The organism is Kitasatospora fiedleri (genome assembly GCF_948472415.1).
In the GTDB taxonomy this organism is placed as follows: domain Bacteria; phylum Actinomycetota; class Actinomycetes; order Streptomycetales; family Streptomycetaceae; genus Kitasatospora; species Kitasatospora fiedleri.
On record NZ_OX419519.1, the window covers coordinates 114299 to 342846 of the forward strand.

The following is a 228548-nucleotide window of genomic DNA, read 5'->3' on the forward strand; positions in this document are numbered from 1 at the left end:
ACGCCCTGCTGGAAGGCCCAGAACCGGCCGAGACCGCGCTTGACCCAGTGGTAGTAGCCGCCCTCGACGGGGATGGCGGTGCCGAGCTCGGCGCAGACCAGGGCGTGCGGCACGCTGTAGATCAGCGGGGCGACCAGGATCAGCAGGATGCCCATGCCGGGGCCCGAGGTCGAGAACAGCGGCTCGATGCCGTAGGCGCCGCCGGAGACGCTGAAGAAGATCAGCGCGACCAGCGGGACCAGGCTCACGCGCTTGGGCGTCGCCCACCGGTTCTCCGGCGGGGCCACGGGGATGGCGGTCATTTTCACCTTGACAATCGGGTGTCGGCACGGATGCGTCTGGGGTTGAGGTGCACGAGTCTCGTCGTCCCGTTGTCATAGGGCAATCATTCAATCTGTCAGCCGTCTTGTTGCCCCTCTGACACAGTGCAGGCCCCGCCGACGGATCGGCGGGGCCCACATCGTGGCAGGTCAGACGGTTCTCACCCGGTGCCGGGCGGGTTTCAGGCGCTGCAACCGGTGTCGGCGACCACGTAGTAGCCGGCCGAGGTCTCCTTCAGCGTGTGCGTGACGAACAGGTTCCACAGCCCCATGTTCTGGTTCGACCCGTTCGCGTACGCGTACCCGCCGCTCTGGTGCGCCCGGCCCGCGGCGACCTGGTTGTAGTTGTTGTCCGTCCAGCACCCCAGCGGCCGGGTCGACGGGGACGCGGACGGCGAGGGCGAGGACGACGGCGACGAGGAGGGGGACGCGGACGGCGACGGGGAACCGGACGGGGACGGGGACGCGGAGGCGCCGTCCAGGCCCCAGAACAGGCCGGTGTAGTACGAGGAGCAGATGGTGTTCAGGAAGTACGCCCCGCTCTGCCCGCAGTTCGCGGTGCCGCTGCCGGGGCTGACCGGCAGGCCGTGGCCCATGCCCGAGACGCTGTACAGCTGGACGGCGGGCCTGCCCGCGCTGTCGTTGTAGACGCTGAGCGTGGTGTTGCCGGGCAGTGACTGGCTCGCGGAGGCGCTCTGCCCGATGCCCCACACGTTGGTCCACTGGTCGCGCAGCTCGGTGGCGTTGACCGGGGCGACGGTGGTGTCGGAGCTGCCGTGCCAGATCGCCACCCGCGGCCACGGGCCGGTGTAGCCGGGGTAGGAGGCGCGCACCTTGTCGCCCCACTGGGCGGGCGTCAGGTTCTGCTGGGAGTTCTGGCAGCCGGAGGCGGCGGCCTGGGTGGTGGCGCACTGCGCGGGCAGGCCGGAGGCGATCGAGCCGCCCGCGAACACGTCCGGGTAGTCGGCGAGCAGGTCGGCGGCCATGCCGGCGCCCGCGGACAGGCCGGTCACGTACACCCGGGACGGGTCGCTGCCGTACAGCGCGACGGCCTTGTCGACCATCTGCTTGACCGACAGCGCCTCGCCCTTGCCGCGGGTGTCCTTGCCGCTGTCGAACCAGGAGAAGCAGGACAGCGCGTTGTTGGAGGAGCTGGTCTGCGGGAACACCACCGCGAAGCCCCAGCGGTCGGCGAGCTGCGCCCAGCCGGAGTTGTTGTAGTAGTCGGTGGCGGTCTGGGTGCAGCCGTGCAGCGCCACCACCAGCGGCTTCCCGGTGGGCAGCGCGGTCGGGACGTAGCTGTACATCGCCAGGTTGCCGGGGTTGGTGCCGAAGCCGGTGACCTGCCCGAGCCCGGCCGCGGACGCCTGCGGCGCCCCGGTCAGCAGCCCGCCGGCGATCAGCGCGCCCGCCAGCGCCGCGCCCGCCCGGCGTCCGAGGCCCGCGCGCCGCCCGGGCCGCCCCGGGTCCGCCGCCGTCCGCCGTCCTGCCCGTACCAGTCCTGTCAGTCCTGCCAGTGCCATGTGGGGGCTCCGCTCTCTCCGGGTGCTCGCGTGCCGGGTGGGGGTGGCCGAGCACCGTTCGCGGTGAATCATCGGCGCGGGTCCGGCGGCGGCCCATGGGGCGGTGCACCACCGGCGGGGCCCGGGGCATGGCGGCGGCGACCATTGAACGGCCGCCCGACGATGATCACGCACCGCCCGCGCCTCCCACACCGGGGCGGCCCGCACGGGTAGCGTGCACCTGGTCATGCCCACCATCACCGACGACTCCGACTCCCACCGGTCCCGTCCGATGCTCGGCACGGTCGTCCGGCTGTCGCCGTTCCTGCTGATCGCGCTGTCGGCGGCGGCGGACGCCGAGACCCCGGCCGGGCAGCGCTACGACCGGTTCGTGGTGGCGGCACCCGCCCTCGCCGCGGCGACCTGGGGCCCGCTGGGGACGCTGCTGATCGGCCTGCTCGCGGTGGTCGCCGAGGTGGTGCTGGCGCTGATCCGGGACGACAAGGTCGGCGCGGCGGCCGCCTCGGTGATCGCCGCCACCGTCACGGTCACCCTGGCCGCCTCGTACACCTCCGGGATGCGGGTGCGCCGCGAACGCGACCTGGCGCTGGTGCGCTCGGTGGCGCGGACCGCCCAGCAGGTGGTGCTGCGCCCGCTGCCGGACCGGCTGAACGACGTCGACCTGGCGCTGTACTACAGCGCGGCGGCGGAGCAGGCGCAGATCGGCGGCGACCTGTACGAGGCGGTGCGCACGCCGTTCGGGGTGCGGATCATCCTGGGCGACGTGCAGGGCAAGGGCCTGCCCGCGGTGGAGATGGCGGCGGCGCTGCTCGGCTCGTTCCGGGAGGCCGCGTACGACGCGAAGGACCTGCCCGCGCTGGCCCGCCGGCTGGAGACCGGCCTGCAACGGTACGCCGAACGGGCCTCCTCGCCGGACGCGGCGGAGCGGTTCGCCACCGCCCTGCTGCTGGAGATCCCGGCCGACCGGCCGGAGGCGCACCTGCTGAACTGCGGCCACCCGCCGCCGGTGCTGCTGCGGGCGGACGGCGCGGTGCTGCCGGTCGAGCCGGAGGTGCCGCTGCCGCCGCTGAACCTGTCGGCGCTGCTGGCCAGCGACTACCGGGCCCGCACCCTGCCGTTCGGGCCGGGCGACCGGGTGCTGCTGTACACCGACGGCGTCAGCGAGAGCCGGGACCGGCGCGGCGAGTTCTACCCGCTGACCGAACGGCTGGCCCGCTGGAGCGCCGAACCGGGCACGGTGCTGCTGGAGCACCTCCGCGGCGACCTGCGCCGCTACGCGGGCGGCCCCGCCGACGACGACGTGGCCGCCCTGCTGGCCACCCGGCTGCCCCCGCCCACCGGCACGGCCGTCCCGGACGCCTGACCGCCGCCCGTCGGGCCCGCGACCGCCGCCGACGCCCGAGCGCCCGCCGGCGCCTCGGGCCGTCCCCCCGGTCCGGTCCGCAGTCGGCGGGCGGTACCCTCTGGGCTCTGCCGCTGACGCCGTTGTCGAAGGAGCCGCCGGTGTCCGAGAATCCCGTGAATCCCACGCACCCGCGCATCCCGCGCATCCCGTGAATCCCGCACTGCCGCTGCGGATCGCCGTCTTCGGGGCGGGCAGCATCGGCTGCCGGCTGGGCGGGGCGCTGGCCGCCCGGGCCGACGTGACGCTGATCGGGCGGCCCGCCGCGATGGCCGAGCTGGACCGGGCGGGGCTGACCCTGACCGGGCCGGGCGACCGCCGGCTGCACGCCCGGCCGCGCACCGCCACCGACGCCTCGGCCGCGGCGGGCGCCGACTACGTGCTGGTGACCGTCAAGTCCGCAGACACCGCGGCCGCGGCCCGGCTGCTCGACCCGCACCTGGACGGCCGGACCACCGTGGTCAGCTTCCAGAACGGCCTGCACAACGCGCGGGTGCTGCGCGAGGCGCTGCCCGGCCGGACGGTGCTGGCCGGGATGGTGCCGTACAACGTGGTGCGGACCGGTCCGGCCTCGTTCCACCAGGGCACCGGCGGGCAGCTGGTGCTCGAACGGGCGGACGCCGCGCGGCGGTTCGCGGCGGTGGCGGGGTCGGCCGGGCTGCCGGTGGGGCTGCGCACGGACATGCCGCGGGTGCAGGCCGCGAAGCTGCTGATGAACCTCAACAACGCCGTCAACGCGCTCTCCGGCCGGCCGCTGCGCGAGCAGCTCGGCAGCCGCCCGTACCGGCTGGTGCTGGCCCGCTGCCAGCGCGAGGCGCTGGCGGTGTTCGCGGCGGCGGGGCTGTCCCCGGCCCGGTTGACGCCCGTCCCGCCGCAGTGGATGCCGTCCGTCCTGGGCCTGCCGGACGCGGTGTTCCGCCGGGTCGCGGCGGCGAGTCTGCGGGTGGACGCGCGGGCCCGCTCCTCGATGTGGGAGGACCTCCAGCGCGGCCGCCCCACCGAGGTGGACGAGCTCCAGGGCGAGGTCGTCGCGCTGGCCGGGCGCCACCGGCTGCCGGCCCCCGCCAACCGGCGCCTGCTCGACCTGGTGCACGCGGCCGAGGCCGCCGGTACGCCACCCGCATGGTCCGGTGCCGAACTGCTCGCGGCCCTGGACGCGCTGCCGTAGTCTCGTCTCCCCCCTTCCCACCCGAGGGAGTTGACCCGCCGTCATGACCACCCGGTGGACCACCCACGGCGTCGACCTGCTGCCCGGCTCCGTGCGCAAGCGCTTCCGGACCGACCAGCACGGCGCCCCGCCCGGCGACCCGGACTGCGCACCGGAACGGGAGTGGCGGGCGCTGGCGCTGCTCGACCGGTACGCCCCGGGCTGGCGCCCCGGCCGCTGGCCCGCGCGGACGGCACGCTCACCATGTCGCGGCTGCCGGGCCGCGCGCTGCGCGGCACCGTGCTGACGGACGAGCACCTGGACGCGCTGGCCCGCGCGGTGCGGCGGCTGCACCGGGCGGTGCCCGCCGAGCTGGTCGCCCGGCTGCCGAACCGGCGCTGGGACGTCCGGCAGTCCGCCGAGGCGATCCGGGACCGGGCCGCCGGGGCCGCCGCGGTGGGGGGCGGCGCCCCCGAGGTGCTGCGGGCCCTGGCGGCGGGCCTGCGCTGGCTGGACCGCGCGCAGGCCGGGCTCTGCGCGGACGGCCCGGCGGCGGCGCCCGTGCTGGGGCAGGCCGACGGCAACCTGGCCAACTTCCTCTGGGACGGCACCGGCGTCCGGCTGGTCGACTTCGAGGACTCCGGGCGCTCCGACCACCCGTACGAGCTGGCCGAGGTGGTCGAGCACGTCTCGTCCTGGGTGGACACCGACCTGGACGCGGCGGCCTTCCTGTCCCGCTTCGACCTCTCCCCCGCCGAGGACCGCCGCCTGTTGGAGTGCCGCCGCCTGCTGGCCCTGCTCTGGCTGGTCTTCCTCGCCGGCGACCCCGGCACCGCGCTCCGCAACCCGCCGGACACGCCCGCCCGCCAGGCGCGGCGCCTGCTCGCCCTGCTGGACTGCGCCGAGCCGCCCGGCTGAACGGGACCCTCCCGGTCTCCCCGCCTCCCCGCCTCCCGGTCTCCCCGCCTCACGGCAGCGGGAGGGTCTTCTCCAGTACCACCGAGGTGTAACGGACCGTCATGCCGACCTTGAGGTACAGGTCGAGCGCGCCCGTGCCGGAGTGCGTCCACAGCGTGCAGTGGCTCAGCCCGGCCTCCCGGCAGGCCCGGAAGGCGTGCTGGAGCAGGTGGCGGGCGATGCCGCGGTTGCGGTGGTCGCGGTCGACGGCGAGGCTCTCCACGTACCCGTCCCCGCTGCCGGGCTGGTCCAGCGACAGGGCCGCGCCGATCACCCGGCCGTCGGCCTCCGCGACCGCGAGCGGGGAGCGCTCGGGGTGAACGTCTCGCGGTGGACGGTGTGTTGGGCCCACTCCGCGAAGTCCATCCGGCGCGCCTTCCAGTCCGCGAAGGCGTCCTCGACGACCCGGTGCGCCGCGCGCGCGTCCCGCGGGTCGCCGGGGCGGAACGGGCGGACGGCGATGCCCGCGGGGGCGGGCCCGGGCTCGGGCAGGTCGGCGAGGGGGATCTCCAGGAGCCAGCTGGCGCCCTTGGGCCGGTAGCCGTAGGTGCGCAACATGGTCAGGCCGACCGGGTCGAGGTCGGCGACGACCTGGACGAGCTTGCCCACGCCCTGTTCGACGGCCCGGCTCTCCATCCAGCCCAGCAGCGCGGTGCCGATCCGGCGGCCGCGGTGCGCGGGGTGCACCCGGCACTCGCAGCGCCGGTCGCTCCACGCCCAGGCGGCCGGCCGCCCGTCCGGGGCGTGCACCAGCAGGGTGTCGGCGGCGGGGTCGAAGCCGGGGCGGGCCAGCACCGCCGCGACCTCGCCGCGGTCGGCCTCGGTCGCCCCGGCCCCGTGCAGGGCCCACTCACAGGTGGTCAGTAGGTCGAGGACGTCGAGCAGGTCGCGCTCCGGGTCGAGCGCCCGGGCGGTGTAGCCGGCGGGCAGGACGAGGGGCTGGGCCATCGGCGGAGGGTCCTTCCTGGTGGACGATGGGCGGCGGACGGGGGCGCGGTGCGCGCACGACCAGCCGGCGGCACCCGGTTCCAGCCGCTCGCCGGGCTTCCCCACACCGTTCGCACCTCCCGCCCGGGCAGCCTACTGAACGCGGACCGGTCCACCGGTCCGGGGCGGCAAAGGTTGCCGAAAGTAGTCGCAAAAGGTTTTTGACTGCGCAAAGTAATGGAAATGTCGGCAACCCGCCCAATCGGCTCGAACGATGCGAAAGCGTTACGTTACGCAGAGTGACATGTCCGTTTTGTCCGATGTGGAGATGCTGTAATTAATTCGAGTTCGATCTGAATAGGCCGCCATGTCGTGGCGAAGTTCATTCGGACCATCCCGCGTCGGACCGACCGGCCGTACGCCCCGCCTTCATATTCTTTACAAGATTTCCGGAAGTCGATAGCACATGAATCCCATGCGATCCGCGCGGACCCTCCTCCTCGGAGGGGCGACCGCGATCCTGGTCGGCCTGGTGGCGGCGCCCGCCGCCCAGGCCAATACCGCCTTCGAGAACCAGTGGAGCCCGGAGGCGTGCAAGAGCAACGTCGACAGTGGATTCAAGTTCACCCTCTGGTACAACTCGTCCTACGCGGGGACGTACCGGAACATCGGCTGGTCCGTCTACGACTTCTCCGATGAGAACGAAGGCGGCACGGCGCACGGCGCCCAGCCGCTGAACTACTGCAACACCGGTGCGGCCGGCAGCGGCCAGGGCATCAAGAACAACGCCGCTTCCGCCCAGAACCGGAACACCGGCCTCAGCGCCAAGGTGTACTACAACAGCGGATACCGGGGAGCGGTGGATGTGCTCACCCCGTTCAGCAGCTGGTTCCAGCTGAAGAACACGTACAACGAGAACGCCTCGTTCCTCTGGGCCTGAGGCCCGAACCAAGGTGCCGGAATTCGGCATCACCGAATTCCGGCACCCACCACCCTTCCTTCTCACGACGTCCCGGACGAGCCGCATCTCGCCCGGTATTTTGTCTGCGGTCTTTTCAGGAGAAATACGATGCGTTCCTCTCTCGGGCTCCGGAGGGTCGCTGCCCTTGCCCTCGCTGCTGCTGCGGCGGGCACCGCGGTGTCCGCCTGTTCCGGGCCGTCGGCGGAGCGGGCCGCGCGCCCGGCCGTTCCGTCCGGGACGGCCGGGGCAGCGGCGGCGGCCTTCGACCCTACGGACCCCGCGACCTGGAAGCTTCCCCTGGAGGCCTACCTGCCGACGGAGGACGAGGAGGGCCAGCTGCGGCGTGCACTGGGCTCGTTGGTCGAGGAGTGCGTGCACCACGCCGGGTTCAGCGACTGGCACCCGGCGGCCGCACTGCCGAAGCTGGGCCCCAAGACGCTGACCGACTGGCGTTACGGGATCCACGACGCCGAACTGTCCGCGACGCGGGGCTACCACCCCGATGCGGCGGAGCAGGCCGCCTACGACGCGGTGGTCCAGGAGGCGGCGCTCGACGGGGGCGACAAGGCGGACTCCGCCACGCTCTTCAGCTGCGGACAGCAGGGCGCCGAGAAGCTCGGGCGCACCGACAAGACGGTCGGCGAGTTGGCCCAGCGCCTCGCGAACGAGTCCTTCACCCGTTCCAAGCAGGAACCCGCCGTCGTCCGGGCCTTCGCCCAGTGGTCCGCCTGCATGAAGGAGAGCGGCTACGACTACAAGGAGCCGCTGGACGCCAGCGACGACCCGAAGGTCAACGGTCGTGACGTCACCCCGGCCGAGATCGACACGGCCATGGCCGACCTGGGGTGCCGTGAGCGCACCAGCGTCGCCCGGACGTGGTACGACGCCGAGGTCGCGCTCCAGAAGAAGGCGGAGGAGGACAACGCCCAAGCGCTGCGCGAGGAGCGCAAGCAGTTGGACGACGTTCTGAAGACCTCGGCCAAGACCATCGCCGGCGGCCGGTGATGACCACCTCTCAGGACTCCCGCGGTGCGGCCGGTTCCGACCCGACCGAACCGGGCGGCACGTCCTCCTCGTCCCCGCCGGACCGCGGCAGCGCGACGATGCGCCGGCGCAGGCGCGTGCTGGCCGCGTTGGTCGCCGCGGCCGTGGTCACCGGCGGTGCCGGCGTCGCCGCCGGAACGGTGCTGAAGTCCCCGGCCCAGGTGGCTGCCGAGACGCAGGCACCGCCCGCCGATGTCCTGACCGCTTCCGTCGAGCACAGGGTGGTGGCGGACACCTTGATCACCCGCGGTACCGTCAGCCCCGCCGTCTCGGTCGAGGTCGGAGGGACGGGTGCGGCGGCCGGGGCCGCCCGGGCCGTGGTGACGAAGGTAGAGGTCGAGCAGGGCCAGACCATCCGGTTCGGCAGCGTCCTGTTCGAGGTCTCGGGCCGTCCGGTGTTCGCCCTGCAGGGGAAGATCCCGGCGTACCGCGACCTGCGGGCCGGGATGACGGGGGACGACGTCGCCCAGTTGCAGAAGGCACTCGCCGCAGTCGGCTACCCGGTGGCGCCGGACGGCAGCGGCACGTTCGGCTCCGGTACGGAGCGTGCCGTCGAGTCGTTCTACCGGTCCATCGGCTACCGCCCGATCCGTGCGGCCGACGACAAGGCCCCCGGCGGGAGCACCGCCGCGGGTTCGACCGGCGGCAGGGTCCCGGCCGGGGGGACGGGTGCTGCCGGCGGCGGTGTGCCCGGTGCGGCTGGCGCGGAGCAGGAGTCCGGGCCCGTGGTCCTGCCGGCCTCCGAACTGGTGTACCTCGCGGGGGCGCCCGCCCGGGCGGGCGCGGTCGCCGCGAAGGTCGGTGACGCGCCGACGGACAAGCTGATGAGCGTCTCCATGGGGGCACTGGCGGTGCGCGGCGAGGTCACCGCCCGGCAGCGGGGCATGCTGCGGCCCGGTCAGCAGGTGGAGATCCTCGACGAGGGCACCGGTGCGGCGGTGGCGGGCAAGGTGGCCTCGGTCGCCGACGTTCCCACCGCGGCGAAGGCCGGCGCTGCGGAGGCCCAACCGGGAAGCTCCACGTACACGGTGAAGATCGCCCCCGAGCAGCCGCTCGCACCGGAGTCGGCGGGCCGGGACGTCCGGTTGACCATCACCTCGGCGTCCTCGTCCGGGAAGGTGCTCGCCGTACCCGCTGCCGCGCTGTCCACCGGCAGCGACGGCCGGGTGAGCGTCGGTGTCCGGGCCGGGGCGGGTGCGGTTCGCCGGGTCGAGGTGCGCGTCGGCGCGTCCGGCGGGGGTTTCGTGGAGGTGTCCCCGGTCGGCGGCGGGCAGTTGACGGCGGGCGCCCGGGTCGTGGTCGGTGACGCTCCCGCCGCGTCGAACGGCGGGCGGCCGTGAGCACCGCGCCGGTGATCGAGTTGCGGGCGGCGGGGCTGACGTACCCCGGGCCGCCGGCGGTGCACGCCCTGCGTCCCTGCGGGCTGACGGTCGGCCGGGGCGAGTACGTCACCGTGGTCGGTCCGTCGGGGGCGGGCAAGTCGACGTTCCTGAACATCATCGGGCTGCTCGACGTCCCGACCACCGGCCGCTACCTGCTCGACGGGTTCGACGTCGCCACGGTGAGCGACCGGCACCGGACGGCCCTGCGGGGCACCCGGATCGGTTTCGTGTTCCAGTCCTTCCACCTGCTGGAGCACCGCTCCGCCCGGGAGAACGTGGAACTGGCCATGGTGTACCAGCACGTCGGGCGCCGTGAGCGGCGCCGGCGCGCGGGCGAGGCGCTGCACCGGGTCGGGCTGGCGCACCGCGTCGAGGCGACCCCCAGCCGGTTGTCGGGCGGTGAGCGCCAGCGGGTGGCCATCGCCCGGGCCCTGGCGGCCGAGCCGTCCCTGCTGTTGTGCGACGAGCCGACCGGCAACCTCGACTCGCGGACCGCTGCGGCCGTCCTCGACCTCTTCGACGACCTCCACCGTGACGGAATGACCATCATCATGATCACCCACGATCCGCAGGTGGCCCTGCGCGCCCAGCGGACCGTCCGCATCAGCGACGGCGTCCTGACCGAGACCCGGGCGACCACGGAAGGGGCAGTGATCGCGTGAAGCGCCGTCGACCACCGCGGGCGCGCTCCCGGATGGGCGTGGCGGACCTGCTCGGCGAGGCCGTGGCCGGGCCGTTCAGCGACCCGCCCGGTCGGTCCTGACCACGCTCGGTACCGTGCTGGGCGTCGGTTCCCTCATCGCCGTCCTCGGCCTGACCAGCACGACCGCCTCGCAGATCGACTCCCGGTTCAGCCGGCTGACCGCGACCGAGGTGAAGATCGAGGACATCTCGGCCAAGAACGGCGCTCCGGCCGGCACCGCCTTCCCCGAGGACGCGGACTCCCGCATCGAGGCCCTGAACGGAGTGACGGCGGCCGGCGTGTACTGGCGGATCCGCACGGGCCCCCAGGAGCAGGTCTCCTCGGCACCCGCGGGCGCCGCCTACGCGGTCACCGACCGGCAGGCCCAGGTCGTGGCCGCCTCCCCCGGACTGCTGCGGGCCGTGGGCCCCGAGCTCGCCCAGGGACGGCTGTTCGACGGCTTCCACGAGGAGCGCCACGAGAAGGTCGCCGTGATCGGCGCCTCCGTCGCAGCCCGGCTGGGCATCACCGGGCTGCAGAACGGGCCCGCCGTCTTCGTCGGGGACACCCCGTTCACCGTCGTCGGCATCCTGCGGGACGTCGAACGGCGGCCCGAACTACTGACCTCGGTCGTCGTACCGCGCGGGACCGGCCAGGAGATCTGGGGCCCGCCCGCGGACGACCGGGCCGAGATGCTGGTGACGACCCGGCTCGGCGCGGCCGTGCAGGTCGCCGACGAGGCTCCGCTCGCGCTCCGCCCCGAACATCCCGAGCGCCTGCGGGCCACCCCTCCCCCGGACCCGCGGACGCTGCGTTCGGGCGTCCGGGGCGACCTCGGGCAGCTGTTCCTGCTGCTGGCGGCGGTGTGCCTGGTGATCGGCGCGGTCGGCATCGCCAACACCACCCTGGTCGCCGTGATGGAACGCACCGGCGAGATCGGGCTGCGCCGCGCGCTGGGTGCCCGCGCCCGGCACATCACCGCCCAGTTCCTGGCCGAATCCACCCTGCTCGGCTTGCTGGGCGGCGTGATCGGCGCGTCCGCCGGCACCGTCACCGTCGTCGCCGTCTCGGCGGTCCGGCAGTGGACGCCCGTCCTGCACCCCGCCGCCGTGGCCGGCGCGCCGCTCCTGGGCCTGGCCACCGGCCTCGTCGCGGGTCTCTACCCGGCGTGGCGCGCCTCCCGGATACCGCCCGCCGAGGCACTGCGCCGCTGACGGCCCCGGCCGACCCCGGCCCGCGGCACTCGTCCGCGAGGCCGGCCGGACGCACGGGCCGCACCACGCACCACGCACCACACCACTGGATCTCCGGTCCGCCGGCACCGCGCGGGCGGACCGGGAATCCGGCATCCCCCGAAACAAGATCACTCGTAGTCGAAGGAGAGCCGATGAGGCTCCTACCACGTGCCGGACGTCCGCTCGCCGCCTTGGCGGCCGCCGTCGTGGCGGCCGCCCTGGTCCAGGGCGCCGATGCCCGGGCCGACGCCCGTACCGCCCCGGAGGCTCAGCCCGGCGCGGCGCCGACCCACCCGTCCGCGGTCGAGCCCGCCAAACGCGGCGAACTCCTCGGCAAGGGCTGGGAGAAGTCGACGGACCGGGCCTGGACCACTTCCGGCGACGCCGACGGGTTCCACGTCCTCGCCGCCGACGCCAAGGACGGCTACAGCTGGCACACCGTCACCACCTTGCGCGAGGAGGGCCTGGACGCCGACCAGTGGATCGGCAACGCCTGCGTCACCGGTTCCGGCAAGCGCCTGGTCGCCGTGTACGCGCCGCGCACCTTCGCCAACAAGGCGGACCTGTTCGGCCGCGGCGGGTTCACCGCCGTCGTCGACCTGGAGACCGGCCAGGTCACGAAACTGCCGGTCCACGCGTCGCTGGCGTACTACAGCCCCGGCTGCGGCACCGACGAGCAGGCCGTCCTGACCCAGTCCGGCGACGAGAGCCTCCCCGGCACCGGCTGATCCGCGTCGACGCGGCCACCGGCACCGTCTCCGCGCCCCTCGCGGTCGAGGGACAGGTCTCCTCCGCCGTACCGGCCGGGGACGGCACCGTCGTCGCCGCCGACACCGAGCGGCTCATCCGGATCGACGCGAACGGCAAGCGCACCGAACTCGCCAAGACCGACGCGGTGCCCTTCCACCTCAAGCCGGACGCGGACGGCGGCGTGGTCTTCATGGACCACAAGGGCAACGACGCCAGCGTCAAGCGACTGCCGTCGGCCGACAGCCGCAAGGCCCCGCAGCCCGGCCGGCCCGACACCCTCGCGGCCGGCGGTCTGGACCGACTCGGTCTGGCCGCCGGCTCCCACGGCAAGGTCTTCATCACCGGCGAGCCCGGCAAGGTCGCCGGGCTGCCCCGCCAGGTCAAGCACGTCAAGGCCCCCAACGACGCCACCGTCTCCACCGAGGGCCGGGCGGTGATCGACCGCACCGCCTGGGCCGATCAGCAGAGCGTCCAGCTGACGCCCGCCACCGGCGCCGAGCCCCGACCGGTGGCGATCGAGATGAGCGTTCCGGACACCGGCAAGGCCACCGCCTTCACCGTCGCTCCGGACGCCGCACCCGCCTCCGGCACGGCCTCCGCTCCGGCTTCCACCGCCACTGCGCAGGGCGCCTCCGGCGCCGCGCCGCGCACGCTCTCCGCCCAGGCCGCGTCCGCGGGTTCCCCGTCCGACCCGGTCGAGGGGGAGCGCTTCTGCGCCGTCCCGCGCAACGACCCGCGCAACCAGGCCATGCAGCCCAAACCGCGACAGGTCGAGTGGGCCGTCGACCAGGCCGTCGTCGGGAACCTGAACACCCAGCGCCCCGCGAACTGGAAGAACCTCGGCATGCCGGCCTACTCGCCGCAGGGCCTCTTCCCCTCCCTCGGCCTCAACGGCGGCGGACACGTCCCCGCACAGATCATGCTCGGCATCATCGCGCAGGAGTCCAACATGTGGCAGGCCGCGCGCTACGCCGTCCCCGGCGTCACGGGCAATCCGCTGATCGGCAACTACTACGGCCGCCCGATCTACAACGCCTCCACCGCCGACGACTGGGACATCCACTGGGACAAGGCCGACTGCGGCTACGGCCTCACCCAGCAGACCGACGGCATGCGGCTGCCCGAGCACACCCCCGCCGGGGCCGCCCCGGCCATGGCGTACCAGACCCAGCGGGCCGTCGCCCTCGACTACGCCACCAACATCGCCGCCGGTCTGCGCACCCTGCAGCAGAAGTGGAACGAGACCACCGCGGCCGGGATGAAGCTGAACAACGGCGACTGGTCCAAGCCCGAGAACTGGTTCTACGCCACCTGGGCCTACAACTCCGGCTTCCACGCCGACGCCGGCGACGGCAGCCCCTGGGGCCTCGGCTGGGCCAACAACCCCGCCAACCCCAACTACCCTGCCAATCGCAAGCCGTTCCTGAACGCCAACAACTACGCGGACGCCTCCCACCCGCAGGACTGGCCGTACCCGGAGAAGGTCATCGGCTGGGCCGCGTACCCGATCGAGGGACTCGAATCGCCCGGCACGACCGTCGCCGGCTTCCGCGCGGCCTGGTGGAACGGCGCCGACGGCGCCGCGGCCAACGCCAACCGCTACACCGCTTCACCGCCCGCCACCCTGTTCTGCGACGCCGGCAACGCCTGCCTGCCCGGCCAGTCCTACACCCCCAACGCCCCCGACGTCGTCGGCGAGCCGGCCGGCCCCTGCGCCCACACCACGGGTGGCAAGTACGACCTGAAGTGCTGGTACAACAAGCCCGCCACCTGGAAGAGCGACTGCTCCTACAGCTGCGGCAACGAACTCATCCGCTTCAACACCACCTACCCGGAGGAGGCGGACGGCACGGCCTACCCGCCGAACTGCACGCTCGCCGGCCTGCCCGCCGGCGCGATGGTCGTCGACGACCTTCCCGACACGGTGCCCTCCGTCCGTCCGAACTGCACCCGGCCGCCCAACTACGGAACCTTCTCGCTGGACTTCGCCCGGGACGCCGTCGGCAACTACCCGTCCAAGGTCGACTTCCACCAGCTCGGCGCGGGCTTCGGCGGACACTTCTCCTTCGCGCACACCCGCACCGCCGGGGCCCAAGGCGGCAAACTCGCCGTCACCGGCACCTGGAAGCTCGCCGTCGACGTCAACGGCCCGGCGCAGGTCCTCGTGCACCTGCCCGACCACGGCGCCCAGACCACCGAGGCCAAGTACGAGATCGACACCGCGAAGGGCACCAAGTCCCGCACGATCTCCCAGCCCGGCACCGGAAACCGCTGGGTTCCCCTCGGTGTGTTCCTCTTCGCCAGCAAACCGACCGTCCGGCTGTCGAACGTCACCGACCACGGCACCGGCGACGCCGACATCGCCTACGACGCCATCGCCGTGGCCCCGGTCCACGGCACGTTCGTCGAGCGCACCTTCGACGCGGTCGCCAACTTCTCCAGCCACCAGAACCTGGACACCGACACCCCCTCGGCCATCACGACCCCGATGCGCACCCGCCAAACCCTGTACGACTGGGGCCACGCCCGCACCGCCGGTGGCCGGAACTACGACGGCCGGACGCTGCACGGGCTCAGCAACTACGCCACCTGCCAGCCCGGTGCTGCTTCGGCCGACTGCGTCGGCGCCGCCACCGCCCGGGCCGCCGCGGACTGGGGCAGGGACGTCGAGGCCGCCGGCACCGACACCATCGCCGATTGGCTGGCGTTCGCCAACCGGCCCGCCCCCACGGTGATCGACCCGCACGACTCCTACACCGACGACCACTCCTACAAGATCAAGACGCACATCGAGGCCAGTTGGGTGGCCGGCGACGACGGGAAGATCGTTCCCGGCAGCGAGGCCGTCGTCTACGCCCCGCGCACCGGCAACACCGAGATCGCCCCGTTCATCACCGCGTTCGTGAAGGCCACCGTCGCCGACTACGGCAGTCTCGGGATCACTCTGCCCGACCTGAGCTTCACCGCCACCGACCCGAACGTCCACGGCACCACTGCCAGGATCGCCAATCCCATCGAAACGGGGATCACCCCGGGCCAGGCCTACGTCCCGGGCACCCGCCCCGCCCGGATCGACTCCAACGGCACCTGTCTGAACACGAAGATCGTCAGCGGTGGCAGCATCGGCTACCGCCTCCTCGACGCCCAGCCCAGCACCGATGCCGCCATGAACACCTGGGCGAACAAGCTCGCCGCACTCGCCGACCGGGATCGGTCCCCAGGGAGGTCGCCGACACCGCGGGCGACATCTACAGCACCTTCTTCCGCCAGGCCGTCAAGAACAGCACCGGAGACCTCTCGGGCGGCTCGCTCTACAACATGGCACCGCCGATCTGGCAGAACATCAGCATGGCCTTCTGCACCGACGGCACCGTGAAGTCCACCCAGGCCACCGCCAACCCGGACAACACTCCCGCGCTGGGCCTCGCCTACCAGAGCTACATGCCCGACCTCTTCCTCTACCTGGACGGCCGGATGGTCGACCAGACCGGCCGACCGAGCAGCGGTCCGGTGCAGCACGGGGACTTCGGCAAGTTCTCCGCCATTCCCGGTGTCACGGGCACCACCACCGCGTACGGCACCTGCGGCATCGACATCAAGGGCAACGGCGGCAACCCCTGGTCCATCCAGGCGACGCCCGAGAACTTCCCCGTCGACCGTCCCAAGACCGTGATGTTCTGCGACGACGGAAGCCACGCCGGATAACCTCTCGTGGTGGGGGCCCGGCTCCGGGCCCCCACCACCCGACCCAGAACCCATGCACATGCACACCCCCCAGCTGGTCCGCGCCGCCCTCACGGCGACCTCGCCCGTCTTCACCACGGCCCTCACCGTCACCGCCGTCGCCACCGGCGCGGTGGGTTCGGCGGCCGACCTCCCGTACGGGATCGTGGCCGGTCTGCTCCCCGCAGCGGGCCTATGGGCCGTCCTGCCGCCGCTCCTGGCCGGAGGACGGCCGGTCCTGCGCACGCCCGCGGTCTGGGCGGCCGTCACCGCCGCGCTCGTCGGCTGCCTGACGCTCGCCGCCTTCTTCTACGCGTCCTTTCTCGCGTTCGTCCTGGTCCCGCTGCTCGGCGCTGCACGGCCCTGGCCGCCGGCGGCTGTCTCGCCGGGTACCGCGGACACCGCTGGGGAACCGCACTGGCCACCGTGCCGCCCCTCCTCCTGGCCCTGGCGATCCTTCCGGCCTTCGCCACCAGCTCGCTCTCGACGTCTCGGCCACCGCTGCCGCCTTCCTCCTGACGTCGGCAGCGTTGACCTGGACGGCCGAGCGCAGGCGCGACGGCGGTAGGGAGAAGAGCCTGCCCGGCTCTTGACACCCCGGGGACCGCACGGTATCCGGAGCACCGCTCTCCCGACGGCTCCGTCCGCGGGGGCGGGCATGGGCCTCGTGATCAGCCGGAGGACCGGGACGAGGCGGGCTGCCAGGTCTCCCCACCGCAGTCGGACCATCCGGTGGTCGGGTTGCGCCGGGTTGGCCGGGTTGTTCCGGCACACCCGGGACGCGGCCCCAGCCCCAGCCCCGCGAAGGAGGGATCAGGCGGTGCCGAGGTAGTAGGCGCCGACGCTGCGGCGGTGGTCGTGGTCGTCGGCCGGTGCGCCCGGGGCGAAGTCGGGTGAGTTCTTGATCTCGTCCGTCGTCCGGCTCAGCCAGACCCGACCTGTCGTCGTGGTCGATCCGGGTGACGGTGCCCGCCGGGACGAGCACCACGCGGCCGAAGATCCACGGGCCGGTGTCGACCAACAGGTAGGCGTCGCCCACGTCCTCGCTGTGCTTGTCGACCTTGCCGATGCGGCCGTCCGCCGCCTCCACCCGGTAGCCCGTCAGGTCGGTGCCGGTGGCGTACCCTTCGGCGTTTCTCCCAGTCCCAGATCCCCTCGCCATGACGGCCTCCCTCCCTCGTCGGTGGTTCCGTTCCCTACTTCCACCGACTACCCCCGGCCGCTGCCGCGATGCCCGTCCCGTCCTCGTTCCCCCCGATCGGGCGAGTGCGGCACGCGCCCTCCGCGCCCCGACCGACCTCGGGCTCACCCACCCGCGGCACCGTCGGCGGACCGGGGCTGCCGCCCGGGCGGCGGCCCCGGTCGCACGGGCGTCTTCTAGCCCTGGGCCGGCCCTCCAGGAGGACCGGCAGGGTGCGGTGGCCGTTGGAGATCAGCGATTCGACCGGCTCCAGCACGGTGTCCGAGGCGAGGGCCAGGCGCGGGAAGCGTGCGAACAGGGCGCGCAGGGCGGTGCGGGCCTCCAGACGGGCCAGGGGGGCGCCGAGGCAGAAGTGCGGGCCGTGGCCGAAGGCGAGGTGGTCCTTGGAGCGCCGGGTGACGTCGAACTCCGCGCCGCTGTCGCCGTGCCGGGCGGGGTGGCGGCCGGCGGCGGCGTAGGAGGCCAGGATCGCCTCGCCGCGGTGGACGGTCAGCCCGCCCGGCAGCGCGATGTCCTCCAGGGCGTAGCGCATCGGGAGGTGCGCCAGGGGCGCCTCCCGGCGCAGCGACTCCTCGACCACGTCGTCCCAGCCCGCCTCGCCGCGCGCACCAGCGCGAGCTGGTCGGGTGGGTGAGCAGCAGGGCGACGGAGTTGTCGATCAGGTTGACGGTGGTCTCGTAGCCGGCGGCGATCACCAGCATGAGGGTGTCGAGCAGTTCGTCCTCGGTGAGGGCGCCGCCGTCGCCCTCGGTGTCGCGGCGGCGATCAGTAGGGAGGTCATGTCCTCGCCGGGCCGTTCGCGCTTGGCGGCGACCAGCGTCGCGATCACCGCGTACAGGGCCGCGCTGTTGGCCTGGGACTGCTCCGGGGTGAGGGTGGTGTCGAAGACCCCCTCGGCGTACCGGCAGAAGCCGTCGCGCAGTTCGTCGGGCAGACCGAGCAGGTGGGAGATGACCAGGATCGGCAGCGCGCGGGCCAGGTGCTGCCGCAGGTCGACCGGCCCCCCCGCCGGCGCCTTCGGCGGCGACCGCGTCGAGCAGCCCGGCCGTCATCCGCTCGATCCGGTCGGCCAGGGCGGCGACCTGACGGGGGGTGAGGGCCGCGCTCACCAGGCGGCGCAGCCGGCGGTGGTGCTCGACGTCCGTCGTGGACATGTTGCGGGCCGTCACCCACAGGGCCAGCGGCCAACCCGCCGCCACCTGCGGGTAGTCGGGCCAGTGCCGCGGGCCGTTCTTGGCGAACCCTCGGGTCCTTGAGCAGTTCCTCCAGCAGGTCGCGGGTCGGACACCGCCCACGTCTGCACCCCGAGGATGTCGGCGGGCGTGGCGGGCCCGCGCGCGATCAGCTCGGCGGTCTCGGCGTCCCGGGCCCGCCCGGTGGGGTCCAGGACGAGCACGGAGTGGTCGACCGGGCACTTCAACGGCCGGTTCAGCGGACGGTTCGACAGGCGGTCCGACGGGTGATTCGACGGGTGGTCCGACGGGGTCGGCTGGCTCTCCGAGCGGTTCTCCGACTGGCTTTCCACGAGGGCTCCTTCACGTGGGCCGAAGCGACGAAACGCGAACACGTACTCGACAGTGGTCGGCGACGCACCTCGGCCAACGATCCGGCGCTCCGCCGTACCCCGACTACCTCGTACGTGCCCGACCCGGACCGCCGCCCCGACGCCCGCCGGTACTCACGCCTGCCTCCGAACCCCGGCCACGGCCTTGCGGGGGCAGAGGCACGGGCAGGAACGGGGTTCGGGGGCGGCGCGGGCGCAGGGCGGCGGCGACCAGCCCGTCGAAGCAGGTCGGCAGGGTGGGGGTGCGGTCCTCCGGGGCAGTGGCGCCGTGCCGGGCGAGGAAGCGGCCGACCGCCCGGCGGCCGGCGTTCTCGCGGGGACGAGGATCTCGCGCGGTTCCGGGCCCCGGGCGCTCTCGACCGCGCAGACGGAGCGGGTCGGCGAGCGGGGGCGGGCAGCGGGGACGGGCAGCGCGCCGGCCGCCGGCGGACTGCGGGCGCTGGGCGGACTAGGGGTCGGCCCGGCTACGGTCTGACGTAGCGCCACATGTCGCGCGGGCGGCCGTCCACCACCTGGTGGGCGGGCCGCAGGCCGGTGCATCGAAAGCCGGCGCGTTCGGCGGTGCGGATCGAGGCGGTGTTCCACGGTTTCCACGGACGGACAACTCCAGCCCGGGGACGCCCAGTTCGTCGAGTGCCCAGCCGGTGACGGCGTCCAGCGCCACTCTGGCGGTGCCCCGGCCGCGGGCCGGGCCGGCCACCCAGTAGCCGACCGTCGCCCAGCCGCGCAGCGGCAGTTCGCCGACCCAGAGGCCGACGCTGCCGACCGCTCGGCCCGCCGGGTCGACGATCACGAACGGGTAGCCCGTCCCGATCTCGGTGCGCCGCCACTGGCGTTCCACGAACGCCGTCGCGCCCGCCTCGGTGTACGGCGCCGGGACGGTGGTGATCAGCGGGATGTACGGGTCGGTCGACGCCTCCCGGATCAGGCCGGTGTCGTCCAGGCTCCAGCGGCGCAGCCGGAACCCGTGCGCGGCCGGGAGTTCGGGCATCGTCCGGGGCAGTTCCATGCCCGCCATCCTGCCGCACCGGAGGTCCGCGGTTCCCGTCCGCCCGGGCCCGTTCCCGCACCGGCCGTCCCGCCCGCTCGAGTCGAACCGCCGCCCCGGCAGGGGGTCAGCGGGCGGTGGACGCGGGGGTGCGCAGCGTGCGCAGGGTGCGGTCGAAGGCGGTGAGGAGCAGGAACAGCACGGCGGCGACCAGCATGATCCAGGCCAGCTGGTGCATGCCCGCGGTGCCCGCGTGCGGGCCGTACGCGGCGGCGGTCCCGGCGGAGGCGACCATCGAGCCGAGGTAGGCGAAGGTGCGCAGCAGCCCGGCGGAGGAGCCGGTGCGGGCCGGGTCGGACTGCAGGAAGACGGAGTTCTGCAGGGCGAGTCCGTTGGCGCCCTGCGGGACGCCGAAGACCACGGCCAGCAGCAGCAGCGCCCACAGCGAGCTGTGCACGCCGAGGGCGAGCATCAGCAGGCAGGCGGCGATCTGGCCGACGGCGCCGGTCAGCAGCATGGCCCGGATGCCGCCGCGCCGACCGGCCAGGACCGAGACCCCGATGCCGACCAGGAAGGTCGGCGCCTGCACCAGCCCGGCCTGGATCGGGGAGAGGCCGAAGCCCTCCTCGGTCCACTGCGCGAAGCCGTACAGGAAGGCGTACGAGACGACGTACGCGGCGAGGGCGCGGGCGTAGGTGGTGAGCAGCGGGGTGTTGCCGCCGAGCACCTTGACGTCGATGAACGGGTGTTCGGCGCGGCGTTCGCGGACGGTGAAGGCGACGGCGGCGGCCAGGGTGAGCAGCGGCAGGTACCAGCGGTCGGCGTGCGGGTGCATCAGGAACAGCAGCAGCGAGAGCAGCAGGACCGCGAACAGCGCCATCCCGGGCAGGTCGATCCGGCGCAGCGGGCCCGGGTCGCCGGGTCGGCGCTCCGGCCGCTCCTGCGGTTCCTGCCGGGGCAGCCGGAGCGCGCCGAGGGTGACGGCGAGCAGCGACAGCGGGATGTTCAGCGCGAAGGTGCTGCGCCAGCCGCCGAGGCCGGTGAGCAGTCCGCCGAGCAGCGGGCCGACCACGGCGACGGTCTGGTTGGCGACGGCGAGCAGGGTGAGCACCCCGGCGGGGCTGTCGCGTCCGGTGCGCCGGGCCTCGGCGCGCAGCAGGGCCATCGCGGCGGGGTAGCCGGCGCAGGTGCCGAAGCCGAGGACCACCCGGGCGGCGATCAGCGTCCCGAGGTTGGGGGCGAGGGTGCCGACCACCCCGGCGACGCCGACCAGGCTGGTGCTGGCGAGGAACAGCCGGCGCGGCCCGAACAGGTCGATCAGCCGTCCCACTACGGGCTGCCCGAGCGCGGTGGCCAGGTACAGCGCGACACCAGCCAGGCCGTCTGCGCGGGCGAGGCGCCGAGGGCGGCCCCGATCGGGACGAGCGCGACGGCGATGATGGTGGAGTTGATCGGGTTGAGGACGGAGCCGAGCACCATCGGGGGGACGAGCCGGCGGTCGATCGCGGGGCCTCGGCCGGTACGGCGGGGGTGCTCGCGACGGTCTTGTGGTCGGTCATGGTGCTTCTGCCGCTCGCTGGGGGTGGGGGGTGGGGGTGGAGGGGAAGGCAAGTGGGGGCGCGGGAGGCGCGCCGTGCGGCCGGGTCGGCGCGGTCGGGTTCAGTCGTGCACCAGTCGTTCGAGCGGCCATGGCCGCGATCACGGTCTGCCGCTCCTCCTCGGTGCACTTGCGCTGGAGTTCGGCGGCCAGCCACTCGCTGCGGGCCCGGCGGCCCTCCTCGCCGCGGCGCCGGCCTCGGCGGTGAGGGCGATCAGCAGCCGGCGGCCGTCCTCGGGGTCGCGCCGCCGTTCCACCAGGCCCTCCGCCGCCAGGGCGGCGATGGTGGTGGCCATCGACTGGTGCCGCATCCCCTCGGCGGCGGCGAGGTCGCTGGTGGTGAGGCCGGCGCCCGCACTGTCCAGCAGCCGTCCCACGGTGGACGCCTGGGTGAGAGTGAAGTCCCCGGTGCCGGCGGCGGCCCGGAGCCGGCGGCGGAGCTTCCCGATCACCGACCGCACCTGCTGCGAGGCGCGCACGGCGGACGGCTCGGGCCCGGGCGAGGGCACGGGCACGGGGGTCGGCTTCTGGGCCGGGGCCGGAGTCGGGGTCAGGGTCGGAGTCGGGTGCGGCGTCCGGCTCGGGGGCTTCGCTCATGCTTCCCACCCTAGGTTTCCACCCGCCGAATGTACAGTTTCCCTGTAGATTTCCGGCCGGTCCCCGCCCCGCGCGGGGCCGTTTGGCAGGCCGCCACGGCGGCTGCTAGGTTGCCGGAGGCCGTGCGAGAGACCGAGGAGGTGGTACCCGTGAACGCAGTATCGACATGGGTGCTCCCCTCCGGGGCCCGGTCGGGCGTCAGTAGGTCGTCCGGGAGCGCCGTTCCTGAGCACTCCCGAAAGGCACCACCGCCATGAGCACCCTCCGCTTCACCTCCGAACAGCGTCTCGAGGACGGCGTCCTGGAGCGCGCCTTCGCCCTCGGCGACGTCCCCGGCCTGCTGTGGACCCCCGGGTCCGCGCCGTCCGCCGACGGCACCACCCGCTGATCCTGATCGGCCACCCGCCGCTCGGGCTGCGCCGGATGTACCCGCGCCTGGCGGGCCGGGCCCGGTACTACGCGGCGCGGCACGGTTTCGCCTCCGCCACCGTCGAGCTCCCGGCAGCGGCGAGCGGCCCCGCTGGGAGGCCGTCGAGCAGGCCCGCGCCGAGCTGCGCCGGGTGCTGGCGGCCGGCGAACCCGTCAGCGGCGAGATCGTCGACGCGCTGATCCTCCCGCTGGTCGAGCGGGCCGTCCCGGAGTGGGCGGGCCGCGCTGGACGCCCTGCTCGCCCTGCCCGGCATCGACGGGCCGGTCGGGTACGAGGGGGGTGATCTCCGTCGGCATCCGGCTCGCCCTGGCCGACCGCGGATCGCGGCGGCCGTCCTGTTCGCCGGGAGTTTCGTCCCGCGCCGTGTTCGAGGAGGCCCGCCGGGTCACCGTCCCGCTCCAGGTGCTGCTCCAGTGGGACGACGAGGGCAACGACCGGCAGGCCGCGCTCGACCTGTTCGACGCCCTCGGCTCCCGGGAGAAGACCCTGCACGCCAACCTGGGCGGCCACACCGGCGTCCCCGCGTTCGAACTCGACGCCGGGGCCCGCTTCTTCACCCGCCACCTGAGGTAGCCCGCCCTGCGGCGCCCCGCCCGCCGGGGCGCCGCCCTCCCCGGGGCTCAGGGGAGGGCCACGCCGTATCCGGCGAGGCCGTCGCGGAGTTCCTCGCGGTCGGTGCGGACCAGCCGGCCGCCGGTGAAGTGGCGGTCGTCGGTGAGTTCGGCGACGCAGCCGGGCGGCGGGACGAACGTTTCTGCATCCTCGGCGGTGTCGAACTCCGCTTCGGCCAGCACCAGTCGCAGCAGCGGGCCCTCGAAGACGTCGACCCGAGCGGGGGGACGCTCAGCCGGGTCTTGGTCAGCTCGGGGCCGGGCAGGGCCGCCCGCAGGCGGGCGTACTCCTGCTCGGAGAGGTACAGGTTGGTGACCAGGCCTGGACCGCGCCGGGTTCGCCCGGGGGGACGGGGACCTTCTGGGTGAGCTTGTACGTGCACTCGCCGGTGTCGAGCCGTTCGACCCGGCGCAGCCGCAGCCGGGTGCCCTCGACGTACCGGTCGGTGATCCGGCGGGCGACGGTGACGGCGCCGGGGGCGGGCACCCGGGCGAGCAGGAAGCGGGCGCTCCCGCTCGACCCTGGCGTACTTCCCCGCCGCCGTGCCGCCGCACCCGTCCGGAACGGCCCCGCCACGCCCGTCCGGAACGGTCCCGCCGCACCCGCCGTCGCCACCGTCGACGTGTTCGCCGCGCTGTGCTTCCCATCTCGCGCTTCCCCCTCGGGCTCTCCCGTCGACCGCCCGCACCAGGCCCCCGTCGGCGTCGCGGGCGGTCGTCTCCAGCGTAGTGCGCGTGCCGCTCCGGTACGGCGCGCGCCACCCGGTGTTCCCCGACTCCGGTCGGTTCCGTTCACCGGGCGGACAATTGACGCACCGAACCGGACACCGACCGGTCAGTTGCCCAGGAACGGGAACAGGTTGACGAAGGGGTCCGTGGTCACGGACACCCGCGTCCGAACGGGTCGTCGAAGTCCCAGATCAGGAACAGCAGGAACCCGATCAGCGCGCTGAACGTGCCGGCCAGGACCAACTCGCGCCGCGAGCGGCGGATCTGGAGCGCGAACAGCATCCCGACGGTGACCAGCCCGCCGACGCCGAGGCCGAACCAGACCACCCCGGGCATGGTCGGGCCGACGTTGCGCCCCGCGAGGTGCGGGCCTCGTCGGCGACCGCGATCTTGTCCATCATCGCCTGGTACGCCTGCGCCTCGATGTCGTTCTGCGGCTCCCGCTCGGCGACGTCGGTGCGCAGCTTGCCCAGCAGCTCGGTGCCCTGGGGCTGATCTCCCCGATCTCCCCGTGGGTGCGCATGTAGTGCCACTCGGTGTCCACCACGAACGAGACGTAGGTGTCGACGTCCTTCTGGACCACGGCGCGGTAGTCGGCGGGGAACACCTCGGCCCGGGCGCTGACCTCGTGCAGCGACTGGGCCTCGGTCTGCACGTCGTCCTGCGCGGCGGAACGGGACTCCCAGACGCCGGCGATCGCCAGGCCCAGCACGATCGCGTAGACCACGCCGATCATCATGGTGATGTACTCGATGACGTCCGGCGTCTCCGAGGTGTCCTCGTCCTCGTCGGCCTTGCGGTGTCTCACCAGCACGACCGCGACGACGACCAGGCACGCCCCGGCCATCGCGAGGGCGAGTGCCAGCCATTCGGACATGACGGGTCCTCTCCTGAACAGTTGGACCGTCCGGCCCGGCAGGTCCGGTCCGGAGGGTGAACGGGGGTCGGCGCGGGCCGACGGGGATCGACGGTGCGCTGTCCGCCCGCCGCCCTGACGGTGCGTCAGGAACGGCCGCGGCGTCCGGCGCCGCCGGACTTCCCGCGCGCGGGCGCAGCGCGGCCGCCGCGAGCACGGCGGGGACGGTGACCACCAGCATCCGGGTGGTGGTCGGGGTGCCGCGGTGCTTGGGCGCCTCGGCGGCCAGTGGCGGCGGCGGCAGGTGCACGACCGGCGCGGGCCGGACGGGTGCGGGGCTCGGGGCGGGCGGGGTCGGCGCGGGGCTCGGCGGCGCGGGCGGCGGTGGGCCTCGGGGGTGGGCGGGCCGGGCCGGGCGCGGCTTCACGGGGACCACCGCCCGGGGCGGGGTCGGCGTGGGCGTCGGCACCGGCTTCGGGGTGGGCGTGGGGGTGGGCTTCGGCTTCGGGCGTGGGGGTCGGCGTGGGCTTCGGGCTGGGGCTGGGTGTCGGCGTGGGCGTGGGCGTGGGCGTCGGGGTGGGTTTCGGCGTCGGGGTGGGCGTGGGTTTGGGGTGGCAGTGGTGCCCGTGCCCGTCCTCCCAGTGGTCGCCTCCCCATCCGTGGCCCTGCCCGTTCCCGCCCTGCGGGTGGAGCGGGACGTCGACCCCGGCGCCGGCGTTCACCTCGACGTGCACACCGGCGGCGTCGACCGAGGTGTGCACACTTGACGCAGATGTCGAGCCGGCCGTCCCCGGTGCCGCCGGGGCCGCGGGCGGCGGACGCGGCCTGGGTGGCGCCGGTGAGCACCGCGCAGACCACGGCGACGCCCGCCAGGGCTGCGGCGGTGCGCGCGCCGCGCCGCATCTGCGGGTGCCGCTGCCGGCGCGCCCGGCGGGCCGCCGGCACCCGCCCGGCGTCGGCCCGCGGCCCGAGCGCCGGTACCCGCCCGGGTGCGTAAGGCCGCCGCCTCCGTTCCGCCGTCCGCGGCGGCCGGTCGTTGCGCTGCATGGGCGTGGTCCAACCTTCCGAGTGGCTGTGGGCGATGGGCGTCTGAACTGCGGAGTTCCGGTGCGTCGCGCCCCGTCGCGGAACGGCCGGTCCGCCGGTCCGGCCGGAGCGCAGTCGAGGGCGCGTCGGAGGACCGGGCCGTTCCGGCTGCGGCGGCAGCGTGCGCTGCTTGTGCAGAAACGGATCGGCATGATCAATCCGACGCACCCTCAACGTGGTGCGCCGCCGTTTGGTTACGGCCGCGGCAGCCGTGGTCGGCGCGGCCGCTCAGCGGTGCGCGATCTCCACGTTCTCCAGCACGCGAGCGCGTCCGGGACCAGGATGGCCGCCGAGTAGTACGCGGTGACCAGGTAGTTGATCACGGCCTTCTCGTCGATGCCCATGAAGCGGACCGACAGGCTGGGCTGGTACTCGTCCGGGATGCCGGTCTGGTGCAGGCCGATGACGCCCTGGTTGTCCTCGCCGGTGCGCAGCACCAGGATGGAGCTGGTGTTCTCCGGGGTGATCGGGATCTTGTTGCAGGCAGGATCGGGACGCCGCGCCAGGCCGGGACCTTGTGGCCCTGGAGGTCGACGGTGTCGGGGTACAGGCCGCGGGCGTTGAACTCGCGGCCGAGGGCGGCGATGGCCTTGGGGTGGGCGAGGAAGAACTCGGAGTCGCGGCGGCGGCTGAGCAGTTCGTCGAGGTCGTCGGGGGTGGCCGGGCCGGAGTGGGTCTGGATGCGCTGGCTGAAGGCGCAGTTGGAGAGCAGGCCGAACTCGCGGTTGTTGATCAGCTCGTGCTCCTGGCGCTCGCGCAGCGCCTCCACGGTGAGCTTGAGCTGCTGCTCGATCTGGTTCATCGGCTGGTTGTACAGGTCCGCGACCCGGGAGTGGACGCGGAGCACGGTCTGCGCGATGGAGAGCTCGTACTCGCGCGGCTTGAGCTCGTAGTCGACGAACGCGGTGGGCAGCAGGGTGCTCGCCCTCGTGGCCGGCCGACATCGCGATCTCGGCCTCGCCCAGCTCGTTCTGCCGCTGGAGCGGGAGGCTGGCGAAGTCCCGGATGTGGGCCTGGAGGGTGTCGGACTGGGCGAGCACGGCCTCGAAGTCGGCCCGGCTGAGGGTCAGCAGGGTGCCGGCGGTCTTGGCGGTGGCGGTGTAGTCCCAGGTGGCGTCGGCGTCGAGCAGGGCGTTCTCGCCGAACCGGTCGCCGTCGCCGAGGACGCCGACCACGGCGTCGTCGCCGTACTTGCCGGTGGAGACCTGGTTGATCTTGCCGTGCGCGACCAGGTGGATCTTGTCGGACGCGGCGCCGCGCTCGACCAGCACCTCGCCGGCCCGGAAGTCGCGCTGCTGGCAGCGGTCGGCCAGGGCGGTGAGCACCTCGTCGTCCTCGTAGCCGCGCAGCAGCGCGAGTTCGCCGAGCTCCCGGGGGATGACCCGGACGTCGCCGCCGGTCTGGATGAATTCGACCCGGCCGTCGCCGACCGTGTAGGTCAGTCGGCGGTTGACCCGGTAGGTGCCACCGGAGGTCTGCGTCCACGGGAGCATCCGCAGCAGCCAGCGGGAGGTGATCTCCTGCATCTGGGGCGCGGACTTGGTCGTGGTGGCCAGGTTGCGGGCCGCGGCGGTGGTGAGGCTGGTCTGCTGGCGCTGCGCCTGCTGAGTCTCCGGGCTGCTGTCCACGGACATCGGGCCGGGCTCTCCTTCGTCTCGCACGGAAACTGACGGTCCGTCAGATCCGTGAGTGTGCTGGGGCATGGGCGGGGTACGGGCAAAGAAAGCGGAAAGTGTCGGCGGGGTTCGGAACCGCGCTGTTCACCGCGCTCACCGCCGCCTCCGGAACACTAGATCGTTCCGACCCGCGGATCGCCCGTGCGGCCCATCGTGCACCCGATGAGGTGAATCTTGGCCTGCGGAGGGTTGGCAGAGCTGACACTACGTCAGTCGGCGCGCCCGGGTCCGGACCGGCTCCGGCCTGCGCCGCTGCCCGCCCACGGGGCCGGACGTGCGAACGCCCCCGGCGGCGGGGGCGCCGGGGGCTCGGGAGGGCGCGCGACGGCGGCGGCGTTCACCACCGCCCGCCGGGCACGCGACGGGGCCTGACCGTGCCCGAGGTTGCCGACCTGCTCGAATGCAACGACGTCACCGTCCGGGGTGCGGTCCACCGCTTCACGGCCGGCGGGTTCGACGCGCCGGCGGATGCCCGCGCCCGGGCCGCCCCGCCTCGATCACCCGCGAGGACCGCGAGGTACTGGCCGTACTACTGGACGAGTCCGCCCGGCAGGGCCGGACCTGGACTGCCGCCGCGCTGTGCGGCCGGCCGGCCGCCGAGCGGGGGGTACGAGTCTCGGCGGCCCGGCTGGCCGAACTGCTCCACCGGGACGGGTTCCGGTGGAAACGGACCCGGGACACGCTGCGGCACAAGGCCGACCCCGTCCTCCAGCAGGAGGAACCGGCCGGCATCGGCGTCGAACTCTCCTACCTCCCGCCTCGCAGCCCCGAGCCGAACGACATCGAGCGGGTGTGGCGGTCGGCGAAGTACGAGGACCACCCCGAGCGTGTCCGCACCACCGCTGAAGCGGTCGGCACCGCGGTCGACCGAGCCCTGAACCGTCAACGGACCCGCATCGAAGGACCAGCAGCCGACTTCACCAAAGCCGCATCAGCCGTGCTTGGGCCAGATCGGGCCCTGGTCGGTCCAGGTGACGCCCTTGTTGCGGCACAGGCAGAAGGGGTGGCCGATCGGGTCGGTGTAGACCTGCCAGCCGTAGCCGTTGGGGCCGATGAAGTCCTGCTCAGCGTCGCGCCGAGGTCGAGGACGCGGCGCTGCTCGGACTCGATCTCGTCCACTTCGAAGTCGAGGTGGAACTGCTTGGGGTGCTCGCTGTCGGGCCACTGCGGAGCGCGGTAGTCGTCCACCCGGATGAATGCCAGCTCGATCTCGCCGAACTGGATGCCGGCCCAGTCCTCGGAGCTGCCTTCCTTGATCGGACGGCCCGTCACCTCGGAGTAGAAAGACGCCAGCTTCATCGTGTCCGGGCAGTCGATGATGAAATCGGTGAGTCGCAGCATCCCGTGATCTTGCCACAAGCTCACGCCCGACTTCGAGACAGGCCCTGAGCAGCTCCGCTGAGGTGCGGGAACAGAGAGGGCCTGGGGGCTTTGCCCCAGGCCCCGTTCACCGGGGGCGGCCAGGTTTGTGCCGCAGGTGCGGATCAGCAGCGGACTTCGGCGGAGCCGCTCAGAGCAGCGGCCCCGTCACCGGCAGCACCACCTGGCACGGCACCGGTCGCGGGTGTGCCGGGTCCAGCGCGTTCAGCACGTCCGTCAGCGCGACCGGGTCGTAGCCGATCTCCAGGTGCTCGGTGGCGTCCAGCGCGCACTGGTCCTGGACCAGGATGTTGGTGACGTGCGGGCCGGGCGGCAGGAAGGAGTTGGTGTACGGGGTGACCACCTCGTCGTACCTGGTGGCGATCACCGTGTACTCGACGCCGGGGACGGTCCCGCCGCCGGCGTTCAGCGCGGTGAGGAACGGCGAGCCGATCTCCTGCTCCACGCAGGCCGGGCAGGGGCCGGACAGGAAGTCGTTGGCGGGCTCCAGGATGCGCAGTTGACGGCCGAGTTCAGTGAGGCCGTCCAGGGTGGTGCCGTAGTTGCTGGGGGCTAGGGCGACCAGCTTGCCGACCTTCGCCGCGCCGCCGAGGTTCTTCAGGTAGTAGCGCGGGAGCATTCCGCCCTGCGAGTGGCCGACCACGTCGACCTTCGCGGCGCCGGTGGCGGCCAGCACCCGGTCCACGAAGGCGGCCATCGTCCGGGCCCCGTCGGCGATCGAGCCAGTGCCTTGGACCGGTGAACCGGCCGACGGGCCGCCGTAGTTGAAGGCGTAGACGCAGTACCCCTGGTTGGCCAGCAGCGGGGCCGCGCCGCCCCAGTTGTCGTTCTGGTTCTCCAGCGTGCCGTGCACCAGCACCACCGGGGCCGGGTGGGCCGCGGACGGCCGGCAGGACCAGTCGTTGGCACCGTTCGGGCTCGTGCCGGGGAAGAAGAAGCCCTTGACGAAGCCGATCGAGAAGTGGGTCTCCACCGGCCGGTTGCCGCTCGCCGCCGCGGGCGGGGCTCCGGCGGCCAGCAGTGCCGTCGCCGCGAGTGCCGCGAGCACCGCCGCCCGTACGCTCTTTCTCCGCATTCCGTACACCCTCCGCTTGGTCGTCCGCCTGGTCGCCCGCCCCGTCGTCCGCACCGCGGTTCGCTCCGGCCGGCTCCGGTGCGCGCCGCCGTCCGTTTCGGTGCCGGAATTCGGCGGCCGCCCCCGGGTTTTCCCGGGTCGCCATGAAGCTAGGAGCGGCTTGACGCGCCGTCAACACACGGCGCACGCGTTCCCGGAAAGTGCATCCGAAGGTGCCAGGAATTCCGTCCCCCTCCGGCGGAACTGTCATCCGGGTCAGCGTTTCCGCGTGCGCCGGGTGCCGTACGGGGCCGCAAGCTTGTGCCGAACCTATTGACCGGCCGGTAACCCGCCGCATACTCCCCCTGTCCCGGCGGAACCGGCCGCGCCTCCGCCGGAACACCGCCGGAACACCAACGGACGGATGCCGGACGGACGCCGGGCAGACGCCGGACGGACGGATTATCGCTACCCCGAGGAGCGGAATTGGGCGGACCGTGGGAGGGGCTGCCGCGCGATTTCTCCACCGAACTCAGGGCCGAACAGCAATCCCTCGCGACCGAGATCATCCGGGAGATCAGATCCGCCGTCCCGGAATTCTCCCGGCCGCTCTCCGGGAAATTCGGCACCGGAATCCAGCAGGGCGTGGAGACCGCGCTGGCCGAGTTCACCGACCGGGTCGCCGGGCTGCCCGCGCCCGGTCCGCGCCAGTTGCGGGTGTACCGCTCGCTCGGGCGCGGCGAACTCTCCGAGGGCCGCAGCCTGGACGCCCTGCAGGCCGCGTTCCGGCTCGGGGCCCGGATCGCCTGGCGCCGGTACGCCCGGGTGGCCCGGCGCCGCGGGCTGGCCGCGGAGCAGCTGGTCACCCTCGCCGAGGCGGTGTTCGCGCACATCGACGAGGTCGCCGCGGCCAGCGTCCAGGGCTACGTGGACGCCCGCACCGACCGGGCCGGCGCGCTCGGCCGGGCCCGCCACCGCCTGCACGACCTGCTGCTGGCGGGCGCCGACCCGGCCGAACTCGCCGCCGCCGCCCGACTCGCGGACTGGCCGCTGCCCGCGCAGGTCGCCGCCGTCTCGCTCGACCCGGGCCCGGCGCACCGGCAGCCGTCCGCGCCGCCGGCCCGGCTGCCCGAGTACGTGCTGGCCGGGCTGGACGTCCCGCAGCCGCACCTGCTGCTGCCCGATCCGGCCGCCCGCTCGCCGATCCGCAGCTCGCGGCGGCGCTGCACGGGCGCGGCGCGGTGATCGGCCCGGTGGTGCCGCCCGCCCTCGCCGCGCAGTCGCTGCGCTGGGCCCGGCTGGTGCGGGCCTCCTGCCGGAGCCGCCGCAGCGCCCGGTCGACTGCCGCGAGCGCTACGCGGACCTGCTGCTGCTCACCGATCCCGCGCTGGTCCGCCTGATCGCCGAACGCCGCCTGGCCCCGCTCGCCCCGCTCACCCCCAAGCAGCGCGACCGGCTCGCCGCCACCCTGTTGGCCTGGCTCCAGACCGGCCGGGGCACCGCCCCGAGGTCGCCGCCCGCCTCGGCATCCACCCGCAGACCGCCCGGCAGCGGCTGCACCGGGTCCACCAGCTCTTCGGGCCCGCCCTCGCCTCCCCCGACACCCGCCTCGAACTGGAGATCGCCCTCCGCGCCACCGCCACCGCCCTTTGACGGCCCACCCTTGAGGACCCCGCCCTTGATCCCGGGCTGCCCCTTGATCCCGGGCTGCCCCTCGGCTCCGGGCCGCCCCTCGGCTCCGGCCCGGGACGCGGCGGTCAGTCGGCGGCGGGGCCCTGGAGGGTCCAGCCCGCGGCGGCGACCTCGGGGTGGATGTCGTCGGGGTCGACGGTTTCGCCGCAGTGGTCGCAGACCCGGCGCAGGGCGAAGTCGTGCTCGTGGTGGCGCAGCCGCATGGGCGGCTCGGTGGTGAGCCAGCGGTCGCCCCAGCGCAGCAGTTCGCGGATGACGCCGAGCAGGTCGCGGCCGGCTTCGGTGAGGTAGTAGCCGTCGTGCCGGGGGTCGTCGGGCAGCGAGCGGCGTTCGAGGATGCCGTCGGCGACCAGGCTCTTCAGCCGGGCGGAGAGGCGGTCGGTGGGGGCAGCGGTGTTCTTGGCGATCTGGCGGAAGCGGTGGTTGCCGAGGGAGACCTCGCGGACGGCGAGCAGCGACCAGCGGTCGCCGACGACCTGGAGGGAGGCGGCGATCGAGCAGGGGCGGCCGGGGACGTCGTAGGGGTCGACGTGCGGTGTGGTCATGGGATCAGCCTCCCTCGGATCGGTTTGACAATCAAAGTCTAGGCGGCGGTCCGACCATTGCGGTTTGAATATCAAACCGACTCGTGCTTACCTGAGCCCCATGACTCGGTCGGTTTGGTTTTCAAAGCGCCATGTGGCGTCGACGGTGGTCCTGCTGGCGGTCTTCATGACCAACCTGGACCTGTGGATCGTCAACGTGGCCCTGCCCGCCATGGGCACCTCGTTCAGCACGGCCCAGGGCCAGGCCGTCACCCTGGGCTCCCTCTCCTGGGTCCTCAACGCCTACGCCATCGTCCTCGCGGCGCTCCTGGTCGTCGCCGGGCGGCTCGGGGACCGGCTGGGCCAGCGGCCGGTGTTCCTCGCCGGGGTCGCCCTCTTCACCCTCGCCTCGCTGGCCTGCGCCCTCGCGCCGAGCCTCGGCTGGCTGGTCGCGGCCCGCGTCCTGCAGGCGGTCGGCGCCGCTGCCCAACTGCCCACCTCACTGGCCCTGTTGCTGGCCACCGTCCCGGCCGAGCGGCGCACCCGCGCCACCCGCAACTGGGCCGCCATCGGCGGCCTCGCGGCAGCCGCCGGACCGGTGGCCGGCGGACTGCTGGTCCAGGTCGACTGGCGCTGGATCTTCGTGATCAACGTCCCCCTCGGCATCGCCACCGTGCTGGCCGGCCTGCGCACCCTGCCGACCGCCACCGCCGGGAGGAGGGACGGCTGCCCGACCTGCTGGGCGCGCTGCTGGTCACCCTCGCCGTCGCCGCCCTGTCCGGCGCCCTCGTCCAGGGCCCCGACTGGGGCTGGACGGACCCGAGGACCCTGCTGCTCGCCGCCGCCGCGCCGGCCGCCGGGGCCGCGTTCGCCCGCCGCTCGCTGCGCCACAGCCACCCGCTGTTCGAACTCCACCTGCTCCGGCTGCCCCGCTTCGGGACGGCCGGCGCCGGCACCTTCGTCTTCGGCGTCGCCTTCGCCGTCATGCTGCTCTCCAACGTGCTGTGGTGCCAGGAGGTCTGGCACTGGAGCGCGCTGCGCACCGGGCGTGGCCATGGTGCCCGGCCCGGCCCTGGTGCCCGTCGTCACCCTGCTCACCGCCCGCGCCGCGCAGCGCCTGGGCCACGGCCCGCTGGTCGCCGCCGGCGGCGTGCTCTTCGCCGCCGGCATGCTCTGGCGCGCCCGCCTTCGCCTCGCTGACCCCCGACTACGGCAAGGACCTGCTGCCGAGCATGGTCCTGAGCGGTATCGGGGTGGGGCTGGCCCTGGGCACGCTGGTGGCCGCCGGTGTCGCCTCACTGCCCGCCCACCGGGCGGCCACCGGGTCCGCCCTGGTCAACTCGGTGCGGCAGATGTCCGCGACCGTCGGCGTCGCCCTGCTGGTCGCCGTCGTCGGAGCCGAGACCGGCCCCGCCCAGCGCCAGGACTTCCGCCTCGCCTGGCTCATCGCCGCAGCCCTCGCCCTCGTCACGGCCGGCATCGGCCTGCAACTCGCCCGTGCACCGCCCGCCCGGGCAGGGGCGCGGGCCAGGACGCGGGCCAGAACGCGCTCGCCGCGTCGGACGCGGGCGGCCCGCGGGCAGCGACGGCGTCCGGACCGGCCGACACCCGCTGACCCGCGTCCGACGCCCGGTCGGGCGCCCGACCTGCCGTCAGGTCCGGCGCCCGAGCCGCGCGCGGGCGGCCGAACCGCCGCCCCCGCCGCCGACCGTTCGTCGGCGCAGCACTACCATCGGGCCGACCGGGACGGCGGGAGGGGCCACAGGATGCTGAACGGGCTGGGTGCGCTGGATTCGCTGGATTCGCTGGATGCGCTGGAGTCGCTGGACGAGGTGTGCGGGCGGGTGCTGGCGGAGACCGGCTGCCGTCGGTGAGCGTGGCCGTCGCGGCGGGCGAGGAACTGGTGCTCGCCCGGGCGTACGGGTGGGCGGACGTGGCGGCGGGGCGGGCGGCGACACCCGGGACGGCGTACGGGCTGGCCTCGACGACCAAGGCGTTCACGGCGCTCGCGGTCTGCCTGGCCGCGGACCGGGGCCTGCTCGACCTGGACGCGCCGCTGCCGGGCCGGTTCGAGCGCACGGCCCCGACCGCCCGTCAACTGCTCCGGCACCGCGGCGGCTTCCCCGCCTACTACGACTTCCACTACACCCCGGCTCCCCCGACGCCGCGCCCGCCCCCGGGTACGGGCCGATCGACATCGACCGCTACCGCAGACAACTGCACGAGCCGGGCGGCGCGTTCGAGTACGCCAACCTCGGCTACCACGAACTGGCCCGGCGGCTGACGGCCGTCACCGGGCGGGAGGTGGGCGCTGCTGCGGGAGTGGATCGCCGAGCCGCTCGGGCTGGACGGCTTCGCCTTCGGCGCCGCCCACCCCGGGCCGGGGCCGGCCGCGGTGCGGTACACCCCGGACGGGCGGGTCTACCCGACCTGCCGCACCGGGCATCCGGCGGCGACCTCCGGCTGGGCGACGGCCGGTGACGTCGCGCTGTTCGCCCGTCGCTCGCTCGGGCTGCTGGCGCCCGGGACGGCCGCGGCCGTGCACGACGCGCCCGCGATCCTCGGCGCCGGGAGCCTGGGGTACGGGCTGGGACGGGTCGTCCAGCGGACGGCGGACGGGACGGTGATCAGCAGTCACGGCGGCGGGATGGGCGGCGTCGCGTCGATGATGATCGACCTGCCCGGGCGGGGCTCTCGGTGGCCGTCCTCGCCAACTCGACCGACAAGTCCGCCCGCGACGCCGTGGTCGCGCACCTGATGGGCGCGCTGGCCCCGAGTTCGATCCCGCCACTGCGCCCCGGGCGTCGAACCGGACCTGCCCCTCACCCTGGCCCCGGGCACCTGGTCCGGTCAGGTCAGCGCCCCCGGCGCCACCGTCCCGCTGACGGTCGCCGTGCTGCCGGAGGGGCGGGTCGAGGTCCGGTTGGCCGACCACCCGCCGGTGACCGTCCCGGCCGTGGCCTCCGCCCGCTGGGACCTCCGCCTCGTCACCCCGCTCCAACTCCCGACGCCCGACGCCCTGTTCAACAGCCCAGCCACCGGGCTCGAACTACGGCTGCGGGACGGTGGCCTGACCGGCCGGGCGACCGCCTTCAAGGGCGGCGACCGGGACGGCCTCCTCGGCCCCTACCTCCCCCACCCCTGCGAACTGCGCCGCGTGGCCTGACACTTCACTCCCCGGACTCCCGGACTCCCCGAACTCTTCGCGCTCCCCGTGCTCCCCGCGCTTCCCGAACTCTTCGCGCTCCCCCGCACCTCACTCCCGCGGAAGAACGCGGCCACGGCCTGCGCTCCCCCCGGGGCGGTCATCATCGCCAGGATTCGGGCCGCCCCGTCGGCGGCCCGGGCCGTCCAGGTGAACATCTCCTCCTCGTAGGCGCGCAGCGCGGCGTCGGCCTCCTCGGTGCCACCTGTCTCGCCGGTGAGCGCGGTGGCCAGTTCCAGCGCGTCGCGCATCGCGGCGTTGGCGCCGACGCCGACGGGGGGCATCAGGTGGGCGGCGTCGCCGAGCAGGGTGAGGCCGGGGCGGTGCGGCCAGCGCAGGCCGACCGGGAGGGCGGTCAGCGGGCGGGGGGTGAGCGGGCCGGTGCAGGCGGCGATCAGGGCACGGCACTCGGGCGTCCAGTCCACGAACAGCGGGAGCAGCGCGGCCCGGGCGGCGTCGGGGCGGTCGAACGGGATGCCGCAGGTGGTGAGCCAGTCGGCGGCGCCGTCGGCGGGGCCGTAGAAGGACAGGCCGACCCGGACGGAGCCGTCGCCGCAGCGCTGGGCGGCGAGCGAGCGGCCCTGGCCGATCACCCAGTAGCTGCCGCGGCCGACGACGGCGGCCAGCTCGGGGTGGGTCAGGTCGATGGCGGGGATGGCGCCTCCACCGTGTTGACGCCGAGGTGGTCCGGCCCGGCCGGGGTGAGCAGCGGCCGGACCCGGGAGCGGGCGCCGTCCGCGCCGATCAGCAGGTCGCAGTCGGCCCGGCTGCCGTCGGTGAACTCCAACTGCCAGCCACCGGGGCCCTCTTGGAGCGGGATGGCGGTGCGCAGGGCGCGGCCCCAGGCGACCGTTCCGGGCGGGAGGGAGTCGAGCAGCAGGTCGCGCAGGTCGGCCCGGTCGATCTCGGGGCGGAGCGGCGGGCGCGTCGTCGGGGTGTCGTCGCGGTGCAGCAGGGTGCCGGTGTGGTCGAGCAGCCGCATGTCCTCGCCCTCCGGGCGGGCGTGCCGGCGGAACGCCCGCGTCAGGCCGGCGCGCGCGCAGGGCGAGTTGGCCGGTGTCGGCGTGCAGGTCGAGCGTGCCGCCCTGGGTGCGGGCCGTCGGTCCGGTGTCGCGTTCGTAGACCGTGGTCCGGATGCCGCGCATGGTGAGCAGCCGGGCCAGCGTCAGCCCGCCCGGCCCGCCTCCGACGATCGCCACGTCCACCCCGCCTGCCGCACCCGCCATGTCCAGTTCTCCCCGTTCATGTGTCCGCTCGTCCGTCCGATACACCGTATCGCTCCGATACGGTGTATCGCCAGCGTTCGCCGTATCGTGATCACCGCCGTCCTCCGCTCCCTGCCCTGCCCCGCCCCCGCTCCTTCCGATCGGAGACCGCCCCATGTCCTCCCGTCACGACGACGCCGCCGGAGCCGGACTGGTCTGGGAGCGTCCGGAGCCGCCGGCGCGGCGGACGCCGGGGCCGCTGAGCCGGGCGCTGATCGTCGCGGCGGCGCTCGAACTGGCCGACGCGGACGGGCTGGAGGGGGTGTCGATCCGCCGGGTCGCGGCGGCGCTGGAGGTCGGCCCGATGCGGCTGTACGGATACGTGGAGACCAAGGCCGAGCTGCTGGAGCTGATGGTGGACGCGGTGTACGCGGAGATCGCCCCGGACCCGGCCGACGACCGGCCCGCCCGGACCGCCCGGTCGACCCGTTCCGGGGAGTGGCGGGAGGAGCTGCGGGCGATCGCCGGACGGTACCGGGCGGCCGCGCTGCGGCACGAGTGGTTCATCGACCTGCTGGGCGGACGGCCGCACCTGGGCCGAACGCGCTGGCCGCGCGGGAGGCGGCGCTGGCCGTGGTGTGGAGCGCACCGGGCTTCGCCGGGCGGCCGACCGAGGTGCAGCAGGCGTCGGGGGCGTTCCACGCCTACCTGGCGGGCCGACTGCGGGTGGAGGTGGCGCAGCGCCGGGCGGAGCGGGCGCACGGACAGTCGGACGACGAGTGGCAGCGGGCGATGGGGCCGTACGTGATGCGGGTGCTGGCGGCGGGCGGCACCCGGTGATGGCGGAGGTGATGGCGGCGGCCGACCACCTGGCGCCGGGCGAGGAGTTCGCGGCGGGGCTGGAGCTGGTGCTGGACGGGATCGCCGCCCAAACGTCCTGATCCGGAGCGGCGGGACGCGGTCCGGGGGGACACGCGGACACGCGGACGCACGGACGCGCGAACGCCCCCGGCCACCGCGCCCCCGGAAGGGTCGCACTCCGGCCGCTCCCGCCGCCGCCCCGCCCGGAGACCATCGGAGGCGGACGGCGGCGGTCGGCGACGGGCGACAGCGAGCGGCAGCGGTCAGAGGTCGAACGACACCAGGTGTTCCAGTACGGGCAGCGCCGCCATCAGCGTCCGCCGCTCCCGTCGGTGAGTTCGGCGGTGCGGCGGGCCAGCACCTCGGAGCGCTGGCGGCGGATGCGGGCCAGCAGTTCGGTTCCCTCCGGGGAGAGTTCGACCAGGACGGAGCGGCCGTCGTTGGGGTCGGGGACCCGGCTGACCAGCCGGGACTCGACCAGGGGGGCGACGGTGCGGGTCATCGACGGGGCGGCGACCCGTTCCAGCGCGGCGAGTTCGCCGAGCCGGATCGGGCCGTGCTGTTCGATCCGTGCCAGCGCGGACTGTTGGGCGAAGGTGAACTCCTGCCGGTCGGAGGCCTGCACCAGCTGCCGGTGCAGCCGGGAGATCACCAGCCGCAGCCGCACCACCTCGGCCGGGTCGAGCCCGCCCTCGCCGCCCTGTCCCACGCCCGGACTCCCCTGTCCCACGCCCGGACTCCCCTGCCGCACCGTCTCGTTCACGTCAGGCCGTTCGTCGGGACACCGCGGCGTCCCCGTCCGGCGCGGCGGCGGTGCCGTCCTCGGGCGCGGGGGCCGCCGGGGCCGCCTTGCGGCCGCGCAGCAGCGAGGCGGCCGCGGCGACCAGGGACATCGCGATGGCGAGCGAGAAGACCACCATCAGGCCGTCGTGGAACGGGCCGGAGATGAGGTGCGGGAAGAACTCCCGGCCGGTGAGGGTCTGCGCGTTGGCGGCGGGCAGGCCGGAGAGGACCTGCGGGCCGAGCAGTTCGTGGATCGGGTTGTAGCCGAGGAAGGCGCGAACAGCGTTCCGACGGGCGGCAGTTGGGCCACCGCGTGGGCGTCCGCCGGGGAGACGCCCTGGCCGGTGAGCCCGTCGCTGAGAGTCTGCGGGAGCGAGCCGGCCAGGCCGGCCACCATCAGCGAGAAGAACACGCCGATGGAGAGCACCATGCCGGCGTTCTGGAAGGTCGCCCGCATGCCGGAGGCGGCGCCGCGGTCGGCGGCCGGCACGCTGGACATCACCAGGGCGGTGTTGGGTGCGGCGAACAGTCCGCCGCCGAGGCCGTTGAGGAACACCAGCAGAGCAAACCACATGTACCCGAAGTCGGTGGGGAGGATCAGCAGCCCGGCGAACGAGGCGGCCATCACGACCAGGCCGCCGGCCGCGAACAGGCGGGCGCCGAAGCGGTCCGAGAGGTAGCCGGCGATCGGGCCAGCGGCCAGGAAGCCGATGGTCAGCGGCACCAGGTAGATGCCCGCCCAGAGCGGGGTCTGCTCGTACTCGTAGCCGTGCAGCGGCAGCCAGATGCCCTGCAGCCAGACGATCAGCATGAACTGGAGGCCGCCGCGGGCGACCGAGCCGAGCAGCGTCGCCAGGTTGCCGCCCGCGAACACCGGGTCGCGGAACAGGCGCAGCGGGAACATCGGCTCGGCGACCTTCGTCTCGATCGCGCAGAACGCGATCAGCACGGCCGCGCCACCGATCAGGCCGGTCAGCACCCAGGGGTTGGTCCAGCCCATGGTGTGGCCGCCGTACGGCTGGATGCCGTAGGTGATCGCGGCGAGCAGCGCGGTGAGGCCGACGGCGAAGCTGATGTTGCCCCACCAGTCGATCTTCCCGGGGCGGCGGACGCCGGTCTCGTGCAGCGAGCGGTAGGCCCAGACGGTGCCGATGATGCCGATCGGGACGTTCACCCAGAAGATCGACCGCCAGTTCCACTCGGCGAGGACGCCGCCGAGGACCAGGCCGATGAACGAGCCGGCGATCGCGGCGACCATGTTGACGCCGAGCGCCATGCCGCGCTGCCGGCCGGGAAGGCGTCGGTGATGATGGCCGCGGAGTTCGCCATCAGCATCGCGCCGCCGACCGCCTGCACCACCCGCCAGCCGATCAGCCACAGCGCGCCACCGCCGCCGCCCATCGGGTCGAGCGAGAGGATCACCGAGGTGGCCGTGAAGATCAGGAAGCCGGCGTTGTAGATCCGCACCCGCCCCCAGATGTCGCCCAGGCGGCCGAGGGTCACCACCAGGACGGCGGTGACCAGCATGTAGCCCATCAGCATCCAGAGCAGGTAGCTGACGTTGCCCGGCTCCAGCGGGTTGAGGTGGATGCCGTTGAAGATCGCCGGCAGCGAGATCAGCACGATCGAGGAGTTGATCGTGGCGATCAGCATGCCGAGGGTGGTGTTCGAGAGCGCCACCCACTTGTAGCGCGGGTGTTCCGCGCCGATCCACCGTTTCTTCGTGTCCACGTCCGCCATCTCCTGCCCGCCCTGGGGAAGCCGTGATGATAGTTAGCTGATGTGAACTAAATTACTGCGCGACCGCCCGCTCCCGCCACCCGTCCCGGATGGTGGACCGGGGCCGCCGCCGTGCAGCAGGACCGGGAGTTCGCGGGGGCCGTTGGAGATGAAGGACTCCAGCGGGCGCAGTCCGTCGGCGGGGACGGCGAGGGCGAGGCGGGGGAAGCGGTCGAAGAGGGCGGCGAGCGCGATCCGGGACTCCAGCCGGGCGAGTTCGGCGCCCAGGCAGTAGTGGACGCCGTGGCCGAAGGAGAGGTGGTCGCGGCGGGTGGCCCGGGTGTGGTCGTAACGGGCGGCGTCCTCGCCGTGCAGGGCGGTGTCGCGGCCGGTGGCGAGGAAGTTGACCACCAGCAGGTCACCGCGGGCGAAGGTCAGGCCGGTGGCCTCGTCGTGGACGTCCTCGACCGCGAAGCGCGGGAGGATGTTGGCCACGGGCGGCTGGAGCCGCAGGGTCTCCTCGACGGCGTCGGGCCAGCGGGCCGGGTCGGTGCGGAGCGCGTCGAGCTGCCCGGGGTGGGCGAGGAGCTGGACGACGGCGCTGCGAGCAGGTTGACGGTGGTCTCGTGGCCGGCGCCGATGAGCAGCAGCAGGCTGTCGAGGAGTTCGCGCTCGTCCAGGCCGGTGCCGGTCTCCTCGTCGCGGGCCTGGATCAGCGCGGTGGTGACGTCCTCCCCGGGTTCCGCGCGCCTGGCCTCGACCAGCAGGGCGAGTTGGGCGTAGACGGCCTCGCCGTTGCGCAGCGCCTCCTCGGGGCCGGTGGCGGTCTCGAAGAGCCGGCCGATCGTGGAGCGGAACGCGTCGTGCATCGAATCGGGCACGCCGAGCAGGGTGTTGACCACCATCAGCGGCAGGACCCAGGTGAACTCGGCGCGCAGGTCGACCACCCGGCCGGGCGGGTGGGCGGCGAGGCGGTCGAGCAGGTCGGCGGCGATGGCCTCGATCCGGGGGGTGAGGGCGCGGATGCGGCGGGCGGTGAAGGCGGGGCCGATCAGGCGGCGCAGCCGGCCGTGCTCGTCGCCGTAGGCGGTGAGCGCGTTGCGGACGTCGGTCCACATCCGCAGCGGCCAGTCGGCGGGGATCTCGCCGGCCAGGTCGGCGCTCCAGTGCCGGCGGGCGTCCTTGGAGATCCGGGGGTCGGTGAGCAGGCGTTTGATCAGGGCGGGGTCGGTGACGGACCAGGCGGGGACGCCGCCGGGGAGTTCGATCGGCGCGGCCGGTCCGGCGGCGCGCAGGGCGGCGGTCTCGGCGTGCAGGTCGGCGCCGGCGGGGTCGAGTCGGTACGGGCAGCGCTGAGTGTCCATCAGGGGGCTTCTCCGGTACGGGTGTCGGTCCTGGGCGGGCCGATCGGACTGCCCGTCCGGGCGGCCCGATCGCGTGATCGTTTCGGACTGTACCTGTCAGTTTCCTTCGCCGGGGCGGGTTTTCCGACCTCCCCCGGCTCCCTCCGGTTCTGCCGCGTCCTCCTGCTCCGCCGTCGAACGGCCCGCTCCGCCCGGCCCCGCTCCGCCACCGAACGATCCGCCCGGACGCCCGTCCGGACCCTCGCCCGCCGCCCGCCGCGGTCCGTCGGCGGCGCGGCCGGAGCCCCACCGGGCCCGGGCGGCGCGCAGACCGCGCACGATTCGCGCCGGCCACTTCCGATTCCCGTTCGACTCTGCCAGAGTCGTCCGATATCCGGTGCACGGGGCCGGAACGGGGGGACCTGATCATGCTGGGCTTTGTGCTGCGCCGGTTGCGCGGACGGCTGCCGCTGGCCGCGGCGGTGCTGTTCACGGTGCTGACCGCCACCACGGTGCTGACCGCGCTGGTGGCCTTCGACCGCACCGTCGCCGAGGCGGGCCTGCGGCGCGACCTGGCCGGCGGCGGCCGGGTGACGGTGCTGCTCAGCGCCGACCACGGGCTGGACCGCAGGGCCGCGGACGACGCCGGGACGGCCGCACTGGGCGCCCGGCTGTTCGACGGACTGCCGGTCGACACCCGGACGCTGGCCCGCAGCCGGGCGTACGGGCTGCCCGACCCGACGGCCACGGCCTCGCCCACGGCCTCGCCCCCGGCCCTGGCTCCGGCCCCGGCCCCGGCCCACGAGGTGGACCTGACCGTGCTGGCCGCGCTGGACCACGACCGGGTCCGCCTGACGGCCGGCCGCTGGCCCACCGCCGAGGGCGCCGCCGCGGGCCCGGGGACGGCCGGGACGGTGCAGGTCGCGGTGCCGGGCGGCGCGCTGTCCCGGCTGGGCCTGACCGCGGACGCGCTGCCCGCGCAGCTGGTGCTCTCCGACCGGTACGGCGGCCTGCCGCTGACCGTCCGGGTCACCGGCGTCTACCAGGCCCTGGACCGGGACGCCCCGTACTGGCGGCTGGACCCGCTGGGCGGCCGGGAGATCCAGGTCCGGGGCTTCACCACGTACGGGCCGATGCTGGTGGACGACGGCGCCTTCACCTCCGACCTGCTGCCGCAGGACAGCCGGGGCGCGCTGCTGACCGCCGACTTCGCCACCGCCGACCGGGCCCGGGTCGAGCGGGTCGGGGAGCTGGCGGCCCGGCTGCCGGAGCTGGTCAGGCAGGACAGCCCGGGCTTCCAGTCGCAGACCGAACTGCCCGCCCTGCTGGCCGAGTTGCACTCGGCGACGCTGGTCACCGAGTCCGGTCTGCTGATCGGGGCTCCAGCTGTCGGTGCTCGCGGGCGCGGCCCTGCTGCTGGTGGTGCACCTGGTCGCGGAGCGGCAGGGCCGGGAGGACGCGCTGCTCACCGCCCGGGGCGCGACCCGGCGCCGGCTCGCCGCCTGGGCCTGCCTGGAGGCGCTGCTGCTGGCGCTGCCCGCCGCACTGCTGGCCCCGCTGCTGGCCGGGCCGCTGCTGCGGCTGCTGACCGGCTACGGCCCGCTGGCCGGGCTGCCGCTGGAGCACACCGACACGGCCGTGCGCTGGCCGGCGGCGGCGCTGTGCGCGCTGGTGTGCGTGCTGCTCTCGGCGCTGCCCGCGGTGCTGCGGCGCGGCGGCGGGCAGCTGGTGGCGCGCCGTCAGGCGGTGGTCGGCACGGTGGTGCGCTCCGGCGCCGACCTGACCCTGCTGGCGCTGGCCGTGGTCGCCTACCGGCAGCTCTCCGCCCGGTCCGGCGGCCTCTCGGTGGCCTCCGACGGCCGGCTGGGCATCGACCCGGTGCTGGTCGCGGCGCCCACCCTGGCGCTGTGCGCGGGGACGCTGCTGGTGCTGCGGGTGCTGCCGCTGGCGGCCCGGCTGGGGGCCCGACTGGCCGCCCGGGGGCGCGGGCTGGGCGCGGCGCTGGGCGGCTGGCAGCTGGCGCGCCGCCCGGGCCGGGCGAACGGCCCGGTGCTGCTGCTGGTGCTGGCGGTGGCCACCGGCGTGCTGGCGATCGGCCAGCACACCGCGTGGCGCGACTCGCAGCGCGACCAGGCCGACTTCGCCACCGCGGGCGGCCTGCGGGTCCAGGGTTCGGCGCTGCCCGCGCTGGGCCAGGGCGGCCGGTACGCGGCGCTGCCGGGCGGCGACCGGCTGCTGCCGGTGGCCCGGGCCGACCTGTCGCTGCCGGGCGACCGGCAGGGCCGCGTCCTGCTGACCGCCACCGCCCGGGCGGGCGCCGAACTGCGGGTGCGGCCCGACCTGTTCGACCACCGACCGCCCGGGGAGCTGCTGGCGCCGCTGGCCGAGCCGCCGTCGCCCGGGGTGCCGCTGCCGGGGAGCCCGGCCCGGATCGAGCTGACCGTCGCGGTGCGGGTGGACGACCGTCCCGGGGAGGACGGCAGCCCGCTCCAGGCGCCCGACCTGTGGCTCCAACTGCGCGACGGCTTCGGGGCGGTGCACCGGGTCCTGGTGCCGCAGCTGCCGGTCCGGGGCGAGCTGACCGTCCGGTGGACCTGGGCGCGCTGGCCGCCGCCCGCTGGGCTCGGTGGCCGCGCCGCTGGCCCTGACCGGCCTCGGGCTGACGTACCCGGCGGGCTGGGGCGAGAGCCGCACCGAGCTGACGGTGCGCCGGGTGGCGGTGGCCGACGGCGCGGGCGGGGCCGCGGTGCCCGTCCCGGTGCCCGCGGGCGCCTGGAGCGTGCAGGCCGGGGACGGCGTCCCGGTGCGGGTGGCCGACGGTCCGGGCCCGGACCGGCTGCTGACCGTCGAGTACACCCCCGGCACGGCGGACCACGACGGGGCCCGGGCCCTGGTGCTGGCCCCGGGTGCCGTCCGCTCCGGCGGCGAGGTCGGGGGCCTGGCCACCCACGCGTACCTGACGGCCGTCGGCGCCCGGGTCGGCGACCTGGTCAAGGTGCAGCTCTCCGGCACCTCGGTGCCGGTCCGGATCACCGGCGCGGTCGAGGCGCTGCCGGTGTACGGCACCAGCGCGCTGCTGCTCGACCTGGCCGCCGCCGACCGGTGGCTGAGCGACCGGGGCTTCGACGCCCCGGCCGTCTCCGAGTGGTGGCTGCCCGCCACCGGACCCGGCGACCGCACCCCGGCCGAGGCCGCGGCGGCGCTGCGCGCGGGGCCGACCGCCCAGCAGCTGACGCTGCGCGAGGAGGACGCCGCGGCCCGGCTCGGCGACCCGCTCAGCGCCGCCCCGCAGAGCGCGCTGGCCGCGCTGGCGGTGGCCGCGGCGGTGCTGGCCGCGATCGGCTTCACCGCCGCCTCGGCCGCCTCGGCGAGCGAACGGGCCGGCGAGTCCGCGGTGCTGCTGGCGCTCGGCGCGCCCCGGCGGCTGCTGACCCGCAGCGCCGCCGCCGAACGGCTGGTGCTGGTCGGCATCGGCACCGGTACGGGGCTGCTGCTCGGCACCGTCCTGGTCCACCTGGTGGTGCCGCTGGTGGTGCTCACCCCGGCCGCCCGGCCCCCGGTCCCCGACGTGCTGGTCGGCCTGCCCCCGGCCCAGGTCCTGGCCCTGGCCGCCGGAACCGCCGCCCTGCCCCTGCTGTCCGCCGTCCTGTTCGGCGGCAACCGCCGGAACCTGGCCGCCCGACTCCGGTCCGCGGAGGAGAAATGAGCGCCCCCGCCCCCTGGGTCCGCACCGCCGTCCGGCCGCGCACCTCCGCCCGACCGCGCACCGCCGTCCGGCCCGCCACAGCCCACCCGACCGTCCGGACCGCCCCCGCCCCGACTGCCACCGGACCCCGCGCCGTCGCGCCGCGCCCCGCGGAGGAGAGATGAGCACCCCCGCGCCCTGGGTCCGCACCCGGCTGCGCACCGCGCCGCTCGCCGCCCTGCTCACCGCCGCCCTGACGCTGGTCCTGGTCTTCCTGGCGGCCGCGCTGCCCCGGGCGCTGGACCGGGGGGCGGACGGCGCGCTGCACGCTTTCCTGCGCGGGTCCGGCCCGGTGGCGACCAGTGTGGTGGTGACGTCCGGCCCGCCCGCGGGCGGCGAGCCGGAGCGGAAGCTGGACGCTACCGCGGCCCGGCTGACCGACCTGATCGGGCCGGTGCTGCCGCTGGAGCCGGGCGACCCGGTGTACGGGCGCCGGGGTCTGGGCGCGCGTTCGCTGCCCGACCCGGGGCTGGACCGGCCGGAGTCCGTCGCACCCGAGCTCGCCCTGGTGTACCGGCACGGGGCGCGCGAGCACGTCCACCTGACGGCCGGTCGGTGGCCGGACGCCGGGGCGGCCGGGGGGCCGGTGCCGGTCGTGCTGTCGGCGGCGGCGGCCGGGGCGATGAAGGTGCGGCCGGGCGCGGTGCTGGACGGCGGTGCCTCGGTGCTGTCCCCCACCGCGCGGCTGAGCCCGCAGCAGGTCGAGGTGGTGGGCCTGTACGCCGTCGACGACCCGTCCGACCCGTTCTGGGCCGAGCTGGGGTGCGCGATCGGGGCGTGCCGGAACATGACGCCCTCGCACGGTCCGGGGGACCCTCCGATGGCGTACTGGTACGCCGTCGCGCTGACCGGCCCGGAGTCGGTGTCCCGGCTGGGCGTCTGGGGCGACGGGGCGGAGGACTACTGGCGGCTGCCGGTGCGGGTGGAAGCGCTGCGGGCGGACCGGCTGCGGCAGACCTCCTCCGCCCTGGCGGCGGTCACCTCGGGGCCGCTCGCGGTCGAGGTGGTGACCGGCAGCGGGCGGCCCGACGTGCGGATCGGCTCCGGGCTGCGGTCCGCGATCGACACCGCCCGGCAGCGGCAGAGCGCGATCGACGCGCTGACCGCGGTCGGCCCGGCCGGGGCGGCGGGGGTGTCCGCCGTGGTGCTGTGCCTGGCGGCGGCGCTGGCCGCCGAGCGGCGGACGGCGGAGCTGCTGCTGTTGCGGGCGCGCGGGCCGGGATCGGCGGGGTCTTCCGGCGGCTGCTGGGCGAGGGCGCGGCGACCGTGCTGCCCGCGGCGGCCCTGGGCGCGCTGCTGGCCTTCGCGCTGCTGCCGACCCCGCGCCGGCTGCCGGCGGCGGGCGCGGCCGGCGCGGTGGCGCTGCTGGCGCTGCTGGCCTTCCCGGTGCGGGCGGCGCTGCTGCTGCGCGGTACGGCCGTGGCCTCGGGGGCGGGGCGCGGGCGGCGGCGGCTGGTGGGCGAGTTCGCGGTGCTGGCGGTGACCGCGGCGGCGGTGGCGCAGGTGGTCCGGCGCGGGGTGGCGCCGCTGGGCGAGGGGGTGGACCCGCTGCTGGTGGCGGCGCCGCTGCTGCTGTCGTTGACGGGTGCGCTGCTGCTGGCCCGGTTGCAGCCGCCGCTGATCGGGCTGCTGGCCCGCCGGGCCGGGCGGCGTCCGGGGGTGGTGGGTTTCCTCGGGCTGGCCCGGGCGGCGCGGGGCGGCGGGGGCGGCCGGTCGCGGCCCTCGGTGCTGCCGCTGCTGGCCCTGGTGCTGGCGGTGGCGTGCGGGGCGGTCGGGGCGACGGTGCTGGAGTCGGTGGCCGCCGACCGGGCCGAGGTGGCCCGGTACGCCCTGGGCGGGGACGCCGTGGTCAGCGTCGGTTCGAACACCTCGCTGCCGCAGTCGTTCGTCACGGAGGCCGGCCGGCTGCCGGGGGTGACGGCCGCGCTGCCGGTGTGGATCGACGACGACGTGGTGCTCTCGCTCGGCGGCGGCGCCTCGGTCCGGGTGAACGTGGTGGTGGCCGATCCGGTCCCGTACGCGGAGCTGGCCGAGGCGGCCGGGCGGGGCCGGTTCGATCCGGCGCTGCTGGCCGGCGACCCGGGCGGCGGGCCGCTGCCCGCGCTGGCCGGCGGCGGCGTCCCGGAGGGCGAGTTCGATCTCCGGCTGGCGGGCGGCGACGCGGCCCGAATCCGCGTGGTGGGGCACGCGGACGGCACGCCGGCGCTGGTCGGATCGGCCGGCCCGACCGTGGTGCTGCCCACCGGTCCGGCCGCCGACCTGGTGGCCCGGATCGGGGGTCCGACCAAGTGGCTGGCGGCCGGGCGGCCCGACGACGCCGCCCTGCGCGCGCTGGCCGGGCGGCTGCTCGGCCCGCCGGCGGCCGGGGCCAGGACGGGCCACCAGGTGCGGACGGTCGCCTCGGAGGTCGCGGCGCTCGGCGCCGACCCGTTGCAGGCGTCGGCCGTCCGGCTGTTCTGGGTCTCGGTCGGCGCGACGGCGCTGTCCGCGCTGCTGTCGGTGCTGCTGACGCTGCTGCGGGCCGGGCCGGAGCGGGCGGCGGTGCTGGCCCGGCTGCGCACCATGGGGCTGCGGCCCCGGCAGGGGCTGGCGCTGATCCTGGCCGAGGTGCTGCCGCAGTCGCTGGTGGCGGCCCTGGGCGGGGCGCTGACGGCGATGTGCTGCGTGCTGCTGCTGGGCCCGGCCGTCGACCTCACCCCGCTGGTCGGTTCGGGTGTCGCGGCGGGGCTGCGGCCGCTGGCCGCCCCGATCGTCGAACAGGCCGCCGGGCTGGCCCTGTTGGCGGTGCTCGCGGTGCTGGCGGAGGCCGCGGTGACCGCCCGCCGGCAGATCACCACCGAGCTGCGGGCGGGGGACGCCCGATGAACCGCACGTCCACCACCGAGCTGCGGGCGGGGGACGCCCGATGAACCGCACGTCCACCACCGAGCTGCGGGCGGGGGACGCCCGATGAACCGCACGTCCACCACCGAGCCCCCCCGCAGGAGGGACCACCCGATGAGCACTCCGGCACCGAGCCTGGACGAGCTGCGGCGCAGGGCGCTGGCCGCCGCCGCCCCGCGCACCGTCGGCGCCGAACTGGCGATCAGCTGCGAGCGGTTGGTGCGGATCTTCAGCGCCGACGGGATCGAGGTGCAGGCGCTGCAGGGCCTGGACCTGACGGTGGACCGGGGCGACCTGGTGGCCCTGGTCGGCGCGTCCGGCAGCGGCAAGTCGACGCTGCTGAACGTGCTGGCGGGCCTGGACACCCGACCGCCGGCACCGCCACCGTCGACGGCCACGACCTGCTGGCGATGACCGCGAAGGACCGGCTGCGCTACGCCGCGAGACGGTCGGCTTCATCTGGCAGCAGACGCGCGCGCAACCTGCTGCCCTTCCTGACCGCCGCCCAGAACGTGGCCCTGCCGATGCAGCTGCGCTCCGGGTACCGGGCCGCCCGGCGGCAGCGCGCCCGCACCGGCGAGCTGCTGGAGGCCCTGGGCGTCCCCGAACTCGCCGACCGCCGCCCGGCCGAGCTCTCCGGCGGCCAGCAGCAGCGGGTGGCCATCGCGGTCGCCCTCGCCAACGAGCCCGCCGTCCTGCTCGCCGACGAACCCACCGGCGAGCTCGACACCGACACCGCCGCCGGCATCTTCGAGGCCTTCCGCACCGTCAACCGCGAGCTGGGCAGCACCGTCGTCATCGTCACCCACGACCCGATGGTCGCCGGCGAGGTCCGCCGCACGGTGGCGATCCGGGACGGTCGCACCAGCAGCGAGGTCCTGCGCCGCACCGAGGTCGACGAGCACGGCACCGAGACCGTCTCCGAGCGCGAGTACGTGATGCTCGACCGCACCGGCCGCGTCCAGCTCCCCGCCGCCTTCCTGGCCGCCCTGGGCATGGAGCACCGGGTGGCGGCGGACCTGGCGGCCGACCACATCGAGCTGCGCCCGGACGACACCCGCTGACCGGCGCTCCGGCGTCCCTCCCGGCTGTCGGACCGGCGCACTAGGCTGGTCCCCGTGCCGATGATCATGGATCGTGACGGGGTGGCGGAGCGGCTGGAGCCGTTCCGGCGGGAGCTGACGGCGTACTGCTACCGGATGCTGGGCTCGGCCTTCGAGGCGGAGGACGCGGTGCAGGAGACGCTGGTCCGCGCCTGGTCGAAGTTCGACGGCTTCGAGGGCCGCGCCGCGCTGCGGACGTGGCTGTACCGGATCGCCACCAACGTCTGCCTGGACATGGCGCCGGCCCCGCAGCGGCGGGCCCGTCCGATGGACCTCAGCTCGCCCTGCCCGGCCGCCGCGCCGGACTTGGCGCAGTGGGAGGAGAACGTCTGGGTGGGTCCGGTGCCGGACGCGCGGGTGCTGTCGGGAGATCCGGCGGAGGTCGCGGTGGGCCGGGAGTCGATCCGGCTGGCGTTCGTCTCGGCGCTGCAGAAGCTGCCGGCCCGGCAGCGGGCGGTGCTGATCCTGCGGGAGGTGCTGGCCTGGTCGGCGGCGGAGACGGCGGAGCTGCTGGAGACCTCGGTGGCCTCGGTGAACAGCGCGCTGCAGCGGGCCCGGGCCACGATGGCCGCGCAGGGCCCGGCCGGTGACGCCTTCGACCCGCTGGACGAGACCCAGCGCTCCCTGCTGGCCCGGTACGTGCGGGCCTTCGAGTCGTTCGACATCGAGGCCCTGAAGCGGCTGCTGCACGAGGACGCGGTGCTGAACATGCCGCCGTTCCGGATGTGGGTGCGGGGCGCGGCCGAGCTCGGCGAGTGGTGGCGGGGCGCGGGCTGCGGCTGCGCGGGGTCGCGGCTGCTGCCGGTGGAGGCGAACGGCACGCCGGCGTTCGCCCAGTACCGCCGGCGGAGGACGGCGCGGGGTGGACGCCGTGGGGCATCACCCTGCTGGAGATCGTCGACGGCCGGATCGCCACCATGACCAACCACATGGACGTGGAGCGGCTGTTCCCGCTCTGGGGCCTGCCGATGCGCCTGACCACCGACCCGCGCGCCACCGACGCCTGACGCACCGCCGTCGCCCGAAGCACCGCCGTGGCCTGACGCACCGCCGTCGCCCGACGCACCGCCGTCGCCCGACGCACCGTCAGGCCCGGGCGGTCTCGCGGGTGGCGCCCCATGAGGCGAGCAGCCGCAGGCGGTCCTCGGACGGGGAGCCGGGTTCGGCGGTGTAGACGGTGAGGACGAGGTCGGGGTCGGCGGTCAGCCGCATCCCCTCGTAGGCGAGGGTGAGGTCGCCGACCGCCGGGTGGTGGAAGTGCTTGGTGCCGGTGCCGTGGTGGCGGACGTCGTGGGCGCCCCAGCGGGTGCGGAACTCGTCGCTGCGGGTGGAGAGTTCGCCGACCAGGTCGTGCAGCCGGCGGTCGTGGGGGTTGCGGCCGGCCTCGGTGCGCAGGATTGCGACGGTGATGTCGGCGTGCCCGTCCCACCCGGGGTGGAAGCGGCGGGCGGCGGGGTCGAGGAACTGGAAGCGGGCGAAGTTCGGCGGGTGCGGCCCGGCACTCGCGTAGACGTCGGCGTAGAAGGCGCGGGCGAGCGGGTTGGCGGCGACCAGGTCGGTCCGGCCGTTGCGGACGAACGCGGGGCCGCCGGTGATCGCGTCCAGCGTCCACTGGAGGCTGCGGTGCGGGGCCGGGGGCCGGTCCGCGCGGCGGCGCGGGCGGGTCAGCGCGTCGGAGCCGTCGGCGGCCCGGGCCAGGTGCAGCAGGTGGCTGCGTTCGGCGTCGTCGAGCCGCAGGGCCCGGGCGACGGCCTCCAGCACGGCCGGGGAGGCGCCGGCCAGGTGGCCGCGCTCCAGCCGGGCGTAGTACTCGACGCTGAGGTCCGCGAGCGCGGCGACCTCGCTGCGCCGCAGCCCGGGCACCCGGCGGCGCGGCCCGGCGGGCAGTCCGACCAGGTCGGGGGTGATCTTGGCGCGCCGCGAGGTCAGGAACTCGCGGACCTCCTGGCTGTTGTCCACTCCTCCGACAGTACGCGCCCGCGCCGCCCGGAGGGGTGCACCACCGGTACACCCCTCCGCGGTGCCTGGCCCCGCGCCGGACGGCGCGCTTGGCTGGGAGGGACGCACTCCCCCTCCCTTCCTCAGGAGCACCCGATGGAGTTCCTCCCGCAGCAGCCCACCGGCCGGGGCCCGGCCGAGTGGTTCACCGGCGACGTCTGGTGGGACGTCCTCGCGGCCGGCGCGGAGCCGTCCCGGCTGCGCGCCAACCTGGTCCGCTTCGCGCCGGGCGCGCGGACGCACTGGCACACCCACGCGCTCGGCCAGACCCTGCACGTGGTCTCCGGCACCGCCCTGGTCGGCACCCGGGACGGCACCGTGCTGGAGGCCCACCCGGGCGAGAGCGTGGTCTGCCCGCCGGGCGAGACGCACTGGCACGGCGCCGTCCCGGACCGTTTCATGGCCCACCTGGCGCTCTGGGAGGCCACCGCCGACGGCACGCCCGAGACCGTCTGGGCCGAGCCCGTCACCCCCGAGCAGTACGGCGCACCCCGGCACCGGAGCGATCCGGCCGCGCGGCACTGACGCCGCCCCCTCCCTCCCCCGCCGCGCCCGCACGACAAGGCGCTTTCCAGCCGATCGGAGAATCACCCGTTGGAGGGGAAGCCCGCCCTCTCCCCCGGCCCGCGCGCCCCGCGCCCCCATCATCGGGGACGTGGAACTCGCTCCCGCCCCACCGCAGTCCGCCTACCCGGTCCTGGTCGGCGGCGTCCCCGCCCCCGGCGACGGCTGGGTGCACTGGCCCCGCAGCAGCGCGATGCTCCGCGAGCCGTACGAGGTGCTCGCGCTGAAGGCCCGGCTCGACCACGGCCGCGCCGACCCGGCCGACCACGCGGACCCGCGGCTGGTCGGCCGGGTGGCCCGCTCGACCCCGGAGCAGGCCGCCACCGCGCTGGCCCGGGCCCGCGCGGCCCAGCCGCTCTGGGCCCGGGTGCCGCTGGAGCGGCGGCTGGAGTTCGTGGCGGCCTTCCACCGCCTGCTGCGGGAGCGCGCCGAGGAGGTGGTCGGGGCGCTGGTGGCCGAGGGGTACCCGGTGCGGGTGGCCCGCTGGTCGCTGGCCGCGGCGCTGGACCTCACCCACCCCGACACGCTGGCCCACACCCGGGCCGCCATGCGCTGGGAGGGCGAGCAGGACGGCCGCCTGGTGCGGCTGGTGCGCAAACCGGACGGGGTGGTCGGCCTCAGCCCGGCCCGCAACGCCCCGATGCTCACCGCGACGGCCGCCGTCCCGGTGCTGGCCGGCGGCAACGCGGTGGTGGTCAACGCCCCGCCCACGGCGCCGCTGAGCACCGCGTTCGTCTTCCACGAGCTGATCGCCCCGCTGCTGGCCGCGCACGGTGCCCCGCCCGGGGCGCTCAGCGTGCTCTGCGCCCCCGACCGGCCCACCCTGCGCACCTGGCTGGCCTCGCCCGACTGCGACGACGTGTTCTTCTTCGGCGGCCCGAAGCAGGGCGCGGAACTCGCCCGTGCCTGCCTGGAGCGGGGCAAGAAGCCCGTCCTGGAACTGGCCGGCAACGACGCCCTGGTGGTGTGGCGGGACGCCGACCTGCCCCGGGCCGCCGACGCCGCGGCGGAGCGCTACCACGGCTCGGGGCAGCTCTGCTTCGCCCCCAAGTTCGCCCTGGTCCACCCGGCCGTGGCCGACCGCTTCACCGCCCTGCTCCACGAGCGGGTGGCCGCGCTGCGGGTCGGCCCGCCGGAGGACCCGGACGTCGTGCTGACCCCCGTGGTCAAGCGCGCCCAGTGCGCGGACGTGCTGGCCGACGCCGTGGCCAAGGGCGCCGAACTCCTGTGCGGCGGCGAGAGCGTCGACGTGGACGGCGCCCCGACGGACCGGGGCCCGTTCGTCCGCCCGGTCCTGCTGCGGGCCCACGGGCTGGCCGCGGCCGCGACGATGCGGGCGGTCGCCGAGGAGACCTTCTTCCCGCTGATGTGCCTGGTCGTGCCGACCGGGCCGGAGCCGGACGGCGCGCTGCTCGACGCGCTGATCTCCTTCGTCAACGCCAACCCCTACGGCCTGCGCAACTCGCTGTGGGCCCGCGACCCGCACGTCGTCGACCGGTTCACCGACGAGGTCGTCAACGGCGGCGTGCTGAAGGTCAACGACAGCCACATCGGCACCCTCCCCGTCCTGCCCGTCATCGGCGGCACCGGCCTCTCCGGCGGTGCGCACGGCGAGGCCAACATCCCGATCCTGCGCACCACCCGTCTACAGGGCATCAGCATCGGCCCCCGCTCCCCCGAACCGTCCGACGCGTGATCCGCACCACCCGCGAGAGAGAGGCACCCCCATGACCGCGCTTTCCGGCACGCCCCTGCTCGACCGCAAGATCGCCCTCTGCTTCGGCCACCTCGACGCCGACGGCAACGGCACCGTCGACCGCGAGGACCTGCTGACCCTGGGCGCCCGGCTGCTCTCCGAGTTCGGCGAGCCGCCGACCTCCCCCAAGGGCACCGCCCTGATGGCGGGCATGGCCCGCTACTGGGAGGCCCTCGCCGCGGCCGCCGACGCCGACGGCGACCGGCGGCTGACCCCCGAGGAGTACCGCGCGGGCATGACCGGCGCCTTCATCACCTCCCCCGACGGCTTCCGCACCGCCCTGCGCCCGCTCACCGAGGCGGTCGTCGCCCTGCTCGACACCGACGGCGACGGCGAGGTCGACGAGCGGGAGTTCCAGTCCTGGCAGCAGGCCTTCCGCACCGCACCCGAACACCGCGCCGCCGCCTTCCGGCACCTCGACACCGACGGCAGCGGCAGGCTCAGCGTGGACGAACTGCTCACCGCCCTCCAGGAGTTCTACCTCAGCCCCGACCCCGACGCCCCGGGCAACTGGCTCTACGGCCCGCTCACCTGACCGGCCCGGCCCGGAGCCGGCTCCGGGCCGGAGAACGGGAACCGCCCGGCTGCCGCGCGTCGCGGCACCCGGGCGGTTCCCGTCCCCTCGCCCCTAGGGCTCGCCCCTCAGGCGGCCTTCGCCTCCGCCGAGACCTGCGCGGGCTCGGGCGGGGAGCCCGCGGGCTTGCGGAAGAAGAAGTAGAGCGTCGGCACCAGGTAGAGCGCCCAGACCCAGACCTGGACCTTGGTCGGGTTCGGCTGGAAGTTGAAGACGCCCTTGAGCAGCGTCCCGTACCAGCTGTCGGCCGGGATGGTGGAGGAGATGTCGAAGGCCAGCGTGCTCAGGCCGGGTATCCAGTCGGCCTCCTGGAGGTCGTGCACGCCGTAGGCGAGGACGCCCGCGGCGACGACGACCAGCATGCCGCCGGTCCAGGTGAAGAACTTCGCCAGGTTGATCTTCAGCGCGCCGCGGTAGAACAGCCAGCCGAGCACCACCGAGGTGAGCAGGCCGAGGGTCGCGCCGACCAGCGGGTTCCAGCCGTCGCCGGTGGCCTGGACGGCGGTCCAGATGAACAGCGCGGTCTCCAGTCCCTCGCGGCCGACGGCCAGGAAGGCGGTGACGACCAGGGCGACGGTGCCCATGGCGAGCGCGGCGTCCAGCTTGCCCTGGAGTTCGCTCTTCAGGTGGCGCGCGGTGCGGCGCATCCAGAAGACCATCCAGGTGACCAGGCCGACCGCGATGATCGACAGGCTGCCGCCGAGCGCCTCCTGGGCCTCGAAGGACAGCTGGTTGGAGCCGAACTGGAGCAGCGCGCCGAAGGCCATCGCCAGCACGACGGCGCTGCCGACGCCGATCCACACCGGGCCGAGGCGGTCCCTGCGGTCGGTCTTGACCAGGTAGGCGATCAGGATGCAGACCACCAGGCTGGCTTCGAGGCCCTCGCGCAGGCCGATCAGGTAATTGGCGAACACGGCGGTTCTCCTTCTCCAGACTTCAGAAGAGCGGGGCGGGGGGTCAGCCGAGGAGGGTCTGGCCCCACCACTCGCCGGGCTTGCGGACACCGGGCGGGCAGGCGAAGTGGGCGGAGGCGACGTGGGTGATGTACTCGTTGAGCGCGTCGTCGGCCGCGAGCTTGGTCTGCAGCGGGACGAACGCCTTGCGGGTGTCGCGCTGGTAGGCCAGGAAGAACAGGCCGGCGTCCAGGCGGCCGAGGCCGTCGGTGCCGTCGGTGAAGGAGTAGCCGCGGCGCAGGATCATCAGCCCGTCGTTGCTGTCGGGGTGCGCCAGGCGGACGTGCGAGTCGGCGGGCATCGCGGACAGGTCGGGGGTGTCGCGTTCCTTCTGCTTGCCGTAGGGGGCGCCCTCGATCTTGGTGCGGCCGAAGGTGTCCTCCTGGTCCTTGAGCGAGGCGCGGTCCCAGGTCTCGATGGTCATCCGGATGCGGCGGGCGACGAGGTAGGAGCCGCCGGTCATCCAGTCGGTGCCGTCGCCGGGGCGGCCCATACGTGCTGGGCGAGCGCGTCGGCGTCGGTCCCGGCGATGTTGTGGGTGCCGTCCTTGAAGCCCATCAGGTTGCGCGGGGTCTGGCTGTCGGGCGTGGTGGAGGAGGTCTTGCCGAAGCCGAGCTGCGACCAGCGGACGTTGACCACGCCCATGCCGATCCGGGCCAGGTTGCGGATCGCGTGCACGGCGACCTGCGGGTCGTCGGCGCAGGCCTGGACGCACAGGTCGCCGCCGCTGCGGGCCGCCTCCAGCCGGTCGCCCTTGAACTTCGGCAGGTCGACCAGCGCCTCCGGGCGCCTGGCCTTGAGTCCGAACCGGTCCTGGCCGTCCTTCTCGAACAGCGTCGGCCCGAAGCCGATGGTCAGGGTGAGGCGGGAGGGGGGCAGGCCCAGCGCCTCGCCGGTGTCGTCCGGCGGGGACTCGGGGACGACGCCGACCGCACCGCCGCCGACCTCGCGCCCGCCGGTGAGCGAGGCGGCCGCCTTCGTCCACTCCTTGAGCATCTTCACCAGGGCGTCGCGGTCGTCGGTGATCACGTCGAACGCGGCGAAGTGCAGCCGGTCCTGGACCGGGGTGGAGATGCCCGCCTGGTGCTCGCCGTAGAACGGGACGTCGGGGGCCTGCGGGGCGGGGCCGCCGTCCCCGTCCGACATGGTCGCGGCGGCCACCGTGCCCACCGCGGCCGCGCCGAGCGCGACGCCGGCTCCCGCCCAGCCTATGACGGCACGCCGGCTGAGCCCGGCGCGCGGCGCGGGCCCGCCGCTCTCGGCGGGGGGCGCCTGCTGCTCGTTCTCGGCGTCCATCTCTGGTGTTCCCTCTCGGACGTGAAACCGGGTGCGGGTGCCGCCGCTGCTGCGACAGCACCCTGACGGAGGCTTAGCTTACGCTGGCCTTACCTCGCATTCGGCCCCGGGCACCCCGTTTGACCTGGGCTTGACCGGACGGTCGCGGCTACTTGACCACCACGGCGGCGGCCAGCTTGGACAGCGGCTCGCCGAGCGAGTTGACCGCGTCCGAGAAGGTCTTGCGCTCGTCCTCGGTGACCTTGTCGTACGTGGTGTAGGTGCCGTCGGCGTTGCGGTACTTGCCGAGCAGCGCGGTGATCTTCTCGAACTCGCCGTCCAGGGTCTTGGACAGCTCCGGGTCGTTCTCGGAGGCGACCGGCTTGAGCAGTTCGTAGGCCTGGCGGGCGCCCTCGACGTTGGCGGCGAAGTCGGAGAGGTCGGTGTGGCTGTAGCGGTCCTCCTCACCGGTGATCTTGTTCTTGGAGACCTCGTCCAGCAGTTCCTTGGCACCGTTGGCCATGCCGGTGGGGGTGATCTCGGCGCTGGGGATGCGGGTCTGCCAGTCCTTCAGGTCGGTGACCAGCTGGGTGGCGAGGGTCTTCTCCTCGTCGCCGATCTTCCCGTCCTCCCAGAGCGACTTCTCCAGGCGGTGCCAGCCGGTCCACGCCTGGCCCTCCTCCAGGCCGTCCTCGCGGGTGTCGGTCTTCGGGTCGATGTCACCGAAGCTCTCGGCCACCGGCTCGGTGCGCTCCCAGCCCACCCGGGAGGCGGCGAACAGCGACTTGGCCTTCTCCACGTCGCCCGCGGTGATCGCGGCGGCGAACTGCTCCACCACCGGGATGGTGGCGTCGGCCTGCTCCTGGGCGTAGGTGCGGTAGTCGGTGACCGCCCGGGTCAGCCGGTCGTCGGTCTTCGCCGAGGCCGAGGCGCCGGCCGTGACGGTGATCTTCTGCCGGATGCCGTCGCCGGTCATGCCCGGCTTGCAGGCGACCTCGTAGGTGCCGGCCTTGATCTCGGCGTTGATGGTCGCCTTGGTGCCGGGGCCGATGTTCTCCCGCTCGGTGACGATCTTGTCGCCGTCGGCGTAGACGTACACCTCGGTGACCTTGTTGCCCTTGTTCGCCACCGCCAACTCGACGTGCCCGGCCGGGAAGGAGGTCTTCGACAGGGCACACGTGCTGTCCGTCGCGGTCACCTGCACCGGGCCGGAGGCGGCGGAGCCGTCCGCCGCGGTCGGGGCACCGTCGTCCTTCTTCGAGCACCCCACCAGCGCGGCACCCGCCACGGCGAGGACCAGGAACGCGGCAGCAGACGTACGGCGGGCAGGCATGCTCACTCCAGGAACGAGAGGGTTGGGCCGGTGCGGCGGCCGCTCGGGAACCCCCGGAGACCGCCAGGTAAGCTAAGGCATACCTTAGGTCCCCCGCCACACCGGGTCGACACCCCGGGCCGGACGGAGTCGCCCCGCAGCTCCCCACCCGCCCCTCATTTCCGGCCAACTCCCCCGGCAATGGCCGGAGTTCACCCCGACCCCACCCGCTCCGGGAGCCCCGCGTGTGACCGGAACCACTGCCCCGGAGCGGCAGCCGCGCACACGGCGGCGCGGCGCGGGGCAGTTGTCCGCCCCACGCCGCGCCGGTCTTGTCCCGTCTTGTCTACTCGGGGAGGTTGCGGGCCATCACGATGCGCTGGACCTGGTTGGTGCCCTCGTAGATCTGGGTGATCTTCGCGTCCCGCATCATCCGCTCCACCGGGTAGTCCCGGGTGTACCCGTAACCCCCAGCAACTGCACCGCGTCCACCGTGATCTCCATCGCCGCGTCCGACGCGTAGCACTTGGCCGCCGCCCCGAAGAACGTCAGATCCCCGTCCGAGCGCTGCGACTTCGCCGCCGCCGCGTAGGTGAGCTGCCGGGCCGCCTCCAGCTTCATCGCCATGTCCGCCAGCATGAACTGCACGCCCTGGAAGTCCCCGATCGGCTTGCCGAACTGCCGCCGCTCCTTCACGTACCCCTTGGCGTAGTCCAGCGCGCCCTGCGCGATGCCCAGCGCCTGCGCCGCGATCGTCACCCGGGTGTGGTCCAGCGTGCGCATCGCGGTGGCGAAGCCCGTGCCCTGCTCGCCGATCATCCGCTCCGCCGGGATGCGCACGTCGTCGAAGTACACCTCACGCGTCGGCGAGCCCTTGATCCCCAGCTTCTTCTCCGGCGCCCCGAACGAGACCCCCGCGTCGCCCTTCTCCACCACGAACGCCGAGATCCCCTTGGAGCGCTTGTCCGGGTCGGTCACCGCCATCACCGTGTAGAACTCCGACACCCCGCGTTGGTGATCCACCGCTTCACCCCGTTCAGCACCCAGAAGTCCCCGTCCCGCACCGCCCGCGTCCGCATCCCCGCCGCGTCCGACCCCGCCTCCGGCTCCGAGAGGCAGTACGAGAACATCCCCTCCCCCGCGCCAACGCCCCCAGGTACTTCGCCTTCAACTCCTCCGACCCCGACAGCTGCACCGGCAACGACCCCAGCTTGTTCACCGCCGGAATCAACGACGACGACGCACACACCCGCGCCACCTCCTCGATCACCAGCACCGTCGCCAGCGCGTCCGCCCCCGCACCCCCGTACTCCTCCGGCACGTGCACCGCGTGCAGATCCGCCGCCCGCAACGCGTCCAACGCCTCCTGCGGGAAACGCCCCTCCTCGTCCACCGCCGCCGCGAACGGAGCGATCTTCGCCTCCGCCAGCGCACGCACCGACTCCCGGAGCATCACGTGCTCCTCGCCGAGCCGGTAGAGGTCGAAGTCCTGGGTCATGGCAGTCTCCTCGGTGTGGCACTCAGTACCCCCGATTATGCACACTCAGTGCCGTCCGGCCCAGCCCGAACCGCCTGGTCGGTGCTACCGTCCCGGTATGAGCGAGGTGCATGAGCAGGACCGGGCGTCCGGCGGCGGCGCGGCCCGGCCGACGATGCGGGACGCGCTGGTCGAGGCGGCGTTCGAGCTGTTCTCGGAGCGGGGTTTCGAGCAGACCACGATCGACGACATCGTCTCGCTCGCCGGGGTCGGCCGCCGGTCGTTCTTCCGCTACTTCCCGTCGAAGGAGGCGGTGGTCTTCCCGACCACGACGGCTGCCTGGCGGACATGACGGCCTTCCTGGGCGCGGCCGACCCGGCGGGCGACCCGGTGGAGCAGGTGTGCGACGCGGCCCGGCTGGTGCTGCGGATGTACGCGGGCAACCCGGCCTTCTCGGTGGGGCGCTACCGGCTCACCAAGCAGGTGCCCACCCTGCGCACTCACGAGCTGTCGGTGGTCTGGCGCTACGAGCGCACCCTGGCCGGCCACCTGCGCACCCGGTACGCGGCCCGCTCGGACGGCGCGCTGCGGGCCGACGTGATCGCGGCGGCGGTGGTGGCGGCGCACAACTACGCGCTGCGGGCCTGGCTGCGCTCGGGCGGCGAGGGCGACGTGGGCGCGGCGGTGGACGAGGCGCTGCAACTGGTGGTGGCCACCTGGGGGGACGGCGCGGAGGGCGGCGGGGGCGGCAGTTCGCAGGACGACGAGGTGGTGGTGATGGTGGCCCGGCGCGGCACGCCGATGTGGCGGGTGGTGCAGGGGGTGGAGGCGGCCCTGGAGGGCTGACGGGCCGGTCGGCCGGTCCGCCCACGGAGCTGACAGTCTGTCGAACATCGTCCGATATGACTGGCACTCGGTACCTTTACACGAGGCACTGAGTGCCATACCGTCCTTCTGGCAGACGCCCCGACCGCACGCCCGCTCCCGGGCGGCGGTACGGCGGCGCACCCAGGTCCAGGGAGGAGACGGCCATGACCCTCACGCTCGCCCCGTCCGCACCGCACGCCCCGCTCGCCCCGTTCGAGCCCTTCGCCGAACACCCCTTCCCCGCGCACCCCGCCGGCCCGGCCGGCGAGGCCGAACTCGACTACCGGCGCTGCCAGTGGTGCCACTCGGCCAGCGCGGCGTCCTGCCTGCTGTGCCCGGTGTGCGGCTCGGCCGACCTGTCGCCCGCCCGGGCCTGCGGGCAGGGCACGGTGCAGCGCCTGCTGCGCCCGACCCGGCGCGGCCCGCACCTGGGGCGGCCGTACCTGATCGTGCTGGACGAGGGCTTCACCGTGCAGGCCACGGTGCTCGGCGGGCTGCCGGGCGCGGTGCCGATCGGCGCCCGGGTGCACCTGGTGACCAGCGAGGAGGGCGGCCGGATGCTGACCTTCCGCCTCGCGCCCCGCCCCTGAGCACCCCGGCGGCAGCACCCCCGAAGGTCTCCGGGCCGCCGCCCCACCGGCGCCCGGCCCGCGCCCCCGGTCGTGGCACTCGGTGCCACGACCGGGGGCGTTCTCCTTCGGACGTGCGTGCCGTGCGCACACTTCCGACATGCCTTCTCCCGGCTGTGCCGGCCTGGCGGAACCGGTGCACGCACCGCCGCCGCGCGGGTAGGGTCGATGGCGTTTGCCGTTCCGGGGGAGGTACTCGCACGTGCTCGGTCTGAGCGCATATCAACCGGCCGCCGTCTGGCACCCGTTGTCCGGCCCGCCACCGGTGCGGGCCTGGTGCCGCGGGCTGGCGGCCAATCCCGGGGCGCCGGTCGGGGTGCTGCTGCGGCTGCTGGCGGAGGGCGCCGAGCCGCTCGGGCCGGTGCGCCGCCCGGAGCTGCCGGCGCCGGTGCTGGAGGCCGCGCTGCGGCACCCGCAGTGGCCGGTGCGGGCGGCGCTGGCCGAGCGCCCGGACCTGTCGGCGCGGACGCTGGCGGCGCTGGCCGGCGACCGGGAGCGCCGGGTCCGCCGGGCCGCCGCGTCGGCCGCGCACCGGGTGGAGCTGCCCCCGGCGGCGCTGGCCGCGCTGGCCGCCGACCGCGACCCGGAGACCCGCCGCCGGGTGCCGGGCTGCGCGGGCCTGCCGCCGGAGCTGCTGGTGGCCCTGGTCCAGGACACCTCGCCGCCGGTGCGCGCGGCGGCGGTCCGGGCGGAGTCCTGGCCGCAGCTGCCGCCCCGGGTGCGGACCGGGCTGCGGGCCGACCGCGACCCGGCGGTGCGGGCCGCGGTGCAGCGGGCGCTGCGGGTGGAGCGCGAGCTGCCGGTGACGCTGGCCGGGTACATCGCCGAGAGCGACCCGGCCCGCCGGGAGCGGACGGCGGCCTCGGCGGCGCTGGAGCGGCCGCTGGGCGAGTGGCTGGTGCTGGACGACGACCCGCGGATCAGGGCCGCCGCGGCGGGCAACCCGCAACTGCCCACCGACCTGGCGCTGGCCCTGGCGGCCGACCCGAACGAGGCGGTGCGCCTGGCGGTGTCGCTGCGCCCGGACCTGACCGAGGAGCAGCGCGCGGCGGTGGCCTGCCGGCTGCCGGACGCCGCGCCGCCGCTGCCGTGGGTGGCCGAGCGGGCGGGCGATCCGGCGGAGCTGCTGCGGCTGGCCCGCTCGGCGCACCCGCTGGTGCGGTGCGCGGTCGCCTCGCTGGAGCGGCTGCCGCGGGCGGTGGTGGCGGTGCTGGCGGCCGACGGTGAGCTGCGGGTGCGCCTGGCGCTGGCGGAGCACTGCGCGGACGCGCCGGGCGGGCTGCTGCGCTCGGTGTACGGGCAGTTGCTGGGCCCGGCCGCGCTGCTGGCGGACGCCCGGTTCCCGGCGCCGGGCCTGGCCCGCTGGGCCGAGCGGCCGGAGCCCGCGCTGCGGCTGGCGGCGCTGCGCGATCCGGAGCTGGCGCCGGAGGTGTCGGCCGCGCTGGCGGCGGACCGTGACGTGCTGGTGGCGCGGGCGGCGGCGGCCGATCCGCGGCTGCCGTGGCGGGCGCTGCTGCGGGCGCTGGAGCCGGACGCGCAGCCGGAGGCGGCGGCGGCGAACCCGGCGCTGCCGGTGCCGTTCATGCACCGCCTGCTGGAGCTGTCGGCCCCGCGTTGAGCCGCTGATCTGCGGCGACGCCGGGTGGGACGGCCCCGCCGCGCCGCCCGGAATACCCCCAGGTCGGTGAAGGTTCAACCACCTGTCGGGCCGGTACGGCCCGGCGGGAGACCCGGAAACGGGAAGGAGCAGCCCATGACCACCGACCTCCGCCCCACCGACCCCGCCCGCTCGGCGCGGCCCTGGTGTCCCCGGGCGAGAGCACGGCCGAACGCTGGGCCCGCGCCCGGCTGTTCTTCGACTCCAAGGCGTACGCGGACGCCGCGCTGATCCTGGCCGGCGTGGTCGCGGAGGTGCCCGAGCAGGTCGGCCCGCGCCTGCTGCTGGCCCGGGCCTACTACCACTCGGCCCAGCTGCGCCGCGCCGAGGAGCAGCTGCGCGAGGTGATCGCGCGCGACCCGGTGGAGCCCTACGCGCACCTGGCGCTCGGCCGCGTCCTGGAGCGCCGGGGCCGGCCCGCCGAGGCCGCCCCGTACCTGCGGCTGGCGGCCGTGTTCGACGGGGAGTTCCCGCAGGACTGAGCCGGCGCCGTCCGCCCGTCCCCGCGGCACACCGCCCCCGGCCGTCCCCCGGCCGGGGGCGGTGCGCTGTCCGCCCGTGTCCCGGCCCCGGCGCCGTCCGCGTGCTGTCGTCGCCCGGCCCGGCCCCTGGCAGGCTGGAGGGAGCACGCCCTCGGGGCGAACGGAACGGAGGTCCGACCGATGCGGACGCTGGAGGAGCAGATCGAGGTGACCGCCCCGGTCGGGACGGCCTGGTCGCAGCTGCACCGGGTCGCCGAGTACCCGCTGTTCGTCGCCGGGGTGGTGCAGGCCAGCGCCCACGGCCGGCACCACGCGCACCTGGACGTGGAGTTCGGCGGCGAGCGGCACGCGGTGGACGCGGAGCTGACCGACCACGGGCGGGGCCGGGTGATGAGCTGGGAGACGGTGGACGGTCCGCCGCTGCGCGGCACCTTCGCGCTGCGGGAGCTGGACGCCGCGCACACCCGGGTGCAGCTGCGGCTGGAGTACGACCCGCAGGAGCTGACCGAGTCGCTGGGCGGCCCGCACGGCGGGTACGCGCAGAGCCACGCGGTGGAGGAGGCGGTCCGCGCCGACCTGGAGCTGTTCAAGCAGCTCTGCGAGGAGTGAGCGCCCGGCCCGGGGCCCGTCTCCCGGCCCTACCCCCGGCCCGGCCCCCGGTCACTCCGCCAGCGGCAGTTCGGCCCAGATGACCTTCCCGCTGGCGGGGTAGCGGGTGCCCCAGCGCTCGGCGAGCTGGGCGACCAGGAACAGGCCGCGCCCGCCCTCGTCGGTGTCGGTGGCGTAGCGCAGGTGCGGGGAGGTGGCCGAGCCGTCCCGGACCTCGCAGATCAGCGCCCGGTCGCGCAGCAGCCGGACCCGGATCGGCGGGGCGGCGTAGCGGATGGCGTTGGTGATCAGTTCGCTGAGCACGAGTTCGGCGGCGAACGCCTGGTCGGCCAGGCCCCAGTCGGCCAGGCGGCGGGTGACGGCGGCCCGGATGCGGGCGACGGCGGCGGGGTCGGCGGGGACCTCCCAGTCGGCGACGTGGTCGGCGGGCAGCGCGCGGGTGCGGGCCACCAGCAGGGCGGTGTCGTCGGCGGGGTTGACCGGCAGCAGGGCGGCCAGCACGTCCTCGCAGGTCTGCCGGGGGTCGCGGCCGGGGTGGGCGAGGGCGGCGCGCAGCAGTTTCAGGCCGTGGTCGAGGTCGTGGCTGCGGGACTCGACCAGTCCGTCGGTGTACAGCACCAACCGGCTGCCCTCGGGGAGTTCGAGTTCGACGCTCTCGTAGGGCATGCCGGTGAGGCCGAGCGGCGGCCCGGCGGGCAGGTCGACGATCTCGACCCGGCCGTCGGGGTAGGCCACGGCGGGCGGCGGGTGGCCGGCCCGGGCGAGGGTGCAGCGGCGGGTGACCGGGTCGTAGACGGCGTACAGGCAGGTCGCGCCGGTGATCGGGCGTTCGCTGCCGTCGGGCGCGGGGTGCTCCTGGTCGAGGCGGTTGACCAGGGCGTCGAGGTGGCCGAGCAGTTCGTCGGGGGCGAGGTCGAGCGAGGAGAAGGTGTGCACGGCGGTGCGCAGCCGCCCCATGGTGGCGGCGGCGTGCACGCCGTGGCCGACCACGTCGCCGACCACCAGGGCGACCCGGGCGCCGGAGAGCGGGATGACGTCGAACCAGTCGCCGCCGACGCCGGCCTGCGCGGGCAGGTAGCGGGAGGCGACCTCCAGGGCGTGCTGCTCGGGGAGCCCGGCGGGCAGCAGGCTGTGCTGGAGGGCGACGGCCATGGTGTGCTCGCGGGTGTAGCGGCGGGCGTTCTCGACCAGGACGGCGGCGCGGGCGGTGAGTTCCTCGGCGAGGGTGCGGTCCTCCTCGTCGAAGGCCGGGCGCGGGCGGGCCCGCCAGAAGGTGGCCACGCCCAGCAGCGTCCCGCCGACCGTCAGCGGCACCGTGACCAGGGTGTGCACGCCCTGGTCGCGCATCGCCTCGACGGTGCTCGGGTGGATCTCGTCCCAGGCGGCCAGCGCGGCCGACAGGTCGGGCTCGACCACCGAGCGCAGCCCGGCGACGGCCCGGGCCCGGGGGGTGCCGGGAACGAGCGGGACGGGCGAGCCGGGGGCCAGCAGCGGCGGCAGTTCGCCGATGCCGGCCAGCGCGGCGCGGTGCAGCGGGCGGCTCTGCCCGGGGCGCGGTTCGCCGCCAGCCAGCACGCCCTCGTACAGGTCGACGCAGGCGAAGTCGGCGAACGCCGGGACCAGGGCGGCGGCGAGCTCCTCGCAGGTGCGGGTGATGTCGAGGGTGGTGCCGATCGAGGCGCCGGCCCGGTAGAGCAGTTCCAGGCGCAGCCGGGCGGTGTCGGGCCCGTTGAGCGGCGCGGTGTCGCGCAGGGTGGCGATCAGGTAGGACGGGCCGCCGGAACGGTCGGTGGGATGCAGGTCGACACCGAGGACGCGGTCGTGGACGACGGCGCGGGCGTCGGTGAACTCCTCGGAGCCGTGCAGCAGCGCGGTCAGGGCGGGCGGCAGGTCGAACGCGTCGAGCGGGCGGCCCTCGCAGTCGGCGGGCAGGTCGAGCAGGCGGCGGGCCTCGTCGTTGGCGTGGCGCAGCACCCGGTCGGGGTCGAGCAGCAGCACCGCCTCGCGGACGACGGCCGGTACGGGTGCGCGGTGCCGGCCCCGCCCGTCCGCGGCGGGCCTCATCCGGGCCGTCCGGCGGGGGCGGGCGCCACGCGGGCCGCCGGGGCGGGGCGTGCGGCGATGGACAGCCGTCGCGGAGGGGTACCGCCCGCCACGCTGCGTGCACCGGGTGCTGCCCGAAACCGGGTCATACGCCCATTCCTACACTCCCGGCTCGGAGCGGGCCAATGGCCGCGCCCGGATTTCCCGGGCCGACGAGCCGGTTCCCACCGGGGCCCGTTCGCGTGACAGCGCGTCAGGCGGTCGACGGGACGGGGCCGTGGACGAGGACGGGGAGGAGCGGGTCCGCGTGCTGGACCACCCGGATCTGCCGAAGCGGCCGAAGCGGCCGAGGGCGGGTGAGCGGCTGCGCGCTTGACCGCGCGGCCACGGCACCGACCGGTTCCCGCTGGAGGCCGCGGGGGTCCGGGGCGACCTGCGTACGGTGCGGTGTCGGGTCGGACGGGCGCTGGTGGGGGCACTGGTGACCGCTGTCCGCCCGGTGGTGTCCGCTCCGCGGTGTCTGCTCCGCGGGCTCGCGGGGCACCCCGGGCGCGGGGGCGGGGTGGGCCGGGGAGAGGATGGGTGGATGTAGAAGCCAAGCGTCTGCGCGGAGAGGTCCCGCCATGCCCCACATCACCGTCGACTACTCGCCGCAGCTCGCCGACGCCTTCGACCGCCCCGGCTTCGTCCGCGAGCTGCACCCGCTGGTGCGCGAGTGGGTGGCGTCCCGGGGCGTGTGCAAGACCTTCTTCCGCCCGGCGGCGGAGACCTGGGTCGACGCCGCGGACGGGCAGTTGGTGGCCTTCGTGCACATCGCGATCGGCCTGCTGCCCGGGCGGCCCGAGGGGCTCAAGGCCCGGCTCTCGGAGGAGGTGCTGCGGCTGCTCGACAAGCACCTGCGCCCCGTCCTGGACCGCGAGGTGGTGCGCTCGGCGGAGGTCCGCGACCTGGCGGCCTCCTACCGGCTGCGCACCGGCTGGTAGTCGCCGGTGGGCCGCCTGGTGGCCGCCCCGCCCGCTCAGCGGTGGCCCAGGACGTTCACCACCCGGCCGTTCGGGTCCCGGACGAAGAAGCGGCGCACGCCCCACTCCTCGTCGCTCAGCGGGTGGACGATCTCGGCCCCCGCGGCCAGCATCGCGGCGTGCGCGGCGTCCACGTCGGCCACCTCCACGCTCAGGTCCGGCACCACGGGCGCGGTGGCGTCCCGGGCCATCAGGCTCACCTGGGCGGTCGGGCTGCCGGGCCCGGCCAGCGTCATGATCCAGCCGTGGTTCATGGCCTCCTCGAACCCGAGCCGCCCGTAGAACTCCCGGTTCTCCGACCGCGTCCGCTCCCCCTCCCCGCCACCCGCAGGTTCGGCACCACCCGCCGCACCGGCCGGGCGGGCCGCTCGGCGGCGTCGAACGCGGGGCCGAGCGGGGCCAGCGCCGCGCGCAGCCGCTCGGGCAGCGAGCCGTCGGGGTCGGCCGGATCCCCGGCCGGGCCGGTCGCGGGCGGGCGGAGCCAGTCCTCCAGCGCGATCCGGACCGCGGCGGCGGTGGCCGCCGCGAGGACCCGGGCCCCTTCCGCTCCCGCGCCGTCGAGGCGTCCGGCGATCGCCGCCGCGAGCGGGGCCTCGATCCCGGCGGTGGTGCCGAGGAACGCCTCGCGCAGCGCGGGCCGGGCGGCGATCAGCCGCAGCGCCTCGGGGGTCCGCTCGCCGGTGCCGGTGTACTGCTCGACCACCGCGTCGGTGACCGCCTCGGCCAGCCGCACCCGCGCGGGCCGGGCCGCGACCGCCGCGGCGACCCGCTCCTCCCGGTCGGCGGTGACGGCGGAGACGATCGCCTGCTCCCGCCCGGCGAAGTAGTTGTGGTACGTGCGCGGCGAGACTCCGGCCGCCTCGGCGACGTCCTCCACCCGCACCCCGTCCGGCCCCCGCTCCAGGGCCAGCCGCAGGGCCGCTTCGCGCAGCGCCTCCCGGGTGGCCCGCTTCTTCCGCTCCCGCAGCCCAGGTGTCGTCACGGGCACCAGCGTTCCACACCGTCCTGCACGCCCGCAATCATGCGCCGCCGCAAATGTCTGCGTTCGCACACTTGCCTTCACGCACACTTGCCTTTGCGCACATTCGCCTTCACGCATACTTGCCTTTGCGAACACTTGCCTTTGCGCACATTTGCGGTAACGCAAACTTGCCGACGATCCCGACCCGCCCGAGGACAGCCGGACCGGCGGAGGGCGAGCACCGGGCACGCCGGGGAACACGACCACGACGCCGGATGCGTCGCACACGGCCGGACGCCCCCCGGACGGCGACCCAACGCAATGACCTCGGCCGGGCGTCGTCGGGCGGCTCGACGGGCGGCGCGGCATCGATCGCCCCCACCTGCCCCGGGAGCCCCGGGCCGCTTTCGGCGCGGTCGCCCGGCGCCACCGGCGGCGACCCCGCTCCGCTGCCCCGCCGCCGCCCTACTGCGGCCCTACTGCGGCCCCGCCGGGCCGGGGCGGCTCTGCGCGGGCAGGCGGCCCGCCCGGGCGTGGGCCCAGTAGAGCAGGAGCGCGGCCAGCACCAGGGCGATCACCAGGGCCTGGACCAGCGAGGACGCCGACCCGCCGCGCAGCGCCGCCGAGAACGGCAGGGCCAGCACCGGCAGGGCCACCGCCGGGCCGGCGGCGTACCAGGCGGCGAACACCGCGACACCGGTGCTCCCGCCGGACGGCTGCGCCGAGCGGTACAGCAGGTCGCGGCGGGCCGCGCCGCGGCAGGCGTTCACCAGCCCGGCCGCGACCAGCGGCGGGACGGCAAGCGGCGCCAGCCAGGCCGCCGCACCGCCGCCGGACGCCAGCACCGCGCCCGCCCCGGCCGCCGCCAGGAGCAGCCCGAGCCCGGCGGGCACCACCGCGTGGCGCAGCATGAGCTCGGCGAACGGGTACGGGGACCAGGACGCCCGGCGGACGTCGTCGGTCTCGATCCGGGCGGGCTCCAGCAGTTGGGCCGCGGCCAGGTAGCCGAACAGCAGGGCGAGGACCGTGACCGCCCAGGACAGCCCGCCCCGGGCACCGTGCGCCAGCACCGCGCAGAGCAGCGCCGGCACGGTCAGCAGCACCGCGCGCCCGAGCCGGGCCGGGGCCCGCAGCAGTGAGAGGGTGTCGCGCCAGTACAGCACCAGCCGGGGCCGCCGGGGCGCGGGCAGCCGGACCCGCAGCGGCCGTCCGCCGCCGGAGGCGCCGGCCACCGCCAGCCGGGCGGCCCGCAGCTCGACCGTGCGCAGCGCGGCCAGCACCCCGGCGGCCGTCCGGGCCCGCTCGCGCAGCAGGGGCAGCGGGACGGTGGCGACGGCCCGGTCGGCGAGCACCAGGCCGAGCGCGGTCGGCACCAGCAGCAGCGCGGCGGCGAACCAGCCGCCCGGGACGGCGGCGGGCGTCGGGGCCAGCGCGGCGATGCCGGCCCAGCCCCACGGGCCCGACCACAGCTCGACCCGCTCCAGCCAGGGCACGGGGTGCCCCGCGACGGCCAGCCCGCTCTGCACCGCGAGCGCCAGGACCAGCACGGTCGCGTACGGGGTCAGGGTGCGCGCCCAGCGGGCGGCCCGCGGGCTGTGCTGCACCAGCAGGCCCGCGCAGACGCCCAGCAGCGGCAGGCACACCCCGCCCACCAGGCACCAGCCGAGTGCGGCGGGCAGGCCGACCCGCACGGTCAGGCCGAGCGCGACCATGCCGCCGACGGCCAGCACCAGCCCGGGCAGGGCGGCCAGTCCGCAGGAGAGCCAGAACCACGGGCGCAGCACCGGCCGGGGCCGGACCGGGTGGGCCAGCAGCCAGTCGGTGGTGGCCCGGGGCGGGACGACCGGCCCGCGCCACAGTCCGTCGCGGACGGCCAGCAGCAGCGTGGCCAGACCCACCGCGGCGATGCCGCTGGGCAGGGCGGCCAGCAGGCCGGGGCCGTGGGTGGTGTAGTCGGCGCCCATCGACGCCTGGAGGAAGAGGCCGAAGCTGGGGACGCCGCCCCAGATCACCAGGATCAGCAGGGTGCAGTAGAGCCCGAAGGCGACCTGCTTGAACCGGTTGCGCCGGTGCGGGGCGCGCAGGGCGCGCAGCAGGGCCAGCGCCTCGTCGGTCCAGTCGTCGTCCGCCGTCCACTCGGCGGCGGTGGCGGGGGCGGCGTCCTCGGGCTCGTCCTCCGCGACCACGACCACGGCCGCCGCCTCGGTCACGGACCCGGCCACGGTCACGGCCTCGACCTCGGTCACGGCTTCGGCCCGGGCCTCGGGGCGGTTCACCGGGCGGTTCACCGGGCCCCGGCCGGTGCGGGGTAGCCGGAGGCGTCCGCGGCGAGGATCTCGGCGGGCGGGCCCTGGCGGACGATCCGGCCCTCCTCCAGCACCACCACCCGGTCGGCGACTTCCCGGGCGAGGTCGCCGTGGTGGGTGACCAGCAGCACCGCGACCCCGTCGGCGAGTTCCGCGGTGAGGAGTTCGGCGAGGCGGCGGCGGGCCTGCGGGTCGAGGCGCTGCTCGGGTTCGTCGAGCAGCAGCAGGTCGCGCGGTCGGACCAGCGCGCAGGCCAGCAGCAGGGCCTGCATCTGCCCCGAGGAGAGGGCGGAGGGTAGCGCGTCGGCCCGTTCGGTGAGCGAGCGGTCCGCCAGCACCTGGTCGACCCAGTCGGCGGCGTCGGCGACGCCGTGCGCGACGGCGACCAGCAGCAGGTGCTCGCGCACCGTGAGGTCGGGGTAGCAGGCGACGGTGTCGCCGACGACCGCGACCCGGGCCCGGATGCGGGGGTCGTTCTCGTTCATCGCCAGGCCGTCGAAGCGCACCGTGCCCTTGGTCGGCAGGTCGCGCCCGGCGGCGATCCGCAGCAGGGTCGACTTGCCGGAGCCGTTGTGCCCGAGCAGGGCGACGCACTCGCCGGCCGCCAGGTCGAGGTCGACGGGGTGCAGCACCTCCCGGCCGCCGTACGAGCGGCTCACCCCGGTGAGTTGCAGCAGCGCCAGGCGTGCGCGGGCACGCGGTGCGGCGGAGTTCTTGGCCATGCGGAGGATGCCTCTCGACGGACGGACGGCCCAAGTATGGACCCGCCGCCCGGCTCCCCCGCCCACCGCCCCGCGACTCCCCGGCACGCCCCCGCCCCGCAGCGGCCGCCGCGCTGCCGCCCTGCGGGCGACGGCCGGGGGCGAGGACGGCCCCTACCGGGCCAGGAAGTCGGTGAGTTCGGCGTTCAGCGCGGCGGGGTGCCGGTGGGGCAGGTCGTGGTGGGAGACCCCGGCCAGGGTGCGGACCCGGGCCCGGGGCAGCAGGGCCGTGGCGCGGGCGGCGAGGGTGCGCGGGTCGTGGCTGCGGCTGTCGGCGGCTGGGAGGACCAGGCACGGGGCGTCGAGGGCGGCCAGCTCCGCGGGGCTGGGGCGGGGGCCGGTGACGGGGCGGGCGGCGGGGAAGGTCGCGGCGCGGCCGTACAGGCGGACCCAGTCCGGGTCGAGCGGGGCGCCGCCGGTCTCCCAGGCCAGGAAGGCGCGGGCCCGGCGCTCGCTGGGGCGGGCCAGCAGCGGGGCGGCGTGCAACAGGTACGGGAGGCGGAAGCCGGTGAAGCAGCCGGTCGGATCGAGCAGCGCCAGCCGGGAGACCCGGGCGGGGCGGCGCAGCGCGTAGGACAGGGCGATCCAGCCGCCGTACGAGTGCCCGCACAGGTCGGCGCGGTCGGCGCCGAGCGCGTCGAGGACGGCGTCCAGCCAGCCGTGCAGGTCCTCGACGGTACGCGGTCGCGGTCGGCCCGCCGGGTCGGAGCGGCCGGCCTCGCCGATCCGGTCGACGGCGAACACCCTTGCGGTGCGGGCGAGTTCGCCGACGTTGGCCCACCAGCTGGCGGCGGTCGCGCCGCCGCCGTGGAGCAGCAGCAGGGGCGGGGCGCCGGGCGGTCCGGCGGCGTTGACCCGGGTGGTGCCGTACGGGGTGGCGAGGTCGAGGGTGTCGACCGGGACGGGCCAGCGGTCGAGCAGGGCGTCGTAGGCGGACAGGAAGGCGGACCGGTCGAATCCCATCGGGGCTCCTCGGGCAGTTGCCTCGCTCGGCAGTCGTCTCGCTCGGCAGTCGTCTCGCTCGGCAATCATCTCGTGCAGCAAGCTTCTCGCTCAGCGAGATACTATGCGGGACGGAGCCGCCCCGAACAACCCACCCCGTCCCCATCTCCCCAGAGAGGCCGACCGGATGACCGACCGGATGACCGACCCCGGCCCGGGCCTGCGCACCGTCCACCAGCTGCGCGCGCTGACCGTCGAACTCGACCTGCTGGCCGCCGCGTTCGCGCAGTGCCACGGCCTGCACCCGACCGACCTGCGGGCGCTGATCGCGCTGCTGGACGCCGCCCGGGCCGGGACGCCCGCCACACCCGGGCGGCTGGGCCGCGAGCTGGGCGTCAACTCGGCGGGCACCACCGCCGTGCTGGACCGGCTGGAGCGGCTGGGCCACGTCCGCCGCGCCCGCGACCCGCACGACCGGCGGCGGGTGCTGCTGGAGGTCACCGAGCAGGCGGTGGCCCTCGGTCAGGGCTTCTTCGGCCCGCTGATCGGCGAGACGGTCGCTCTGGTCGACGGGCTGTCCCCGGCCGAACGGGCCACCGTCGAGGGCTTCCTGGCGTCCATGCGGGAGATCGTCGCCCGGCACGCGGACGGCGGCGGGGCGGAGTAGCCCGGTGGACACGCGGACGTGCGGACGCGCGGACGCCCGGGCGGGTGGGCCCGCCCGGGCGTCCGTCGGCCGGGTGCCGGGTGCCGGGTGCCGTCAGCGCGACGGGAACAGGTGGGTGTTGAAGGTCAGCTTCGGGGTCGCGTTGTCCGCCAGGGAGTGCGCCTGCGCGGGCCACCAGCCGCCCGCGACCGGGTCGACCGAGCCGTACTCGGGGTCGGCCGGGCCGGCCGTGCCGCGGGTGCAGCTGCCGTCGGACTCGCCCGGGACCTTGACCCAGAGGAAGGCGTCCAGCAGGGCCCGGCCGGTGTCGGCGGTGGGGCGGGTGCCCAGGCCGCGGCCGGGCGGGTTGCACCAGGTCTGCGGGTCGCCGGTGTACTTGCCGGGCTCCGGCGTCCACGGGCCCCGGCCGTTGCGGCTGCTGTCGATCACGAAGTGGGTCAGCTCGGCCGTGGCGGGGACGTGCTCGGCGTACCAGGCGTCGGCATCGGCGTCCGGCCAGTACTGGTTGGCGCAGGAGTCGGCGGTGGCGCCCGGGGTGTTGCGCAGGTACCAGACGCACTGCGAGACCTGGGTGCCGTAGCGGATCAGCGAGGCGTCGGTCTGGTAGTTCGACACGTTCAGGAAGAAGCCCTGCGCGCGGGCCACGCCGCCGTCGATCAGCAGCTGTGCCTGGGTGCCGACGTTCTGCCAGGTGCTGTGCCCGGCGTCCAGGTAGACGATCGCGCCGCGCTGGCGCTCCAGCCGGTCCACGGCGCCGAAGATCTCGGCGAGGCGGTCCTGCTGCTGGGCGGCGGTGCCGCCGCAGAACGCGGGCGACAGGGCGAGGCCGTCCGGCTCCAGGACGACCACCGTCCTGCGGTCGCCGATGCCGCGGGCCAGGGCGTCGATCCAGGCCGCGTACTCGGTGCTGTTGGACGCGCCGCCCGCCGAGTACTGCGAGCAGTCCCGGCCCGGCACGTTGTACGCCACGGTGACCGGCACCTGCCGGGCCAGGGCGGCCTTCGCCTGGAGCGCGGCCATCGCGTCGGTGGTCTCCTGCGGGGTCGCCGTCCCGTTGAACCACTGCGCGATCGGCCAGGACGCCAGCTGCGCCATCGCGGCGGCCCCCGCCAGGTCGTGCGCCTTGAGGTCGGTCAGCGCCTGCTGCGCGGCCTTGCCCGCCGGGTCGACGTAGAACCGGGTGTCCGGTGCGAGGGTCCGCGCCCCGGACGCAGCGGGCGCAGCGGGCGCGGCGGGCGCGGCGGCTTGGGCGGGCGCGGTGGCGAGTCCGAGGCCGGACGCGAGCAGCACGGCCAGCGAGAGCGCGGCTCGGACGGGGTGGATCGGGCGCATGGCAGGTCTCCCCGGCAGGGATCGGTGTGGTGGCGGAGCGGCCCATGCAGCCACCCCGCCACCGCCCCGTCAAGACCGCCCCGGCCCCGGCCCGCGAACCCGCAGCGGAACCCCCGCCGACGGCCCTTCCGCGCTGAAACTTTCACCCGCCCGCGCCACCGGCACCGCCCGTGCCGCTCGCCCCGCGGCTACCGGCGCCGGCCCGCGAAGCGGCCCGGGGTGGTGCCGACGATGCGGCGGAAGTGGCGGGCGAGGTGGGACTGGTCGTGGAAGCCGAGGGCGGTGGCGACGGCGGCCGGGGGGTGGCCGTCCAGCAGGAGGCGGCGGGCGCGGTCGACCCGGCGGGTGGTGAGGTACTGGTGCGGGGGGAGGCCGAACGCGGCGGTGAAGGTGCGGACCAGGTGGGCGGGGTGGGCGTGCAGCCGGGCGGCGGCGTCGGCGAGGGTGGTGCGCTCGGTGAGGCGGGCGTCGAGCAGGTCGCGCAGGCCGTGGGCGAGCCCGGGGGCGGGGGCCGTCGCGGCGGTGGCACGCGGGCGCAGGTGGTGGCGGAGCCGTTCGCCGATCAGGGCCAGTCGGCTCTCGGCCTCCAGCTCTTCGCCGGGCCGGCCGAGCAGGGTGTGCAGCTGCCCGACGCGGCGGCGCAGCAGCGGGTCGGCGAGGTCCGGCCCGTCGACCGCCGGGCCGATCAACTCCCGTCCCAGTTGGTCGCGTTCGAGGTAGAGCACGCGCTTGCGGAAGCCGTCCTCGGTCGCCGGTGAGCCGTTGTGCGGGACGTCCGGGGGCAGCAGGCTGACGGTGTCGTGCGGGGTGCCCCGGCGGTGGCGGTCGAGGTCGTAGCGGACGGCACCGTCGTCGACGATCAGCAGCGTCCAGGAGTCGTGGACGTGCATGGGGTAGCGGTGCGCGGTGAAGTGCGCGTGGAACACCTCGACCACGCCGGGGACGGGCGGGCGCCAGGCGGCGGTCTCCTCCGGCGGCGCTGCGGGCATGCGAAGAACGTACAAGACCGGGCGGCGCGGCGGGCGGCACGCTCACTCCATGGACAACACCCTGACCACCCCCGCCCCCGCCACCGACCTCTCCCCTCACCCGCGCCCGTCCGCTTCGACAGCAAGATCGCCGTGCTGCTCCGCGCGGACCTCGCGCCGTGGCAGCGGCTGAACGTGACGGCCTTCCTGGTGAGCGGGCTGGGCACCGCCGTCCCGGAGCTGATCGGCGAGCCGTACCTGGACGCGGACGGTGCGGGCTACCTGCCGATGTTCCGCCAGCCGGTACTGGTCCTGGAGGGCGGGTCCGAGCTGCTGGCCGCCGCGCACGGGCGGGCGCTGGCGCGCGGGCTGCCGACGGCGGTGTTCACCGCGGAACTGTTCGCCACCGGCAACGACCGCGACAACCGGGCGGCGGTCCGGGCCGTGCCGACCACGGCGCTGGACCTGGTCGGCCTGGCCCTGCACGGCCCGCGCAACGCGGTGGACAAGGTGCTCAAGGGAGCCCGGATGCACCCCTGACGACCCTGGCCCCGCCTCCGCCGTGCCTCCGGCCGCCCGTCCCGGGACGTCAGGCGTGCAGCGAGGCGAGGGTGACGACCGTGATGTCGGAGGGCGCGCCGACCCGGACCGGCGGGCCCCAGGCGCCCGCGCCGCGGGTGACGTAGAGCTGGGTGTCGCCGTAGCGCTCCAGGCCCGCGACGGTGGGGTTGGCCAGTTCGGCCAGGTAGTTGCCGGGCCAGAGCTGGCCGCCGTGGGTGTGGCCGGAGAGCTGGAGGTCGACGCCGTGGCGCACGCTGTCGTGGATGGTGACCGGCTGGTGCGCCATCAGGACGGCGGCGCGGGTGCGGTCGCGGTCGCCGAGCGCCCGGTCGTAGTCGGGGCCCTGGCCGTGCGCGGTGCCGGCGAGGTCGTTGACGCCCGCCAGGTCGAACCGGGGCAGCTCGACCCGGTCGTTCTCCAGCGGGTGCACGCCCAGCTCGCGGACGAACTCCACCCAGGGCGCGGCGCCGGAGAAGTACTCGTGGTTGCCGGTGACGAAGTACGCCCCGTCCCTGGCCCGCAGGTCGGCCAGCGGGCGGGCGGCCGGGCCGAGTTCGGGGACGGTGCCGTCGACCAGGTCGCCGACCACGGTGATCAGGTCGGGCTGGACGGCGTTGATGGTGTCGACGATCCGCCGGGTGTGCGCCCGGCCGAGGATCGGCCCGAGGTGGATGTCGCTGACCACCGCGATCCGGTAGCCGTGCGCCGCGCGCGGGAGTTTCGCCAGCGGCACCGTGACCTGCTTGATCCGCGGCCCGCGCAGCACCCCGTACGCGCCGGTGCCGACCACCCCGACGGCCACCGCCGCGGCACCGCCGGCCACCACCCGGGAGACGAACAGCCGCCGTGAGGCGACGCTCTCGACCGCGCTCTCCGCAGTGCTCTCGGCCGTGCTTTGCATGACCGGCTCGGCGGACTCCGGCTCGGCAGGCTCCGGTTCGGCAGACTCCGGGCGGACGGTCTCCGGCCGGGCGGCGGCAGCGCGCGGACGGGGGCGGCGGAGGCGGAACAGCAGCGGGCGCAGTGCCTCGCCGGCCAGCAGGGCGAGCAGCAGGTAGAGGCCGAGGGCCATCCAGAGGTAGCCGGGCCAGGCGAACCAGCGTTCCACCGCGAGCGGGAAGGCCCGGCCGCCGATCAGCGCGAGCAGCATCAGCGCGGGGAGCAGGAGGGCCAGCGCGGTGCCGGTGCGCCGGTAGGGGCCGCCGGGGCGGGAGACGTCCCGGACCAGGCGTCGCCACAGGTACCAGTGCATCAGCCCGAGCAGCCCGAGGGCCGCCACCGCCACGACCGCGATCATCATCGGGCCAGTATCGGCGGTGGGCCCGGCGTGGTGGACGGCGGGTGGTGGTCCGGGTGCGCTGCGTGCCGGTCCGGGTTCGGTTCCCGGTCACCCCCTGTGAGCCCGCGCACATCGGGGCGGCCGTCCACGATCCCGGATAGTTGGTGTGCGGCGGATCACGGGGGCGGGCCCTTGGGGCGGTCGGCGAGCGGGCGGCCGGAAGGTGAACAGGCAGGTCGGAGGTGGTTTTCGGGGTGTCCGGAGGCGGCGGTCGCCACCGGCCGCGCGGGGCGGCCGGGCCCGGGCGGTGCCGCTCGGAGTGCCGGGTCCGCTACTACGGGGCGTAGTTTCGAGGGCCATTGTTCGGCTGTTCGACGTCTGTCAAGAATGTCCCGTCCCCAGGCAGTCCGGCCGGTTCGGCCGCCGGACCCCTGCCACCGCGTGCACCGGGTGCGCCCCGGCCGGTCCTCCGGCCGCCGGGCCCGTGGCGCGCTCCGCGTCCCGGTCGGCGGCCGGCGTGTCCGTCCCGGCCGTCCGGCCCCGTGCGAGGAGAGGTCGCCATGCGCCACCGCAGGACCCTGACCCTTTCGGAGAAGCTCCACCGCCACCGGCACAGCCTGGTGACCGGCATTGCCACGCTCGCGGTCGCGGGCACCGCCACCCTGGCGCTCGCGCTGCCGCAGAACGGCGGCGCGGCCGACGCCACCGCCGACCCGGTGCTGGCCGGCAGCCCGCACCTGTCCGCGGACGCCTTCGGATCGCCGTCGCCCGCTCCGGCCTCCGCGTCCGCCGCCGCCTCCACCGAGGCCCAGGCCCAGGCGCAGGCCCAGGCCCAGGCCCAGGAGGAAGCTCAGGCGTCCGCGTCGGCTTCCGCCTCCGCCGCGGCGGAGGCGTCCGCGTCGGCGTCCGCCCAGGCGGAGGCCGACGCCAGCGCCAGCGCGAGCGCGAGCGCGGAGGCGTCCGCCTCGGCCGAGGCCGCCGCGAAGGCGAAGGCCGCCGCGGAGGCGAAGGCCCGGGCGTCCGCCTCGGCTTCGGCGGCCGCCCGCGCGCAGCAGCGCCCGTCGCTGTCCGCCACCGCCTCGCCGTCGGCCCGGGCCACGTCCCCGTCCTCGTCACTGCCCTCGGCCTCCCCGTACGGCGGGACGCCGCAGCAGATCGCGGCGCAGATCGTCCCGGCGGGCCAGTTGCAGTGCTTCTCGAACATCGTGGAGCGCGAGAGCAGTTGGGACGTGCACGCGACCAACGCGTCCTCGGCGCGTACGGGCTGATGCAGGCGCTGCCGGGTTCGAAGATGGCGTCGGCGGGTGCCGACTGGCGGGACAACCCGGCCACCCAGATCACCTGGGGCTGGCGTACATGAACGAGACGTACGGGAGCCCGTGCGCGGCGTGGTCGTTCTGGCAGGCGCACAACTGGTACTGATCGGGCGGCTCCGGGGGCGCGCTCGCACGGCGCCTCCGCAGCTCGGCCACCGCGCGTACATCTGACGATACGTCAGCAAGTCACGGCGTTCCGTCCCCTATCCGGACATTTCATCGCACAGTCATGTCCGTTCGGTGAAGATTCCGCGAACTTCCCGTGGCCGGTGTCCGGTATCGCCGCTTTGGTGCGGCTTCCGACCTTTGCCTGAGGCTGTCCCCGCCCCTAGCCTCCCGGCCATGGCCCCACCACTGATCACCGTCGTGCTGCCCGCTTACGACGAGCAAGGACAACTGAAGGAATGCCTCGACTCCCTGCTCGGGCAGTCCTTCCGCGAATTCGAGATCATCGTGGTGCAGACCCCGTCCGAGCACTGTCCCGAGCGGCTGGTCGAGGCGTACGAACTGCGTGACGCCCGGGTGCGGGTGCTGCGGCTGGACGCCGAGACCGGCATCGGGCGGGCCCGGATGGCCGGGGCCGCGCACGCCCGCGGGCAGTACCTGCTGTTCCTGGACGCCGACCACCTGCTGCCCGAGGACGCGTTCGAGGCGATGGACGCGCGGCTCACCGAGACCGGCGAGGTCGACGTGCTGCTGTTCGGCCACAACCGGGAGTACCGGGGCAAGGTCTGGCCGGGCAACGCGGCCGAACTGCTGGCCGCCGCCGGGCCCGCGGTGTTCTCCCCCGCCGAGCGCCCGGAGCTGTTCGGCGCCCCGCCGCTCGTCTGGGACCGGCTGATGCGCAGCGGGACCATCCCGGCCTTCCCGGACGGCTTCTACGAGGAGATCTCGGCGGTGCACCGCTCGTTGCTGGCCGCCACCCGGGTCGCGGTGCTGGACCGCGAGTGCGTCACCATCCGCCCCGGCACACCCTGCACCCGGCGGGCAGCGAGGGCGCCAGCCACTTCGACGTGTTCGACCGCTACGAGAGCACCTTCGAGCTGCTGGACGCCCAGCCCGTCGAGACCGAGCCGGTCGCCGCCGCGGTGCGCCCGCACCTGTTCACCAGGATGGTCCGGCACTACCTGTTCGTCTTCGACCTGCCCGGGTGCCTGACCCGCGCCGAGCGCCCGCAGTTCTTCCAGCGCGCCGCCGAGCACTACAAGCGCTTCCTGCCGACCGGGTACCGGCGCCCCGAGGGCGCGAGGGCATCAAGTTCTCACTGCTGGCCTCGAATTCGTACGCCACCTTCGAGGTCGCCAAGTTCTCCCGGCTCGCGGGCGGCGCCGCTGAACCGCCGCGCGCGGAGCGGACAGGCCGGAGCGGACCGAATCGGGCGCACGGGGGCGCGGAGGCCCGACGCCCTGACGCCCCGTCCGCTCCACCGCGCACCCCGTCGCGCCCCGTCGCCCGCCGTTTCCCGACGGGGCCCGGCACGTCCCGGCGCGTCCCACGCCGCGTCCTGACGCACCGTCGGACGGGTGCGGAGGGTAGAGTCCGTCCCCGCGGACAGTTGGCGTCCGCCCCTGCGCCCAGCTCACCGCGCCCAGTTCCGTGCAGGCACCACCGGACCGGAAGGCGAACTCCCCGATGTCCTCCTCCGTTTCCCCGTCAGCGGCCCCGACCCCGGACCCGTCGACCACCGACGCGTCCAGGACCGCCGGCGGGCCGACCCCGGAACCGTCCGGCCAACTGCCGCCCCAGCGGCAGCTGTCCGGCTGGACGCTGCTGCCGCTGGGAGCGCTGCTGCTGGTCGAGGCGTTCGCCTGCATGGCGGTGCTGATCAGCGTCTGGACGCCGCTCACCACGCTGACCGCCGAACACGCCCCGACCGGCGACCCGATGTCGTGGACGGTGCTCGGCCTCGGCCCCTGGCACCTGACCTCCAACACCGCGATGCTGCTGGCCGTGCTCGCCGCCAGCGGCCTGGGCAGCTTCGTGCACGCCGCCACCTCCTTCGCCACCTACGCCGGCAACCGGCAGCTGCTGCCCAGTTGGCTGCCCTGGTACCTGCTGCGCACCGCGATCGGCGGCGCGCTCGCCCTGCTGGTGTACTTCCTGCTGCGCGGCGGCCTGTTCGCCAACGGCACCGACGGCACCGCCACCAACCCCTACGGCTTCGCCGGGATCGCCGGGCTGTGCGGGCTGTTCTCCAAGCAGGCCACCGACAAGCTCCGCGAGGTGTTCGACACCGTCCTGACCACCAAGGACGGCGCGGGCGACGACGAACGCGACGACAAGATCCAGCCGGTGCCCCCGGCCGCCCCCGTCACGACCGCCACCGCTCCCGCCGCCACCGCCGCCGCGCCGGTGGCGGCCCCGCTGCCCCCACTGGCCGACCCGGCGCTGCCGGTGATCCCGCAGCAGCACACCACCTCACCGGAAAGCTCCTGACGGCAGGTCGAGTCGACGGCCCGTCCGGCCCGTCAGGGAGTGGTGACCGCCCGTCAACCCCGGTCCGCCGTCCGGGGCTTCGGGTCTCCGGTTCCTTCGGGGCCGCCGGGATCAGACGAAGGCGCCGATGCCGGTGGCGGCCCGGCCGACGATCAGGGTGTTGATCTCCCGGGTGCCCTCGTAGGAGTAGAGCGCCTCGGCGTCGGCGACGAAGCGGGCGATGCTGTAGTCCAGCACGATGCCGTTGCCCGCCAGGAGTTCGCGGCCCCAGCCGACGGTCTCCCGCATCCGGGTGGTGCAGTACGCCTTGGCCAGGGCGGAGTGCTCGTCCCGGAAGGTGCCGGCGTCCTCCAGCTGGGCCAGCCGCACCACCATCCCCAGGCAGGAGGTGGCGTTGCCGAGCATCCGCACCAGCAGGTCCTGGACCAGCTGGAAGCGGGCGATCGGGCCGCCGAACTGCTCGCGCCGACGGGTGTAGTCCAGCGCGATCCGGTAGGCGCCGAGCATCACCCCGACCGCCTCCCAGGCCACCCCGCTCCGGGTGCGCCGCAGCACGTCGGCGGTGTCGCGGAAGCCCTCCGCCCGCTGCAGGCGGTCGGCCTCGGGGACCCGGCAGTCGGTGAGCACCACGTCCGCGTTCTCCACGGTGCGCAGCGCCATCTTGTTCTCGATCCGGGTGGCGCTGAACCCCGGGTTGTCGCCCTGCACCACGAAGCCCAGGACGTGGTCGGTCTCCTCGTCCCTGGCCCAGACCACCACCAGGTCGGCGAAGGTGGCGTTGCCGATCCAGCGCTTGGCCCCGTTCAGCACCCAGGTGTCGCCCTCGCGCCGGGCGGTGGTGCGGAGCCCGGCGGCGACGTCGGAGCCGCCCTGCGGCTCGGTCAGCGCGAAGGCGCCGATCTGCTCCATCCGGGCCATCGCCGGGAGCCAGCGCTCGCGCTGCTCCGGGGAGCCGCAGCGGGCGATGCTGCCCATGGCCAGTCCGGAGTGGACGCCGTAGAAGGTGGCCATCGAGGCGTCCACCCGGGCCATCTCCAGCGCGATGAAGCCGTTCAGCAGGCTGCTGGCGGGCTTCTCCCGGTACGCGAGGCCGCAGATGTCGAGTTCGGCGTAGCGGGGGATCAGCTGGTGCGGGAACTCGGCCCGGCCCCACCACTCGTCGGCGTGCGGGGCGACCTCCCGTTCCAGGAAGTCGCGGACCCGCCGCACCACCTCGGCCTCCTCGGGGGCCAGCAGGTCCTCGAACCGGTACAGGTCCTCCGCCAGCACGGTGTCGGTCATGGTGTGCTCCTCGGTTCGGCGACGGGGCGGCGACGGTGCCGCCCCCGGGTGCGCCTACCCCTTGATCGCCCTTCGACGCCGCCCGTCCCCCGGTGCCCGTCCGGTTCCGGCCTTCCGGCCGGCGGCGGTCGGCGCGCCGGTCACCGACCGGGCCGGTCAGCGGTGGTCGAGGTGCGGGAAGACGAACTCGTCCAGCAGCAGGCCGAGGGCGACCGCGGCCGGACGGCGACCAGTGCGCCGACGATGCCCAGCAGCGCGCCGCCGACCAGGACGGCCACGATGGTGACGAAGGGGTGGACGTCGACGGCGAACTTCATCGTCCGCGGCATGATCAGGTAGTCCTCCAGCAGCCGGAAGCCGATGTAGAAACCGGCCGTGGCGAGGGCGACCGGCCAGGAGACCGCGAGCGCGACCAGGCTGACGACGATGCCGCCGATGGTGGAGCCGACGATCGGCACCAGGTCCATCAGGGCCACGAACACGCCGAGGGCGGCGGCGTACGGCACGCCGACCGCGGCGCACCACACGGCGGTGGCGAGGCCCGCGATCACCGAGGTGACCAGGTTGCCGAGCATGTAGCGCCCGGTGCGGGTGAGGATCTCCTCGGTGAGTTCGCGGGCCCGGGCGCGGCGGCTGCCCTGCACGAAGCGGTAGCAGAACTCCTTGATGTCGGGCATGCCCGCCATCAGGTACAGGGTCACGGTGGCGACCACGGTCACCGAGGTGACGGTGTCGAGCAGCAGCCGTCCGGCGCCCAGGACGCCACCCATCAGGCCGGGTCCGCCGCTGCCGCCGAGGGCGTTCTTGGCCTGCTCGGCGAGGTGGAAGCGGTCCTCGATCCGGCCGAGGACCGAGTGGTGGTCGTGCACCTGGTCCAGCCAGAGCGGGATGCGGCGGGCCAGCACGCCCGCCTCCTGGCCCACCGGAGGGACCACCAGCAGCAGGAAGCCCGTGGTCAGGAGCAGGAAGACGCCGAGCACGGCGGCCACCGCCCAGCCGCGCCGCAGCCGGCGCCGGCACAGCGCGGCGACGATCGGCTCCAGGCTGACCGCGAGGAAGGCGGACAGCAGCAGCAGCGTCAGGAACTCCTCCAGGCGCAGCAGTTGGCGGAAGAGGAACCAGCCGGTCAGTGCGCCGAGCGCCAGGCGCAGTCCGGTGGAGAACCCGGGCAGGCGGGCGAGCGAGGAGCGTCGTGCGGGCGCCTCGGAGGGCGGGGGTCGGCCACGGGGGCGGCCGGGGCCGCGTCGGGGGGCACGAGCAGTCGGCGGCGGATTCCGTCCGCCGCGCCGGTGGTGACGACGCGCAGTCCCGGTGGCATCTTCATCGTCGTGGGTCCGTTCCGCTCGCGGGCCTGTGCTGTGGGCACCGTCCGGTTGCCCCGTCGCAGCGAGTCGAAGCCCCCCGGAGGCGGCCGGTGCGCGGGCGGGACCGGCCGGAGCGGTGCCGAGGATGGGGTGGGGTGGGGACGCGGCGCGGCCCCGGGCACGCACCGGTGAGGGTGCCCGGTGCCCGGGGCCGTTCGGCCGGGTCGTGCTTCACCGGCCGCACCGCCGCGGCGGAGATGTGGGATCACGCCGGGGCGGAGTCGGTGTCCGTTGCGCGTGCGGCGCAGCGGTGGCTGGCGGGTCGTGCCCGACTGGTGGGCCGTGCCCGACTGGTCTGCCGCGCGCGACCGGTGGGTCGTGCGGCGGGGTGGTCCGGGTCCGACCGTTTCGGGCCGGACCGGGACCGGATCGCCGGGAGCCGCTCAGTCGCGGAAGGCGTCCTTGACGTTCTCCTTGGCCTGCTTGAGGTCGCCCTTGGCCTGGTCGGCCCGGCCCTCCGCCTCCAGGCGCTCGTTGCCGACGGCCTTGCCGACGTTCTTCTTGACGGCGCCCTTGAGCTTGTCGCCGGTGTTCTCGACCTTGTCGCCCATGCTCATCTCTGCCTCCTGGCTGCCGGTTTCACGCTGACGAACAACCGGGTGCCCCGTGCCGACCGGAAGATTCCCACGAATATTCGCGGTGGCCGGGGGCAGCAGAGGCCGCGACATCGAGATCCTGGAGGCTGTCGTGGTTCCCCTTCTGCTGGTCCTGCTCCTCGCTCTGCTGCTGTTCGGCGCCGGTTTCGCAGTGAAGATCCTGTGGCTGGTGGCCGTGATCGTCCTGGTGGTCTGGCTGGTCGGTTTCGTGGCCCGCGGCGCCCACCCCTCCGGCGGTCGCCACCGCTGGTACCGCTGGTAGGACGCACCCGTCATGCCACTGGCCGCTTGGGCCGCCCCGGACGTCCGGGGCGGCCCAAGCGGCCAGTGGCATGAACCGGCGCCGCCGGTCCGTCCTGCTGCCCCGACCTACTCCCCGGCCTACTCCTCCGGCTCCCAGGCCCGGAGCAGGTCGAGCAGCCCGGCGTCCCCGTCGACCCGCAGGGACCCGGCCGGGATGCGGTCGTACAGGTAGAGGACCAGCTCGCCGGCCGTGCCGTGGACGGAGACGCCGGCCGGGTCCGAGCCCGCACCGGCCGCGGCGGCGGGCGCGGGGAGGCGGGCGGAGCGGGCGCCGTCGCCGTCGACCGTGAGGCGCCAGGAGCGGCCCTCGGTGGCGTGGAAGTCGAAGGTGGCGGGCTCGTGCGGCCAGGCGCTGGGCGACGCGACGCAGGTGAACAGGAACTCCTCGACGCCGTCGAGGGCGAGCTCGGCCGGCAGCGGCTGCGGGGCGCCCCCGGCGAGTTGGGCGTCGTAGGCGTGCACCGCGCTCTCCTGGACCCGGTGCCGGGCGACTCCGCCGGAGGTCCGCGGCGTCTGCAGCGCGCTCCACCACGCCCAGCAGCCCGCGTCCGGGCCCGCCTCGCGCAGGACGCCCAGCAGGAGCTGCGTCGACGCGGCCAGCCAGGCCAGCAGGGCCTCGCGCTCCCGCGGCACTTCCAGCGCAGCGCGCGCGGCGACGGCTTCGGCCGGGGGGCCGTCGGCGGGCCCCGCGCCGACGATGGCGGCCCAGAAGCGGTCTCCCCCGCCCAGGTGCTTCGCCAGGTCGAACAGCGTCCACTCCGGGCAGGTCGGCACCTGCGCGTCGAGGCTGGGCGCGGCGGCGACCGCGGCGCGGAAGGCGGTCGACCGTTCGTCGATCAGTCCCAGCAGGTCCGGGAATTCAAGATTCTTTTCCACGCCGGATGTCTACCACCGTGCTGCGCCGACCGGACAGCGATTTTCCCGCCCACCGCCGGCGGGTGCTCCGGCCTCGCCGCGTGGCCGAGGGGCACCGGAACGGCCGGTCGGTCCGCCGGGGTGCCGGGGCGGCCGGTCGGTCCGCCGAGGTGCCGGGTCAGTCCGTCGGGGCGAACGCCGGGCGTCGGGCGAGGGCGACCCGGACCAGGGCGATCAGGACCGGGACTTCGATCAGCGGGCCGACCACACCGGCCAGGGCCTGGCCGGAGGTGACGCCGAAGGTCCCGATGGCGACGGCGATGGCGAGTTCGAAGTTGTTGCCGGCGGCGGTGAACGCGAGGGTGGCGGTGCGGTCGTAGTTCAGGCCGAGTCCCTTGCCGAGGGCGAAGGTGCCGAACCACATGAGCGCGAAGTAGGCCAGCAGCGGCAGCGCGATCCGGGCGACGTCCAGCGGCTGCGAGGTGACGGCCCGCCCCTGGAGGGCGAACAGGACCACGATCGTGAACAGCAGGCCGTACAGGGCCCAGGGGCCGATCTTCGGGAGCAGGTTGCTCTCGTAGCGTTCGCGGCCGAGCTTCCTCTCGCCGATGCGGCGGGTGAGGAACCCGGCGATCAGCGGGACGCCGAGGAAGACGACGACGTTGAGCGCGATCCTCCCCATCGAGACGTCGAGGTGCTCGCCCTCGCCCAGGCCGAGCCAACCGGGCAGCAGGTCGAGGTAGAACCAGCCCAGTACGCCGAACATGACGACCTGGAAGACGCTGTTGAGCGCGACCAGGACGGCGGCGGCCTCGCGGTCGCCGCGGGCGAGGTCGTTCCAGATGATCACCATCGCGATGCAGCGGGCCAGCCCGACCACGATCAGCCCGGTGCGGTACTCGGGCAGGTCGGGCAGCAGGGCCCAGGCGAGGGCGAACATCACGGCGGGCCCGACGACCCAGTTGACGACCAGCGAGGATGCCATCAGGCGGCGGTCGCCGGTGACGGTGTCGAGCCGGTCGTAGCGGACCTTCGCCAGCACCGGGTACATCATCACCAGCAGCCCCAGCCCGATGGGCAGCGAGATCCCGCCGACCGCCACCTGCGCCAGGGGGTCGTTCAGCCCGGGGACCAGCCGCCCCAGCCCGAGGCCGACGGCCATCGCGCCGAGAATCCACACCGCGAGCCAGCGGTCGACGAACGACAGCCTCCCGGCGACGGACGCCGCCCCGGCGGTTGCGGTGTCCGGGGCGGGCGCGGTGCGGACCATCAGCAGGACCTCTTCACGTCGCCGTGGGCGCGCGCGGTGGCGGCCAGGTCGGCGAACCGCGCGGACAGCGACTCCAGCACCTCCGGCCGCAGCCGGTAGTACGTGAACCGCCCGCACGGCTCGGTGTCCACCACGCCCGCGTCCCGCAGCACCTTGAGGTGGTTGGAGAGGTTGGTCTGGCGGGCACCGGTCTCCGCCACCAGGTGCGTGGTGCACAGGGTCTCGCGGGCCAGCAGGGTCACGATCTGCAGCCTGAGCGGGTCGGACAGCACCCGCAACAGGTCAGTGTCGACTGACATCACCATGCGCTGATACTTTCACATCAGCGGCTGCTGATGCGACCGCCCCGCCCCTTTCCGCCCCGCCCACCCCTTTCCGCTCCGCCCGCCCCTTTCCGTCCCGCCCTCCCCCGTCCGCGAAGGAACGCCCCCGATGTCCGAAGCCGCCGCCCGGCCCGCCGCCGCCCCGCCCGTCTCCGTGCTGTTCGTCTGCGTCCACAACGCCGGCCGCTCCCAGATGGCCGCCGGCTTCCTCACCCACCTCGCCGGGGACCGCGTCGAGGTCCGCTCCGCGGGCTCCGCGCCCGGCCACCAGGTCAACCCGGCCGCCGTCGCCGCGATGGCCGAGGTCGGCATCGACCTCTCCGACCGACGGCCGAAGCTCCTCACCACCGCGGCCGTCCGGTCCTCCGACTACGTCATCACCATGGGCTGCGGCGACGCCTGCCCGTTCTTCCCCGGCAAGCACTACCGCGACTGGCCCCTCGCCGACCCGGCCGGGCGGGGCATCGAGGCCGTCCGCCCGATCCGCGACGCGATCCGCGCCCGCGTCGAGGAGCTGATCGCCGAGATCGATTCCTCCCGGCGCCCCGGCCGAGGCACCGGGTGATCGAGCGCACCGCGGCCCGGCCCGGTGCCTTCCGCCGACTGCCGCGCCGCCACGAACGCGAGGCCGACCACTTCGCCGCTCTCACCCCGCATCGCCGCAGCCCTGATCCGCACCCGACGACTCCCCGGACAGGATGCCTTCACGGGCGATGTCCCGTAGGCCGGTGGCGCTTCGCACCACTCGTGCCGTCCTGTCCGGGGCGGTCGCCGGACGGGGTGCTTCAGGCCGTCGGTTGCGACGCGGTGTCGGCGGAGGCGGGTGGCGCCGCCGCGGGCTGGCGGGTGAGCCAGCCGGTGGTGCGCAGGTGGGTGAGGGCCCAGTAGTGGGCGGGGTAGATGACCAGCAGCATCAGGGCGGTGAGGACGGGCAGCAGGAGTGGTGTCAGGAGCCGCTGGTGGGGGCGCAGTCCGGGGCGCAGCAGGGCGTAGACGAGGAGTTCTGCGGCGGCGCAGATGCCGAACGCGGCGAGTGCGGTGCCCGGGTCGGTGCCGTGGACGGCGCGGGTGGCGGCGGCGACGAGGGTGGCGCAGACCAGGGGGAGCAGGGTCAGGCGGCACAGCTGTACGACGCGCATGGCTGCTGCGGGGGCGGGGAGGTGGACGAGTTCCCAGGACATCGAGCGCCAGGAGGAGGCGCCCCAGCGGCGGCGTTGGCGGAAGGTGCCGCGGACGGTGGCGGGCATGGCGGTGTCGACGTAGGCGTCGGGGACGCTGACGGTGCGGCCGCGCAGCAGGGCGTACTCGCACAGGCGGCGGTCGTCGCCGACGGTGCCGGAGGTCAGGTAGTCCTCCAGGTTGTCGGTGATCACCGGTGTCCGGTAGAGGGACATGGCGCCGGAGGTGGGGTTGACGATGCCCAGGCGGGAGGGCAGGGCGCGGACGACGAGGGAGGTGAGGAAGAGGTTGACGTCGACGGCGCGGGTGAGCAGGTTCTCGTCCCGGTTGGCGGCCAGGATGGTGCCGGTGGCGGCCTGGACGCGGGGATCGCGCATCGCGTCGAGCAGGCGGGCGAGCGCGCCGGGGGCGAGGACGGAGTCGGAGTCGACGGTGAGGACGAAGTCGTGGCCGGCGGCCAGGTCGGTGGCGCGCAGCGCTGCGGCCTGGGCGTGGCGCTTGCCGCGGTTGGGGGTGCGCAGCCAGGTCACGTCGGGGTGGTCGAAGCCGGTGAGGGGGACGGTGGAGCCGTCGTCGACCACCACGACGCGGACGGTGCCGGGGTGCTCCTGGGCCAGGATCGAGCGGACGGCGGCGTGCACGGCGGCGTCCTGCTCCTGGTAGGAGGGGATGACCGCGAGCACGGCGGCGGCGGGCGCCGGTTCGTCCGGGCGGCGGCGCGCCGGGGGCAGCGCCAGGGCCATGCACACGCAGGCCAGGGCCGTCATGGCGAGGGTGTAGAGGTTGAAGAAGCCGGCGTGCCCTAGGTGGGGGAGCCGACGGTGGGACAGGCCCGTCCACAGGACGGTCGCCGCCAGGACGCAGCCGACCGCGGCCGCCCGCAGGCGCGGGCGCTCAGCTGCCATCGCGGCGAGCCGACCGGCCGGCCAGGCGCACCAGCAGACAACCGGCCACCACCAGGGAGACCACGACGGCGGCGAGCGTCCCCAGCGCCCAGTTCACACCGAACAGCATGATCCCGGCACCGGTGGCCGCGAGTGACTGGTTGCCGTACATGCGCATCTCCTCGAACGCTCGGGAACCGGCGGACCGGCAGGGCCCGGCCCGCAGCGGCACCGCGGCACCTGCGAAGACGGCGCCGCCCGGCAGAACCTAACCGCCGACCACGGCGGTGCGCCCCCGCAACGCGGGGCGGCTACGCCGTTCGGCCGCGCCCGTCCCCCGATCGTCACGTGAGCGGCTTGCGCGTCCACATGACGCGTCCACATGAGAGGTCTTCCGAGCCCCCGCCAACCGCCGCCGGGCCTGCCGCCGCCGCCCGGGCGCGGCCCCGCCTGGGATGATCGGGGGCATGGCCTCCGATCTCGCCCGCGCCCTCGCCGCCGCCGTCCGCGGCGAGGTCCGTTTCGACACCGCCGAGCGCGCCGTGTACGGGCAGGACGCGTCGAACTACCGGCAGGTGCCGCGCGGGGTGGTGAAGCCCGTCGACCGGGCGGACGTGCGGGCGGCGCTGCGGGTGTGCCGGGAGCACGGGGTGCCGGTGGTGGCGCGCGGGTCGGGGACGAGCATCGGCGGGCAGGCGATCGGGCCGGGCGCGGTGGTGCTGGACTTCCGGCGGCACTTCGGGCGGGTGCTGGAGGTCGATCCGGAGCGGCGCACGGCCCGGGTCGAGCCGGGCACGGTGCTGGACGAACTCCAGCGCGCCGCCCGGCCGTTCGGGCTGCGCTTCGGACCGGACCCGTCCACCCACAGCCGGTGCACGCTCGGCGGGATGATCGGCAACGACGCCTGCGGCTCGCACTCCCTCGCCTGGGGCCGCACCTCCGACAACCTGCACGGCCTGGACCTGCTGCTGGCCGACGGCACCGAACTGTCCGTCACCGGCCCGCTGCCGCCGGCCGAACGGGCCGCGCTCGCCGCCGCCCCGGGCCGGGTCGGCCGGCTGCACCGGGAGTTGCAGGCGCTGGCGGCGGACAACCTGGGGCTGCTGCGCCGGGCGATGCCGGTGCTGCCCCGGCGCGGTTCGGGCTACCCGCTGGACGCGCTGCTGCCCGAGCGCGGCTACGACCTGGTCCGGGCGGTCGCCGGCACCGAGGGGACGTGCGCGCTGTTGCTGGGCGCGACGGTGCGGCTGGTGCCCGAGCCGGCCGCCCGGGCGCTGGTGGTGGCGGGCTACCCGGACGAGACGGCGGCGGCCGACGCGGTCCCCGGGCTGCTCCCGCTGGCGCCGCTGACCTGCGAGGGGATGGCGGCGGACCTGGTGGCCGCGCTGCTGGCGTCCGGTCCGCGCCCGCCGGTGCTGGACCGGCTGCCGGACGGCGCGTGCTGGCTGTTCCTGGAGACCGGGGGCGCGACGCCCGCCGAAGCCGCCGACCGGGCCCGGCAGTTGGCGGACGCGGTGCGGCGGGAGCGGTCCGCGGCGGCCGTGCTGGTGACCGACCCGGGCGAGCAGCGGGCGCTGTGGGCGATCCGCGAGGCCGGGGCGGGCATCGTCACCCGGCTGCCGCCGGGACCGGACGGGTGGCCGGGCGGCGCGGCCTGGCCGGGCTGGGAGGACTCCGCCGTCCCGGTCGAGCAACTGGGCTCGTACCTGCGGCAGTTGCGCACCCTGCTGAAGCGGCACGGGCTGCGCGGGGTGCCGTACGGGCACTTCGGGGAGGGTTGCGTGCACCTGCGGTTGGACTTCCCGCTGCGCGAACGGCCGGAGGAGTTCCGGGAGTTCATGGCGGAGGCGGCGGATCTGGTGGTGGCGCACGGGGGTTCGCTGTCCGGCGAGCACGGCGACGGGCAGGCCCGGGCCGAGCTGCTGCCGCGGATGTTCCCGCCGCAGGTGATCGAGCTGTTCGCCCGGTTCAAGCGGATCTGGGACCCGGAGGGCCTGCTGAACCCGGGGCTGCTGGTCGATCCGCGCCCGCTCGACTCCGATCTGCGCTTCCCCGGGCGGGAGTTGCCGCTCACCCTGGCCTACCCGGAGGACGGCGGCAGCCTGCTGGCGGCGGTGCACCGCTGCGTGGGCGTCGGCACGTGCGTGGACACCTCGTCCGGGGTGATGTGCCCGAGCTACATGGCGACCGGGGAGGAGCGACACTCGACCCGGGGCCGGGCCCGGCTGCTCGGCGAGATGCTGCGCGGCGAGCTGGTCACCGACGGCTGGCGCTCGCCCGAGGTGCGCGAGGCGCTGGACCTGTGCCTGGGCTGCAAGGGCTGTGCGAGCGACTGCCCGGTGCACGTGGACATGGCCGCCTACCGGTCCGAATTCCTGTACCACCACTACCGGTTCCGGCCGCGTCCGGCCGCGCACCTGTCGTTCGGCTGGCTGCCGCTCTGGCTGCGGCTGGCCCACCTCGCGCCGCGCGCCGCCAACGCCGTGCTGCGCGGCCGGTTCGGCGCGCCGGTGCTCAAGCGGCTCGGCGGCGTCGATCCGCGCCGCGCGCTGCCCGCGCTGCCGGAGCGCCGGTTCAGCGCCTGGTTCCGCGCCCACCGGGCCGCGCACCCGGCGGACCCGGACGCCCCGGCGGTGCTGCTGTGGCCCGACTCGATGTCCGAACTCCTGGACCCGGCCCCGGCCCGGGCGGCCGTGCTGGTGCTGGAGCGGCTCGGTTTCCGGGTGGTGCTGCCGTCCGGGCCGGTGTGCTGCGGGCTGACGCTGGTCGCCAGCGGGCAACTCGGCCTGGCCCGGCGGGTGGTGGCCCGCTCGGTGCGCAACCTGGGCGAACTGCCGCCCGGGCTCCCGGTGGTGGGCCTGGAGCCGTCCTGCACGGCCACCGTGCGGGCGGACTGGGCGCGGCTGCTGCCCGGCGGGGCGTCCGAACTCCCGTCCCGGATGCGCACCCTGGCCGAGTTCCTGGACGAGTTCCTGGACCAGCGGGCGGTGGAGCTGCCGGAGCTGTCCGGAGCGGCGATGACCCAGGTGCACTGCCACCAGCACGCCGTCCTCGGCACCGGCGCCGACCGGCGCATCACCGCCCGGCTGGGCCTGGACAACCGCGAACTCGACTCCGGTTGCTGCGGGTTGGCGGGCGCGTTCGGCTTCGAGCGGGGCCACTGGGAGGTGTCGGTGGCCGCCGCCGAACGGGCCCTGCTGCCCGCCGTCCGGGCCGCCGACCCGGGGACGCTGCTGCTCGCCGACGGCCTGAGCTGCCGCACCCAGATCGCCCAACTGGAGCCGGGCGCACGGCCGTTGCACCTGGCGGAGGTGCTGCTGCGGGCCTTCGAGCAGGCCGACGGGAGCGACGGGAGCTGAGGGCCCAGCGGGCCCGGACCGGTGAGGCCGCGGCCCGCTCCGCCACCACGCGGGGCGGGCCGCGGCCTCACCGGCGGCGCGCCGTCAGCAGTCGGGGATCACCGTGCCGTTGTTGTCCTTGGCCACGTCGTTGCCCCACCGCGACAGGTAGAACGCCGACACCCACTGACCACCCGGCCCCACGTCCGGGTCCGTCTTCAACCACCAGTGGTTGTACGACGACCCGCTCGCCACCTCACGCCCCCACGCCTTGCAGAACACGTAGTTGGTGCCCTGGTACAGCGTGCCCGTCTGCGCCGTACCGGTGGGCGACGCGTACACCGCGGCGTTCGCGAAGGTGTCCACCCAGTACTTGCCGGTGCTGGGCGGGGCGCCACCGCCCGCGCAGTCGGGGATCACCGTGCCGCTGTTGTCCTTGGCCACGTCATTGCCCCACCGCGACAGGTAGAACGCCGACACCCACTGACCACCCGGCCCCACGTCCGGGTCCGTCTTCAACCACCAGTGGTTGTACGACGACCCGCTCGCCACCTCGCGCCCCCACGCCTTGCAGAACACGTAGTTGGTGCCCTGGTACAGCGTGCCGGTCTGGGTCGTACTGGTGGGCGAGCCGTACACCGCGGCGTTCGCGAAGGTGTCCACCCAGTACTGGCCGCCGTTCGACGGCGGCGGGGTCGGGCTGCCCCCGCCCGGGCCGTAGAGGCGGATCGCGCCGTAGTAGTCGCTGTGCGAGGACAGGGCGGCGACCCGGACGTAGCCGCCGGAGTACGGGGCCTCGACGATGTAGCCGTTGCCGAGGTACATGGCGACGTGGTGGATGGTGGAGGCGGTGCCGCCGAAGAAGGCCAGGTCGCCGGGGAGCAGCGGGGCCGTCCCGTCCGACCGGTAGTAGCGGGCGACGGCGCGGGAGCTCGGCCACTGGGTGTACGTGGTGCCGTTGATCACGTCGGCGCCGACCGCGAGGTAGTAGGCGTAGCGGACCAGTCCGGAACAGTCGAGGCCGCGCACGTGGCAGTCGTTGGGGGCGCCGTTGGAGGCGTCGCAGCTGCCGTAGCTGGGGCCGGGCGCCGAGCCGTGGCCGCCGCCCCAGGAGTAGGGGGTGCCGATCTGGTCGCAGGCCGCGCCGACCGCGGCGACGGCCTGCGGGGCGGCACCGGAGGAGAGGACCCCGCAGGCGGGAGCGGCTTGGGCGGGTCGGGCGGCGGCGCCGACGAAGAGGACCGCGAAGGAAGCCACCAGGGAGAGGATCACCGCGCAGCGCAGTGGTGCGGATATCCACCGCGGCACGGGGTTGACGCGCGTAGTCACAGGGGTGTCCCGAACTGTCGTGGGGGCGGGGATTGTTGGCGGACATTCAAGCACCGCACCCCCGCCGCCCGGTAGACCCCGGACGCACTCCCCCGGACCCGCCGCGCGGCGTTCACCGCCGCTTCGCCCCCGCGCCCCCTCGCCCCGCGTCCTCTCGCCCGCTCGCTCCCTAGCCCCCTCGTCGGTGTGGCGGGTCACTCCCCGGGGTAGCGGACCCCGATCCGCTCCCGGACCGCGTCCAGGGTGCGCATCACGGCCAGCGTGGAGTCCAGCGGCACCAGCGGCGACTCGGTCTCGCCGGCCCGCAGGCAGCGCATCACCTCGGCGGCCTCCAGCCCGTAGCCGTGCCCGGTCCTCGCCGGTCCGGTGAAGGTCTCGGGCTCGGCGCCGTCGCGGTACAGGGTGAACCCGGCCGGGTGGAAGAAGTCCCGCTCGATCTCGATCCGGCCCGCGCTGCCCTGCACGGCGGCCCGCTGGCCGCACTGCACGTCGAGCGAGCAGGACAGCAGGGCGGTCGCGCCGTTCGGGTGGCCGAGCAGGATGCCGGTGTTGGCGTCCACCCCGAGGTCGGTCAGCCGGGCCCACGCCTGCACCGACTCCGGTGCGCCGAGCAGCAGGTGGGCGAACGCGACGGGGTACACCCCGAGGTCGAGCAGGGCGCCGCCGCCCGCCGCCGGGTCCCACAGCCGGTGCGCCGGGTCCTCCTCCGCGGTGAACCCGAACTCGGCCTGCACGGAACGCACGTCACCGATCGCGCCGTCCGCGACCAGCTCGGTGATCCGCCGCACGGTCGGGTCGAGGTAGGTCCACATCGCCTCCATCAGGAAGACCTCGCGCTTGCGGGCCAGCGCGACCAGCTCGGCGGCCTGGGCGGAGTTGAGGGTGAACGGCTTCTCGCAGAGCACCGCCTTGCCCGCCTCCAGCAGCAGCGCGGTCGCGCCGTGGTGCGCGGAGTGCGGGGTGGCCACGTAGACCACGTCGACCTCGGGGTCGGCCGCCAGCTCCTGCCAACTGCCGTACGCGTGCGGGATGCCGTGCCGCCCGGCGAAGGCCCGGGCGGACTCCTCCCGCCGGGAGGCGACGGCGAACGCCTCCGCGCCGGGGACGGCGGCCAGGTCCTCGACGAAGGAGGTGGCGATGCCGCCGGTGGCGAGCACGCCCCAACGGATCGGTCGGTCGGCGATCGGTCGCACTGCACGCTCCTCGGGTCCGGCAACGCCACGGCCGCCCCAGCCTATCCACCGCCCCACCTGCGCCGACAGCCCCCTCCGGGCGGCGGGGCCCGGTGCCGGGCGCACGCGGGGGCCGGGCGGTGGGAGGCGCGGGGGCCGGGCGGTGAGAGGCCCGAGGACCAGGCGGTGAGAGGCACGAGGACCAGGCGGTGAGAGGCACGAGAACGGGGCGGTGGGAGGCGCGGGGGCCGGGCGGTGGGCGGGCGGGCCGCCGGTTCTCGTCCGCTCTTCGTCCGCGGTGGGTTCCGCCGCCCGTTACCGGGCGGTAGCCTGCCGGTCCGGCGCGTGGCGCCGCACTCGTAGCCGTCTGGGGGCCGCCGCCATGACCGACCACCGCACCGATCCCGCCGCCGTCGCCCACCGGGCGACCCGGGCCGCGCTCGCCGGGACGGTCGACCGCCTGTGCGTGCTGCTGGAGCGGACCCACGGGCTGCGGCACCGCTCGGCGCTGCCGCAGTGGTCGGCGGGGCAGGTCGGCGCGCACCTGGCGGCGGTGTTCTGGGCGTACTGCTCGGCGGTGTCGGACGAGGAGCCGGTCGACTGGGCGGAGGTGCTGCCGGTCGGGGCGCCGGCGTTCGGGCCGCGGATGGCGGCGGTGAACGCCCGGGCCGTGGCGCTGGTGGGCGAGCGGACCGGCGAGCGGCGGGCGGGGTTCGTCGCGGAGCGGGCCGAGCTCTTCCTGCGCGCCACCGCGCCGCTCGCCCCGGAGACCCGGTCGCCACCCCGTGGTACGGCCCGGAGCCGGCGCTCACGGTGGCCGCGTCGACCGGTCTGCTGCTCAGCGAGTGCCTGGTGCACGGGCTGGACATCGCCCGCGCCACCGGCCTGCCGTGGCGGATCGAGCCGGAGCACGCCCGGCTGGTGCTCGGCCAGGCGATGCCGGTGATGATGCCGCTGGCCCTGGACCGGGAGCGGGCGCGCGGCGTCGACGTGGTGTTCGACCTGGCGGTGCGGGGCGGCCCGCGGCTGTTCCTGGCGGTGCGGGACGGCGCGATGACGGTGACCACCGGCGCCGCGCCCCGCACGCCGGACTGCCGGATCTCCGCGGACCCGGTCGCCTTCCTGCTGGTGGCGTTCCGGCGCAGCCCGCAGTGGAAGGCGGTCGCGCGCGGTCTGCTGCGGGCGGGCGGCCGCAAGCCGTGGCTGGCGCCGCGGCTGACCTGGCTGGTGCCGTCCCCGTGAACCCGCCGGCGGGCCTTCCCGTGCGCCCGCTCCCGCCATCGGGCCGTGCGCGGGCCGCGCTCAGTGCGGCCGGGTGACGGCGATCAGCGCGGCGTCGTCCCTCAGGCGTCCGCCGACGTGGTCGAGCAGGTCGCGGCGCAGCGCGTCGAGCAGGGCGCGGGGAGTGCCGGCGGGTGGGAGCGGGCCGGTCCGGTCCGGGAGGGGGTAGAAGGCGCCGGCGGCGTCGCGGGCCTCGGTGACGCCGTCGGTGTAGAGCAGCAGGGTGCTGCCGGGCGGGAAGTCGAACTCCTCGGTGCGGCGCTCGACCGGGCCCAGGGCGCTCATGCCGAGCGGGGGCGCGGTGCGGCGCAGCGGCAGCGGGTGGGCGCCGCGGGGGGTGAGCAGCAGGGGCGGGGGGTGTCCGCAGTCGGCGATCCGGGCGGTGGGGCGGTCGTCGGGCAGGTCGAGGACGAGGGCGGTGGTGAAGTTCTCCTGCACGTCCTGGCCGCTGTCGGTGAGTTCGGCCAGGTGGCGGCGGTAGGAGGCTTCGAGTGCGTCGGCCAGCCGCGCGGGGTCCTCGTGGTGGTGGGCGAGTTCGCGGAACGCGCCGAGCAGGGCGGCGGCGTCGCCGACGGCGGCCAGGCCCTTGCCGCGGACGTCGCCGATCAGCAGCCGGGTGGCGTGCGGGGTGCGGACGGCCGCGTACAGGTCGCCGCCGACGTTGGCCTCGTCGTCGGCGGCGAGGTAGCGGGTGGCGATCAGCAGCGGGCCGGCGTGGTCGGGCAGCGGGCGCATCAGGACCCGCTGGACGGCGTCGGAGACGGTGCGGACCCGGTCGAGTTCGCGGCCGTGGCGCTCGTGGATGCGGGTGTAGGCGACCACGACGCCGGTGACCGCGGCGAGCGCGACCAGCTGGGCCTGGTGGTTGGGAGTGAACAGGCCGCCGTGCAGGACGGCGATGACGGCCTGCGCGACCAGGGCGAGCAGGCCGATCAGGACGGTCAGCCGGGTGCCCGCGAAGGACGGGGTGATGGCGGGGGCGACCACCAGCAGCGGGCCGAGGTGGATGTTCGGGGAGATCGAGATGTCGATGGCCGAGATCAGCACGATCAGGCCGATCGGCAGCAGCACCATCAGTCGTCCGGTGCGCCGCTCGCTCAGCAGGTCGGCCAGTCTCCGCCGCTCTCCCACTCCACCACCATGCACCGCGGACGCCACCCCCACGACCCGGTGCACCGCGCGTGCCCGGGGTGCGGCGCCGCGTCACCGCCGGCCCCTGCCCCGGCTCCACGGCCACCGCCCGTACGCCCGCACCCACACCCATGCCCGCGCCCGCGCCCGCCACGGCAGGGGCGGGGACGGAGCGGGGGCGGGGTTCAGCGCGCGGTGATGGCGGTGACGAACTCGGCGAGGCGGTCCTGCGAGAGGTGCCGGGCGATGTCGGCCTCGGTGATCATGCCGACCAGGTGGTGGTCGGGGTGGTTGATCACCGGCAGGCGGCGCACCAGGTGCTCCTCCATGACCTCCAGGACGAGGTCCGCCTCCTCGTCCTCCTCGATCACCAGCGGGCGTCCGGCGGCGAGTTCGGCGCAGCGGACGGCGGCGGGGTCGCGGCCCTCAGCGACGCACTTGAGCACGATGTCGCGGTCGGTGAGGATGCCCAGCAGCTTCTGCTCCGCGTCGCAGATCGGCAGCGCGCCGACCCCGCGGTCGCGCATGATCCGGGCGGCTTCGGCGAGGGTCTGCTCGCCGGTGACGCACTCCGCGCCGGAGTGCATGATCTCTTTCGCGGTGGTCATGGCCGGACCTCCCGAGCTGGCTGGTGCGCGGCGTCCCGCGCACGGTACGTCCGTTCCCCATGCTCGTCCCGGGCCGGGGCGGGCCGCCACCGCTGGCGGCGGCCGGTCAGGCCGCGTGCGGCGGCGCCACCCGCAACGGGCCGGAGCCGGCGGCGAGTTCGGCGGCGGCGGCGACCTGCGGGAGTTCCAGCTGCTCGACGCCCGGGTCCGTCGCCCCGACCTCTCCCGCCGGGGCGCCGGACCCGGCCGGTCCGTCGGCCTGCGCGGCCCGGGCGGCCTGCGCGGTCTGTGCGGAGGCCCGGTCGGTGGAGCTCTCCAGGAAGCGCAGCAGCTCCACCGGGAAGGGCAGCACCAGGGTGGAGTTCTTCTCCGCCGCGACCTCCACCACCGTCTGTAGCAGCCGCAGTTGGAGCGCGGCGGGCGTCGCGGACATCACCTTCGCGGCCTCCGAGAGCCGCGCGGACGCCTGGAACTCGCCGTCGGCGGTGATGATCCGGGCCCGCCGCTCCCGGTCGGCCTCGGCCTGCCGGGCCATCGAGCGCTTCATCGACTCGGGCAGCGCCACGTCCTTGATCTCCACCCGGTCGATCTGGATGCCCCAGCCCAGCGCCGGGCTGTCCAGCATCAGTTCGAGGCCCTGGTTGATCGGCTCGCGGTTGGCCAGCAGCTCGTCCAGCTCGCTCTTGCCGATGATCGACCGGAGCGAGGTCTGCGCGACCTGCGACATCGCGAAGTTGTAGTCCTGGACGTTGACGACCGCCTTCACCGGGTCGACCACCTTGAAGTACACCACCGCGTCGACCGGACGGTCACGTTGTCGCGGGTGATGCCCTCCTGCGCGGGGACGGGCATGGTGATGATCTGTACGTTCACCCGCCGCATCCGGTCCGCCACCGGCACCATCCGGGCCAGCCCGGGCCCGCGCACCCCGTCCAGCACCCGGCCGAACCGGAACACCACCCCGAGCTGGGTCTGCTGCACCATCCGCACGCTCAGTCCGGCGTACAGGCCCAGCACCACCAGCAGCGCAATCACCGCGCCGACCACGATCATCGCCGTCACCTCGACCCGACGTTCCGGCCCGACCGGTGCCCGGACCCGTACCTCCACGCTACTCCGCGCCCTGCTCTGCCGGGACGGACGCCGCCCGTAGGATCGGTCCATGGAACCGCCCTCCGACTCCTCCCCCGCCGTCCTGGCCCGCGCGTCCGCGACCTGGCCGAGCTGGACGACCTGGTGGTCGACTGCCGGGCCTGCCCGCGGCTGGTGGCCTGGCGGGAGGAGGCCGGGCTGGTCAAGCGGCGGGCGTTCCGGGAGCAGGAGTACTGGGCGCGGCCGATCCCCGGCTTCGGGCCCCGCGACGCCCGGCTGGTGCTGGTCGGCCTCGCCCCCGCGCGCGCACGGCGGCAACCGCACCGGCCGGATCTTCACCGGCGACCCGTCCGGCGACGTGCTGTACGCCTCGCTGCACCGGCTCGGCCTGGCCAACCGCCCGGAGTCCACCTGGCGCGGCGACGGCCTGCGGCTGCACGGCGTGCGGATCACCGACCCGGTGCGCTGCGCCCCGCCGGAGAACAAGCCGACCAACGCCGAACGCGACACCTGCCGGCCGTGGATCGTCCGCGAGTTCGACGAGCTGCGCCCGACGGTGCGGGCCGTGGTCGCCCTCGGCGGCTTCGCCTGGCAGGCCGTGCTGCCGGTGCTGGCCGCCGCGGGCTGGCGGGTCCCGCGGCCCAAGCCGGTCTTCGGCCACGGTGCGCACGCGGTCCTGCCCGCCACCGGCGACGGTCCCGAGCTGCACCTCTTCGGCTGCTTCCACGTCAGCCCGCGCAACACCTACACCGGGCGCCTGACCCTCCCGATGGTCGACGATCTGCTGCGCACCGCGGCCGTCGCCGCCGGCCTGGACCCGGTCTGACACCGGCCGGGCGTCCCGCCGGGGCGGCGGGCTCCGGTCAGCGCAGCTTCCGGGGCCGCCGGGCGGCCTGTTCCCAGACCTGCGGCAGCAGTTCGCGGGCGAAGCCGAGTTCGGCGCTCTGCCGGCCGTAGAGGACGCCGTAGCCGAAGCCGCCGTCGGAGAGGGCGCGGAGCGTGTCGCGGGCGACGACGGCGTCCTGGTGGCGGCCGAGGACGTCCTGGAGCGCCTTCATCCGGCGGGTGAACGCGCGGGCCGGGCGCCCGGCGCTCTCCCCGGCGTAGCGGGCGCGCTTGGCGGCCTTGCGGGCGTCGTGCAGGGCGCGTTCGAGGGCGGGCCCTCGGGGTGCGGCGGGCGGCGGCGAGGCGTTCGGCGGTGCGGCAGTGCTCGCGGCGCAGGGCCCGGGTGAATTCGGGCCCGGCGCGCTTGGCGGCCCGGGAGGTGAGCGGCGGGTCGGCGGCGAGGGCGGTGAGGGTGGCGAGCAGGCGGCGGAAGCGTTCGCCGTCGAGGGCGGTGCGGACCCGGACGCGGGCCTCGCGGGCCTCGCGGGCGCTCCAGGCGGTGAGTTCGGCCAGGACGCGCTCGCGGTCGCCGCCGGGCGGCAGTTCACGGCCTGGGCGAGCAGGCGGGCGCCGAGCACCTCGGTGTCGCGGGCCGGTCCGAGGGCCCGGCCGAGCCAGCGCAGTTCGTCCTCGGTGGCGGTGTGGTCGCCGCGCAGGTGGCGCGGTGGTGTGCGCAGGGCGCTGCGCAGGCGGCGGGCGGCGGTCCGCATCCGGTGGACGGCGTCGGGGCGGTCGGCGCGCGGACGTCGGGCGCGAGTGCGGCGAGCTGGCGGTCAGGGTCGCAGCGCGCGCGGCGATGACGTCCCCCGCGCTGCCGTCGATCCGGTGGGCCACGTCGTCACGTCCTTCCGTTCCGTGCTGTCCCAGGTAGGCGGTCCGCGACCGCCCGTCCGGTGCGCCGCGCCGCCGCCCGTCCGGTGCGCCGCGCCGCCGCCGGTCCGGGCCGCCCGTCTGCCACGGGCAGATCCGGGGGGCGGGAGCAGGGCGGGCGGGCAGACTGCCGACATGGATGTCATCGAGGTGCTGCCGGGGTTGCGGATGCTGGTCCTGCCGGTCGGCGCGGCCTACCTGTGGTCGGACGGACGGGAGTTGACGCTGGTGGACAGCGGGGCGGTGGGGACGGGAGGAGCAGGTCGCGGCGCTGGTGGAGTCGGTGCCGGGCGGGGAGTTGGCACGGATCGTGCTGACGCACTGGCACGAGGACCACACGGGTGGTGCCGCCCGGCTGGCGGCGCGCTACGGGGGCGTGCCGGTGGTGGCGCACCGGGTGGAGGCGCCGGTGATCCGGGGCGAGGCGGTGGGCGCGCCGCCGGTGCTGGAGGAGTTCGAGCGTCCGATCCGGGCGTCGGTGCCGGCGCTGCCGCCCGCGCCGCCGTGCCCGGTGGACGTCGAGGTGGTGGACGGCGACGTGCTGCCGTTCGGGGGCGGGCCCGGGGTGGTCGGCGTGCCGGGGCACACCGACGGCTCGCTGGCCCTGCACCTGCCGGGCCCGGACCTGCTGTTCACGGGCGACGCGGTGGCCAACGTGGGCCGCACGACGCTGGGCGTGTTCAACACCGACCGGGCCCGGGCCGTCGCCTCCCTGCACCGTCTGGCCGGGCTCGGCGCCGCCCACGCGGTGTTCGGCCACGGTGCGCCGCTGGTGGGGGACGCGGCGGCGGCGCTGCGCGCGGCGGCGGCGGAGGCCGGGTGAGCCGGGGCGCCGGCGAGAGCGGCGGACGGACCGGAGGCCACGGAGGCGGCCGGGCGGCGGCGCCGACGGACGGGGGCGGGGCGGCCGGGACGGACCCGCTGGCGCGGCGCGGGCACGGCCGGTCAGGACGGCGTCCCGGAGCCCTTCCGCCTGCCCGGCGACGTCGGGCGCGAGGGCCCGCTCGCCGCCGTTGGGGCGCAGCGGCAGGCGGTGGTTGACGGCGACGAGTTCCTCACGGGTGCGACCGTGGACCATCGCGCCGTGGTGCCGTCGCCGGTGGGCGGCGCGTCCTCCCGGCGGACGGCCGGGGCCGGCTCCCGACTGCCGGGCCGGCGAGGCGGGTTCACGGGGCGATCGGAAGCAGGACGGCGGCGCCCTGGCGCTCCGGGGTGAGGGCGGCGGGGCGGCCCGGCCGGTCGGCAGGTCGTCCCGGAGACCTCCGCCACCGGCGCGGTGGTCTTCGCCGTCCGCCGCGCGGGCGGCCGGCTGCTGGTGGCCACCGACGGCCCGAGCCCTGGAACCTCCGGCCCGCTGGCCGCCGCCACCCCTTCCCGGCGGGCACCCGGGAGGCCCCCGGGGAGGCGGGGCCGTGCCCCCGGGGACCTCCCGCGCCGGGCAGCGCGTCGCCGGGCTCGTCGGGCTCGTCGGGTTCGCCGGACGCTCAGTGGAAGGCGGGCACGATCAGGTAGAGGCCGTAGGCGGTGGCGGTCAGGCAGGCCAGGAAGCACAGGCCGGCGGCCAGCCGCAGTGGCGGCCGCCGGGGCGCGGGGGCCACCGCCGCGCGGTCTGCGGCCCGCAGGCCGGTCGCGAACAGGCCGACCAGGGCGGTGGTGGCGCCGATGCCGACCAGGGCGACCTGGCCGAGCGCGGTCCAGTCGATGTGCACGGGCCCTCCCGGGGCGCGGTGGGACGGGTCAGGCGGACGCGGGGGCCGGACGCACGGCCACCGTGTGGCCGTCGTTGACGTTCGAGGCGTCGACCGGCGCCCGCCGGGCCGCGAGGACGATCACGGTGCTGAGCGCGAGCGCCGCCAGCGCGGTGACGGCGATCCCGGCGGTGCCGCCGTGCACCACCAGCAGCGCGGCCAGCGCGCCGACCGCCGCGGCGGCGGGCAGGGTCAGCGCCCAGCCGACGGCGACCCGCCCGGCGGTGCCCCAGCGCACCTCGGCGAGCCGGCGGCCCAGCCCGGCGCCGAGGATGCCGCCCGAGCACACCTGCGTGGTGGACAGCGGGAAGCCGAAGTGCGCGGAGGAGAGGATGACGGCGGTGGCGGCGGTCTCGGCGGCGAAGCCCTGCGGCGGGTGGATGTCCGTGATGCCCCGGCCCATCGTCCGGATGATCCGCCAGCCCCCCAGGTAGGTGCCCAGCGAGATGGCCAGGCCCGCCGTCGCCACGACCCACAGCGGCGGCCCGGCCGAACTGTCCAGCGCTCCGGCCGAGATGAGGGTCAGTGTGATGATGCCCATGGTCTTCTGGGCGTCGTTGGTGCCGTGGGCGAGCGAGACCAGGGAGGCCGAGAAGACCTGCCCGACCCGGAAGCCGCGCTCGGGGACGGCCGCGTCGGCGGGCCCGGGCCGCGCGGTCCCTGCGGACCCTGCGGCCTGCGGGCGGTCGCGCCGCCCGCCGGAGGTCAGCCGGTAGGCGAGGTAGGTGGCGGGCAGGGCCGCCGCGCCGGCGATCAGCGGGGAGAGCAGCGCGGGCAGCAGGACCTTCTGCACCACCGTGACGAAGTGGACGCCGCCGGTCCCGACGCCCACGCAGACCGCCCCGATGAGGCCGCCGAACAGGGCGTGCGAGGAGCTGGAGGGCAGGCCCAGCAGCCAGGTCGTCAGGTTCCACAGGATCGCGCCGACCAGCCCCGCGAAGATCACCCCCGGGGTGACCAGCGCGTCGTCCACGATGCCGCCCGAGACCGTCCGGGCCACCTCGGTCGACAGGAACGCACCCACCAGGTTGAGGACGCCGCTGATCAGCACGGCGGTCCGCGGGCTGAGCGCACCGGTGGCGATCGAGGTGGCCATGGCGTTGGCGGTGTCGTGGAAACCGTTGGTGAAGTCGAAGGCGAGGGCCGTCACGACGACCAGGACGACGAGGAACGACACATGGGCCATGTCTCCATGGCAGCACGGCGGCCCGGTCCTCCCGGCGACCGCGGTGTGAACCCCGTGCGCAGATTCCGCGCGCACCGGGCCGGGACCGCCGGGCGGGGCGGCGCCCCTGCCCCGGCACGAGGCGTGCTGTCAGTCCTCGTAGGACGCGGCGAAGCGGCAGTGCCCGGCACCCGCCGCACGGTGGGCCCGGCCGGGTGCCCGCCGGTCCTCGTCGGCGCCGTCGGGCAGTGCCCCGGGCGCCGGGCCGCGCGGTGGCCGGCGGAGGTCCGCTCCGCCGGACCCGTTCCGGTCCGCCGTCGGCATGGGTGCGGGTGCGGGCGACGCGGGTGCGGGCAGCACGGGTGCAGGCAGCGCGGGGACGAGCCGCAGGTCGGTCATGGCGTGGTCGCTTTCGTCCGGGGGCGGCGGGAGCCTCCGGCAGGCCCCGTCCGTGCCTCCAGTGGACACCCGCCGTCCCCGGACCGACCGGTTCTTGACGCGGTGCCTGCACCGATCCGGTCCGCCCTGACGGAACGTTGACGGGGGTGCGCCCGCAGCAGTGGACGGGCCGCTCCCCCGCGCCGCTCCCCCGGGCCCGCTACACCTCGATCTGTGCGCCCATGATCACCGTCCGGTCCCGGGGCAGGCCGAAGTACTCGGCGGCGTCCGAGGTGATGTAGGAGGTGGCGATGAACAGCCGCTTGCGCCAGGGCGCCATCGTCGGTTGCTCCCCCCGGCGGAGCTCGATCTTCGAGAGGAAGTACGACGCCTGGTCGAGGTCGAGCGGCCCCTCGGTGTCGGCCGGGTCGAGCAGGGCGAGCGTGGCCGGCACGTCCGGCGTCTCCATGTAGCCGTACCTGGCGGTGACGTGGACGATCCCGTCCTCGCCGTAGCCGAGGTTGTCGACCACGCACCGCTCCTCCACCGGGACGCGCGGCACCGGTTCGGTGCTGATCGACAGGATGACCAGCTGGCCGTGCCGGACGTGGTTGTGCTCGACGTTGGCGCGCAACGCCAGCGGGGTGGTCTCCTTGCCCCGGTTGAGGAAGACCGCGGTGCCGGGGACCAGCGCGGCCGGCACCCGCCCGTCGTGCAGCCGGTCGACGAACTCCCGCAGCGGGCCCTCGCGCCGCTCCCGCTCGGCGGTGACGGTCCGCCGGCCGTGCTGCCAGGTCGTCATCACGGTGAACACGGCCAGGCCGATCAGCAGCGGCAGCCACGCGCCGTGGAAGAACTTGGTGGCGTTCGCCGCGACGAACAGCAGGTCGACGGTGAGCAGCGCGGTCGCGCCGGCGGCGAGCAGCCAGACCGGCGTGTGCCAGCGGGTGCGGGCCAGGTAGAAGAACAGCAGGGTGGTGATGGTGATCGTGCCGGTGACGGCCATGCCGAAGGCGAAGGCCAGGGCGGCGGAGCTGCGGAAGGCGAAGACCAGGGTGAGCACGGAGACCATCAGCAGCCAGTTGACCCACGGGACGTAGATCTGACCGATCGTCGACTCCGAGGTGTGGGCGATCCGAAGGCGCGGCAGGTAGCCGAGCTGCGCGGCCTGGGAGGTGACCGAGTACGCGCCGGTGATCACGGCCTGCGAGGCGATCACGGTGGCGGCGGTGGCCAGGAGCACGATCGGCCAGCGGGCCCAGCCCGGTGCCAGCAGGAAGAAGGGGCTGCTGATGTTCGCCGGGTCGTCCAGGATCAGCGCGCCCTGTCCGAGGTAGCTGAGGATGCACGCGGGGAACACCAGGAACAGCCAGCCCCGGGTGATCGCGGGACGGCCGAAGTGTCCCATGTCGGCGTAGAGCGCCTCCGCCCCGGTGACCGCGAGGACGACCGCGGCGAGCGCGAAGAACGCCGTTCCGAAGTGACCGACGAAGAAGCCCAGCGCGTACGTCGGCGACAGCGCGCGCAGGATCTGCGGGTGCTCGGTGATCCCGTGCACGCCGCACGCCCCGACCACGGTGAACCAGAGGATCATCACCGGTCCGAACACCCGCCCCACCGCCGCCGTGCCCCGGCGCTGCGCCAGGAACAGCAGGACCAGGATGCCCGCCGTCAGCGGCACCACCGCGTCCTTCAGGGAGGGCTGGACGACCTCCAGGCCCTCCACGGCGGACAGCACCGAGATCGCCGGGGTGATCATGCTGTCGCCGAAGAACAGCGCCGCGCCGAAGATCCCCAGCACGGTCAGCACGGCCGCCGCCTTCCGCCCGGCCTTCGCGCCCGAGCGGCGGATCAGGGTGATCAGCGCCATGATGCCGCCCTCGCCGTCGTTGTCGGCGCGCATCGCCAGCAGCACGTAGGTGACCAGCACGACGACCACCACCGACCAGAACACCAGCGACACCACGCCGTACACGTTGTCCGTGCTGACCGGCACCGGGTGCGGGTCGTCCGGGTCGAACACCGTCTGCAGGGTGTAGATCGGGCTGGTCCCGATGTCACCGAACACCACCCCCAGTGCCCCGACGATCAGGGCCAGGCGGGCGGGGCCCTTCACCGCGGGATGCAGCGCGGAGGAACCGCGGTCGGTCATAGCGACAGCCTTCTTTCGGTCATGCTTCGCCACACTTGATCAAGTCCTGAATGGATTCGAAGCTACGGCAGTGCGGTGCCGCCGCGCCGCCTACCCCGCCGACAGGACCGATCACCTCCGGACGTCGGACTGCCCCGGAGGGCGCCCCGCCGCGCGTCGGCCGCGCGCCACCGGGCCTCCGCCGGCGCGGCGCGTTCCGCCCGCACCCCGTTCCTCCCGGCCGGCCGGGGTGCCCGGTTCCGGGGCTCCGGCCCGGCCTGCGGCGCGGACGTTCTAGCATGGGGGCCGCCGTGGGGAGCGGCGCTGTGGCGAGGGGCGGGGAGATGCAGCAGCTGGTCGAGTTGGCGATGCCGGACGGGCAGACGGTCTGGGCGCTGGTGGACGGCCCGTCGGGTCCGCGCGACACCGGGCTGGGCGACCGACTGGCCACCCGGCTGGAGGGGTTACAGGAGTCGCTGCACGCCGTGGCCGCCAATGTGCGGGACGCGGTGGCGGCGGTCCGGCCCGACGAGGTGTCGGTCGAGTTCGGGCTGGAGCTGGCTGCCGGGCGCGGCGGTGTGGTGGCCGCGCTGACCGGTGTCGGCGGGAAGGCCACCTTCAAGGTCGCCCTCAAGTGGACCTCCGGCGGCCCGTCCGCCGAACAGCCCCCGGCCGAGGAACCCCCGGTCGAGGAGCCCGCCGAGCCGGACGCATCCGCCGAGCCCGGTGCGTCCGACGGGCCCGGCACGTCCGACGGGCCCGGTGCCCCCGGCGACCCCGCCGCCGGGGCCTGAGCGCGGCGGGGGCCCGCGCCCGATGCGGAACTTCGATCCGCTGACCGCCCTGCAGGCGCTGCTGGAACGCTGCCGGGTCCGGGTGGACGGCCGGACGGAGGGCAGCGGGTTCTTCGTCGCGCCCGGCTTCGTGCTGTCCTGCGCCCACGTGGCCGGCGGCGCGGCGGGCGAGCGGGCCTGGGTGGAGTACGAGGGCGCGGCGCTCCCGGCCACGGTGCTCGCCGCCGCGCCGGACGCCGCCGCGGCCGCCGGTCGACCGCTGTACCCGTTCCCGGACCTAGCGCTGCTGGAGCTGACCGACCCACCGCCCGGCCACCCGTGCGTCTGGCTGGACCCGGAGGCGCCGCCGTCCGGGACGAGGCTGACGGCGACCGGTTTCACCCGCGACCTCGGCCCGCGGACGGCCGTCCTGGCGGCGGGCGGCCGGACCGGGCAGCCGGGGCGGGCGATGCTGGAGCTGGTGGCGGGCGAGGTCAATCCGGGGCTGTCGGGCGGGCCGGTGCTCAGCCACCGTTCGGGCGGGGTGACGGCGGTGGTGAAGGCCACCCGGCAGGAGGACAGCACGATGGGCGGCTACGGGGTGCCGGTGTCGGCGCTGCGGCTGCTCGACCCGGCGGCGTACCGGCGGGTGCTGTCCGCGCACGACCGCTTCCACGCCGTGGACGCCCGTTGGCGCTCGCTCGCCGACGTCCCGCCGCCCACCGGGTACGACAACGGACCCGCTGCCGGACGGTTCGCCGGCCGGACGGCCGAACGCGCCGCGGACCGGGCGTTCCTGGCGCTGCTCGCCGGACTGCCCCCGGACTCCGCCGCCGACCTGCGCGCCGCGTTCCTGCGCGCCGCCCCGCCGGGCACCTTCGAGCCGGACCTGCCGCTGCTCGACCGCCGCGACGTCTACCAGGAGCTGGCCGCCCGGGTCACCCTCGGCGGCGACCACCTGACGCCCGAACTCGCCTACTGCGCCGACCTGGTGCGCACCCTGCCCGGGGACGCGCCGCTCACCCGGGCGCTGCGCGACCGGGTGCTGATCCGGGCCGGGGAGACCGGCCGGGGCGAGGCCGCCCGGCAGCGGATCGACAGCAGCCCGCCGTACGCCCCGCCCTCCGCACCGCCGCACCACCCGTCCCGTCCGGCCGCGCCGGTGCGCCCCTCGGTGATCGGCCGGGTCCGGCATTCGCTGCGCGACCGCAGCCGCTACCACGTGCGGGTGTGGCAGTTCCGCGGCGCGGAGGAGATCGTCCCGGCCGGCCCCGAGTCCGCCGAGCTGACGCTCCCCCAGGCGCTGCGCCTGCTGGCCGAGTCGCTGCCGCCGCAGATCGAGACGGTGGAGGCGCTGGAGGCCCTGGACGGGGCGGCCGGGCGGCCGGCGCTGGTGGAGCTGATCCTGCCGCACGAGGCCCTGGACGAGGACTACGCGGGCTGGCGGCTCTGGCCGGAGCTGGAGTGGTGGACGCTGGGCCGCAAGCACCGGTTGGTGGTCCGCCCGCTGGAGCGCCACCAGGAGCCGAGGCTGCACCACCCCTGGCTGATGCGCTGGGAGCACCTGGCGGAGCAGTCGCTCGACCGGGCGCTGGTCTGCGTGTGCGGGCGCGGCCGGCAGCAGCGTCCGCAGGCGCTGGACGCCGCGTTCAACACCGCTCCGGAGCTGGCCGCGCTGGTCCTGGCCGGGGCCCCGCGCGGCGGTGCGCTGGCGCAGGCGTTCCGGGTGGCGGTGGCCTCCGGCGTGCCGGTGATGCTGTGGGAGCGCGGCACCGACCCGCGCCCGCTCGACCAGGGCGCCTGCGCCACCGGCTGCACCGCCCCGGGCCGGGGCGACTGTCCGGACGGCCGTTTCCTGCGCGCGGCCCGCACGGCGCTGGCCGACACCCACCGGGACGCCGCCCCCGACCGCATCCGCGACCTGCGCAACGAGGCCGAGCTGCACGAGGCGGAACGGCACCCGGGCCCGGACGCCCCCGACGTCCCCGACGCCCCGCTCGGCGACCGGGTGGTGCTGCTCTGGGACGACCCGGCCCGCCAACTGCCCCGCACCCGGCTCGCCCCGGCCGCCACCTCCCCGGTGACCGCCCCCACCGCCCCCACCGCACCCATCACCCCCGCCCCCGCCCCCGCCCCCGCCCCCGCCACGGAAGGACTCCCGCGATGACCCTCTGGCGCATCTACCAGGGCGTGGACCAACCCCACGACCGGATCGCCGACCTGCCGCCCCCGCCGCCCTGGCGGGAGTTCGACGGCGGCCGGGACGGCACGCTGGCCGCCGTGGACCGCGACGCGGTCGGCGGCGGCCGCCGCCGCCTGCCGCGCCGGGCCGCGTACCGGGCCGACGAGCGCACCGTCGACGCCGTCAACACCGCGCTCTACCTGCGCCGTCCGCTGCTGGTCAGCGGCGACCCGGGGGTCGGCAAGTCGACCCTGGCCGACGCGGTGGCCCGCGAACTGCGGCTGGGCCCGGTGCTGCGCTGGTCCGTCAACAGCCGCACCACGCTCCGCGACGGCCTGTACCGGTACGACTCGCTGGGCCGCCTGGAGGACGCCGGCCTGGCCCGCCACCAGTCCGACGCCCCGGCCGGGGCGCCCGCCGCCACCGACCTCGGGCGGTACGTCAGCCTCGGCCCGCTCGGCACCGCGCTCGCCCCGTACGCGCTGCCCCGGGTGCTGCTGGTCGACGAGATCGACAAGGGCGACCTGGACCTGCCCAACGACCTGCTGGACGTGTTCGAGGAGGGCGGCTTCGAGATCCCGGAGCTGACCCGGGCCGCCGACCAGCAGCCGACCGTCGCGGTGCGCCCGCACGACGGCGGGCCGGCGGTGCGGGTGACCCGCGGGGCGGTGCAGTGCCGGGCGTTCCCGTTCGTGATCCTGACCAGCAACGGCGAACGGGAGTTCCCGCCCGCGTTCCTGCGCCGCTGCATCCGGCTGCACCTGCCGTCGGCGCACCAGGACGGCGCGCGGCTGCGCGCGATCGTCGAGGCCCACCTGCCGGGCGCGGGCGCGGCGGCCGAGGCCGCCGTCGGGGCGTTCCTGGCCCGGGCCGCGACCGGGGAGCTGGCCACCGACCAACTCCTGAACGCCGTCTACCTGTTGGCGCCCTCCGCCGGTGCCACCGGGCCGGACCGGGACCACCTGCTCGACCTGGTCATGCAGCACCTCAACGACGCCCCGCCCGGCCGGCCGTGAGCGGCGCCCCCGGCCCGGAGCGGGACGCCGTCCGCCGCCTGGCCGCCCTGCTCGCCGACCTCACCGGCCCGGACGGTCCCGCCCCGACCGGGCGCGAACTCGCCGACCTGCTGTGGCTGCACGCCCGCCTCGGCGGCGGTCCGCCCCCCGAGCCCGAGCGACCGGATTCCGAGTTCGCCCCGGTCAAGCTCGGCCGACCGCGCCGGCCCGGGGACCCCTCCGCCGCCCGGACCGGACCCGCTGCGCCGCAGCGGAGTTCCACCCCCGCCCCGCGCCGCCCGCTCCACCTGCCCGGCCCGGTGCCCGCCGCGGGCGCCCCGCCGCTGCCCGCCTCGCCGGTCCGGGTCGGCACCGGTCGCGCCCTCCCCCGACGCCGCGAACTCGCCCGCGCGCTGCGCCCGTTGAAGCGCGGCGTGCCGTCCGCCGACCGCACCGCGCTGGACGAGGACGCCACCGCCGAACGCCTCGCCCGCGACCCGCGCTGGTGGCCGGTGCTGGTGCCCGGCGTCGAGCGCTGGCTCGACGTCCGGCTGATCGTCGACGCGCACGGCGACAGCGCGGTGCTGTGGGAGCCGCCGGCCCGCGAACTCGCCGCCCTGCTGGCCGGTTCCGGCGTCTTCCGGGACGTCCGGCTGCACCGCCTGACCGGCCCCGACGCCCCCGAGGACGACACCGCCGCCCGGCCGCCCGGCCGCACCGCCACCTTCGTCCTCACCGACGGCGTCCACCCCGACTGGGCCGGGCCGCGCCTGCGCGCCGCCCTGCGCCGCTGGGCCCAGGCCGGGCCGACCGCCGTCCTGCACACCCTGCCCGAACACCTGTGGGCGCAGACCGCGTTGGCCCCCGAGCCCGGCCGCTTCCGCACCGCCGCCCCCGCCGACCCGCACCCCCGGTTCACCCCGTACGCCCTCGTCCCGCCCTCGCAGCCGCCCGGCACCCTCGCCGTGCCGGTGCTCGGCCTCTCCCCCGAGTGGCTCGCCCCGTGGGCCCGTGCCACCGCCGGGCCGCACGCCTACGACGCGCCCGCCGTCCTGCTCGCCCCCGGCCGTCCGTCCCGGCCGCCGGCCGGACCCCCGGCCGACGACCGCTCCGCCCTGCCCACCGGCGACTTCGACTCCTTCCTGGCCCAGGCCCAGCCCCGGGTGTTCCGGCTCGCCGCCCTGCTGTCCGCCGTACCGCTCAACTTCGGCGTGATGCGGCTGGTGCAGTCCGCGCTGCTGCCCGACAGCCCGCCCGCCGACCTCGCCGAGATCGTCTTCAGCGGCCTGCTGCGCGCCGTCCCCGACGACCCGTCCACCGAATCCCTGGGCCGCGCCTACGAGTTCGCCCCCGGCGTCCGGGAGCGGCTGCTCGCCACCCTGCGCCGCGACGAGGCCCAGCAGGTGGTGGACACCGTCTCCGCGCACCTGGCCGCCCACGCGGCCGTGCTGGGCGCCCGCTTCACCGCGCTCTTCCCGGACCCGGACGGCCCGCTCGCCCTCCCCGCCGGCGCCCGCCCCTGGGCCCACACCGGCGCCCCCGTGCCCGTCCCCGCCCCGGGCCGCCGCTTCTTCCTCCCCGTCATCGGGGTCGCCGTCCCCGGCGAGGGCGAACCCGACGCGGCCGGCCTGTTCCGGGCGACCGCCCGGGTCGCCACCGGATTCGGCCGGCTCGGCTACCAGCAGGCCGGGCCGACCGGCGACGGGAGCGCCGTGGACCTGCTGCGCGCCTGGGCGCGGCAGGTCCGCCTCGGCCCCGGGGACCTGGTGGCGGTCTACCTGGCCGGCCACTCGATGGCCGCCTTCGGCCAGCAGGCCGAACTCCTGCTCCCGGACGGCCTGTCCGCCACCCGCCGCCGCCGGATTCGCCGCGTCGGGCTGGAGGAGTTCCGCCGCGCCTTCGGCCGCCTGGGCCGCCTGCTCCTGATCGTCGACCAGCACCCGCTGCGCGCCGGGCCCGCCACCCCGCCGCCGGGGAGCCCTGCCCTCACCCTGCTGGTCCGCAACTCCCCCGCCCCGGTCTTCTCCGAGCACATGTCCGGCCTGCTCACCGCCTTCGCCGTCGGCGTCTTCGAGTCGCCCGAGGTCGGGGTGCACCTGCGGGAGCGCCTGCACATCGGCGCCCTCGCCACGGCGGACACCACGGACGACCTGCTGCCGTTCTTCACCCCCGGGGCCGGGCCCGCCGGAGCGCGGGAGCCCGGACCCGCGCACCTGCTGGACGCGTTGGTGTCCTGGCTCACCGGTGGCCGCCACGACACCGCCCCGCGGGAGTTCTACAACACCACGCGGCTGCCGCTGGCCACGGTCCTGCGCTGCCTCGGCCCGCTGACCGACCGCGTCCGGCAGGTCCGCGTGCCCGGCGAGAGCCTGGACCCCGCCCGGTGGTGGGAGGAGCTCGGCGGGCGGCTGGGGCTCGAACGACCCGACCGGGAGACCGTCCTGGAGCACCTGGCCCTGCACCGCGCGGACCTGCTGCTGATCCTCACCGCCCGCCGACCGGGCGGCGAACCCCCGCTCCGGTCCGACGCGTTCCTGTCCGCCCTGACCACCGCCGGGGCCCGCGTCCTGCTGGTCGACCCCTTCGCCACGCCGACACCGGGCGCGGTGCAACTCCGCCCCGGCCGGGACGAGTCGCTGATCTGCGACGCCGTCGACGGCGGCCGTCGCCTCGAGTCCGTCGACCGGACCCGGGCCGCCGACGCCTACCGGCTCGCCCTGGACCTCGCCCTGACCGCCGGGAGCCACTGGTGGGCGGCCGTGGCCACCGCCGCGCTGGACCGGCTCGGCGCCCCGCACTCCACCCCGCGCCCGACCCGACTCGACCGCATCCAGGGCGCGTTCACCACCGTCCCGGGCGCCGCCGACGCGCTGCTCGACCTCACGGACCTGGTCCGCTCGGCGCCGGCCGACCTGGTGGAGCAGGTCTACGCGCTCCTGCGGGCCCTGATCGGCCACCGCCGGGACCCGGCCACCGGCATCCACCCGATCGTCGACCCGGCCGTCCTGGACGGGCTCGACCGCCGGGACCGCGCGGTCGTCCGCGACTGGATCGACAACGAGCTGGTCGAGGCCGCCGCCCCGCACCGGACCCGGCTGCTCGAACTCGCCACGATCCTCGACACCCCGGTGATCTCCTCCGACCCGGCCCTCCCGGACGGCCCGCTGGGCCTGTGGGTGACCCGTCTCGTCCCGCACGCCGAACCCGACGGAACACTCCGGCTGCTGCCGCGCCCCGCCGCCGCCCCCCGGCCGCCCTCCGCCGACTTCGGCCACCTCGTGCACCGCAACTGGCGCTGCCCGACCGAGGGGTGCGCCCGCTACGCCCCCGGCCCGACCCCGCCGCCGCTGCCCAGCGTCGAAGGGCCGGACGTCGTCTGCACCGACCACCGCACCCCCCTGCTCCCGGCCGCCCCCCGGCCGGCCGTCGCCCACCTCAAAGCCGTCACCGACCAGTTCTGCTCCGGCCAGTTCACCGTCGAGGAGCGGTCCTCGTTCCCGCTCTCCCTCTCCGTCGACAGCACCCCCCTGCTGGTCTCCTTCCAGGACGGCACCGTCACCGTCCGGGCCACCGACATCGGTGCCCGCTACCGTCTCCCCGGCCCTGACGCCCCGGACTGGCAGGACCTGATCCCGGACGAGCCGCTCCCCTTCCCGCCCGGCACCCGCATCGCCCCGGCCCCGGACGTCACCCTGGTCCGCACCGGCGCTCCCCTCCCCGGCGAACCGGCCCCGCCCACCGGGCCCTGACCGGATACAACAGTGCTTGTACAAGCGCTGTTACAGTGGCCGCGTGACCGAGACCCCCGACCCCACCGACCCGGCCGACCCCACCGACCCGGCCGACCCCACCGACCCGGCCGTTCCCGCCGACCCCACCGAGCTGAGCCTCTGGCGCCCGCTCCGCCTGCTCCAGGCGTCGATGGACGAGGAGATCGGCCGGGTCTACGCCGAGACGCCCGTCGAGGGGCTGCGGCCGAGTTTCGTGCTGGAGCTGCTCCGGCTGCACGCGCGCGGGCCGATGACCATCACCGAGCTGGCCGAGTCGGTGCGGCACACGCACTCGGCGCTCAGCCAGAAGGTGGCCGCGATGCGACGGGCGGGCTGGGTGGAGACCGTGCCCGGAGCGGACGCCCGGAGCAAGAAGGTCACGCTGACCGCGAAGGCGCGGGAGGTGGTCGGCCGACTGGCCGCCGAGTGGGAGGCCACCGAGGCCGCGCTCGTCGAGCTGGAGGCCGAACTCCCGTACCCGCTCAGCCGGGTGGTCGAGGACATCGAGCAGGCGCTGGCCCGCCGTAGCTTCCACGAACGCATCCTCGGACGGCTGGCCGGTGACCCGCGGTGGCGGTGACCGGCCGCCGACTGCTGCTCGACGTCGCCCCGCTGCGCGAGTCGCCCGCGTTCCGCCGGCTGTGGCTCGGCGGGACGGTCTCCGGCCTCGGTGGCCAGATGGCGCTGGTGGCCGTCGTGTTCCAGGTCTGGGAGCACACCCGCAGCACGGTGTGGACCGGCGCGGTGGGCCTGGCCCAGGCGGTGCCGCTGCTGGCGCTCGGGCTGTTCGCCGGCGCACTGGTCGACCGTTCGGACCGGCGGACGCTGTACCTGCTGGCCACCGCCGGGCAGGCCGGGTGCGCGCTGCTGCTCGCGGCCCAGGCCCCGCTGGGGTACCTCCCGCCCGCCGGGGTGGTCGCCCTGGTGGCGGGACAGTCCGTCTTCGTCGCGGTCGCGGGCCCGGCCGCCCGGACCTTCCCGCCCCGGCTGCTCCCGCCCGGGCAACTGGCCGCGGGCCTGGCCCTGAACCGGGTCGCGTTCCAGGGCGCGATGCTGCTCGGCCCGGCACTGGGCGGGCTGCTGGTGGCGCGGGCGGGCGTCGGCGGCTGCTACCTGGCCGACGCGCTCAGCTTCGCGGCCGCCCTGTACGCGGCCCTCCGCCTGCCCCGGATGCGCCCGGACGCCGCTCCCGGCACCGACCCCGCCGACCCCGCCGACCCCGCCGCTCCCGGCACCGACTCCGCTACCCGGAGGACCGCCCGCGCGGGGCTGCGCGACGTGCGGGACGGACTGGCGTTCCTGGCCCGGACGCCGGTCGTCCGCGCCGCGCTGCTCACCGACCTGGCCGCCACCGTGCTGTCCATGCCGATCAGCCTGTTCCCGCTGGTCAACGCCGAGCGGTTCGACGGCGGTCCGCGCACCCTGGGGCTGTTCCTGACCGCGATCGCGGCGGGCGGCGTCGCCGCCTCCGTCCTGTCGGGGGCGTTCACCCGGCGGCCGCACCAGGCGCCGGTGATGCTGACCGCCGCCGCGGCCTGGGGCGTCGCACTGGCCCTGTTCGGCCTGGTGTCGAGCCCGTGGCCGGGGCTGGGGCTGCTCGTGCTGGCCGGCGCGGCGGACACCGTGTCCGTGGTCGCCCGCGGCACCGTCGTCCAACTGCACACCCCGGACGCGCTGCTGGGACGGGTCGGCGCGGCCGAGCAGATCGTCGGACAGGCCGGACCGGACCTGGGCAACCTGCGCGGCGGCCTGGTCGCCTCCGCCACCTCGGGCACCACCGCCCTGATCAGCGGCGGCCTGCTCTGCCTCGCCGCCGTCGCCCTGATCGGAACCGCCACCCCCGGACTGCGCCGCCCGCCCGCCCCGGGGGAAATCCGTTGTACACCGTAGAAGGACTCCTCTACGGTGTACAACGCACGGTCGACCGGCCGTGCCCGCTGTCCCCGGGAGCCCCCTTGTCACAGCCGTCCGTCCCCCCGCCCGCCGCTCCGCACCCGCGGCGGTGGGTCATCCTGGCGGTGGTCTGCCTGGCCACGCTGGTGGTGCTGCTCGACAACACCGTGCTCAACGTGGCCATCCCCTCCCTGACGGAGGACCTGGGCGCGGGCACGGCCGACATCCAGTGGATGGTCAACGCCTACGCGCTGGTCCAGTCCGGCCTGCTGCTGACGGCCGGCAGCCTGTCCGACCGGTACGGGCGCAAGCGGGCGCTGCTGGTGGGTCTCGCGCTGTTCGGCCTGGGGTCGACGGCGGCGGCCCTGGCCCAGTCCTCCGGGCAGCTGATCGCCGCCCGGGCCGGCATGGGCATCGGCGGCGCGCTGCTGATGACCACCACGCTGGCGGTGGTGATGCAGGTGTTCCACGGCCCCGAGGTGCCGAAGGCGATCGGCATCTGGGGGGCGGTCAGCTCACTGGGCTTCGCGGGCGGCCCGCTGCTCGGCGGCGTGCTGCTGGCGCACTTCTGGTGGGGCTCGATCTTCCTGGTCAACATCCCGGTGGCGCTGATCGGCCTGGTCGCGGTCGCCCGCCTGCTCCCGGAGAGCAGGGACCCGTCGGGCCGCCGGCCGGACGTGCCGGGCGCGGTGCTCTCCACCGTCGGCATGATCGGGCTGGTGTACGCGATCATCTCCGGGCCGGTGCACGGCTGGGGCTCCGGCCCGGTGCTGCTCGCGGCGGTGGTCGGCCTGGCCGCGCTGGCGGGCTTCGTGGCCTGGGAGGTCCGCACCCCCACCCCGATGCTGGACATGGGCTTCTTCCGGGACAGGCGCTTCAACGGCGCGGTGGCGGGCGGCATCCTGGTCGCCTTCGGGATGGCCGGCTCGCTGTTCCTGCTCACCCAGTACCTGCAACTGGTGCTCGGCTACCGGCCGTGGGAGGCGGGCCTGCGGATGTCGCCGCTGGCCCTGGTGATCGTGCTGCTCAACCTGTCGGGCGTCGGCGCCCGGCTGCTGCCGAAGGTCGGTTTCGCGGGGGCCGTCGCCCTCGGCATGGGCCTGCTGGCCGGCGGCCTGGCCCTGCTCGCCGCGATGGGCTCGGGCCACGGGTACCCGGGGCTGCTGGCCGGGCTGCTGATGATGGGCTGCGGCATCGCGGTCGCCGGCCCGGCGATGGCGGCGGCCGTGATGGGCGCCATCCCGCCGGAGCGGGCCGGGGCCGGTGCGGGCGTGCAGGGCACGGTCACCGAGTTCGGCGGCGGTCTGGGCGTGGCGGTCCTCGGCGCGGTGCTCGGCTCGCGCTTCGCGGCGGGCCTGCCGGAGGGCGTCCCGGCCGCGGCGGCGAAGTCGCTGCCGGAGGCGCTGGCCGCCGCCCCGGGCGAGGCCGCGCGCGGCGCGGTGCGGAGCGCCTTCGCCCACGGTCTGACGTCCAGTCAGCTGATCGGCGCGGCGGCCGTGCTGCTCGGCGGCCTGCTCTCCGCCGCCCTGCTCCACCGCGCCGACCGCCCGGCCCCGGCCGCCCCCGCGGCCCGGCCGGAGCCGGGGCCCGTCCCCGCCCCGCACTGACGTCCTCCCCTTCGGCCCTCCGCAGACCGGCCCCCGCCGGGCCCGTGCTCGCCGCACGGGCCCGGAGCCGTACCGTGGTGGCACCCCGTCGAAGCGAAGGAGCAGCGTGGCCACCAAGCGAGCCTCGCAGGTCAAGAAGAGCGTGTGGCTCACCCCGGGGCCGGTGCGCGGCCGCCGTTCCCGCGCGCGGGCGAGGGCGGTCCGGGCAGCCTGGACCGCGAGGTGATCGTCGCCGCGGCGGTCCGGCTGCTGGACGCGCAGGGCGAGGCGAGGTTCTCGATGCGCGCCCTGGCCGCCCGGCTCGACGTCACGCCGATGTCCCTGTACTGGTACGTCGCCGACAAGGACGACCTGCTGGAGCTCGCCCTGGACGTGGTGGCCGGCGAGATGGTGCTGCCCGGGGCGGGGGACGGCACCGACTGGCAGTCCGGCCTGCGCGCCCTCGCCGTGACGTGGCGCGCCGCGATGCTGGCGCACCCCTGGGCGGTCCGGATCTACGCCGACTACCTGAACATCGGGCCGAACTCGGTCCGTTTCTCCGCCCGCGCCCTGGAGATCGCCCGCGCCTCCCCGCTCTCCGAGACCGACGCGATGGCCGCCCTCTCCGCGATCTTCCAGTACACCTACGGCTTCACCTCCACCGAGGTGAACTGGGCCGAGAAGGCCGCCGAGGCCGGCACCAGCACCCAGGAGCTGGTCGAGGAGATCACCGAGGCCGTCCGCGACCTCCCGGGCATCGCCGACTCCGGCGTCCTCCCGACCGCCCCCGCGAGCCCGAACACCTGCTCCGCGAGCGCGAGTTCCACCGCGCCCTGGACTGGCTGCTCGCCGGCATGCAGTCCGACCTCGGCTGACCGGCCCGACCAGGCCGCCCGGTCCGACCAGGCCGCCCGGGCGCTGCGCGGTCCTACTGCGGGGTGTCCGGTCCGGGGGGCACCGGGCCGGTGCTCTCCCGCTGGACCAGGCGGGTCGAGAGTTCGACCCGCGGCAGGTCGACCTCCTCTCCGTCGACCAGGCGCAGCAGGGTGCGGGCGGCCATCGCGGCCATGTCCTGGAGCGGTTGGCGGACGGTGGTGAGCATCGGGTCGCTCCAGCGCGTGACGGGGACGTCGTCGAAGCCGACGATGCTGATGTCCTGCGGGATGCGCAGGCCCCGTTCGCGCAGGGCGGTGTACGCGCCGAACGCCTGGAGGTCGCTGGCGGCGAAGACCGCGGTCGGCGGGAGCCCGCCGGCGGCGGCGGTCTCGTCGAGCAGGTCGGTCAGTTGGCGTCGGCCGGAGGCGTCGTTGAACTCCCCGAAGCGCAGCCAACCGTCGGGGACGGGGAGTTCGGCGCGCTCCATGGCGGCCCGGTAGCCGTCCGCGCGGGCCCGGCTGCACAGCAGTTGGCGGGGGCCGGCGAGGTGGGCGATCCGGCGGTGGCCGAGGCCGATGAGGTGGTCGACGGCGGAGATCGCGCCCGCCCAGTTGGTGGCGCCGATGGTGGGCACTCCGGCGTCCGCGCTGCCGACCGGGTCGACGAGCACGAACGGCACCTTCAGCGCGGCGAGCCGGGCGCGCTGACGCGGGGTCAGGTCGGAGACCACCAGGATGGCGCCGTCCGAGCGGCGGCCCGCGATCTGCTCCAGCCACTCGCCGGTGCCGGTGCTGCTGCCGTGGACGGCGGAGAGCACCATGCTCACGCCCGCTTCGGCCAGGGCCTCCTGCGCGCCCCGGATGATCTCGATCGACCAGAGGCTGTCCAGCTCGTTCATGACCAGGTCGACGATGCCGCCGCGGCGGCGCGGACGGCGGCGCTGGTAGTGGTGCCGGTCCATGATCTCCTGGACGCGTTCACGGGTCGCGGCGGAGACGTCGCTGCGCCCGTTGAGCACCTTGGAGACGGTGGCGTTGGAGACACCGGCCTCGGCGGCGATCTCGCCGATCGTCACCTTGTGTCGCGCCTGGCCCGCCATCTGCCGTCCGTTCCTCGTGGTCCGCGGTCCGGGGGCGGCCGGTCCGCCGGCCCCGCCCCGGGTCACAGCAGGATAGTGCGCGCGGCCGCGGGGCGGGTCAGTGCTCACCGGTGCGGTCCGCTCCGTGCTGCCGTCCCGCCCGCGCCGGAGCCGAAGTCGGGGCCGGAGCCGGGGCCGGAGCCGGGGCCGGGGCGCGGTAGACGGGGTCGGAGAACACGGCGGCCATCCGGGCACCGGTCAGGTCCTGGGCGCACACGCCGGTGAAGGCGCCGGTGAACCCCCAACCGGTGTAGTGGCCGGTGCTCTCGTCGCCGACGGTGGCGTAGTCGTCGGAGAGCCGGGCGGCGTCCAGCCGGGGCCCGACGTCCTGCCAACGCGGCCCGGGCCTGGTGCCCTCCCGGCCCGGTCCGCGACCGTCGGCGTCGGCGTCGGCATCGGCATCGGCATCGGCATCGGCATCGGCCGCAGCGTCGCTGGTGCCGACGGCGGTCCAGGCGAACCGGGCGTCCGCGCCGCGCACGTCGAGCCGCAGCCGCAGCGGCCCGGCGCCGACCGGGACGGGGGCCGTCGGCTCCCGGTACCTGCCGCGGTCGCAGACGCCGAGGCGCAGCACGCGGCCGAGCGCCTCGTCCCAGCTGAGGTGCAGGTAGTGCCAGAGCTCGGTGTTGTAGAGGTGCACGAGTCCGGCGGCCTGGCGGGGCGAGCGGGGATCGGCGTCCACCGTGGCCTCGAAGCGGAACTCGGTGTGCGCGCAGCGGCGGGCCAGCAGGCTCTGCCGGTGCCGGGAGGACAGCGACTCCTCGCCGCGCAGCAGCAGCCGCCCGCGGTCGAGCGAGATCCAGTCGGGGTCGGGGTGGCGGCGCAGGGTCATCCACGCGGGGCCGGGCCGGTCGGCACCGAACCCGGCGGCCTCCACCGCACCGCCGCTCTCCACCGCACCGGCGGCACCGGAGGCCCCGGCGGCCTCGGCACCGGTGGGGGTCGTGGAGCGGGTCACGGCGGGGGCGGGCACCTCGACGGCGGGGGCGTTGCCGCCACCGGCCAGCCGGGGCCAGCCGTCGGCCGTCCACTCGATCCGCTGGATCGCGCTCTCCCGGCCCAGGACGCAGGCACCGAGCGGGGTGAGCGGGCGGGCGGCGAGGTGGGCGAGGTACCACTCGCCGTCCGGGGTCTCGACCAGGCTGCCGTGGCCGGCCTTCTGGAGTTCCAGCTCGGGTCGGCCGGCGGAGGTGAGCAGCGGCCCGGCGGGGTCGGGCTCGTAGGGCCCGGTGAGGGCGCGGGAGCGGGCGACGGTGACGGCGTGCGCCCAGGAGGTGCCGCCCTCGGCGGTCATCAGGTAGTACCAGCCGCCGCGCCGGTACAGGTGCGGCCCCTCGGTGCAGCCGAGCGCGGTGCCGTCGAAGACGCGGTGCACCGGTCCGGTGACGCGCCGGGCGGCCCGGTCGTACTCCTGCAGCAGGATGCCGGAGAACGGGTTGGTGCCGGGCCGGTGGTCCCACTCCAGCCAGAGCAGCCAGCTGCGCCCGTCGCCGTCGGGGCCGTCGTCGTGGAACAGCGAGGGGTCGAAGCCGTGCCCGGGCAGCGGCGCGGGGTCGGACCACGGGCCGTGCGGCGTCGGTGCGGTGACCACCTGGTTGCGGACGTCCTTGTAGGCACCGGTCAGGCTCTTGACGTCGGAGTAGACGAGGTGGAACCGCCCGTCGGCGTACGACAGGCAGGGGGCCCAGACGCCGCCGGAGTCGGGGACGCCGGTGAGGTCGAGCAGTCTGCTCTCGCCGAGGGCGCCGCCGAGCGGGCGCCAGCTGACCAGGTCGGTGGAGTGGTGCAGGGTGACGCCGGGCAGCCACTCGAAGGTGGAGGTGGCGAGGTAGTAGTCGCCGCCGACGCGCAGGATCGACGGGTCGGGGTGGAAGCCCGGCAGGACGGGGTTGCGGATCGTCGCGGGCGGGCTGGCCTGCGGTGCGGCGTCGACCCCGCCGGCGGCTGCGGTCGGTGCGGCGGCGGTCATGGGGCTCCTCGGATCGGACGGGCGGACGGGCGGGGTGGGAGTGGACGGGCGGGCGTGGGAGCGGGCAGGCGGGCGTGGGAGCGGGCGGGCGGGTCAGCCCTTGACCGCGCCGGCCATCACGCCGGCGACGATCCGGCGCGCGAGGACGGCGAACAGCAGCAGCACCGGGACGACCGAGACGACCACCCCGGCGAGCATCAGGGTGAAGTCGGTGTAGTAGCCGGCGGCGAGCTGGTTGAGCGCGATCTGCACGGTGCCGTTCTCCGGCGGCAGCGCGATCAGCGGCCAGAAGTAGTCGTTCCAGGCGAACATGAAGGTGAACATGCCGAGCACGGCGGCCGTGGAGCGGACGCCCGGCCAGGCGACGTGCCGGAAGGTGCGCAGCGGGCCGGCGCCGTCCATCCGGGCGGCTTCGATCAGCTCGTCGGGGATGTTCTCGGTCATGGCCTGCCGCATCCAGAACACGCCGACGGCGGAGACCAGGGCGGGCACGATCAGCGCGGACAGCTTGCCGTACATGCCCATGTCGGTGACGAGCAGGTAGAGCGGGATGATGCCCAGCTGGGTGGGCACCATGACGGTGCCGATGACGGCGACGAGCAGCGGGTTGCGGCCGGGGAAGCGGAGTTTGGCGAAGGCGAAGCCGGCCAGCGAGGAGAGCAGCACGTTGCTGACGGCGGTGCAGGCCGCGACGGTGACGGAGTTGCCCATCGCCTTCCAGAAGTCGACGGTGTCGAAGACCCGCCGGACGTTCTCCAGCAGGTGGCCGCCGGGGACCAGGGAGGGGGTGGCGCCGGAGAGGACCGAGTTGTCGCCGTGCGAGGCGACGACGAACGTCCAGTACAGCGGGAAGACCGAGGCGAGGACGACGGCCGCGAGCAGCAGGTAGGCGAGCGGTCCGGCGCTGTCGTGGCGGCGCGGCCCGGTCCCCCGGACGGGCGGGCGGGCGGCGGCGGGCGCGGCGGGGCGGACGGGCGTGTCGGTGGTGGTGGCCATGGTGGCTGGTCTCCCTGGCGGTGGGTCAGCGGCCGGAGCGGCGGACGAGGAGGGCGTTGACCGCGGCGATGACGGCGATGATCAGGAAGAGCACCCAGGAGACGGCGGAGGCGTAGCCGGCGTCGTTGTTGACGAAGCCGTACTTGTACAGCATCAGCGTCAGGGTCTGGAACTGGTGCTCGGTGCCGCCCTCGGCGTTGCCCTGCTGGTCGAAGAGCATCGGCTCGGCGAACAGTTGCAGGCCGCCGATGGTGGAGATGACCACGGTGAACAGCACGGTCGGCCGGATCGCCGGCAGGGTGATCTTCCGGAAGGCCAGGAACCGCCCGGCGCCGTCGACCATCGCCGATTCGTGGAGTTCGCGTGGTACGGCCTGCATCGCGGCGAGGTAGATGAGGGCGTTGTAGCCCGTCCAGCGCCACATCACCATGAAGCTGATCGCCAGGTGCGAGCTCCAGGTGTCGGCCGTCCAGTCGATCGGGTCGCTGATCAGGCCGGCCTGTTCCAGCACCCAGTTGACGACGCCGAAGTCGCGGCCGAAGAGCTGGGAGAAGACCAGGGCCACGGCGACGACGGACACGTACTGCGGGACCAGGACCAGGGCGCGCCAGGTGGTGCGGGCACGCAGGCGGCGGTCGAGCAGCCAGGCGACGGCGAGGGCGAGGAGCAGTTGGGGGGCGGTGGAGAGCAGGAAGATGCTGAGGGTGTTGAAGGTGGCGGTGTAGAAGTCGGGGTCGGTGAGGAGTTCGCGGAAGTTGTCGAGCCCGGCGAAGCCCGCGTCGCCGGTGAGCCGGTTCCAGTGGTGCAGCGAGACCCAGCCGGTGTAGACGAGCGGGTAGAGCCCGAAGATCCCGAAGACCAGGAAGAACGGGGCGATGAAGCTGTAGGCGGGCAGGTGCCGCAGCGGGTTGCCGCGGCGTCGCGGCCCGGCGGGCCGGGCGGGACGACCCGGGCCGGTCGCGGCGCCGGGGCTGGTGGTGGCCGCCATGGCGTACTCCTCGGGGTGGGGCGGGCGGACGGGCGGGGCCCGGTCCGCGGCGGGGGCGGACCGGGCGGGGAGTGGTCCGGGGCAGCGCCCGGAGCGGGACGGACGCTGCCCCGGGGTCGGGGGGTGCCCCGGGGTCGGGGGGTGCCCCGGGGGCGGGCGCTGCCCCGGGGTCGGCGGCGCGGGCGGTGCGGCGGGCGTGGCCGCGGACCAGGGCGTGCTGGCAGTAGCCGCCGGACGGCGGCCACCGGGGCGCAGGCGGCGAGCGGCGGGCGCGGGTCAGTGGGCGAGGCTCTTCTTCGCCTCGGCGAGCGCCTTGTCCCAGGCTTCGGCGGTGCTCGCCTTCTGCTGCTCGATCAGGCCGAGGGCGTTGCCGAACGGGACGCGGACCTGCTGGTCCTTGGTGCCGCGGAAGCTCGGCGTGAGGCCGTTCGCGGAGGCGGCGAAGATCTGGCCGGTGGGCGCGTCGTTGAAGTAGGGCTGCTTGGTGCCCTGGACGGCCGGGTCATTGAGGACGCCGGTGAGCGAGGGCAGCGAGCCGGTCGGGCCCTGGAAGATCGTCTTCTCGGACTCGGGCGAGGTGAGGAACGCCGCGAGCTCGGCGGCCTCCTTGACGTGCTTGCCCTGCTTGGGGACGGTCAGGAACGAGCCGCCCCAGTTGCCGCCGCCGCCGGGGACGGCGGTGATGTCCCACTTGCCGGCGTTCTCCGGGCCCGCGGCGGACTGGATCAGGCCGGTCATCCAGGCCGGGCAGGTCATCGTCGCCATCCTGCCCTGCTTGATGCCGGCGTTCCACTGCTGGCTGAACGGGGAGAGCGCGGCCGACAGCCCCTGCTCGACGGCGCTGCCGGTGGCGTCGAAGAACTGCTTCACCTTCGGGTTGGTGTCGCCGATGTAGGCGTCGGAGCCGTCGAAGAAGCCGAACTCGGTCTGGTTCATCATCGCGGTGAAGATGTTGCCCGCGGAGTCGAACCAGGCGTGGTCGGCGACCTTGGCGCGGAAGGTCTCGCCGGTCTTGAAGTAGGCGTCCCAGGTGGGCCAGAGCTTGGCGACCTCGGCGCGGTCGGTGGGCAGGCCGGCCTGCTGGAAGAGGTCGGTGCGGTAGCAGATGGCCAGGCCGCCGACGTCGGTGCCGTAGCCCATGACGAAGCCGTCGCCCGCGGTGGACTGCGCCCACTTGTAGGGCAGGTAGGCGCCCTTGCGCTCCAGCGCGCCGTAGTCGGCGAGGTTGGCGAACTTGTCCTTCACCTCGCGGAACTTGGGCATGTAGCCCTCCTCGATCGCGACGACGTCGGCCGCGCCGCTGCCCGAGGACAGCTGGGTGGAGAGGCTGTTGTGGTGCTGGTCGAGCTGGGAGACCCGCTCCTTGACCGTGACGCCGGGGTGCGACTTCTGGTACTCGGCGATCAGCGGCTTGTAGCCGAAGTCGCTGAAGGTCGCGACGGTCAGCGTGATCTTCCCGCCGGCCGAGTCGCCGGAGCCGCCGGCGGAGGAGCAGGCGGTGGCGAGCAGGGCGGTGGCCGCCGCGAGGGCGGCGACCGAGAGGGATCTGCGGGGGCGGGGGGAGCCCATGGGGAGCCTCCGGAAGGGGCGGTAAGGGTGGGAGCGTCACCGGGCCCGGCCGGTGGGGCGCTCGGCTCCGACCGCGGCGGTGTCGCACATAACCTGCCGCCTACCGAAACTCGGCGTCAACTGTTTCGTTCGAAGTTTCGGAGCGGTTGACAGGTCAACCTCCCTACGGAGCCAGCGGGAGCCCGGCGCACTGTTTCGGATCGACCGGCCCTCAACTGCGGAGACGGGCGAATGTTTACGACACTGTTGACGCGATGATTCGGAGGTCACCACCATTCGAGTCCCCACCCGACGGAACGCCAAGGAGCACCTCCATGCGCCCCCTCCGCAGAGCAGGACTCGCCGCGGCCGCGGTCCTCACCGCCGCGGCCGCCGTCCTCGCCTCACCGGCCGGACAGCAGCCCGCCCAGGCCGCCGTCAGCGCCCGCAACCTGCCCGCCGACGGGAAGATCCTGTCGATCATGGGCCAGGACAGCGACACGCTCGCCGCCTACAAGAGCGACGTCCTGGACAAGGCGTCGCTCAACGCCCCCAAGCCGGGCGGCGTCACGCTCTACACCAACCTCGTCCTCGGCGGCAGCCCCGAGCCGCTGGCCGGCATCGTCGGCCCCGCCGACTGGGGCGCGGGCCGGGTCGACTTCAACTCGACCCTCGCCCAGTACCCGGGCTCCGCCCTCGCCGTCGGCCTCTACCTCTCCGACGCCACCAGCGGCTGCAACAACCAGCCGCTGCGCGCCGTCATCGGGCGCAACGACAGCGACGTGACCGCCGGCAGCCCCAACCTGATCAGCCAGTACCGGGCCAAGGTCGACCAGTTGGTCGGCTCGCTCAAGGGCTACAACCGGCCGGTCTACCTGCGGATCGGCTACGAGTTCGACGGCCCGTGGAACTGCTACAGCGCCGACTTCTACAAGCAGGCGTTCGCGTACATCAAGGGCCGGATCGACGCCCTGGGCGCCAACAACGTCGCCACCGTCTGGCAGAGCGCCGCCTGGCCGCTCAACGCCAGCCCCGACCACCCCGAGTGGAACTACGTCGTCACCGACCCGCACCACTACGACGCCTGGTACCCCGGCGACCAGTACGTCGACTGGGTGGCGCTCTCCTCGTTCTACAACTCCGGTTCACTGACCGCCCAGTGGGGCTGCAGCAGCTACGACACCGCGCCGGTCGCGCTGCAGGACCGCGTGCTGGACTTCGCCCGCGCGCACGGCAAGCCCGTGATGGTCGCCGAGTCCGCCCCACAGGGGTACCAGACCGGCGCCCACACCCGGAGCTGCATCTTCCGGAAGAACAAGACCGCCGCCACCGGCCAGGACATCTGGAACCAGTGGTACGCCCCGTACTTCGCCTGGATCAACCAGAACCGGGACGTCATCCGGGCCGCCGCCTACATCAACACGAACTGGGACGCCCAGACCCTCTGGCAGTGCGCCGACGGCGCCCAGGCCGGCGGCACCGGCTGCGGCAACGGCTACTGGGCGACTCCCGGGTGCAGGCCGACCCGACCGTGCTCGCCAACTTCCTGGACCAGCTCCGCGGCGGCCAGTGGGTGAACGGCACCGGCTCCACCCGCCGCCCGGCTCGCCCTCCCCCACGCCCACGCCCTCCGCCCCGCCCTCCCCCACCGCGTCCCCGTCCCCGTCCCCCAGCGGCAGCCAGGCCCCCTACGCCCAGGGCCTCGCCACCGGCACCGCCCCGAAGCTCTGGTTCAAGCCGAACGGCTTCACCGCGACCTTCGTCACCGTGCACTACACCGTCAACGGCGGCGCCCAGGCCAACTACTTCCTGACCTGGAACGCCGGGCCGGGCGCTGGGAGCAGCCGCTCACCGTCAAGTCCGGTGACCGGGTGACGTACTGGTTCGACTACCAGCGCTCCGACCAGACCTTCCAGGTCTCCACCCCCACCTGGACCGTCACCGCCTGACGCCCCCGCTCCCCCGCCGCGGCCCGGCCCACCCACCGGGCCGCGGCCCCACCCCCACCGGGAGACCTCCGTGCACCCGATCACGCACCGGCCCGCCCTGCCGCTCGTGCTGCTCGCCCTCCTCGCGGGCCTGCTGTTCGGCACCGCGCCCCGCGCCGCCGCCGCGACCGCCGCCGCCCCGCCCCAGCGCGTCCTGCTCGCCGGGCAGTCCACCCGGGCCGCCTGGGACGACCTGAGCAGTGTCACCGACGCCCCCGCCGGCGGCTCCGTCTACTACGAACTCGCCTCCGGCACCTGGGTCTCGCCCGCCCACCGCGACTACGCCGCCTTCCTGGCCGCCCAGGGCCGCACCGTCCAGATCGGCATCAGCTGGAAGGACAACCCGCCCGGCTACACCGGCGGCGACCGCGCGGCCCGTTCGCGCGCCGTCACGCAGGAGCTGGCCGACGGCCGGTACGCCGACCGCTTCGTGACGCTGATCGACTTCGTCAACCAGTACCCGCGGGCGACCTTCCTGCTGCGCCTCGACTACGAGGTGAGCAGCGCCTTCCACTGCACCGACGCCAGTTGCTCCTCGTACAAGGGCGCCTTCGCCCGCATCCGCTCGCTGATCGACGACGCCAGGCACCAGGGGAACGTCCAGTACGTCTACCACCCCGTCCGCGGCGAGTACGCGCAGCTCTACCCGGGGGACGCGGCCGTCGACCGGATCGGCGTCTCGGTCTTCGCGCACGAGCTGTGCCTGCCGGTCTACGACCACGGCTACCTGTACAACGGCACTCCGCCGGACAACTACGACACCGGGACGCTCCAGTGCCGCAACCCGTACATCGGACCGACGGCTGGGGCAACCCGGCGGCGGTCTGGAAGGACTGGGACTACGACGGCAACGTGCTCGGCATGATGAAGTTCGCCCGGGACCACGGCAAGACGATGATCGTCTCCGAGGGCGGCATGATGAACTTCACCGCCGACAACGGCGCCACCGACGGCCTGGAGCAGGCCCGCGGCGCGCTGTGGGTGCAGCGGCTGTTCGGACTGCTCGACTACCGCGGGCCGATCCCCAACCAGCCGGGGACGTACGACCTGTCCCGGGTGATCACCGCCGTCACCTACATCGACCTGGACTTCCGCTACGGCTGGGACGCGGTGCCGGACGGCACGTTCGACTTCCCGCCGGACAGCACCTGGTTCGTGGACGGGCGGATCTCCCGCTACGGCGCCGCCCGCACCGCCTTCTGCCAGGGCCTGGCCGGCACCGGCTTCACCACCCGCTGCCGCTGACCCCGGCCCGGGGTGCGCGCCGCCCGCCCGTGGGAGTAGCCCGCCCGTGAGGGCTCCCGCGGGCGGGCTACTCCTCGAAGGTCCGTTGGCTGCGCACCAGTTCCCGGGCCTGGACGGCGGTCATCGGGCGGCCGAACAGGTAGCCCTGGCCGAGCGGGCAGCCCATCGCGGCGAGCAGGTCGCGCTGGGCGGTGGTCTCGATCCCCTCGGCGATGACCGTCACGCCCAGGGTGTCGGCGATCCGGGCGATGCCTTCGACGAGGGCGTGCTGCTGCGGGGAGGCGCCCAGCCCGTCGATGAAGGTCTTGTCGATCTTCAGCATGGAGATCGGGAACTCCCGCAGGTAGGAGAGCGAGGAGTAGCCGGTGCCGAAGTCGTCGATCGCGATGCCGACGCCGAGGGCGGTGAGCTCCTCCATGTCGGCGAGGACCCGGTTGTCGCGCCGCATCAGCACGGACTCGGTGAGTTCCAGGACCAGCGCCGTCGGTTCGATCCGCGAGGTGTCGAGCACCTCGCGAACGGTGTCGAGGAAGCCCGCGTCGCGGAACTGGCGGGCGGAGACGTTGACGTTCACCCGCAGCCGGGGCCGTCCGGGGCCGCCGCCCTCGTCCGCCCACTTGCCGACCTCGTGGGCGGCCTGTTCGAGGACCCAGGCGCCGAGCTGGACGATCTGGCCGCTCTCCTCGGCGACCGAGATGAAGTCGTCGGGCAGGATCATGCCGTGCCGGTCGTGCGGCCAGCGGATCAGCGCCTCGAACCCGGTCAGGACGCCCTCCTGGAGGGCGACGATCGGCTGGTAGTGCAGCCGGAACGCGGACTCGGTGAGCGCGTCGTCGAGGTTCTCGTAGAGCTCGTGCCGCCGCAGCAGCCGGGTCTGGAGCGCGGAGCGGTAGTGCCGGCGCTGCCGCCGTCCGGCGTCCTTGGCGGCGTACAGCGCGAGGTCGGCGTGGGCGAGCAGTTCGGTGGTGTCGGAGCTGTCCTCGGTGGTGGCCACCCCGATGCTGGCCGAGACCCGGGCGGCGCCGGCGCCGAGCACGAACGGTTCGGCGAAGAGCGCGAGCAGGCCGTCGGCGACGGCGTCGACGTCGGCGGGGGTGCGGGCGTCCTCGACCAGGACGGCGAACTCGTCGCCGCCGAGCCGGGCCGCGGTGTCGGAGCTGCGCAGGGCGCCGGAGACGCGGCGGGCCACCGAGAGCAGCAGTTCGTCGCCGACGGCGTGACCCTGGGTGTCGTTGACGGCCTTGAAGTCGTCAAGGTCGATGAAGAGCACGCCGGTGACCAGGCCGCTGCGGGCGGTGCGCTCCAGGGCGTGCGCGGCGCGGTCCTGGAACAGGACGCGGTTGGCCAGGCCGGTCAGCGGGTCGTGGAAGGCCAGGTGGGTGAGTTCGCGCTCCATCTCGCGCTGCTCGGTGACGTCGCGCAGGGTGAGCACCAGTCCTTCGACGGTCGGGTCGGCGCGCAGGTCGTTGAACCGGACCTCGGCCTCGATCGGGGTGCGGTCGTGCCGCACCAGCCGCCAGTGCTCGCGGGGCTGGTCCTGGCCGTCGCCGGGGGCGAGCGGGCCGCGGGTGCGAATCCGCTCCAGGGTCCGCACGACGCCCCGGACGTCGCCGGGCGGGACCAGGTCGGTCAGCGGGGTGCCGTCCAGCCGGGCGTGGCCCAGCACCCGGGCCGCGGAGGTGGAGGCGTAGCGGACGGTGTCGTCGTCGTCGAGGATCAGGATGACGTCGCTGGCGCTCTGCACCAGGGTGCGGAAGTACAGCTCGCTGTTGCGGTGGTTGATCTCCTGGCTGAGCAGCACGCGTTCGACGGCGAGCGCGGCCTGGGCCGCGAGGATCTCCAGCGGGCCGCGCAGGTCGGCCAGTTCCTGTTCGGTGCCGGCCGCGACCAGCACGCCGAGCAGCGGGTCGCCGGAGGGCCGTTCGGCGAGGGTGAGCGGGCAGAGCAGCACGTGGGGCAGGCCGTGCGGGAGGGCCGCCGAGGTGCCGCGCAGGTCGTCGGCGGGCAGCAGCAGCGTGGTGTCCGGCGAGGCGAGGGCGAGCAGCGCGCCGACCTGTTCGGTGGGCGGGGCGGTCGGGGCGCCGGCCGGCCGGGAGTGCGGGGTCCGGGCGACGGCGAGCCGGACGGGGTGGCCGGGGCGGGCGGGCATCAGGGCCGAGGCGGCGCTCTCGACGCCGGTGGCGATCTCGTCGACGGTGACGGCGGCGGTCAGCCGCGAGCCGGCCTCGCGCAGGGTGCGTTCGCGCACCGCGGCCTGCCGGTAGGCGGCGACCACGACGGCGAGCCGGGCCAGCACCAGCAGGTAGAGGACGGCCGAGAAGGCGCCGATCACGCCGGTGTTGGCGGTGTTCCCGGCCACCCACTCGGCCAGCAGGATGGCGGGGGCGATGAGCGCCGCGGCGGTGAGCAGCAGCAGCCGTCCGGTGCCCAGGCCGGGTTGCTGGGTGGGCAGCGGGTGGGTGAGTTCGACCATCGACGGGTGGAGGGCGGCCGCGCCCCAGGCGGCGTAGAGGACGGCCCAGCCGAGGTCGACGGGGGTGCCGATGTGCCAGTTCCCGTGCAGTTGGATCAGTCCGTAGGCGGTGTCGGAGAGCAGGATGCCGACGGTGCCGACGGTGAGCAGTTGCAGCGAGCGGCTGGCGCCGCCGCTGGGGGTGAGCAGCCGCAGCAGCAGGGCGAGGACGACGATGTCGCCGAGCGGGTAGGCGATCGAGACGGCCTTGGAGAACCAGTCGAGGTCGGGGTTGCGGGTGTAGGGCAGGATCAGGTAGATCCAGCCGAGCAGCGCCAGGCTCATGGTGAGGATCAGGGCGTCGAGCAGCCCGGCCCAGTCCTGTCTGGACTTGCGGCGGCGGATGAAGAGCAGGGCGCCGGCCGCGTACAGCACGAACTCGGCGAGGTAGAAGACGTCCGCGACGGACGGGAACGGGTTGTGGAGGTGCAGGAACTGGGTCTGGACGACCTGGGTGACCTCGCCGGCGGTGAAGCTGACGTTGGCGAGGGCCAGCAGGTACCAGGGCGCGGCGTGCGCGGGCCGGTTGAGCCGGACGCCGGTGACGACGGCGGCGGCGCCGCTCATGCCGATCCCGGTCCACCAGATGATCCGCTGGTCGGGATTGACGTAGTAGATGCCGGTCAGCAGTGCCATCCACGCCAGGAAGCAGACCATCAGGAGCCGGCGACGGGCTGTCATGGCGCTACCTCCTGCCGGTAGGGTCCCGGATCGACGGCTTGCGAACGCCTTCGTCCACCATGGGCGCATATAGTCGAATAGCACAATTTCGTATCTGTTTCTGTTGCCCGCGCGAGCGAGGTCAGTCCTGTGGTGGAACGAGCAGGCGGTACGGCGGACGGTCCTCCCCCGCCGGATGGGACCAGCTGGTCGGTGATCCGCGACGCCTCCGGGCGGCACGCTATCCGACCGGCCGCGGCGGCCCGGACGGACGGGTGGGAGCCGGTCTTCGGGCCGGCCGGACGCCAGGAGTGCCGGGCGTTCGTCGACCGGGGCTGGCGGCCGCCCGAGCTGGGCCTGGCGGCCCGGTCCGGGACCGGCCCGCGGCCCGGGCCGGGCGGGCCGGTCCCGGTGTACGAGGCGTTCCGGGCCCGCGCGGCGCGGGACCCGGAGGCGCTCGCCGTGCTGGGCGAGGGCGGCACGCTGTCCTACCGGGAGCTGGCGCTGCGCGCCGCCCGGCTGGTCGGGGCGCTGCGGGCGGCCGGGGTCCGGCCGGGCGACGCCGTGCCGGTCCGGCTGCCCCGCGACGTGGACCTGGTGGTCGCCTGGCTGGCCGTGCTCGGCGCGGGCGGCGGCCTGCTGCCGGTGGAGCCGTCCTGGCCCGCCGAGCGGCAGGACCGGGTGGTGGCGCGGTGCGGGGCGGCCGTGGCCGTGGCGGCGGGCGCCCCGGGCTGGCCGGGGGTGCGGGTGCTCGGGCCGGACGCGGCGGGTCCCGTCGAGGAGCCGCCCCCGCTCGGGCCGGGCGACCTGGCGTACCTGATCCACACCTCCGGCTCCAGCGGCGTCCCCAAGTGCGTGGCCGTGGCGCACGGGCCGCTGGCGTTCACCCTGGACCGGGTCGGCCGGGCGTACGGGCTGGCGCCGGGCGACCGGGTGCTGCAGTTGGGCGCGCTGGGTTTCGACACCGCGCTGGAGCAGGTCCTCGCGCCGCTGACCCGGGGCGCCGCGGTGGTGCTCGGCGGGGTCGACGCGTGGGCACCGACCGAGCTGCTGGAGCGGATCGGGGAGCTGCGCCTGACGGTGGCCGACCTCACCCCCGCGTACTGGCACCACCTGGTGGCGCAGCTGGAGCCGGGCGAGCTGGGCCGGACGGGGCTGCGGCTGGTCCTGGTCGGCGGGGACGTGGTGCACGTGGACGACTGCCGGGCCTTCCTGGCCCGGCTGCCGGGCGTGCGGCTGCTCAACGCCTACGGGGTGAGCGAGGCGGCGATCACCTCCACCCTCTGCGAGGTGACGGCCGAGGTGCTCGGGGACGCCGCCGCGACGGCGCCGGCGCCGATCGGCCGGCCACTGCCAGGGGTGCGGGTGCACCTGCTGGACGGGCGGCTCGAACCCGTGGCGCCGGGCGAGAAGGGCGAGATCCACCTGGCCGGTCCGGGCCTGGCGCTGGGCTACTGGCGGGACGCCGCCGCGACCGCCGAGGCGTTCGTGCCGGACCCGTCCGCCGGGGAGCCGGGGGCGCTGATGTACCGGACGGGCGACACCGGGCGGCTGCGGCCGGACGGTGTCCTGGAGATCCTCGGGCGGGTCGACGAGCAGGTGAAGGTCGGTGGCTTCCGGGTCGACCCGGGCGAGGTGGAGGCGGTGCTGGCCGCCCACCCGGAGGTCCGGCTGGCGAAGGTGCTGGCCGACCGGACCGCCCCGACGGCAGCGCCGCCCTCACCGCGTACTACACGACGGCGGACCCGGAGACGGCCCGCGCGCCGGAGCGGGTCGCGCCGATCCGCGCCCACCTGGCGCACTACCTGCCCGCGTTCATGGTCCCGGCCGCGTTCGTGCCGCTGGCGGCGATGCCGCTCACCGCGGCCGGGAAGATCGACCGCCGGGCGCTGCCGGCCCCGCCCGCGTCGGCGGTGCACGCCGCCGCGCCGCCACCGGGGCCGGGCGACGGCGTTCCCGCGGACGCGACCGAGCTGACCATCGGCCGGCTCTGGGCCGAACTGCTCGGCGTGGACCACGTCGAGCCGCTGGACGACTTCTTCGCCCTGGGCGGGACGTCGCTGCTGGCCATGGAGATGCTGGCCCGGGTCCGGCTGCTGGCCGACCTGGACGTCACCCTGGTGCGCGGGCTGACCCGGTCCCTGCTCGGCGAGCCGACGTTGCGGGCGTTCGCCGCCGCGGTCCGGGCCGCCCGCACGGGTGGTCCGGCCGGCGCCGGGCCGGGGGCGGGCGGCATCGACTGGAACGCGGAGGCCGAGGTGCGCTGCCCGGTGCGCGGCGGCGGGCCCGCGCCGGACCGGGTCCGGCCCGCCGAGATCCTGCTCACCGGCGCGACCGGCTTCTGCGGCGCCCACCTGCTGGAGACGCTGCTCGCCACCACCGGGGCGCGAATCCACTGCCTGGTCCGGGCGCCGGACCGGGCGGCGGCGGCCGAGCGCCTGTACGAGGCCCAGCGGCGCTTCCTGGGGCGGCGGTTGACGGACCCGCGGATCGTCCCGCTGACCGGGGACCTCACCGAGCCCCTACTGGGCCTGCCGCAGCACCGCTTCGACTGGCTGGCCGAGCACCTCGACGCGATCCACCACCTGGGCGCCCGGGTCAACTTCCTCTACCCGTACCACCAGCTGCGGCGCGCCAACGTGGACGGCACCCGGGAGGTCGTCCGGCTGGCCGGGCACCGCCGGGGCGTGCCCGTCCACTACGTCTCGACGCTGGCCGTGCTGGCCGGTTTCGGGGCGGCCGGCGTCGACCGGGTGGACGAGCGCACCCCGCTCGCCCACCCCGAGCACCTGGGGGTGGGCTACGTGGAGTCCAAGTGGGTGGCCGAGCAGCTGCTGCACCGGGCGGCGGCGCAGGGACTGCCGGTCACCGTGATCCGCACCAACGACGTCACCGGGGACCTGGCCGGCGGGGCGATGAACCCGGCGACCGAACTGTGGGCGCTGGTGCTGTACTTCGCCGAGAGCGGGCGCTACCCGCAGGTGCGGCTGCCGCTGGACTTCGTGCCCGCCGACCGGTTCGCCCGGGCCGCCGCCCACATCGCCGCGCACGCCCCGGCCCGCGGCGACGTCTACCACCTCGCCTCGCCGCGGCCGGCCTCGCTGCCCGAGCTGGCGGCCCGGATGGCGGCCGCCGGCCGGCCGCTCACCGCCGTCCCCTACCGGGAGTGGGTGCGCGAACTGGTGGCCTTCGCGTCCGCGCACCCGTCCCACCCGATCGCGCCGTACGCGCCGCTGTTCGTCGACCGGGCGCCCGGCACCGGGCTGTCGATCAGCGAGCTGTACTTCCGGCCGGTCTTCCCGCGCTTCGACCGCTCCCGGGCGGAGGCCGCCCTGGCCGGCAGCGGCATCGTGCTGCCGGACGTCGACGCCGGGCTGCTGGACCGCTGCCTGGCACAGTTGGACGGCACCGGGCTGCTGCCGGGCCGGGCGGGCTGAGGCCGCCGTGAGCACGATCGACGAGCCGGACGCCTTCGACGGACCCGGCCCCGCCGCCGAAGCGGACCCTTTCGACGGACCGAGCCACTTCGACGGGCCGGACGCCCTCGACGGGCCGGACCCCTTCGACGGGCTCGACCTCGCCCGCGCGCCCGGTGACGCCCCGGTGGCGTTCGGCGCGGAGCTGACCGGCCCGGTGCTGCTGGCCGCCTACCGGCGCGGCCTGTTCCCGATGCCGGCCGACGACATGGCGGCCGCGTTCCACGAGGTCCGCCACGGCTCGGAGGTGGCGGCCGGGCGGATCGCGCTGCTGCCCGGGCCAGCCGGGCAGGACCCGTACGCGCTGGCCTGGTGGTCCCCCGATCCGCGCCCGGTCCTGGCGCCGGGGGAGGTGCACCTGGCGACCCGGCTGCGCCGGAGCCTGCGGACCGGGGCGGACGGGTCCAGCACGGCGGACCGTGCCTTCGCCGAGGTGGTGGCGGCCTGCGCGGAGGGGCGGCGCCCGGTCTGGCTGACGCCGGCGCTGCGCGCGGCGCTGGCCCGGCTGCACCGGGCGGGCGTCGCGCACAGCGCCGAGGTCTGGGACGGGCCGGAGCTGGTGGGCGGCGCGTTCGGGGTCGTGGTCGGCGGGTGCTGAGCCTGGACTCGATGTTCGGGCGCCGGCCGGGAGCGGACCGCACCGCCGTCGCCGACCTGGCCGCCCGGTTCGCCGCCGCCGGGGGGCGGCTGCTGGACGTGCAGTGGGACAGCCCGCACGTCCGGGCCCTGGGCGCCCGGCCGACGGCCCGCGGGGACTACCTGCGGGCGCTGGCCGAGCCGGCCGCCCCCGCCGCGCCGGAGACCGGGCGGCTGCCGCTGTCCCGGCTGGGCTGAGACCGGGCGGGGACCGGGCCGGGACCGGGCCGGGGGGCGCCCCGGGGCGCCCCCCGGCGGGCGGCTCAGCCGGCCTGGAGGCGGAGTCCGGCGAGGGTGAGGTCGAGTTCGGCGAGGAACTGCTCGCGGTCGTCGTGCCCGTCGAACTCGTCCACGATGTGGTGCAGGAACGGGTAGCGCTCCGGGTCCAGGGCGCGCCAGTTGTCGGCGAAGCGGCCGAGGAACTCCTCGCGGCCCACGGCGCCCTCGACGACCTCCTCGGGCGGTTCCTCCTGGCCCAGGTCGGCGGCGTTGCTGACCACGACGCCGATGACCGCCGACAGGGCGTGGAAGCGCTGCTTCGGGGTGAGGTCGAGGCGCAGCAGCTGCCGGCCGAGCAGTTCGTACAGGCGCAGCGAGTTGCCCTCGCTGCCGATGTTGCGCAGGAAGCGGTCGCCGAGCCAGGGCCGATCGGCCACCGCGTCGAACAGCGTGACGGCCATGGCGCGCAGGTCGGCGATCGGGTCGGCCGTGTCGGGCCGCTGCTCGACGGTGGTCAGGACGCCGCCGAGGACGTGGTCGATGGCGCGGTCGAGCAGGTCGTCCTTGCCGGAGACGTACCAGTAGATGCTGCCGACGCCGGTGCCCAGCCGGCCTGCCAGGGCGCGCAGGGTCAGGGCCTGTTCGCCGTCCTCGTCCAGCAGGGCGACGGCGGCGGCGAGGACGGCCTCCATGGAGTGCGAGGCACGTCGACGCCCTCGGGTCGGGCGTTCGGCGGGGTGCGGTCGCGTCGGTGCCATGGTTCCCATCCAATCACATTTGCGGGATTATCGAACTCGGTTCTATAGTAGAACCACGTTCGATAGTGCGTCGCGGACCGGTACGGCCGCACCCCGCGCCCGCCCGGCGCGACGCCCGGACCGCCCCCGCCCGACACCACGAAAGGAGGCCCGTCATGACTGCCACCGCTGCCGCACCCGCGGCTTCCCGCACCTATCCGTCGCTGCGCGCGGCCTGGATTCCGCTGGCCGCGCTCTGCCTGGCCTTCTTCGTCGAGATGGTCGACAACACCCTGCTCTCGATCGCACTGCCGACCATCGGCCGGGACCTGGGCGGCGGCACCACCGCCCTCCAGTGGGTCACCGGCGCGTACTCGCTGACCTTCGGCGGCCTGCTGCTGACCGCCGGATCGATGGCCGACCGGCTCGGGCGGCGGCGGGTGCTGCTGGTCGGCCTCGCCGCGTTCGGCCTGCTCAGCCTGGGCGTCGCCGCCGTGACCGGCACGGGGCAGCTGATCGCCCTGCGGGCCGGGCTGGGCGTCGCCGCCGCGGCGATGGCGCCGATCACCAACTCGCTGGTGTTCCGGCTCTTCGACGACGCGGCGCTGCGGATGCGCGCGATGACCGTGATGATCGTCGTCGGCATGTCCGGCTTCGTCCTCGGCCCGCTCCTCGGCGGCACCGCGCTGGCCCACGTCAAGTGGCAGTGGCTGCTGCTCGTCAACGCCCCGATCGCGCTGCTCGCGGCGATCGGCGTGCGGTTCGGCGTCCCCGCGGACCGGCCGGAGGACCTCACCAAGGACCGGCTCGACCTGCCGGGCGCGGTGCTCAGCGTGCTCACCATCGGCCTCGCCTGCTACGCGCTGACCAGCGGCGTCGAGCACGGCTGGGCCTCCGCCGCCACCCTCGGGACGGTGCTCGGCGCCCTGCTGGCGGGCGCGGTGTTCGTCCGGCACGAGCGCCGCACCGCCTCGCCGATGCTGGACCTGCGGCTGTTCTCGAACGGCACCGTCCGGGGCGCGGCCGTGGCGCAGATCGGCACCGCCATCGCGATGGCCGCCGTGATGTTCGGGCTGATCCTGCACTTCCAGTACGCCTACGGCTGGAGCCCGGTGCGGGCCGGCCTGGCGAACCTGCCGATCATCTTTACCATGCTCGCCGCCACCCCGCTTTCGGAGTGGTTCGCCAAGCGGTTCGGCCACCGGATCGCCTGCCTGATCGGCGCGCTCTGCCTGTCGGGTTCGCTGGCCGGCCTGGCCTGGGGCGTGGACCACGGCTACGCCGCCATCGCGGTCTGCATGGTGGTGATGACGATCGGCCTGCGCACCGTCATGACGATCTGCGCGATCGCCCTGGTCGAGGCGATGCCGGGCAACCGCACCTCGATGGGCACCGCCCTGAACGACACCGCGCAGGAGGTCGGCAGCAGCGTCGGCACCGCCGTGGTCGGCACCCTGATCGCCGCCCTGGTCACCACCCAGCTGCCGACCGGCACCTGGGACCAGCCCCTGGTCCACTCGTTCTTCCACGGCGAGCGGATCACCTACGCGGTGCTCGCGGTGGTGGTCGGCCTGATCACCGCCGTCGGCGCCCTGACCCTGACCGACTCGCACAGCACGGACGAGCACGGGGCCGAGCCCGAGCCCGCCGACGAGTCCGCCGGGTCCGCCGCCGAGCCCGCTGACGGGTCCGCCGGAGGGTCCGCCGCCGGACAGGCGGACGCACCGGCCGGCGAGCCCGTGCGCTAGCCCGCCCGCCGGCCGGTCCCCCGGCCCGCCCCGACGCCGTCCCGGCCCCCGTCGCGCTTCTGCGGCGGGGGCCGTTCCGTCTCCGGGGACGTTTCCGGAGGCCGGGACAACCGGTGTCCATGTCAGGTTCCTCGTTTCACAACGTTGGAAATACCTGGGCAGCGGTATCAGAGCAGCCCGGCGCGGCGCTGTCCAGCCTCCGCGCAGCACCACTTCCGGCCGCCCCGGTCCACCCGCAGGTCAGCAGCCGATAGGCCGAGTTGACGGGAGATCAGGCGGCGGCGAATTGGTGCGCGACTTCTTGACATCGTCCGACAGGATGGCCCATCGTCCCTCTACATCGTTGGAAACCGGCGGGTAGCCGGTGACTCCCCCACGCAGTCAAGGATGTGATCGGGCGTATGAACCCCACCCTGCGCGCCAAGTCCGCCGTCGCCGCACTGCTCGTCGCGGGGCTGTGCGCGTCCGCGTCCGCCTGCACCAACCAGGGCTCCGGCCAGGGCTCCGGGACGAGTGCCGCGGCGGGCGCGAACAGCGCCGCCGCCCAGCAGGTGGTCTCGCCGTCGGCGAGCGCGAGCGGCCCCGGCTGCACGGCCGACACCTACGGCGCGCCGAAGCTGGACCTGGCCGACGGGAAGACCGTGGTCGGGTTCTCGCAGTCGGAGTCGACCAGCAACCCGTTCCGGGCGGCGGAGACCGCCAGCATCGAGGCGGAGGCGAAGAAGCTCGGCGTGAAGCTGATCGAGCGCAACGCGAACGCCGACGTCAACGCCCAGAACGCGCAGATCCAGGACATGATCGCGCAGGGCGCGCAGGTGCTGATCGTGGCGCCGGAGAACTCCGACGGCCTCGGCCCGGCGCTGGCCGCGGCCAAGGCGAAGAAGATCCCGGTGCTGACCATCGACCGCACGGTGACCGGCGGCGCGTGCAGCGACTTCGTCGCCTTCATCGGCTCGGACTTCTACGGGCAGGCGCAGATCGCCGCGGACGACCTGGCGGGCGCGACCGGCGGGCAGGCGCACGTGGCGATCCTCCAGGGCACGCCCGGCAACAACGTGTCGGCGGACCGGACCAAGGGCTTCACCGACCAGCTCGCGGCCAAGTACCCGAACATGCAGGTGGTGGCCTCGCAGACGGCGAACTTCGACCAGACCGAGGGCCAGAAGGTGATGGAGCAGCTGCTCCAGGCGCACCCGGACATCAACGCCGTGTACGCGGAGAACGACGGCATGGCGCTGGGCGCGATCCAGGCGATGCGCTCGGCCGGGAAGACCCCCGGCAAGGACATCCGGATCGTGTCGATCGACGGCATCCGGCAGGCCGTGCAGGGCGTGGTGGACGGGCAGTTGGTCGCGGACATCGAGACCAACCCGCGGTTCGGCCCGCTGGCCTTCCAGTCCCTGAAGGACTTCTACGGGACGGCCGGCGTCCAGCCCAAGGTGATCATCAAGGACGGCCACTTCACCAAGGACAGCGCCCAGCAGGCGCTCGCCCAGGGCCTCGTGTACTGACCCCGCGCCGCCGCCGGAGCCGCGCCCCGCCCGGTGCGGCCCCGGCGGCGGCCCGCGACCACCCACCGCGCCCCGAGGAGGAGGACCCATGACCGAGGCGGACCCCGCGGCGCCGACCGCGGCCGAGCCCGTACCCGTCGGCACCGGCACCGTTCCGACCGCGGCCGGCCCGCGCCCGCCGGCACCGGCACCGGCACCGGCACCGTGCTGACCGCGGCCGGCGTCGACAAGAGCTTCGCGGGCGTGCACGCCCTGCGCGGCGTGGACCTGGTGCTGCGGGCCGGCCGGGTGCACGCCCTGATCGGCGAGAACGGCGCCGGCAAGTCGACCCTGATCAAGGTGCTGACCGGCGTCCACCGCCCGGACGCCGGGCGGATCGAACTGGCGGGGCGCCCGGCCGCGTTCCGCACCCCGCTGGAGGCGCAGCGGGCCGGGATCTCGACGGTGTACCAGGAGGTCAACCTGGTGCCGATGATGTCGGTGGCCCGCAACCTGTTCCTCGGCCGGGAGCCGCGCCGTCGGGGCCTGCTGGACGTCCGGCGGATGAACCGGGAGGCCGCCGGGCTGCTGGCCCGCTACGGGGTGCGCGCCGAGGTCTCCCGGCCGCTGCGCGAACTGGGCCTGGGCGCCCAGCAGATGGTGGCGCTGGCCCGGGCGGTGCAGGTGGAGGCGCGGGTGGTGGTGATGGACGAGCCGACCTCCTCGCTGGAGCCGCGCGAGGTGGACACCCTGTTCGGGGTGGTCCGGGAGCTGACGGCGCAGGGCATCGCGGTGGTGTACGTCAGCCACCGGATGGACGAGCTGTACGCGCTCTGCGACGAGGTGACGGTGCTGCGGGACGGCCGGGTGGTGCACGCGGGCGACCTGGCCGGGCTGGGCCGGCGGGAGCTGGTGGGGCTGATGCTGGGCCGGGAGCTGGTCGCGGCCCGGGTCCGCACCGCCCGCACCCACGACGCCCGGCGGGCCCACGGGGCGGACGGCGAGCCGGAGCGGCCGGTGCTGCGGGCCGAGGGCCTGACGGTGCGCCACAAGGTCCGCGACGTGGGTTTCGCGCTGCACCGGGGCGAGGTGCTGGGGCTCGGCGGCCTGCTGGGTTCGGGGCGCAGCGAGACCGCGAAGGCGGTGGTGGGCGCGCTGGGCGCGGACGCCGGGCGGGTGGAGGTGGCGGGCCGGGTGCTGGCGCGGCGCAGTCCGGCGGCGGCGATCCGGGCGGGGGTGGTGCTGCTGCCCGAGGACCGGAAGGCGGAGGGCATCGTGCCGGGCCTGTCGGTGCGGGAGAACATCGTGCTGGCGGCGCTGCCCCGGCTGTCCGGGCGGGCCTGGTGTCGCGGGCCCGGCAGGACCGGATCGTGGAGACCTTCATGACCCGGCTGCGGATCAAGGCGCGAGCCCGGAGCAGAAGGTGTCGGACCTGTCGGGCGGCAACCAGCAGAAGGTGCTGCTGGCGCGCTGGCTCTGCCTGGGCCCGAAGGTGCTGCTGCTGGACGAGCCGACCCGGGGCATCGACGTCGGCGCCCGGGCGGAGGTGCAGGCGCTGATCGACGAGCTGGCGGCGGAGGGCCTGGGGGTGCTGCTGATCTCCTCGGACGCCGAGGAGCTGATCGCGGGCGCGGACCGGGTGCTGGTGCTGAAGGACGGCGCGGTGGTGGAGGAGCTGACCGGCGCCTCGATCAGCGCGGACGGGCTGCTGGCCGCGCTGGCCCACGACCCGGACGCGGCTGACGGGCCGTCGGAAACGGCTCCCGCGAAGGAGAACGACGACACGGACGGAGGTCCCCGATGAGCGCCCTGGCCCTGGCCGGTGCGGTGCGCGGGCGCGGTCCCGCGCTGCGGCTGCTGCGGCGTTACGGCGTGTACGCGGCGCTGGCGGTGCTGTTCCTGGCGGCGGTGGTGCTGGACAGCGGCTTCCTGTCGGCCGGGAACGTGCGCATCCAGCTGTTCCAGGTCGCCCCGACGCTGCTGGTGGCGCTGGGGATGGCGCTGGTGATCGGCACCGAGGGCATCGACCTGTCGGTGGGCGCGGTGATCGCGCTGGCCGCGGCGGTGGTGCCGCTGTACATCGGCTGGGGGCTGCCGGTGGCGGTGGTGACGGCGGTGGCGCTGGGCGCGGTGAGCGGGCTGGCGGGCGGCGCGATGGTGGCGTTCACCCGGGTGCAGCCGATCGTCGCGACGCTGGCCCTGATGATCGGGGTGCGGGGCGTGGCCTCGCTGGTCAACGGGGCGTCGGCGAAGCCGGTGACGGACCCGGCGCTGCTGCGGCTGGGCTCGGAGGCGTTCGCGGGCGTGCCGTGGACGGCCTGGCTGGCGGCGGGGTGCGTGGCGCTGACCGCCGTGCTGGTGCACCGGACCACGTTCGGGCGGCAGTTGGTCGCGGTCGGCGACAACCGGCGGGCGGCCCGGCTGGCCGGGCTGCCGGTGCGGCGGGTGCTGCTGACGGTGTACCTGCTGTCGGGGTGCTGGCGGCGGTGGCGGGGTGCTGATCATCGGCCACGGCGCGGAGGCCGACCCGGCCAACCAGGGCCGCAACATCGAACTGGACGCGATCACCGCGGTGGTGGTCGCGCGGACGCCGCTGGCCGGCGCAGCGTGCGGGTGCTCGGCACCGTCGCGGGGGCGCTGTTCATGCAGCTGATCACCGCGGTGCTGACCCAGCACGACGTGCACAGCTCGATCACCAAGATCGTCGAAGCGGCCGTCATCTGCCTGGCCGTGTACGCCTCCCAGGAGCGTGGTACCCGATGAGCCCCACGACCGCTTCCGCCCGGACGGAGCCGGCGGCCCGCCGCCGGCCGACCGCGGAGACCCCCGCCGAACGGCTGGCCGGCCGGATTCGCCGACAGGGCGCGCTGACCGTGCTGGTCCTGGTGGTGCTGGGCGCGGCGGTGTTCTCGCCCGGCTTCGCGAGCACCGACAACCTGGGCGCGATCCTCGGCAACAACGCCTTCGGCTGGCTGCTGGCGCTCGGCCTGACCTTCGTGATCCTCACCGGCGGCATCGACCTGTCGGTGGGGTCGATGTACGCGCTCGGCGGGGTGCTGGCCGCCTGGGCGGCCCAGCACCACGGCACCTGGGCGGCGGTGCTGCTGCCGCTGGCGGTGGGCGCGGCCTGGGGCTGCGTGCACGGCCTGCTGGTGGCCCGGGCGGGCATGGCCCCGTTCATCGTGACGCTGGCGGGCCTGCTCGGGGCGCGCGGGCTGCTGCAACTGATCACCTCCGAGGGCACCAGCACGTACCTGGTGCCGCGCGGTTCGGCGTTCCGGGCGCTGGGCGAGGGCACCTGGACGCCGGTGCTGATCTCCGCCGTCCTGTTCGGCCTGGGCGCGCTGCTGCTGACCAGGACGAAGTTCGGGGCGGCGACCACCGCGATCGGCGGCAACGAGCACGCGGCCCGGCTGATGGGCCTGCCGGTCGCCCGCACCAAGGCCCTGGTGTACGTGCTGTCGGCGACCCTGGCCAGCGCGGCCGGGGCGCTGGGCAGCGCCCGGCTCGGCTCGGGCGTCACCACCGTGGGCGTGGGCTACGAGCTGACCGCGATCGCCTCGGTGGCGATCGGCGGGACGCTGCTGACCGGCGGCAGCGGCTCGGTCGGCGGCACCGTGGCGGGCGTGCTGCTGCTGTCGGTGATCCACAACCTGATCGACCGCTCGGCCTCGCAGTACGGCTCGGCCGTCACCGACACCGTCAACGGCGCCTTCCTGGCCGTGGTGGTGCTGGCCCAGGCGCTGCTCGACCGCGGGCGCCGCGACGAATGAGCGCCGCCCCGGGAGCGGGGACGCAGCGGGCCGATCGGGGCAGTGCCGGAAGAGCGAGGGGGCAGGGCCGTGGGCGTGAGCCTCAAGGACGTCGCGATGCGGGCCGGAGTGTCCGTCAAGACCGTCTCCAACGTGGTCAACGACTACCCGCACGTCAGACCGGGCACCCGGGACCGGGTGCGGCAGGCGATCGAGGAGCTGGGCTACCGGCCCAACGCGACGGCCCGCCAACTGCGCACCGGCCGCAGCGGGATCATCGCGCTGGCCGTGCCCGAGCTGGGCAACCCGTACTTCGCGGACCTCGCCGCGGCGGTGATCGACGCCGCCGCGCACCACGGCCACACCGTCCTGCTGGACCACACCGCCGGGCTGCGCGCCAAGGAGACCCTGGTGTCGCAGGGCTTCCGCAGCCACCTGATCGACGGGCTGATCCTCAGCCCGATCCGGCTGGAGGCGGAGGACCTGCTGCGCCGCCCGGCCCGGCCGCCGCTGGTGCTGCTCGGCGAGCGCGAGTACGACGCCCCGTTCGACCACATCGCGATCGACAACGTGGCCGCGGCCCGGCTCGCCGTGCGCCACCTGCTCAGCCTGGGGCGGCGCCGGATCGCCTTCGTCGGGGCCCGCCGCGACAGCCGCCTCCAGCCCGCCCACCTGCGGCTGCGCGGCTGGCGGGGGAGATCCTGGCGGCCGGCGGCAGCCCCCGGGACGACCTGGTGGTGGCCACCGACGGCTACGACCGCCTCGACGGCGCGGTCGCGATGACCCGCCTGCTCGACCTGCCGGAGCCGCCCGACGCCGTCTTCGCCTACAACGACCTGGTCGCCCTGGGGGCGCTGCGGGTGCTCGCCGAGCGGGCGTGCGGGTGCCCGAGGAGGTCGCCGTGGTGGGCTTCGACGACATCGAGGAGGGCGGCTACGGCGCCGTCACCCTGACCACGATCGCCCCCGACAAGGCCGCGATCGCCCGGCTCGCCGTGGACTGCCTGATCGCCCGGATCGAGGCCGCCCCCGACCGGCCCCCGGCCCGGCCCCGCCGCATCCTGCCCGGCCACTCGCTGGTGGTGCGCGAGTCCACCGTCGGCCGCACCGCCCGTCCCTGACGCTCCGTCCCCTTCCCCGAGGCCCGAGGACTCCCGTTGCCGATCCCGTCCGCCACCCGTGCCCCGTCCGTCACCCGCAGCCCGTTCGGCGCCCTGCCCGACGGGACCCCCGTCGACCGCTGGACCCTCGACGCCGGGACCGGCGTCCGCGCCGAGGTGCTCGACCTGGGCGGCATCCTGCCCGGCTGGAGGTCCCCGACCCGGAGGGCCGGAGCGCCTCGGTGGTGCTCGGCCGCGCCGACCCGGCCGGGTACGCCGCCGACAGCGCCTACCTGGCGCGCTGATCGGCCGCTACGCCAACCGGATCGCGCACGGCGGCTTCCGGCTCGACGGCCGGGCGCACCGGGTGCCCGCCACCGACCGCGGCCACGCCCTGCACGGCGGGCCGGGCGGCTTCCACCGCCTCCGCTGGCAGGCCGCCGCCCGGCCAGGCCCGGACGCCGCCGCGCTCCGCCTCGACCTGCACAGCCCGGACGGCGACATGGGCTTCCCCGGCCGGCTGCACGTCACCGCCGTCTACACCCTGGAGCGCTCGGGCACCCTGCGCCTGGAGTGGACCGCCCGCGCCGACCGCCCCACCCCCGTCAACCTCACCCACCACGCCTACTTCCGGCTCTCCGGCCGGGACGGCGGCAGCGTGCTCGACCACCGGCTCGCCGTCGACGCCGACGCCTACCTGCCGGTCGACCCGACCGCCGTGCCGCTGCCCGGGCCGCCCGCCCCGACCGCCGGCACGCCCTTCGACCTGCGCGAGCCGCACCCGATCGGGGCCCGGCTCGCCCTCCCGCACCCGCAGCTGGACGCCGCCGGCGGCTACGACCACTGCTGGGTGCTCGACCCGGCCGCCCGCCGGCGCGCTGCGCCGGGCCGCCCGGCTGGAGGACCCGGCCGGCGGGCGCCGGATGGAGGTCTGGACGACCGAGCCCGGGCTGCAGGTCTACACCGGCAACGGCCTGGACGGCGACCCGCACCCGCGGCACGCCGGGGTCTGCCTGGAGACCCAGCACTTCCCCGACTCCCCCAACCGCGCCCGACTACCCGGACACCGTGCTGCGCCCCGGCGCGGTGCGGCGCAGCACCACCGAGTTCCGCTTCCCGCACCTGGCCGCCCCGCCGGGAGGCCCGGCGTGAGCGGGCGGCGGCGCGGCCCGGCGTCGCGGGCGGCGGCTCGGCGGGGGCCGGTCAGCGGGCGGTCCGTCAGCGGGCCAGGTGCTGCTCTCCCGGACCACACCCGGAAGCCCGGCGTGATCCGCCGGCCCGGGCCGTGTAGCGCTGCTCGATGCGCTCCTCCAGGCAGCGGACGGCGAGTTCGCGCGATCAGCCGCTTGTCGGGGCGCGACGGTGGTCAGCGAGGGGATCGCGTACGCGGCCTCCTCGACGTCGTCGAAGCCGACGATCGCGAGGTCCTGCGGCACCCGCAGCCCGGCCTCGTGGGCGGCCCGCAGCGCGCCGAGCGCGAGCAGGTCGTTGAAGCAGAACACCGCGTCGGGTCGCCGCGGCAGGCGCAGCAGGCGGCGCATCGCCGAGGCGCCGTCGGGGCGGAAGTAGGCCCGGACCGGGGGCCGCAGCTCCTGGTCGGCCGTCAGGCCGGCGCCGGCCAGCGCCTCCTGGTAGCCGGCCAGGCGCTGTTCGGCGGTGGCCCGGGGCGCGGGGTCCTGCCAGCCGATCGCGGCGATCCGCCGGTAGCCCTCGTCGATCAGGTGGCGGGTCGCCTCCCGGGCGCCGGCCACGTTGTCGATGTGCACCCGGTCGGCGACCGGGCCGAAGTCGGCCTCGCCGAGCAGGACCAGCGGGATCTCCCGGGAGCGGGCCAGCAGCGCGGCCCGGTCCAGGCCGAGCGGGCTGAGGATGACGCCGTCGATCATCGGTCCGCCCAGGCCCGAGGCGATCCGCAGCTCGGCCGCCGGGTCGCCGCCGGTGTCGTCCATCAGCACGGTGATGCCGACCCGGCGGGCGGCCGCGATCACCTCGACGGCGAGTTCGGCGAAGTACGGCGAGGGCAGTTCGGGGAAGGCCAGCGCGATCACCCCGCTGCGGCCGGTGCGCAGCCGGCGGGCCGTCAGGTTGGGCTGGTAGCCGAGCCGGTCGATGGCCCGCTGCACCCGTTCCCGGGTGGCCTCCGCGACGGGGGTGGTCCCGTTCACCACGTTCGAGACGGTCTTGACGGAGACGCCGGCCAGTTCGGCGACGTCCTTCAAGCGCGGCGCCGCGGCGCCGGTTCCGTTGTTCGGTACGGACAAGACCGCACCCCCTCCTCCCGCCGACCGTGCGCGAGGGAGCGAGGCCGGCACCACCAGGACGCCGCTGTTTCAACGTGAGAATACAAGGTCGCCGATGAACCGCCAGCCTCCGCGCGCCCGCGGCCGGTCGCCGCCCCCGGGCCCGTTCCGCGCACCGGTACCGCCCCTTGCACCCCCACCCCGAAGGAGCGCACCTTGTCCCGTCGATTCCCGCTGCCCGCCGGGCAGTTGTGGCGCAGCGCGCGAGCGGCCGCGGCCGCCCTGGCGCTGCTGGTCGCCGCGCTGATCGGCCTGCCCGGCGTCGGCCACGCGGCCGGCTCGCTGCCGTGCGACCTGTACGCGTCCGGCGGCACGCCCTGCGTCGCCGCGCACAGCACCACCCGTGCCCTGTTCTCCTCCTACAACGGCCCGCTGTACCGGGTGACCCGGGCCTCCGACGGCGCGGCGTCCGACATCGGCCTGCTCGCGGCCGGCGGCTACGCCGACGCCCAGGCGCAGGACCGGTTCTGCAACGGCAGCAGCTGCCGGATCACCCGGATCTACGACCAGACCTCCCGGCACAACGACCTCACCCCGGGCCCGGCCGGCACCTCCGGCATGGGCAACGACCGGGGCGCCGACGCCTCCGAGATCGCCGTCAGCGCCGGCGGCCACAAGGTCTACGGCGTGTGGATCTCGCCCGGCGTCGGCTACCGCTACACCGGCGTCGCCTCGGGCGTGGCCGTCAACGGGCAGCCCGAGGGCGTCTACATGGTCGCCAGCGGCACCCACGTGGGCGCGGACTGCTGCTTCGACTACGGCAACGCCGAGTCCACGCCCGCCGACACCGGCAACGGCCACATGGACGCCGTCTCCATCGCCACCACCTGCTACTTCCCGCCGTGCAGCGGCAGCGGGCCGTGGATCGAGGCCGACCTGGAGAACGGCATGTTCCAGGGCGACAACGGCTCCAACACCGCCAACCTCGGCAACAGCAGCCCGTTCGTCACGGCGGTGCTGAAGAACAACGGCCAGACCGCGTACGCGCTCAAGGGCGGCAACGCGCAGTCCGGCGCGCTGACCACCTGGTGGAACGGGGCGCTGCCGAGCCGGGCCGGCTACCGGCCGATGAAGCAGGAGGGCGGCATCATCCTGGGCATCGGCGGCGACAACTCGAACTGGAACCGCGGCACCTTCTTCGAGGGCGTCATGGTCTCCGGCTACCCGAGCGACGCCACCGAGAACGCCGTCCAGGCCAACGTCGTCTCGGTCGGCTACAACGGCCGCACCGACCTGCCCAACGGCCCGCAGGGCACCGTCACCGGCCCGGGCGGGCAGTGCGTGGACGTCGCGGCCGACGACACCGGCGCCAACGGCACCGGCGTGCAGCTGTGGAACTGCCAGACGTACGCCGAGGACCAGCACTGGGTGCACGGCGTCGACGGCTCGCTCGGCACCCTCGGGCGCTGCCTGGACGCCACCGGCAACGGCACCGCCAACGGCACGCTCCTGCAACTGTGGGACTGCAACGGCGGCGGCGCGCAGAAGTGGCTCCAGCAAGCCGACGGCTCGCTGCTGAACCCGCAGTCCGGCCGCTGCGTGGACGCGCCCAACGGGAACAGCGCCAACGGCACCCGGCTGCAGCTGTGGGACTGCAACGGCGCCGCGGCGCAGAAGTTCGCGGTCAACGGGGGCGGTCCGGTCGCCGCCCCGGCGGGCAGTGCGTGGACGTCGCCAACGACGACAACGGCGTCAACGGCACCGCCGTGCAGCTGTGGAACTGCCAGTCCTACGCGGTCGACCAGCACTGGTTCCACGCCGCGGACACCTCGCTGCGCACCCTGGGCCGCTGCCTGGACGTCAACGGCAACGGCACGGCGGCGGGCAGCCAGGTCGAGCTGTGGGACTGCAACGGGGTGGGCGGCCAGAAGTGGGTCCAGCAGGCGGACGGCTCGCTGCTGAACCCGCAGTCGGGCCGCTGCCTGGACGTCCCGAGCGGCAACACGGCCAACGGCACCCGCCTCCAGCTGTGGGACTGCAACGGGAGCGCGGCGCAGAAGTTCGCGCTGCGCTGACCGCTGACCGCTGACGGCCGGCCGCCGCACCGGCGGGTTCCGCGGGGGCGCCGCACCCCGTGGGGCCCGCCCGGCCGGCCGCGCCCGCCCGGCCGTCCGCGCCCGGCCGCGCCCGTTCGGGTCAGGCGGGGCGGGCGCTCAGGTGAACTCCTGCTGGCAGCGCTCCAGCCAGTCGAGTTCGGCCTGGAGGTGGAGGACCTCGCCCTCGATCAGCAGCCGGGAGACCTCGTGGTCGGGCGACCGGTCGGCGGTGGCGTGCAGGCCGCGGATGGCGGCCAGGCAGTGGGAGCGCTGGAGGTCGATCAGGGCGCGCGGGTCGGCGAGGCGGGTGCGGGGGGCGAGGACCAGCTTGAGGAAGAACTCCTCGCGGACCTTGCCGCCGTCCGACGGGCGGGCGAACCAGTCGGCGAGCACCCGGCGGCCGTCCTCGGTGAGCGCGAAGACCCGCTTGGCCGGGCGGCCGTCCTGGGCGACGTCCTGCCCCTCGATCAGGCCGGCCTTCTCCAGTCGGCCGAGCGTGACGTAGACCTGCCCGTCGTTGGTGCGCGGGTAGGCCGGGCCGAACGTGGACTCCAGGGCACGCCGGAGCTGGTAACCGTGCGCCGGGCCGGCGGCAAGCAGCGCGAGGAGCGGAAGCCGCACTCGGATGCCTCCCTTCGAGGTCAGTGGGGGAGTGCGCCGTGCGGCCGAACGTCGTCGGTCGTACGCCGGGCGGCTCTCCTGGGCTCTGGCCTACCCCGTTGTGCGCCCCCTTATTCGCCCTGATTCGCCCCGACTGGTGGCACTCGCCGTCTCAAGAGGTGACATCTTCCTCTCCAGGCTCCTGGACATGCTCTTTAACCTCTACCTAACATCTAGGTATCCCCGACGAACTGACGCGTTGTCAGCCGCCGCGGGCCCGTGCCTGTCAGCGCGACCCCCTCGCGCGCTCCCGTGAAGGTGACGCATGATCACGTCCGTCGTCCCCGCCGACCCGCCGCGCCCCGCGCAGGCCGTCGAGGCCCCCGCCGTCCGCACCGCGGACGGAGTGCTCCCGGAGGAACGGGCGGCGGCCGCCGCCCCGACGCGCTGTGGTGGCGCGACGCGGTGATCTACCAGGTGTACGTGCGCAGCTTCCAGGACTCCGACGGCGACGGCATCGGCGACCTGCCGGGCGTGCGGGCCCGGCTGCCGTACCTGAAGCGGCTGGGCGTGGACGGGGTGTGGCTGAACCCGTTCTACCCGTCGCCGCAGCACGACCACGGCTACGACGTGGCCGACTACAAGGGCGTCGACCCGATGTTCGGCACCCTGGAGGACTTCGACCTGCTGGTCGAGGACTGCCGGAAGCTGGGCCTGCGCCTGGTGCTGGACACCGTGCCCAACCACTGCTCGGCCGAGCACCCGTGGTTCCTGGAGGCGCTGGCCGCCGCCCCGGGCTCCGTGTCCCGGGCCCGGTTCCACTTCGCGGACGGCCGCGGCCCGGACGGCGGGCTGCCGCCGAACAACTGGCGGGCGATGTTCGGCGGCCCCGCCTGGTCCCGGATCACCGAGCCGGACGGCACCCCGGCCAGTGGTACCTGCACATGTTCACCCCGGAGCAGCCGGACCTGAACTGGCGCAACCCGGAGGTGCCCGTCGAGTTCGAGAAGGTGCTGCGGTTCTGGCTGGACCGGGGCGTGGACGGCTTCCGGATCGACGTGGCGGCGGGCCTGTTCAAGCACCCGGAGCTGCCGGACTCCCCGGACCCGGAGGCGGACGAGCGCACCCGCGACTCGGTCAACCCGCTGGCCTGGAACCAGCCGGAGGTGCACGAGGTGTGGCGCTCCTGGCGAGCGATCTGCGAGGAGTACACGGCGCTGGACGGGCGGCAGCGGCTGCTGGTCGGCGAGGCGTCCGTGCCGACCCCGGCCGAGCAGGCCATGTACGTGCGCGGGGGACGAGCTGCACCAGGCGTTCTTCTTCCACCTGCTGCACGCGCCGTGGGACGCCGAGCACTTCCACCAGGTGATCGACGCGGCGGTGCGGGACATCACCGCGACCGGGTCGACCGTCACCTGGGTGCTCAACAACCACGACCAGGTCCGCACCACGACGCCGCTTCGGCAGCTCCGAGCGGGCCCGGGCCGCCGCGCTGCTGATGCTGTCGCTGCCCGCGCGGCCTACCTGTACCAGGGCGAGGAGCTGGGCCTGCCGGAGGTCGACGACCTGCCGGACGAGGTGATCACCGACCCGATCTTCCACCGCACCGGCAACCGCAAGGGCGTCCGGGACGGCTGCCGCGTCCCGCTGCCGTGGGCCGGGGCGAAGGCGCCGTACGGGTTCAGCCCGGAGGGTTCGGCGCCGAGCTGGCTGCCGCAGCCCGCCTCGTTCGCCCGGTACACCGCCGAGCGGGCGGTGGCCGACCACACCTCGCCCTACCACCTGTACCGGGAGGCGCTGCACCTGCGCCGACTGCTGCCGCAGCTGGGCGAGGGGACGCTGCGCTGGATCGAGACGCCGCCGAACGTGCTGGCCTTCACCCGGGGCGACGGCCTGCTGGTGGCGACCAACTTCGGCACCGTCCGGCCCCGGCGCCGGTCACCGGGCAGCCGCTGCTGTCCTCCGGCCCGTGCCCGGCCGGGGTGCTGCCGCCGGCCACCACCGCCTGGTGGATCCTGCCGCGCCGCTGACGCCCGGCCCTCCCCCCTCCTCCCCCTTCCTCCGGAGGCCGACCGGTCGGCCTCCGAGGAAGGCTCCCCGGACACGCCCGAAATCCACAGCGAATTCACACCGGGCGTCGAGGTTCAGCCGCTTGGGCCGGAAATGGGCCGCCGATGGCCGGGGCTTTACCTTTCGGGCGACCGAAATGACCCGTTCGGGCGTGCACATCGTGGACGCGCGGTCGATGGACGCAGGTCAGTCCTGGGACACTGGTGCGGACCACCGGTCCCACCCCGTCGGCCCACGCGTGTCAGGCGCGCCGCCGGCGGTCCTCAACGGCGAGGAGGACCAGGGGCGCCCCCGGGACGGGAGCGCCCTCGTGCGCCATCCGATCCACGGAAGGTTGTGCCCGCATGCCGGCCACCCCCCCACGCCGCGTCCACCGACACCGGCGCCCGTCTGATCGAGCCGCTGTACCAGGAAGTCCTGCGCCGCAACCAGGGCGAGAACGAGTTCCACCAAGCGGTCCGCGAGGTCCTCGACACCCTCGGCCCGGTGCTGCTCCGGCGCCCCGAGCTGGTCGACGCCCGGATCGTCGAGCGGGTCTGCGAACCCGAGCGCCAGCTGATCTTCCGGGTGCCGTGGTCCGACGACCGGGGCGGCATCCACGTCAACCGCGGCTTCCGGGTAGAGTTCTCCAGCGCCCTCGGACCGTACAAGGGCGGGCTGCGCTTCCACCCCTCGGTCAACCTCGGGATCGTCAAGTTCCTCGGTTTCGAGCAGATCTTCAAGAACGCCCTGACCGGCATGCCGATCGGCGGCGGCAAGGGCGGCTCCGACTTCGACCCCAAGGGCCGCTCGGACGCCGAGATCATGCGCTTCTGCCAGTCCTTCATGACCGAGCTGCACCGCCACCTCGGCGAGTACACCGACGTCCCGGCCGGTGACATCGGCGTCGGCGGGCGCGAGATCGGCTACCTGTTCGGCCAGTACAAGCGGATCACCAACCGCTACGAGTCGGGCGTGCTCACCGCAAGGGCCTGGGCTGGGGCGGCGCGCAGGCCCGCACCGAGGCCACCGGCTACGGCTGCGTGATGTTCACCGAGGAGATGCTGCGCACCCGTGGCGAGAGCCTGGACGGGCAGCGCGTGGTGGTCTCCGGCTCCGGCAACGTGGCGATCTACGCGATCGAGAAGGCCCGGCAGCTCGGCGCGACCGTGCTCACCTGCTCCGACTCGACCGGCTACGTGGTGGACGAGAAGGGCATCGACCTGGACCTGCTCAAGGAGGTCAAGGAGACCCGCCGCGGCCGCGTCTCCGACTACGCCGAGGCCCGCGGCGCGCACGTGAAGTACGTGGCCGGCACCGGCGTGTGGAACGTCCCCTGCGACGTGGCACTGCCCTGCGCCACCAGAACGAGCTGCACGAGGCGGACGCCCTCGCCCTGGTCCGGGGCGGCGTCAAGGCCGTCGCCGAGGGCGCCAACATGCCCACCACCCCGAGGCCGTCCGGGTCCTCCAGGAGGCCGGCGTGGCCTTCGCCCCCGGCAAGGCCGCCAACGCCGGCGGCGTCGCCACCTCCGCGCTGGAGATGCAGCAGAACGCCTCCGCGACTCGTGGACCTTCGAGCACACCGAGGCCCGCCTCGGCGAGATCATGAAGCACATCCACGACTCCTGCCACACCACCGCGGAGAAGTACGGCAGCCCCGGCAACTACGTGGTGGGCGCGAACATCGCCGGCTTCGAGCTGGTCGCCGACGCGATGCTCGCCCAGGGCCTGATCTGACGCCCCGCTGAGCCCCCGGGCCGGGACCGCGACGGCGGTCCGGGCCCTTCGCGGTCGAGGCGCTTCGCCGGCCGGGGCGCTTCGCCGGCCGGGGCGCTTCGCGGTCGGGGCGCTTCGCCGTCCGGGCCCGGCGGCAGGTCAGGTGCGGAACCCGGCATGCACGTGGTCGTGGTGGGTGGCGTCGCTGAAGAACTGGTTCGCCGTCGCCCCGCCGGACAGCTGCCGCGGGCCGCCCACGTTGTAGGAGCCCGCCGCCGCGGCCGCCCGCATGAAGGAGTCCACCAGTTCGGCCGGGGTCGCCGGGTCCACCACCGCCCGCCCGTCGATCCGCCAGGTGTCGAACGCCCGCCCCTGCGGGTGGTCGCTCCGGCGGTCGGTGCCGAACACCAGCAGCGGGTGGCCCGAACGCACCACGCTCACCTCGAAGTCGTACGTGCCCGCCAGCGCCAGCATCGCGGTGAGCGGCGCGTCGTGCACCTGCCCGCTGCGCACGTCCGCCACCGCCGCCGGGGCAGCGCGATCCGCGGCTGCGCCAGCACCCTGGTGGCCGGATCGCCCAGCGCCGCCGCCACCGCCCCGGGGTCGGCCGGGTGCAGCGCGGTGACGCTCCACCGGGGCGAGCCGCTGCTCAGCCGGACGTCGACCGTGCTGCCGGTGGACACCGGCGCGCCGTCCGGCCCGGCCAGCCACTGCCGGCACACCACCAGCACGCTCGCCGAGTCCGCCAGCAGCCCGCCGTACTGGGCGTACACCACCTCCAGCGCGGCCCGCGGGGCGTCCGCGAGCAGCGGACCGCCCTGGTCGGCCAGCCCCGGGTCCACCCCGAGCGCCGCCACCCGCTGCCGGGCCGCCGCCACCCCCTGCCCGCCCGGCGGCCACCCGCCGATCGCCTCCACCACCTGCGCGGCGCGCAGCTTCACGTCCGGCTGGAGCTCGCCCGGGCCGGCTGCCAGGCGGCGGGCGCGGGGAAGGCGGCGCTCGCACCGGCGGCCGGGCTGCCGGGGCTGTTCTGGCTGCTCTGGCCGCCCGGGCTGCTCCGGCTGTCGGGGCTGCTCGGGTTGTCCGGGCCGATCTGGCCGCTTTGGCCGCTTTGGCCGCTCCGGCCGGTGGACGAACAGGCCGTCAGGGCGCCGCCCAGCCCGGCCAGCAGCACGGTGCGGCGGCCGGGCAGGGGCGGCGGAACGGGGACGGGTGGGGCGGGTGGGTGCTCACCCGGCCAGTGTCGGCCGGGGGCGGCGGTTCCGGTCGGCGCGACCCGCCGACCGCGACCGGCCGGTCAGCAGGTGATGGCACCCTTGCGCAGGGCGTGCTTGCCGGTGTTGCTGTCGTCCGACCAGTAGACGGGCTTGCTGCCGCCCACGCACTCGTCGGCGCCGGCCAGCGTGAAGCCCTCGTTGTTGAGGTTCGACATGCCGGAGGGGCGCTTGTAGACCGCGGTGGGGGCGAACGCGCCGCTGCCGTCGACCCGGAAGGTGCGCAGCTGGCCGGAGCAGGTGTCGTCGCAGACCACCCACATCCGGTTGGCCTGCGGCTCCCAGGACAGCTCCATCACGCCGGCCATGCCGCTGCTGACGGTGGCGACCCTGGTGAAGCCGCCGGCCTCCAGCAGGACGTAGCCGTAGACCGTGCCGGTGCCCTCGACGCCGACGAAGAACACGCCACCGGTGTGCGCCGCGTAGCGGCCCGGGGCGTAGGCGGCTCCGGTGGAGGCGTCCTTGAAGCCCGCGCCGGTCAGGTAGCCGTCGGGCACCCAGGTGACGCCCTCCAGCCCGGCGTTGGAGCCGGTGGAGGGCAGGTCGGGGGTGAGGTTCCACTCGCGGGTGGCGGTCAGCGTGCCGCCGGTGCCGGAGACGTCGTAGCGCAGCACGGAGAGCCGGCTGGTGGAGGAGGAGTCGGCGTTGCGCTCGCTGGAGACGTACACGCCGCCGGCCGAGCCCGCGCCGGTCACGGTGACGCCCTCGTCGTCGGGGGTGCCGGTGCCGCCGGGGAAGCGCAGCGACTTGCCGGAGCCCCAGCCGTTGGCGGTGTCGGGCTTCCAGCCGCCGGAGCCGTTGGGGACGAGCCGCCACAGCTTGCCGGAGTTCTGCGCGCCCCACATCACGCCGCCCTCCTGCTGGAGGCCGGACAGGTCGGAGCCGAACACGCCCGAGGCGTCGGCGGTGGTGACACCGGAACTGCCGGGCCAGGCCACCGCGCTGGGGGCGGCGGAGGCCGGGGCGGCGGTCAGTGCCCGGCGACGAGGGCCGCCAGGGCGAGGGCGGCCGACGGCCGGGCGAGTCGGCGGCGGCGCTCGGGGTGCGCGATGGGGTCCCTCGGTTCGGTGGGTGGACACGGCTGCGGGAGCGTCCGCGGAAACAGCGTCGCCCAACCTCCCGACCCCGCCCCAACGGGACACCACCGCGATCCGGCCCCCTCATGAACGCCCGACGAACCCCCGCTCCCGCCGTCCCTACACAGAACCCGTCGCACCGTCACCACCCCTCCCGCCGCGCTGTCCCGTGCGACTGCTCTTCGACGGGGTCACCCCGTACCCCGCCTGCTGCTGCTCGGCGCCTTCCTGGTCCGCCCGGACTACGAGGCCGTCCTGGACCCCCCGGTCTTCCTCGCCCCCGGCGACCGGGTCTCCCACCACCCCACCCACCTCACGGTCACCTCCCCGACCGGTGCCCGCCGCACCCTCCCGATCGCCGACGGCTACTGGCTCTGCCACCGCTGACCACTCCGGGAACCCCCTCCGCACCCACCGGCGTTGACGAGCCGGAGGTGGCGGATGAAGACCCGTCGGAGGGGCGGTGTACCGGATCCGGGGACACCGTGGGACGAGATCGCGCCCGGGCTGTGGATGGGCGGCCACCACTGGGTGGACCCGGCCGGGCAGTGGTGGCCGGTGGTGGTCGGCGCGGAGTTCGACCTGGTGGTCAGCCTGTTCACCGCCCCGGACCACGGCCCGGCCCCGGGAGTGCCGCACCGGCTCGTCCCGGTACCGGACGGGCCGCTGGACGCCGGGCAGTTGGCCGCCGTGCAGGCCGCCGCGCGGGAGGTGGCGGCGGCGGTGAGGGGCGGCCGGACGGTGCTGGTGCGGTGCCGTTCCGGGTACAACCGTTCCGGCCTGGTGGTGGCGCAGGCGCTGGTGGAGCTCGGCCTGGACAGCGCGGAGGCGGTGCGGCGGGTGCGGGCGCGGCGCTCGTCGTGGGCACTGCACAACGCGCTGTTCGTCGAGTACCTGTCGGTGGGGCTGGACACCGCCCGGCTGCTCGTCTCGCTGGGCCCGTCGTAAGGCCGACGGAAGGTCAGCGTGGTGGGTGGGCCGTCAGCCTGGTGGGTGGGCCGTCTTCCGGGGCCGGATCGGCTTGGCGGAGCATTGTCCGCGGCTTGGGTTCCTCTTCACCTCCCCGCCCGCGCCCTGGGTCGCAGCGGCCCCGCCCCCCCTCGCCCACCCCGGGGCGCCCTCCGGTGGGCCTTCGGACGGTCGGGGGCGGGGGCGGTCCGGGGGTGATTTCGCTGCTGTCCGCCGAGGTTCGCCCGCTGACCGGAATCTGACGTCCCGCCAGGTCGGTTGTGCGGGGCGGACGCTGACGGTGGCCGAATGCCGCCATCGGTCAACTGCGGTCCGATGGACGACTCTTGTCAATTGGTATAGGCCAATCGTAGCCTTCGGACGGCTCGCGGTGTGCAGGGTCCACACCGCGCCGGCCCGGGGTCGCTCCCCGCGGTCCGCAGGCAGACGTGCCGCTCCTCCCCCACGACCGACCCGACCTTCCCGAGGAGAACCATGTCCTGGTCCCGCCGCCTGCTCGCCGCTTCCGCGGTGGGCGCGGGCGCCCTGGTCGCCACCCGCCGCCGCGGGCAGTGCCGCCGCGCACGGCGCCATGTTCGGCCCGCCCAGCCGCATCGCGGCCTGCTACGCGGAAGGCCCCGAGACCCGAAGTCCCAGGTCTGCAAGGACCTCGTCGCGGACAGCGGCACCCAGCCGCTGTACGACTGGAACGAGGTCAACATCGCCGGCGCCAACGGCCAGAGCCGGCAGATCATCCCGGACGGCCACCTCTGTTCGGCCAACCGCGACAAGTACCGCGCCCTGGACTGGGCCCGCACCGACTGGCCGGCCACCGCCACGACGGCCGGCGCGAAGACCTTCGACTTCCGGGTCACCGCAGCGCACCAGGGCAGCATGAAGCTGTACATCACCAAGGCCGGCTACGACCCGACCAAGCCGCTGAAGTGGTCCGACCTGGACCTGGCCGCGCCGGTCGCGGTCTACGACACGCGCGCACCTCGGACAACGGGTACTACCACGTCAACGTGAACCTGCCGCAGCGCACCGGCCGCCAGCTGGTCTACATGGTGTGGCAGCGCTCGGACAGCCCGGAGGCGTTCTACGGCTGCTCGGACCTCGACTTCGGCGCCGCCACCGCCGCAGCCGCGGTCGGCCCGCAGGCCGCGAACGCCCCGCTCGCGCCGACCCAGGCCAGATCGACGCGGGCGCCGCCCGCTCGACCGTCTCGCACCACGGCCACGGCGGCGACCTCACCGCCGCCGAGGCGGTCGCGGCCGCCTCCGGCCCCGCCGCGGTGGACCGGCCCGGCCAGGGCGACCTGCTGCTCGGGCTGGCCGGCGCGGCCCTGCTGTCGGCCACCGCCTCGGGCGTGCACCTGGCCCGCCGGATTCGCGGCGGCGCCGTCTCCGCCTGACGGCCCATGGACGCCTGACCTGTGTCAGGCGGGTGGCGCGGCCCCTTCCCCCACGTTTCGGGGGCCGCGCCCTCCGTCGTCCGAGGCACGCCCCGAGAGCCTTAACCGCACCTGATCGAACCGTCAACTCCTCGCAAAACCGCAGGACTTCGCCTTGACGGCCCGGATTGGTCTGGACCATCTTGAGTGCGCCCCGCGCACTCCGCGCCACGGCCCCCACCCGTCCCCCCACACCGTCAAGGAGGACTCGCCCATGAGGCGCGTCACCCTCTCCCTCGCCGCGGCCGCGGCCCTGGTCGCCGCCCCGCTGGGCGCCACCGCCGCCGGTGCGGCCGGCGTCTCCGGCCTGACCGCCGACTACGCCGTCAGCCAGAGCTGGTCGAACGGCTTCCAGGCCACGTACACCGTGACCAACCACACCAACGCCACCGTCAACAGCTGGTCGCTCTCCTTCGACCTGCCGACCGGCGAGAGCGTCTCCAGCCTGTGGAACGGCACCCTCAGCTCGGCCAGCACCCCCACCGGCACCCACTACACGGTGACCTCGCCGGCCTGGGCCGCCCCGCTGCCCCCCGGCGCCGCCGCCCCCGCGGTCGGCTTCGGCGTCACCACCGGCGCCGTGCAGAGCGCCCCCGCCAACTGCACGGTCAACAACCAGCCGTGCGCGGGCGCGCCCGCCGACACCGTCGCGCCGTCCGTCCCCGGCGGGCCGCACTCGACCGGCACCGGGCCGGGCAGCATCACCCTCGGCTGGACGGCCGCCACCGACAACACGGCGGTGGCCGGCTACCGCGTGCGCGAGGGCTCCGCCGTGGTCGCCACCGTGACCGGCACCTCCGCCACCGTCCGCGGCCTGCTCCAGGGCAGCAGCCACACCTTCACCGTCACCGCCTTCGACGCGGCGGGCAACGAGTCGGCGGCCTCCGCGGCCGTCACCGCCACCGCGGGCACCGGCACCAGCGCCGGCACCGCCGCCCCCTACGTGGACCTCGGCGCCTACCCGACCCCCAGCCTGCCCGCGCTCTCCGCCGCCAGCGGCGTCAAGGAGTTCTCGCTGGCGTTCCTCATCAACGGCGGCCAGCCGTGCACCGCCAGCTGGTTCGGCGCCTACGACCCGGCCACCGGCTGGAACAAGGCCGACATGGACGCGATCCGCGACGCGGGCGGCGACGTCCGCCCGTCCTTCGGCGGTGCCAACGGCACCGAACTCGCCCAGTCCTGCACCACGGTGGCGGCGCTGGCCGCGCAGTACCAGAAGGTCGTCGACGTCTACGCCCTCGACCGGGTGGACTTCGACATCGAGGGCACCGCCGTCACCGACCGCGCCTCGGTCGACCGCCGCTCCGCAGCGCTCGCCCAGGTCCAGGCCGCGCAGCGGGCCAAGGGCCGCGACCTGAAGGTCAGCCTGACCCTGCCGGTGCTGCCCGGCGGCCTGACGCGGACGGCGTCTACATCCTGCAGTCCGCCAAGAACGCGGGCCTGTCCGTCGACCTGGTCAACGTGATGGCGATGGACTTCGGCGACTGGGCCGCCCCGAGCCCGGCCGGGAAGATGGGCGCCTACGCGATCCAGTCCGCGCAGTCCACCCAGGCGCAGATCCGCTCGGTGTGGACCGGCCTGACGGACGCCCAGGCGTACGCCATGGTCGGCGTCACCCCGATGCTCGGCCAGAACGACACCACCTCCGAGGTGTTCGGCGTCTCCGACGCCCAGCAGCTGATCGCCTTCGCCCAGCAGCACCACCTCGGCGAGCTGGCCTTCTGGGAGATGACCCGGGACGCCAACGCGTGCACCGGCTCGCTGCCCAAGTGCACCAACGTCCCGCAGACGCCCTACCAGTTCTCGAAGCTCTTCGCGGCCTACCAGGGCTGATCCTCCGTTCCTCCTGCGGCGCGGGGCCGGTGGCCCCGGAGCGATGTGCTCCGGGGCCACCGGCCCCGCTCCTCCCCTCGCGGGGTGTGGTGCGACGGGGCGTCAGGCGGGCTGGTGCTCGCCCTCCTTGCGGAGCGCGCCCTCTTCCTCGGCCCCGTCGTCCTCCGCGCCCTCGTGCTCGGGGCGGCCGTGCATCGGGAGCAGGAAGATCGCCGCGAAGACCACCACCAGCAGACCGACCTCGGTCCACAGCGTGGTCTGCTCGGCGCCGGCGAAGTCCGAGGTCTTCAGGCACTCGAAGAAGACCGTGCCCAGGATGGCGCTGCCCAGGGCACCGCCGAGCTGCTGCACGGACGTCAGCGTGCCGGAGGCCGATCCGGTCTCGTGCACGTCCACCGAGGCGAGCACCATGCCGAAGAACGGGGCCATCACCAGGCCCATGCCCAGGCCGCTGACCGCCAGCGAGGGCACCATCTGCCAGGGCGTGACGCCCGCGCCCTGGCTGTGCAGGGTGTACATCAGGGCCAGCACGCCGGCCAGCATCACCACCAGGCCCACGTGCATCACCCTGCGGCCGTACTTCTGCAGCGCCTGGGAGGCGACGAACGCGATCACCATGCCGACCGAGGACGGGATGCCCGTCAGGCCGGACTTGAAGGCGCTGTAGTGCAGGCCGAGCTGGGTGTACAGGCTGAACGTCAGCCAGAAGCCGGTCATCGCGGTGAAGAAGACCAGGCCGAGCACCATGCCGCCGCTGAAGCCGCGCTTGGCGAACAGGCTGGGCTCGACCAGCGGGTCGGCCCCGGCGGCCTTGCGCCGGGCCTCGTACCAGCCGAACAGGCCGAACACCGCGACGCCGACCGCCAGCAGCGCGAACGCCCACAGCGGCCAGTCGTGCTCGCGGCCCTGGACCAGCGGGTAGATGACCGTGGCCGCGCCGAGGGCGGCCAGCAGCGCGCCGACCAGGTCGAGCCGGACGGTCGGGCCCTGGCCCTGGGCGGGCAGGAAGACCCGGCCGCCGACGAAGGCGAACAGGCCGAGCGGGATGTTGATCAGGAAGATCATCCGCCAGCCGGTGCCCGCGAAGTCCGCGTCGATCAGCCAGCCGGCCAGGATCGGGCCGCCGACCGTCGACAGGCCCATCACCGGGCCGAACATGCCGAAGGCCGCGCCCTGCTCCTTGGGCGAGAAGACCTCCTTCATGATGCCCAGGCCCTGCGGCAGCATCACCGCGCCGAGCAGGCCCTGGAGCACCCGGGCGGCGACCAGCTGCCAGGGCTCCTGGGCCAGGCCGCAGGCGAGCGACCCGACGGTGAACCCGGCCGCGCCGATCATGAACATCCGGCGGCGCCCGAAGATGTCGCCGAGCCGCCCGCCGGTGATCAGGCCGATGGCCATCGCCAGCGTGTACGCCGCGCCGAGCCACTGGATGGTGGACTCGCCGCCGCCGATGTCCGCCCGGATCGCGGGGGCGGCGATGTTGGTGACCAGGGAGTCGAGCAGGTCCATCACCTCGGCGGCGAGGATGACGAACAGCGCGACCCAGCGCCACCGGTAGGGCTCGGCGGCGCCGGAGGGCGGTGCCGAGGTCGTGCCGACCGCGTCGGTCATGACAGCTCCTGTCTACTACCAGGCGCGGTGGACGGGGCCGCGCGATTGAACGGTGTTTGTGGGACGAACACTGTTCTACGAGTCGAGCGGCGTTCCCGTCAAACGGATTAACCCTGACTTCTCCCCCACCCGCGACCCCGACCCGCCCCCGAGAACCGCCGCCCGCCGACCCTTCGCACCCCCCACCACCCGCTCCGACCTGCGCCGGGAGCCAGGTCGGCGGCGGCCGCTCCGCCCACCCGTCGAACGGCGTTCGTCCGGAGTACGATGATCGCCGGCGGAACGTTCAGCGAAAGCAGGTGGCCCGATGCCCGCGCAGATGCCCGAGAACCCGTGGCACAAGCCCCGCAAGGCCGAGCCCCGGCAGCCGCTCAGCCGCGCGCTGATCGTGGAGACCGCGGTGCGGGTGCTGGACACCGAGGGCCTGGCCGGGGTGACGATGCGCCGGGTCGCGCAGGAGCTGGGCACCGGCCCGGCCTCACTGTACGCGCACGTCTCCCACAAGGAGGAGCTGCTCGAACTGGTGCTGGAGCGGGTGGTCTCCGAGATCCGGCTGCCGCGCCGCCCCGAGCCCGCCCGCTGGAAGGAGCAGATCACCGAGATCTGCTTCGAGGCGCAGCGGGTGCTGACCTCCCACCGGGACGTGTCGCTGGTGTCGCTGGGCAGCATCCCGCTGGGCGAGAGCCAGTTGGGCATCACCGAGTTCCTGCTCGACCTGCTGCTCCAGGTCGGCATGCCGCCCCAGGTGGCGGCCTGGGCGCTGGACGGCCTCGGCCAGCTGATCGACACCGACGCGTACGAGGCGTCGGTGTACGCGGAGCGGATCGCCCGGGGGACGGACATCGACGAGTACTTCGGGCAGCTGCACGCCTTCCTGCAGGCACTGCCGCCCGACCGCTTCCCGAACCTCCAGGGGATGGCGGACACCATGGTGTCGGGCGACGGGGACGAGCGCTACGCCTTCAAGATCGAGGTGTTCCTGCGCGGCCTGGAGTCCTACCTGCCGCCGGAGCCGCCCGCCGCCGGGCGGCGGCCGGGTCGCGAGCGCGGCCGGGAGCGCGGGCGCGAACCGGGCCGCGAGCGGGGACGCGAACCGGGGCGGGAGCGAGGCCGTGAACCGGGGCGGGAGCGGGGGCGCGAGCGCGGTCGCCCGGCATCGGGCTGAGGCCGCCCGGCCCGGGCCGACGGTTCGTCAACCGGCCGACCACATCTGCTTTGACCTGTGCTTTACCGCCGGTTGACCGAGACCTGACCACGATCCGACCGCGATCCGACCGCGCCGCGCCCGGCACGGCGCCGGGGGGTTGACGGCGACCCGGCACAGGTCTATACCAGTGGCAGTCACGTCAACCTCGGCTAGGCAACCGACCGTCGACCCGGCCGCGCACCCCCACTTCCGCGCGCCCGGGCCGCTGTCCTCGCCGCCTCCTGGAGAGGTCCTCGATGGAACGCGCACTTCCCCCACACCCCCTCGCCGACACCGCCCCGCCGCGCCGCCGCCCGCGCCGCGCCGTCGCGGTCGCCCTGTCCGTGTTCGGCCTGCTGGCCGGCGGCGTCTCCGCCGTCGCCGTCTCCGGTTCGGCGAACGCCGCGACCACGGCCGCGCTCGGCTCCAACTGGTACGCCTCCGCGCCGTACCTGATGCCGGAGGACAACAGCCCGCCGGACGCCGCCGCCGTGATGGACGCCACCGGCCAGAAGGCGTTCCAGCTCGCGTTCATCCTGGCCCAGGGCGGCAACACCTGTAGCCCGTCCTGGGCGGGACGTCCTCGATCGACACCGACACCACGATGCGGCCGTCATCCAGACCATCCGCAACAAGGGCGGCGACGTCTCGGTCTCGGTGGGCGGCTACGGCGGCACCAAGCTCGGCCAGACCTGCGGCACCCCGGAGGCGACCGCCGCCGCCTACCAGAAGGTCGTCACCAAGTACAACCTCAAGGCGATCGACTTCGACCTCGAGGAGCCCGAGTACGAGAACACCGCCGCCATCCACAACGAGATCGGCGCGGCCCGCATCCTGCAGCAGAACAACCCGGGGATCTACATCTCCATCACCACCGCGGGCACCAACGCTGGCACCGGCTGGTTCGGCACCCAGATGCTGCTGGAGGCGAAGTCCCAGGGCTTCACCCCGAACAACTACTCGATCATGCCGTTCGACGGCGGCTTCAACGGGGCGGCGGCGCAGACCGACGCGCTGGTGAAGTTCAACCAGATCCTGCAGAGCACCTTCGGCTGGAACGAGGCCACCGCCTACGCCCACGAGGGTGCGTCGCTGATGAACGGCCGCACCGACGCCGCCGAGTACTTCAAGCAGGCGGACTTCCAGACCGTGCTGGACTTCGCCACCGCGCACAAGCTGGCCAGGTACACCTTCTGGTCCGTCAACCGCGACCGCCAGTGCTCCGGCACGGTCGACCCCGGCCTGTCCGGCGCCTGCTCCAGCGTGGCGCAGAACGCCTGGGACTTCACCAAGTACACGGTGAAGTTCGCCGGCGCGACCCCGCCCACCAGCACGCCGTCCCCCTCCCCGAGCACCAGCGCCAGCGCCTCGCCGAGCACCGGCACCTCGCCCGGCACCGGTACCTGCAGCCCCGCCTGGTCGGCGACCACCACCTACGTGGCCAACGACAAGGCCAGCTACAACCACCACAACTACCACGCCAAGTGGTGGACCCTGAACGAGAACCCGAGCAGCAGCGGCCAGTGGGGCGCGTGGGCCGACGACGGCCCGTGCTCCTGAGCCACCCCGCTCGCACCCCCTGAACGACGGACGGGCCGCCCGGTCCACGAGCCCCAGGCTCGGGACCGGGCGGCCCGTCCGCTTCAGCGCGTCCGCACCCGCGGTGCGGTGGCGGTGGGTCAGACCTCGGCGCGACCGCGGAACTCGTCCGCGACGGCCCGGGTCGAGGGCAGATCGGCGAGCGGTTCGCCGACCACCCGGGAGGCCAGCTCGGACGCCAACGCGATGACGTCCTCGCGCAGTTCGGCCTCGGCCAGCACCTTGTCGGCGGCCAGCTGCACCTGCGCCTCGGCCACCAGCTGCTCGCGCTGCTGCTGGGCCTCCGCCCGCAGGGCCGCGACCAGCGCCGCGCCCTCCTCGGCGGCGGCCTGCCGGATCGCGGCCGCCTCGTGCCGAGCGGCGGCGAGTTCGGCCTGGAACTCCCGGCGGATGCGTTCCGCCTCGGCCCTGGCCTCCTCCGCACGGGCGATGCCGCCGTCGGTCCTGTCGTGGCGCTCGGCGAGGGTGCGTTCGATCCGGGCAGCAGCACCTTGCCGAGCGCCCAGAAGAGGGCGGAGAAAACGATCAGTCCGAGGATCAGCTCGGGCACGTTCGGTTCGAGAGGTCCCATACTCAGTACGCTATCCGCTCATCCGACGAATCACCCGGCCGGGTCTCCCTCAGCGCCCTTGCCCCACAAGGAACTTCACCCTTGCAACGGTCACCCGGCCGAATGCCGGGCCGACTCCCCGTCAGCCGCCGGTGACGCCGTCGATGTGCTCGCGCAGCAGGTCGGCGTGCCCGTTGTGGCGGGCGTACTCGGTGATGACGTGCAGGTACGTCGTCCGCAGGGACTGCTCCTCCCCGTACGCGGCCAGCACCGCGTCCAGCGGGGCGCCGGCCACCGCGAGGTCGGCGAGGCGCTGTTCCTCCAGCAGCGCCAGGTACTCCTGCTCGGCCCGCTCCGGCTCCAGCAGGTCGAAGTCGGCGTCCTTGTGGCCCTCCACGGCGTGCAGCGGCGGGACGTCCTGCCCGGCGAAGCGGATTCGGAACCACGTCCGCTCCACCTTGGCCAGGTGGCGCATCAGCCCGAGCAGCGAGAGCGAGCTCGCGGGCAGGGGGCGCAGCGCGAGCTGCTCGCCGGTCAGGCCGGCGCACTTGTGCAGGAAGGTGGCCCGGTGCCAGGCGAGGTAGCCGGGCAGCAGCTCGGTCTCGGGGGCGGTGAGCGAGCCGCCGGTGCGGGTGGTGGTGGGGACGGTCCATGTCATGCGCCCGATCATGCCCAGGTCCGACCGGGCCGCACCAGGGAATTTCGCCCAGGGCAGGGAGCGGGACCTGAGCCGGCTCCCGGGCCGGGGCCGGGGGCGAAGGCAGGGCCGGAGCGTGAACCGAGGCCGAGGCCGGAGCGTGAACCGAGGCCGAGGCCGGAGCCGGAGCCGGAGCCATGGCGGGTGTTCGAACCGTGTCTGCGGGATTCGGCCCGGGCCCGGCGTGGTGGTTGGTACGATCGCGGTGAGCCGTGACTGGCGCGCTGGGATGGAATTCACCATCGGGGAGCGGCTCCGTGCGGTGCCCTCGGGTGCCGTGTGCTGTAGCCGTGCGCCTGGGCCGTCCGAATCGTCGCCGTTCCGTACGAGGAGACCGCCCGTGGTCGAGCCCCTGCCCGCGCACACCTTCGGCAGCCCCGCCGCCGACACCGCCTTCCGCAGCGCCCTGGACGTGGTGCGCGCCGTCGAGCCCCGGGTCGCCGCGGCGATCTCCGGGGAACTGGTGGACCAGCGCGCTTCGCTGAAGCTGATCGCCAGTGAGAACTACGCCTCGCCCGCAGTGCTGCTGGCGATGGGCAACTGGCTGAGCGACAAGTACGCGGAGGGCACGCCGGGCCGCCGCTTCTACGCGGGCTGCCGCAACGTGGACACCGTGGAGGAGCTGGCCGCCGAGCACGCCCGCGAGCTGTTCGGCGCGGAGCACGCGTACGTGCAGCCGCACTCCGGGATCGACGCCAACCTGGTGGCGTTCTGGGCGGTGCTGTCGCAGCGGGTGGAGAGCCCGGCGCTGCGGCGCGCGCAGGTCCGCAACGTCAACGACCTGAGCGAGCAGGACTGGGCCGAGCTCCGCCGCGAGCTGGGCAACCAGCGGATGCTGGGCATGTCGCTGGACGCGGGCGGGCACCTCACGCACGGCTTCCGGCCGAACATCTCGGGCAAGATGTTCGAGCAGCGCAGCTACGGGACGGACCCGGCGACCGGATTGGTCGACTACGACGAAGTCCGGCGGATCGCGCTGGAGTTCAGGCCGCTGATCCTGGTGGCCGGGTACTCGGCGTACCCGCGGCTGGTGAACTTCCGCCGGATGCGGGAGATCGCGGACGAGGTGGGCGCGACCCTGATGGTCGACATGGCGCACTTCGCTGGCCTGGTCGCGGGCAAGGTGCTGACGGGGACTTCGACCCGGTCGCGCACGCGCAGATCGTCACCACCACCACGCACAAGTCGCTGCGCGGCCCGCGCGGCGGCATGGTGCTGTGCACCTCGGAGCTGGCGGAGCACGTCGACCGCGGCTGCCCGCTGGTGCTCGGCGGCCCGCTGTCGCACGTGATGGCGGCGAAGGCGGTGGCGTTCGCGGAGGCGCGCCGCCCCGAGTTCCAGGTGTACGCCCGGCAGGTGGTGGACAACGCCCGGGCGCTCGCCGAGGGCCTGCTCAAGCGCGGTGCCCGGCTGGTGACCGGCGGCACCGACAACCACCTGGTGCTGGCGGACGTCTCCTCCTACGGGCTGACGGGACGCCAGGCGGAGGCGGCGCTGCTGGACTCCGGCATCGTCACCAACCGCAATGCCGTCCCGCAGGACCCGAACGGTGCCTGGTACACCTCCGGCGTCCGGCTCGGCACGCCCGCGCTGACCACCCGCGGGCTGGGCGCGGCGGAGCTGGACGAGGTCGCCGAGCTGATCCACACCGTGCTGACGGCCGCCGCGCCGGTCGGCTCCTCGAAGGCGCAGTACACGCTGGACGAGGCCGTCCGCGACTCCGTCGCCAAGCGCGCGGTCGACCTGCTCGCCGACCACCCGCTCTACCCGGGCATCACGCTCGGCTGATCCTCCCCTCCCGGCGTCCCCGTCCGGACGCCTCCCGGCCCGGCTCGCCGCCACCCCGGCGGGCCGGGCCGCCGAACGCGCCGCGCCGCGCGCCGCGTTCCGACCTGCGGCGGAGCCGGGCCCGACGGCGGCGGGGGCCACGGTCGGCCGGTGACCAACCAGCGGACGCTCCCGGCAACCGAACTGCCCGCGCCGATAGGCTCGCCCCCGCCGCGGCCGGGCGCGCGACGCGCCGGCCGCCGTTCCGCACCCCTTCCGCAGGAGAACGCGCATGCTCAAGGTCAACGAATACTTCGACGGCACGGTCAAGTCGGTCGCCTTCACCTCGGCCGACGGCCCGGCGACCGTCGGCGTGATGGCCCCCGGCGAGTACGAGTTCGGCACCGCCGCCCCGGAGGTCATGCACGTGGTCAGCGGCGCCCTGACCGTGAAGCTCCCCGGCTCCGACGACTGGCGGACCTTCTCCGCCGGTGAGCACTTCTCCGTTCCGGGTGACAGCAAGTTCCACCTCCGGGTCTCGATCGACACGGCCTACCTCTGCGAATACCGCTGATCCCCTCCCGCTGACCACCGCCACACAGCCGCCGGTCCGGCCGCAGCCGGGCCGGGTGCGGCACCCTGCGGTGGGCCGGTGGTCAGCCGCCGGCCGCGCTCACACCGCCGCCTCCGCTTCCGGAACGGGCTCCCGCCGCCCGGCGGCCGTCCCGACCCCGGCCCCGGCCCCGGCCCCGGGCTCGGGCTCGGGCCCGAGTCCGACCGCCGGCTCGGGCTCGGGCCCGGGAGGCCGGCTCGCCGGCAGGTGACGGACCGCGGGGAGCGCGAGCAGGGCGAACGCGACCGGGACGGCGAGGGCGGTCATCCCGAACAGCGTGGGACGCACACCGAGGCTCTCGGAGAGCGGACCGGCCAGCACCAGCCCGAGCGGCATCAGGGCGACGGCGATCAGGTGGTCGTAGGAGCTGACCCGGGAGAGCACCCGCTCCGGTATGTGCACCTGGAGCGAGGTCTCCCAGAGCACGAAGAACAGGGACACGCCCACGCCCGTGACCGCCTCCAGGGCGGCGATCACCCAGACCGGCGCACCGGAGCCGATGATCGCGGCCTGGCAGGAGGCGACCGCCATCGCCACCGCCGCGACGGCCATCGGACGGGCCGGTTTCAGCCGGTAGGAGCACACGTCCCCCACGATCGAGCCGAGGCCGAAGGCGATCACCACCACCGTCCACGCGTTGGCGCCGCCCCAGTCGCGCTTCGCCAGCACCGGCCCGAGCACGAACACCGAGGGCAGCACCACCACGTGGTAGACCGCCATCGCGAGCATGCCCGACCACACCCACGTCCGGCTGCGCACCTGCTGCCAGCCGATCCGCAGCTCGGCCAGGAACCCGGGCCGCTCGCCCCGCTCGGCCCCGCCGTCGGCGCCGCCCGCCGCGACCGCGCCGTCGACCGCGCCCAGCCGGGCCAGCACCGCGGCACTGACCGCGAAACTCGCGGCGTCCATCGCCAGCGCACCGCCCGGGCCGACCGCCGCGATCAGCAGACCGGCCAGCGCCGGGCCGACCACCAGGCCCGTCGACTGGACGAACCCGCTGAGCGCGTTCGCCTCGCGCAGCCGATCGGCGGGGACCAGCAGGGGCAGCAGCCCGGTGGAGGCGGGGAGGAAGAAGGCGTCCGCGACCCCGAACAGCGCCATCAGCAGCGCCAGCAGCCCGACCCGGGCGGTGCCGGTGAGCAGCAGCACCGCGACGGCCGTCTGGACGGCGCACCGCAGCAGGTCGGAGGCCAGCATGATCCGCCGTCTCGGTATCCGGTCCGCCCAGACGCCCCCGACCAGGGTGAACACCAGCAGCGGGAGCAGCCCGGCGGCCGTCACCAGCCCCACGTCGACGGCCGAGCCGCCGATCGACAGCACGGCGAAGGGCAGCGCCACGAACGACACCCGGTCTCCCAGGGTCGACAGCGACTGGCCGACGAACAGCCTGGCGAACTGGCGCTCGGTGCGGAGCACTTCAGGAATCAGGGCACCCACGGAACCTCCCCAACGGACTCGACGGACCTGACGGACCTGTCGGACCTGACGAACTCGACGGACCCGACCACGCGCCCACCGGAACAGCGAGCAGGGCGATCGTAGGAAGCCCGCCGACCCCCTGTCGCATCATTTATCCGCAACGCGTCGAATGCCCCGATTGCACCCAACTCGGCTACTTTCAAAGGCAGTTGGCGGCCAAGAACCGCCGACACCACCCCGGCGGAGCACCGGCCTTCCCCGCTCCCTCCCTCCCAATCCCACCGATCGGCCAGACTTCTCCCACCGATCCGCCGACCCTCCCCTCGCCCTCCCGCCCGATCTCCCGTCAACAGGTCGTCCACACACCACGCAGGACCCGACGTGACGAGGGCGTGATCCGGGCGCGACGCGCTTGTGATTGCCACGTTCGAGTGAATAGGCTCGCCCCGGCTCGCACCGCCGGGCCCCCGCACGCGACAACGCCGAGCCCTGTCCACCGCGCTGCGGGTCGACCACCAAGACCCTTGGGCAGGGGCGGGGAACCACGATTGTTGCCGTCCCCACGGCTAGGGGTGAAGCCGTCCGCACCGGGTGACCGGAGCGCGACGGCCTGGCCTCCCTCCCGGCCCGAACCCGACAGCTCACCCCGTAGGCGTGCGGAGAGGATCTCGCATGCTCTTCACGGGTTCGGGACGCCACCGCCGGCAGGGTCCGGCGGAGAAGGCGGCCGAGCGGGCGATCGCGGCAGCCGGCGTGGCCGGTGTCGGCATCGCCCTGCCGCTGCTCGCCGTCACCGGCGCACACGCCGCCCCCAGCGCGGTCTGGGACCGGGTCGCCGACTGCGAGAGCGGAGGGAACTGGAGTTCCGACGTGGGCAACGGCATCTACGGCGGCCTGGGGATCACCGCCCAGCGCTGGAACGACTACGGCGGCACCCAGTACTCGGCGCTGCCGAACGGGGCCACCCGCAGCCAGCAGATCGCCGTCGCCGAACGCATCCTGGCCACCGAGGGCCCCTCGCCCTGGTCGGCGTGCGCGGACGACGCGGGCCTGAACACCGCCAGCGCGCCGGGCGTGGTCGACGACAACGACTCGGCGGACGAGACGGGTTCGCTGCGCGGCGCGCGCGGCGTCGCGGCGGTCAACGCCGCCCCGGACGGCAGCACCGTCCCGGACGGGAGGAGCACGCCGGTGTTCTCCGGCCTGCCCGGCTACGACCCGGTCTCGCACGTGTACTGGTACGAGAAGAACGGCGCCTGGTTCTGGACCAGCCACCAGAGCCTGTACGAGCGCTACATGCAGCTGACGCACCCCCAGCCGCACCCGAGCGCGCCGACCACGACCACCCCGGACCCGACCGTCCCCACCCCGAACGCCCCGGACGCCTCGGCCACCCCGACCGTCCCGCCGGTCTCCCCCACCGACCCGGCCGCTCCCGGCGACCCCACCGACCCGACCGCCTCGCCCAGCCCGAGCACGCCCACCGACGGCAGCACCGGCACCGACGGCGGGAACGGGGGCGGCCTGCTGCCCACCCTCCCGGTCACCCCGTCCCCCGGCCCGTCCACCGGCACCAGCGGCACCCCGGACGCGTCGCCCAACGGCGGCACCACCACCGCCCCGAGCGCGGGCAGCGGCACGACCGCGCCCACGGACGCGTCCACCGCCCCGGCGGCCCCGACCACCTCGACGGTCCCGACCCCGGCAGCGTCCCCGGCCCCGTCCGCGCAGCCGTACACCGTCGGCCCCGGCGACACGCTGGCCTCGATCGCCCGCAGCAACGCCGTGGGCGGCGGCTGGTCCGAGCTCTACCAGTCGAACCAGCAGCTGATCGGCGAGAACCCGAACCTGATCCGGCCCGGCCAGGTGCTGAACCTGGGCTGACGGACGCCCGGACCGGCCGCCGTCACTTCGGGACGGCGGCCAGTCCGGTGCAGCCGCGCAGGCCGTCGCGGCGCTGCTGGGCGGCCTTCGCGGCGTTGCCGCTCTGCGGGACGGGCACGCCGCGGCCGTCGATGTGGGCGGGGTGAAGGTCTCGCCGGTGACGCGGCCGTCGCGCGGTGACGGTGATCGTGGTGACGCCGGTCTCGTCGGAGGCGGTGTAGTTCGAGGTGCCGTACCAGAGGAAGTTGCCGAAGCCGTACGCCACGTAGGTGTTCCCGAGCATGCCCGCGCCGAGCATGGTGTGGGCGTGGGTGCCGACCACGGCGGTCGCTCCGGCGTCGGCGAGCTTCTTGGCCAGCGAGGTCTGCGCGCGGGTCGGGCAGGCTACGCCCTCGTCGCCCCAGTGCAGGTAGACCAGGACCACGGGCGCCTGCGCCTTCGCCCCGGCCACGGCCCGCAGCAGGGCGGTCTCGTCGAGGGCGGACGCGATGCCGGGCTTGTGCGCGCCGGCCCGCCACTTCTGGTTGGTGATCTCGTTGACCTGACTGGCCGCCAGGACGGCGACCCGCACGCCGCGCACGGTGGTCAGGTAGGGGGCGTACGCCTCCTCGGCGTCCTTGCCGATGCCGATCACGGGCACCGGGGAGGCGGCCTTGGCGGCGAGGGTGTCGGCGAGCCCGTCGGGCCGAAGTCGACGGCGTGGTTGTTGGCCTGGGAGACCACGTCGACGCCCGCGTCCTTGAGCGCGCCGAGCGCCTTGGGCGTGGTGCGGAAGGTGTAGGTCTTGGGTTCGGCCTTGCCGCGGCCGGTGATCGCGGTCTCCAGGTTGAGCACCGCCAGGTCGGCGGCGGAGAGCGCGCCGGAGATCGGCCGAGCGCGGTGTCGGCCTTGGCGGCGCCGAGTCGGGCGGCGGTCCGCCCTTCGAAGTGGACGTCCCCGGCGAACGCCACCGTGATGCCGCTCCCCGCCCCGGCCCCCTGGCCGGGGCCCGGGCTCGCGCCGGAGGCCGTCGCGGCGGGGTCCTGCGGGGCCCCGCTCCCCGACCCGGCGGGCGCCGAACCGGTCGGCGCGGCCGATCCGGTGGCCGCGGCGGACGCCGACCCGCCCCCGGCGGTGGGGGCGGCCCGGTCCCCGGCGGGGGACGGCCCGCCGCATCCGGCGAGGGCGCCCAGCAGCAGGACGGCGGTGGCGGTGGTGGCGGCTGTGCCGCCCGTGGTGCGACGCATGAACGAACCCCCCGGCAGTTCGGTGACGACGCACTGTATCCGCGCCACTCGAACACCGGAAGACCGCAACGGCACCGCACGGTGACCGTTTCCGTCAGCCGCCCACTGCTCCAGTCAGGTCGGATGATCGGACGAGCGGATCAGCGGGCGGTCGGTCCGGCCGTCGGCTCAGGCCAGCACGCCGGCGGCGCGCAGCAGCCAGCGGTTGGTCCGGCCGACCAGTCCGGCCCGGTCCAGCACGGAGACCACCTTCTGCGCCATCTCGACCTTGGTGGCCCGCCAGTGCGGGTTGGCGCGGGCGACGGCCCGGCCTGTCTTCGGGTCGATGCCGACCGCGGCGTACAGCCGGGGTGGATCAGCGCGGTGGTGGCGTAGTAGACGATCAGTCCGATGAACAGCTGCTCGTACCGGCGGCGGACCGGGCCGAGGCGCTTGCGGACCAGTTCCTCGCGGGCGTAGCTGATGTGCCGGGCCTCCTCGATGACGTGGATCCGGGAGACCTGGCGGGTGAGCGGCTGGAGGGTGTCGTCGTTCATCACCTCGCGCTGGAAGGCGTCCAGGATCTCCTCGACGTACATGGTGCCGCCGAAGGTCTGGCTGTGGGTGGAGATCGCCTTGAAGAGCCGGCCCAGGTTGTGCGCGACGAATCCGGCGCCGTACGCGGGGACGCCCATCTTGGCGATCATGCGGGCGAACATGATCGAGTGCCGGCACTCGTCGGCGATCTCGGTGAGCGCGTACTGGACGTGGTTGCTGGTGGGGTCCCGGTCGAAGGCGTGGCGCAGCAGCATCTGCATGAGGATCTCCTCGAACCAGATGCCGACGCTGGCGATGGAGGCGACCTCGTGCTTGGAGAGCTCGATCCGTTCCTCGTCGGTCATCCGCTCCCAGAGGTCGGTGCCGTAGAGAGAGAGGTGGCGGGGCGGGCAGTAGTAGGCGCCGGGGATGGGGTCGGCGTCCCAGTCGACGTCCTTGAGCGGGTTGAACGAGAGCTTCGCGGAGGAGGCGAGCAGGCGTTCGGCGGTGCGCTCCCGGTCGGGTGCGGTGCGGGTGGACTGGGTGGAGGCGGGCTGGGGCGGCATGCCGGCTCCTTCTCGGTGAGGGCCTGGAGGGTGGAGTGGTGGCACTGCCGTGAAGGTAGAAGTTATTAGACTTCCCGTCAATACACTGCGCGCGAAGAGCCGAAGAGCCGCCGACCTGACGACCCCACCACCTGACGACCCCACGACCTGACGACCCGAAGAGCCGTGCGCCGGCCCGACCCGCCCCGGGTCCTACCAGCCCGCCGGGTCCTGCCAGGCCGCCAGCACCCGCCCGCTGACGAAGCGCCGCCGCTCCCCGCCCACCGGGTCGGTGAACTCCAGCGAGCGCGCGAGCAGCTGGAGCGGGCGCCGGTAGTCCTCCGGTGCGCCCCGTCCAACACCTCCGGGTAGAGCGGGTCGCCCAGGATCGGCAGCCCGAGCCCGTTCATGTGCACCCGCAACTGGTGGGTGCGCCCGGTGCGCGGGGCGAGCCGGTAGCGGCCCAGGCCGCCGCGCGCCTCGGCCAGCTCGATCCGGCTCTCCGCGTTGGGCTCGCCGGGCTCCTCGTAGGCGTCGAGCCGCCCGCGGTCCTTGCGGAGCCGGTTGCGCACCACGGTCGGCGGCAGGGCCGCCGCGCCCTCCTCGTGGCGGGCGACGGCCTCGTACTCCTTGACCGCCTCGCGCCGTTCGAACAGGCCCTGGTAGGCGCCGCGCAGCGCGGGGTCGGCGACGAACAGCACCACGCCGGCGGTGAGCCGGTCCAGGCGGTGGGCGGGGCTGAGCCGGGGCAGGTCGAGGTCGCGGCGCAGCCGGGCGAGGGCGGTCTCGGTGGCGTGGCTGCCGCGCGGGGTGGTGGCGAGGAAGTGCGGTTTGTCGGCGACCACGATCCGCTCGTCGCGGTACAGGACCTCGACCGGGAAGGGCACCACGGGTTCGGGCGGTCCGGGTTCGCGGTGGAACCAGACGTGGCCGCCGGGCCGGTAGGGCGTGTCGGCGGTGACCGGCCCGTCCTGGCCGGCGAACTCGCCGGCCGCGAGCATGGCGGCGATCCGCCCGTTCCCGGCGGCGGCGCCGTAGCGCTCCTCCAGGTAGGCCCGGACGGTCGGCCAGGCGCCCTCGACCGGCAGTCTGACGTGGACCGGGTCGATGCCGTCGCGCTGCGGCAGCGGGCTGAGGGGGGCGGGCTTCCTACGCACCACCGTGCGCCGCCCCGGGGTCCGTCCGGCGGGTCTCCATCCGGCCCACCCTAGCGGCAGGTCACCCGTCTGGGCGCGGGCGGCCCGCCGTGCGACGATGGCAGGGCGGTACCCCCGCCCCGAAGGGTAGGTGGCCGGATGGACGCCGAGAACCACATGGACACCGGGCAGCAGGGCACGATTTCCCGGGCCCGCCCCGCCTCCCGCTCACGGCGGGTGGTGCGCCGGTACCGGACGGCCTGCTGGCGATCCCGGTGGCCACGGCGCTGATCGCGGCGAACGGCAGGATCCTGCACTGGAGCCCGGACGCGGAGGCCCTGCTCGGCTTCCCGGCGGACCAGGCGGTGGGGCGGTTCGCGGCGGACGTCCTGGTGGCCCCGGAGCGGCGTACGGAGGTGCTGGGGCTGTTCGCCCGGATTCTGGAGGGCCGCCCCTGGTCGGGGGTGTTCCCGGTGCGGCACCGGGACGGGCACCTGGTGGGGCTGGACTTCCGAACCTACCCGGTGCTCGACCGGGAGGGTTCGCCGATGGTGCTGGCGGTGGCCTCGGACGTCAGCGAGGTGCGCCGGCTGGCGGCGGACCTGGCGGTGCTGGACGGGTTCTTCACCCAGTCGCCGGTCGGCATGGCGGTGTACGACACCGAGCTGCGCTTCGTCCGCCTGAACGAGGCGCTGGCCCGGATCAACGGGCTGCCGGTGGACCGGCACCTGGGCGGCGGCTGACCGAGCTGCTGCCGGGGATCGACGGCCGGGCGGCGGAGGCCACGATGCGCCGGGTGCTGGCCGACGGCCGGCCGGTGGTGGACGCCCGCACGCACGGCTGGACGGCGGCCGATCCGGGCCGCGAGCACGCCTGGTCGGTGTCGAGCTTCCGGCTGGAGCAGCCGGACGGCACGGTGCTGGGGGTGAGCACCACGGTCGTGGACATCACCGACCGCTTCGAGGCGGAGAGCGCCGCCGAGGCCGCCCAGCAGCGGCTGGCGCTGCTGAACGAGGCGTCCACCCGGATCGGCACCACGCTGGACTTGGCCACCACGGCCCGGGAGCTGGCCGAGACGGCCGCACCGAGCCTGGCGGACACCGTGGTGGTGGAGGTGCTGGACGGCCTGGTGCGGGGCGAGCCGGCCGCGCTGCCGGACCGGGTGGACCGGTCCGCGGTGCTGCGCCGGCTGGCGTTCCACACCGTCGCGGGCAGCGGGATGTCGCCGATCGCCCCGGTCGGCACCGTGCAGCGGCTGCACCCGAGCACGCCGTACGCGTGGGCGCTGTCGCACGGCCGGCCGGTGCTGGTGCCGCGGACGGACGGGGCCGCGATGAGTTGGTTCACGGACGACCCGGTGCGCGGCGGGGCGATCCGGGCGCAGGGGGTGCGTTCGCTGATGGTGGTGCCGCTGATCGCCCGGGGTGCGGCGATCGGCACCGCGACGTTCTTCCGGTCCCGAACGGCGACCCCGTACGGGCAGGCGGACCTGGCGCTGGCCAGCGAGCTGGCGGCCCGGGCGGCGGTGTCGATCGACAACGCGCTGCTGTACACCCGGGAGCGGGACGCGGCCGAGCAGCGGCAGCGGGCGCTGGAGGTCGCGGAGAGCGCCCAGCAGCGGCTGGCGCTGCTGAACGAGGCGTCCACCCGGATCGGCACCACGCTGGACCTGACGATCACCGCGCAGGAGCTGGTGGACGTGGTGATCCCGCGGTTCGCGGACTTCGTGACGGTGGACATCCGCGAGGCGGTGCTGACCGGCGAGGACCCGGAGCCGGTGCCGGAGTCCGGTTCGGTGCCGCTGCGGGCGGTCGCGGTGGGTGAGCGGGAGGACGGCTCGCCGCTGACGGGGGCGGCCGACCAGATCGGGGAGACCACGCACTCGGCCAAGCTGTACGCGCGGGCGATGCGCACCGGCCGGTCGGTCCTGGTGCCGCACGTGGACGAGCCCGAGCTGCGCCGGATCGTCACGCACCCGGACCGGGTCCAGCCGGGCCTGGACGCCGGGCTCCACTCGTACCTGATGGTGCCGCTGCTGGCCCGCGGCCAGGTGCTGGGCGGGGTGGAGTTCGTCCGGCTGGCCAATCCGGAGCCGTTCACCCCGGCGGACCGGGCGCTGGGCGAGGAACTGGCGGCGCGGGCGGCGGTGTGCATCGACAACGCCCGGCTGTACCGGCGCGAGCGGGACACCGCGCTGACCCTGCAGCGCAGCCTGCTGCCGCAGGACGTGCACCGCACGCCGGGGCTGGAGATAGCGCACCGCTACCTGCCCTCGACGGTGGGCGACGAGATCGGCGGCGACTGGTTCGACGTGGTGCCGCTGACCGGCGGCCGGGTGGCGCTGATCGTCGGCGACGTGATGGGGCACGGCATCCGGGCGGCCGCCACGATGGGCCAGCTGCGGACGGTGGCGCGGACGCTGGTGACGCTGGACCTCGATCCGGCGCGGGTGCTGCGACGGCTGGACGAGGCGACCGCGCAGCTCGGCGAGGGCCAGTTCGCCACCTGCGTGTGCGCGGTGTTCGACCCGGTGGACGGGGAGTGCGTCCTGGCCTCGGCGGGTCACCTGCCGCCGGTGGTCTCGGAGCACGACGGCGAGGCCCGGCTGGTGACGCCGCCGCCGGGCGCGCCGCTGGGCGTGGGCGGGGTGCCGTTCGAGTCGGTGCGCTTCCCGCTGCGCGAGGACGGGCTGCTGGTGCTGTACACGGACGGGCTGGTGGAGCGGCGCGGGCAGGACCTGGACGAGGGCCTGGAGCTGCTGCGCGAGACGGTGACGCACCGGCAGCCGAACCTGGAGCGCGGCTGCGACGCGGTGCTGGGGGCGCTCGGGGCGACGATGGGGCAGGACGACGTGGCGGTGATCATGGCGCACGCCGGGCCGGTCGGCGCGGACCGGCTGGCGACCCTGCCGCTGACCGGCGATCCGGCGCTGCTGCGGCACGCCCGGGAGTTCACCCGGCGGACGCTGACCGACTGGGGGCTGGCCTCGCTGGTGGAGCCGGTGGTGCTGCTGACCGGGGAGCTGCTGGCCAACGCGCTGCTGCACGCCGGTTCGCCGCTGCAGCTGCGGGTGTTCCGGGGCGCGCTGCTGACGGTGGAGGTCGCGGACGCGGACAGCCGGGAGCCGCGGCTGCGGCCGGTGGGCGAGCACGACGAGGGCGGGCGGGCATGCTGCTGATCAACGAGTTGGCGCACCGCTGGGGCAGCCGGGCCACCCGGGACGGCAAGGTGGTCTGGTTCGAGATGGAGCTTCCGGCCCGATCGTCATACTGATCCGGCGTCAACTTCCCTGGTGCGCAGGTGCGTCAACCCCGCGCACCGGCCGGTACGGCATCCGGCGGTACGGCGCTCACCCGTCGCGGCGGTGCGGTTGCCCCGGCCGGGTGACCGCTCGGCCCACGGTGTACGGCGCGGGCCCGCGGATGCCGATGATCGTCGCGTCCGGCCCCCGAAACCGCGCGACGCCCCGGCGTTCAGCGCCGAACCTGGAGAAACCCGATGCGTTCCAGCCTCGCCAAGGTCACCACCGCCGCCCTCCTCACCGGGCTCGCCCTGCTCGGCGGAGCGGGCACCGCCTCCGCGCACGCGCACCACCATCACCACCAGGACGCCCACCCGCACGGGGCGCTGGCCGTCGGCGGCGACGCGGCGGCCCAGGGCGGCGACGCGGGCGCGGTCGGCGGCGACGCCTGGGCCGAGGACGGCGACGCGCTGGCCGTCGGCGGCGACGCGGGCGCGCTGGGCGGCAGCGCCGGTGCCGTCGGCGGGGACGCCTGGGCCGAGGGCGGCGACGCGGGCGCGGTCGGCGGGGACGCCGAGGCGCTGTGCGGCTCCGCGCTGGCCGTCGGCGGCGACGCGCTGGCGCAGGGCGGCGACGCCCTCGCGGTGGGCGGGGACGCGTTCTCCTCGAACTGACGCCCCGGCAGTGCCCCTCGCGGCCGGGCGGTGTCCTCGCGGACCCGCCCGGCCGCCGTGCTGCCGCCGGGCCGCTACGGGAGCGGGGTGACGTACGCGCCGGAGATGCCGCCGTCCACCAGGAAGGTGCTGGCGGTCATGAAGGAGGAGTCGTCGCTGGCCAGGAAGGCCACCGCGGCGGCGATCTCCTCGGGTTCGGCGAACCGGCCGAGCGGGATGTGCACCAGCCGGCGGGCGGCGCGCTCCGGGTCCTTGGCGAACAGCTCCCGCAGCAGCGGGGTGTTGACCGGGCCGGGGCACAGCGCGTTGACTCGGATGCCCTCGCGGGCGAACTCCACGCCCAGCTCGCGGCTCATCGCCAGCACGCCACCCTTGGAGGCGCTGTAGGAGATCTGCGAGGTGGCGGCGCCCATCACCGCCACGAAGGACGCGGTGTTGATGATCGAGCCCCTGCCCTGCCGCCGCATGTGGCCGATCGCGTACTTGCAGCACAGGTACACCGAGGTCAGGTTGACGTCCTGGACGCGCTTCCACGCGTCGAGGCCGGTGACCAGGATGGAGTCGTCGTCCGGCGGGGAGATGCCCGCGTTGTTGAACGCCACGTCCAGGCTGCCGTAGTGCTCGACGGCGGTGTCGAACAGGGCGCGGACCTGCTCCTCGTCGGTCACGTCGGTGCGCACGAACAGGCCGCCTGCCTCGTTGGCGGCCTTGGCGCCGCTCTCCTCGTCGATGTCGGCGCACACCACCTTCGCCCCCTCGGCGGCGAAGCGGCGCACCGTGGCCAGGCCGATGCCGCTGCCCGCGCCGGTGACGACCGCCACCCGGCCGTCAAGTCGCTTGCTCATGTGGCTCATTCCTCCGTGGCGATGAAGACGTTCTTGGTCTCGGTGAAGGCGTGCAGGGCGTCCGGTCCGAGCTCGCGGCCCAGGCCGGACTGCTTGAAGCCGCCGAACGGCGTCCAGTAGCGCACCGAGGAGTGCGAGTTGACGGACAGGTTGCCCGCCTCCACGGCCCGGGCGACGCGCAGGGCCCGGCCCACGTCGCGCGTCCAGATCGACCCGGACAGGCCGTACTCGGTGGCGTTGGCGATCCGCACCGCGTCGCTCTCGCCGCGGAACGGGACCACGGCGGCGACCGGGCCGAACACCTCCTCGGTGAACGCCCGTGGTCGGGGGCGATCGGCGCCAGCACCGTCGGCGGGTACCAGAAGCCGGGCCCCTCGGGCGCGCTGCCGCGGAACGCCACCTCGGTGTCGCCGTCCACGTAGGAGGCGACCCGCCGCCGGTGCGCGGCCGAGATCAGCGGCCCCATCTCGGTCTTCTCGTCCGCCGGGTCGCCGACCCGGACGCCCCGGACGGCGCGCTCCAGGCGCTCCATGAACTCCTCGTACACGCTCGCCTCGACCAGAATCCGGGAGCGCGCGCAGCAGTCCTGCCCGGCGTTGTCGAAGACGGCGTAGGGGCGGTGGCGGCGGCCCTGTCCAGGTCGGCGTCGGCGAAGACGATGTTGGCGCTCTTGCCGCCGAGTTCGAGCGTGACGGGCTTGACCTGGGCGGCGCAGCCCGCCAGCACGGACCTTCCGACGGCGGTGGAGCCGGTGAACACCACCTTGCGGACGTCCGGGTGGGTGACGAAGCGCTGCCCGACCACCGGGCCGCGGCCGGGCAGCACCTGGAGCACGCCCTCGGGCAGGCCCGCGCGCAGGGCGAGTTCGGCCAGGCGCAGCGCGGTGAGCGGGGTGGGTTCGGCGGGCTTGACGATGACGGTGTTGCCCGCGGCCAGCGCGGGGCCAGCGCCCAGGCGGCGATCGGCAGCGGGAAGTTCCACGGGACGATCACGCCGACCACGCCGAGCGGCTCGTGGAAGGTGACGTCGAGGCCGCCGGCGACCGGGATCTGCCGGCCGAACAGCCGCTCGGGGGCGCCCGCGTAGTACTCGATGACGTCGCGCGCGTTGCCCGCCTCCCAGCGGGCGTTGCCGATGGTGTGCCCGGCGTTGGCGACCTCCAGGGCGGCCAGTTGCTCGCGTTCGGCGTCCACCTCGGCGGCGAAGCGGCGCAGCAGCCGGGCCCGGTCGCCCGGGGCCACGTTCCGCCAGCTCTCGAACGCCGCCCGGGCGCGGGCGACCGCGGCGTCGACGGCGGCCGGGCCGGCCAGTTCGACGGTGGCGATCACCTCCTCGGTGGCGGGGTTGACCACCTGGTACGGCTCGGACTCCTCGGTCACCTGCTCCTCCTCGCTCCGCTCTCGTGCTCGTGCCCGTGCCCGAGCTGGTATTCGTGCCGCCGCCGCTTCACAGCCGCTCGAAGCCGCGGCGGCGCTCCCAGTCGGTCACCGCGGCGTCGTACGCGGCGAGCTCGACCCGCCCGGCGTGGGCGTAGTGCCGGACCACGTCCTTGCCGAACGCCTCGGTGGCGGCCTCGCTGCGCTCGAACCGGTCGATCGCCTCGCGCAGCGTCCCGGGCACCCTGGGCGCGTCGGAGGCGTACGCGTTGCCGGTGAACTCGGCCTCCAGCGGCAGCTGGTGCTCCACCCCGTGCAGCCCGGCGGCGATCAGCGCGGCCACCGCCAGGTAGGGGTTGACGTCGCCGCCGGGCACCCGGTTCTCGAACCGCAGCGAGGACCCGTGCCCGACCACCCGCAGCGCGCAGGTCCGGTTGTCGCGGCCCCAGGCGATCGCGGTGGGCGCGAAGCTGCCCGGCACGTAGCGCTTGTAGGAGTTGACGGTCGGGGCGAGCAGCAGCGCGAAGCCGTCGAGGCAGGCGAGCTGCCCGGCCAGGAAGTGCTCCATCGTCCGGGAGAAGCCGTGCGCGCCCTCGCCGGGGAACACCGGGTGACCACGCTCGTCGCGCAGGCTCAGGTGCACGTGGCAGGAGTTGCCCTCGCGCTGGTCGTACTTGGCCATGAAGGTGAGGCTGACGCCCTCCTGGGCGGCGATCTCCTTCGCGCCGGTCTTGTAGACGGCGTGGTCGTCGCAGGTGGTCAGCGCGTCGGCGTAGTGGAAGGCGATCTCGTGCTGCCCGAGGTTGCACTCGCCCTTCGCGGACTCCACCGTCAGCCCGGCCCCGGTCATGCCGGTGCGCAGGCGGCGCAGCAGCGGTTCGATCCGGGCGGTGCCGAGGATCGAGTAGTCGACGTTGTACTGGTTGACGGGCGTGAGGTCCTGGTAGTGCTTCTCCCAGGCCCGCTCGTAGCTGTCCCGGAAGACCAGGAACTCCAGCTCGGTGCCCACGTACGCGCCCCAGCCGTAGCCGGCCAGCCGCTCCAGTTGGCGGCGTAGCACCTGGCGGGGCGAGACCGCGACCGGGGTGCCGTCGTGCGCAGGGTGGCCGGGTCGGGGGCGAAGACCAGGTCTCCGTAGCCGCTCTCCCAGGAGGAGACGGTGTAGCCGTCGACGGTGTTCATCTCCACGTCCACCGCCAGCAGGTAGCCGCAGCCCTCGGCACCCCCGGCCAGCACCTCGGCGAGGAAGTACCCGGCGTCCAGGCGTTTGCCCTTAGCCGGCCCTGCATGTCGGTGACGGCCAGCACGACCGTCTCCACCTCGCCCGCGGCCACCAGTTCCCGCAGCCGCTCCACCGTGAGCCGTCCCTCGACCATCCCCCACCACCTCCGCCACCCGGCCCCCGCACGCGAACCGGTCCGCCACGACGACGATGATCCCGCTCCGGACCCGAGCGCACCAGGGGCCGCGCAGCGGGTGCCACCAGAGCCTGATGAACCGTCAGAAAATCATTCCTGCGCATGAGCTGATTGCTCATCAGCTTTTTTCTTTCTTGTCTCCACTCCCCCACCTGGCGCGCTCGGACCGAAATGCCGGTTGCCTCCGACGGCCGGACCTGCTTCGGTGACGCCTGCCCGCCCGTCCCGACCTCCTTGGAGCCCACGACCGTGACCTTCCGCCTGACCGCTCTCCGCCGAGCCCGCCGCCGGCCCGTCCTCGCACCGCCTCGCCTGGCTGGCCTCCGCCCCGGACGGCACCCCGCTCGCAGCGCCTTCCTACGCACTGTTCGACTCCGCCGGCCAGGCCCACCTCTGCGAACTCGCCCTGGACGTCCACCCGCCGAGCGGCGGCGCGGTGCCGGCTCGGCGCTGCTCGAAGCCGCGGCGACCGCGGCCCGGGAGGACGGCCGCCGCACCCTGCTCGCCCAGGCCGTCGAGGGCTCCCCGGGCGACGCGTTCCTCTCCGCCCGGGGCTTCGAACGGGCGCTCGTCCTCGAGTACGCCCGACTGGACCTGACCCCGGCCGACACCGGCACCGGCACCACAGCCGACACCGACGCCACTGAGGCCGGTGGCGTGGCGGGACCCGAACTCCCGCCCGGGTACCGGCTGGTGTCCTGGCTCGGCAGCTGCCCGAGGAGTGGCTGCCCGCTTTCACCCGGGCCCGCACCGCCATGGACGACATGCCGATGGGCGACACCGACTTCGGCGTGGTCGCGTGGGACGAGGCCCGGGTGCTGGCGGCGGCGCGGGCCGTCGCCGACCGGGGCGAACTGCTGCACACCGCCGCCGTGCTGGAGACCGCCACCGGCGACCTGGTCGGGTTCAGCGAGCTGGTGCTGCCCGCCGACCGGTCCGGTGACGGCCAGCACTACGGCACCGCCGTCCAGCCCGCCCACCGCAGGCGCGGCCTGGCCCTGGCGATGAAGGCGGAGGCGATCCGCTGGCGCGGGCCGAACACCCCGGGATCACCGGCCTGCGCACCGACACCGCCGACCACAACACCGGCATGTTGGCGGTCAACCGCGCCCTGGGCTACCGCAGCACCCACCGCGCCATCGAGTTCCGCCTCCCGCTGTGATCCGGCACCGGCCGCCGCCTGGACGCCTCCCCTCAAGATCCGTGCTTCACCGCCCGGTCGCTCCGCGTCATCCGACTGCTGATCGGCGTCTAGGTGCTCCACGGGCTGATCAGCGCCCGGCCGTGCCGGCGCACCTGCCGGCGCGGACCACCCTCGGCCGGTCTCGCTTGATTCGGCCGCGTGCCCCAGCGGAGGCAGCGGAACAGCAGTGCCCGCACCACCGCCGCCCACCGGGCCCGGCCCGTCGCCGTGTTCCGCGCACCCATGCGTTCCCTCCCCCTCCCTCTTCCGGGGGGTACCGGCCCTCGGCCGGTACCCCCCGGTTAATCCGTTTGTCTCCCGGCAACCGCGCTGCGAGGCTGCCTGTCATGTCCGTTCATGAACACCGCCGACCTCGCCGCGTTCTTCACCGACGGCCGGCTGGTCTCGGTCCCGCGCCGACCGGCCCGCCGCCCGCCCTGCTCGAACACCTGGTGCGCACCCTCTTCGACCCCGAGCGCCCGTACCGCGAGCAGGAGGTCAACGAGGCGCTGCTCACCGTCCACCCGACACCGCCATGCTGCGGCGCTACCTGATCGAGGCCCGGCTGCTGACCCGCACCCGGGACGGGTCGAGCTACCGGCGGGCCGTCGCCGCCGACCACGACGCCCCGACCGGACCGACCGCGCCGACCGCCCCGAGCGGGCCGGTGGACGCTCAGCCGCCCGCCGCGTAGCTCCAGAACTCGCGCATCAGCGGCGGCGCGGTGGGCCCCGTCATCTCCCGCTGGGTGAGCAGCACCGTCACCAGGCCCGTCCGCCGCACCAGGTGGGCGGCGGTGCCGGTGCCGCCGACCCAGCCGTAGCGGCCCGGGGTGTTCCACGGCTCGCGGCGGACCACGTCCACCGAGCCGCCGTAGCCCCAGCCCTGCCCTTCCAGGAACAGCTCGCTGTCGGCCCGTTGGCGTTCCGTCAGGTGGTTGGTGGTCATCAGCCGGACCGCGCCCAGCGAGAGCACCCGCCGCCCGTCCTCGGCTCGGCCGCCGGCGCGCAGCATCCGCAGGAACGTGAACAGGTCGTCGAGCGTGGACACCAGGCCGCCGGCGCCGGACGGGAACGGGGGCGGGGTGCTCCACTGGCCGTCCGGTGGGTCCGCCACCTCCAGGGTGCCGTCCGGCCCCGGGCGGTACAGCGGGGGCAGCCGGCCGGGTGGCGCGTGGAAGGCCGTGTCGGGCATGCCCAGTGGCTCGAACAGCCGCTCCGTCAGCACTTGGTCGAGCGGCTGCCGGGCCGCCCGGGCGATCAGGACGCCCTGGATGTCGGAGCAGGTGTTGTACAACCATGCCTCGCCCGGCTGGTGGAGCATCGGGATGCCCGCCAGGGCGGCCGTCCACTCCTCGGGTGGTGCCACCTGCTGCGGCTGTGGCGGCCCCTGCGCCAGCTCCGCGAACAGCGGGGCCAGCGCGGGGAGGGTGAAGTCCGCCGCGAAGCCGTAGCCGGCCCGCGACTCCATGACGTCCCGTACCGTGACGGGCCGGTGCGCCGGGACGGTGTCCCGTCACCGGGGCGTGTGGCATCCGCACCACGCGCAGGTCTGCCAGCTCCGGCAGCCAGCGCTCGACCGGATCGTCCAGGGCGAGCGCCCCGTCGTCGACCAGCTGGAGCAGCGCCGCAGCCGTGACGGGCTTGCCGACCGAGGCGATCCGCACCGGCGTCTCCCTGGCCAACTCGCCCGCGGCGGCCGTCTCGACCTGCCCCTCGCGGCGACCAGGGCGACCGCTCCCGGCACCGTCCCGTCCGCGACCCGGCGATCCAGCAGCGCCTGCAGGCCGCCCGCACCGCGCGGCTCGCCCGTCGTGCGCGTCCCGTTCGTCCCGTTCATCCCGTTCGTCTCACGCATCGTGTTCCCCTTTCGACGTCGGTGCCCGATCCGCACCGTCCGTACCGTTCGCACCTTCTGTCTCCTGCTGTAGGAAGTGTGCCCCGGCCCCCGAGCCGATCCACCGAACGATCGGCTGGCCTTGGCGCACCGATCGGTTGACACCTCATCAGCCGATCGGTTGACCCGGCCGTCGACCGCCGGTTGGTTTTCCGCCGCACGGGCGCGCCGGGCCGCCGGAACCCGCCGTCCGGGTGCCGGACGCGGGTAACGTGGCCCGCACCCCTGACCGCCGCAGGTGCCGGAGGTGCCGGTGTCCGACCTCGTGCTGATGATGTCCGTGTCCGTCGACGGCTGCTTCTCCGGCCCCGACGGCGATCTCGGCTGGCAGCTCGTCGACGACGAGCTGCACGAGCACTTCAACCGCCGGCTGGCGGCGATGAGCGGCTTCCTCGACGGCCGCGTCACGTACCAGCTGATGGCGGAGTACTGGCCCACCGCCGACCAGGACCGACCAGCACCCGCCGGTGGTCGAGTTCGCCCGGATCTGGCGGGAGATGCCGAAGACGGTCTTCTCCCGCACCCTCGACCACGCCGACTGGAACACCACGATCGCCGCAGCGTCGATCCGGAGGCCGTCACCGCCCTGAAGTCCTCCGCCGCCTCCGACCTGGCCGTCGGCGGCGCCGTCCTCGCCGCCGAACTCCGCCGGTTGGACCTGATCGACGAGTACAGCCTCTACGTCCACCCGGTGGTGCTGGGCCGCGGCCGCCCGCTGTTCCCGCCCTCCGACACCCGCACCGACCTGGTGCTCGCCGAGACGCACACCTTCGGCAGCGGCGTCACGCTGCTCCGCTACCTGCGCCGCTGACCGCAGAACGCCCACCGCCACTGCCCACCACGCACCGCGCACCACGCACCTGCCAGGAGCCGGAAGGAGGAGCCCCGACCCACCAGCAGACCACCGTTACGGCGTGCCCGAGCCGGCCGGCTTCGACGCCCCGCCGGACGCTCCGCCGGAAGCCGGTCCGGAGGACGCGCCACCGCTCGGCGAGCCCGGTGACCCCGGCGAACCCGGTGCACCGGACGGCCCGGAGGAGCCGGGCTGTCCGGGCGAACCCGAACCGCCGGAGGACGGCGCGGACGACGCGCCGGACGCGCCGGACGCGCCGGACGAGGGTGCCGAGGAGCCGCCGGACGGCGTCCCCGTCCCGGAACTCGCGCCGGAGGAGCCGGAACCGGAGGCGCCGGGCGAGGCCGACCCGTCGGTCCCGCCCGTGCCGCCCACGGGACGGTCGAACTGGCGGCCCGTCGCCTGGTCCACCAGCACGATCCGGTTCACCGGCGCCGCGGCGGGCCGCACGGTCACCACCCCGTCCGGGTGGAACGAGGACCAGGCCGTCCCGGTGTACGTGCCGCCGCTGCCGTTCGGCGGCGTCAGCGGGTTGCCGCAGGCGCAACGCACCCGCGGCACGCCCTGGTTGTCGACCAGCACGGCCGTCCGGACTGCAGGACGGCCTGGTACGGGTGGCCTGCCCGCTCTGGTAGCCGTGGTTGGTGACCCGGGTGTCCTGGCGCAGCACCACGGGGGTCAGGCCGTTCAGATAGCCGTCGATCTGCGAGCTGCCGATGCCCTCGACCCCGGCCCAGGCCCGGGCCTTGTCGGTGTTGGCGGCCAGGTACCCGGAGAGTTTCGGCACGTCGCAGCTGGCCACTTCCCTGGTCCCGCCGTACAGGCCGGGCTGCCCGCCGTCCACGGCGCCGCCGGAGGCGGCCGGGCTGCCGGACGCGCTCGACCCGCCGGACGCGCTCGGGCTGCCGGACGCGGCCGGGGCGGAGCCGCTGGGCGAGGCCGAGTCGGGCGCGCCGCCGTTGGCGACCGAGTCGGTGAACGGTTCCTGCCCGGCCGCGGCCACCGGTTGCATCTCGACGGCCTGGGCCGTGCCGCCCCCGCCCGAGCCGCCGGTGGCGACCACGCCGAGCGCGACGCCCAGCCCGACGAGGACCGCGCCCGCGAGCACCGGCCCCTTCCGCCACCACGGCTTCCCGCCGCCACCCGCACCGCCCCCGGCCGTCGGCCGTCCCCGCGCTCGCGGTCCGCCCTCCGACGCCCCGATCCCCTCGCTCGGCGGCACCCCGCCCGCCGAAGCACCCGACGCACCGCCGAGGGCCGCGCCCCACCCGCCGACAGCGGCCCCGACGGCGGGCCCACCGGACCACCCCACCCCCGTTCCCGGAAGGAAAGGACGACGCAGCATCCAGCGCGCCCCGGCAGCGCTCCCGACGTCATCCCCGACCGACGGCCGCACGAGCTCCGTGGGCTGCGGTTCCGCAGCTGCCGCGCCGTCGCCGCCCGTCCGCTCCACCAGTTCGGTCGGCGCTCCCTCCGCACCCCCGGCGTCCGTCCCCGGCCGGACCACCTCCGTGGGAGGCCCCGCCGACCCGGAGGCCCCGGAAACACCTGGCGGCACGACAGGCATGACAGGCTCGGCCGTCCCGCCCACCACCTCGCCGCCCACCACCTCGGTGGGGCGGTGCGGCGGCGTGGCCTGGGCACCTTCGTTCTCGTGGTCCGGCCCTGCGGGTTCCCCGGATTCCCCGGGCTGCCGGGGTGTCGGCTGCTCACTCACGGGACTTCCTCCCGGTCGGACTCCCCCGAGTCCAGCTGCGCACCCACCATTGTCCGCCCGCTCCCCCGCCCCCGCTCCCCCGGCTCCGACCGCGCCCCGCACCGCACCGCCCCGCACGCGGCAACTCGCCACCCGCCGCGCCCTGTCGGAAGCTGGAGGAACCGGCCGCTCCGGGCCGGTACCCGGGGGGCTCGCTCGAAGGGCCGGTGAGACGTGTGACTGGTGCCGCCACTCCCGCGGACCCCCGCACCCCCTCGTCCCCGCCTCCGCCCCCACCTCCCCCACCACCACCGCCTTCCTCGCCGTCCGACCGGTTCGCCGCGCCCTGGTGGTCCGTGCCGCTCTCCGCGCTGGTCACGGTGGTCGGCGCGCTCGCGGCGATGGCGGCGGTGGCCGCGCTCGGCCTCTGGCTGGCGGGCGCGGACGACCTGCCGGGCGGCGGTTTCGGCCCGGTGCTGGCCGCGACGCTGCTGATGGCGCTGGGCGCACCGGCGCAGTTGGACGGCGGCGCGGCCTTCGTGGCGACCGCGCAGGGCGGGATCACCGCGATGCCGCTGTCGGTGACGCTGGTGGGTGCGCTGGTGGCGGCGTACCTGTTCCTGCGGCCGATGCGCCGCCACGCGGTGGTGGGCGGGCGGCTGTTGCTGGCCCGGGTGCTGGCGCTGGCGGCCGGCTGGGCGGTGGCGGTGCTGCTGCTGTCCGCGGCGGCGCGGCACTCCTTCACGGTGTCGACCGGCGATCCGCTGATCGACGAGCTGGGCGGGGCGTTCGGTGCGGCGCCGACGGTGGGGTTCCGGGTGGACCCGGGCCCGGCGGTGGGCTTCGACCTGCTGTGGCTGGCGGTGGTGGTGCTGCTGGCGCTGGCCGCCTCGCGGCGCGCGCCGTTGCCGACCGGCTGGGTGCGCTGGCACGGCACGCTGCGGCCGACGGTGCACGCGGTGCTGGTGCTGCTGCTGGTGTACGTGCTGCTGGGACTGGTGGGCGGCCTGGTGGCGGTGGTGACGGGCAGTGAGCCGCGGCAGACGCTGGCGGTGGTCTGCCTGGGGCTGCCGAACCTGGCGTGGCTGGGGTTCGGGGTGGGCCTCGGCGCGTCCTGGCACGGCCACGTCACGAACAGCCTGGGCCTGCCGTTCCCGCATCCGCTGGCGGCGGTGCTGCGCTCCGGGCGGGACGTGACCCTGGACCTGGGCGCGCTGGCCGAGCAGAACGGCTGGGCGTGGCTGCTGCTGCCGCTGGCGGCGCTGCTGGTGCTGGCGGCGGGCGTGGTGGCGGCGGTCCGGGCGCGTCCGCCGCTGCCGGTGTGGCGGTCGGTGGTGCAGTCGGCCGTGGTGCTGGCGCTGGCGGTGCTGGCGGTGGGCCTGGTGTCCCGGGTGTCGGCGGTGTACGGGCTGTCGCTGCTGGGCCTGGGCGGCGAGGGGCGGACGGTGCTGGAGCCGGACCTGCTGACCGCCGTCCCGATCGCCGCCGGCTGGGGCGCCCTGTCCGGTCTGCTGGGCGCGCTGGTCGCCCGCCGGCGCTTTCGCGGCGGGGCCCCGCCCGGCGCCGCCGCGAAAGCGCCGGCGGGCCGGGCGGAACCCTGACGCCTTGGACGCCCCTGTGCTCGCGCCCGGAACCCGGGGCGCGGTCAGCCGCGTCAGTCGCGTCAGTCGCGTCAGCAGCGTCAGCCGTCGATGCGGTGCTGCGTCCAGAAGGACGTCAGGTCGACCGTGGTCGCGGCCTGCGCGGCGGCCTTGAACTCGGCGGTGGTGGAGATCCCGTACCAGTGCGCCGCCGCGTAGTCGTGCAGCAGTTTGGTCATCGCGGTGTCGCCGATGGTGCGGCGCAGGTCGTGCAGGGCGCACTTGCCGTAGCCGTAGACGACCGTCGAGTAGCGGGAGGAGTGGGCGTCCCAGTAGGCCATCGAGTTGCTGATCTTCTCGGCGGAGGAGGCCCAGGAGGTGCTGTTCCAGCAGTTGGTGCCGGTCTTGCCCTGGGCGAGGTCGGTGGCGTAGTCGGTGAACGCCTCGTCCAGCCAGGGGTTGTTGTACTCGTCGTCGCCGACGATGCCGTACCACCACTGGTGGCCGATCTCGTGGGTGAGCGCGGTGGTGGAGACCAGGTCGAGGACGAAGCCGGGGTACTCCATGCCGCCGAACCAGAAGTTGTTGTCGATCACCGCGTCGAGTTTGCCGTAGGGGTAGGCGCCGAACCGTCCGGCGTGCGCGTCGACGGCGGACTTGGCGGTGCTCAGCATGGACTGCGCGTCGCTGGAGCTGATGCCGCTGACCGAGTAGACGTTGACCGCGGTGCCGGCCGCCGAGCTGCCGGATATTTTGCTGAACGGTCCGGCGGCCCAGGCGAACTCGCGGACGTTCTTCGCGGTGGCCGTGGTGACGGTCCGTCCGCTGCTGCCGGGGGTGTCGACGGAGCTGCCGGTGGCGGGGACGAGCAGGCTGCTGGGGTGGTCGAGGGTGACGGTGTAGTCGGAGGCCAGGGTGTAGAAGGACTCACCGTTGTTGGTGTAGGGGTCCAGGTGCCAGCCGCCCGCGTCGCGCACCGCCAGGACGGGCAGCGCGTTGCCGATGAAGGCGAAGGCCCCGTCGCGGCCGAACCGGTCGGCGCCGGAGGGGACGGCGATGGACAGGTCGAAGCCGAGGCTGCCGCTCTGGCCCTGGGCGAGCGGCGCGGGCAGGGTGACCTTGAGCGCGGTGCAGCTGACGCTGAGCGCGCCGGCGGTGCCGCCGGTCAGGTTGCTGACGGTGACGGGCGTGCTGGGGCAGCTGCCGTGGGCGTTGTCCCAGAGCCGCAGGTAGACCTCGGTCAGCGGGGTCGCCGAGGGGTTGGTGAAGCCGATGCCTTGGTGCCCGGTCCAGGTGGCGCCGCTGGTGTCGCTGCTCAGGCTGACGGTGTACCCGGTGGGGGCCGGGGTGCGGGTGGCGTCGGTGGTGGGCGGGGTGGTGGTGCCGCCGGAGACGTCGAGCGCGAAGTCGTCGAGCACGAAGCTGGTCTGCAGGCTGGCGTCCTCGACGCCGCTGAAGGCGAGGCTGACGGTCTGTCCGGCGTACGCGGAGACGTCGAGCGTCTTCTTCACGTAGCCGGCGGCGGCGTCCAGGTTGGAGTAAGTGGCGAGGGTGGTGCTGCCGAGCTTCGCGGTCAGTTTGTCGTACGCCGTGGTCTTGGTGGTCTCGGCGGTGTCGACGTGCAGCCAGAAGCTCAGGGTGGCGCTGGTGCAGCCCGCGGGGAGGGTCACGGTCTGCGCGAGCGTCTCGGTGTGCGCCGAGCCGTAGCCGTTCAGCCAGGCGAAGGACGTCCCGCCGTGGGCGCTCTGCCCGCTCTCGCTGGTGATCACGCCGCTGGACGAGGTCCAGGGCGAACTTCCGGACTCGAACCCGCCGTTCACGACCACCTGGGCCGGCGTGCAGGCGGCGGCCTGCGCGACGGTCGCGGTGGCGGTCACGGTGCCGGCGGCGACGAGCACGGTGGTGCCCAGGACGGCGACGGCGCGGGTGGCGAGGGCGCGGAGTCTGTTGCTCATGGTGCTCCTCTCGGTCGCCAGGGTCTGTGGGGGCCCTGGCCGAGGGGCAGACTGCCAGCAAACACCCGACTGTGAAAGGTGCATGCCACTGATCGTTACGCCCCGGAAACGAGCGGAAACCTTCAGGGTTCGAACACCGGCCGCGCCCAGGCCGGCGGCCGCGGCGGCCGGTCCGCCCCCGGGACGACCGAGGGAACGGCCGGCGGAACAGCCTCCGGGACGACCCGCGGAGCAGCCGGGCGCGCACCCCGGGGAGCCTCGCGGGACGCGGGGCGCGGGGCGCTGCGCGGGTCCGTCGCCGCCCGCAGCGCCGCGACGAATTCCAGGCAGCTCCCGTACCGCGCGTCGGGCCGCTTCGCCATCGCCCGCTCCAGCACCGCGCCCACCTCGGCGGGCAGGTCCGCGCGCCGCTCCCGGACGTCCGGCGGCGGGTCGTTGAGGTGCGCCCAGAGCAGTGCCAGGTCGTCGTCGCGCCGGTAGGGCGGGCCGCCGGTGAGCATCTCGAACACCACGCAGCCCAGGCTGTACACGTCGCACCGCCCGTCCACGGGCTTGCCGGAGATCTGCTCGGGGGCCACGTAGTCGAGGGTGCCGACGAACTGGCCGACGCTGGTCAGGCCGGTCAGCGAGAGCGACTTCTTGGTCAGGCCGAAGTCGGTCAGGTAGGCGTGCTCGGGGCGGTCGGGGTCGGTGCCCTCGGCGATCAGCACGTTGCCCGGTTTGACGTCCCGGTGGACCAGGTCGTGGGCGTGCGCGGCGTCCAGCGCGCTGGCCACCTGGACGGCGATCCGCACGGTCTGGGCGGCGGTCAGCGGCCCCTGCCGGTCGAGCAGCGCGCGCAGGTCGCGGCCGCGCACGTACCGCATGGCCAGGTAGAGCACGCCCTCGGCCTCGCCCGCGTCGTACACCGGGACGATGTTCGGATGGTCGAGCGAGGCGGCGACGTGCGACTCCCGGACGAAGCGCTGCCGGAAGTTCTCGTTGCGGGCCAGCTCGGGGGCCAGCAGCTTGACCGCGACGGTGCGGCCCAGCCGCAGGTCCTCGGCGCGGTAGACCACCGCCATGCCGCCCCGCCCCAGCACGTGCTCCAGCCGGTAGCCGGCCAGCGTGCGCCCGTCCAACTCGCCGGGCTCCGCGGCGGCGGCCGGCGGACCGGCCTGCGCGGCAGGCCGCCCGGAGGGTTCGGAGGACCGTTCCCCTGACATCGGGTCAGCCCCGGTCGGGCGCGCGGTCGGCCGCCGCGTAGCCCTGGAGCTGGGCGGCGTCGCAGTAGTACCAGCGGCCCCGGTCGAGGTCGAGCAGCCAGGCGTCGGAGCCGTCCAGCACCGCGCCGAGCCGCAGCTCGCGGGTGCCGTCGCGGAAGGTCTCCAGGTCGATCCGGCCGGCCGCCCAGTCGTCGACCAGCCGCCGGTAGGTGGCCAGCGAGCGTTCCAGCGCGGCGAGCAGCGGACGCGGGTCCTCGGTGGTGGCGAGCGGGCCGCCGGCCGACGGGGGGCGCTGCGGGAGGGCGACCAGAAGGCGTCCGTCGACCCATGCGGACCAGCCGTTGGAGCAGACGATCCGGGCCCAGTTGCCGTGGGCCTCGGCGAGCGCGACCGGCAGCAGCGGGTCGAGCGGCACTCCGGCGGCGGCCGGGTCGGGCGCGGTCCAGGTCGGCAGGCCGTCGGCCGGGACGACGTGGGTGGGCCGGAATCCGTCGGGCGGGCCCATGCGCTACCGCCGCATCACGGCGGGTTCGTGCCGGCGCAGCAGTCGGGCGACGACCAGTCCGTACGCGACGGCCAGCACGATCAGCATCCCCAGGTCGAGCAGCCAGGTGCCCGGCCGGTGCGCGAACAGCGGGTCGTCGGTGAGCTCGCCGGGCACGGTGGCGTGCAGGTCGATGGTGGCGGCCATCGCGCCGAGCGCCCAGCGGGACGGGACCAGCCAGGACAGCTGGTTGAGCACCGGGATGTGGTCGAGTTGCAGCAGCGCCCCGCAGAACACCACCTGGACGATGGCGACCAGCACCAGCAGCGGCATGGTCACCTCCTCCTTCTTGACCAGCGCGGAGATCAGCAGGCCGAGCATCATCGCGGTGAGCGAGAGCAGCGCCACGGCGAGGGTGATCTCCAGCAGCGGCGGGAGGAACACCCCGCTGCCGCCCTGCGGTCTGAGCTTCACGCCGATCAGCGCGACCATGGTCAGCACCACCGACTGGACGACCGTGACGGTGCCCAGCACGACGATCTTCGAGCACAGGTAGGCGGATCTGGACAGGCCGACGGCGCGTTCGCGCTGGTAGATCGTCCGCTCCTTGACCAGTTCGCGCACCGCGTTGGCGGCGCCGGTGAGCACCCGCCGACGCACAGGATCAGCAGCGCGTTCAGCGCGGTGTCCTGGTCGAGCCGGCTGCCGGCCAGGGCGTGCGCCATCGCGCCCATGACGAACGGCAGCGCGATCATCACGGCGAGGAAGGTCCGGTCGGCGGAGAGCGCGCTGGCGTAGCGGCGGCAGAGCGTGCCGACCTGTTTGCGCCAGCGCCGCGGCCGGGGCGCTGGCGCGGGAACGATCCCGGCCTCCGGCCGCTCCCGCTCGGCGGGGGCGAGCGCGCCGGGCCAGTCGCCGGGGCCGCCGGCCGGGCCGCTGACGTAGCTGCGGTAGGGGGTGGAGGCGCGGAACTCGCCGGCCCAGTCGCGGTCGGTCTGGTTCTCGAACGCCTCGAAGGCGTCCGGCCAGTGCGCGAACCCGAAGTGCTCCAGCGTCTCGCCGGGCGGCCCGTACCAGGCGGTGCGCCCGCCGGGGGCGAGCAGCAGCAGCCGGTCGCACAGGTCGAGGCTGAGCACGCTGTGGGTGACCACGATGACGGTCCGCCCGTCGTCGGCGAGGCCGCGCAGCATCTGCATCACGGACCGGTCCATGCCGGGGTCGAGCCCGCTGGTGGGCTCGTCGAGGAAGAGCAGGGACGGTTTGGTGAGCAGTTCGAGGGCCACGCTGACCCGCTTGCGCTGGCCGCCGGAGAGGCTGGAGATGACCTGGTCGGCGCGTCTGCCGAGGCCGAGTTCGTCGATCACCTCGTCGACCCGGGCGGCCCGCTCCTCGGGCGCGGTGTCGTCGGGGAAGCGCAGTTCGGCGGCGTACGCCAGGGCCTTCCGGACCGGTAGCTGGGTGTGCAGGATGTCGTCCTGCGGGACGAGGCCGATCCGGCGGCGCAGTTCGGCGTAGTCGCGGTAGAGGTCGCGGCCGTCGTAGCGGACGGTGCCGCGGTCGGCGGGGCGCAGCCCGGTGAGCGCGTTGAGCAGGGTGGACTTGCCGGCGCCGCTGGGCCCGGCCACCGCGAGCAGGCACTTCTGGCCGACCGGGAAGGTGACCCCGTCGAGCAGGGTGCGGCCGTCGGCGACCTGGACGGTGAGGTCCTCCACATCGAGGTCGATGTCGCCGGTGTCGACGAACTCCTGCAGTTCGTCCCGACCAGGCAGAACACCGAATGGCCGATTCCGACCAGGTCACCGGGCCCGACGGGGGCCTGGCGCACGGGCCGGCCGTTCAGGTAGGTCCCGTTGTGGCTGTCCAGGTCGGCGATCCGGTAGCCGCCGCCGGGCGCGGCGCGCAGCTCGGCGTGGGCCGGGAGACCGACAGGTCGCCGACCACCAGGTCGTTGTCGGGGCGCGGCCGATCCGCACCACCCTGGTCGGCAGCGGCATGACGCTGGACGGCGGCCGGCGGGAGCCGGTGATCGCGGTCAGCGCGGACGGGCGGCTGCCGGGCAGCGGGTGCACGGCGGTCGGTTCGGGCAGCGCGCTGAACGTGCAGCGCAGCCCGTCGCCCGGGCTGCCCAGGCACAACACGGTGCCCGGCCCGATCTCCAGGTGGACGACCCGGTGGCCGTCGGCGGCGTAGGTGCCGTTGGTGGAGCCGGTGTCGTCGACGAACCAGTGGCCGTCACCGGCGTGCAGTTGCGCGTGGTGCCAGGAGACCCGCGGGTCGGTCAGCACGATGTCGCCGGTGGGGTCGCGTCCGAGTGCGTACCTGCGGCTCGCGTGATGACCGTGGAGTCGCCGTCGGTTTCGAGGATCAGTCTCGGCGCGGTGAGCGCACCCTCTCGCTCTCCCATAGCTCGATGCTAGACCGCGCGGTGGGCACCCGCCCGGGGGGCGGTTTTCAGCCCTTCGGGTGACAGTGGGAAGCGGCCGCCCCGGATCGGGTACCTGTGGGGTCGGGACCGAGCGTCCCGTTGGGCGGCGGATGGGAGCTGGCTTGTGAACACCTGGGCAACCTGGACCACTCAGGGCATTCTGTCCGGCCACGGCGGCGTGCGGACCGTCGAGATCGGCGTCATCACCGGGGACCTGACGGTGCACACCATGTGGATCGAGGGCGAGGCGCGGCTGACCGTGCAGTACAGCGGCGCGCTCGACTGGTTCACCGTGGAGGGCAGCCCGTGGCCGCCGCGGACGAGGCGACGGCGCGCGAGGTGCACCAGCACATGGTCGAGGCCGTGAAGACGGGCGGAGGTGCCACCGCTCCACGGTCCTGACCGGAGGCCCGGCCCGGGCCGCCGCCGACCCGCCGTCGGCCGCGGCCCGGGTTCCGTGCGTCCCGGCCCGGCGCTCGGCGTCCGGAGCACGGACCGTCGGGTCCTGGGTTGTCGGGCCGTCGGGTCACGGGCAGGCGTAGGCGAACGCGGCCTCGGCGTAGTGCCCGCTGCCGTTGGCCCCCTCCAGGACCTCCAGCCGCGCGTCGGCGGCGAACTCGCCGTGTCCCCGGAAGCTCCACTCCAGCGTGACGTCGGTGTGCCGGTGCCCGGCCGCCACGTGCTGGACGAACGGCCCGGAGACGGTGCCGTCGTTGCGCAGCCACCGGTAGGTCACCCGGCCCGCGCCGCCGTCGGTCTCCAGCGTCCCGGTGACCACGGCGGTCCCGTCGCACCCGGGCCCGGCGGACGCGGTCCCCGCCGTCACGCCCACCACCTCGACGGGGCGCCCGTACCGCTCCCACAGCAGGTACCCGAGCAGCGCGAGCAGGAGCACCAGCGGCACCAGCAGCCACCTGTCCCACCGCCGTGGCGACGGCGCCGCCGCCACGGCCTCCCCGCGCCAGACCGCGACGGCCCCGGGCGGCACCCCGGGGCCGTACCGCCGCAACTCGCCCTCCGGCGCGGGCCCACCGGGCTCGGGAAGGGTCGCGGCGAGGTCCACGGGAGGCGGCGCCACCGGACCCAGCCGGACGGTCTGGGCCGCGTCGTCCAGCCGGACGGTCTGCTCGGCGTCGGACGGCGGTGGCGGTGGCGGGACGGCCGGGCGGAGCTGGACGGTCCGCAGGTCGTCCTGCGGGGCGGCGGCGGATCGCAGTTGGACCGTCCGGTCCGGGTCGTTGCGCCTGCGGACCGGCCCGAGCCGGAAGCCGGGGCGGGGATCGGGGTCGGGGGCGTTGTCGGTCATCGTCGTGCTCCTCCTACCTCGGCGGGCAGATCATGAGGTACGAGGGCGAGGCGGTGGTGTCCCCGCCGGGGTGGTGACGCTCACGCTCACGTTCTTGGCCCGCTGGTTGCAGGCGAAGGTGTGCGGCCGGGTCACCGTCCCCTTCGCCGGGACGTCGACGGACTCGGCTGCGGAAGGAACTCCGTCGTCGTACCAGGTCAGCGTCACTCTCCCCGCGGTGCTCCCGGCCGGTTCCACCGACACCAGGAACCCGGCCGTCAGCGTCGTCCCTCCACACGGCCGGAGAGCCTCCGCACCGTCACGGTGACCGGCGGCGCACTGCTCGCCGTCGCGCTGGGCGTCGGACCGGGCGCGGTCGGGCTCGGGCTCGGCTTCGGGGAGGTACTGGGCTTCGTCGTCGGGCTCGGCGACGTACTCGCGCCGGTCTCCTCGGTGGGGGTCGGGGTGGGTGAGGCGCTGGGGCTCGGGCTGTCGTCGGGGGTCGGCGGGGGCTCGGCCGTCGGGGGCTCGGCGGGCCGGACGCTGGTGGTGGCGAGCGGGGCGGCGACCGGCCGCGGGTCGGCGGTGGTGCCGCTCCCGTCCGCGGAGGCGACCGCCGCGAGCGCGCCCGTGACCAGGACGATCGCGCCGACGGCGGCGATCAGCCGTCCCCGGAACGGAACGCGCGGGCGCGGGGCCGGTGGCGGCGGGGCGAGCACCGTCGTCGCGTACGAGGTCGCGCCGGGCAGCGCGCCCTCGCCGAGGGCGGAGGGCAGCAGCAGCGGCAGCAGGGCGACCAGCGCGGCCAGCCGTTTGCGTCCGCGGTCCTCCCAGTCCGCACCGTAGGCGGCCCCGGCGGCGGCCTCCAGTTCGCCGACCAGGGCCTCCGCGCCGGCGGGGCGCTGTTCGGGGTCTTGGCGAGTCCGGCCCGGATGAGCGGGCGGAGCGCTTCGGGGGCCTGGACGTCGGGGATCTCGGCCTCGGTGTGCTGGACGGCGAGTTCCATCAGCGTGGTGCCCGCGTAGGGCTTGGCACCGGTGAGGCACTCGAAGAAGGTCGCGGTGGCGGCGTACACGTCGGTGGCCGGGGAGGCGGGGCGGCCGGCCCACTGCTCGGGGGCCATGTAGGCGGGCGTCCCGGCGACGGTGCCGCCGGAGCCCGTGCGGACGGCGATGCCGAAGTCGACGAGTTTCGACTCGCCGTCCGCGGTGACCAGGACGTTGCCCGGCTTGTAGTCGCGGTGCACGACTCCGGCCCGGTGCGCGGCGGCCAGGCCGAGCAGGGAGCCCTTGAGGACGACGAGGGCGGCCTCCGGTCCGGTGCCGCCCTCGGCGCGCAGCAGGTCGCGCAGCGAGACGCCCTCGACGAGCTCCATCACGATGGCCGCGCCGCGCGGGCCCTCGACGTACTCGTACAGGCGGGTGACGTGCGGGCTGTCGAGAGCGGCGAGCAGTTCGGCCTCGACCCGAAACGCGGCCTGGTCGGGGTGGTCGCCGAGCAGGTACTTGACGGCGACGGGGGTGCCGGTGGCCCGGTGCCGGGCGAGGACGACGCGGCCGGACGCGCCGGCGCCCAGTTCACCTCCGTGCGCGTAGTCGGGGAGTTCCCAGCGGGCGTCCTGCGGGGGCCGGTCGGCCGGTCTGCCCTCCGGGTGCTGATCGTCGCTCACCTTGTCCACCCCCGGCGCCCCCGTGCTGTGCGGGGGCGTCCCGTCCGTCGCCTGCGGGCCGGCGCGGGTGCGCGGCCACCGGGAGTGACGCGCCCCCGGCCGGAGGAGTTCCGGTCCGGGGGCGGGGGAAGGTCACGATTCGACCGCTTCGCACACCGATGTTCCGCACATCGACGTTCGGATCGTCACCAGGCGCCGCCCGAGGGTGGCACGTCGCGGCGGCGGGCGGACTCGGCGGCCTCGGCGGCGGTGGAGCCGTGGTGGATCAGCTGCTGGCCGAGGGCGGTCAGCGCCCGTCCGACGGCGAGTTCGTCGCCGATCTCCGGGTCGGCGGGGTCGGTCCGGCTGCGGTGCGCCTCGGCCTCGACCTCGATCAGGTTGACGCCGGTGTCGAGGACGGCGTGCGCCTGGGTGAGGTCGCCGGCCTCGACCACCCGCAGCCGCACCGACCACTCGGTGCTGTGCGGCCCGGACGCCGCCATGTGGCCGCTCACCGCCGCTCCTCCTGCTGCTGGGACGGGTCCGCGGTCGGGTCGCCCTCGGCCCGGGACTCCTCCCCCGCGTGCATGGTCTGGTAGGAGGTGATGCCCTCCTCCGGGTCGGCGGCCCGGACGTCCTCCTCGTCCCGCCGGTCCTTCTGGTCGAGCCTGTCGTTCATCTCGGACATCCCGGGCTCCTCGCTCTGGCACCCCCGCTGATCCTTCCAGCGTGCCTCCGCAGGCGGCCTCAGTCGAGTTCGGCCAGCAGGTCCGGGTTGACCGCTCCGACGATCGTCCGGACGTCGGCCTCCGCGACGGCGGGCCACAGCACCGCGCGGGCGTCCCTGTAGCGCTCGGCCAGCCGGGCCCGGTCCGCCGCCGGGAGCAGCGCGGCGCGGTCGGCGCGGGAGTTGTGCGCGTTGTCGGCGATCTTGACCAGGGTGGCGGCGTGGTCGGTGACGACGTCCAGCAGCATCGTCCGGTAGTCCGTCCCGGCCGTCCGGGTCACCCGCCGGACGGTCGCCACCACGGCGGCGGGGACGCCCGCGGCGAGCAACTCCCCGGCGGTGAGCGGGGTGTCCTCCAGGACGTCGTGCAGCAGCGCCGCCATCCGCACCCCCGTCCCGAACGGGGCGACGCCTGCGGCCACCGCCCGCACGTGCTCCACGTACGGGACCCCGGTCCGGTCGTACTGGCCGGCGTGCGCGCGGGCGGCCAGGGCGTCGACCTCGTCGAGGGTCAGCGGCGGTGCGGCGGTCATGGTGTCTCCCCTTCTGCTTCTGCTTCTGCCTTCCGCACTCCGTCCGGAGTGCCCTGCCTGTCGTGGCTCCGACTGTCGTGTTCGAGCCGTCGTGCTCCGCGCGGAGCACCACGCCCGGAGTGTTCCACGCGCCGCCCGTCGGCGGAGCGGCGGGTGGACGGCCGCTCGGCCACCGCGACGTATAGTCCGGTTGACCGAAGGGAGTGATCGTCCGGTGCGGGTGACCCCGATCTCCCCGGAGCGGCTGGCCGAGCTGCTCGCGGGGCGCATCCACGAACTGGCCGACGACGACCGGCGGCTGCGGGTCGCGGTCGACGGCGCGGCGGCGACCCGGCCGGGCGAGTTGGCGGACGCGCTGGCGGAGCCGCTGCGCCTGCTCGGGCGGCCGGTGCGGCGGGTGTCGGCGGGCGACTTCCTGCGCCCGGCGTCGGTGCGCTTCGAGTACGGCAAGGAGGACCCGGACGCCTTCCACGACCTCTGGCTGGACCAGGGCGCGCTGCTGCGCGAAGTCCTCGACCCGCTCGAACCGGACGGCGACGGCCGCGTCCTGCCCACGTACTGGAACCCGGTCAGCGACCGCGCCACCCGGGCCGGGTACGTGGAACTCCCGCCGCGCGGCGTGCTGCTGCTGGACGGACCGTTCCTGCTCGGCCGCTGGCTGCCGTTCGAGCTGACCGTGCACCTGACCCAGTCCGCCGCCGCGCTGGCCCGCCGCACCCCGGAGGCCGAGCGCTGGACGCTGCCCGCGTTCGAGCGCTACCGCACCGAGACCGTCCCGGAGGAGCTGGCCGACCTGACGGTGCGGGTCGAGGACCTGCGGCACCCGGCGCTGGTGGAACCGGGCTGACCGGGGACTTCGGGGCCGCCGGGGCGTCAGGAGGTCGGCGCGGGGCCGCGCTGGCAGCGCGGGCACCAGTAGGCGACGCGGTCCCGGTCGTGCTTGGCGATGCGGATCGGGGTGCCGCAGCGCACGCAGTTCCGGCGGCCCCGGCCGTACACCCAGTGCTGGTGACCGGGCCGGGTGTCGCCGGTGGTGACGTGGTCGGGCCGCAGCTTGTTGGCGTCCAGCACCTGGTGGGCGCGGTGCAGCAGCCGCTCCGGGTCGGGCAGTTCGCCGACCGGCAGCCAGGGTGTGACACCGGCCAGGAAGGCCAGCTCGTTGGCGTACACGTTGCCGATGCCGGCCAGGTTGCGCTGGTCGAGCAGGGCCGCGCCGACCGGACGCCGCGGGTCGGCGAGCAGGCGGCGGCGGGCTTCGGCGGCGTCCCAGTCCGGGCCGAGCAGGTCGGGGCCGAGGTGGCCGACCACCCGGTGCTCCTCCTCGGTGCGCAGCAGTTGGACCACCGGCAGCCGGTAGCCGACGGCGGTGCCGTGCTCGGTGCCGAGGACCACCCGGATCTGGAACGCCGGGCCGCCGCGCGGGCGTTCGCCGGGCCGGAAGGTCTGCCAGCGGCCGTCCATCCGCAGGTGGGTGTGGAGCGTCACGCCGCCCTCGAACCTGGTCAGCAGGTGCTTGCCGCGCGGCACCGTCCCCAGCACCCGGCGGCCCGTCAGGTCGGCGGTGGCGTGGGCGGGGACGCGGAAGTCCGTCACCGTCAGCAGGTGACCGGCGAGCGCCTGGTCGAGCTGGGCGGCGGCGTGGTAGATGGTGTCTCCTTCGGGCACTCCCCCATCATGCCGCCCGGCACCGACACCGTCGCCGGCGCCGCCACCCGCGCCGTCACCGGTGCCGTCCGCGGCCCCGCGCTCTGCCCGCAGCGGAAATCGCTGGTCAGCGGCCCGTCCCTGCCCTACGGTCGGCGGAATGACGATCACTCACGAGGTGGCCGGAAACGGCCCCGCGGTGGTTCTGCTGCACTCCTCCGTCTGCGACCGGCGGATGTGGGACGGGCAGTGGGACGCCTTGCGCGCGGCCGGGTACCGCGTTCTGCGGTGCGACTTCCGCGGTTTCGGGGAGACCCCCTGCGCGGACCGGCCGTACGACAACCTGACCGACCTGGCGGAGCTGCTGGACGAACTCGGCATCGAACGGGCGGCCCTGGTCGGCTCCTCCTTCGGCGGTCGGCTCGCCCTCCAGTTCGCGGCCCGCCACCCCGACCGGGTCGGCTCGCTGACCCTGCTCTGTCCGGGCAGTCCGGACCACGAGCCGAGCGCCGAACTGCTCGCGCTGGACGACCTCGAGGTCGGCCTGGTCGAGTCCGGCCGCCTGGACGAGGCGGTCGAGCTGATGGCGGACACCTGGCTCGGGCCGGACGCGGACGAGGCGGCCCGGGCGAAGCTCCGGGTAATGCAGCGCAACGCGTACGAGGTGCAGTTGGCGCCCGAGCAGGAGATCTCCCCGACGCCGGTCGAGGTCGACCTGCGGGCGGCCGTCGCGCCCACCCTGGTGTACTCCGGCGCGCACGACCTGGACGACTTCCGCCGGATCGCCGCCGAACTGGCGGCCCTGCTGCCGGACGCCGAGCACCGCGAACTCCCCTGGGCCGGCCACCTGCCCGCGCTGGAGCGCCCCGCGGAGATCGCCGAGCTGCTGCTCGCCCGGCTCGCCGAGGTCGGCCGGCGCTGAGGCCGTGGCCCGGGCCCGGCCGGTTCGTTCTGCGGACCGCCGTCCGGGCCGCTCCCCGGATTCACTCCAACGGGTGAATCCGGCCGGTCGGCCGGGACGCCGCGCGCACGAGGCTCCCGGCCGACCGGCCCTGTTTTCGGCCCGTGCGGACCTTCGGGCGGCGAGGAGAAACGGTTCGTCCCTGACGGGTCGTCACCGGCCGTTTTTCGAACAGGTGGTGCGCAGGGTTCGAAAAAACCCGTGCACACGATCGACCGCTCTGATGTGATGCCGCCTGATCAACCTCCACGAGAGGAAGCACCACACCCTTGGACGGCAGCACGATGCGCGACGCGAACGACACCCCCACCCCCGGGTCGAAGGACGTCCTGGCCCGGCTCGAAACCTATTACGACGCGGTTCCCCGGTTCTCCGCGACGACCGAGGAGCACGGCCCGTTCACCCTGTTCGTGCGCACCGGGCAGGGCTGGCACTACTACGGGCGGCCCACGCCGGGCGGCCCGGGCGTCTTCACCGCCGAGGACGTCGAGCGGGTCCGGGCCCGGCAGCGGGAGATCGGGGCGCCCGAGAGCTTCGAGTGGGTGCACGAGACCACGCCGGGTCTGCGCGCCGCCGTCGAGGCCACCGGGCTGGAGGTGCACGAGCACCCGCTGCTGGTGCTCGACCTCGACGAGTCGCCCCCCGCCGAGGCCACCACCGCCGACGCCGCTGCCGGGGCGGCGGCGGACGACGGCCCGAGGTCCGGGTGCTCGCCCCGGACGACCCACCGCTGCCCGCCGCCGTCATGCTGCCGCACCTGGCCTTCGCCGAGTCCGGCACCCAGGTCGGCACCGCCGGGCCGGAGCAGCTCGCCGAGGCGGTGCGGGGCCCCGACACCGAGGCCGCGGCCGCCCGCATGGCCGATCGGATAACGGCCGGGCGCACGGTCCTCGCCGCGACCGTCGGGCCGGACGGCACCCCCACCGCCTCCGGCTGCCACCAGCCGGTCGGCGAGGTCAGCGAGATCGTCGCGGTGGCCACCCTGCCGGCCCTGCGCCGCCGGGGCCTGGCCCGCCGGGTCACCTCGCACCTGGTCGAGCACGCCCGCGCCACCGGGGTCCGGACGGTGTTCCTCTCCGCGAGCGACGACGCCGTGGCGCGGGTCTACGAGAGCGTCGGCTTCCGCCGAATAGCCACCGCCCTGATCGCCGAGCCGCCCACCGAGGGCTGACCGGCCGCCACCCCGCCACTGCCGGCCCGGCCCCACCCGGTACGGCGGCGGGCCGGGTGGGGCCGGGGGCGACAGCGGGTCGCTCCCGTCCGCCCGCCTTCCGCGTCCCCCGCTTCCCACCAGCCACCACGGTCGGGTCCGGCGACCGGTCGCGGCGACAGCGTCGGGCCGCCCTACCCGTTCCCGGTGACGAGCGGGAGCCGACAAGACGTCAACTGGGAGGAGCAGCAATGGACACCGGGGCGTCGAGCGCGCGTTCGGGTGTTAGAACCGGCGTCCAGCGGGCACATGTGTTGCTACCTGGGAGCAGGATCGCGTCGGCGGGGAAGGCCGGGGCGTGCCTGCCTTGCGGCGCGGAGGTGGTTGATGGACGGACCCGCACTCTCCCCCCGTGAGCTACTGATCCTCCAACAGATCGAGGCAGAGCTGGGGAGCGATCAGGAGCTGGAGCGCGAGCTGCGCACGATGCGGACAGCGAGGATGGCCCGGCTACGACGGACGTTGGTGGCCCGGCCGTGGATCGTGGTCACGGTGATCTCGTCCTGTCTGGCCGTCTCGTTCGCACTGCTGGCGCTGGCAGTGGTGTGGGACCAACCGGTCCTGCTCCTGGCCGTGGTGGTCGGTTGGGCCGCCGTGTTGGCGATGCTGATGGCGGTGGCGACGCACCTGCGCCGCCGAGGACGAATCCGGTAGCCGCCCACCCGTCCCGCCCCGGTCGGCCCGGCTGACCAGGTCGGCGGGTCGGCAGCTCCGTGGATCAGCAGACCGTCGGGAGGAACAGGGCACGGGGAACGGGCAACGGCGGGCGGGGCGGTACGGGTCCGCCACCGCACGCCCCCCCGCCACCCAGCGCGTCCCCCACGCGTACAACGCCCACGGGTCCACTCGGCAGTTGACCCGATGCGGCGAAAAGCGACGCCCCCGGCCGTAGCGCGACAGGAAAGCCTCCGTCCACCGCCGGCCCTCCCGTCCTTCTCCAGGGTCGGGCCGTCCTGCGGCGGTGCCCGCGTACAGTGGCAGGTCCGGGGCCGTGGCGGACGCGTGCGAACGTCGGTGGACGGTTCCGGGCGGCTGCGGGCCCCTCCGGGGGCTGCGGACGGCAGCGAACGACGGTGCACGGCGGTACACGACAGCGGACGGCTACGGCAGGGACGGTGCAATGGACGAGCGGGTCGCGGTGCGCTCCGACGGCGCGGCAGCGGAGGCGCACCGGCTGCTCTCCTGGCGGGCGCTTCCGCCCTCGCCGGACGCGGCGGTGCTGGTGCTGCACGGCGGCAGGGAGCACGGGGCGGAGCCGCCCACGGCGCTGAACCTGCCCGGGTTGCGGATGCGGCCGTTCGCCAGGGCGGTGCAGCGCGCGGCGGGGACGACGACGGCGGGCCGGTCGCTGGCGGTGGGCATGGTGCGCTACCGGTACCGGGGCTGGAACGGCGACCGGGCGGACGCGGCCCGGGACGCGGAGGCGGCGCTGGCCGACCTGGTGGAGCGGCTGGGGCCGGTGCCGACGGTGCTGATCGGACACTCGATGGGCGGCCGGGCGGCGCTGCGGGCGGCGGCCCACCCGTGCGTGCGGGGCGTGGTCGCGCTGGCGCCGTGGTGCCCGCGGGGCGAGCCGACCGCGCACCTGCGGGACCGTTCGGTGCTACTGCTGCACGGCGACCGGGACAGGATCACCCCACCCGGCGACACCGACCTGTTCGCGCTCCGGGCCCGGGCCGACGGCGCGCGGGTGGCCGGTTACCGGGTGCTGGGCAGCGGCCACACCCTGCTGCGGCGGGCCGGCGACTGGCACCGCGCCGCCGCCGGGCTCGCGCTGGGCCTGCTCGGCCTGGAGACGCTGCCCGAGGAGGCCGACGCCGCCCTCGCGCTGTGCGGCCAGGACCCGGGGGGCCTGCACCTCCCCCTCCCCGGCCGCCGCTGACCCCTGGCCCCGGGGCTTGCGGTCTCCAGGGCCGCGGTTCGGGGGGCTGCGGTCCCGGAGGGGGCTGCGGCCCCCGGGCGACGGGCGGGTGACCGTCCGGTGACAGGTGGTGCGGATCAGGCTTCCGGCTCGACTCGGGCGGGTAGGGAGCGCACACTCCGGTGGAGGGAGACGTCCGCCAATCGACTGAGGGAGGACCCGCCCATGGGGATCAGCCTGACCACTGATCGGCTCGTCGTCCGGGAGTGGACACCGGACGACGCCGAGGACGCGCTGGCCGTGTATGGCTCCACGGACGTCGCCCGCTGGCTGACGCCCGTGATGGACCAGGTCGTCGATGCCGAGGCGATGCGTTCGGTGCTGCGCACCTGGGAGCAGGAACAGGCCGGGCTGCTGCCGCCGCGCGGGCGGTGGGCGGTGGAGCGGCGCGAGGACGGGAAGGTGGTCGGCGGCCTGGGCATCCGTCCGCTGCCGCCGTACGACGAGGACCTGGAGATCACCTGGCAGCTCTCCCCGCAGGACTGGGGGCAGGGCTACGCGACGGAGGCGGGCCTGGCGCTGCTGCGCTGGGTGTTCACCCAGGACATCGAGGAGGTCTTCGCGGTGGCCCGGCCCAAGAACGACCGGGCGCACGCGGTGGCGAAGCGGCTGGGCATGCGCTGGGTCGGCGAGACCACCAAGTACTACGGCCTGAACCTCCAGGTCTACCGAATCCGCCCGGCCGACCTGCCCGGCGACCAGTTCTGACCCGCCGGCACCCTGCCTCCCGCGCCCGGCCGACCGGTACAGGCCGGTCCGGGGCGAGGCCGAGGCGGGGCCGGGACGGGGCAGAGGCGGGACCGATCCGGGGCCGGGGCTACTTCTCGGTGGGCAGCTCGTAGACGTGGCCGGGGGTGGCGATCGAGGTGACGGCCTTCGCGAAGAGGGTGGAGGGCTCGCTGCCCTCGTGGATGATGTCGGTGTTGAGCAGGATCACCAGGGTGGCGTCCTGCTCGGGCAGGTAGAGGGTGACGCTCTCGTAGCCGGGCAGCGAGCCGTTGTGGCCGACCCAGCCGCCGATCCGGAACAGGCCGAGCCCGTAGCCGGCGCCGTCGCCGAAGCCCGGGACGGGGATGAACTTCTCGCGTTCGGCCTGGGTGGCGGGGCTGAGCAGGGTGCCGGTGGCCAGGGTCTTCGCCCAGTCGTGCAGGTCGTGCAGGTCGGAGATCATCGCCCCGGCCGCCCAGCCCCAGGACGGGTTCCAGTGCGTGGCGTCGGCGACCTGGCCGTCCAGGGTCTGGTCGGTGTAGCCGTGCGCGTAGGGGCGGGGCAGTTCGGCGCCGCGCGGGAACAGGGTGCGCTGGAGGTGCGCGGGCTCGGTGACGTTGCGGTGGATGAAGTCGCGCAGCGGCATCCCGCCGAGCTTCTCGACCAGCAGGCCGAGCAGCACGGTGTTGGTGTTCGAGTACTGGTAGTCGCTGCCGGGCGGGAACACTTTGTCGTGCTTGAACGCGTACCCGAGCAGTTCCTGCGGGGTGAACGGCCGCTCGGGGTCGCTGAGCAGCGCGTGCACGAAGTCGTCGTCGAAGGTGTAGGAGTACAGTCCGCTGCGCATCTCGGCGAGTTGGCGGATCGTGATGTGCTCCCCGTCGGGGACGCCGTCGAGGTACTCGGCGATCGGGTCGTCGAGGCCGACCAGGCCGCGGTCGACGAGTTCGAGCACGGCGGTGACGGTGAAGGTCTTGGTCTCGCTGCCGATCCGCATGTTGAGGTCGGGCGTCATCGGCTGTCCGGTGGCCCGGTCGGCGACGCCGTCGGCGCGGACGTACGTGCCGCGCCCGGGCAGCCACAGTCCGACGATCACACCGGGCGTGCCGGTCTCCTGGCGCACACCGGCGATCGCCTCGTCCAGCCGCGCCGCGAGGGCCGGGTCGAACGGGCAGTCCTCGTCCTCGAATTGGTGCACGGGGCGGTGCGCGGGCTGCACGGTCGGGCGGATGAACGCGGCAGCGGAGTCGGCCGCGGCCGGGGCCGCGGGGACGAGGGTGCTCAGGGCGAGCAGGGCGACGGCGAGTCGCCGGGCGCGGGGACGGCGCATGGGGGCATCTCTTCCGGGAGGGTGTGGACCTGTTCCGCACAGGTCACCACCCGGACCCGCCCGTTGGCCCCGCCCGGCCGCCGGGACGCGAGGATTCCACCCGTGCGGCGGTCGTCCGCCCCGCCTGTCGGCAGGGCGCCACCGAACACGGGCGGCCGGGCCCTCCACCGTCGGACCGCCGACCGGGACCGGGACCGGCTCGGCCGACGGGCCGTCAGCGGGCCCGGCGGTCCGTCAGCGGGCCGGGCGGACCGGGTGCTTGCTGAGGATCGACACCCGGTTGAACGCGTTGATGGCTATCGCCACCCAGATCACCGCGGACATCTCCTGGTCGCCGAAGACCTGCCGGGCCCGCGCGTACGCCGTCTCCTGCGCGCCCGCGTCGGACGGGTGGGTGGTCGCCTCGGCCAGCGCGAGGGCGGCGCGCTCGCGCTCGTCGAACACGGCGGCGTCCCGCCAGGCGGCCAGCACGCCGAGCCGCTGCGCGCTCTCGCCCTCCTTGAGGGCGGCCTTGGTGTGCACGTCCAGGCAGTAGGCGCAGCCGTTGAGTTGGGAGACCCGCAGGTTGACGAGTTCGACCAGGCGGCGGTCGAGTCCGGCGTCGGCGGCCGCCTGCCGGACGGCCTCGGCGGTGCCCAGCAGGGCGCGGAACGCCTGCGGGGTCTGCTTGTCGACATAGACCCGGCCCGTCGGGGTGGTCACCTCGGTCACCTGGACTCTCCTCCATCGCGCACTGGCGTTCGTCGGCTGCTGCGGTCCATGATAGTTGAAGATGTAACGATTTGCTGGACGTGTTCGCCGACCGACGGCGGCACGGGAGGGAGCACCCCGATGAGCACCACCGACCACGGCACCGCCGAAGTCCTGCCCCCACGGGACGTCCCGCTCGGCGGACCGCGCGCGATGACCGTCCGCCGCACCCTCCCCCAGCGCGACCGCACCCTGATCGGCGCCTGGTGCTTCATCGACCACTACGGCCCCGACGACGTCGCCACCACCGGCGGCATGGACGTCGCCCCGCACCCGCACATCGGCCTGCAGACCGTCAGCTGGCTGTTCAGCGGCGAGATCGAGCACCGCGACAGCCTCGGCGTGCACGCCTTCGTCCGGCCCGGCGAGCTCAACCTGATGACGGCCGGCCGGGGCATCGCGCACTCCGAGACCTCCACCGCCGCCACCACCGTCCTGCACGGCGTCCAGCTCTGGGTCGCCCTCCCCGACGCCCACCGGCACACCGCCCGCGACTTCCACCACCACGCCCCCGCCCCCGTCCCGCTCCCCGGCGGCGGCGAGGCCCGCGTCTTCCTCGGCACCCTGGCGGGCGACACCTCCCCCGTCCCCACCTTCACCCCGCTCCTCGGCGCCGAACTCACCCTCCCCGCCGGTGCCGCCACCACCCTCGACGTCGACCCCGCCTTCGAACACGGCCTCCTCGTCGACCAGGGCGACATCCTCTTCGCTGACACCCCCCTCCGCCCCGCCGACCTCGGCCACCTCCCGCCCGGCCGCACCACCCTCACCCTCACCAACACCTCCCCCGTCCCGCCCGCCTGATCCTGCTCGGCGGCCCGCCCTTCGGCGAGGACATCGTCATGTGGTGGAACTTCATCGGCCGCACCGGCGAGGAGATCGCCCAGGCGCGGCTCGACTGGGAGAAGGGGGTCCGGTTCGGCGAGGTCCACGACTACCCGGGCGACCGCCTGCCCGCCCCGGAGCTGCCGAACGTCGCCCTCAAGGCGCGCGGAAACCGTCACTGAGCTGCCGAATTCCTTGCCTTGGCGGGTCGGCGGCCACCGGAGCGCGAAGACCTCCACGAACGTCTCCACCGCCTCGCAGGGCACCGACGTGGGGAAGGAGACCGTGGGCAGGAAACGGGACACCATCACCGACACGATCGGCCTGCCGCTGATGCTCCTGGTCACCGCCGCGAGCCTGCGGGACGGCACCTCCGGCAGGCGGTGATCCGAGCGCGGGTCAGTCGGAAGCGGCAGGCGGGGGCTCCCAGGGCCACTGCTCGGCTCCGCCCGCCTCGAGTAGTGGCACCAGCCGGAACGCGGCGTCGGACAGGCCGCCGAAGACGTGCCGGTTCGGGGCGGGCGGGGCGTGGCCGGTGCGGTGGCCGCACAGGTTCCAGGTGTAGACCGGGATGCCGGGCGGGACGGGTGCGAACGGGTCGAGTGGCCCGAAGAGGCCGGGCTGTTCGTCGGTGATCACCACGACGCGGTGATGGCCGTCGAAGTGCCGGGCGACGGCACCGGCTGTGTCGGTGCCGCCCAGGTCGTGGAAGCGCTCCACGACGGCGAGCAGCGAATCGTCCGGTGCCGGCCGGACCGGTCGGCTGCCGGTGCCGAACTCGACCAGGTCGGCCTGCTCGGCGCGCAGTGCCAACGCGCTGCCGAACACCGCGGCGGCGTCGGCCCGGGTCAGTTCGGTGCGGCTCTCCGGTACGCCGAACATCGAGCCCGAGCGGTCCACCAGAACCAGCGTCCGGCCGGGCAGGTGGGGGACGTTGGCGAGCGAGTGGCTGAGCGCCGTCTCCAGCGCGGCTGCCCAGCGCAGGCCGGGGGCGGCACGGTGGGCGGCGAGGAAGCGGAACGGGAACTGGCGGGAGCGGGCGACCTGGGCCGGATCGGCGATCCGGGCCGCGACCAGCGTCGCCGCCGCGTCGCCGATCCCGGCCTGGTCGAAGTTGCGCAGGTTGCGCACCAGGGCCATCGCCCCCATGGACGGGATCACCGCTTCCCAGGCCGCCGCGTCCATCGGACCCTGCAGCCAGCCCGCGAGCGCCTCCCAGGTCATTCCGGCGGCGGCCAGTCTGCGGGCCGCGTCGGGGGCGGCGAGGACGGCCCGGCGTTCGGCGACCGGGAGTTCGGCCAGTCGCTGTCGCTCCGTCAGCAGGGTGTCGGTGCGGGGCGGTACGGCCTGGTGCGGGCGGTGCCGACGGTCCAGGACGTACCGGAACAGCTCGCCCTGCCACGGGTGGCCGGCGGCGGGGGCGGGGTGGGTGAGCTCCAGCACGTCGGCGAATCGGAAGGCGTGTGACGGGGTGTCGTACTTCAGCACGGCCCGCGAGGTGTAGAGCCGACGGACGGCGTCGCCCAGGCCGCGGCGGACCGGCTGGGGCAGCCGACGGCCGTACCGGGCCGTCCAGAGTGCGAGGAACTCACCCGGCTCGTCGGGGCGTTGGAGCACCGCGTCGACGGCCTGCCGCGCGTGGCCGGGGGCCTTCGCCTCCGCCCGGGCCCGGGCGAACTCGACGGCGCCGACCACGGCCGCGGAGCGGATCTGCGCCTGGCCGCGCAGCCAGCGCAGCAGGCCGAGCGTCCAGCGCGGGTCTTCCAGGGCGAGGCGGCGGACCAGCGAGGTGAAGCGCTGCTCCCGATCGGCGGCGTTCTCGTAGAAGCTGTGTCGGCCGGAGAAGTGCGTCACGGCGAGCACGAACAGCTCGGTGCGCGGGTCGCGCTGCCAGCCGGCTCCGCCCTGGTGGTTGGTGAGCCGGGCCCCGGACCGGGCCACGGTCAGGGCCGAGGACCTGAGGACGGCCGAGGGCGTGTGCGCCGGCCGCGGGGCGACCGGCCACCTGCCGTGGAGCGCCAACTGCCCACTGGCGCCGGCCGCGAAGAGTTCCGGTGTCTCGGTGCGGATCTCCACCCTGGTGGCGACTTTGATGCGCTGGCGATTGAACCGGGTCATGCAGGAAGCCTCCCTGGCGGGCACGTGGAAGAGGCCGGATGACGGCGCGTCGGGAGACGCCCCCCGTGATCGAAAGCGGGTGCCGGTGTGAGGTCGTCAGAGAAGTAACCGGAAGACCCAGCGCATCGGGGGGCGTCGGTGCACAACGTAGACCGCCCTCGACCCGCTGTCACCCGATTAATTCCCCGGCCGCAGGAGCGTCGGCCGAGGCGGCCGACGAGAGTCGGAACGCGGCTCCGCTCCGTCGTGATGGACGACGGGCGACAGGCGAAGGGAGCGGGCACGGGCGCGGGCAGATCAAAGTCTGATCGGAATATATCGTTTTCGCTCCCGAATCACCCGATCAGGGAGTGGCGCTGTTCGATTTTTGGGCGCAATGATTCACTCTGCCCCCTCCGGGCAATTGCACGTGGGATTGCACGGTCGGCTGACCTGCGAAATCCCGGAAAAGTATGACCGGAGGGCGTGATCCGCGTTTTTCGTACAAGAGGAGATGAGTCATGGACCGTACTGGCGAGCACTACAATGGGATGTCGGCGGATGCCATCGAGTCGCCGTACCCGGCGCAGAAGGCCGTGAAGAGCCAGGGGCTCGGGGAGTGCGTGACCATGCGTCGCCTGCCCGACGGCCGGGTGGCGGTGTTCCACAGCAAGGACCCGGGCGGCCCGGCCCTGGTCTTCACCCGGCCCGAGATCGACGCCTGGCTGGACGGCGCGAAGAAGGAAGAGTTCGACAACCTTCTGAGCTGATCACACGGGGTTTCCCGTTTTCGCGGGAAACCCGGCGTGACGCCGAAGCCCTCCCTGTGTCAAGCTGGCCGCGATCATTCGGTTTTTCGCAAGGGGGGCCTCGTGTCCGCTGACCCGTTCGACAGCGCTGATTCGAACGAAAACCTGGAGCCGATTTCCCGCGCCGCCGATCAGGGCGCGCCGGAGTGGTCCATTCCCGCCGCGCACCTCGGCCGCAAACTGCGGGCCCTGCGCGGGGGACGGACGCTGCAGTGGTTGAAGACCCGGACCCACTTCTCGGCGTCGAAGCTGAGCCGGATCGAGAACGGGCAGCGCCGCCTGAACAACCCGGAGGACGTCGCCACGATCCTGAACGCCGTCGGGCTGCTGCACGGCCCCGACCGGGCGGCGCTGATGGAGCTCGCGGTCGCCGCGTCGCAGAAGAACCCGCCCGGCTTCCACCGGGACTCCGGCGCCGGGGCGCAGCAGCGGCTGTCCGGGATGGTGTGGCGGGCGACGCTGCTGATCGCCGTGGACGTGAACGTCGTCTCGGGTGCGCTGCAGACCGACCGGTACATGGCGGCGGTCACCGAGGAGACCGTGCTGCGCAGTCGGCTGCACGAGGCGCCGGCGGCGATCGAGGCGCGCAAGGTGCGTCGGCGGGTGGTGCGCGAGTCCGGGGTCCGGGCGGTGTTCTGCATGCACCAGTCCGCGCTGTACCGGGTGATGGGCAGCCACGAGCTCATGGTCGAGCAGTTGGAGAAGCTGCTGGAGTACACCGAGACCCCGAGCATCGGGGTGCGGATCATCCCGGTGGAACTGCCGCTGGCGCTGCAGGTCATGAACCTGACCCTGCTGCACTTCGACACGCCGGACGCCATGCCGGAGCTGATCTACGTGGAGACCGGCGAGCGGGAGGGGCACTACTACTACCCCGGCGAGGGGGACGCGGCGGCCTTCGAGGACTACAAGGAGGTCCTGAACACGGTCGTGGCCAGGGCCCTGCACCGCGAGCCGAGCCGGAAGCTGATCCGGAAGGCCGTCGCCTGGCACCGGGCCCGGATGCGGGGCGGGTCGGCCGGGTGACGGGCGCGGTTCCGCCGCCGCGGAACCGCGCCCACCGGAGAACGGCCCCACGTCCGCCAGGTCACCGGACGACGGCCCACGTCCGCCAGGTCACCGGACGACGGCCCGGGCCCGCCAGGTCACCGGACGACGGCGAGGCCGCCGAACTCGATCCACTCGTCGCTGCGCTGCCGGGGGAAGACCTCCCGGTCGGGGCGCCAGTAGGTCACGTCGCGCAGGCCCGGTTCTTCGATCCGCAGCCGGTCGATGTCGAAGAAGGCCCGCACCTCGGCCTCGGTGCGCACCCGGCCCCAGCGTCCGCCGGTGCCCTCCTGCATGAGGCGGGTGACCCCGTCGCGGACCTTCTCGTCCTCGCTGACGAGCTGGCACACCACCACGACGCTTCCGGCGGGCAGGGCGTCGACGGTGCGCCGGATCATGCCGAAAGGACCCTGCTCGTCGGTGAGGCAGTGGGCCACCGACACGAACAGGGCCGCGACCGGCTCCCGGAGGTCGATCCTGGAGCGGAAGTCCTCGTGCGCGAAGATCTGCTCGGTCAGCGTCATGTCGGACGCTATCAGCGCGACCCGCGGGTTCTCGTCGAGCAGGAGGCCGCTGTAGGCCCGGACGTGGGGGTCGTTGTCGATGTAGACGACGCGGCAGTCCGGGTCGATGCGCTGGGCGACCTGGTGGACGTTGTCCTGGGTCGGCAGTCCGGAGCCGTGGTCGACGAACTGCCGGATGCCGTAGTCGCGGACGATGATCTCGACGACCCGGCGCAGGAAGGCGCGGTTGTTCAGCGCCAGCTCCTTGGTGCTGGGCGCGATCTCCAGCAGCTGCGCGACGGCGGCCCGGTCGGAGGCGTGGTTGAACCGCCCGTCGAGCAGGTAGTCGTACATTCTCGCGGCGGTCGGCTTGCTGACGTCGATCTCGTCCGGCAGTGAATCGCTCACGCGTTCCCCCTCGCGTCGCCAAGTGGCTTCTGCGCCAGTCAATGTGACGGCCCGTCATGCTATAGCGCGGGCATGGCGAAGCGGCATCACCCGTGCGGGTGGTGCATGGCGCAAGCATGGCGAGCCCTGGCGCGACCCCTGGTGCGGGCCCGCTCCGGCGCGTTCCGAGGGGGAGGAAGTGCGCCGGAGCGGACGTCGGGGCGGCGGGCTTCGGCGTCCGGTGCTTGGGCGGTGTCCGGTTCTAGATGTCCGGTTCCGAGTGTCCGGTTCTAGGCGGGGGCGTTCCTCCTTCGTTCGGCCAGCAGGCGGCGGGCCACCAGCAGTTCGACGTGCAGTTCGGGTTCGGCGAGCCCCATCAGCTCCGCCGCCACGCAGGCCGGCATGCCGAGGTGCTCGTACAGGAGCGCCGCGTCGGCGGCCCGGGCGGGCAGTTCGCGGTGGAGCGCGTCGGCGCCGGGCCGCGGGACGGCCGCCAGGGCCTCCGCCACCACCTCGCCCAGCACCCGCCAGGCGAACGCCGCCGGATCGGCCGCCAGCACCGCGTCCCAGCTCAACTCGGTGCGCCGCAGCGCGTGCTGGACCACCTGGCGGCTCACCTCCGCGTCGCCCAACCGGGCGCAGGCGTACTGCTCGTAGGGGCCGTGGCGCAGCTGGACGAAGGCCACGTACCCGAGTGCTATCGCGGGCCGGTGACCGGACACCGTGACTCCTTCGACGTCAACTCGACGGAACGGTGACACCCGTTCCGGGCAGGAGGCCCGGGCGGGGAGGCAACCCGGCGCGTACGGAGCGCGCCGGGGCGCGCGGCCGGCCGGACACCACATCCGGCCGGCCGCCGGGAACGTCAGAGCCGGCCGGGCGCGACCGCGCCGACCTGGACGTCCTTCGCCATCCACAGCAGCGCCAACCCCAGCGCCGCATGCTCCCGGCCGTTCGGCCCGTCGGCCACCACGGCCCACCGCAGCGCCGACACCACCAGCGCTCTGCCGAGCTTCACCGAGAACCCGACCGCACCCGGCCGGGGCGTTCCGTCACCCAACCTCCACATCCTGCTAGCGTGGAAGCTCATCGAGGGCATGATCGCTCGATCTCGAGCGGGTCGTTCAAGCATTTCACTGTCCTTGCTTGGATCGGCCCTTCGTCGTGGTCGGTGTTGGCCCACCGGCCACGACAACATCACCGGTACAGTGAGTTGCGGCCTTGGTACGCAACGCTACCCCCGCACCTCCAGCGAACCACGCGGAAAAGCCCCCCGTGCAAACGCGGGCAAAAGCCGGGCGGGAATGTCGCTTTTGTCCGCGACCCTTTCGGCAACGGCCGAGGCCGCACCACCGGACCCGGACCCCACCTGCCCCGCATCGGCGGGATGTCGGCGGTGGCGGTGGCAGTGGTCAGCCGACGAGGTGGGCGTAGGCGACGGTGTTGTCCTGGTAGCCGCCGTGGGCGCGGTCGAAGGTGCCGCCGCAGGTGATCAGGCGGAGTTCGGGCGGGCGGCGGGCGCGTACACCTCGTCGGGGACGTTGGTCTTGGGGTAGTTGGTGACGCGGTCGACGGTGAAGGTCGCGGTGGTGCGGTCGGCGCGGTCGACGGTGAGGGTGGCACCGGGGGTGAGGCGGGAGAGGGGGTGGAAGACGGCGGGGCCGGTGGGGTGTCGACGTGGCCGGTGACGATGGCGGTGCCCGTCTCGCCGGGGCTGGTGCCGGCCGCGTACCAGCCTGCGGTGGCGCCCTGGTCGAGGGGCGGGGGTTGCAGGGTGCCATCCGGGCCGAGCGTGAGCGGGATCAGGGCGGTGTCGATGTCCAGCGAGGGGACGCGCAGGCGGATCGGGTCGGCCCTCGGCATCCCGGCGCGCCGGCGGTGGCGGGGTCGTCCGGGGCCGGGGTGGTGGCGGCCGGTGCGGGCGGGGTGGCGCGGGGGTCCCGGTGGTGGCGAGCACGGTGGCGGTGCCGGCGAGTCCGATCGCGGCGGCCACCAAGGCGGCGGCGAGGCCGTTGCCCCGGGCGCCTCCGGGTCCGCGCCGGTCGCCGTCGGGTGTGCCGGCTGCTGTGCTGCCCACTTCGTTCACCGCTCTCCTCGTCGCCACCGCTCCAGACCGTCCAGGGCCGCGGGATGCGGCCCTGGACGGCGGGACCGGCGGAACCGGGCCGTGGGGAGCCGGGGGTCAGTGCCGGCCGGTACGGGTGCGGCGGCGGACCACCACGGCACCGCCGCCGGCCGCGAGGGCCAGGGCACCGAGGACCGCGGCGGCCTGGGTGTGGTCGGACGGCCCGTAGCCGGCCGCAACCGCGCCGCGCGGCACCGCGGCGGAGGCGGAGGCACTCGGCGAGGCGGAGGCCGAGGCGACGCTCGAAGCGGGGGCCGAAACGGGGCCGAAGCGGAAGTCGCGGCGGAGGCCGAGGCGGTGGTGCCGGCCGCCGTGGACGCGCTCGCCGAAGCGGAGGGCGCGGCGCTCGCGGAGGCCGCGGCGCCGGAGGTGGTGCCGGCCGGCAGGTCCTCGCACGCGATGCCGTCGTTGTCGGTGTCGAGGTGGTTCGGGTCGGAGGTGTCCGCGTCCAGCACCGCCTGCGCCTGCGGCTGCGTCGTGAAGTCCGAGCAGTTCAGGTCCGCCGTGGGGGTCAGGGCTTGGGCGGAGGTCGCCGAGGCGACCGGCACGAGGACGGCCGCACCCAGGGCGGCAGCAGCGAGAACGGCGTGAACACGCATGGCCATCACGTTCCTTCACAACGAGTACGGGGACTGCCACCCATCGTGTCCACGACTGGTCGACGCGCCACCGGAACGGGCCGCTCCCACCCGCCGAGCGGCGGCCGTCCCCCTCCCGTCGCCGCCGTACCGGCGGGGCGTCGCGCCGCAGCAGGGGCCCTGACGCCGTTAGCCCGATCGGGAGCCGCCGCACACTGCGGACGGGTCCGGCACCGGTGGGTTCGCGGACCGGGGGTCGAATCCGGGGTGCGAGGATCGGGCCGTGCGCGCCGGTGGCGGGTGGGCACCCGGGCGTTCAGGGGGCTGGGGGCTGGCAGAAGTGCTGGGGATGTTCGCCGGAGGCACGCACGGCACGGTTGGTGGTCGCGGACGACGGTGAAGCCCCGCCGGAGTTGACCGTGGAGCCCTGGGCGGACACCTTCCTGGTGGTGCACCGGCGGGATTCGGTCGCGGTGCGGGCCAACGGCCACTGCTTCCGCCTCGCCGCCACGGCGGGCCGTCCGATCGGCGCGGCCGACCGGGGGTGCCCGGTTGGGGAGGCGGATTCCCAAGGGCGTCCCTGAGCGGCGACGACGCGTGCCGCTGCCGACAGCCGCCGCGCGATGCGTCGCCGTACCGGCGGTGGCGTCCGGTGCCCCGGGCCCCCTCCGGTAGGGCGGCGAGCCACGCTCCGGGGGGTGGGCCCGGGGCGTTCCGGTTTCTCGCGCGGAGGCCGAGGTCCCCGTGGGGGTCTTCGGTGGCTCGGCCGGGCGGGGTCAGGGCGGCGGGCCGACCGGGGCGAGGAGGGTGTGCAGGGGGCGGTTGTGGCGGTGCAGCCAGGCGCGGTAGGCGGGGTTGGCGCCGGCCAGGGCGAGGTAGGCGTGGCAGAGGTCGACCCAGAGGCCGTCGAGGGCGGGGCCGCCGACGGTGTCGGGGCGCCAGGTGAGCAGGAGGCGGACGGCGAGCGGGTCGCCGTGGACGGGGCGCAGGACGGTGCCGGGGCCGGGTGGCGAGGTGGGTTGGCAGGGGCGGACGGCTTCGCCGGAGGCGACGAGTTCGGCGGCGGTGGCGTTGTCGCGGACCTGGACGACGCGCGGATCGAGTCCGGCTTCGGCGAAGACCCGGCGGAGGGCGGCGTACTCGTGGTCGGCGGTGGGGTCGACCATCCAGGTGTCGTGGGCGAGGTCGGCGAGGCTGACGACCGGTCGGCCGGCGGCGGGGTGGGTCTCGGCGAGGGCGACGAACTGGGGTTCGCGGGCGACCAGCACCCGCTGTTCGGTGCCGGCCGGCACGTGCAGCGGGAAGCCCTCGCTCTCGTGGACGAAGGCGGTGTCGAGCTGTTCGGCGGCGACCAGGTGGAGCAGGGCGATCGCCGAGATGTCGATGTGGATGGTGGTGTCGGTCTCCGGGAGCCGGTCGTGGATGCGGCGCAGCCAGGCGGCGACCGCGCGGCTGCCGACGCTGCCGATCCGCAGTCGGCGGCGGCCCGGTCCGGCGGCCTCGGCGCGGGCGGCGGCGAGGAGGGCGTCCATCTCGGTGATCACGGGGCGGGCGCGGGAGAGCACCGAGTGGCCGAGGGCGGTGGGGCGGCTGCCGGTCTGTCCGCGGGTGAACAGCCGTCCGCCGATGGTGCGTTCGATGCGGTGCAGTTGGGTGGTCAGCGACGGCTGGGTCATGCCGAGTCGACGGGCGGCCTTCCGGACGCTGCCGGTGTCCGCGATCGCGCACAGCACCCGCAGGTGTCGGACGTCGAGCTCCATCACGGGAGCATAGCCAGACGCCCCTCATCTGCCAAGAGCATGTCAAGAGTCGACCACGGTCCGTCAAACCGCTGACCGAGCCAGGGTATTGACCGGTGCTATCGCCGGTTGCCATCTCCGCGCCCCGCCCGCCCTGCCCCAAGCTCGGTGCAACAACCCGTCACCGCGTCCCGGACGGCCTCCCCACGGCCCCGGGGCCCGCGAAAAAATGGAGTCCCCACATGAACCGCTCCATGACCGTGCTCGCCGCCGCCCTCGGGCTGGTCCTCGCGGTCGGCACCGCCACCGTGCCCGCCGCCGCGGTCACCGCCCCCGGCGCCCCCACCGCCCAGGGCTACACCCCGTCCGCGGGCATCGCCGCCAACTCCGCCGAGGAGGCGGGCAACAAGGCGTTCTACGAGGCGGTGATGAAGTCGGCCCGCGCCAAGCAGGCCGCCAACCCCTACCTGCTGACCGTGGCCGTCACCTACGACGCCAGCCAGGCCCCGACCTTCCGCAGCGTCATCTCGCAGAGCGCGCAGATCTGGAACTCCTCGTCAGCAACGTCCAGCTCCGCTCGGGCACCAACGCCGACTTCCGCTACTACGAGGGCAACGACTCCCGCGGCTCCTACGCCTCCACCGACGGCCACGGCCGCGGCTACGTCTTCCTCGACTACGCGCAGAACCGGCAGTACAGCTCGCTGCGCGTCACCGCCCACGAGACCGGCCACGTGCTCGGCCTGCCCGACCACTACTCCGGCCCGTGCAGCGAGCTGATGTCCGGCGGCGGCCCCGGCACCTCGTGCACCAACCCGTACCCGAACACCACCGAGCGGAACCGGGTCAACAGCCTCTGGGTGAACGGCCTCGCGACCGTCGGCTGACCCCGCCCGCCCGCCTGTCCGTCCGCCCGTACCGGACCCCCGTCGGCCGCCCCGGCCGGCGGGGGTCCCGCGGCGCCGTACCGCTCCCGCTCAGCCGCCGAGCGCCGTCCCGAGCGCGCAGGCGAACACGGCCGTCACCCACGTCCACAGCACCGACAGCGTCGCGTGGGCGGCGGTCCGCAGCCGGTCGCCGCGCCACAGCTTCGGGGAGAACACCGCGAACTCGAAGATCCAGCGGGTGCCCCAGAAGAGGGTCTGCGCGGCCAGCAGCGCGGTGCCGAGCCGGCCGCCGGCGAGCAGGTCCCGGGTGAGCAGCAGCGGCAGCAGGCCGAGCAGGACGCAGGTCAGGGCGATGAAGAAGAGGTGCACGTAGGAGACCTGGCGGGTCAGCAGGGTGGTTCCGGCCAGGTCGGCGGGCCAGCCGATGAGCCGCGGCAGGACGAGGTGGAGCGCGCCCATCGCGATCAGGGCCGCGCCCACCAGGCGTAGTTGGCCGTCCAGGGTGAGCAGGTGGGTCACGGTGTGCGGCGCTTTCCGGTCGGGGTGACGGTCGGGATGGTGGTCGGGGCGGTGGTCGGGGTGCTGGTCGGGATGACGGCGGGGGTGAGGGAGAGGGCGGTGACGAGTCCGCCGATCCGCCGTTGCGCGACGGGGCGCAGACCCGCTGCGGCCGCGGCCCGGAGCCAGGTCCGGCGGGGGAAGAAGTGCCGGGCGCCGGGGCCGTAGACCGCGGTGTTGGCGGCGTCCCGCAGGTGCTCGACCAGGACGAGGCGGCCGTCGGGGCGCAGTACCCGGCGCGAACTCGGCGAAGAGCGCGTGCCGGTCGTCGGGTCGGCGCAGTTCGTGGGCGGCGAAGACGGCGAGGACGGTGTCCGCCGAACCGGTCGCCGCGGGCAGCCGGTCCGGCCGTCCGGGCAGGGTGCCCGGGACGGGCGGCACCCGGCGGCGGGCCCGGCGGATCGATCCCTCGGTCATCAGGGCCGGGTGGTAGAGGTCGACCACGGTCTGCGGGTGGCCCGGCCAGCGGGCCGCCACCGGCCGACTGGTCTCGTCGAGGCCGGAGGAGACCACCAGGTGTGCGCCCGGGCCGGTCGGCAGCAGTTCCTCCAGCCAGTCGAAGGTGCGCAGCTCCGAGCGGTCGTAGACCCACCAGGTGGCGGCCGTGCCGGTCGCCAGCAGGGCCGCGGCGGCGACCGCGCCCGCCCGGGCGACGGGGGCGACGGGCCCGGGCAGACGGTGCGCGAGGGCGAGGCCGACTGCCGCAGTGAGGCAACCCGCCGCGTACATCGGCCAGTTGTAGCGGACGACCTCCCGGACCCCGGAGAAAGCGGTTGGCTCTCCCGGGGCCGTGGCGGGCGGCTCTTCCGGGGCCGTGGCGGGCGGCTTCACCGTTCGGCCCCGTTCTCGGCGCGGCGCTGGCCGGCGTGCCAGCCGTAGTCGAGGTCGGCGACGTGGAAGGCGTTGGCGAGTACGGGAGTCGTCCCGGCGAACGGGCCGTGCTCGAAGAAGGTGGGCGGGGTCGGCAGTTCGACGGCGACCGGAGTCGGCTCCCAGTGGGTCCGGGTGGCCTTGACCACGATCATCGACCCGGTCTCCGGCTCGTGTTCGAAGGTGTAGGGCAGCGGGCCGGCGAACCGCCGGGCGTCCTTGGCGCAGGCGAACGGGCTGCCGGCCGGCAGGTCGGCGGGGGCGGAACCGAGGTCGGCCCGCACGTACAGGTCGGCCCGGCCGTCGCGGCTGACCACCCGGAACTCCAGGGTGTCGCCGACGACCCGGCTGCCGATCCGGGCCGGCCGGTAGTGGTAGCGCGTGAGCAGGTTGCCGCCGAGGGCCATGACCCGGCTGTCCGTGTCGCTGCGGAGGATCTTCAGCCCGCGCATGGCCCGTCCCCCGGGGGTGGGGAAGCGGGTGAAGATCCGGTACCCGGTCAGCACCCGGTCGGCGCCGAGCCGGGCGGGCAGGAAGGCGGGCCGCAGGCTCCGGGTGTCCACCAGGGCGGCCGCGACGAACCCGTGCTCGGTGCCGACCGGGTCGGTGTAGGTGTCGAGCGCGAGCCCCGGTGGCAGCAGCGGTTCCAGGACGTGCGGGGGCAGGGCGTAGGTCAGGACCAGCGAGTGCGCGAAGTGGGTCCGCATCGGGACGGGGTGGCGGCGCAGCAGGTGTTTCATCGGGTCTCGGCTCCGTCCGTCCCGGTTCCGTCCGGCCCGGTTCCGTCCGTCCCGGTTCCGTCCGGCCCGGTGCGGACGGCCCGCACCACGCCCCAGATCATCGACCGGTCCTCGGCGGCGAGTCCCGGCCCGCCGGGGCCCGGTTCGCGCAGGCTGCGGACCACCGCGGTGCCGCCCGGCCGCACCGCGTGCTCGACGGCGGCGCGCAGCCGCCGGGCGAACTGCGGCCCGGGCCCGTCGACCACGTTGGAGAGCGTCACCGCGTCGTAGCTCCCGGCGGCGGACCGCTCCAGGTGCTCGACGACCTCGCCCCGCACCAGCCGCACCCGCCCGCCGCCGGCCGTGGCTGCGGCGGGTGCGAGGGCGGAGGCGGGAGCGGGTGCGGGTGCGGCTGCGCCTGGGCGTTCGCGGCCGAGCAGCAGCCGCCAGGCCCAGTCGTTGGCCGCGTTGGGGTGCCGGGCGACGGTCCGGGCGATCCGCCGGAGCAGCACGGTGTCGAAGCCGCGCGGGAGCGCGCACCGGAAGCCCGGGCGCAGCGCGGCGGCGAGCGCCCCGGCGGGCCGCAGGGCGGCGGCGGCGAGCAGCCGCAGCCCGGGGCCGTCGAACTCGGCGGCCCACCGCTGCCGTTGCTCGCCGGGATCGTCGAGGCGCAGGAAATCGGCGACGGACGCGGGCCGCCAGGCCGGCAGCAGGGCGGCGGCCGTGGCGCGGCCGAGGCCGGTCAGCCGTTCGGCCGTGCCGGTGAGCGCGGGTGCCCCGGCTTCCAGCCGGGACCGGGCGTAGGCGAGTTGGGCGGGGTTCAGGTCGATGGCGGTGACCTCGTACCCGGCCGCGGCGAGGGCGGCGGCGGTGTCCCCGGCGGAGGCGATGCAGAGCACCCGGGCACCGGGCGGCGGGAAGACCGCGAGTTCGACGGCCGGGTCCTCGTACATCCGGCCGAAGAGCACCCGGGGACGGCGGGCGGGCCCGGCGAACAGCCGACCCGCCTGCCACGGCGTACCGGCGGCGGCGGGGGCCGACGGGCGCGGTACGGCTCCGAGCCGCCCGACGGCGGCGGAGACCGAGGCGGTCACCACGCCCGGGCCCCCTGCCGCTCCACGCCCACCGGACGCCGGGCCGCGACGAGCCAGATCAGCGCGAGGAAGCAGAGGTCCTGGACGACCAGCCGCCCGGGCTCCGGGATGTGGTCGGCGCCGAAGAGCAGTCCGCCGGTGTTGAAGCCGACCACCAGGAGCGTCTGCACGACTGCGGCGGCGTACGGGCGGCGGCCCAGCAGCACCCACGTTCCGAGTGCGACCTCGGCGAGGCCGAGGACGACCAGGAGCGGGGTGACCGCGCCGGTCGGCAGCAGGGGCAGCCCTTCGACGATGGCCCGTTGGTCGGCCCGCCCGGGGAGGACCTTGCACCAGAAGCCCTCGTACCACCACATCGATGCGACCGCGACGGCCGGCCACCGGGTCCTTCCGAGGTCTGCCACGATCCCCCTCCCCCTCCCCCGGCCGTCCGCGCGCAGGGCACGGCGGCGCCGGCCCGGACTGGTGTCCGGACCTCGTGGCGCCGATCATGCCGCACATTTTGAACGTGTTCAACTTGTTGGGGCTAGGACCTTTCGGAGTGCTCCGGGCTCTCCCGGCGCGGGGCCGCGAGGCGGAGCGGCTGGGGGTGCAGGGCGGCCGGGTGGGGGCCGTGGCGGGGGTCGAGTTCGTGGAGGATCTGCTGGGTCTCGTCCATGATCGAGCCGTGCAGGGACCAGACGGCGGGGCCGTGGTCGGTGCGGCAGAGCGTCTCGGCGGCGGCGGCGTGGCGGTCGTGGCCCCGTTCCAGGGCGGCCGTCAGGTCGTCGGTGTGCGCGGCCTCGCGGACGCGGTCGCGCTGGATGCGGGCGAGGACGTCGAGCGCGTCGCCGACGGCCTCCAGGACGTCGCCGATCGGCCGGACCCGTTCGCGCGCGTCGCTGAGCGCTTCGGCCCCGCGCGGGAACTGGCGCTCGCCGCGGGCCAGGTCGTCCAGGCCGCGGAGCACCGATCCGAGCTGGTCGCAGACGTGGCCGAGGCAGGTCAGGCCCTCGCCCAGCGGGCCGAGTGCGACCGCCGGGTCGGTGCCCTGCCGCAGCCGACGGGGGTTGAGGCGGATGCCCTCCTCGGCCTGGACGGCCGCCTGCCGGGCCCGGTCGAGTTCGCGGGCGGCCGTCTCCACCCGGCGCAGCCAGCCGTCGGAGGTCCGTTCGTCCCAGCCCTCGCGCAGTCCGCGGGCGGTGTCGTGGGCGATGTCGGCGAGGCGGTGGGCGACCCGGGCGGAGCGGTCCGCGGCGTGGCCGACGTAGGTGGGGGGCGCCGCGACCAGGTTGACCAGGACGCCGGAGGCGACGCCGACCAGGGTGTCCCAGATCCGGACGGGGGCGTACGGCGCGCCGGTGCTGAGCACGAGCAGGACGGTGACCGGCACCTCGGTGGCCTGCTCGCCCAGGCGCAGCAGCTTCCCCAGGCCCAGGCAGACGCCGACGGCGAGGCCGATGGTGGCGAAGTTCGCCCCGGCCAGGCGCAGCAGGCCGAGGGCGGCCAGGGCCCCGAGCATGACGCCGCCGAACTGCCGCAGGCCCTGCGCGAGCGTCCGGAACACCGTGAGCTGGACGGTCAGCAGCGCCGCCAGGGGCGCCAGGACGGGCTGCTCGTCCTCGCCCAGCAGCACGACCGCGACCTCCCAGGCCAGTGCGCAGGCCACCGCCACCCGGGCGGTCCGCACCACCCCCTCGCGGTGCGCCCGGACGGCCCGCCCGGGGTGGCGCAGCGCGTCCCGGACGGCCCGCCACCCGTCCGCCGCCTTCCCGCGCCACGCCGCCGCCGGGCCGGGGGCGGTCACGGCAGGTCGGGCGTGGTCCGGACGAGTTCGGCCGTGCAGAAGGCGCACCGGCTCGCCTGGGCGGGGATCGCGGACAGGCACTCGGGGCAGTCGCGCTTGGGCGCCTGGACGTCCTGGTGCGGGGCGAAGCGCTCGTGCAGCTTGTTGAACGGGAGCACGACCACGAAGTAGAGCACCAGCGCGGTGAGCAGGAGGGTGATCACGGCGTCGATGAACGCGCCGTACGGGAACTCCACCCCGTGGAGGTGGAGGGTCCGGCGGCTGAAGTCGCCGACCGCGCCGGTGGCGAGGCCGACCAGCGGGGTGAGGAAGGCGCGGACCAGGGCGGTGACGACGCCCGAGAAGGCCGCTCCGATCACCACGCCCACGGCCAGGTCGACGACGTTGCCCCGTAGGACGAAACCCCGGAAACCCTTCACTGACGTCCGTCCTTCCCCTTGGTCTCCGCGCGGCGGTCGTGTGCGGTCCGCGCCCGGCGGCCTTCTGCCCGGTCCGCCCGTCCGCATGCCCGGCCCGCCCGCACGCGTGTTCGGCCGCAGGCGTGTTCGGCCGCTCCCGCTGCTGAGGGGCCCGGGCCGGGGTGCCCGGGGGGCCGGGCCGGTGGCGATAGGATGCCGCCGGAGCCGGTCGGGGTGGAGGGAGGGCGTGTGAGGAGCGCACGTGCGGTGTCCACCCTCGACTCCGTCGAAGCGGGTGATCACGTCTGCTGGCTGGTCGGCCCGGACGACGACTTCGCCGTGACGGCGCGGGCCTTCGCCGCCGACGGCGCGCTCTTCGGCGACAAGGTGCTGGTCATCGGCACGCCCGACACCCGCTGGTCGCTGGGCGGCGCGGCCCAGGGCGTGGTCCTCGACCCGGTCGCCGAGCGGGCGGGCGGGTCGGTGTGGGACGCGGCGGCGCTGCTGGAGACGGTGCGCCGGGAGGCGGACGCCGCGTGCCGGCAGGGCTTCCGCGCGCTGCGGGTGCTGGCCCGGATGGACCGGGTGTGGCCGGGCGGGGCGAGCCCGCGGGAGATCGCCCGGCACGAGCTGGGCCTGGACGACCTGGTGCTCGCCGGGGCGGCCGTCGTCGTCTGCGCCTACCACCAGGTCGGTTTCCGCCCGGCGGCCCTCGACCAGGCCGTCGGAGTACATCCGCAGCAGTTGGGCACACGTGCGGAGGTGCCGGGATTTCGGATGTACAGCGCGGGAACGGACTGCTGGAGCGTGAGCGGCGTGGTGGACTTCGAGGGCGCCGAGGCGTTCCGTACCGCCTTGGACGCCCTGGTCGCCCGGTCCGCCACCGTGCGCCTGCGCTGCCAGGACCTCGAACTGGTGGACGTCGCGGGCATGCGCGCGCTGGCGGACGCGGCGCGCGGGGTCCCCGGCCGCCGGATCGTGGTCGAGAACACGGACGAGACGTTCCGGCGCTGCTGGTCGCTGCTCGGCTACGACGTCCCGCAGATCCCCGTGGAGCTGGCACCGTGAGCGAGAACAGCACGACGCGCCCGGCCGCCTCCGCCCAGGACACGGCCTTCCGGCACGAGCTGTACCCGTACGACGGGGACGCGCAGTTCCTCGACGGCGCCATGTCCTTCATCCGGGACGCCCGCGCGGGCAGCGAGCCGGTGCTGGTCGCGGTCGCGGAGCCGAAGGAGCGCATGCTGCGCACCGAGCTGGCGGGCACGGACGCCGCCGACTGCGTCACCTTCCTCGACGCCGCCGCGCTGGGCCGCAACCCCGGGCGGCTGATCCCGGCCTGGCGCGACTGGGTCTCCAAGGCCGCCGAGGGCAGCCCGGTGCGCGGCATCAGCGAATCCGCGTGGAGCGACCCCTCACCGGCGGAGAGCGGCGAGTTCGGGTACCACGAGTGGCTGCTGAACCTGGCGTTCGCCCAGTCGCCCGCCTGGTGGCTGCTCTGCCCGTACGACACCGCGGCGCTGGAGCCCGGCGTGGTGGAGTCGGCCCGGCGCTGCCACCCGATGCTCCTCAGCGAAGGGGCCCACGGGCCCAACGGCTCCTACGTCGAGGAGCCCTACGCCTTCCCCGAACTCACCCCCGCAACCTCCCCCACCAGGAACTCCCCTACCAGCGGGGCCGGCTCGCCGCGGTCCGCGCCCACATCACGGCCTGCGCGACCCCGCACGGCCTGGGCGGCACCCGGCTGCGCGAACTGCTGATCGCCGCCTCCGAGATCGCCGCCAACAGCATCAAGCACGGCGGCGGCCGGGGCGTCCTGCGCACCTGGGTGGAGGACACCGACCTGATCTGCGAGTTCCACGACTCCGGCCACCTCCAGGACCCGCTGGTCGGCCGGCTCCGGCCGACCGCCGACCAGATCGGCGGCCGCGGGCTCTGGATGGTCCAGCAGCTCTGCGACCTCGTCCAGATCCGCTCCACCGCGGAGACCGGCACCACCATCCGCCTGCACACCCGGCTGCCCGAGTAGCCCGCCGGTCAGTGGTCCCGGAGCTCCGGGTCGGCGCGCACGGCGTACGGGACGAAGGTGCTGGTGTGCTCGTCGGCGGCGAGGGTGCGGCCGAGGGCGGGGGCGGAGCGCTGCGGGCAGGCGGGGCGGTCGCAGACCTTGCAGCCGAGGCCGATGGGGGTGGCGCCGGACTCGTCCGCGAGGTCGAGCCCGGCGGAGTAGACCAGGCGGTGGGCGTGCCGGACCTCGCAGCCCAGGCCGATGGCGAAGGTCTTGCCGGGGCGTCCCCAGCCGCCGGGTGAGCGGGTGACGGCGCGGGCGGTCCACAGGTAGCGGCGGCCGTCGGGCATCGCGGCGACCTGGACGTGCACCCGGCCGGGGGCGGCGAAGGCGTCGTAGACGTTCCACAGCGGGCAGGTGCCGCCGGTGCGGGAGAAGTGGAACGGGGTGGCGGACTGCCGTTTGGAGACGTTCCCGGCCCGGTCGACGCGGACGAAGGAGAACGGCACCCCGCGCAGGCCGGGGCGCTGGAGGGTGGACAGGCGGTGGCAGACCGTCTCGTAGCCGACGCCGAAGTGGTCGGCGAGGTGCTCGATGTCGTAGCGGGAGCGCTCGGCCTCGGCGTGGAAGGCGGCGTAGGGCAGGATCAGCGCGGCGGCGAAGTAGTTGGCGAGACCGATCCGGGTGAGCGCGAAGGCGGTGGAGCCCTCCGGGGTGTCCTGGGCGGCGAGTTCGGACAGCAGCGCGTCGTGTTCCAGGTAGGCGAGCTGGGTGGCCATCCGGAACGCCTGCTGGCCGGGGCGCAGCCGGTCGGAAAGGCGGAGGGTGCGCGTCGGTTCGTCGTACTGGTGGAGGTGCGGGCCGCCGGCGGAGGTGCGCACCCGGTGCGCGGTAGACAGCCGGTCGCTCAGTGCCTCCCGCACGATGCCGCGCCGCAGGCCGATCCTCACGGCCAGCTCCTCCGCGGCGGAGTCGAGCTCGTGGAGGTAGTTCTGCCGGCGGTAGAAGAACTCGCGGACCTGTTCGTGCGGGGTGCGGGCGTCGGCCGGGACGCCCCGGTCGCCGGCCAGGACGGCGAGCTGCTCGGCGGTGTCCCGGCGGCCCCGGGCCAGGTCGGTGAGCAGCCGGGCCACGGCGGGCAGGCGGGTGGCGACCTCGTCGAGCTCGCCGGGGGTGATCCGCTGTGCCGCGATCTCCTCGCCGAGGGCGTCGCGCAGTTCGGCGGTGAGCCGGGCGCTGTCGGGCGGGGCGAAGTAGCCGGCCTCGACGCCGAACGCCTCGGTGAGGCGCAGCAGGACGGGGACGGTGAGCGGGCGGGCGTCGTGTTCGAGCTGGTTGAGGTAGCTGGGTGAGAGTTCGAGCAGCCGGGCGAGGGCGGCCTGGCTGAGGCCGCGCTCCTCGCGGAGCCGGCGCAGCCTGGCGCCCGCGAACGCCTTTCCCATCGTCGCTCCCCTCGTGCCGACCGGGTCGGCTCGTCGGCTGTTCGGCGGGGTGGAGCTTAGCCGGACGGACGCTCGCCGGTCCTTCGCAGCCTTCGCAAACGTGCTGGAGAGGCTTCGCACAAGTTGGCAGCAGTCCAGCGGTGACGGCGCCGGAACGGCCTGGAAGAGTCGTCGGTGCGGCCGGAAGGTGCAGTCGGAAATCACGAACCCACAGGTCAGTCACCGTGGTTCGGGCTTCCCGGGTAACCACGTCCTGCGGTGCACCACCGCTGCCCGGCACCGGCCGGCCGCCCGTCCACCTCGCGGCGAGAGGTATCTCACACCCTTCGCAACACACCTCGGGAGCCGGATCACCATGACCCAGTCGGTTCGACAGCAGCAGGAGCACCAGGCAGCCGCGCTCGAAGCCCGGTGGGCGTCCGATTCCCGCTGGGCGGGCATCGAGCGCACGTACACCGCCGAGGACGTGGTGCGCCTGTCGGGTTCGGTGCGCGAGGAGCACACCCTGGCGCGCCGCGGCGCGGAGCGGCTGTGGCGGCTGCTGCACGAGCGCGACTATGTCCACGCCTTGGGCGCCCTGACCGGCGGTCAGGCCGTGCAGATGGTCAAGGGCGGGCTGGAGGCGGTCTACCTGTCGGGCTGGCAGGTCGCGGCGGACGCCAACCAGGCCGGGCAGACGTACCCGGACCAGAGCCTGTACCCGGCGAACTCGGTGCCGCAGGTGGTGCGCCGGATCAACAACGCGCTGCTGCGCGCCGACCAGATCGACGCCGCCGAGGGCAACGACGGCCCGGACTGGCTGGTGCCGATCGTGGCGGACGCGGAGGCCGGGTTCGGCGGCCCGCTGAACACCTTCGAGCTGACCAAGGCGATGATCGCGGCCGGTGCGGCGGGCGTCCACTACGAGGACCAACTGGCGTCCGAGAAGAAGTGCGGCCACCTGGGCGGCAAGGTCCTCGTCCCCACCGCCCAGCACGTCCGCACTCTCAACGCCGCCCGGCTGGCCGCCGACATCGCCGACGTGCCGACCCTGGTCGTGGCGCGCACCGACGCGCTGGCCGCCAACCTGCTGACCAGCGACGTGGACGAGCGCGACGCCCGGTTCTGCACCGGCGAGCGCACCGCCGAGGGCTTCTACCGGGTCGAGCCCGGCATGGCGCCGGTGATCTCGCGCGGCCTGGCCTTCGCCCCGTACGCGGACCTGCTGTGGGTGGAGACCGGCACGCCGGACCTCGCCCAGGCCCGGGAGTTCGCGGAAGCGGTCAAGGCGCAGTACCCGGACAAGATGCTGGCGTACAACTGCTCGCCGTCGTTCAACTGGAAGGCCGCGCTGGACGACGACCAGATCGCCAAGTTCCAGCGGGAGCTGGGCGCGATGGGCTACCGCTTCCAGTTCATCACCCTGGCCGGCTTCCACGCCCTGAACCACTCGATGTTCCAACTGGCGCGCGGCTACGCCGAGCACGGCATGACCGCCTACGTCGAGCTGCAAGAGGCCGAGTTCGCGGCCGCCCCCGCCGGCTACACGGCGGTCAAGCACCAGCGCGAGGTCGGCACCGGCTACTTCGACCTGGTCTCCACCGCGCTCAACCCGAACGCCGAGACCCTGGCGCTGACCGGCTCCACCGAGGCCGAGCAGTTCCACTGAGCCACCCCGCGGCGGCCGCCCCGGCAGGATGCGGGGGCTCCACGACCGCCGCCCGTCCCGCCCGGGCCTCGTTGAGGGACGAGGCCCCGGGCCCCAGCCCCCGATCCCCGCCGTCTGCCCCTGGAGTACCGGATGAGCCCGACCAGCCGCACCGAGACCACCGCCGGAACCAGTGTCGAGGTGCTCGGCGCGTACGAGGACCGCTTCGAGGAGGTGCTCACCCCGGCCGCTCTGGAGTTCGTGGGCCGCCTGCACGAGGTCTTCGCCGACCGCCGCGCCGAACTACTCGCCGAACGGGCCCGCCGTGCGGCGGAATTGGCCGACGGCGGCACACTGGACTTCCGACCGGAGACC

General features: G+C 74.9%; 175 protein-coding genes, 49 pseudogenes and 2 riboswitches (2 of these 226 running past the window's edge). Of the genes and pseudogenes, 113 read left to right on the plus strand and 111 right to left on the minus strand.

All coding sequences use genetic code 11. The features are described from left to right. A pseudogene (locus QMQ26_RS00630) lies at positions 1–302 on the minus strand (APC family permease); its annotated part reaches 490 nt to the left of the window's first position; the annotation flags it as partial. A 200-nt stretch (positions 303–502) separates the two neighbouring features. Continuing rightward, positions 503–1843, minus strand: a complete 1341-nt coding sequence (locus QMQ26_RS00635; RefSeq protein WP_100834505.1) for an extracellular catalytic domain type 1 short-chain-length polyhydroxyalkanoate depolymerase — start codon at positions 1841–1843, stop codon at positions 503–505. A gap of 226 nt (positions 1844–2069) precedes the next feature. Between QMQ26_RS00635 and QMQ26_RS00640 the strand changes: the two genes are divergently transcribed. From QMQ26_RS00640 to QMQ26_RS00655, 4 genes are all read left to right on the plus strand, one after another. After that, positions 2070–3206 (plus strand): PP2C family protein-serine/threonine phosphatase, encoded by a 1137-nt coding sequence (locus QMQ26_RS00640; protein ID WP_282204350.1) that lies wholly within the window; start codon positions 2070–2072, stop codon positions 3204–3206. 190 nt (positions 3207–3396) lie between these two features. Continuing rightward, on the plus strand, positions 3397–4413 hold the full coding sequence (locus tag QMQ26_RS00645) for a 2-dehydropantoate 2-reductase (protein WP_282204351.1): 1017 nt from the start codon (positions 3397–3399) through the stop codon (positions 4411–4413). 43 nt (positions 4414–4456) lie between these two features. Continuing rightward, entirely contained in the window at positions 4457–4699 is a 243-nt protein-coding gene (locus tag QMQ26_RS00650) for a hypothetical protein (protein WP_282204352.1), read from the plus strand. Next, entirely contained in the window at positions 4657–5310 is a 654-nt protein-coding gene (locus QMQ26_RS00655; RefSeq protein WP_282204353.1) for a phosphotransferase, read from the plus strand. The genes QMQ26_RS00650 and QMQ26_RS00655 overlap by 43 nt, the downstream gene beginning before the upstream one ends. A 49-nt stretch (positions 5311–5359) precedes the next feature. Here the strand turns inward: QMQ26_RS00655 and QMQ26_RS00660 are convergent, their stop codons facing one another. Beyond that, the gene (locus tag QMQ26_RS00660; protein ID WP_282204354.1) at positions 5360–5623 is read right to left on the minus strand and encodes a GNAT family N-acetyltransferase; all 264 of its coding nucleotides are present in this window, start codon (positions 5621–5623) and stop codon (positions 5360–5362) included. Then, on the minus strand, positions 5620–6297 hold the full coding sequence (locus QMQ26_RS00665) for a GNAT family N-acetyltransferase (RefSeq protein WP_282204355.1): 678 nt from the start codon (positions 6295–6297) through the stop codon (positions 5620–5622). Before QMQ26_RS00665 ends, QMQ26_RS00660 begins: the two co-directional genes overlap by 4 nt. A 454-nt stretch (positions 6298–6751) precedes the next feature. Between QMQ26_RS00665 and QMQ26_RS00670 the strand changes: the two genes are divergently transcribed. The 9 genes and pseudogenes from QMQ26_RS00670 to QMQ26_RS00710 all read left to right on the plus strand — a co-directional run bounded on the left by QMQ26_RS00670 (position 6752) and on the right by QMQ26_RS00710 (position 16621). Then, the gene (locus QMQ26_RS00670; protein WP_282204356.1) at positions 6752–7216 is read left to right on the plus strand and encodes a hypothetical protein; all 465 of its coding nucleotides are present in this window, start codon (positions 6752–6754) and stop codon (positions 7214–7216) included. Between the two features lie 129 nt (positions 7217–7345). Next, positions 7346–8242, plus strand: a complete 897-nt coding sequence (locus QMQ26_RS00675; RefSeq protein WP_282204357.1) for a hypothetical protein — start codon at positions 7346–7348, stop codon at positions 8240–8242. Then, entirely contained in the window at positions 8242–9621 is a 1380-nt protein-coding gene (locus tag QMQ26_RS00680) for a peptidoglycan-binding domain-containing protein (protein ID WP_282204358.1), read from the plus strand. The genes QMQ26_RS00675 and QMQ26_RS00680 overlap by 1 nt, the downstream gene beginning before the upstream one ends. Then, positions 9618–10325 (plus strand): ABC transporter ATP-binding protein, encoded by a 708-nt coding sequence (locus tag QMQ26_RS00685; RefSeq protein WP_282204359.1) that lies wholly within the window; start codon positions 9618–9620, stop codon positions 10323–10325. Before QMQ26_RS00680 ends, QMQ26_RS00685 begins: the two co-directional genes overlap by 4 nt. A gap of 32 nt (positions 10326–10357) precedes the next feature. Beyond that, positions 10358–11559, plus strand: a pseudogene (locus tag QMQ26_RS00690) (ABC transporter permease). Between the two features lie 173 nt (positions 11560–11732). After that, positions 11733–12308, plus strand: a complete 576-nt coding sequence (locus QMQ26_RS00695) for a hypothetical protein (RefSeq protein ID WP_282204360.1) — start codon at positions 11733–11735, stop codon at positions 12306–12308. Between the two features lie 167 nt (positions 12309–12475). Further along, the gene (locus QMQ26_RS00700; protein WP_282204361.1) at positions 12476–15706 is read left to right on the plus strand and encodes a golvesin C-terminal-like domain-containing protein; all 3231 of its coding nucleotides are present in this window, start codon (positions 12476–12478) and stop codon (positions 15704–15706) included. Beyond that, the gene (locus QMQ26_RS00705) at positions 15649–16035 is read left to right on the plus strand and encodes a hypothetical protein (RefSeq protein ID WP_282204362.1); all 387 of its coding nucleotides are present in this window, start codon (positions 15649–15651) and stop codon (positions 16033–16035) included. The genes QMQ26_RS00700 and QMQ26_RS00705 overlap by 58 nt, the downstream gene beginning before the upstream one ends. Positions 16036–16093: 58 nt before the next feature. Beyond that, a complete protein-coding gene (locus QMQ26_RS00710; protein ID WP_282204363.1) occupies positions 16094–16621 on the plus strand; it encodes a hypothetical protein in 528 nt (175 codons plus the stop codon). 823 nt (positions 16622–17444) lie between these two features. On the opposite strand, the pseudogene QMQ26_RS37755 reads toward QMQ26_RS00710, so the two are convergent. The 4 genes and pseudogenes from QMQ26_RS37755 to QMQ26_RS00740 form a co-directional block, all read right to left on the minus strand. Next, a pseudogene (locus QMQ26_RS37755) lies at positions 17445–18686 on the minus strand (cytochrome P450 family protein); the annotation flags it as partial. A 580-nt stretch (positions 18687–19266) separates the two neighbouring features. After that, the gene (locus QMQ26_RS00730; protein ID WP_282204364.1) at positions 19267–19827 is read right to left on the minus strand and encodes a GNAT family N-acetyltransferase; all 561 of its coding nucleotides are present in this window, start codon (positions 19825–19827) and stop codon (positions 19267–19269) included. Positions 19828–19933: 106 nt separating this feature from the next. After that, positions 19934–21285: pseudogene (locus QMQ26_RS00735) on the minus strand (MFS transporter). A gap of 180 nt (positions 21286–21465) precedes the next feature. Next, positions 21466–21918: pseudogene (locus tag QMQ26_RS00740) on the minus strand (MarR family winged helix-turn-helix transcriptional regulator). Positions 21919–22253: 335 nt separating this feature from the next. Here QMQ26_RS00740 and QMQ26_RS00745 point away from each other — a divergent pair. Further along, positions 22254–23003, plus strand: a pseudogene (locus tag QMQ26_RS00745) (alpha/beta hydrolase). A gap of 47 nt (positions 23004–23050) precedes the next feature. On the opposite strand, the gene QMQ26_RS00750 reads toward QMQ26_RS00745, so the two are convergent. The 4 genes and pseudogenes from QMQ26_RS00750 to QMQ26_RS00765 form a co-directional block, all read right to left on the minus strand. Continuing rightward, a complete protein-coding gene (locus QMQ26_RS00750) occupies positions 23051–23224 on the minus strand; it encodes a CYTH domain-containing protein (protein ID WP_282204365.1) in 174 nt (57 codons plus the stop codon). A 64-nt stretch (positions 23225–23288) separates the two neighbouring features. Further along, the gene (locus QMQ26_RS00755) at positions 23289–23528 is read right to left on the minus strand and encodes a hypothetical protein (RefSeq protein ID WP_282204366.1); all 240 of its coding nucleotides are present in this window, start codon (positions 23526–23528) and stop codon (positions 23289–23291) included. Positions 23529–23876: 348 nt separating this feature from the next. Beyond that, positions 23877–24647, minus strand: a pseudogene (locus QMQ26_RS00760) (bestrophin-like domain). Between the two features lie 1293 nt (positions 24648–25940). After that, positions 25941–27346 (minus strand): annotated as a pseudogene (locus QMQ26_RS00765) (family 2B encapsulin nanocompartment shell protein). Between the two features lie 442 nt (positions 27347–27788). Here QMQ26_RS00765 and QMQ26_RS37760 point away from each other — a divergent pair. After that, positions 27789–28046: pseudogene (locus QMQ26_RS37760) on the plus strand (hypothetical protein); the annotation flags it as partial. A 273-nt stretch (positions 28047–28319) separates the two neighbouring features. On the opposite strand, the pseudogene QMQ26_RS00770 reads toward QMQ26_RS37760, so the two are convergent. Next, a pseudogene (locus QMQ26_RS00770) lies at positions 28320–28729 on the minus strand (VOC family protein). 169 nt (positions 28730–28898) lie between these two features. Further along, complete coding sequence (locus tag QMQ26_RS00775; RefSeq protein ID WP_282204367.1) at positions 28899–29843, minus strand: esterase/lipase family protein; 945 nt, start codon at positions 29841–29843, stop codon at positions 28899–28901. Positions 29844–30308: 465 nt separating this feature from the next. On the opposite strand from QMQ26_RS00775, the gene QMQ26_RS00780 reads away from it, so the two are divergent. The 3 genes from QMQ26_RS00780 to QMQ26_RS37765 all read left to right on the plus strand — a co-directional run bounded on the left by QMQ26_RS00780 (position 30309) and on the right by QMQ26_RS37765 (position 31475). Further along, positions 30309–31067, plus strand: coding sequence for a hypothetical protein (locus QMQ26_RS00780; RefSeq protein WP_282204368.1), 759 nt, complete (start codon positions 30309–30311; stop codon positions 31065–31067). Between the two features lie 8 nt (positions 31068–31075). Further along, on the plus strand, positions 31076–31222 hold the full coding sequence (locus QMQ26_RS00785; protein WP_282204369.1) for a hypothetical protein: 147 nt from the start codon (positions 31076–31078) through the stop codon (positions 31220–31222). Between the two features lie 154 nt (positions 31223–31376). Then, positions 31377–31475, plus strand: coding sequence for a hypothetical protein (locus QMQ26_RS37765; protein WP_404814247.1), 99 nt, complete (start codon positions 31377–31379; stop codon positions 31473–31475). A 104-nt stretch (positions 31476–31579) separates the two neighbouring features. Here the strand turns inward: QMQ26_RS37765 and QMQ26_RS00795 are convergent, their stop codons facing one another. Continuing rightward, complete coding sequence (locus QMQ26_RS00795; protein WP_282204370.1) at positions 31580–32059, minus strand: winged helix-turn-helix transcriptional regulator; 480 nt, start codon at positions 32057–32059, stop codon at positions 31580–31582. A gap of 166 nt (positions 32060–32225) precedes the next feature. Between QMQ26_RS00795 and QMQ26_RS37770 the strand changes: the two are divergent. The 4 genes and pseudogenes from QMQ26_RS37770 to QMQ26_RS00815 all read left to right on the plus strand — a co-directional run. After that, a pseudogene (locus QMQ26_RS37770) lies at positions 32226–32678 on the plus strand (MFS transporter); the annotation flags it as partial. Between the two features lie 592 nt (positions 32679–33270). After that, on the plus strand, positions 33271–33912 hold the full coding sequence (locus QMQ26_RS00805) for a hypothetical protein (protein ID WP_282204372.1): 642 nt from the start codon (positions 33271–33273) through the stop codon (positions 33910–33912). Between the two features lie 29 nt (positions 33913–33941). Further along, a pseudogene (locus QMQ26_RS37775) lies at positions 33942–34796 on the plus strand (serine hydrolase domain-containing protein). A 135-nt stretch (positions 34797–34931) separates the two neighbouring features. Beyond that, positions 34932–35204, plus strand: a complete 273-nt coding sequence (locus QMQ26_RS00815; RefSeq protein WP_282204373.1) for a hypothetical protein — start codon at positions 34932–34934, stop codon at positions 35202–35204. Here the strand turns inward: QMQ26_RS00815 and QMQ26_RS37145 are convergent. The 3 genes and pseudogenes from QMQ26_RS37145 to QMQ26_RS37155 form a co-directional block, all read right to left on the minus strand. Then, a complete protein-coding gene (locus QMQ26_RS37145; RefSeq protein WP_318552294.1) occupies positions 35165–35836 on the minus strand; it encodes an FAD-dependent oxidoreductase in 672 nt (223 codons plus the stop codon). The genes QMQ26_RS00815 and QMQ26_RS37145 overlap by 40 nt on opposite strands. 44 nt (positions 35837–35880) lie before the next feature. After that, a complete protein-coding gene (locus tag QMQ26_RS37150) occupies positions 35881–36225 on the minus strand; it encodes an FAD-dependent oxidoreductase (protein ID WP_318552298.1) in 345 nt (114 codons plus the stop codon). A gap of 148 nt (positions 36226–36373) precedes the next feature. Continuing rightward, positions 36374–36625 (minus strand): annotated as a pseudogene (locus QMQ26_RS37155) (FAD-dependent monooxygenase); the annotation flags it as partial. Between QMQ26_RS37155 and QMQ26_RS00825 the strand changes: the two are divergent. Continuing rightward, positions 36624–37256, plus strand: a complete 633-nt coding sequence (locus QMQ26_RS00825) for a TetR/AcrR family transcriptional regulator (RefSeq protein ID WP_318552168.1) — start codon at positions 36624–36626, stop codon at positions 37254–37256. The pseudogene QMQ26_RS37155 and the gene QMQ26_RS00825 overlap by 2 nt on opposite strands. A 363-nt stretch (positions 37257–37619) precedes the next feature. On the opposite strand, the gene QMQ26_RS00830 is transcribed toward QMQ26_RS00825, so the two are convergent. The 5 genes and pseudogenes from QMQ26_RS00830 to QMQ26_RS00845 form a co-directional block, all read right to left on the minus strand. After that, positions 37620–38018, minus strand: a complete 399-nt coding sequence (locus QMQ26_RS00830) for a MarR family winged helix-turn-helix transcriptional regulator (protein WP_282204374.1) — start codon at positions 38016–38018, stop codon at positions 37620–37622. A 55-nt stretch (positions 38019–38073) separates the two neighbouring features. Further along, positions 38074–39832 (minus strand): annotated as a pseudogene (locus tag QMQ26_RS00835) (MFS transporter). A gap of 33 nt (positions 39833–39865) precedes the next feature. Continuing rightward, positions 39866–40306, minus strand: coding sequence for a cytochrome P450 (locus QMQ26_RS37160; protein ID WP_318552169.1), 441 nt, complete (start codon positions 40304–40306; stop codon positions 39866–39868). Continuing rightward, positions 40246–41175, minus strand: coding sequence for a cytochrome P450 family protein (locus QMQ26_RS00840; protein WP_318552170.1), 930 nt, complete (start codon positions 41173–41175; stop codon positions 40246–40248). The genes QMQ26_RS37160 and QMQ26_RS00840 overlap by 61 nt, the downstream gene beginning before the upstream one ends. Before the next feature lie 1018 nt (positions 41176–42193). After that, positions 42194–42511, minus strand: a complete 318-nt coding sequence (locus tag QMQ26_RS00845) for a hypothetical protein (RefSeq protein WP_282204375.1) — start codon at positions 42509–42511, stop codon at positions 42194–42196. A gap of 65 nt (positions 42512–42576) precedes the next feature. On the opposite strand from QMQ26_RS00845, the pseudogene QMQ26_RS37780 reads away from it, so the two are divergent. The 5 genes and pseudogenes from QMQ26_RS37780 to QMQ26_RS00870 form a co-directional block, all read left to right on the plus strand. Continuing rightward, a pseudogene (locus QMQ26_RS37780) lies at positions 42577–42798 on the plus strand (hypothetical protein); the annotation flags it as partial. A gap of 982 nt (positions 42799–43780) precedes the next feature. Next, positions 43781–44860: an FtsX-like permease family protein gene (locus tag QMQ26_RS00855; RefSeq protein WP_282204377.1), complete on the plus strand. Its 1080-nt coding sequence runs from the start codon at positions 43781–43783 to the stop codon at positions 44858–44860. Between the two features lie 1305 nt (positions 44861–46165). Next, positions 46166–47764 carry a hypothetical protein gene (locus QMQ26_RS00860; protein ID WP_282204378.1) on the plus strand — a complete coding sequence of 533 codons (1599 nt, stop codon included), beginning with the start codon at positions 46166–46168 and terminating at the stop codon, positions 47762–47764. Positions 47765–47896: 132 nt separating this feature from the next. Further along, positions 47897–48846, plus strand: a pseudogene (locus tag QMQ26_RS00865) (ABC transporter ATP-binding protein). A gap of 60 nt (positions 48847–48906) precedes the next feature. Further along, positions 48907–49892, plus strand: a pseudogene (locus tag QMQ26_RS00870) (sigma-70 family RNA polymerase sigma factor). Between the two features lie 79 nt (positions 49893–49971). Here QMQ26_RS00870 and QMQ26_RS00875 read toward each other — a convergent pair. Further along, positions 49972–50844 (minus strand): helix-turn-helix domain-containing protein, encoded by an 873-nt coding sequence (locus QMQ26_RS00875; RefSeq protein ID WP_404814031.1) that lies wholly within the window; start codon positions 50842–50844, stop codon positions 49972–49974. Positions 50845–50979: 135 nt separating this feature from the next. On the opposite strand from QMQ26_RS00875, the gene QMQ26_RS00880 reads away from it, so the two are divergent. The 3 genes from QMQ26_RS00880 to QMQ26_RS00890 all read left to right on the plus strand — a co-directional run bounded on the left by QMQ26_RS00880 (position 50980) and on the right by QMQ26_RS00890 (position 53738). Beyond that, positions 50980–51408, plus strand: coding sequence for a (R)-mandelonitrile lyase (locus QMQ26_RS00880; protein ID WP_282204380.1), 429 nt, complete (start codon positions 50980–50982; stop codon positions 51406–51408). Between the two features lie 130 nt (positions 51409–51538). Next, positions 51539–53143, plus strand: a complete 1605-nt coding sequence (locus tag QMQ26_RS00885; RefSeq protein ID WP_282204381.1) for an aldehyde dehydrogenase family protein — start codon at positions 51539–51541, stop codon at positions 53141–53143. 31 nt (positions 53144–53174) lie between these two features. Continuing rightward, positions 53175–53738, plus strand: a complete 564-nt coding sequence (locus tag QMQ26_RS00890; protein ID WP_100834531.1) for an EF-hand domain-containing protein — start codon at positions 53175–53177, stop codon at positions 53736–53738. Positions 53739–53845: 107 nt separating this feature from the next. Here QMQ26_RS00890 and efeU read toward each other — a convergent pair whose 3' ends face one another. The 5 genes and pseudogenes from efeU to QMQ26_RS37790 all read right to left on the minus strand — a co-directional run bounded on the left by efeU (position 53846) and on the right by QMQ26_RS37790 (position 58815). Then, entirely contained in the window at positions 53846–54691 is an 846-nt protein-coding gene (gene efeU / locus QMQ26_RS00895; RefSeq protein WP_100834532.1) for an iron uptake transporter permease EfeU, read from the minus strand. A gap of 43 nt (positions 54692–54734) precedes the next feature. After that, a pseudogene (gene efeB, locus QMQ26_RS00900) lies at positions 54735–56026 on the minus strand (iron uptake transporter deferrochelatase/peroxidase subunit). 148 nt (positions 56027–56174) lie between these two features. Further along, positions 56175–57338 (minus strand): iron uptake system protein EfeO, encoded by a 1164-nt coding sequence (efeO, locus tag QMQ26_RS00905; protein ID WP_282204382.1) that lies wholly within the window; start codon positions 57336–57338, stop codon positions 56175–56177. Positions 57339–57686: 348 nt separating this feature from the next. Next, positions 57687–58447: pseudogene (locus tag QMQ26_RS37785) on the minus strand (acyl-CoA dehydrogenase family protein). Then, positions 58354–58815: an acyl-CoA dehydrogenase family protein gene (locus QMQ26_RS37790; protein WP_404814032.1), complete on the minus strand. Its 462-nt coding sequence runs from the start codon at positions 58813–58815 to the stop codon at positions 58354–58356. The pseudogene QMQ26_RS37785 and the gene QMQ26_RS37790 overlap by 94 nt, the downstream one beginning before the upstream one ends. A gap of 97 nt (positions 58816–58912) precedes the next feature. On the opposite strand from QMQ26_RS37790, the pseudogene QMQ26_RS00915 reads away from it, so the two are divergent. The 5 genes and pseudogenes from QMQ26_RS00915 (at position 58913) to QMQ26_RS00935 (ending at position 63038) form a co-directional block, all read left to right on the plus strand. Next, positions 58913–59640 (plus strand): annotated as a pseudogene (locus QMQ26_RS00915) (TetR family transcriptional regulator). A gap of 185 nt (positions 59641–59825) precedes the next feature. Further along, positions 59826–60251 (plus strand): Zn-ribbon domain-containing OB-fold protein, encoded by a 426-nt coding sequence (locus tag QMQ26_RS00920; RefSeq protein WP_100834537.1) that lies wholly within the window; start codon positions 59826–59828, stop codon positions 60249–60251. Between the two features lie 241 nt (positions 60252–60492). Further along, entirely contained in the window at positions 60493–61908 is a 1416-nt protein-coding gene (locus QMQ26_RS00925; protein WP_282204383.1) for a hypothetical protein, read from the plus strand. 185 nt (positions 61909–62093) lie between these two features. Then, positions 62094–62429 (plus strand): tetratricopeptide repeat protein, encoded by a 336-nt coding sequence (locus QMQ26_RS00930; protein WP_282204384.1) that lies wholly within the window; start codon positions 62094–62096, stop codon positions 62427–62429. A 180-nt stretch (positions 62430–62609) separates the two neighbouring features. Continuing rightward, positions 62610–63038: an SRPBCC family protein gene (locus QMQ26_RS00935; protein ID WP_100834540.1), complete on the plus strand. Its 429-nt coding sequence runs from the start codon at positions 62610–62612 to the stop codon at positions 63036–63038. Between the two features lie 51 nt (positions 63039–63089). Here QMQ26_RS00935 and QMQ26_RS00940 read toward each other — a convergent pair. Next, positions 63090–64811, minus strand: a pseudogene (locus tag QMQ26_RS00940) (ATP-binding SpoIIE family protein phosphatase); the annotation flags it as partial. A gap of 893 nt (positions 64812–65704) precedes the next feature. On the opposite strand from QMQ26_RS00940, the gene QMQ26_RS00945 reads away from it, so the two are divergent. Continuing rightward, a complete protein-coding gene (locus QMQ26_RS00945) occupies positions 65705–66064 on the plus strand; it encodes a 5-carboxymethyl-2-hydroxymuconate Delta-isomerase (RefSeq protein ID WP_100834542.1) in 360 nt (119 codons plus the stop codon). Between the two features lie 35 nt (positions 66065–66099). Here QMQ26_RS00945 and QMQ26_RS00950 read toward each other — a convergent pair. The 5 genes and pseudogenes from QMQ26_RS00950 to QMQ26_RS00970 all read right to left on the minus strand — a co-directional run bounded on the left by QMQ26_RS00950 (position 66100) and on the right by QMQ26_RS00970 (position 71094). Beyond that, a pseudogene (locus QMQ26_RS00950) lies at positions 66100–66455 on the minus strand (VOC family protein). After that, a pseudogene (locus QMQ26_RS00955) lies at positions 66456–67085 on the minus strand (TetR/AcrR family transcriptional regulator); the annotation flags it as partial. A 455-nt stretch (positions 67086–67540) separates the two neighbouring features. Further along, complete coding sequence (locus QMQ26_RS00960; RefSeq protein WP_282204386.1) at positions 67541–69340, minus strand: DUF6297 family protein; 1800 nt, start codon at positions 69338–69340, stop codon at positions 67541–67543. Positions 69341–69348: 8 nt separating this feature from the next. After that, positions 69349–70092, minus strand: a complete 744-nt coding sequence (locus QMQ26_RS00965) for an ABC transporter ATP-binding protein (protein ID WP_282204387.1) — start codon at positions 70090–70092, stop codon at positions 69349–69351. Between the two features lie 153 nt (positions 70093–70245). Further along, the gene (locus QMQ26_RS00970; RefSeq protein ID WP_100834544.1) at positions 70246–71094 is read right to left on the minus strand and encodes an alpha/beta fold hydrolase; all 849 of its coding nucleotides are present in this window, start codon (positions 71092–71094) and stop codon (positions 70246–70248) included. A gap of 178 nt (positions 71095–71272) precedes the next feature. On the opposite strand from QMQ26_RS00970, the gene QMQ26_RS00975 reads away from it, so the two are divergent. Further along, positions 71273–71740, plus strand: a complete 468-nt coding sequence (locus QMQ26_RS00975) for a MarR family winged helix-turn-helix transcriptional regulator (RefSeq protein ID WP_404814248.1) — start codon at positions 71273–71275, stop codon at positions 71738–71740. 93 nt (positions 71741–71833) lie between these two features. Here QMQ26_RS00975 and QMQ26_RS00980 read toward each other — a convergent pair whose 3' ends face one another. Both QMQ26_RS00980 and QMQ26_RS00985 read right to left on the minus strand, forming a co-directional pair. Next, entirely contained in the window at positions 71834–73072 is a 1239-nt protein-coding gene (locus QMQ26_RS00980) for a glycoside hydrolase family 6 protein (protein ID WP_282204389.1), read from the minus strand. Positions 73073–73260: 188 nt separating this feature from the next. Continuing rightward, positions 73261–74061 carry a helix-turn-helix transcriptional regulator gene (locus QMQ26_RS00985; RefSeq protein ID WP_282204390.1) on the minus strand — a complete coding sequence of 267 codons (801 nt, stop codon included), beginning with the start codon at positions 74059–74061 and terminating at the stop codon, positions 73261–73263. A gap of 126 nt (positions 74062–74187) precedes the next feature. Here QMQ26_RS00985 and QMQ26_RS00990 point away from each other — a divergent pair, with 126 nt between their 5' ends. Beyond that, positions 74188–74580 (plus strand): DUF2000 domain-containing protein, encoded by a 393-nt coding sequence (locus QMQ26_RS00990; RefSeq protein WP_282206701.1) that lies wholly within the window; start codon positions 74188–74190, stop codon positions 74578–74580. A gap of 49 nt (positions 74581–74629) precedes the next feature. Here QMQ26_RS00990 and QMQ26_RS00995 read toward each other — a convergent pair whose 3' ends face one another. After that, positions 74630–75898 (minus strand): metallophosphoesterase, encoded by a 1269-nt coding sequence (locus QMQ26_RS00995; RefSeq protein ID WP_449768983.1) that lies wholly within the window; start codon positions 75896–75898, stop codon positions 74630–74632. Positions 75899–76440: 542 nt separating this feature from the next. On the opposite strand from QMQ26_RS00995, the gene QMQ26_RS01000 reads away from it, so the two are divergent. From QMQ26_RS01000 to QMQ26_RS01010, 4 genes are all read left to right on the plus strand, one after another. Further along, positions 76441–77148 carry a hypothetical protein gene (locus QMQ26_RS01000; protein ID WP_282204392.1) on the plus strand — a complete coding sequence of 236 codons (708 nt, stop codon included), beginning with the start codon at positions 76441–76443 and terminating at the stop codon, positions 77146–77148. Between the two features lie 23 nt (positions 77149–77171). Further along, complete coding sequence (locus QMQ26_RS38595) at positions 77172–77240, plus strand: hypothetical protein (RefSeq protein WP_449768984.1); 69 nt, start codon at positions 77172–77174, stop codon at positions 77238–77240. A gap of 298 nt (positions 77241–77538) precedes the next feature. After that, positions 77539–78354, plus strand: a complete 816-nt coding sequence (locus QMQ26_RS01005) for a glycosyltransferase family 2 protein (protein WP_282204393.1) — start codon at positions 77539–77541, stop codon at positions 78352–78354. A gap of 474 nt (positions 78355–78828) precedes the next feature. Further along, positions 78829–79632, plus strand: coding sequence for a hypothetical protein (locus QMQ26_RS01010; RefSeq protein ID WP_282204394.1), 804 nt, complete (start codon positions 78829–78831; stop codon positions 79630–79632). Positions 79633–79743: 111 nt separating this feature from the next. On the opposite strand, the gene QMQ26_RS01015 is transcribed toward QMQ26_RS01010, so the two are convergent. The 3 genes from QMQ26_RS01015 to QMQ26_RS01025 all read right to left on the minus strand — a co-directional run bounded on the left by QMQ26_RS01015 (position 79744) and on the right by QMQ26_RS01025 (position 82834). Then, entirely contained in the window at positions 79744–80913 is a 1170-nt protein-coding gene (locus QMQ26_RS01015) for an acyl-CoA dehydrogenase family protein (protein WP_100834550.1), read from the minus strand. Positions 80914–81053: 140 nt separating this feature from the next. Then, a complete protein-coding gene (locus QMQ26_RS01020) occupies positions 81054–82403 on the minus strand; it encodes an AI-2E family transporter (RefSeq protein WP_282204395.1) in 1350 nt (449 codons plus the stop codon). A gap of 257 nt (positions 82404–82660) precedes the next feature. Then, complete coding sequence (locus QMQ26_RS01025) at positions 82661–82834, minus strand: CsbD family protein (RefSeq protein ID WP_282204396.1); 174 nt, start codon at positions 82832–82834, stop codon at positions 82661–82663. Positions 82835–82964: 130 nt separating this feature from the next. Between QMQ26_RS01025 and QMQ26_RS01030 the strand changes: the two genes are divergently transcribed. Continuing rightward, positions 82965–83135: a hydrophobic protein gene (locus QMQ26_RS01030; protein ID WP_100838233.1), complete on the plus strand. Its 171-nt coding sequence runs from the start codon at positions 82965–82967 to the stop codon at positions 83133–83135. 119 nt (positions 83136–83254) lie between these two features. Here the strand turns inward: QMQ26_RS01030 and QMQ26_RS01035 are convergent, their stop codons facing one another. The 3 genes from QMQ26_RS01035 to QMQ26_RS01045 form a co-directional block, all read right to left on the minus strand. Further along, positions 83255–84052, minus strand: a complete 798-nt coding sequence (locus QMQ26_RS01035) for a maleylpyruvate isomerase N-terminal domain-containing protein (protein ID WP_282204397.1) — start codon at positions 84050–84052, stop codon at positions 83255–83257. 157 nt (positions 84053–84209) lie between these two features. Next, positions 84210–85301, minus strand: coding sequence for an ACR3 family arsenite efflux transporter (gene arsB, locus QMQ26_RS01040; protein WP_282204398.1), 1092 nt, complete (start codon positions 85299–85301; stop codon positions 84210–84212). Beyond that, positions 85301–85606: an ArsR/SmtB family transcription factor gene (locus QMQ26_RS01045; protein WP_100834554.1), complete on the minus strand. Its 306-nt coding sequence runs from the start codon at positions 85604–85606 to the stop codon at positions 85301–85303. Before QMQ26_RS01045 ends, arsB begins: the two co-directional genes overlap by 1 nt. A gap of 127 nt (positions 85607–85733) precedes the next feature. On the opposite strand from QMQ26_RS01045, the gene QMQ26_RS01050 reads away from it, so the two are divergent. Then, positions 85734–86189, plus strand: a complete 456-nt coding sequence (locus QMQ26_RS01050) for an arsenate reductase ArsC (RefSeq protein ID WP_282204399.1) — start codon at positions 85734–85736, stop codon at positions 86187–86189. Between the two features lie 220 nt (positions 86190–86409). On the opposite strand, the gene QMQ26_RS01055 is transcribed toward QMQ26_RS01050, so the two are convergent. Further along, positions 86410–87708, minus strand: a complete 1299-nt coding sequence (locus QMQ26_RS01055) for a glycosyltransferase family 2 protein (RefSeq protein ID WP_282204400.1) — start codon at positions 87706–87708, stop codon at positions 86410–86412. Then, positions 87698–87859, minus strand: coding sequence for a hypothetical protein (locus QMQ26_RS01060; RefSeq protein ID WP_159072927.1), 162 nt, complete (start codon positions 87857–87859; stop codon positions 87698–87700). The genes QMQ26_RS01055 and QMQ26_RS01060 overlap by 11 nt, the downstream gene beginning before the upstream one ends. A gap of 295 nt (positions 87860–88154) precedes the next feature. Between QMQ26_RS01060 and QMQ26_RS01065 the strand changes: the two genes are divergently transcribed. Continuing rightward, complete coding sequence (locus QMQ26_RS01065) at positions 88155–91046, plus strand: FAD-binding and (Fe-S)-binding domain-containing protein (RefSeq protein WP_282204401.1); 2892 nt, start codon at positions 88155–88157, stop codon at positions 91044–91046. Positions 91047–91130: 84 nt separating this feature from the next. On the opposite strand, the gene QMQ26_RS01070 is transcribed toward QMQ26_RS01065, so the two are convergent. From QMQ26_RS01070 to QMQ26_RS01080, 3 genes are all read right to left on the minus strand, one after another. Beyond that, complete coding sequence (locus tag QMQ26_RS01070; protein WP_282204402.1) at positions 91131–92282, minus strand: C40 family peptidase; 1152 nt, start codon at positions 92280–92282, stop codon at positions 91131–91133. Between the two features lie 266 nt (positions 92283–92548). Then, entirely contained in the window at positions 92549–93547 is a 999-nt protein-coding gene (locus QMQ26_RS01075) for a Gfo/Idh/MocA family protein (RefSeq protein WP_282204403.1), read from the minus strand. Between the two features lie 294 nt (positions 93548–93841). Continuing rightward, positions 93842–94276 (minus strand): hypothetical protein, encoded by a 435-nt coding sequence (locus QMQ26_RS01080; protein ID WP_282204404.1) that lies wholly within the window; start codon positions 94274–94276, stop codon positions 93842–93844. 63 nt (positions 94277–94339) lie between these two features. Here QMQ26_RS01080 and QMQ26_RS01085 point away from each other — a divergent pair, with 63 nt between their 5' ends. Next, on the plus strand, positions 94340–94768 hold the full coding sequence (locus QMQ26_RS01085; protein WP_282204405.1) for an SCP2 sterol-binding domain-containing protein: 429 nt from the start codon (positions 94340–94342) through the stop codon (positions 94766–94768). 60 nt (positions 94769–94828) lie between these two features. Here QMQ26_RS01085 and QMQ26_RS01090 read toward each other — a convergent pair whose 3' ends face one another. From QMQ26_RS01090 to QMQ26_RS01100, 3 genes and pseudogenes are all read right to left on the minus strand, one after another. Then, positions 94829–95938 (minus strand): PP2C family protein-serine/threonine phosphatase, encoded by a 1110-nt coding sequence (locus QMQ26_RS01090; protein ID WP_282204406.1) that lies wholly within the window; start codon positions 95936–95938, stop codon positions 94829–94831. A gap of 185 nt (positions 95939–96123) precedes the next feature. Beyond that, positions 96124–96546 (minus strand): CBS domain-containing protein, encoded by a 423-nt coding sequence (locus QMQ26_RS01095; RefSeq protein ID WP_282204407.1) that lies wholly within the window; start codon positions 96544–96546, stop codon positions 96124–96126. Positions 96547–96652: 106 nt separating this feature from the next. Continuing rightward, positions 96653–97599, minus strand: a pseudogene (locus QMQ26_RS01100) (SPFH domain-containing protein). A 75-nt stretch (positions 97600–97674) separates the two neighbouring features. On the opposite strand from QMQ26_RS01100, the pseudogene QMQ26_RS01105 reads away from it, so the two are divergent. Beyond that, positions 97675–98464, plus strand: a pseudogene (locus tag QMQ26_RS01105) (uracil-DNA glycosylase). 37 nt (positions 98465–98501) lie between these two features. Here the strand turns inward: QMQ26_RS01105 and QMQ26_RS37795 are convergent. The 3 genes and pseudogenes from QMQ26_RS37795 to QMQ26_RS37805 all read right to left on the minus strand — a co-directional run. Then, a complete protein-coding gene (locus QMQ26_RS37795; protein ID WP_404814249.1) occupies positions 98502–98780 on the minus strand; it encodes a CHAD domain-containing protein in 279 nt (92 codons plus the stop codon). Between the two features lie 73 nt (positions 98781–98853). Continuing rightward, positions 98854–99141 (minus strand): annotated as a pseudogene (locus QMQ26_RS37800) (CHAD domain-containing protein); the annotation flags it as partial. Then, positions 99126–99233, minus strand: a pseudogene (locus tag QMQ26_RS37805) (hypothetical protein); the annotation flags it as partial. The pseudogenes QMQ26_RS37800 and QMQ26_RS37805, both read right to left, overlap by 16 nt. A gap of 434 nt (positions 99234–99667) precedes the next feature. Here QMQ26_RS37805 and QMQ26_RS01120 point away from each other — a divergent pair. Then, the gene (locus tag QMQ26_RS01120; protein ID WP_318552171.1) at positions 99668–100216 is read left to right on the plus strand and encodes an MBL fold metallo-hydrolase; all 549 of its coding nucleotides are present in this window, start codon (positions 99668–99670) and stop codon (positions 100214–100216) included. A gap of 661 nt (positions 100217–100877) precedes the next feature. On the opposite strand, the gene QMQ26_RS01125 is transcribed toward QMQ26_RS01120, so the two are convergent. The 3 genes from QMQ26_RS01125 to QMQ26_RS01135 all read right to left on the minus strand — a co-directional run bounded on the left by QMQ26_RS01125 (position 100878) and on the right by QMQ26_RS01135 (position 104836). After that, a complete protein-coding gene (locus tag QMQ26_RS01125; protein ID WP_100834565.1) occupies positions 100878–101102 on the minus strand; it encodes a hypothetical protein in 225 nt (74 codons plus the stop codon). A gap of 28 nt (positions 101103–101130) precedes the next feature. Then, positions 101131–102327: an inorganic phosphate transporter gene (locus QMQ26_RS01130; RefSeq protein ID WP_282204408.1), complete on the minus strand. Its 1197-nt coding sequence runs from the start codon at positions 102325–102327 to the stop codon at positions 101131–101133. 577 nt (positions 102328–102904) lie between these two features. Further along, complete coding sequence (locus tag QMQ26_RS01135; protein WP_282204409.1) at positions 102905–104836, minus strand: potassium transporter Kup; 1932 nt, start codon at positions 104834–104836, stop codon at positions 102905–102907. 323 nt (positions 104837–105159) lie between these two features. Between QMQ26_RS01135 and QMQ26_RS01140 the strand changes: the two genes are divergently transcribed. From QMQ26_RS01140 to QMQ26_RS01175, 8 genes and pseudogenes are all read left to right on the plus strand, one after another. Next, the gene (locus QMQ26_RS01140; RefSeq protein WP_282204410.1) at positions 105160–105609 is read left to right on the plus strand and encodes a CU044_2847 family protein; all 450 of its coding nucleotides are present in this window, start codon (positions 105160–105162) and stop codon (positions 105607–105609) included. Positions 105610–105631: 22 nt separating this feature from the next. Further along, a complete protein-coding gene (locus QMQ26_RS01145; RefSeq protein WP_282204411.1) occupies positions 105632–107755 on the plus strand; it encodes a VMAP-C domain-containing protein in 2124 nt (707 codons plus the stop codon). Next, complete coding sequence (locus tag QMQ26_RS01150; RefSeq protein WP_282204412.1) at positions 107752–108786, plus strand: AAA family ATPase; 1035 nt, start codon at positions 107752–107754, stop codon at positions 108784–108786. Before QMQ26_RS01145 ends, QMQ26_RS01150 begins: the two co-directional genes overlap by 4 nt. Beyond that, positions 108783–112514: an SAV_2336 N-terminal domain-related protein gene (locus QMQ26_RS01155; protein ID WP_282204413.1), complete on the plus strand. Its 3732-nt coding sequence runs from the start codon at positions 108783–108785 to the stop codon at positions 112512–112514. Before QMQ26_RS01150 ends, QMQ26_RS01155 begins: the two co-directional genes overlap by 4 nt. 43 nt (positions 112515–112557) lie before the next feature. After that, the gene (locus QMQ26_RS01160) at positions 112558–113115 is read left to right on the plus strand and encodes a MarR family winged helix-turn-helix transcriptional regulator (RefSeq protein WP_282204414.1); all 558 of its coding nucleotides are present in this window, start codon (positions 112558–112560) and stop codon (positions 113113–113115) included. Next, positions 113112–114425 carry an MFS transporter gene (locus QMQ26_RS01165; protein ID WP_282206703.1) on the plus strand — a complete coding sequence of 438 codons (1314 nt, stop codon included), beginning with the start codon at positions 113112–113114 and terminating at the stop codon, positions 114423–114425. Before QMQ26_RS01160 ends, QMQ26_RS01165 begins: the two co-directional genes overlap by 4 nt. A gap of 65 nt (positions 114426–114490) precedes the next feature. Next, on the plus strand, positions 114491–116035 hold the full coding sequence (locus QMQ26_RS01170) for an MFS transporter (protein ID WP_282204415.1): 1545 nt from the start codon (positions 114491–114493) through the stop codon (positions 116033–116035). Positions 116036–116314: 279 nt separating this feature from the next. Next, positions 116315–116719: pseudogene (locus QMQ26_RS01175) on the plus strand (TetR/AcrR family transcriptional regulator C-terminal domain-containing protein); the annotation flags it as partial. Positions 116720–116942: 223 nt separating this feature from the next. On the opposite strand, the gene QMQ26_RS01180 reads toward QMQ26_RS01175, so the two are convergent. The 5 genes from QMQ26_RS01180 to QMQ26_RS01200 form a co-directional block, all read right to left on the minus strand. Continuing rightward, positions 116943–117989 (minus strand): LacI family DNA-binding transcriptional regulator, encoded by a 1047-nt coding sequence (locus QMQ26_RS01180; RefSeq protein WP_282204416.1) that lies wholly within the window; start codon positions 117987–117989, stop codon positions 116943–116945. A gap of 97 nt (positions 117990–118086) precedes the next feature. Further along, positions 118087–119997 carry a glycoside hydrolase family 43 protein gene (locus tag QMQ26_RS01185; RefSeq protein WP_282204417.1) on the minus strand — a complete coding sequence of 637 codons (1911 nt, stop codon included), beginning with the start codon at positions 119995–119997 and terminating at the stop codon, positions 118087–118089. A gap of 93 nt (positions 119998–120090) precedes the next feature. Then, a complete protein-coding gene (locus QMQ26_RS01190; RefSeq protein WP_282204418.1) occupies positions 120091–120993 on the minus strand; it encodes a carbohydrate ABC transporter permease in 903 nt (300 codons plus the stop codon). Between the two features lie 25 nt (positions 120994–121018). Then, positions 121019–121981: a carbohydrate ABC transporter permease gene (locus tag QMQ26_RS01195; RefSeq protein WP_282204419.1), complete on the minus strand. Its 963-nt coding sequence runs from the start codon at positions 121979–121981 to the stop codon at positions 121019–121021. 276 nt (positions 121982–122257) lie between these two features. After that, a complete protein-coding gene (locus QMQ26_RS01200; protein WP_282204420.1) occupies positions 122258–123550 on the minus strand; it encodes an extracellular solute-binding protein in 1293 nt (430 codons plus the stop codon). A 314-nt stretch (positions 123551–123864) separates the two neighbouring features. On the opposite strand from QMQ26_RS01200, the gene QMQ26_RS01205 reads away from it, so the two are divergent. The 4 genes from QMQ26_RS01205 (at position 123865) to QMQ26_RS01220 (ending at position 126762) form a co-directional block, all read left to right on the plus strand. Then, positions 123865–125106, plus strand: a complete 1242-nt coding sequence (locus tag QMQ26_RS01205) for a glycoside hydrolase family 26 protein (RefSeq protein WP_282204421.1) — start codon at positions 123865–123867, stop codon at positions 125104–125106. After that, positions 125099–125404: a hypothetical protein gene (locus tag QMQ26_RS01210; protein ID WP_282204422.1), complete on the plus strand. Its 306-nt coding sequence runs from the start codon at positions 125099–125101 to the stop codon at positions 125402–125404. Before QMQ26_RS01205 ends, QMQ26_RS01210 begins: the two co-directional genes overlap by 8 nt. 144 nt (positions 125405–125548) lie before the next feature. Continuing rightward, entirely contained in the window at positions 125549–126382 is an 834-nt protein-coding gene (locus QMQ26_RS01215) for a hypothetical protein (RefSeq protein ID WP_282204423.1), read from the plus strand. Continuing rightward, on the plus strand, positions 126379–126762 hold the full coding sequence (locus QMQ26_RS01220) for a hypothetical protein (RefSeq protein WP_282204424.1): 384 nt from the start codon (positions 126379–126381) through the stop codon (positions 126760–126762). The genes QMQ26_RS01215 and QMQ26_RS01220 overlap by 4 nt, the downstream gene beginning before the upstream one ends. A gap of 67 nt (positions 126763–126829) precedes the next feature. Here QMQ26_RS01220 and QMQ26_RS01225 read toward each other — a convergent pair whose 3' ends face one another. Beyond that, positions 126830–129955, minus strand: coding sequence for a putative bifunctional diguanylate cyclase/phosphodiesterase (locus tag QMQ26_RS01225; RefSeq protein ID WP_282204425.1), 3126 nt, complete (start codon positions 129953–129955; stop codon positions 126830–126832). A 192-nt stretch (positions 129956–130147) separates the two neighbouring features. On the opposite strand from QMQ26_RS01225, the gene QMQ26_RS01230 reads away from it, so the two are divergent. The 3 genes and pseudogenes from QMQ26_RS01230 to QMQ26_RS01240 all read left to right on the plus strand — a co-directional run bounded on the left by QMQ26_RS01230 (position 130148) and on the right by QMQ26_RS01240 (position 134244). Continuing rightward, positions 130148–131911 (plus strand): amino acid adenylation domain-containing protein, encoded by a 1764-nt coding sequence (locus tag QMQ26_RS01230; protein ID WP_282204426.1) that lies wholly within the window; start codon positions 130148–130150, stop codon positions 131909–131911. Between the two features lie 32 nt (positions 131912–131943). Beyond that, positions 131944–133371: a thioester reductase domain-containing protein gene (locus QMQ26_RS01235; RefSeq protein WP_404814251.1), complete on the plus strand. Its 1428-nt coding sequence runs from the start codon at positions 131944–131946 to the stop codon at positions 133369–133371. Between the two features lie 247 nt (positions 133372–133618). Then, positions 133619–134244 (plus strand): annotated as a pseudogene (locus tag QMQ26_RS01240) (leucyl/phenylalanyl-tRNA--protein transferase). A gap of 65 nt (positions 134245–134309) precedes the next feature. Here QMQ26_RS01240 and QMQ26_RS01245 read toward each other — a convergent pair. Further along, positions 134310–134957, minus strand: a complete 648-nt coding sequence (locus QMQ26_RS01245; protein WP_100834577.1) for a TetR/AcrR family transcriptional regulator — start codon at positions 134955–134957, stop codon at positions 134310–134312. A gap of 221 nt (positions 134958–135178) precedes the next feature. Between QMQ26_RS01245 and QMQ26_RS01250 the strand changes: the two genes are divergently transcribed. The 7 genes and pseudogenes from QMQ26_RS01250 (at position 135179) to QMQ26_RS01280 (ending at position 144243) form a co-directional block, all read left to right on the plus strand. Then, complete coding sequence (locus QMQ26_RS01250; protein WP_282204427.1) at positions 135179–136750, plus strand: MFS transporter; 1572 nt, start codon at positions 135179–135181, stop codon at positions 136748–136750. Positions 136751–137151: 401 nt separating this feature from the next. Next, complete coding sequence (locus QMQ26_RS01255) at positions 137152–138261, plus strand: ABC transporter substrate-binding protein (protein ID WP_282204428.1); 1110 nt, start codon at positions 137152–137154, stop codon at positions 138259–138261. Positions 138262–138465: 204 nt separating this feature from the next. Then, positions 138466–140044: pseudogene (locus tag QMQ26_RS01260) on the plus strand (sugar ABC transporter ATP-binding protein). Further along, positions 140041–141003, plus strand: a complete 963-nt coding sequence (locus tag QMQ26_RS01265) for an ABC transporter permease (RefSeq protein ID WP_282204429.1) — start codon at positions 140041–140043, stop codon at positions 141001–141003. The pseudogene QMQ26_RS01260 and the gene QMQ26_RS01265 overlap by 4 nt, the downstream one beginning before the upstream one ends. Further along, the gene (locus QMQ26_RS01270) at positions 141000–142013 is read left to right on the plus strand and encodes an ABC transporter permease (protein WP_111555581.1); all 1014 of its coding nucleotides are present in this window, start codon (positions 141000–141002) and stop codon (positions 142011–142013) included. Before QMQ26_RS01265 ends, QMQ26_RS01270 begins: the two co-directional genes overlap by 4 nt. Before the next feature lie 69 nt (positions 142014–142082). Beyond that, positions 142083–143112: pseudogene (locus tag QMQ26_RS01275) on the plus strand (LacI family DNA-binding transcriptional regulator). A 42-nt stretch (positions 143113–143154) separates the two neighbouring features. After that, a pseudogene (locus QMQ26_RS01280) lies at positions 143155–144243 on the plus strand (aldose epimerase family protein). On the opposite strand, the gene QMQ26_RS01285 reads toward QMQ26_RS01280, so the two are convergent. Next, a complete protein-coding gene (locus tag QMQ26_RS01285; protein WP_282204430.1) occupies positions 144147–145352 on the minus strand; it encodes a LacI family DNA-binding transcriptional regulator in 1206 nt (401 codons plus the stop codon). The pseudogene QMQ26_RS01280 and the gene QMQ26_RS01285 sit on opposite strands and share 97 nt — an antisense overlap. A gap of 228 nt (positions 145353–145580) precedes the next feature. On the opposite strand from QMQ26_RS01285, the pseudogene QMQ26_RS01290 reads away from it, so the two are divergent. Next, positions 145581–146963 (plus strand): annotated as a pseudogene (locus QMQ26_RS01290) (arabinofuranosidase catalytic domain-containing protein); the annotation flags it as partial. A gap of 134 nt (positions 146964–147097) precedes the next feature. After that, entirely contained in the window at positions 147098–147406 is a 309-nt protein-coding gene (locus QMQ26_RS01295; RefSeq protein WP_282204431.1) for an RICIN domain-containing protein, read from the plus strand. Positions 147407–147544: 138 nt separating this feature from the next. On the opposite strand, the gene QMQ26_RS01300 is transcribed toward QMQ26_RS01295, so the two are convergent. Further along, positions 147545–148048, minus strand: coding sequence for a PadR family transcriptional regulator (locus tag QMQ26_RS01300; RefSeq protein ID WP_100834586.1), 504 nt, complete (start codon positions 148046–148048; stop codon positions 147545–147547). Between the two features lie 304 nt (positions 148049–148352). Between QMQ26_RS01300 and QMQ26_RS01305 the strand changes: the two genes are divergently transcribed. The 5 genes and pseudogenes from QMQ26_RS01305 to gdhA all read left to right on the plus strand — a co-directional run bounded on the left by QMQ26_RS01305 (position 148353) and on the right by gdhA (position 151815). Next, positions 148353–148496, plus strand: coding sequence for a hypothetical protein (locus QMQ26_RS01305; protein WP_282204432.1), 144 nt, complete (start codon positions 148353–148355; stop codon positions 148494–148496). Beyond that, a complete protein-coding gene (locus tag QMQ26_RS37810) occupies positions 148493–148999 on the plus strand; it encodes an alpha-amylase family glycosyl hydrolase (protein WP_404814033.1) in 507 nt (168 codons plus the stop codon). Before QMQ26_RS01305 ends, QMQ26_RS37810 begins: the two co-directional genes overlap by 4 nt. Then, complete coding sequence (locus tag QMQ26_RS38600; RefSeq protein ID WP_449768964.1) at positions 148972–149526, plus strand: alpha-amylase family glycosyl hydrolase; 555 nt, start codon at positions 148972–148974, stop codon at positions 149524–149526. The genes QMQ26_RS37810 and QMQ26_RS38600 overlap by 28 nt, the downstream gene beginning before the upstream one ends. After that, positions 149408–149785, plus strand: a pseudogene (locus QMQ26_RS38605) (alpha-amylase family glycosyl hydrolase); the annotation flags it as partial. The gene QMQ26_RS38600 and the pseudogene QMQ26_RS38605, both read left to right, overlap by 119 nt. A 656-nt stretch (positions 149786–150441) precedes the next feature. Then, positions 150442–151815: pseudogene (gene gdhA, locus QMQ26_RS01315) on the plus strand (NADP-specific glutamate dehydrogenase). 138 nt (positions 151816–151953) lie between these two features. Here gdhA and QMQ26_RS01320 read toward each other — a convergent pair. The 4 genes and pseudogenes from QMQ26_RS01320 to QMQ26_RS01335 form a co-directional block, all read right to left on the minus strand. Next, complete coding sequence (locus QMQ26_RS01320; RefSeq protein WP_282204433.1) at positions 151954–152268, minus strand: hypothetical protein; 315 nt, start codon at positions 152266–152268, stop codon at positions 151954–151956. Further along, positions 152232–152735: a hypothetical protein gene (locus QMQ26_RS01325; protein ID WP_282204434.1), complete on the minus strand. Its 504-nt coding sequence runs from the start codon at positions 152733–152735 to the stop codon at positions 152232–152234. The genes QMQ26_RS01320 and QMQ26_RS01325 overlap by 37 nt, the downstream gene beginning before the upstream one ends. Continuing rightward, positions 152732–152968, minus strand: coding sequence for a hypothetical protein (locus tag QMQ26_RS01330; protein WP_282204435.1), 237 nt, complete (start codon positions 152966–152968; stop codon positions 152732–152734). The genes QMQ26_RS01325 and QMQ26_RS01330 overlap by 4 nt, the downstream gene beginning before the upstream one ends. Positions 152969–153091: 123 nt before the next feature. Beyond that, positions 153092–154006, minus strand: a pseudogene (locus tag QMQ26_RS01335) (hypothetical protein); the annotation flags it as partial. A 579-nt stretch (positions 154007–154585) separates the two neighbouring features. Between QMQ26_RS01335 and QMQ26_RS01340 the strand changes: the two are divergent. From QMQ26_RS01340 to QMQ26_RS01360, 5 genes are all read left to right on the plus strand, one after another. Then, positions 154586–155092, plus strand: a complete 507-nt coding sequence (locus QMQ26_RS01340) for a protein-tyrosine phosphatase family protein (protein ID WP_282204436.1) — start codon at positions 154586–154588, stop codon at positions 155090–155092. Between the two features lie 495 nt (positions 155093–155587). Beyond that, positions 155588–156121 (plus strand): lytic polysaccharide monooxygenase, encoded by a 534-nt coding sequence (locus QMQ26_RS01345; RefSeq protein ID WP_282204437.1) that lies wholly within the window; start codon positions 155588–155590, stop codon positions 156119–156121. Between the two features lie 40 nt (positions 156122–156161). Continuing rightward, positions 156162–156506, plus strand: coding sequence for a hypothetical protein (locus tag QMQ26_RS01350; RefSeq protein WP_282206719.1), 345 nt, complete (start codon positions 156162–156164; stop codon positions 156504–156506). 253 nt (positions 156507–156759) lie between these two features. After that, positions 156760–158010: a cellulose binding domain-containing protein gene (locus QMQ26_RS01355; protein WP_282204438.1), complete on the plus strand. Its 1251-nt coding sequence runs from the start codon at positions 156760–156762 to the stop codon at positions 158008–158010. 5 nt (positions 158011–158015) lie between these two features. Next, positions 158016–158378 carry a glycoside hydrolase family 18 protein gene (locus QMQ26_RS01360; RefSeq protein ID WP_282204439.1) on the plus strand — a complete coding sequence of 121 codons (363 nt, stop codon included), beginning with the start codon at positions 158016–158018 and terminating at the stop codon, positions 158376–158378. Positions 158379–158480: 102 nt separating this feature from the next. Here QMQ26_RS01360 and QMQ26_RS01365 read toward each other — a convergent pair whose 3' ends face one another. After that, positions 158481–159989, minus strand: a complete 1509-nt coding sequence (locus QMQ26_RS01365; protein WP_282204440.1) for an MFS transporter — start codon at positions 159987–159989, stop codon at positions 158481–158483. 307 nt (positions 159990–160296) lie between these two features. On the opposite strand from QMQ26_RS01365, the gene QMQ26_RS01370 reads away from it, so the two are divergent. After that, positions 160297–161154: a TetR/AcrR family transcriptional regulator C-terminal domain-containing protein gene (locus tag QMQ26_RS01370; RefSeq protein WP_282204441.1), complete on the plus strand. Its 858-nt coding sequence runs from the start codon at positions 160297–160299 to the stop codon at positions 161152–161154. Between the two features lie 278 nt (positions 161155–161432). Further along, positions 161433–162735, plus strand: a pseudogene (locus tag QMQ26_RS01375) (carbohydrate-binding protein). A gap of 119 nt (positions 162736–162854) precedes the next feature. Here QMQ26_RS01375 and QMQ26_RS01380 read toward each other — a convergent pair. Together QMQ26_RS01380 and QMQ26_RS01385 are read right to left on the minus strand one after the other, a co-directional pair. Beyond that, entirely contained in the window at positions 162855–163280 is a 426-nt protein-coding gene (locus tag QMQ26_RS01380) for a F0F1 ATP synthase subunit B family protein (protein WP_318552295.1), read from the minus strand. A gap of 186 nt (positions 163281–163466) precedes the next feature. Beyond that, positions 163467–163982 (minus strand): DinB family protein, encoded by a 516-nt coding sequence (locus QMQ26_RS01385; RefSeq protein WP_100834594.1) that lies wholly within the window; start codon positions 163980–163982, stop codon positions 163467–163469. Positions 163983–164223: 241 nt separating this feature from the next. Next, a riboswitch (ZMP/ZTP riboswitch) is annotated at positions 164224–164330 on the plus strand. Between the two features lie 31 nt (positions 164331–164361). Here QMQ26_RS01385 and QMQ26_RS01390 point away from each other — a divergent pair. Then, positions 164362–165809: pseudogene (locus QMQ26_RS01390) on the plus strand (glycine hydroxymethyltransferase). Between the two features lie 271 nt (positions 165810–166080). Then, positions 166081–166362 carry a pyrimidine/purine nucleoside phosphorylase gene (gene ppnP / locus QMQ26_RS01395; RefSeq protein ID WP_282204442.1) on the plus strand — a complete coding sequence of 94 codons (282 nt, stop codon included), beginning with the start codon at positions 166081–166083 and terminating at the stop codon, positions 166360–166362. A 99-nt stretch (positions 166363–166461) separates the two neighbouring features. Here ppnP and QMQ26_RS01400 read toward each other — a convergent pair whose 3' ends face one another. Continuing rightward, positions 166462–167817 (minus strand): MFS transporter, encoded by a 1356-nt coding sequence (locus QMQ26_RS01400; RefSeq protein ID WP_282204443.1) that lies wholly within the window; start codon positions 167815–167817, stop codon positions 166462–166464. A gap of 506 nt (positions 167818–168323) precedes the next feature. Then, a riboswitch (cyclic di-AMP (ydaO/yuaA leader) is annotated at positions 168324–168489 on the plus strand. A gap of 3 nt (positions 168490–168492) precedes the next feature. Here QMQ26_RS01400 and QMQ26_RS01405 point away from each other — a divergent pair. Beyond that, positions 168493–169704, plus strand: a complete 1212-nt coding sequence (locus tag QMQ26_RS01405; protein WP_282204444.1) for a transglycosylase family protein — start codon at positions 168493–168495, stop codon at positions 169702–169704. Between the two features lie 22 nt (positions 169705–169726). Here the strand turns inward: QMQ26_RS01405 and QMQ26_RS37830 are convergent. From QMQ26_RS37830 to QMQ26_RS01425, 3 genes and pseudogenes are all read right to left on the minus strand, one after another. Beyond that, a pseudogene (locus tag QMQ26_RS37830) lies at positions 169727–170859 on the minus strand (CapA family protein). A gap of 211 nt (positions 170860–171070) precedes the next feature. Next, a complete protein-coding gene (locus tag QMQ26_RS01420; RefSeq protein ID WP_282204447.1) occupies positions 171071–172012 on the minus strand; it encodes an AurF N-oxygenase family protein in 942 nt (313 codons plus the stop codon). 192 nt (positions 172013–172204) lie between these two features. Continuing rightward, positions 172205–173148 (minus strand): annotated as a pseudogene (locus tag QMQ26_RS01425) (pseudouridine synthase). A gap of 254 nt (positions 173149–173402) precedes the next feature. Here QMQ26_RS01425 and QMQ26_RS01430 point away from each other — a divergent pair. The 3 genes from QMQ26_RS01430 to QMQ26_RS01440 all read left to right on the plus strand — a co-directional run bounded on the left by QMQ26_RS01430 (position 173403) and on the right by QMQ26_RS01440 (position 177042). Next, positions 173403–173870, plus strand: coding sequence for a PAS domain-containing protein (locus QMQ26_RS01430; protein ID WP_282206384.1), 468 nt, complete (start codon positions 173403–173405; stop codon positions 173868–173870). A 44-nt stretch (positions 173871–173914) separates the two neighbouring features. Beyond that, positions 173915–176305: a SpoIIE family protein phosphatase gene (locus QMQ26_RS01435; RefSeq protein WP_404814034.1), complete on the plus strand. Its 2391-nt coding sequence runs from the start codon at positions 173915–173917 to the stop codon at positions 176303–176305. 320 nt (positions 176306–176625) lie between these two features. Further along, the gene (locus QMQ26_RS01440; protein ID WP_100834600.1) at positions 176626–177042 is read left to right on the plus strand and encodes a hypothetical protein; all 417 of its coding nucleotides are present in this window, start codon (positions 176626–176628) and stop codon (positions 177040–177042) included. Between the two features lie 74 nt (positions 177043–177116). Here QMQ26_RS01440 and QMQ26_RS01445 read toward each other — a convergent pair whose 3' ends face one another. The 3 genes and pseudogenes from QMQ26_RS01445 to QMQ26_RS01455 all read right to left on the minus strand — a co-directional run bounded on the left by QMQ26_RS01445 (position 177117) and on the right by QMQ26_RS01455 (position 180639). Next, positions 177117–177896 (minus strand): 3-oxoacyl-ACP reductase, encoded by a 780-nt coding sequence (locus QMQ26_RS01445; RefSeq protein WP_100834601.1) that lies wholly within the window; start codon positions 177894–177896, stop codon positions 177117–177119. After that, positions 177893–179266 (minus strand): annotated as a pseudogene (locus tag QMQ26_RS01450) (aldehyde dehydrogenase family protein). The gene QMQ26_RS01445 and the pseudogene QMQ26_RS01450 overlap by 4 nt, the downstream one beginning before the upstream one ends. Before the next feature lie 67 nt (positions 179267–179333). After that, a pseudogene (locus QMQ26_RS01455) lies at positions 179334–180639 on the minus strand (glutamine synthetase family protein). A gap of 797 nt (positions 180640–181436) precedes the next feature. Between QMQ26_RS01455 and QMQ26_RS37165 the strand changes: the two are divergent. The 3 genes from QMQ26_RS37165 to QMQ26_RS01470 all read left to right on the plus strand — a co-directional run bounded on the left by QMQ26_RS37165 (position 181437) and on the right by QMQ26_RS01470 (position 182558). Then, positions 181437–181925 (plus strand): GNAT family N-acetyltransferase, encoded by a 489-nt coding sequence (locus QMQ26_RS37165; protein WP_318552172.1) that lies wholly within the window; start codon positions 181437–181439, stop codon positions 181923–181925. Positions 181926–182211: 286 nt separating this feature from the next. Further along, positions 182212–182418, plus strand: coding sequence for a DUF2087 domain-containing protein (locus QMQ26_RS01465; protein ID WP_282204448.1), 207 nt, complete (start codon positions 182212–182214; stop codon positions 182416–182418). Then, entirely contained in the window at positions 182400–182558 is a 159-nt protein-coding gene (locus tag QMQ26_RS01470; RefSeq protein WP_282204449.1) for a DUF2087 domain-containing protein, read from the plus strand. The genes QMQ26_RS01465 and QMQ26_RS01470 overlap by 19 nt, the downstream gene beginning before the upstream one ends. Here QMQ26_RS01470 and QMQ26_RS01475 read toward each other — a convergent pair. Next, positions 182540–183703 (minus strand): annotated as a pseudogene (locus tag QMQ26_RS01475) (serine hydrolase domain-containing protein). The gene QMQ26_RS01470 and the pseudogene QMQ26_RS01475 overlap by 19 nt on opposite strands. Positions 183704–184013: 310 nt before the next feature. Here QMQ26_RS01475 and QMQ26_RS01480 point away from each other — a divergent pair. Beyond that, a complete protein-coding gene (locus QMQ26_RS01480) occupies positions 184014–184571 on the plus strand; it encodes a dihydrofolate reductase family protein (RefSeq protein WP_318552173.1) in 558 nt (185 codons plus the stop codon). 96 nt (positions 184572–184667) lie between these two features. On the opposite strand, the gene QMQ26_RS37835 is transcribed toward QMQ26_RS01480, so the two are convergent. Then, positions 184668–185195: a DUF6777 domain-containing protein gene (locus tag QMQ26_RS37835; RefSeq protein WP_404814035.1), complete on the minus strand. Its 528-nt coding sequence runs from the start codon at positions 185193–185195 to the stop codon at positions 184668–184670. A gap of 88 nt (positions 185196–185283) precedes the next feature. After that, positions 185284–186180 (minus strand): annotated as a pseudogene (locus QMQ26_RS37840) (DUF6777 domain-containing protein); the annotation flags it as partial. A gap of 485 nt (positions 186181–186665) precedes the next feature. Between QMQ26_RS37840 and QMQ26_RS01490 the strand changes: the two are divergent. After that, on the plus strand, positions 186666–187910 hold the full coding sequence (locus tag QMQ26_RS01490; protein WP_282204451.1) for a streptophobe family protein: 1245 nt from the start codon (positions 186666–186668) through the stop codon (positions 187908–187910). A gap of 80 nt (positions 187911–187990) precedes the next feature. Here QMQ26_RS01490 and QMQ26_RS01495 read toward each other — a convergent pair whose 3' ends face one another. The 4 genes and pseudogenes from QMQ26_RS01495 to QMQ26_RS01510 form a co-directional block, all read right to left on the minus strand. After that, complete coding sequence (locus QMQ26_RS01495) at positions 187991–189844, minus strand: M1 family aminopeptidase (RefSeq protein ID WP_282204452.1); 1854 nt, start codon at positions 189842–189844, stop codon at positions 187991–187993. Positions 189845–189966: 122 nt separating this feature from the next. Continuing rightward, on the minus strand, positions 189967–191049 hold the full coding sequence (locus tag QMQ26_RS01500; RefSeq protein ID WP_282204453.1) for a serine/threonine-protein kinase: 1083 nt from the start codon (positions 191047–191049) through the stop codon (positions 189967–189969). Positions 191050–191053: 4 nt separating this feature from the next. Next, positions 191054–191554 carry a hypothetical protein gene (locus QMQ26_RS01505; RefSeq protein ID WP_100834610.1) on the minus strand — a complete coding sequence of 167 codons (501 nt, stop codon included), beginning with the start codon at positions 191552–191554 and terminating at the stop codon, positions 191054–191056. Between the two features lie 3 nt (positions 191555–191557). Next, positions 191558–193937 (minus strand): annotated as a pseudogene (locus QMQ26_RS01510) (FHA domain-containing protein). 145 nt (positions 193938–194082) lie between these two features. Here QMQ26_RS01510 and QMQ26_RS01515 point away from each other — a divergent pair. Next, positions 194083–194360: pseudogene (locus QMQ26_RS01515) on the plus strand (hypothetical protein). Positions 194361–194484: 124 nt separating this feature from the next. On the opposite strand, the gene QMQ26_RS01520 reads toward QMQ26_RS01515, so the two are convergent. The 6 genes from QMQ26_RS01520 to QMQ26_RS01545 form a co-directional block, all read right to left on the minus strand. Further along, positions 194485–195264 (minus strand): hypothetical protein, encoded by a 780-nt coding sequence (locus QMQ26_RS01520; protein ID WP_282204454.1) that lies wholly within the window; start codon positions 195262–195264, stop codon positions 194485–194487. Positions 195265–195521: 257 nt separating this feature from the next. Then, on the minus strand, positions 195522–195962 hold the full coding sequence (locus QMQ26_RS01525; protein ID WP_282204455.1) for a hypothetical protein: 441 nt from the start codon (positions 195960–195962) through the stop codon (positions 195522–195524). After that, the gene (locus tag QMQ26_RS01530) at positions 195905–196912 is read right to left on the minus strand and encodes a serine/threonine-protein kinase (RefSeq protein WP_282204456.1); all 1008 of its coding nucleotides are present in this window, start codon (positions 196910–196912) and stop codon (positions 195905–195907) included. The genes QMQ26_RS01525 and QMQ26_RS01530 overlap by 58 nt, the downstream gene beginning before the upstream one ends. A 185-nt stretch (positions 196913–197097) precedes the next feature. Continuing rightward, entirely contained in the window at positions 197098–197406 is a 309-nt protein-coding gene (locus QMQ26_RS01535) for a dsRBD fold-containing protein (protein ID WP_282204457.1), read from the minus strand. Beyond that, positions 197403–197579, minus strand: coding sequence for a hypothetical protein (locus QMQ26_RS01540; RefSeq protein ID WP_159072935.1), 177 nt, complete (start codon positions 197577–197579; stop codon positions 197403–197405). Before QMQ26_RS01540 ends, QMQ26_RS01535 begins: the two co-directional genes overlap by 4 nt. 59 nt (positions 197580–197638) lie before the next feature. Further along, complete coding sequence (locus QMQ26_RS01545) at positions 197639–198151, minus strand: HD domain-containing protein (RefSeq protein WP_282204458.1); 513 nt, start codon at positions 198149–198151, stop codon at positions 197639–197641. A gap of 214 nt (positions 198152–198365) precedes the next feature. Here QMQ26_RS01545 and QMQ26_RS01550 point away from each other — a divergent pair, with 214 nt between their 5' ends. Then, a complete protein-coding gene (locus tag QMQ26_RS01550; protein ID WP_282204459.1) occupies positions 198366–198998 on the plus strand; it encodes a nucleoside/nucleotide kinase family protein in 633 nt (210 codons plus the stop codon). Between the two features lie 26 nt (positions 198999–199024). Here QMQ26_RS01550 and QMQ26_RS01555 read toward each other — a convergent pair whose 3' ends face one another. Continuing rightward, the gene (locus QMQ26_RS01555; RefSeq protein ID WP_282204460.1) at positions 199025–199816 is read right to left on the minus strand and encodes a DNA-formamidopyrimidine glycosylase family protein; all 792 of its coding nucleotides are present in this window, start codon (positions 199814–199816) and stop codon (positions 199025–199027) included. Positions 199817–199955: 139 nt separating this feature from the next. Between QMQ26_RS01555 and QMQ26_RS01560 the strand changes: the two genes are divergently transcribed. The 6 genes from QMQ26_RS01560 to QMQ26_RS01585 all read left to right on the plus strand — a co-directional run bounded on the left by QMQ26_RS01560 (position 199956) and on the right by QMQ26_RS01585 (position 204595). Then, positions 199956–200717 (plus strand): alpha/beta fold hydrolase, encoded by a 762-nt coding sequence (locus tag QMQ26_RS01560; RefSeq protein ID WP_282204461.1) that lies wholly within the window; start codon positions 199956–199958, stop codon positions 200715–200717. A 308-nt stretch (positions 200718–201025) separates the two neighbouring features. Continuing rightward, positions 201026–201628 (plus strand): hypothetical protein, encoded by a 603-nt coding sequence (locus QMQ26_RS01565; protein WP_282204462.1) that lies wholly within the window; start codon positions 201026–201028, stop codon positions 201626–201628. Next, a complete protein-coding gene (locus QMQ26_RS01570) occupies positions 201613–201927 on the plus strand; it encodes a GNAT family N-acetyltransferase (protein WP_282204463.1) in 315 nt (104 codons plus the stop codon). The genes QMQ26_RS01565 and QMQ26_RS01570 overlap by 16 nt, the downstream gene beginning before the upstream one ends. A gap of 366 nt (positions 201928–202293) precedes the next feature. Continuing rightward, positions 202294–202620, plus strand: coding sequence for a hypothetical protein (locus tag QMQ26_RS01575; RefSeq protein WP_282204464.1), 327 nt, complete (start codon positions 202294–202296; stop codon positions 202618–202620). Between the two features lie 466 nt (positions 202621–203086). Further along, complete coding sequence (locus tag QMQ26_RS01580; RefSeq protein WP_282204465.1) at positions 203087–203848, plus strand: alpha/beta fold hydrolase; 762 nt, start codon at positions 203087–203089, stop codon at positions 203846–203848. A gap of 204 nt (positions 203849–204052) precedes the next feature. Then, positions 204053–204595: a GNAT family N-acetyltransferase gene (locus tag QMQ26_RS01585; protein WP_282204466.1), complete on the plus strand. Its 543-nt coding sequence runs from the start codon at positions 204053–204055 to the stop codon at positions 204593–204595. Positions 204596–204704: 109 nt separating this feature from the next. Here the strand turns inward: QMQ26_RS01585 and QMQ26_RS01590 are convergent, their stop codons facing one another. Together QMQ26_RS01590 and QMQ26_RS01595 are read right to left on the minus strand one after the other, a co-directional pair. Next, positions 204705–205925 carry a serine hydrolase domain-containing protein gene (locus tag QMQ26_RS01590; protein WP_282204467.1) on the minus strand — a complete coding sequence of 407 codons (1221 nt, stop codon included), beginning with the start codon at positions 205923–205925 and terminating at the stop codon, positions 204705–204707. Positions 205926–206159: 234 nt separating this feature from the next. Then, complete coding sequence (locus QMQ26_RS01595; RefSeq protein WP_282206386.1) at positions 206160–206627, minus strand: carboxymuconolactone decarboxylase family protein; 468 nt, start codon at positions 206625–206627, stop codon at positions 206160–206162. A gap of 129 nt (positions 206628–206756) precedes the next feature. On the opposite strand from QMQ26_RS01595, the pseudogene QMQ26_RS01600 reads away from it, so the two are divergent. Further along, positions 206757–207682 (plus strand): annotated as a pseudogene (locus QMQ26_RS01600) (pirin family protein). A gap of 217 nt (positions 207683–207899) precedes the next feature. Here the strand turns inward: QMQ26_RS01600 and QMQ26_RS01605 are convergent. Then, entirely contained in the window at positions 207900–209618 is a 1719-nt protein-coding gene (locus QMQ26_RS01605; RefSeq protein ID WP_282204468.1) for a TROVE domain-containing protein, read from the minus strand. A 500-nt stretch (positions 209619–210118) separates the two neighbouring features. Between QMQ26_RS01605 and QMQ26_RS01610 the strand changes: the two genes are divergently transcribed. Next, entirely contained in the window at positions 210119–210367 is a 249-nt protein-coding gene (locus QMQ26_RS01610) for a DUF397 domain-containing protein (protein ID WP_282204469.1), read from the plus strand. A gap of 102 nt (positions 210368–210469) precedes the next feature. Next, positions 210470–211432, plus strand: a complete 963-nt coding sequence (locus tag QMQ26_RS01615) for a Scr1 family TA system antitoxin-like transcriptional regulator (RefSeq protein ID WP_282204470.1) — start codon at positions 210470–210472, stop codon at positions 211430–211432. Positions 211433–211551: 119 nt separating this feature from the next. Here QMQ26_RS01615 and QMQ26_RS01620 read toward each other — a convergent pair whose 3' ends face one another. The 6 genes and pseudogenes from QMQ26_RS01620 to QMQ26_RS01645 all read right to left on the minus strand — a co-directional run bounded on the left by QMQ26_RS01620 (position 211552) and on the right by QMQ26_RS01645 (position 216806). Further along, positions 211552–212364 carry an SAM-dependent methyltransferase gene (locus QMQ26_RS01620; RefSeq protein WP_282204471.1) on the minus strand — a complete coding sequence of 271 codons (813 nt, stop codon included), beginning with the start codon at positions 212362–212364 and terminating at the stop codon, positions 211552–211554. A 269-nt stretch (positions 212365–212633) separates the two neighbouring features. Further along, the gene (locus QMQ26_RS01625; protein WP_282204472.1) at positions 212634–213065 is read right to left on the minus strand and encodes a hypothetical protein; all 432 of its coding nucleotides are present in this window, start codon (positions 213063–213065) and stop codon (positions 212634–212636) included. A 143-nt stretch (positions 213066–213208) separates the two neighbouring features. Next, a complete protein-coding gene (locus QMQ26_RS01630) occupies positions 213209–213361 on the minus strand; it encodes a hypothetical protein (protein WP_282204473.1) in 153 nt (50 codons plus the stop codon). A 1164-nt stretch (positions 213362–214525) separates the two neighbouring features. Next, complete coding sequence (locus QMQ26_RS01635) at positions 214526–214864, minus strand: hypothetical protein (RefSeq protein ID WP_282206720.1); 339 nt, start codon at positions 214862–214864, stop codon at positions 214526–214528. Between the two features lie 41 nt (positions 214865–214905). Beyond that, positions 214906–215073, minus strand: a pseudogene (locus QMQ26_RS01640) (hypothetical protein); the annotation flags it as partial. A gap of 749 nt (positions 215074–215822) precedes the next feature. Continuing rightward, complete coding sequence (locus QMQ26_RS01645) at positions 215823–216806, minus strand: LysR family transcriptional regulator (protein WP_199846893.1); 984 nt, start codon at positions 216804–216806, stop codon at positions 215823–215825. 221 nt (positions 216807–217027) lie between these two features. Here QMQ26_RS01645 and snpA point away from each other — a divergent pair. Further along, positions 217028–217671, plus strand: a pseudogene (gene snpA, locus QMQ26_RS01650) (snapalysin). A 90-nt stretch (positions 217672–217761) separates the two neighbouring features. On the opposite strand, the gene QMQ26_RS01655 reads toward snpA, so the two are convergent. From QMQ26_RS01655 to mscL, 6 genes are all read right to left on the minus strand, one after another. Then, entirely contained in the window at positions 217762–218958 is a 1197-nt protein-coding gene (locus QMQ26_RS01655) for a hypothetical protein (protein ID WP_282204474.1), read from the minus strand. Between the two features lie 98 nt (positions 218959–219056). Further along, a complete protein-coding gene (locus QMQ26_RS01660) occupies positions 219057–219839 on the minus strand; it encodes a DUF2071 domain-containing protein (RefSeq protein WP_282204475.1) in 783 nt (260 codons plus the stop codon). After that, positions 219836–220915 carry a DUF3419 family protein gene (locus QMQ26_RS01665; RefSeq protein WP_282204476.1) on the minus strand — a complete coding sequence of 360 codons (1080 nt, stop codon included), beginning with the start codon at positions 220913–220915 and terminating at the stop codon, positions 219836–219838. Before QMQ26_RS01665 ends, QMQ26_RS01660 begins: the two co-directional genes overlap by 4 nt. Beyond that, positions 220909–221316: a DoxX-like family protein gene (locus QMQ26_RS01670; RefSeq protein WP_282204477.1), complete on the minus strand. Its 408-nt coding sequence runs from the start codon at positions 221314–221316 to the stop codon at positions 220909–220911. Before QMQ26_RS01670 ends, QMQ26_RS01665 begins: the two co-directional genes overlap by 7 nt. 122 nt (positions 221317–221438) lie before the next feature. Beyond that, a complete protein-coding gene (locus QMQ26_RS01675) occupies positions 221439–222698 on the minus strand; it encodes an FUSC family protein (RefSeq protein ID WP_282204478.1) in 1260 nt (419 codons plus the stop codon). Beyond that, positions 222695–223117 carry a large conductance mechanosensitive channel protein MscL gene (mscL, locus tag QMQ26_RS01680; protein ID WP_282204479.1) on the minus strand — a complete coding sequence of 141 codons (423 nt, stop codon included), beginning with the start codon at positions 223115–223117 and terminating at the stop codon, positions 222695–222697. The genes QMQ26_RS01675 and mscL overlap by 4 nt, the downstream gene beginning before the upstream one ends. A gap of 246 nt (positions 223118–223363) precedes the next feature. Between mscL and QMQ26_RS01685 the strand changes: the two genes are divergently transcribed. From QMQ26_RS01685 to QMQ26_RS01695, 3 genes are read left to right on the plus strand one after another with little or no spacing between them, the layout of a single operon-like run. Beyond that, positions 223364–224164, plus strand: coding sequence for an MEDS domain-containing protein (locus QMQ26_RS01685; RefSeq protein ID WP_282204480.1), 801 nt, complete (start codon positions 223364–223366; stop codon positions 224162–224164). After that, positions 224161–224856: an MEDS domain-containing protein gene (locus QMQ26_RS01690; RefSeq protein WP_282204481.1), complete on the plus strand. Its 696-nt coding sequence runs from the start codon at positions 224161–224163 to the stop codon at positions 224854–224856. Before QMQ26_RS01685 ends, QMQ26_RS01690 begins: the two co-directional genes overlap by 4 nt. Next, on the plus strand, positions 224826–225125 hold the full coding sequence (locus QMQ26_RS01695; RefSeq protein ID WP_282206387.1) for an ATP-binding protein: 300 nt from the start codon (positions 224826–224828) through the stop codon (positions 225123–225125). The genes QMQ26_RS01690 and QMQ26_RS01695 overlap by 31 nt, the downstream gene beginning before the upstream one ends. Before the next feature lie 8 nt (positions 225126–225133). Here the strand turns inward: QMQ26_RS01695 and QMQ26_RS01700 are convergent, their stop codons facing one another. Further along, entirely contained in the window at positions 225134–226546 is a 1413-nt protein-coding gene (locus QMQ26_RS01700) for a short-chain fatty acyl-CoA regulator family protein (RefSeq protein WP_282204482.1), read from the minus strand. A gap of 355 nt (positions 226547–226901) precedes the next feature. Between QMQ26_RS01700 and aceA the strand changes: the two genes are divergently transcribed. Together aceA and aceB are read left to right on the plus strand one after the other, a co-directional pair. Beyond that, positions 226902–228194 carry an isocitrate lyase gene (gene aceA / locus QMQ26_RS01705; RefSeq protein WP_282204483.1) on the plus strand — a complete coding sequence of 431 codons (1293 nt, stop codon included), beginning with the start codon at positions 226902–226904 and terminating at the stop codon, positions 228192–228194. 132 nt (positions 228195–228326) lie between these two features. Further along, positions 228327–228548, plus strand: partial view of a malate synthase A gene (aceB, locus tag QMQ26_RS01710; RefSeq protein WP_282204484.1) — the 5' portion only. It continues 1440 nt past the right edge of the window; the window shows 222 of its 1662 coding nt (coding positions 1–222); its start codon is at positions 228327–228329; the stop codon falls past the right edge of the window.

Bases quoted from the DNA above. Each gene is read 5' to 3' on its own strand.
- QMQ26_RS00635 (WP_100834505.1), bottom strand. From the start codon at position 1,843: ATGGCACTGGCAGGACTGACAGGACTGGTACGGGCAGGACGGCGGACG.
- QMQ26_RS00640 (WP_282204350.1), top strand. From the start codon at position 2,070: ATGCCCACCATCACCGACGACTCCGACTCCCACCGGTCCCGTCCGATG.
- QMQ26_RS00650 (WP_282204352.1), top strand. From the start codon at position 4,457: ATGACCACCCGGTGGACCACCCACGGCGTCGACCTGCTGCCCGGCTCC.
- QMQ26_RS00655 (WP_282204353.1), top strand. From the start codon at position 4,657: ATGTCGCGGCTGCCGGGCCGCGCGCTGCGCGGCACCGTGCTGACGGAC.
- QMQ26_RS00665 (WP_282204355.1), bottom strand. From the start codon at position 6,297: ATGGCCCAGCCCCTCGTCCTGCCCGCCGGCTACACCGCCCGGGCGCTC.
- QMQ26_RS00670 (WP_282204356.1), top strand. From the start codon at position 6,752: ATGCGATCCGCGCGGACCCTCCTCCTCGGAGGGGCGACCGCGATCCTG.
- QMQ26_RS00675 (WP_282204357.1), top strand. From the start codon at position 7,346: ATGCGTTCCTCTCTCGGGCTCCGGAGGGTCGCTGCCCTTGCCCTCGCT.
- QMQ26_RS00680 (WP_282204358.1), top strand. From the start codon at position 8,242: ATGACCACCTCTCAGGACTCCCGCGGTGCGGCCGGTTCCGACCCGACC.
- QMQ26_RS00695 (WP_282204360.1), top strand. From the start codon at position 11,733: ATGAGGCTCCTACCACGTGCCGGACGTCCGCTCGCCGCCTTGGCGGCC.
- QMQ26_RS00705 (WP_282204362.1), top strand. From the start codon at position 15,649: ATGGCACCGCCGATCTGGCAGAACATCAGCATGGCCTTCTGCACCGAC.
- QMQ26_RS00710 (WP_282204363.1), top strand. From the start codon at position 16,094: ATGCACACCCCCCAGCTGGTCCGCGCCGCCCTCACGGCGACCTCGCCC.
- QMQ26_RS00730 (WP_282204364.1), bottom strand. From the start codon at position 19,827: ATGGAACTGCCCCGGACGATGCCCGAACTCCCGGCCGCGCACGGGTTC.
- QMQ26_RS00775 (WP_282204367.1), bottom strand. From the start codon at position 29,843: ATGCGGAGAAAGAGCGTACGGGCGGCGGTGCTCGCGGCACTCGCGGCG.
- QMQ26_RS00795 (WP_282204370.1), bottom strand. From the start codon at position 32,059: ATGACCACACCGCACGTCGACCCCTACGACGTCCCCGGCCGCCCCTGC.
- QMQ26_RS00805 (WP_282204372.1), top strand. From the start codon at position 33,271: ATGGTCCTGAGCGGTATCGGGGTGGGGCTGGCCCTGGGCACGCTGGTG.
- QMQ26_RS37150 (WP_318552298.1), bottom strand. From the start codon at position 36,225: ATGCGGCTGCTCGACCACACCGGCACCCTGCTGCACCGCGACGACACC.
- QMQ26_RS00825 (WP_318552168.1), top strand. From the start codon at position 36,624: ATGTCCTCCCGTCACGACGACGCCGCCGGAGCCGGACTGGTCTGGGAG.
- QMQ26_RS00840 (WP_318552170.1), bottom strand. From the start codon at position 41,175: ATGGACACTCAGCGCTGCCCGTACCGACTCGACCCCGCCGGCGCCGAC.
- QMQ26_RS00880 (WP_282204380.1), top strand. From the start codon at position 50,980: ATGGAGTTCCTCCCGCAGCAGCCCACCGGCCGGGGCCCGGCCGAGTGG.
- QMQ26_RS00890 (WP_100834531.1), top strand. From the start codon at position 53,175: ATGACCGCGCTTTCCGGCACGCCCCTGCTCGACCGCAAGATCGCCCTC.
- efeO (WP_282204382.1), bottom strand. From the start codon at position 57,338: ATGCCTGCCCGCCGTACGTCTGCTGCCGCGTTCCTGGTCCTCGCCGTG.
- QMQ26_RS37790 (WP_404814032.1), bottom strand. From the start codon at position 58,815: ATGACCCAGGACTTCGACCTCTACCGGCTCGGCGAGGAGCACGTGATG.
- QMQ26_RS00920 (WP_100834537.1), top strand. From the start codon at position 59,826: ATGACCCTCACGCTCGCCCCGTCCGCACCGCACGCCCCGCTCGCCCCG.
- QMQ26_RS00935 (WP_100834540.1), top strand. From the start codon at position 62,610: ATGCGGACGCTGGAGGAGCAGATCGAGGTGACCGCCCCGGTCGGGACG.
- QMQ26_RS00945 (WP_100834542.1), top strand. From the start codon at position 65,705: ATGCCCCACATCACCGTCGACTACTCGCCGCAGCTCGCCGACGCCTTC.
- QMQ26_RS00965 (WP_282204387.1), bottom strand. From the start codon at position 70,092: ATGGCCAAGAACTCCGCCGCACCGCGTGCCCGCGCACGCCTGGCGCTG.
- QMQ26_RS00970 (WP_100834544.1), bottom strand. From the start codon at position 71,094: ATGGGATTCGACCGGTCCGCCTTCCTGTCCGCCTACGACGCCCTGCTC.
- QMQ26_RS00975 (WP_404814248.1), top strand. From the start codon at position 71,273: ATGACCGACCCCGGCCCGGGCCTGCGCACCGTCCACCAGCTGCGCGCG.
- QMQ26_RS00980 (WP_282204389.1), bottom strand. From the start codon at position 73,072: ATGCGCCCGATCCACCCCGTCCGAGCCGCGCTCTCGCTGGCCGTGCTG.
- QMQ26_RS00985 (WP_282204390.1), bottom strand. From the start codon at position 74,061: ATGCCCGCAGCGCCGCCGGAGGAGACCGCCGCCTGGCGCCCGCCCGTC.
- QMQ26_RS00995 (WP_449768983.1), bottom strand. From the start codon at position 75,898: ATGATCGCGGTCGTGGCGGTGGCGGCCCTCGGGCTGCTCGGGCTGATG.
- QMQ26_RS01000 (WP_282204392.1), top strand. From the start codon at position 76,441: ATGCGCCACCGCAGGACCCTGACCCTTTCGGAGAAGCTCCACCGCCAC.
- QMQ26_RS01005 (WP_282204393.1), top strand. From the start codon at position 77,539: ATGGCCCCACCACTGATCACCGTCGTGCTGCCCGCTTACGACGAGCAA.
- QMQ26_RS01010 (WP_282204394.1), top strand. From the start codon at position 78,829: ATGTCCTCCTCCGTTTCCCCGTCAGCGGCCCCGACCCCGGACCCGTCG.
- QMQ26_RS01015 (WP_100834550.1), bottom strand. From the start codon at position 80,913: ATGACCGACACCGTGCTGGCGGAGGACCTGTACCGGTTCGAGGACCTG.
- QMQ26_RS01025 (WP_282204396.1), bottom strand. From the start codon at position 82,834: ATGAGCATGGGCGACAAGGTCGAGAACACCGGCGACAAGCTCAAGGGC.
- arsB (WP_282204398.1), bottom strand. From the start codon at position 85,301: ATGGTCCGCACCGCGCCCGCCCCGGACACCGCAACCGCCGGGGCGGCG.
- QMQ26_RS01045 (WP_100834554.1), bottom strand. From the start codon at position 85,606: ATGGTGATGTCAGTCGACACTGACCTGTTGCGGGTGCTGTCCGACCCG.
- QMQ26_RS01050 (WP_282204399.1), top strand. From the start codon at position 85,734: ATGTCCGAAGCCGCCGCCCGGCCCGCCGCCGCCCCGCCCGTCTCCGTG.
- QMQ26_RS01055 (WP_282204400.1), bottom strand. From the start codon at position 87,708: ATGGCAGCTGAGCGCCCGCGCCTGCGGGCGGCCGCGGTCGGCTGCGTC.
- QMQ26_RS01060 (WP_159072927.1), bottom strand. From the start codon at position 87,859: ATGTACGGCAACCAGTCACTCGCGGCCACCGGTGCCGGGATCATGCTG.
- QMQ26_RS01065 (WP_282204401.1), top strand. From the start codon at position 88,155: ATGGCCTCCGATCTCGCCCGCGCCCTCGCCGCCGCCGTCCGCGGCGAG.
- QMQ26_RS01095 (WP_282204407.1), bottom strand. From the start codon at position 96,546: ATGACCACCGCGAAAGAGATCATGCACTCCGGCGCGGAGTGCGTCACC.
- QMQ26_RS01130 (WP_282204408.1), bottom strand. From the start codon at position 102,327: ATGGCCCATGTGTCGTTCCTCGTCGTCCTGGTCGTCGTGACGGCCCTC.
- QMQ26_RS01135 (WP_282204409.1), bottom strand. From the start codon at position 104,836: ATGACCGACCGCGGTTCCTCCGCGCTGCATCCCGCGGTGAAGGGCCCC.
- QMQ26_RS01140 (WP_282204410.1), top strand. From the start codon at position 105,160: ATGCAGCAGCTGGTCGAGTTGGCGATGCCGGACGGGCAGACGGTCTGG.
- QMQ26_RS01145 (WP_282204411.1), top strand. From the start codon at position 105,632: ATGCGGAACTTCGATCCGCTGACCGCCCTGCAGGCGCTGCTGGAACGC.
- QMQ26_RS01150 (WP_282204412.1), top strand. From the start codon at position 107,752: ATGACCCTCTGGCGCATCTACCAGGGCGTGGACCAACCCCACGACCGG.
- QMQ26_RS01180 (WP_282204416.1), bottom strand. From the start codon at position 117,989: ATGGCGGGCCAGGCGCGACACAAGGTGACGATCGGCGAGATCGCCGCC.
- QMQ26_RS01185 (WP_282204417.1), bottom strand. From the start codon at position 119,997: ATGACCGCCGCCGCACCGACCGCAGCCGCCGGCGGGGTCGACGCCGCA.
- QMQ26_RS01190 (WP_282204418.1), bottom strand. From the start codon at position 120,993: ATGGCCACCACCACCGACACGCCCGTCCGCCCCGCCGCGCCCGCCGCC.
- QMQ26_RS01195 (WP_282204419.1), bottom strand. From the start codon at position 121,981: ATGGCGGCCACCACCAGCCCCGGCGCCGCGACCGGCCCGGGTCGTCCC.
- QMQ26_RS01200 (WP_282204420.1), bottom strand. From the start codon at position 123,550: ATGGGCTCCCCCCGCCCCCGCAGATCCCTCTCGGTCGCCGCCCTCGCG.
- QMQ26_RS01205 (WP_282204421.1), top strand. From the start codon at position 123,865: ATGCGCCCCCTCCGCAGAGCAGGACTCGCCGCGGCCGCGGTCCTCACC.
- QMQ26_RS01220 (WP_282204424.1), top strand. From the start codon at position 126,379: ATGATGAAGTTCGCCCGGGACCACGGCAAGACGATGATCGTCTCCGAG.
- QMQ26_RS01225 (WP_282204425.1), bottom strand. From the start codon at position 129,955: ATGACAGCCCGTCGCCGGCTCCTGATGGTCTGCTTCCTGGCGTGGATG.
- QMQ26_RS01245 (WP_100834577.1), bottom strand. From the start codon at position 134,957: ATGGAGGCCGTCCTCGCCGCCGCCGTCGCCCTGCTGGACGAGGACGGC.
- QMQ26_RS01250 (WP_282204427.1), top strand. From the start codon at position 135,179: ATGACTGCCACCGCTGCCGCACCCGCGGCTTCCCGCACCTATCCGTCG.
- QMQ26_RS01255 (WP_282204428.1), top strand. From the start codon at position 137,152: ATGAACCCCACCCTGCGCGCCAAGTCCGCCGTCGCCGCACTGCTCGTC.
- QMQ26_RS01265 (WP_282204429.1), top strand. From the start codon at position 140,041: ATGAGCGCCCTGGCCCTGGCCGGTGCGGTGCGCGGGCGCGGTCCCGCG.
- QMQ26_RS01270 (WP_111555581.1), top strand. From the start codon at position 141,000: ATGAGCCCCACGACCGCTTCCGCCCGGACGGAGCCGGCGGCCCGCCGC.
- QMQ26_RS01305 (WP_282204432.1), top strand. From the start codon at position 148,353: ATGATCACGTCCGTCGTCCCCGCCGACCCGCCGCGCCCCGCGCAGGCC.
- QMQ26_RS38600 (WP_449768964.1), top strand. From the start codon at position 148,972: ATGTTCACCCCGGAGCAGCCGGACCTGAACTGGCGCAACCCGGAGGTG.
- QMQ26_RS01320 (WP_282204433.1), bottom strand. From the start codon at position 152,268: ATGCTGGCGCTGGCGGGCACGTACGACTTCGAGGTGAGCGTGGTGCGT.
- QMQ26_RS01340 (WP_282204436.1), top strand. From the start codon at position 154,586: ATGAAGACCCGTCGGAGGGGCGGTGTACCGGATCCGGGGACACCGTGG.
- QMQ26_RS01345 (WP_282204437.1), top strand. From the start codon at position 155,588: ATGTCCTGGTCCCGCCGCCTGCTCGCCGCTTCCGCGGTGGGCGCGGGC.
- QMQ26_RS01355 (WP_282204438.1), top strand. From the start codon at position 156,760: ATGAGGCGCGTCACCCTCTCCCTCGCCGCGGCCGCGGCCCTGGTCGCC.
- QMQ26_RS01360 (WP_282204439.1), top strand. From the start codon at position 158,016: ATGGACTTCGGCGACTGGGCCGCCCCGAGCCCGGCCGGGAAGATGGGC.
- QMQ26_RS01365 (WP_282204440.1), bottom strand. From the start codon at position 159,989: ATGACCGACGCGGTCGGCACGACCTCGGCACCGCCCTCCGGCGCCGCC.
- QMQ26_RS01370 (WP_282204441.1), top strand. From the start codon at position 160,297: ATGCCCGCGCAGATGCCCGAGAACCCGTGGCACAAGCCCCGCAAGGCC.
- QMQ26_RS01385 (WP_100834594.1), bottom strand. From the start codon at position 163,982: ATGACATGGACCGTCCCCACCACCACCCGCACCGGCGGCTCGCTCACC.
- ppnP (WP_282204442.1), top strand. From the start codon at position 166,081: ATGCTCAAGGTCAACGAATACTTCGACGGCACGGTCAAGTCGGTCGCC.
- QMQ26_RS01405 (WP_282204444.1), top strand. From the start codon at position 168,493: ATGCTCTTCACGGGTTCGGGACGCCACCGCCGGCAGGGTCCGGCGGAG.
- QMQ26_RS01420 (WP_282204447.1), bottom strand. From the start codon at position 172,012: ATGCCGCCCCAGCCCGCCTCCACCCAGTCCACCCGCACCGCACCCGAC.
- QMQ26_RS01435 (WP_404814034.1), top strand. From the start codon at position 173,915: ATGCGCCGGGTGCTGGCCGACGGCCGGCCGGTGGTGGACGCCCGCACG.
- QMQ26_RS01440 (WP_100834600.1), top strand. From the start codon at position 176,626: ATGCGTTCCAGCCTCGCCAAGGTCACCACCGCCGCCCTCCTCACCGGG.
- QMQ26_RS01445 (WP_100834601.1), bottom strand. From the start codon at position 177,896: ATGAGCCACATGAGCAAGCGACTTGACGGCCGGGTGGCGGTCGTCACC.
- QMQ26_RS37165 (WP_318552172.1), top strand. From the start codon at position 181,437: ATGGACGACATGCCGATGGGCGACACCGACTTCGGCGTGGTCGCGTGG.
- QMQ26_RS01465 (WP_282204448.1), top strand. From the start codon at position 182,212: ATGTCCGTTCATGAACACCGCCGACCTCGCCGCGTTCTTCACCGACGG.
- QMQ26_RS01470 (WP_282204449.1), top strand. From the start codon at position 182,400: ATGCTGCGGCGCTACCTGATCGAGGCCCGGCTGCTGACCCGCACCCGG.
- QMQ26_RS01495 (WP_282204452.1), bottom strand. From the start codon at position 189,844: ATGAGCAACAGACTCCGCGCCCTCGCCACCCGCGCCGTCGCCGTCCTG.
- QMQ26_RS01500 (WP_282204453.1), bottom strand. From the start codon at position 191,049: ATGTCAGGGGAACGGTCCTCCGAACCCTCCGGGCGGCCTGCCGCGCAG.
- QMQ26_RS01505 (WP_100834610.1), bottom strand. From the start codon at position 191,554: ATGGGCCCGCCCGACGGATTCCGGCCCACCCACGTCGTCCCGGCCGAC.
- QMQ26_RS01520 (WP_282204454.1), bottom strand. From the start codon at position 195,264: ATGACCGACAACGCCCCCGACCCCGATCCCCGCCCCGGCTTCCGGCTC.
- QMQ26_RS01540 (WP_159072935.1), bottom strand. From the start codon at position 197,579: ATGTCCGAGATGAACGACAGGCTCGACCAGAAGGACCGGCGGGACGAG.
- QMQ26_RS01545 (WP_282204458.1), bottom strand. From the start codon at position 198,151: ATGACCGCCGCACCGCCGCTGACCCTCGACGAGGTCGACGCCCTGGCC.
- QMQ26_RS01560 (WP_282204461.1), top strand. From the start codon at position 199,956: ATGACGATCACTCACGAGGTGGCCGGAAACGGCCCCGCGGTGGTTCTG.
- QMQ26_RS01570 (WP_282204463.1), top strand. From the start codon at position 201,613: ATGGCCGATCGGATAACGGCCGGGCGCACGGTCCTCGCCGCGACCGTC.
- QMQ26_RS01575 (WP_282204464.1), top strand. From the start codon at position 202,294: ATGGACGGACCCGCACTCTCCCCCCGTGAGCTACTGATCCTCCAACAG.
- QMQ26_RS01580 (WP_282204465.1), top strand. From the start codon at position 203,087: ATGGACGAGCGGGTCGCGGTGCGCTCCGACGGCGCGGCAGCGGAGGCG.
- QMQ26_RS01585 (WP_282204466.1), top strand. From the start codon at position 204,053: ATGGGGATCAGCCTGACCACTGATCGGCTCGTCGTCCGGGAGTGGACA.
- QMQ26_RS01590 (WP_282204467.1), bottom strand. From the start codon at position 205,925: ATGCGCCGTCCCCGCGCCCGGCGACTCGCCGTCGCCCTGCTCGCCCTG.
- QMQ26_RS01605 (WP_282204468.1), bottom strand. From the start codon at position 209,618: ATGACCCGGTTCAATCGCCAGCGCATCAAAGTCGCCACCAGGGTGGAG.
- QMQ26_RS01610 (WP_282204469.1), top strand. From the start codon at position 210,119: ATGGACCGTACTGGCGAGCACTACAATGGGATGTCGGCGGATGCCATC.
- QMQ26_RS01645 (WP_199846893.1), bottom strand. From the start codon at position 216,806: ATGGAGCTCGACGTCCGACACCTGCGGGTGCTGTGCGCGATCGCGGAC.
- QMQ26_RS01655 (WP_282204474.1), bottom strand. From the start codon at position 218,958: ATGTACGCGGCGGGTTGCCTCACTGCGGCAGTCGGCCTCGCCCTCGCG.
- QMQ26_RS01660 (WP_282204475.1), bottom strand. From the start codon at position 219,839: ATGAAACACCTGCTGCGCCGCCACCCCGTCCCGATGCGGACCCACTTC.
- QMQ26_RS01700 (WP_282204482.1), bottom strand. From the start codon at position 226,546: ATGGGAAAGGCGTTCGCGGGCGCCAGGCTGCGCCGGCTCCGCGAGGAG.
- aceA (WP_282204483.1), top strand. From the start codon at position 226,902: ATGACCCAGTCGGTTCGACAGCAGCAGGAGCACCAGGCAGCCGCGCTC.